Raw genomic sequence first — 176,637 nt, forward strand, 5'->3', positions numbered from 1 at the left:
GCCAGCGCGAACTGGCGCAGTGGCAGCGCGAGCTTGACCGGAAGATCAAGGAGATCAACGACAGCAGCGTGTTGGCCGAAGACATTCCTGGATTGAAAGTGCACATCTGCTCGCTGGTGGCCCCCGACTCACCGGCCGGCAGGCCCTGGACCCCGGTGTACATCCATTCCAAGTTGATGATCGTCGACGACGTCTTCACCACCCAGGGCTCGGCCAATCTCAACACTCGGAGCATGCAGGTCGACAGTGAACTGAACATTGCCCATGAGTGGGCGAGTGTGACGCAGGCGTTGCGTCGGCGGTTGTGGGATATGCATACGGGTGGGTTGGGGGTGCAGGATGATGCGGGGGAGGCGTTTGTTGCTTGGCAGGAGATCATCAAGCGGAACAAAAACCTTCAGTCCAAAGAGCTATCCCCATACGCGCCCCTCGTCGAGTTCTATTACGGCAAACGCACCTTGAAGAATCTGGACTGATGCGTCGGTTCCTCCTGCTGACTTGCCTGCTGCTGGGCGCTTGCGATAGCCGCAGCACCTTCACTTATATGAAAAAGGACCCTCATGTGATTCCACTCACCGAGATCAAGGCCAAGTTGGATTTCACTTGTGCCCACGAGCAGATACCCGAGCCCTCGGCCGAAGCCGATGTGGTCTTCCAATACGCCCGTTGGCTGCAAAAAAACAATGCGCTCAGGCGCGAGAAAAGCGTCAATGTCGAGATCGAGCGCTTGTACCGCATCGCCGCCGAGAATGGGCACTTTAAAGCCAATATCAACCTGCAAAATGGGGCGATGCGCGGGCACTTTACGTTGCGTGGTCTGGAGCATCTGCGCTTGAGCCAACAACTGATCGACCATGGTGTGGCGACGGGGTATTACTTCATCGGAATCATGTTGGAGCAAGGCTCGGCCGGGTTGAAGCAAGACTCGGAGATGGCCTTGCGATATTACCGCAAGGCTGCCGATAAGGGGAGCGCTCAAGCCCAGTACGACATAGCCGAGAAGTTGGCGCCGATTAGCATTGCTCCCAAAGTTGCGCCTTCGATGCGCCAATGCGCTGCGGCGCAAGGGCATGGTGGGGCTGCTTTAGAGTTGGGAGTGGATTTGTCGACAGACGGGCATTATCAAGAGGCCCTCAAGGCCTTCCAACTAGGCGTAGCAGCAGGAGACAGCACCTCTGCTTCTTTCTTGCGAAAAGGCTTTCGAGGTCCCAAACCGGATAATCGGCTGCATTACCTTGGTCAAACCGAAGACTTGGAACGTGCCGAACGATACGACAAAATCTGGAAGATGCTCTCGGGCTACTCCTACGCCAACCCCAGCGTCCCCGAAATCAACGAAATCGTCCCGCTACCCCCCGCCAAGCTCCCCGCCTGGGACGGCAAGCTGCAATGGGTCGAAGCTCGCCTGGCCAACATCCCCCCCGAAAAACCCAGCCCAGAATTGATCCAGCAACTGACCAAGGCCATGGTCCTCGACCCGGCCACCGGAAAACCCATGCCAGGTTCTCCGGCGTTCAAGGATGCTCGTTTTCACGGGGTGACCTGCCGAAGCGGTTCGGTTTGCCCGGAGAGCGGCTACTGGAAGATCGATTCGTACAACTATCACTTCTACACGGTCAAGAAATACCCCGATGATCGTTATGTCAAAAAGGGCGAGACCATGCCCTACGTGGAGGGCGCCCACTACCGCGCGCGTATCTGGCCACTTTCAACCACGCTGGTGCCCACGGAGGTAGGGCTGAGGTGGCAGTTGCTTGGATGAGGAAATTCGAGAGTGCCGTAAAACTGCCGCCGCTGGAGGGCGTGCCCCCAGCGGCGCAGTGCGATGCTTGAAAATAGTGCTCACAGGGAAAGGCAGCCCGACCTCAAGCCGACAACAATAGACTGCTGCGAGGGGAGTGCATTCGTGTCTCAATTAGCCCGCTTGTCATCTCCCGGCTCACCCCCCACATGCACCCCGCGATCATCCCCGGGCTCACCCGCCGCATGCAGCCCGCGATCATCTCCCGGCTCACCCGCCGCATGCACACCATGGTCATCCCCGGGCTCACCACCCGCATGCACCCCATGATCATCACCGGCCTCGGAGTGGCTACCGCTGCGGCCTGAACTCGACGCGCCGCCATCGCCGTGACCACTGCCACTGGAACCCGAGCCGCCGCTGTGCCCACCGCCGTTACCGCTGCCACCACCGCCACCGTGGCCACCGCCATTGCCGCTGCCACCACCACCTCCGTTGCCTCCACCTCCACCATGGCCGCCACCGCCACCGCCACCGCCACCGCCACCGCCACCGCCACCGCCGCCACCGCCGCCACCACCACCACCACCACCACCACCACCACCGCCACCGCCATGACCGCCACCACCACCTCCCTCCTTGGCGTGCACAGTCGAAACCCCCGAAACGCTGTCAGGGATCAGCACAAATGAAGCTGACAAAATCGCGCCCAGCGCCACCGCCAGCAAAGGTTTTGTGAATTGCATGTGACCTCCCGCAAAGGCTCCATCGAACCGACTGGAGACATACAACCAGTGGGGTGCTTTCGCACCTGGTACACCCGCGCCGCATCCGTGAATCAGTGAATGCTCGACGCCAGTTCGAAAATCGGCATGTACATCAGGATCACGATGACCCCGATCAACAAGCCGATAAAGGTCATCAACAGCGGTTCGAACAGGCGCACGAACCACTCGATCCAACGGCTGATTTCTTCGTCGTAGAAATCGGCGCTGCGTTCCATCATTTGCCCCAGGTTGCCGGACTGTTCGCCGGCCCGCAGCAGGCGCAGGGAAACCGGGGTCACCAGGTGATTGGCCTCCAGCGCGGTGGACAGCGCCAGGCCTTCGCGGACCCGTTCGGCGGCCTGGTCCAGGCGTGTCCGCGAGCCGACAGTGAGCAGGCCGCGGACCATGCCCATGGCGGTCAGGATCGGGATCCCGCCTTGCAGCAGGATGCCCAGGGAGCGGTAGAAGCGCGCCAGTTCGTACATGAAAATGCGTTGATGCACCGCCGGCAGTTTTTCCAGCAGCCGATCCACGGCTCGCCGGAATGCTGGCTGGCGCTGGAGGAGGGCGATGCCGGCGACGGTCGCGCCGATGCCGCCGAAAAACTCCAGCTGATGGGCATGCAGGAACATCCCGGTGCTCATCAACACCTGGGACAGCCACGGCAAATTGGAGCCCAGGCCTTCGAACACCAGGCTGAAGCGCGGCACCACATAGCCCATCAAAAACAGCACCACGCCGCCGCCCACCACCAGCAACAGCAGGGGGTAGATCGAGGCACTGATGATCTTCTGCTTCACCTCATCCATGCGCTGGCGATAGGAAACGTAGCGCGACAAGGCCTCGCCGACCGCGCCGGTCTTTTCACTCGATTGCACCAGCGCCACGTACAGCGGCGGGAACACCGCCGACATCTGCCCCAGGGCTTGGGAGAAGGATTTGCCTTCGTACAACAGGCGCACCAGTTCGCTCAGGGTCTTGCGGGCCTGGGGAGCGGTTTCTTTTTCCGCCAGGCTTTCCAGCGCATCGATCAGCGGCAGGCCGGCGTTGAGCAAAGTGGTCAGCTCCTGGCTGAACAGCACCAGGTTGAAGTGTTCCTTGCCCTGCAGGCGCAGCGAGCGCCAATGCCGTTCGGCACGCAGGCTGACCACCCGCAGGCCCTGTTCCTCGACGATCCGCCGGGCTTCGCTCTGGCCTGGCGCGTCGACGGTCATCGACACCACCGCACCTTTGCCCACTGCTTTAAGAAGAAAGCGCATGGATCACCCCCGTTTCACTGCCAACTGGTGATTTCGGCGTTCTCGCCTTCGCCGCCGGGCTGACCGTCCTTGCCCAGGGACAGCAGGTCGTACTCGCCGTTTTCCCCGGGGTAGCGGTAGGTGTAGTTGCGGCCCCAGGGATCCTGCGGCAGCTTTTTCTGCAGGTAGGGGCCGGTCCAGTGGGTCTCGTCGCTGGGTGCGGTGACCAGTGCCTGCAAACCCTGTTCGGTCGAAGGGTAGTGGCCGACCTCCAGGCGATACAGGTCCAGGGCCTTGCCCAGGCCTTCGATCTGCGCCTTGGCGACCTTGGCTTCGGAACGGCCCAACTGGGCGAAATACTTCGGCGCGACGATCCCGGCCAAGAGGCCGAGCACCACCAGCACCACCAACAGTTCGAGCAGGGTGAACCCGCCTTGGCGTCGCGGTGCATTAAACGGAAAGCCTTTCATGATGACCTCACTGGAGTGGGCAACAAGGGACGGTATACAGCGCTATGCAATTGCCATGCTCAGCCCGAAGATTCCGGCCAAAGCCCCGCAAACAGAGGGCTTGGCGGAGTCGGCACAGTGCTTGCGTATACCCTTGCAGCCTCCGATTTGTGGGGCATAAGCCCCACTTTTCGGGGCCGGTGATGGGAGCGCGATCATGCAAAGAATTATCGCAGGACTGTGGGGCGCCCTGGCGCTGGTGGGTGTTGCTCAAGCAGACGTCTACGTCTCGATCGATGCCAACGGCGGCTACGTGCTGTCCAATGTCCACCGCCCTGGCCGGCACTATGAACGGGTGGTGCCCGAGGTCGCCGGCACCAGCGTTCCCAGCGAAATGCCGCAGATGATTGCCGACCGGCCGTTCGCCGAACTGGTCGCCGAGGCGGCCAGCGCCAACCAGTTGCCTGAAGCCCTGCTGCACGCGGTGATCCAGACCGAGTCTCACTACAACTCCAAGGCGCGTTCACCCAAGGGCGCGGGCGGATTGATGCAGTTGATGCCCGACACCGCCCGCGAGCTGGGTGTGACCGACGTCTACGACCCCAAGGACAACATCCAGGGCGGCGCGCGTTACCTCAAGCGCCTGATGAACCTGTTCGACAACGATATCTCTCTCGCCGTCGCCGCCTACAACGCCGGTCCAGACGCGGTGATGAGCCGCGGCCGGGTGATTCCGCCGTTCGCTGAAACCCAGCGCTATGTGCCCAATGTGCTGCGCCACTACCGGCATTTGCAGGGCCTGGCGGTGGATGCGCCACTGTAGGCGAACCACTCGCTGGGGCGGGTTGCCCCATAAGTGGGGCAAGCGGGGCAGGCCCGCAAAGTGGGGAAAAAGTGGGGGATAGTCCCCTGTGGCTTCAGGTAGTTTTTATAACGCGTTGAAAACAAACACTATTTTTTTTGGCTCAGGAATTGCACTCGCCGCTCTATCGAGAATCGCTCCCATGAGCACCACTTCGAGGTCGTCCACCATGTCAGCCAGACTCCCGACCCGCTCCGCACTCAGCTTCCTGTTGCTGGCCTGCTCGATGTTCGGCCTCGAATCCCAGGCCGAGGCGGCGGTGCGCTGCGAGCGCAACCTGGTGGCCAATGTCGTGGCCCTCGATCAGCCGCTGATGTTCAACCGCCTCGGTGCGCAGAACGCCAACGGCATGATGTTCGCCCTGCGTCGCGACGTGGTCGATGACCGCGAAATGTCACTGGCCCAGGGCGGTGCGGCGGTGCCGGGCAAAGTCTCGCTGCGCCCGGACAAACGTCCACGGCCACTGGTGTTGCGCGTGGCCGCCGGTGACTGCCTGACCATCAACCTGCAGAACCTGCTGGCGTACCAGGCCAACCCGAACAAGCATGTCGAAGGGCCGGATGGCGAAGGCGAGGCAGCAGGCGTAAAGGCCGATATGCCTGACCAGTACAAGGTCGACGAACAGGTCACCGACCGCCACGTCGGCTTCCAGGTCAATGGCCTGCAAGCGGTCAACGGCATCGATGACATTGCCTCGTTCAGCGGTCGCAATGGCAACGCCCTGGTGGCTCCTGGCGCCTCCCGGACCTATACCCTGTATGCCGAGCGTGAAGGCGGCTTTGCGGTGAGCAGCCGTGGCGCCAGCTTTGGCGGTGAGGGCAACGCCGGCAACGTCGCCAACGGCCTGTTCGGTGAAGTGGTGGTGGTGCCCAAGGGCGGTCGCAGCTACCGCAACACCATTACCGAAGAAGAAATGCGCCTGGCCAGCAGCGGCCGCGCGCCCACCGGCCAGCCCATCGTCGACTACCAGGCGCGCTACCCGCAGCGTGAGCCGTGGATCCGTGAAGGCAAGGCCGGCACGCCGATCATCAACATGGTCGATGGCAACGAGATCATCTCCAGCGAAAGCGACGCCATTATCATGGGCAGCAATGCCGATGGCAGTTTTCCGCCCATCACTTACCCACTGGAATCCATGGGCAAGCGCAATCCGGCGCTTCCCAACCGACTGGAACCGTTTCGCGATTTTGCCTCGCAATTCCAGGATGAAACCGCCGCCACCCAGGCGTTCCCCGCCTATTGGGCAGACCCGGTAATGGCCCACGTGCTCGAGCCGACCCGCGACGCCTTCATGATCAACTACGGTTCCGGCGGCATGGGTGCCGAAGTGGTCGCCAATCGCCTGGGCGTGGGACCGATGCACGATTGCCTGTCCTGCGCCTATGAAGAATTCTTCCTCAGCTCCCATACCGTCGGTGACGTGGCGATGCTGGTGGACGTACCGGCCAACGCCGGTCTGGAAAACATTCGTCCAGGGGAAGTGCCGCGCGCCGACCAGATCGGGGTCAAGGCCACCATGGCGCTGTACCCATCCGAGCCTTCGAACGTCAACCACAGCTACATCGGTGACTTCGTCAAATTCCGCAATACCCACAACGGCAAGGAACAGCATATTTTCCACTTGCATGGTCACCAGTGGCTGTTCAACCCCAACGACGACGACTCCGACTATGTCGACGCCCAGGCCATCGGGCCGGGCGCTGGCTACACCTATGAAATCGCCAACGGCGGTTCGGGCAACCGCAATCGGGTGGCTGGCGACGCGATTTATCACTGTCACTTCTACCCGCACTTCGCCCAGGGCATGTGGTCGATGTGGCGGGTCCACGATGTGTTCGAGGAAGGCACCCGGCTTGAGGTCTCGCAGCAGGGTGAAGACGGCTATCACAACCAACCTTATGCCTTGCGCAGCGGCAAGCCGGCTGCTGGCGCGCGGGCCTTGCCCGATGGCGAGATCATTGCCGGTACGCCGATTCCTGCGGTGGTGCCGCTGCCGGGCAAAGCCATGGCGCCGATGCCAGGCAAGGTCGCCATCGTGCCGAAAATCGGCGAGACCCAGGTGGCCGCCCATGACGACGATGATGAAGGTGACGACGACGGTGAACACCATGGCGGCGGCAGTGGCACCCAGGCCATCGGCTCCCTGGCGCTGGTGGACCGCAGCGAGGCCAACCGCAACGCTGACGGCAGTCTGAAAAACCCCGGTTATCCGTTCTGGATCGGCGGCATGGAAAGTTCGGTCGGCCAACGTCCGCCAACCCCACCGCTGGACATGCTCGATGCCGCCAAGGCCCAGGCCCTGAAAAACAGCGGCAACGCACTGTGGGCCAACCTCGACCCGAATGCCTCCGGTGGTTGGGACGGCGGTCTTGGCCGCCATACCCTGGATGGCGTGTCTGCCGGTGGCGAGGCGCACACCGTGACTTCCTCGCTGGACTTCTCCAAGGAAGTCACCCGTGCCAAACCGATCTACCTGCCGGAAGAGGGCACCGAGGTCGAACAGGCGGCGATGGCTTTCCACGCCCAGAAAGACCATCCCAGCTACGCACTGCTGCCCGGCAGCCAGATCGTGCCGCGCAACTTCCGCACCAACGGCGCCTTGCCGGTGGCCGGCGCGCCTTATTACGAACCCTGCATGGATGACCGGCAAAAACGCCTGACCAGCGGCGCCGGCACCGGTGAGTTCAACAGCGGCGAACGCATCGACGGCATGACCTTCATCGGCGCCTCGACCTACACCGCCGACCGTCCGCGCATCTACAAGGCTGCCAACATCCAGTTCGACGCGGTCTACAACAAGGTTGGCTACCACTTCCCGCAAGCACGCATCCTCGCGCTGTGGGAAGACGCCTGGCCGGTGATCACCAAGCAGCGTCCGCCAGAGCCGCTGGTGATGCGCATGAACACCTTCGACTGCGTGCAGTACCAGCAAACCAACCTGGTGCCGGCCACGTACGAGATGGACGACTATCAAGTGCGCACGCCGACCGACGTGATCGGCCAGCACATCCACCTGCCGAAATGGGACCTGGTCTCCGCCGATGGCTCGTCCAACGGCTGGAACTACGAGGACGGCGTGCTTTCTCCAGGCGCGGTGCAAGAACGCATCCATGCGATCCGCGAGTTCAACCAGTGCGCCGCCGCCGACCCGCGTGACGGCACGCCGGCCTGCCCGCAAGCGAAAAACCACCCGTACTTTGGCCAATACGGCCGGGCGGACTGGCTGGGCGCACGAACCGCCATGCAGCGCTGGTTCGTCGATCCGGTGGTCAACACCAAGGGCGTCGACCGTGGCCTGGGGACCATCTTCACCCACGACCACCTCGGCCCATCGACTCACCAGCAGATTGGTCTGTACGCCACCGTACTGGCCGAGCCTGCCGGCTCCACCTGGTTCCATGCCGAGACCGGCGAGCCGTTGTACAGCGGCGCACGCCAGGACGGCGGGCCGACTTCGTGGCAGGCGGTGATCAACACCGGGGACCTGGATGGCGACGGCAAGAACGACAGCTTCCGCGAGTTCTTCCTCGAGTACAGCGACTTCCAGCACGCCTATGAAGCCGGTGTATATGTCGGTGCCGGGCCCAATGGCGTGCCCAACGCACAGGCCTTCCCGCCCACTGCCGACAGCTTCCGCTACGCGATCAACCCGCCGGTGCGCAACAACGGCAGCACGTTGATCGAAGGGGTGGTCGAAGTGCCGGGCGGGCAACTGCCTGGATGCCCAAGCCGGCCATGCCCGCAGGCGATCTCGGTCGATGACCCGGGCATGTTCGTGGTCAATTATCGCAACGAGCCGCTGGGTTTGCGGGTCTATGACCCGAACAAGGTCGGCCCGGACGGCAAGCGCGGCATGCAGGCCGACGGCATGGGCGGTGACCTCGCGTTCGCCCTGCACAGCCGTACCGACCGCGCCATCCCGGCGATGAACCTGGCGCCCAACCTGGTCACCTCGGCCACCGGCCCAACCGGCGGCACCACCCTGTTCCCGCCCCACATCAACCGTGGCGGCGCCGAACCGGGTGACCCGTTCACCCCGATGTTGCGCACCTACACCGGTGACAACGTGCGGCTGCGGGTGCATGCCGGTGGTCACGAAGAAGAGCACAACGTCACCCTGCACGGGGTCAAATGGCTGCGCAGCGGCTCCGGTTTCGGCAACAGTTCCAACTCAGGCTGGCGTGCCTCGCAGATGATCGGTATTTCCGAGCAGATGGGCTTCAATGCGCCGGTGGCGATGCTCTCCAGTTCAGCGGCCACCACCGGTGACTACCTGTACTCGATGGACGCCTCGATCGAAGGCTACTGGAGCGGAATCTGGGGCGTGATGCGCAACTACACCGCGCAACGCAACGACCTGTTCGCCTTGCCGAACAACGCCAAGCCGGTGGGCATGCGCAACACCGTGGCCTTCGATGGCACCTGCCCACGGATCAGCGCCAACCCCAATGGCATCGGCACCCGGCCGACCGTGCAGCGCAACTATGAAGTGGTCGCGGCGCTGGCCAACGACATCCTCGGCAATTCCCTGGGCCTGTCGATCGCGGATTCGGCGGGGCTCGGCCAGCACGTCGGCGGAGCGTTGAATCCTGCCGGCGGCACCCTGGTCTACAACTCGCGCGCCGTGAGCATCCCGCAAGCCACCGTGACTGATCTCGAGGACGGCGTGACCTTTACCGTCGGTGGCCAAAGCGGGCCGCTGCACGACCCGACCGCGATTCTCTACGTGCGCAAGGCTGACCTCGATCCGGTGACCGGCAAGCTCAAACCCGGTATCCCGGTCGAACCGCTGGTGCTGCGCGCAGCGGCGGGCGACTGCATCAACGTCACCCTGGAAAATCGCCTGCCGCTGGTCATGCCGGACCTGAGTCAGTCGGCCGTGGTGCAAGGCGTGGTCAAGCGCGACCGCTTCAGTGCGCTGGGCTCGACCACCTTCAGCAACAACCTGATTCGGCCATCGAGCCATGTTGGCCTGCATGCGCAGCTGCTGTCGTATGACATCACCAAATCCGATGGTGTCAACGTCGGTGCCAACCCGGTACAGACCGTGCCACCGCGGGTGGGCAACAGCGGTGCCTGGCCGACCCGGACCTACCAGTACTACGCCGGGCACCTGGAGCGTGAAGGCAAGCCGATCACCCAACTGGGGCGCAGTGTCGACAACATCAACGCCACGGCAGTGGAGTTCGGCGGCCTGAACATCACCCCGGCGGACGTGATCAAACAGCCACAGAAAGGCCTGGGCGGGGCGATGAGTATCCTGCCGGTCGGCGCCACCTGGGTGGACGATGCGCGTCGCGCCACGGCCACTGTCACCGCGCCTGGCCAGGCGGTGTACCGCGATTTCGCGATGGTCTGGCAAAAGGCGCTGAACATGCGCTGGGCCAACGGTCGGCCGGTGGAAGCCCTGGCTGCTGAAGGCAACGGGGTGCCCACCGATCCGCAGGACAACTCGGGCATGGCCATCAACTACAAGAGCGAGCCGCTGTGGTACCGCTTCGGCCTGGCCCCGGATGCGCCGTTCGGGCATGCCGACGGTCACGGTTTCGCCGACCTGCCGAATGCGCACATGGCCTACAGCAACGCGCTGGTGGGCGGTGATCCGCAGACGCCGGTGCTCTATGTGAAGCCGGGGCAACCGTTCCGCACCCACATCATGATGCCCACCGGTGGCAGTCGCGGCAGCACCTTCCAACTGGACGGGCATGTCTGGTCGGTGAACCCGTTCCAGTCCGAGAAGAGCGACACCGGCGGCTATCCGATGAGTTCGGCCGGGGTGGGCTCGGTGCGCTTCGGCTACAACCCGATGTCGATGTACGTCGGCGCCCACGAGAGCATCCTGCCGGCGGCGCACTTCAGCTTCATGCACCCGAGTGCCGGCGGCAGCAACGCCATCCCGGGCGACTACCTGTTCCGTGACTATGGGTCCTTTGGCAGCACCTCGGGCCTGTGGGGGCTGTTGCGGGTTACCAACGAAGCGGAACCGGCGCCGGCACCGGCACCTTGAGCGACCAGCGACAACATGGAGGGGGACGCGTCATGAACATGCAAACCAGAGTCGCCGGGTATGCGTTGCTGGCCGGGCTGCTGTTGAGCGGTGGCGGGGCGTGGGTCAGCGCCTGCCACGCCGAGACCCAGGCGGCGCCCAGGGACGGGTTGGGCGCGCAGCGCCTGGAGCGCGACGGCGTGGCGGTGGAGTTCCAGCTACGCCCGGTCCAGCCTGGCGGTCAATTGGTCGAAGGCAGCTTCGCCGACGTGCGCTTCAGCCTCACCGACAGTGCTTCCGGCCAACCTCTGGCCGGGGTTGCACCGGGGGCCTGGGTCGATCCGCAGCAGACCGCCGCCGATCAGGCCCAGGGCCGCGACCGCAGTTGCAAGTCGCGGGTCGGCGCGTTCCTCAAAAGCAGCGTCGGCGCGCGGCCGATGCTCGACCTCAACAGCTACTACGTATTCATCATGAACCAGGACGCCAGCGTCTCGATCGTCGACCCCTCGGTGTCGGTGGGCGGCATCACCAGCACCCTGGGGCGCATCGACCTCAAGCAGCCGCCGATGGACTGGGTCAGCCGCAAGGACAACAAACGCATCTTCGTGTCGATGCCGACCGCCGGTGAGGTGGCGGTAATAGACGCGGAAAAATTCAAGCTGATCGACTCGATCCCCGCCGGCAAGCAACCGGTGCGCGTGGCCCTGCAGCCTGACGAGCGCCTGCTGTGGGTCGGCAACAATGCCAGCGATGGCGCCGAGGCCGGGGTCACGGTGATCGATGTGCAGACCCTCGAACCCCTCAAGCACCTGGCCACCGGCCGTGGTCACCACGAAATCACCTTCAGCCGGGACTCACGCTTCGCCTTCGTCAGCAACCGCGACGACGGCACCTTGAGCATCATCGACGTCGCCACCTTGAGCATCCAGCAACAGCTCAAGACCGGTTCGCACCCGCTGTCGGTGGCCTATTCGGCGTTGTCCCAGGCGGTGTACGTGGCCGATGGCAAGGATGGCACCATCACCGTGGTCGACGGCCAGAACCCGGCGCTGCGCAAAGTCATCAAGAGCCGCCAGGGCCTGGGGCCGATGGGTTTTTCCAGCGACGGGCGCTTCGGTATCGTGCTCAACACCCTGGAGAATCGGGTCGCGATTGTCGACGCCGCCACCGACAGCCTGATCCACGAAGTGGAGGTCTCCGCCGAGCCTTACCAGGTGGTGTTCAGCAAGGCCTACGCCTACATCCGCGGGCTGGCGTCGTCCAAGGTGACCATGATCAACCTGTCGTCCCTGGGCCAGGGTCGCACGCCGATCGTCCAGGGCTTCGAGGCCGGCTCTACTGCGCCACGCCTGGCCGGTGACTTGCCGCTGGCGTCCGGGCTGGCGATTTCCCGGGACGAGAACTCGGTGTTCGTGGTCAACCAGGCGGACAACACCACCTACTTCTATGCCGAAGGCATGAACGCGCCGATGTCCGGCTACCCCAATCGCGGCCAGGTGGCGCGCGCGGCGATGGTCATCGACCGCAGCCTGCGCGAGGTCGAACCGGGGGTCTACAGCTCGCGGATCAAGCTGCCGCCGGCCGGTGATTTCGACGTCGCCTTCCTGCTCAACCAGCCGAGCATCGTCCACTGTTTCAGCGTGCAGGTGCAGGCCGACAGCCAGGTGGCCCGGCACCTCGGTGCGCCCAGCGTCGACTTCCTCCTGGAGAAAAGCGCGGTGCCACTGGGCAGCCCCTTCGTCGCCCGGTTCCGCATCGCCCAGGACGCCGGCAAGCTGCCGCGCATCGGCGTCAAGGACGTCGAGGTGCGCTACTTCCTCGCGCCTACGTCACGGGTGCAGGTGGTTGCCGCCAAAGAGGTCAGCGATGGCGTGTACGAAGCACCGCTGAACCTGGACAAGAGCGGCGCCTGGTACGTGCACGTGCGGGCCGCTTCGCTGGGCGCGAATTTCGACACCCAATCCTTTGCCAGCGTACGGGTCGTTCCCGGCGCTGCCCAATGATCAAGGAGCTGGACATGAATCGATTCAATCTGCAAAGACTGCTGACGGTGTGTGTGCTGGCCGCCTCGATCAACCAGGCCTACGCCCACAACGCCGAGGATCATTCGCAGCACCAGGCGCCCGCTGCGCGCCTGGAGAGCACCCGGGTGGAAATCGTCGACGTGCCGCTGGTGGACCAGGACGGCAAGGCGGTGCACCTGGAAAAAGACCTGCTGAACGACAAGATCGTGGTCATGGGCTTCATCTACACCAGCTGCACCACGGTGTGCCCGGTGGTGTCCTCGATCATGGGCAAGGTCCAGAAACAGCTGGGCGGGCGGGTTGGCAGCGACGTGCAACTGGTGTCGATCAGCGTCGATCCATTGCGCGACGACCCCAAGCGCCTGGCGGACTACGCCCGGCAATTCCAGCACGGGCCGGGCTGGAGCTGGCTGACCGGTTCGGCGCCGTCGATCAACGACACCCTCAAGGGCCTCGGCGCGCAGAGTCCGGACCTGAAGAACCATGCGCCGCTGATCATGGTCGGCGACGGCAACAGCAGCCATTGGACCCGCTACTACGGCTTCACCGATCCGCAAGTGCTGATCACTGAAATCAACAAGCTCAGCGGCCTGCGGGTGCACGCCAAACACACCGCCATTGCCCTGGAGAGCCAGCCATGAGAGCCATTGACTGGATCGCCCTGACGGTCTGCTATTTCATCTTCAGCACCCTGGCCTTCGCCCATGAAGGCCATCAGATGAGCGAGCCAGCGCCGGGCGCCGCCCAGCCCGCCGCCGCCCCGGCCGGGACGCGCGACGCACGGACCTGGTTTACCGACACCGAGTTGCAGAGCCAGAACGGCGAGACCCTGCGCTTCTACAGCGATGCCCTGGAAAACAAGGTGGTGCTGATCAACGTGATCTTCACCAGTTGCAACGACGCCTGCCCGCTGATCACCCGCAAACTGCGCGAAGTGCGCGAGGCCCTGGGTGACATGGCCAACCAGGTGACTTTCGTCTCCCTGACCAGCGACCCGCTGCGCGACACCCCGGCGGTGCTCAAGGCCTACACGCTGAAACAGGGTGCAGACGATCCCAACTGGCTGTTCCTCACCGGCGACAAGGCGCAGATGGACCTGGTGCTGGGGCGCATCGGCCAGATCATCCCGTCGCCGGAGCAACATTCGACCCAGTTGATCGTCGGCGACGTGGCCAACAAACGCTGGAGCAAGATTCGCCCCGACGCACCGCCCAGCGCCATCGCCGAGCGCCTGAAGCTGTTGACCATGCCGATTGCCGGTCGCTGAGCCTCGATCATGAAGAGTCTGCCGATCGCCAGCCTGCTCCTGCTCGGTTGCCTGAGCCTGACCGCCAACGCCTTGAGCCTGACGCCCGAAGAGAGCGCCGGTAAACGGCTGTATCGCGAGGGGCTGTCGAGCAGTGGTGAAACGGTGATGGCGCGGGTCGGCGCGGCGGATATCCTGTTGCCGGCGACATCCATGCCGTGTGCCAACTGCCACGGCAACGATGGCCTGGGGCGTCCGGAAGGTGGCATACGTCCGCCGGACATCACCTGGTCACGGCTCAGCGCGCCCTACGGGCAACAGCAGGTCAACGGCCGCGACTACCCGCGTTACAGCGAAGCCTCGGTGGCGCGGGCGGTGCAGGAAGGGCGGGATCCGGCCAACCAGCGGCTCGACCCGGCGATGCCGCGCTTTGTCCTGACCATGGCTGACCAGCGCAACCTGACCGCCTACCTCAAGCGCCTGGCCGATGACCGCGATCCCGGCCTCGAGCCCGACGTCCTGCACCTGGGCACCTTGCTGCCTGGCGATGGCCCGCTGGCCGACGAGGCGCGCACGGTGGCGGCGGTGCTGCAGGCGAGCATTGCGCGGATCAACGAGGAGGGGGGGATCCATGGCCGGCAATTGAAACTGACCATCCTCGACCCGGGGCCGGATCAGGCCAGTGCCCTGGCGGCCCTGCACCAGCTTATCGAACAGCCGGTGTTTGCCCTGATTTCGCCGTTGGCCCCAGCATTGGGGGATGCCTTGCCGGCCGTGCTGGAAGAGAGCGGAGTGCCCCTGGTGGGCGGGGTCTCCTTGCTCGGCGCGAGCCCGCGCAGCCGGCAGATCTTCGAACCCTTGCCGGGCCTGGCGGAACAGTTGATCGCCCTGGCGGATTTCGCCGCGCGCGACTTGCAGGCCAGTCAGCAGCCGACCTTGATCGTCTATCAGGAGCAGGGTGGGCAGGGCGCGGTGGCGCAACAGCTGAACGGTTACCTGCAGGCCCATGGTTGGACCCAGGTGCGCGTGCAGGCGTTCGATCCGGCCCAACCGCAGTCGCTCGACCCGCAACTGACCGGCATTCAGGCGCTGTTCTATCTCGGCAGCGGCGCCGGCTTTGGCCAGCTCGGCACGCAGTTGCAGGCGACGGGCGCCACGCCCCAGTTGTTCGCCGCCTCGAGCCAGGTGGCCGGCGATGTCCGCCAGTTGCCCGGGGCGTTGTCGCGGCGGGTGTTTCTCGCCTATCCGTTTGTCCCCGGCGACTGGACCGACGAGGGGCGCGCGGCGCTTGCGCAACTGCGCCAGCGCAGCGGTTTGAAAGGAGGGCACGCGGTGCAGCAGGTCGGCGCCTACAGCGCGATGCTGCTGCTCAGCGAAGGCATCAAGCAGGCCGGACGCGACGCCAGCCGGGAGAAGCTGCTGGCGGCCCTGGAAGGCCTGCACGATTTTTCCACCGGCCTGACCCCGCCGATGAGCTTCGGCCCCGGCCAGCACATGGGCCTGCGCGGCGCGCACATCGTCACCGTGGAGTTGCCCGATCAACGTTTCTTCCCTGTCGCGCGCTATCAGCCGATAGCGACGGCACCCTGATGCGAGGAGCGATCATGAAGTTCAGTTGCCTGCTCATAACCTTGCTGATCGTGGTGGCCGAGGTCCAGGCCAACACCGACAACGACGACAATGGCCCGGCCGCTGCGCGGGTGAATGGCCAGGCCATTTCCGAATTTCGCCTTGAACGCTATTTCACCGAATACCTGCAGGCACAGGGGCGTGCCGTGGGCAGCATTCGCAACCCCAAGGCCTACAAGCAACTGCGCCAGGCTGCGCTGGGGGATCTGATCGACAAGGAATTGCTCTGGCAGGAGGCAACCCGGCGTGGCCTGAAAATCAGTGATGAGTTGGTCAAGGCGCACATCGACGAGTTGCGCACGGCCATCGGCGGCAACGAAGTCTTCGCTCGGCGCCTGGAAGATGCCGGGTTCGACGAGGACTGCTTCGCCGACTACACCCGCAAGGAGCTCGCTGCGCAGCAGATGTACACCGAGTTGGTCACGGTCAAGGAACCGGACGAAAAGCAGGTTCGCGAGTTCTTCGAGGCCCAGCGCGCGGCCATGGCCCGTCCCGAGCAGATCCAGGCCCGGCATATTCTGCTCAAGCTCGCCCCGGACGCCGATGCCGCCACGGTTGAGGCCAGCCGCCAGCAAATGCTCGGCTTGCGGGCGCAGATCGAACAGGGCGCGGACTTCGCCACCCTGGCCCGGAGCCAATCCCAGGACAGCACCGCGAGCGCGGGTGGAGATTTGGGCTATTTTTCACATGGAAAGATGGTGTCCGAATTTGAAACAGTTGCCTTTGCGATGCAGACTGGAGAAGTCAGCCAGCCGGTTCGCACGGTATTTGGCTGGCATTTGATTCAAGTACAGAACCACTTGGCCGCCAGCGCGGTCGAAGAGGCTCAGGGGCTCGCATTGGTCAGGGGTTATCTCGCTCGCCAGCAGCAGATTCAGGCAGGACAGCAGGCCTTGGCGCAATTAAGGGAGCGCAACCGGATTGAACGTATCGACGATGAATGACCCGCTGTCCCCACAAGTGGGGCAAGTGTCAGGGGTAATACAAGAGGCTTCCCCGTCTTTGGGGGATGGGTGGCCGTGAGAAAAAGACGAACCCCGGAAAATCAAAGAGATAGCGCGGTCAAAAACCGCCGTTAAGCCTGGCATGAAGTGTGCGTAAGCCTATTCAAGGCACGCACTCCCAGGTCCGAACAACGGATCTGCACGGTTCAAGGAGTCGACCTTGTTAAACAACAAAGTACTGGTTGTCGAAGACGAACAGATCCTGGCGCAGAACCTTGAGGTTTACCTCGGGAACCAGGGCCTGGAAGTCCGGGTTGCCCATGACGGTGCCAAAGCCATCGCACTCGCGAAGACCTTTTCACCTGATGTAGTGGTACTTGATTACCGTTTGCCCGATATGGAAGGTTTTCAGGTGCTCGATGCTGTCCGCCAGAGCGGGGACTGTCATTTCATGCTGATCACCGCGCATCCGACCAGTGAGGTCCGTGAGCGCGCGGCCCAGCTGGGAATCAGTCATATCCTGTTCAAACCTTTTCCACTGGCGGAATTGGCTCGTGCAGTCTGCGATCTGTTGGGGGTGAAACGGGAGCCAAGGGCCGGGGCCACTCAAGCCGAAGGGTTCGTCGAACGACGCCAGAGCAGGACCGAGAAATTCCCGCTGCAATTGTACGATGGCAGTTGGGTGCTGGCGGATCGCCGACAAAAGGGATCGCGACCACCGGCACCGGACGACGAACAATTGCTCACCGGGGAGTAGGCGGTGCGAACAGACTGAAATGGCCTGCCGCACCGCCCGGGTTCTGAACCCCAGGCGTTGGAGAGCAAGCCATGGAACGTTTGTCACTGGCCGTCGAACCGGCCCAAGCGGCATCGCTACCTACCCGATTCACCAGTGAGCAACTGGCTCACGCCCGGCACCAGGCCGCCAGCACCGGTGAGCGGCTGCTCGAAACCCTGCAGAGCCAGAGCGGCCTCGAGCCGATGGCCTTCATCCAGTGCCTCGGCACCACCCTGCATTACCCGGTGCTCGACACCGCCCAGCTGTTCGAGGCCACCCCGGTATTCGACCGGGTCACCCTGGCCCAATGCCTGAAGCGCGAATTCATCCTGCTGCGCCATGCCGATACGGTGATTGGCGTCTTCGCCGACCCCTTCGACACCAGCCGCCTGGCCTGGATCGACGACTGCCTGCATGGCGCGCCCCTGTACCTGGTGCACTTCGAAGACCTAAAGGCCTACCTGGCGCGCCACGAAGAGAGCTTCCATGCGGTCGAGTCGCTGAACGCCCAGGCCGATGCCAGCGTCGAGACCGACAACCTGCAGAGCCTGTCCCTGACCAGCATCAGCGAAGACGCCAGCGTGGTGGTCAAGCTGGTCAACTCGACCCTCTACGACGCGCTGAAAATGCACGCCAGCGACATCCACCTGGGCACCACCGGCAGCGGCCTGGTGATCAAGTACCGGATCGACGGGGTGCTCAACAACATCAGCAAGATCCAGGGCGCCGAGTTCGCCGAACAGGTGATCTCGCGGGTCAAGGTCATGGCCGAGCTGGACATCGGCGAGAAACGCGTACCTCAGGACGGACGCTTCAAGATCGGCATCAGTGGCCGGCAGATCGACTTCCGGGTCTCGATCATGCCGAGCATCTTCGGCGAAGACGCGGTGCTGCGGGTGCTCGACAAACAGGACCTGGCCGACAAGGTCAGTGGCGTGCAGTTGCAGGCCCTGGGCTTCGAGGACGAAACCCTGCGCAGCCTGCGCCGGCTGGCGGCCGAACCCTACGGCATGGTGCTGGTGACCGGACCGACCGGCAGCGGCAAGACCACCACGCTCTACGCGATGATCACCGAGATCAACCACGGCGTGGACAAGATCATCACCATCGAAGACCCGGTCGAGTATCAACTGCCGGGCGTGTTGCAGATTCCGGTCAACGAGAAAAAAGGCCTGACCTTCGCCCGCGGCCTGCGCTCGATCCTGCGTCACGACCCGGACAAGATCATGGTCGGTGAGATCCGTGACCCCGACACCGCGCAGATCGCCGTGCAATCGGCCCTCACCGGTCACCTGGTGTTCACCACCATCCACGCCAACAACGTGTTCGACGTGATCGGCCGTTTCACCCAGATGGAAATCGACCCCTACAGCCTGGTCTCGGCGCTCAACGCAGTGCTGGCCCAGCGTTTGATCCGCCTGGTGTGCAGCAGCTGCGCCAGCCCCGTGACACCCACCGAAGAAGAACTGCGCGACTCCGGCCTCGACCCCTTGCAGGTCGGCCATTACCACTTTGTACAGGGCCGTGGCTGCGGGCATTGCCGCGGCACCGGCTACCGCGGTCGCAGTGCGATTGCCGAGTTGCTGCACCTGGACGACGAGCTGCGGCAGATGATCGTCGAACGCCAACCCATTGCGAAAATCAAGGCCCTGGCGTGCAGCCGTGGCCTGCGCCTGCTGCGCGAATCGGCGCTGGAGCTGGTGCGTGATGGTCGGACCACGCTGGAGGAGATCAATCGTGTCACTTTTATCGCGTGATCAATTTGTCGCCGTACTCGGCGCCAGCGGCGTCGGGCTAGGTCAGCGCCAGGCCGGACAGATCCACTGGCTGGGCAGCGTCGGTTTTATCGACGAAGGCTACACCGCCTGGTCCGTCGCCCTGGAAACCCTCGACCGGCTGCTGGGTGAACATGCCCGGCCGCGCTCGGAAGTCACGGTGCTGGTGTCGGGGCATTTCAGCCGCTACTGCCTGGTGCCCTGGAGCGAGGAAATCGGCAGCCCGAGCGAATTGCTGGGGTTCGCCCAGCTGTGTTTCGAGGACCTGTACGGAGCGGCCAGCCAGGGCTGGAACATCGTGCTCTCGGCGGAAGCCGCCGGCCATGACCGCATCGCCAGTGCCTTGCCCCAGGAGTTGCTGGAACGCCTGCGCAGCCTGGTCAGCGCACGCAACCTGCGCTTGAGCTCGGTGCAGCCTTACCTGATGGCGGCCTACAACCGTTTCGACAAGAGCCTGGGCAACGGCGACTTCCTGTTCGTCGTCGCCGAGCCGGTACGCAGCGTGCTGCTGCTGGCCCGCGAAGGACGTTGGGTGGCGGTGCGCTCGGTGGGCAGCAACGACAGTGACGCAGCGCTCAGTGCCCTGATCGGTCGTGAACGGCAGCTGCAGGCCTCCACCAGCGAACGGCCTTTGAATGTCTACCTGCATGCCCCGGCGCGCCTGGACGCGCTGCCCGAGTTGGACGATGTGCAGTTGCGCACCCTCGAAGAGGGGCCGGCGAGCGTGCACGACGGGCTGTATGTCATGTCCCTGGCGGTGGCCTGACATGCGCCCGCTGATGCTCGACTTCCAGCCCCCTCGGCGCTCCAGTCCCCTGGGCTGGAGCCTGTTGTTCGCCGGCAGCCTGTTGGTCCTGGGCTGCGTCGCGCTGCAACAGCACCTCAGCCAGCAGGTCGCGCAGCAACAAGGCCACCTGCAAAACACCCAGCGCGTGCTCACCGGCGACAGCGCCGGCAAGCCCGGCCTGACCCCTGCCGAGACCCGCGAACAGGCACAGAACCTGGCGGAAATGCGCAAGGTCTCGCAGCAACTGCGCCGGCCCTGGGAGCGCCTGTTCGCCATGCTTGAAGCCATGCCCAAGGACAACGTCGCGCTGCTGACCCTGACCCCGGATGCCCGCAAGGGCCTGCTGCGGATCAGCGCCGAAGCCCGCGATCTGGAATCCATGCTGGAGTTCCACCGCCTGCTCGAAGCCAGTGACGAACTGAGCGACGTGTCGCTGCTCAATCACGAAATCGTCGCGCAGTCGGCGGAACACCCGGTGCAATTCAACCTGTCGGCAACCTGGGAGATGGGCGATGCGAATCCCTAGACTGATCGTCCACGAATACCTGCAGACCCTCGGCGTTCCTGGCCTGGTGGGCCTGGCAGGGCTGATCCTCGCGCTCGGCTACGCCAGCCTCGCACTGCTGCCGGACTGGCGCGCGCTGGAAGACCTTAACCAGCAGACCAGGGAGGCCAGCGACTACCTGGCCAGGGTCGAGGAGGGCAGTGTCGCCGCGCCGGTGGTGCCGCAGCGCCAACTGGATGATTTCCGCAGCAAGCTGCCCTCCCAGCCCCAGGCCACCGTGGCCATCGACAAGATCTATGCGCTGGCGGCCCAGGAACACATCACCCTGTCGCGCGGTGAGTACGCCCTGGGCATCGATCCCAAGACCCACCTGGCGCGCTACCAGATTCTGTTGCCGGTACGCGGCAGCTACCCGCAACTGCGGCGCTTCATGCACGCCTTGCTGGCCCAGTTGCCGGCGGTGGTACTGGAAGACCTCGAGCTGCAACGCAAACGCATCGCCGACACCGACATTGCCGGTCGGATCCGCATGACCCTTTACCTGTCGAGGTCATGATGAACAACAAGAAAATCATCGGTTGGGTGGCGTTCTTCGGGGTCGCGGTGACGCTGGCCTGGCTGCCGGAACTGTTCAGTGACAAGGACGACGGCGGTGATTCGGCCGGCAGCGTGGCCCTGTCGTCCGGCAAAGCCAGGTCCGGCGCCACCCCGACCGCCAGTGAAGGGGCGAAAGTGGTGGCGATCAAGGACCTGGCACCGGCGGGTGACCTGTTCAGCTCTCGCAGCTGGAAGCCGGCCGTCAAGCTCGCCACCGTTACCGAAACCCCGATCGTACAAGCCCCGGTCGTCCAGGTCCCGACCCTGCCGCCGATGCCGTTCCAGTTTGTCGGCAGGCTGGCTGATCAGCATGACCTGCAAGTGTTCCTGCAGAGCGGCGAGAAAATCTACGTCGTCCGTAAAGGGGATGTGATCGACGACAACTGGCGGATCGTGGGCATTTCCGACAAGGAATTGAACCTGGTCTACCTGCCCATGCATTTATCCCAGACCCTGTCTGTGGGGAGCGCGCCATGAACCAGCCCCGTATGCTGATGTCCCTGATTTGCCTGTGCGTCGGCCTCGCCGCGTGCAGCACGGCGCAACTTGCCAACAAGGAAGGCCAGGAACTGATCGACCAGGGTCAGTACGAAGCAGGATTGGCGCGGATCGAGGAAGGCTTGCGGGAAAACCCTCGCGACACCGAGCTGCACCTGGCCCTGACCAGCGGCCGTGCCCATGCCGTGGAAGCGTTGCTGGTGCAGGGCGACTCGGACCGTGCGCACCGCGACTTCGCCTCGGCGCGAATCAACTTTGCCCGGGTGCTGAACATCGAGCCGCACAACCGCCGCGCCCAGGACTCGCTGCGGCAGCTGGAGTACATGCGCAGCCTCGACGCCAAGCTCGAACTGGCCCGTGGCGACCTGCGCCGGGGTGACATCTACGGCGCCGATCGCCAGGTCAAACAGATCCTTGAGCTGGATCCGAAGAACGAAGGCGCGCTGGAGTTGGACAGCAACATCCAGTTGGTGAAAAGCCGCAACGTGGTGAGCAATCCGCAGCTGCGCACTCGCCTCGACCGGCCAGTGACCCTGGAGTTTCGCGACGCCAACCTGAAGACCATTTTCGAAGTGCTGTCCCAGGTCGCCGGACTCAACTTCATCTTCGACAAGGACCTGCGCCCCGACATGAAGGCGACCATCTTCGTCCGTGAAGTGCGCATCGAAGACGCCGTCGAGTTGCTGCTGCAGCAGAACCAGTTGCACCAGAAAGTGGTGAACGACAACACCATCCTGATCTACCCGGACTCGCCGCAGAAGCTCAAGGATTACCAGGAGCTGGTGATGCGCACCTTCTACCTGACCAGCATCGATTCCAACACTGCCTTGAACATGATCAAGACCATGCTCAAGACCCGCGACGTGTTTGTCGATGAGCGCCTCAACACCCTGACCATGCGCGACACCGAAGACGCGGTGCGCATGGCCGAGAAGCTCCTGCAATCGCAGGATCAGTCGAATCCCGAAGTGGTGCTCGAGGTAGAAGTGATGGAGGTCGCCCGCCAGCGCATCCTCGACCTGGGCATCCAATGGCCGAACACCTTCGGCGTGCTCACCGAAGATGGCAACCCGGTGACCATTCTCGACCAGCTCAAGGGCCTCGATTCCAGCCGCATCAGCATCAACCCGTCGCCGCAGGCCAAGATCAACGCCCAGGACAACGACATCAACACCCTGGCCAGCCCGGTGATCCGCGTGACCAACCGCGAGCAGGCACGGATCCACATCGGCCAGCGTGTACCGATCATCAGCGCCACTTCTGTGCCCTCCACCCAGGGCCCGGTGATCACCGAAAGCGTGACCTACCTCGACGTCGGTCTGAAGCTCGAAGTACAACCGATCGTCCACCTGAACAATGAAGTGGCAATCAAGATCGCCCTCGAAGTGAGTAACGCCACGCCGCTGGAGCCGACTCGCCAGGGCACTATCCCGGTCCAGGTCGACACCCGCAACGCCCAGACCACCCTGCGCCTGCATGACGGCGAAACCCAGATCCTTGCCGGCCTGGTGCGCAATGACCACCTGGCCACCGGCAACAAGATTCCCGGCCTCGGTGATATCCCCGGGCTGGGCCGGTTGTTCGGCAGCAACAAGGACACCGTCGGCAAATCCGAACTGGTGCTGTCGATCACTCCGCGGATCGTGCGCAACCTGCCGTACCAGAGCCCGTCGGACATGGAGTTCCAGACCGGCACCGAGACCAGCATGCACGTGCCGGCGCCGCGTCGTGACGCCAACGTCTCGATCGAGCTGCCGTCCGAGCCCGTTGCTTCCAATCACCCAATCGAGAGGCCTTGAGCCATGAAACGCTCGGTGCGCGGTTTCACCCTGATTGAAGTGGTGGTGACCCTGGCCCTGATCGGCTTGCTGGCCGGCATGGCCGCGCCGCTCACCGAGACCATTGTGCGCCGGGGCAAGGAGCAGGACCTGCGCACCGCGCTGTACCAGATTCGCGATGCCCTCGATGCCTACAAGCGCGCCTTCGACGCCGGCTACATCGAGAAGTCGCTGAACAGCAGCGGCTACCCGCCAAGCCTGCAAGTGTTGGTGGACGGGGTGCGGGATGTACGCAGTGCCAAGGGCGCCAAGTTCTACTTCCTGCGGCGCATCCCCCGTGACCCGTTCGCCGCGACCAAGCGTGACGACCAGGGTGGCTGGGGCCTGCGCTCCTACGACAGCACGGCCCAGAGCCCGCGTGAAGGCGAGGACGTCTATGACGTGTACTCCCATGCCCGCGGCAAGGGCCTCAACGGTATCGCTTACAGTGAGTGGTGAGCTTATGCGCCGGGAAAAGGGTTTTACCCTGCTGGAACTGATGGTGGTGATGGCGATCATCGCGACCCTGATGACGATCGCCCTGCCGCGCTACTTCAACAGCCTGGAAACCTCCAAGGAAACCACGCTGCGCCAGAGCCTGTCGGCCATGCGCGAAGCCCTGGACCACTACTACGGCGACACCGGGCACTACCCCGATTCCCTCGATCAACTGGTCGAGCAGCGCTACCTGCGCAACGCGCCCATGGACCCGATCAGTGAGCGCAGCGATTTGTGGGTACTGGTCGCGCCACCGGACGGAGTGGCCGGCGGGGTGGCTGATGTGAAGAGTGGTGCTACCGGGAGGGCGCGTGATGGCAGCCTGTATTCCGAGTGGTAGCCCCCACGCCGAAGGCGGCTTCACCTACCTGGGCGTGCTGTTCCTGATTGTGGTCATGGGCATGGCCCTGGCCAGCGCCGGCGAGCTGTGGTCGACCAGCGCCCGGCGAGATCGCGAACGCCAGTTGCTGTGGGTCGGCACCCAGTATGCCCAGGCCCTGCGCAGCTACTACCGCAGCTCCCCGGGTGTGGCGTTGTATCCGCAGGAGCTGGCGGACCTGCTGGTGGATCAACGTTTCCCCACCCCCCGGTCGCACATTCGTCGGCTGTACCCGGACCCGATTGGCAATACCGAGGAATGGGGCTTCACCCGCGGCATCGACGGACGCATCACCGGGGTCTACAGCCAGTCCCACGAGCTGCCGCTCAAGCAGGCGGACTTTCCCACCCAGTGGGTCGACTTCAACGGCATGACGCAGTATTCGGACTGGCAATTCGTCGCCGAAAAGGCATTTCTCGACGGCCCTGCCGGACAGGTGAAATCCCCGTCCGCCACGGCAGATCGCTAGGGAGACGTACCCATGAATGGTCTGTTCCTGACATCCCTGGCCCTGCTGCTGACACTTGCCACCAGCACCGCGCGGGGCAATGACGAAGATGAGATGGCCGGCTTCATCATCGACAACACCATTTCCCATGTCGGCCACGACTTTTACTTCTACTTCGCCGACCGCATGCGCGCCATCAGCCCCATGGACTTCAACCTGGTAGTGCGCGAACGCCCGGACGCCCGTTGGGGCAGCCTGGTGACGGTGGAATACGAAAGGCGCCTGGTGTACCGGCGCTTCCTGGCGCCCAACACCACTGAATTGAAAGACACCGCCGTCGAGGCCGCCGATTGGGTAAAGGCGCAGATCTCCCAGCGCAGGCTCGAAACGCTGCTACAAGACACCACCGACCTGGAGAAGGACGAACTATGAACAGCACAAGCCTCTCACGGCGCGCCGGCCTGTTGTTGCTGGGCCTGGGCAGCTGCGGCCTGGTCCAGGCCACGGAACTGGTCTACACCCCGATCAACCCTTCGTTCGGCGGCAACCCGTTGAACGGCACCTGGCTGCTCAACAACGCCCAGGCGCAGAACGACTACGACGACCCGGACATCAAATCGCGGGCCACCGCCACCGGCACCTCGGCCCTGGATCGCTTCACCAGCCAGCTGCAGTCGCGGCTGCTCTCGCAGTTGCTGGACAACATTTCCACGGGTAACACCGGGAGCCTGTCCACCGACTCGTTCATCGTCAATGTCATCGACGACTCGGGGGCCCTGAGCATTCAGGTGACCGACCGCGCGACCGGCGAAATTTCGGAAATCCAAGTGAATGGCCTGGCCCCTTGAGGGGATTCGGGACGATGGGGAGGGACGGACATGAAAACAATAATCCTGATGATGACGCTGCTGTTCACCTTGCAGGGCTGCGCGCTGCGCGAACCGGTGGGCGCTGAACAGGAAGGCGAGACGCCGACACTGACGCCGCGCGCCTCGACCTATTACGACCTGCTGAACATGCCGCGTCCCAAGGGCCGTCTGATGGCGGTGGTCTACGGTTTCCGTGACCAGACCGGGCAATACAAGCCGACCCCGGCCAGTTCGTTTTCCACCAGCGTGACCCAGGGCGCGGCGAGCATGCTGATGGATGCGCTGCAGGCCAGTGGCTGGTTCGTGGTGCTGGAGCGTGAGGGCCTGCAGAACCTGCTGACCGAGCGCAAGATCATCCGCGCCTCGCAGAAAAAGCCCAACACGCCGGTGAATATCCAGTCGGAACTGCCGCCGCTGCAAGCAGCGAACCTGATGCTCGAAGGCGGCATCATCGCCTATGACACCAACGTCAAGAGTGGTGGGGAAGGGGCCCGCTACCTGGGCATCGACATCTCCCGCGAGTACCGGGTCGACCAGGTCTCGGTCAACCTGCGGGCCGTGGACGTGCGCAGCGGCCAGGTGCTGGCCAACGTGATGACCAGCAAGACCATCTACTCGGTCGGCCGCAGCGCCGGGGTGTTCAAGTTCATCGAATTCAAGAAATTGCTGGAAGCCGAGGTCGGCTACACCACCAACGAACCGGCGCAGCTCTGTGTACTGTCGGCCATCGAATCGGCAGTCGGCCACCTGCTGGCCCAGGGCATCGAACGCCGCCTGTGGCAAGTGGCCGGCGACCCGGCCCAGGAAAATGCGACCCTGGATCGTTACCTGGCGCAGCACAACACTGTGCAGAAGGAAGAGGAGTGAGGGGGTACGGGACCTACGAACACCATAAAACCCCTGTAGGAGCTGGCCAGCGAAAAAAACGTCAACGATAACGCGCGCTGTCTGAATGTACGCGGCGCCCTCGGGTTTTTCGCGAGCAAGCTCGCTCCTACAAGGTTGGGGGGGGCGTCAGCTTTAGAACTGCTCCGCACTCAACCCGAACAACGACTCGCTGCCGGCCCGGATCGACTGTTCCAGGCTGGCCATGCGCGGCAGCAGGCGCTGCATGTAGAAGTTCGCGGTGGCCAGTTTGCCGCCGTAGAACGCCGGATCCTCGGGCAGCTTCTGCTCTGCCACCTGGGCCATCCGTGCCCACAGCCAGGCATAGGCCAGGTAGCCGAACAGGTGCAGGTACTCCACCGACGCCGCGCCGATTTCATTGCGATTATTCGCGGCCCGCGCTTGCAGCCAGTCGCTGACATCCTCCAGGCGTTGCACCGCCTCGAACAGTTCCCCGGCAAACGGCGCCCCCGGCTGATCGGCGAAGCGGCGGATCTCGGCGGTGAACTGGCGTAGCGCCTGGCCGTTGTCGGCAAGCACCTTGCGCCCCAGCAGGTCCAGCGCCTGGATGCCATTGGTGCCTTCGTAGATCTGCGCGATGCGCACGTCACGCACCAACTGCTCCTGGCCCCACTCGCGAATGTAGCCATGGCCGCCGAACACCTGCTGGCCGTGGATGCAGCTTTCCAGCCCGCTGTCGGTGAAGAACGCCTTGGCCACCGGCGTCAGCAGGGCCACCAGCGCCTGGGCGTTGTCGCGCTCGGCCGGTTCGTCGGCGTATTTTGCCAGGTCCAGTTGCTGCCCGACGTAGCAGGCAAACGCCCGGCCGCCTTCGGTCATGGCCTTCATGGTCAGCAACATGCGGCGCACATCCGGGTGCACGATGATAGGATCGGCGGCCTTGTCCGGCGCCACGGCACCGCTCGGCGCACGGCTCTGCAGCCGCTCGCGAGCGTAGGCCACCGCGCTTTGATAGGACGCGGCAGCGCAACCGATGCCCTGGATGCCGATCGACAGACGTTCGTAGTTCATCATGGTGAACATCGCCGCCAGGCCCTTGTTGGCTTCGCCCACCAGCCAGCCGCTGGCGCCGTCGAAGTTCATCACGCAAGTGGCCGAGGCCTTGATGCCCATCTTGTGTTCCAGCGAACCACAGCTCACCGCGTTCGCTGTTCCGAGAGAACCGTCCGGGTTGACCAGCACCTTCGGCACCACGAACAGCGAGATGCCCTTGGGACCCGCAGGGGCGTCCGGTAATTTGGCCAGCACCAGGTGGATGATGTTTTCGGTCAGGTCCTGCTCGCCACCGGTGATGAAAATCTTGCTGCCGCTGATCCGGTAGCTGCCATCGGCCTGGGGTTCGGCACGGCTGCGAATCAGCCCCAGGTCGGTGCCGGCGTGGGCTTCGGTCAGGCACATGGAACCGGCCCAACGGCCTTCGTACATTGGTGGCAGGTAAAGATTTTTCAGCGCCTCACTGGCGTGCGCATCGAGGGCCAGGCAGGCACCGGAACTCAGGGCCGAATACAGGGCGAAGCTGGAGTTGGCGCCGTAGAGCATTTCCTCGACCTGCACCGCGAGCATCTTCGGCATGCCCATGCCGCCGTATTCGGCATTGCCCGCCAGGCCGACCCAGCCGCCTTCGATGTAGGTCGCATAAGCCTGCTGGAAACCGCTCGGGGTGCTGACCTGGCCATCGCGCCATTGCGCGCCTTCTTCGTCGCCGCTGCGATTGAGCGGGGCAATCAATTGCGAGGTGACTTTCGCCGCTTCCTCGAGAATCGCATCGGCGGTGTCGGCGTCGACCGTTTCCGCCAGGGCCGGCAGGCGCGCCCACAGGGCAGGGGCGTCGAACACTTCATGCAGGACAAAGCGCATGTCGCGCAGCGGGGCATTGAATTCGGGCATCGGGTAAACCTCACAAGGACGGTTGTTCGGGGGCGGCGACGGGCAGCGGGGCCGGTCGCCGGCTGGCGAGTGGTCGTGGTTGGCCTAGAGCGCTTCGGCCCGTTCGCGCAGGACGTACTTCTGGATCTTGCCGGTGGAGGTCTTCGGCAGCAGGGTGAAGACCACCGTGCGCGGCACCTTGAAGCCGGCCAGGTGTTCGCGGCAGAAGCTGATGATGTCGGCCTCGCGCACGTCCTGGTGGTCGGCCTTCAGGGTGATGAAGGCGCAAGGGGTCTCGCCCCATTTTTCGTCGGGCCGGGCGACCACCGCCGCCTCCATCACGCCCGGGTGGCGGTACAGCACGCCCTCGAGTTCGATGGTTGAGATGTTCTCGCCACCGGAAATGATGATGTCCTTGAGACGGTCCTTGATCTCCACATAACCGTCCGGATGACAGACCGCCAGGTCGCCGGTGTGGAACCAGCCGCCTTCGAAGGCTTCGGCGGTGGCGCTGGGGTTCTTCAGGTAGCCCTTCATCACCGTGTTGCCGCGCATGAAGACCTCGCCTATGGTCTGGCCGTCACGCGGGGTGGGTTCGAGGGTGCTGGAGTCGGCGACCATCACCCCTTCCAGGGTGGCGTAGCGCACGCCCTGGCGCGACTTGACCTGGGCGCGCTCGTCGAGGGGCAAGGCGTCCCACTCGGCATGCCAGGCGCAAATGGTCACCGGGCCGTAGGTTTCGGTCAGGCCGTAGACGTGGGTGACCTTGATCCCCATCTGCTCCACCGCACCGATCACCTTGGCCGGTGGCGCGGCGCCGGCGACCATGGCGTTGACCGGATGATCGATCGCCGCCTTGGCCGATTCCGGCATGTTCACCAGCGCATTGAGCACGATCGGCGCGCCGCACAGGTGAGTGATCTGGTGTTCGCGAATCAGGGTGAGGATTTTCTGCGGATCGACCCGGCGCAGGAACACGTGGACCCCGGCCAGCGCGGTGATGGTCCAGGGGTAGCACCAGCCGTTGCAGTGGAACATCGGCAGCGTCCAGAGGTACACCGGATGATTGCCCATGGCCCAGGTCATCTGGTTGCCCAGCGCGTTCAAATAGGCGCCGCGATGGTGGTAGACCACACCCTTGGGATTGCCGGTGGTGCCCGAGGTGTAGTTCAGCGAAATCGCCTGCCACTCGTCCGCGGGCCACTGCCAGGCGAAGTCCGGGTCACCCTCGGCCAGCAGCGCCTCGTAGTCCAGTTCGCTGACCGCCTGGCCTTCGCCGTACTCCGGGTCGTTGACATCGATCACCAGCGGCGGGTGATCGAGCATGCCCAGCGCGGCGTGGATCACGGCGTGGAACTCGCGGTCGGTGATCAGCACCCTGGCTTCTCCATGCTGGAGCATGAAGGCGATGGCTTCGGCGTCCAGGCGCACGTTGAGCGGGTTGAGCACGGCGCCGATCATCGGCACGCCGAAATGCACTTCGAGCATCTCGGGAATATTCGGCAGCATCACCGCCACCGTGTCGTCCTTGCCGATGCCGCGTCCGGCCAGGGCCGAAGCCAGGCGCCGGCAGCGCGCGTAGGTTTGCGCCCAGGTGCGGCGGATCGAGCCGTGGATCACGGCGGGGTAGTGGGGATAAACGCTGGCAGTGCGCTCGATGAAGCTGAGCGGAGACAAGGCGATGTGATTGACAGGCGCAGGGCTGAGCCCTTGTTCATAGATCGACATGTACGGTACCCGGTGGCTGATTGTTAGCTCTGATCGGTGACCCGGCGCGAGCGCCCAGGTCATCTTTAAATGTCCGGTGTGCTTTATATACATTTGCCGGTAGATATGGAAGTACAACCTAAGACGTATAGTATATGTACTATATTTATTTCCCTCGAAGCTCTAATCAGTCCCGTCCCGGTATATGCTGGGCGCCTTTGAATCCCTGGACCACCCATGAGCCAGACGCCTGAATCGCCGCTGCTACCCCACGACCCGCAGCCCAGCCTGTTGCTCGACCCGCAAGGCCAGCCGTTGGCGTTCAACCCGGCGTTGCTGGCCTTGCTCGGCGAGCGGGTGCCGGCGCAAGTGGAAGAGCTGCTGCCGGTGAACTACCTGATGCTGGTGCGCGCCTGTCTTGATCAGCAGCGCGCCATCGAAGAGGTCGAGGTGCAATGCCAGGCGCAGATCCTCACCTGGACCTTCATCCCCGATCCGCAGGCCAACCGGGTGCTCGCCCGCTGCCACGACGCCACCGCGCAGATCATCGCCCGGCGCGAAGCGGCCACGGCGCGGCGGCTGTACCGGCTGATCATCGAGAACACCACCGACCTGATCTCCCGGCACACCCCGGACGGGCAGTTTCTCGATGCCTCGCCGGCGTCCTGGACCCTGCTCGGTTACTGGCCCGAAGAGCTGCGCCGACAACCGGCCCAGGGCCTGTTCCATGTCCAGGGCCTGCCGAGCCTGATGCAGCGTGCGCAGGAAGCGCTGGCGCAGGACGGCTATCACACCATGACCTACCGCATTCGCCATCGCGATGGACATTACCTGTGGTTCGAAACCGCCTGCCGGGCGATTCGCGAAACCTATACCGGGGCGGTGGTGGAGGTGGTCGCCGTCTCGCGCGACATCACCGCGCGGGTGCAGGCCGAGGAAAACAAGCGGCGCCTGGCTGAAGTGGTCGAGGCCAATACCGATCCGGTGTTGTTCATCGACCCGCAAGGGCTGGTCACCTACCTCAACCCCGCTGCGCGGCGCATCCTCGGAATCGGCAGCGGACAGCCGATGCCCGATCTCGCTGAACTGTTCGCCAGTGACGACCTGGCGCGCCTGCAACGCGATGGCTGGCCCAGCGCCGAGCGCGATGGCGTGTGGAGCACCGACGCGCGCCTGCAACCGTCCGGCGGGGGGCGTTCGGTGCCGGTGTCGCTGGTGCTGCTGGCGCACCGCGCGGCCGCCGGTGAGCGCTATTACTCGCTGGTGGCGCGGGACATGACCGAGCGTGAACTGCGTGAAGCCCAGCAGCGCCGGCATCAGGACGAACTGGCGCACACCGCGCGCCTGGTGACCCTGGGCGAACTGGCTTCGGGCATCGCCCATGAAATCAATCAGCCGCTGGCGGCGGTGGTCAATTACGCCAATGCCAGCCAGCGTTATCTGCAGTCCCTGGGCAGCAATCCCCAGGCGGCGGAAAAGGTCACTCAGGGCCTGCAACGCATCAGCCACCAGGCCACCCACGCCGCGCAAGTGATCAGTCGCCTGCGCGGGTTCCTGCGCAAGGGCCAGCGACGCATGCAGGCGCTGGACTTCAGCGAGGTGGCCCGCGAGGCCGTGCGTTTGTGTGCCTGGCAGGCGGGCAATTGCCAAGTGACAATCGAGGATCGACTCCCGGATAATCTGCCGCCGGTGTATGCCGACCGGGTGTTGCTGGAGCAGGTGCTGTTGAACCTGCTGCGCAACGCCATCGATGCCAACCGCGAGCAGCATCCCGCCGAGCCTTCGCTGATCGTCATGACGGCGGCGCTGGTGGGTGCCGCCAGTGTCGAGATCCAGGTGCAGGATCAGGGCCCGGGCGTCAGCGAGGAGCAGCTGGCGCAGCTGTTTACCCCGTTCTACACCAGCAAGGCCGATGGCTTGGGACTGGGTCTGTCCATGAGTCGCAGCCTGATCGAAGGCTTCGGCGGTGAGTTGCAGGCGCGGCGCCAGGCGGTGGGGCTGTTGATGAGCTGCCGTTTGCCCTTGGCCGGCGCAACCCGAAAAGTACAGGAATAAGGCAATGACGGAGCAGGTGGTGTACGTGGTCGATGACGACCAGGGGATGCTCGAATCGACAGTCTGGCTGCTCGAGTCGGTGGGGCTGACGGCCTTGCCGTTCACCAGCGGCAGCGAGTTTCTTAGCGCCTGTGATGCCGGTCGCGATGCCTGTGTCCTGCTGGACGTACGCATGCCCGGCATGGGTGGCTTGAACGTGCAGGAAGAAATGCGCCTGCGCGAGCTGAATCTGCCGATCATTTTTGTCAGTGCCCACGCCGATGTGCCGATCGTGGTCCGCGCCTTCAAGGCCGGCGCCCATGACTTTATCGAGAAGCCCTACAACGAGCAGTTGCTGCTGGACAGTGTGCAACAGGCGCTGAGCAAGTGTTCGCGGAGCCAGACACACAGTCAGGGCCAGCAGCAACTGCAGGACCGCCTCACGTCTCTGACCCCGCGGGAACGCGATGTGCTGTTGCCGCTGGTGCAGGGCTACACCACCCGGGAAATTGCCGAGCAGTTGGGGGTCAGCGCGAAGACGGTCGACCTGTACCGGGCGCGGGTGATGAAGCGAATGCAGGCGCAGACCTTGCCGGATCTGGTGGGGATGGCGATTGCGGCGGGGTTGGTGGAGCCGTTGCGGTTGCGTTGAGACCGGGGTTTCGATCAACCCCCTGTAGGAGCCGGCTTGCCGGCGAAGGCGGTGCGTCGGACACACCGCGGTGGCTGGTTCGCTGGCAAGCCAGCGCCTACACAGGGTTTGCGGATGCGTTGGATGTTGTGGCCGATGTAGGAGCCGGCTTGCCGGTGAAGGCGGTGCGTCGGACACACCGCGGTGGCTGGTTCGCTGGCAAGCCAGCGCCTACCCAGGGTTTGCGGATGCGTTGGATGTTGTGGCCGATGTAGGAGCCGGCTTGCCGGCGAAGGCGGTGCGTCGGACACACCGCGGTGGCTGGTTCGCTGGCAAGCCAGCGCCTACCCAGGGTTTGCGGATGCGTTGGATGTTGTGGCCGATGTAGGAGCCCGCTTGCCGGCGAAGGCGGTGCGTCGGACACACCGCGGTGGCTGGTTCGCTGGCAAGCCAGATCCTACACAGGGTTTGCGGATGCGTTGGATGTTGTGGCCGATGTAGGAGCCGGCTTGCCGGCGAAGGCGGTGCGTCTGATACACCGCGGTGGCTGGTTCGCTGGCAAGCCAGCGCCTACACAGGGTTGCGGCTTGCCGCTCGCAACTCCTATGCTCATTTCTCCGCCTACCCCGCGAGCCACGCCCATGCTTGAGGTCCGAGACGTCTTCAAGACCTACCCCACCGCCCAAGGCCCGCTGCCCGTCTTGCAGGGTGTCGATCTGCGGCTGGAGGCGGGGAGCAGTCTGGCGTTGATGGGGGAGTCGGGGAGTGGCAAGAGTACCTTGCTGCACCTGGTGGCCGGGCTTGATCGGGTGGATCGCGGTAGTATTGCTCTGGACGGGCAGGCACTTGAGGTAATGAGCGAGCGTCAGTTGGCGAACTGGCGGCGCCTGCAGATCGGCCTGGTGTTCCAGCAGTTCAACCTGATCGGCAGTTTGCGGGTCGAGGACAATCTGGCGTTTCAGGCGCGGTTGGCCGGGCGTTTTGATCAGGGTTGGCTCGGGCAGTTGGTGGAGCGTCTGGGGTTGGGGGATCTGCTTCAGCGCTATCCGGAGCAACTGTCCGGCGGCCAGCAGCAGCGGGTGGCGCTGGGTCGGGCCCTGGCATCGCGCCCGTCCCTGTTGCTGGCCGATGAGCCCACCGGCAGTCTCGACGAACACAGCAGCGATCAAGTGCTCGACTTGATGCTGGAGTTGCTCGCCGGCACCTCGACCTGCTTGCTGATGGTCACCCACAGCCAGCGGGTGGCGGCGCGGTTGGCCCATCGGGTGGTGTTGCAAGGTGGGCGCCTGGTCGCTCCCGGCCCGCCGTCATGAACGTCCTGCGCGAAACCCTGCGCGCGCTGCTCAGTCATTGGCGCCAGCACCCGGTGCAGTTTTTCAGCGTGCTCACCGGCCTGTGGCTGGCCACCGGATTGTTGACCGGGGTGCAAGCCTTGAACACCCAGGCGCGGGACAGCTATGCACGCGCCAGCCAGTTGATTGGTGGCGAACCCCAGTTAAGTTTGCGTGCGCCGGATGGAGCAAATTTTTCCCAGGAGTGGTTTGTCGCACTGCGCCAGGCCGGTTGGCCGGTGTCTCCGGCATTGCAGGGGCGGCTATTGCTCAAGGGGCGCGAAGGGCAGCGCTTGCAACTGCTGGGCATCGAACCCTTGTCGCTGCCGGTGGGCTCGACACTTGCCGGTCAGTCTCTGGATCTGGCGCAGATGGTCGACTTCATCAGCCCGCCGGGACGCACCTGGATCGCTCCGCAAACCCTGCAGGCGCTGGGCCTGCGCGAGGGCGATCAACCGCAAAGCAACAACGGCCAGCGACTGCCGCCCGTGCACGGTCAAGTGGACATGGCGCCTGGCGTGTTGCTGGTGGACATCGGTATCGCCCAGCAGTTGCTGGAAGTGCCGGGGCAAGTGTCGCGCCTGCTGCTGCCCAAGGATTTCGCCGCCAGCGAGCGGCCGTTGCCCGAAGCCTTGCGAACGCACTTGCAGTTGAATCACGGCAGTGATGAAAACAACCTGGCGCGTCTCACCGAAAGTTTTCACCTCAATCTCGATGCCCTGGGCTTGCTCTCCTTTGTCGTTGGTCTGTTCATCGTCCATGCCGCCATCGGCCTGGCGCTGGAGCAGCGCCGTGGCCTGTTCCGCACCCTGCGGGCCTGCGGCGTGAGTGTGCCGATGCTGGTGCTGTGCCTGAGCCTGGAATTGGGCGCTCTTGCCTTGCTGGGCGGGGTGTTCGGCGTGGTCAGCGGCTACCTGCTGGCCAGTGTGCTGCTGCCGGATGTCGCCGCCAGTCTGCGTGGCTTGTACGGTGCCGAAGTGGCGGGGCAGTTGAGCCTCAGTCCCTGGTGGTGGCTCGCTGGCCTTGGCGTCAGCCTGCTTGGCGCGTTGCTGGCCGGGGCTCACAGTCTGCTGCGTGCCGCGCGTTTGCCGCTGCTGGCGCTGGCCAATCCGCAAGCCTGGCATCAGGCCCATGGCCGCTGGTTGCGTCGTCAGGCGTGGGTGGCCATGTTCGTGGCGCTGATCGGGCTGTTGGCCTGGGGCTTCGGCGATAGCCTGGGCAGCGGTTTCGTTTTGCTGGCGGCACTGTTGCTGGCGGCGGCGCTGGGCTTGCCGGTGCTGCTCGATGCGCTGCTCAATAAAGCCGTACGCCATCGCCGCTCGGTGCTCGGCCAATGGTTTGTCGCCGATTGCCGGCAGCAACTGCCGGCGTTGAGCCTGGCCTTGATGGCGCTACTGCTGGCGCTGGCGGCGAACATCGGCGCCGCAAGCATGACCGGCGGTTTTCGCCAGACCTTCAGCGATTGGCTGGAGCAGCGCCTGAGCGCCGAGCTGTACATCAGTCCGCAGAACCCGGGGCAGGCGAGCCAGTTGCAAGACTGGCTGGCCCGGCAGGATGTCGCTGCGGTGCTGCCCAACTGGCAGGTTGCGCTGTCGATCAAGGGCTGGCCGGCGGACCTGTACGGGGTGATCGACCACCCGACGTATCGTCAGCATTGGCCGTTGCTCGAAGCGCTGGGCGATGCGCCCTGGGACCAGCTGGCGACCCAGGACACGCTGATGCTCAGCGAGCAGCTGGCGCGCCGTCTCAAGTTGCGGTTAGGCGATCGGCTGGAAATCGTGACCCCTCAAGGCCCATGGTCACCGCAACTGATCGGCATCTACGCCGACTATGGCAATCCCAAGGGCCACCTGCTGGTGAATGCCGCGCACCTGCTGCAGCACTGGCCGACGCTCACGCCCAATCGCTTCAACCTGTACCTGGCGCCGGCCGCGATACCGGCCCTGCTCAAGGCGTTGCAGGAGGACATCGCCATCGATGACAGCCGTATCGTCGATCAGGCGCGACTCAAGGGCTGGTCGAACCAGGTGTTCGAACGCACCTTTGCTGCCACAGCCGCCCTCAACAGCCTGACCCTGGGCGTGGCGGGCGTCGCATTGTTCATCAGCCTGCTGACCCAGAGCCAAAGTCGCCTGGGGCAATTGGCGCCGTTGTGGGCGATGGGCGTCACGCGGCGGCAACTGATGTTGCTCAACCTGGGCCAGACCTGGTTGCTGGCCCTGCTGACCCTGGTGTTGGCCGTGCCGTTGGGGCTGGCGCTGGCCTGGTGCCTGAACAGCGTGATCAATGTCCAGGCGTTCGGCTGGCGTCTGCCGATGCGGGTATTCCCGCTGCAGTTGGCGCAACTGCTGGGGCTGGCGATGCTGGCGACGCTCCTGGCTAGCGCCTGGCCGTTGCTACGGCTGTACCGCACCAAGCCAGCGGACTTGCTCAGGACCTTTGCCCATGAGGATTAGGTCATTGCTGCCAGGGCTGCTGCTGTTGTTGTTGACCGGCTGCGATCAGGCGCCCGACCCCGAGCAGGGTTTCGCCGGGCTGGGCAGCGGAGCGGCGGCGTTCAGTCAGGTCACTCCAGGTCGGGTCTTCAGCTTCCCAGTCGATCACGGCGCCCATGACGGTTATCGCATCGAATGGTGGTACCTCACCGCGAATCTCAAGGATGCCCAAGGCCGTGAATTCGGCGTGCAGTGGACCCTGTTCCGCAATGCCCTGAAGTCGGGTCCGGAGCAACCCGGCTGGGCCAGCCAGGTGGTGTGGCTGGGGCATGCCGCAGTGACGTCGGCGACTACCCAGCATGCGGCCGAGCGCTATGCCCGGGGTGGCGTTGGCCAGGCTGGCGTGAGCACTGAGCCCTTCGCGGCATGGATCGATGACTGGCGTCTGAGCAGCCAATCCGGCACTGCCGAGCCCTTGGCCGGGATGCGGGTCGAGGCCACCGGCAAGGGCTTCAACTATCAATTGCAGTTGTCGTCCAGTCGCCCCTTGGTGCTGCAGGGAGATCAGGGTTACAGCCGCAAATCCGAGCAAGGGCAGGCCTCGTATTACTACAGTCAGCCATTTTTCAGCGCCAGCGGTCGCCTGGAAATCGACGGTGTTGCCTATCAGGTCAGCGGCCCGGCCTGGCTCGACCGCGAGTGGAGCAGCCAGCCGTTGAGCGCCGGGCAAAGTGGCTGGGACTGGTTTTCCCTGCACCTGGACAGTGGCGCGCAGGTGATGCTGTTTCGCGTCCGGCAAACGGACGGCCAGGCCTACGTGAGCGGCACCTGGATCGACCCCCAGGGTCAGCCCCGAGCGCTGACGCGCGACGACGTCAGCCTGACACCCTTGGCCGACACCCGGGTTGCAGGACGCAAACTGCCGACGCGCTGGGCGCTGAAGATCCCCGCGCAAGGCCTGGACATCAGTGCCACGGCGCTGAATCCACAGGCGTGGATGGACTTGCGGATTCCCTACTGGGAAGGGCCGGTGCAACTGAGCGGCACGAACCCCGGCAGCGGGTATCTGGAGATGACCGGCTACTGAAAACGCCGATTACCGGCTGACAGCGACTATTTCAGGAAAACTACTGATCTATGTCTATGCTCACTCAGCACACCAGACTTTAGGCTTGCGCTGACAGTCACTGTCTCCATTTCCAAGCACAGGGAACGTATCACCATGAAGCTTCAATCACTGGCTAAAGCCATTACCCTCGCGACGCTGCTGTCCACTGGCAGCCTGACGGCCTACGCTGCCGAAATTCCATTCTCGGAAGTCGTGGTCGCCGATCAGATCAATACCAAGGTGGTCTCCGTCGATGCGGCCAATCACCTCGTAGTACTGGAAGGCAAAGAGGGCAAGCCGGTCTCGATCCAGCTCAGCGAGCAGGCCAAGGATCTGGGCAATCTGAAGGCGGGCGATAAAGTGCAACTGGACGTGGTGCGTTCGGTCGTGGCCCTGCTCGACACCGATATCGACAAGGGCTTGCCCGGCGCGGTGGAGCGCGTTGGCGAAATTCGCGCCACCGAGGACAACCCGAACCCGGGCGGGACCGCCTACCGTCAGGTCAAGGTGCAGCTGCAAATCACCGCCATCGACGTGAAGAAAAACCAGGTGACGCTGAAGAATCCGGACGGCGTGAGCAAGACCGTGACCGTGGAGAAACCCGAGTTGCAGGCCAAGCTGAAAGATCTCAAGGTTGGTCAAAGTGTGAACGTGGTGTACACCGATGTGTTGAAGGTGACCACCCAGAAGGGTTGAACCCCGCATGTAAAACGAAACCCGCCGCGGCGGGTTTCGTTTTTTTTCGTTTATGGTCTTTGTTGAAATAGCTGGTGAACAATTATTCGCAATTTGTCACCAGACATATCTGCCAACTTGCATTACTATCCACGACGTTCACCCAGTGTAACGGCTCTTTACCAGTGCAAGGATTGCCGAGGCCGTTGCACCGGGCGAACTTCCTCCTAAAGTTCGACAAACAACATTCGAAAGTACAACTTTTCTGAATGTTTGTACTACTTCCCCGATCCTTTCAATTGCGCCAGGCATTCGTCGATCGAACGCTGCTGCGTCTGCGCATACAACTGCAGTTCGTCGATGGTCGTGCGCCCAAGCGCCTGCTCGAACGCGGCCTGATTGGAGTGCTGGGCGTAATGGCTTTGCGCGGCATCGCCCAGGTTCGACTGGAAAATCCCTGCGGCACTGACCGGCAGGAAATCCTCGTACACCAGCGGCTCGAAGCGCAGGTAACCGCCGGCGAGCAGGGCGTCCAGGTCCAGGTCCAGGCCTTGCAGCGCAGAGGCGCTGGCAACGTGCCCGGTGTCGCTGACGAAGTACCGGAAATACGCCAGGCCTTGCTCGCGCAGTTCGCGCCAGGTGTCCGGGAAGGCCTCGAAGTGCTGCTGCATCAGTTGGTTGTAACGCGCCGCATTGGCCTCGTTGGGGAACTCCTTGAGCTCATCGCGGGCGGCGTTGAGCAAGCGGTCGTAGAGGGCGCGACCTTGTGGGGTGAGGGCCGCGCCACGTTGCTCGATTTCGCCGAAGCGCGCGCTATGACTGCCGCTGGCTTGCTGCTGGTCGGTGAAGGCGATGGCTTCGTCCAGCGCCTTGAAGCTGGTCTGGCGCAACAGGATCGGGCACTGCCGGCGCGGCGGGCCTTCGATCACCGCCTTGGGGGTGATGCCATGGGCGGGCATTTGCGCCTGGACGATGTCGATGTCCAGGGTGCGCGGGGTCAGGTGGTTGATGTGCGGGCCCTTGAACGCCACGACGTCGGCAATCAAGCGGTGCTGGGCGCTGAGCTGCTGGTATTGCGCGGCGGTGACTGTGGCGCGGTGGTGCCAGCGGAAGGTTTCCAGGGCCTGTTCGACAAACTGTTCGACCTGCTGCTCGTCGAGCCCGCCGTGCTGTTCGGCCTGGGCAATCAGTTCAAGGGCCTTGGGGGTGAAGATCGAACGCTGGGCCAGCACCGACTCGGCAAAGTGGCGCAGCTCGGGATTTTCGATCAACTCCAGGCGCAGCAGCGAGGTGAATACCCGGAACGGGCTGACCTGCAGCGCGCTTTCATGCACCGCGCGAAACGCCGTGGAGTGGACCGGTACGCCGGCCGGCGTCAGGTCGTAATAACCCACCGGCTGCATGCCCATCACCGCGAACAGCCGGCACAGGGTCGCCAGTTCTGCGGCGGTGCCGACGCGGATCGCGCCATGGCGTTCGAGGTCCAGGCGTTCGATTTCGCCGGTGCTGTGCAGATGCCGGGCAACTGCCTGATCCTGCTCCAGTACCTGGGCGTTGGTCTGCGCCACCAGTTCCATCAGGGCGCCGTACAGCGGCACTTCTTCACGGTACATGTCTGACATGGCCCGCGAGAAGCGTTGGCGGATCAGGTCAGGGCTGACGAGGTTCGGCGTGTTCATCAATTTGCATCCCGGCACGGTGACTGTGGAGTAGGCCGATTCTGTTCGGCAGCGTGCGGGGTGGCAAACGAAGTTTCTTCTGAACTTCATTCTGCAAACGACTGGTCCTGCGTCCTATCGGCGTGGCCGCTCGAGAAATTCCCGGTAAAGCCCGGCCATGTCGCGCGGGCGTTCGACCATCGGCATGTGGCCGATGCCGTCGAGGATTTCCAGGCGCGCGCCGGGTATGCCGTGGGCCCAGACTTGCGCACTGCTGACGTGCAGCAGGCGATCCTCGCGACCCCAGACCAGCAGGGTCGGCGCGAGGATCGCCGACAGGCGTGCCGTCATGGGTTCGCTGGCGTGGAAGTCGGTGAAGATTTCCGCCAGTTCTTCGCGCCGCTCATGGTAACGCTCGGCCAGCGCGGCCAGGACGATGCGCGGCACCCAGGGTGGGGACGCCATGGTCATGGCGTAGAGTTGCCGGAAGTCGGCGGGCGAGTCGATCAGGAACGGGTTGTGCCCGGCCTCGAGCATGCGCGCCATGTCGCTGGGCTCGGGGGAGGGCAGGCCAGCGGGGTCGAGCAGGGTCAGCGAGGCCACGCGACCGGGGTGGGTGGCGGCCAGCCAAGCGGCGATGTAGCCGCCCATGGAGTTGCCGATCAGGTGCACCTTGCCGATCCCACAGACATCGAGCAACTGAATCATCCGCTCGGCCTGAACCGGAATGTCGTAGCCGCCACCGGCCTTGAATCCGGTTTCGCCATGCCCGGCGATGTCCGGAATGATCACCCGGCAGTCGTCGACGAAATGCTTGGCGAAACGCAGCCAGATGCTCTTGTCGGCGCTGAAGCCGTGGAGCATCAGGAGGGTCCGGTCGGGTTTGTCGGGGCCGGCCTGGTAGGTGACCATGCCCATCTCGGTGATCGGCATGGTGATTTTTTCCAGGCGATACAGGCGCGCCTCGAGGGCGATGCTCGCGTCGTAGATGAAGTGGCCGAGCCGCGGCCAGGTGCGCCAGGTCCAGAACAGCAACAGTGCGACAACGATCAGCACGACGAACATCGTCTTCTCCCTAGAACGCTCAGGACAGAATATGGTCGGCCGGTTTCAGCCGTCGGGTCAATTGGTGATAGCTGAAACTGAAGCCGGGAAACATCGCGATCACGTGGCCGCTCTTGCTCTGGTACCAGCTGTGACAGCCGCCGGACTGCCATACGGTTCGCTGCATCTCGCGGTGAATCATTCCCGTATAGGCCTGCTCGGCCTCCTGGCGCACCTCGATGCTGCGCAGACCCTGGCGCCTGACAGTTTGAATGCAGTCGAGGATGTAGTTCATCTGCGACTCGATGATGAACAGCGCCGAGGTGTGGCCGATGCCGGTGTTGGGGCCGGTGACGATAAACAGGTTGGGGAAGTCCGGCAGGCTGGTGCCCAGGTAGGCGCGCGGGTACTGCGCCCACGCGTCACTAAGGCGGCTGCCGTGTGTGCCGAGTACCGGGTAGGCGATTACCCCGTCGGTGGCGTCGTAGCCGGTGGCCCAGACGATCAGGTCGAGGTCGATGTGCTGCCCGTCGAGGGTCTGGATGCCGCGTTCATCGAGGGCGGCGATGCCCTGGTCGCGGTCGTGCAGGGTGACGTTGCTGCGGCTCAGCGCCGGGTACAGGGTGCTGGAAAGAATCACCCGCTTGCAGCCGATGGTGAAATCCGGGGTGAGTTTTTTGCGCAGCTCGGCGTCCGGCACCTGGCGCTTGAGGTGACGCAGGGCCTGGGCCTGAACCAGTTTCAAGGCGCCGGTGGAGTACTTGAAGGCAATCACCCGGGTTTCGAACTGCCAGTAGATCAGCCAGCGCAACAGGGTGTAGGCCGGCTTGATGCCCAGCAGCCAGCGCTGGAAGCGGCCGAATGTACGGTCGGCGCGCGGCAGCACCCAATGGGCGCTGCGCTGGAACACATGCAGCTGCGCCACCTGCGGCGCCAGTGCGGGAATGATCTGCGCGGCACTCGCGCCGCTGCCGACAATCGCCACGCGTTGGTTGCGATAGTCGTAGGCGTGATCCCAGGCGTTGCTGTGAAAGCTCTTGCCGGCAAAGCGCTGCAGGCCCTCGAAGGCGGGGATGACCGGTTGGCTCAACGGTCCGGAGGCATTGATCAGGAACCGCCCGCGGAACAGGCCTTTGCCGCGGGTGAAGACCACCCATTGCGCCGCGGCCTGATCCCATTCGACCCGCTCGACATCGGCTTGCAACTCGACCTTGTCGCGCAGTCGGTAGTGGTCGACGACGTATTGGGTGTACTGGTGCAACTCGGCCTGTTCGGCAAACATCTGCGTCCAGCGCCAGGAGGCGAACGACAACGAGTACAGCGGCGAGGGCACATCCACTGCAGCGCCGGGGTAGGTGTTCTGGCACCAGGTGCCGCCAAAAAAATCCCGCCGTTCCAACAGGCGGAAATCGCTGATCCCCGCCTTGAGCAGGTTGACCGCCGCACACTGGCCGCCGAAACCGCTGCCGATGATCAGCACCTCATAGGTCTGCATGCGCCTCCTCGCTCAATGTCCTGGCTACCCGCCCGTCAAGGGTGCACTCATCCCCTCTCATTTATAGTCAAACTTTCGCCGCCCGGGGCGCCGGGGTGGATTTTTCCCGGATTCGGCGGTGATGGCTATTTGACGTTGCCCTGATAGACTCCGTGGTATTTCCCGAGTGGGTCACTTGCTGCTGGGGGAATCCCCTGCTGCAGTCAAGAGGAGCGTTGGCCCCATGCAATCCGGTGCAGGCAAGGGACTTTCATTGGCCAGGCGTCAGTACAGCTCGCGGACCCTCGGGGTGCTGCTGGGCCTGCTGTGCGTCGGGGCGGCGATCATGCCCCTCGACCCGCCCGACTGGCTGGTGGCGCTGATGCTGGTCAACGGTCTGCTGTGGCCGCACCTGGCCTATCAATGGGCGCGCCGCTCGGCGTCGGTGTTTCGCGCGGAACAGCGCAACCTGCTGATCGACTCCCTGATGGGCGGCTTCTGGGTCGCCGCCATGCAGTTCAATCCACTGCCCGGCGTGGCGACCCTGTCGATGATGGCCATGGGTAATGTGGCGCTCGGTGGCCCGCGCTTCCTGCTGCTTGGCACCCTGGCCCAACTGCTCGGCCTGGGCGTGGGCCTGCTGCTGTTCTTTCCGGCCGTGATACCGGCCACCAGTGCGGTGCAGCTTTACGCCTGCCTGCCGCTGCTGACCTTATATCCGCTGGCGTTGGGCTGGGTGTGCTTTCGCCAGACCCACGCCCTGAGTCAAAGCCGCCGCCAATTGCTGGCCCTGAGCCGCACCGACAGCCTGACCGGCCTGTTGAACCACGGGGCCTGGAAAGATGCCCTGGAAATCGAGTACCAACGCTGCCAGCGCCAGCAGAGCGGCGGGGCGATCGCGCTGATCGATATCGACCACTTCAAGGCAATCAATGACACCTACGGCCATGTCGCCGGTGACATTGTGCTGCGCCAACTGAGCAAGATCCTCAAGCAACAGCTGCGCGCCACTGACATCGCCGGGCGTTATGGCGGCGACGAGTTCTGTGTGATCCTGCCCGATGTGCCGCTGGCCCGTGCGGTGCAGGCCATGGACGCGCTGCGCGATCGTTTCGCCGGCCTGGGCTACGAGCAAAACCCAGCCCTGCAGGTCAGCCTGAGCATCGGCCTGGCCGCCTTCAACCCGATGCACAGCGATGCCACCCAGTGGCTCAGCGACGCCGACCTGGCCCTGTATGCGGCCAAGACCACAGGGCGCAACCGGGTGATCTGCCATGCCGACGGGCTGGTGCAGCGGGTGACTGCGGGGACGGTTTGAGGTGGGGCGTGGTCTTGTTTTGTGTACATATCCATTGCTGCGGTAAGGGCCACTTATGGTTGCGCCCTTACGGCGCCTTACTTTTTTACAAGCGCCGGTGTGCCGGCCCAGCAAAAAATAAGCAAAAAACGCTTGCCCCAGCGTCCGGCACCTCGCCCGGCCTGTTTTTCTGGTTCGCACCGATTCCCTGTAGGAGCGAGCCTGCTCGCGAAAAACCTGAGACCGCCGCGTCAATCCAGGATGGTTGCGTCATCGTTGACGACCATCGCGAGCAGGCTCGCTCCTACAAGGGCGGTGATCCGCAAGATTCGGGCGTACCAGAAAAACTGTTACCTATGTGAGTGAACTGATTTGTAACCCATGTGGGTGAGTCATACCGGCGCAACCATAAGTGGCCCTTACCGCAGCAATGGATATGTACACCGATAAACAGCCAGCGCTGGGGACAAACCCACAGGCCAGAAAATCAATTCAACGGTGTCTCGACAAACGCCGGCAACTGCTCGGCATAGGCCGTGAACTCGCTGATCCGTGGGAACTGCGCCACATCCACCTGATCCGCCACCACCAGGTTCGTGAAACTCCAGGCCACGGCCAGGGTAATGCCATCCTGCTCGAGGCGGCCATCCATCCTCAACGGTTGTTTCTCAAGCTCCTGCTCCAGTGCCGAATAGGCCGCCTGTAACTGGCCACTGACGCGCTCGAGCCAAGGGGCATGTTGTTTCTCTTCGGGGCGCAGGTTGCGTTCGTAATAAATCTGCACCGACTTTTCGCACGCCGCCAGCGCCAGGCCGATCAGGCGCAGGGCACGCAGGCGCTGGGGCAGGGCAGTGGGCAGGAGGCTGTTGCCGGAGCCGCTCAAGGCTTCCAGGTACTCGATGATCAGGCTGGAATCCATCAGTACTTCGCCGTCATCCAGCACCAGGGTGGGCGCCTTGACCACCGGATTGATTGCCTGGAACTCCTCGAAGCCACGAAAAACCGAAATCGCCGCATGCTCGAACGGGATCTCCAGCGTCTTGAGAGTGATGGCAACGCGCCTTACATAGGGTGAGTCGAGCATTCCGATCAGCTTCATGTACAGCTCCTTGGGTGGTGAGTGGCAAGTGGCCTGACTTTAGCGCCAAATGTGCAATCGTCCAACGGGGCATCCAGGGTCGGCCGCCGTTGGTCTTCTATATACAGCCACTGGAGGGAATTTCTTGCTATAAACACACTCCGATGACCGCCCCAAAGCTTGCCGCAGAGCAATTCAAGGGCTTTGTCAGACAAATTCCCTGTCTTTTCAGTTGCTGACGCCGCCACTCGGCCTTAGACTGCCGCCCCTCGTAAATTGAGTGCCGGGTGGCGCTTGGAATGTACGGCGCCTTTCCGAGACCTTTGCCGGTCGACCGGAACGCTCCCTGATTCGCCTTAATGCACGTATTTTTTATAGAGAAATCAATGACAAAGGATAAGTTGCTGGCCATGCCGGCGGATGACTACATGAATGCCGAACAGCAGGCTTATTTCACTGAGCTGCTGCAAAACATGAAGGTGGAAACCCACGAGCGCATCGAGCAGAACCGTATCGCCATTGAAAGCCTGGATTCCCCGGCAGACCCGGCTGACGCGGCGTCGGTCGAAGAAGAGCGCACCTGGCTGGTGAACGCCATTGACCGTGACCAGCGCATGCTGCCTCAACTCGAGCGCGCCCTGGAGCGTATTGGCGATGACAGCTTCGGCTGGTGCGACGACAGCGGCGAGCCTATCGGCCTCAAGCGCCTGCTGATCAGTCCGACCACCAAGTACTGCATCGAAGCTCAAGAGCGTCACGAGCAAATCGACAAGCACCAGCGTCAAGCCTGATTCGCTGTTACAGCCTTCTCGGGCTGTCGCACAAAAGATCGCAGCCTGCGCCAGCGCCTACGGAATAACACCCGGGCGTTGGAGCAGGCTGCGATCTTTGCGTTTGCCTGCCTGCAGTTTTTTCTGGTGCTCCATTAGGACGTTGGATTGTTACTGTCTGTGTAACTGAATAGTGCAGGCACATAGCTATTTCTCCTCGTATGACTTCATTAAAATAGTTAGCAAGCTAATGAATGTCTCGAGGTGAATTCATGCAATGCAAAGTCGATGTCGCGGTGATGATAGGCAGTGGTGTGCCGGCCGGGATGCGTGCGCAGGGAAAGCGGGTGTGCTGGGTCGTGCTGATCAATGGCGAGCAGCGAGGCACCGCGTTTTCCAGCCGTAGCGAGGCCCAGGAATGCAAGGCCGCGTGGTTGGCGCAATTGAGCGTCGAGCCACCTGCAGGATTGCGCCAGGCGAGGTTCCAGTAAGTTGGGATAACAGTCAGGCCGGCGCGTCAAGACGGCGCGTCAAGACGGCACAACCCACCTATTGCAACAGTAGGCCGGCTGCGCCGCAGATTGATCGCTGCTCTTCAATGATTGACGTCGAGTTTGCGTGCGAGTGCGCAGGCTTCATTGTGATTGGCGCGGAATCCTCTTACGCGACCTGTTGCGATTTCTGTGATATGAAAGAAACTATTCCCCGCCAACGTCACTTGATAGCGAAGTTGCGCCGGCTGATCAAAGTCTTTCTGCTGTTCGCTGCAAGTCCCGCGTTGCGGGCTGTGTGGACGATAGACCGCGACTTGGGGGTTATCGCCTGAAGCGGGTTGTGGGCACATATGAATTCCTTTTCCATGGTTTGCCGACGGTCGTGACGCACTTTCGGTAGTCGAGAAGTGCATGGCTGCTCTAGAATCGCCTCCACTGGCGCAGAGGCAGGCTTATCTAAAGCAATTTTTTTTCGCCGATATGTCAGAAAAGTGCTTTTTTTGTAGGGGTTTCTCCCTAAAGTTGACACTCCTGAATTTTCTGACTGTCAGAGGGACGACGTCCTTCAATATCTGGCGACAGTCAGCCAGGACACAGGGCGTGGCGATCCAGTAGCCTGCTCCTGTTTTACGCTGTTGCGACTTCAAGGTTAGAGCCTGGCCATGGCTGCAACATTTCGGTATGGCCGTTTTTTTGCTGTCTGTTTTTCCACGGGCAGTGTCAATTTCAGATGTGGGGATATGTCGTTGGCAGTAAGTAATCTCGATATGCATGCTTTGTTTGTGCTTGGGGATCTGCGCGCAAAGCTGGTCAAACAGTTTCAATCGCGTTTCGTCTATATCACCGAACAAACGCCCGAAGGTATATACGCCGCCGAGATCGACACCGAGTCGGCACTGGTGGTGGACGACAAACAACGACTTGAACTCAAGGTCGGCGATCACTTTCGCGCGGCGGTATTGCCGAGCCGTGAAGGTGGCAAGTTGGAAATCAAGTTTCGCGATATCAAGTTGACGGTGTATGGCCTGGGTGACTATGCCTTTGTCACCACGGCCGACGGCCACGCCATTGTGTTCAAGGAAGGCCATAGCGTCGTTACCGTGTTTGCCGCCAACCAGCAATTGCAGGAAGGCCTGACCAAGACGCTCAAGGCCGTGACCGCCAAGGCCGCGAAGTTCCGCAAGGGTGAGCTGGTGTCGTTCAAGGCCAGCGAATAAATGAGCCTGTCCCGCGCCGAATTCCACGAACAGAACCTGCAAGGCGCCCGTGCCCAGGCAGTCGAGCTGTTCGCGAAAAAGGTGCCGATGCAAGGCGCCTGGCTGAACTGGGTCGCCTCACAGCTCTACCTGCTGCAGCCGCCCGAGTACGCGAGCATGGTGCGCAGGGAGTTGCAACGCCTGCAGGAGTCGAGCGCGCAATAAACCTCGTCCTTCGAAACCAGGAACCTCTACTACAGTCAACTGACTGAACAAGCAGAGGCTGGCGATCGTCATTCGCCACGCTGTCCTGATATCGCTGTGAACAGAACGAGGTACAAGGCATGAAAGGATTTCGACTGCTGCTGGCCAGCACGTTGACCGCCGTCAGCCTGCTGGCATCGCCCATGGCCGCGACAGCTGCCCAGACACCGATCCATTTCGCCGACCTGAACTGGGAAAGCGGCAGCCTGATCACCGACATCCTGCGGATCATCGTCGAGAAGGGCTACGGCCTGCCGACCGATACCCTGCCAGGCACCACCATCACCCTGGAAACCGCCCTGGCCAACAACGACATCCAGGTGATTGGCGAGGAGTGGGCCGGGCGCAGTCCGGTGTGGGTCAAGGCCGAGGCCGAAGGCAAGGTGGTGAGCCTGGGCGATACCATCAAGGGCGCCACCGAAGGCTGGTGGGTGCCGGAGTACGTGGTCAAGGGTGACCCTGGCAAAGGCATCAAGCCGCTGGCGCCCGAGCTGCGCAGCGTCGCGGACCTGAAGCGTTACAAAGATGTTTTCGCCGACCCGGAAACCCCCGGCAAGGGGCGCTTTCTCAATAGCCCGATCGGCTGGACCTCGGAAGTGGTCAACCAGCAAAAGCTCAAGGCCTATGACCTGAATGACAGCTATGTGAATTTTCGCAGCGGTTCCGGCGCTGCGCTGGACGCGGAAATTACTTCGTCGATCCGCCGCGGCAAGCCGGTGCTGTTCTATTACTGGTCACCGACGCCCTTGCTGGGGCGCTTCAAGTTGATCCAGCTGGAAGAGCCGCCGTTCGACGCCGAGGCCTGGAAGACCCTGACCGACGCCGATAATCCCAATCCCCAACCGACCCGCTCGCTGGCTTCCAAGCTATCGATTGGCGTGTCCACACCGTTCCAGAAGCAGTACCCGCAAGTGGCCGAGTTCTTCAGCAAGGTCGACCTGCCCATCGATCCGCTGAACAAGGCCCTGGCACAGATGAGCGAGCAGCACAGCACCCCGCGCCAGGCCGCCGAAGCTTTCATGAAGGCGCATCCCGATGTGTGGAAGGCCTGGCTGCCCAATGACATCGCCGACAAGGTGGCGGCCTCCCTGTAGCCGACGACCGGCACCGAACATTGACAAAGCGCAAGGCGACGACATTCGCACTGGACTAGGCTGTTTGCTCTGCCAACGTTGCGAGGAATTTCGATCATGACCTTCGTGCTTGCTCAGTGGATCGCTGCTGCCCTGGTGCTGATCAGCTTGATCCACGTGTATTGGGCCTTGGGTGGGCAATGGGCGACGGATGTCGTCATACCGCAGGTACCGGGACGAGAGGGGCAGGGGTTGCACCCGGCATTCAAGCCCTCCGCGCTGCTGACCCTGGCGGTCGCGGTCGGGCTGTTGCTGGTGGCGCTGATTGTCAGTCTGCGGGTCGGCCTGTTCGTGCCGCGCATCGAGCACTGGTCGTTGCAATGGCTGATCAGCGCCATGGCCCTGCTGATGTTCGCCCGGGCCATTGGCGATTCGGAGCTGGTGGGTTTTTTCAAGGAGCAGGCCGGATCGAAGTTCGCCCGCCTCGACACCTGGGCCTACTCGCCGCTGTGCGTGGTGCTTGGGGCAGGCCTGCTGGCGGTTGCCTGGGTCTGAGTCAACGGCCGCTCCCGGTGCGCCGGCTGCTGATTTCCGCTGGCACGTCGTCGCCGGCCATGCGTTTGCGGAACAGCGCGGCGCGGGCCAGCAACAGGGTGGTCACCGGCATGGTGATCGACAGCAAAATCGGGATCAGCCACGCGTGCAGCACCGGGCTGGACTTGAGCGCGGAAAAATAAATGATCGAGGCCAGGGCCACGCACCAGGCACCCAGGGTCGAGGCCAGTGCGGGTGGGTGCATGCGCCGGAAAAATTCCTTCAGCCGCAGCAAGCCGATGGCACCGATCAGGGTGAACAGGCTGCTGGCCACCAGCAAGATTGCCACGGTCACTTCGACCCACAGCGGCAGTTGTTCAAGCGCATTCATTCGATCACCTCGCCACGCAGGAGGAATTTCGCCAGGGCGAACGAACCGACGAAGCCGAACAGCGCAATCAGCAGCGCGGCCTCGAAGTAGGTGTCACTGGCATAGCGGATGCCCAGCACCAGCATCATCAGCATGGCGATGATGTACAGGTAGTCGAGGGCGAGAACGCGGTCCTGGGCCGACGGGCCTTTGAACAGGCGGACCAGGGTCAGGATCATCGCCAGCGAGAACAGGAACAGGCTGGCGAGGATCGCGTTGGAGAGCAGGGCGCTCATTCGAAGATCTCCATCAGGGGGCGCTCATAAGTGGTCTTGAAGTGCTCGATGAAGTGCGCTTCGTCGTCCAGGTCGAACACGTGCAGCAGCAGGATGCTGCGATCCAGCGCCAACTCCGACCAGACCGTGCCCGGCACCACAGTGGTGATCATCGACAAGGCCGCCAGGCCGTTGGCGTCGCGCAGGTCCAGCGGCACCTTGACGAACGCCGAGCGCGGCGCCCGTCGTCCGGCGTTGAGTACGCCCCAGGCCACGGCGACGTTGGACACCAGTACATCTCGGCCGACCAGCAGGAACAGGCGCAGGATCACCAGGGGCCGGCGAATGCGCACCGGCAACGGCCGCAGCTTGCGCATCATCAGCGGCGCACAGAACGCCAGCAGCGCCCCGAGCAGCAGGTTGCCGGGGCTGACCGACAGATTCAGCAGCAGCCACAGCAGCCACAGCGCCAGGGAAAACCACGGGGCAGGGAACAGGCGTCTCATGGTTGCTCCTCCTGCAACGCGGCCCGGGCTTCAGGGCTGGGCACGGCGCGGGTGCCGAGCACCGCCATCACATACTGCTGGGGATCGTTCAGGCTGTTGGCCGCGGCCTGGGTGAAGCGCATCAGCGGTTCGGCCTTGAACGTCAGCAGAATGCTCAAGCCCAGGAGGGCGAAGATCGGCACGCACTCCAGGCGCCGCAGCACCGGCGATGGACGCTCTTCCGGCGACCAGAAGCGCTGGATGCCCAGACGCGAGAAGGCGATCAGCGAGGTCAGCCCCGAGACAATCAACAACACCAGCAGGCTCCAGGCGGCCGGCGACACCGGCTGGGTCGACGAGGCGCCAAGCCCCAGCGGGTTGAGCAGGGCGCCCAGCAGGCTGAGCTTGCCGATAAAGCCTGAAAGCGGCGGCATGCCGATGATCAGCAGGGCACAGGCGATGAAGCTCAGGCCGAGGAAGGCCATGGTCCAGGGAATCACCTGGCCGACCACCGCCTGTTGCTCGTCATCGAGGTTGATGCCCTTGGTCAGTGGCGCGCTGGGCAGCGGCTGTGGCAGGGCTTCGTTTTCGTCGTCCAGAGGCGGCTCCACGGCGTTACGCGAGCGCTCGATCAACTCGGCCAGGAGGAACAGCGCGCTCAACGCCAGTGTCGAGCTGACGAGATAGAACAGCGCCGCCGCCACCAGGTTGGGCTGGGCGAAGCCGATGGCCGACAGCAGGATGCCTGCGGAGACCAGGATGCTCAGGCTGGCCATGCGCTCCAGGCGCCGCGCCGAGAGGATCGCCAGCGCCGCGCAGACGATGGTCGCCATACCGCCGTAGATCAGCCAATCACCGCCGAAATACGCCGAAGCCCCGGCCTGGCCGGAGAACAGCAGGGTCCACAGACGCAGCAAGGTGTAGATGCCGACCTTGGTCATGATCGCGAACATGGCGGCCACCGGCGCGCTGGCCGAGGAGTAGGCCGGTACCAGCCAGAAGTTCAGCGGCCACATCCCGGCCTTGGCGAGGAAGGCCACCGCCAGAATCGCCGCGCCGGCATGCAGCAGGCCGCGATCGGCTTCCGGCACCAGCGGGATCTTCAGCGCCAGGTCGGCCATGTTCAGGGTGCCGGTGACGCCGTAGATCAGCGCCGCACCGATCAGGAACAGCGAGGAAGCCAGCAGGTTGATCGCAATGTAATGCAGTCCGGCCGACACTCGCAGGCGCCCCGAGCCATGCAGCATCAGCCCATAGGAAGCGGCCAGCAGCACTTCGAAGAACACGAACAGGTTGAACAGGTCTGCGGTGAGGAAGGCACCGTACAGGCCCATCAATTGAATCTGGAACAGCGCGTGGAAACTGGCCCCGGCACCGTCCCAGCGGGCCATGGCGAACAGCAGCGCGCTGACGCCGATGATCCCGGTCAGCACCAGCATCAGGGCCGACAGGCGATCGACCACCAGCACAATACCGAACGGCACCTGCCAGTTGCCCGGCAGGTACACGCCAATCGAGCCCGGCTCGCCGCTTTGCTGGGTCCAGAGCAGCAGCATCACTGAAATGCCCAGGCCGATCAGGCTGGAGAACAGGTTCAGCCGGGCCTTCAGCGGCCGGTGTTTCTCGCCCAGCAACAGCATCAGCGCGGCGGTCAGCAACGGCAGGAGGATGGGGGCGGCGATCAGATGTTGCATCCAGTTCATTCTTTAGGCTCCCGGCCGTCGACATGGTCGGTACCGGTCAGGCCCCGGGACGCCAGCAGCACCACCAGGAACAGCGCGGTCATGGCGAAGCTGATGACGATGGCGGTGAGGACCAGCGCCTGGGGCAGCGGGTCGGTGTAGTGCAGCAGGTCCTGGGGCACGCCGTCCTTGATGATCGGCTCCTTGCCGATAAACAGGCTGCCCATGCTGAAGATGAACAGGTTGACCCCGTAGGACAGCAGGCACAGGCCCATGACCACCTGGAAGGTCCGGGGGCGCAGCACCAGCCAGACCCCGGAGGCCGCGAGTACGCCAATGGCAATTGCGATGACTTCTTCCATCAGGCGGCTCCTGGCGCGATTACGGGTTTGCTCTGGCTCGGCTTGTGGCCACGCACCGACTGGTGCGCCAGGGCGGTCAGGATCAGCAGCGTCGAACCGACCACCACGGCGTACACGCCGACGTCAAAGAACAGCGCGCTGGCGATATGGATATCGCCCAGCAGCGGCAGGCTGAAGTGCCAGGTGTGGGTCGTCAGGAACGGATAACCGACCGCCATCGCACCGAGGCCGGTGACGGTGGCGAACAGCAGGCCCACGCCCATCCAGCGCAACGGCCGCAGGCTCATCTGCGCCTCGACCCACTGGGTGCCGGCCACCATGTATTGCAGGATGAACGCCACCGACATCACCAGCCCGGCGACAAAACCGCCGCCCGGCAGATTGTGGCCGCGCATGAACAGGTAGAACGACACCACCAGGGCGATCGGCAACAGCAGGCGCACCAGCACCGCCGGGACCATCATGAACCCCAGTGCGGTGTCGCTGGCCTGGCGCGGGTTGACCAGATCGGTGACCACGTCCGGTGCCAGCAGGCGTTGTTGCGCCGGCAGTTGCATGCTCTCTTTCGGTGGGCGGAAGCGTCGCAGCAGGGCGAACACCGTCAGTGCCACCGCCGCCAGCACGGTGATTTCGCCGAGGGTGTCGAAGCCGCGGAAGTCCACCAGCATCACGTTGACCACGTTGCTGCCGCCACCCTCAGGCAGCGCGCGGCTGAGGTAGAACGACGAGATGTCGTTGGGCGTCTGGCGGGTCAGCATGGCGTAGGACAGCAGCGCCATGCCCAGGCCGACGGCAATCGACAGCGCCAGGTCGCGCAGGCGTCGAACCCGCGCCCGGGCTTCGCTGCCCGGCAATGGCGAGACGTCCTCGATCCGCCGTGGCAGCCAGCGCAGGCCGAGCAGGATCAGCACCGTGGTCACCACCTCCACCACCAGCTGGGTCAGGGCCAGGTCCGGTGCCGAGAACCAGACAAAGGTGATGCAGGTCATCAGGCCGCAGACGCTGACCATGGTCAGGGCCGCGAGCCGGTGGTACTTGGCTTGCCAGGCGGCGCCCAGGGCGCAGGCAATCGCCAGCAGCCAGAGGGTGACGAAGACGATCGAGCCAGGAATCTTCGGCCGGTCGCCCCAGGTCAGGCTGCTGTGCAGCATCGGGATCAGCCCGGCGGCCACTGCCGCCAGCACCAGCAGGAACAACTGCATCTGCAGGCGCTTGGTGCTGATCCGCCGTTCCACGCGTCGCGCCAGGCGCATCAACACCACCAGGCTGCGCTCGAACAGGCGTTTGCCGTTGAACCGGCCCACCAGCGGCGGGTATTTGAAGCGCCCGTGGCGGAACTGATTGCGCAGCAGCAGGTACAGGACGATGCCGCCGGACATGGCGATCAGGCTCATGATCATCGGCGCGTTCAAGCCGTGCCAGATCGCCAGACTGTACTCGGGCAGGGTTCCGCCGACCACCGGCAATGCGGCGGCAGCGAGCAGCGGGCCGACGATCTGGGCCGGAAAAATCCCCACCAACAGGCAGGTGAACACCAGCAACTCGACCGGTGCGCGCATCCAGCGCGGCGGCTCGTGGGGCGTGTGGGGCAGGTCGGTGGCGGTCGGGCCGAAGAACACGTCGACGGTGAAGCGCAGGGAATAGGCGACGCTGAAGGTGCCGGCGATGGTCGCGATGATCGGCAGGCTGGTCTCGACCCAGGCGGTGGCGTTGATGAACACGGTTTCGGCGAAGAACATTTCTTTCGAGAGGAAACCGTTTAACAACGGCACGCCGGCCATCGAGGCGCTGGCGACCATGGCCAGGGTGGCGGTGAACGGGATCAGGCGGATCAGGCCACTGAGCTTGCGAATGTCACGGGTGCCGCTTTCGTGGTCGATGATCCCCGCGGCCATGAACAGCGAGGCCTTGAAGGTCGCGTGGTTGAGGATATGGAACACCGCGGCGACGGCGGCCAGCGGGCTGTTCAGGCCGAGCAGCAGGGTGATCAGGCCCAGGTGGCTGATGGTCGAGTACGCCAGCAGGCCCTTGAGGTCGTTCTGGAACATCGCGCAGTAGGCGCCGAGCAACAGGGTGCAGGCGCCGGCGCCGCTGACGATGTAGAACCATTCTTCGCTGCCGGACAGCGATGGCCACAGCCGCGCCAGGAGGAACACCCCGGCCTTGACCATGGTTGCCGAGTGCAGGTACGCCGACACCGGTGTCGGCGCGGCCATGGCGTGGGGAAGCCAGAAGTGGAAGGGGAACTGCGCGCTTTTGCTCAGGGCGCCGATCAGGATCAGGGGTAGCAGGATGGGGTAGAGGGCATGGGCGCGAATCATGTCGCCGGCGGCCAGGACCTGGTCCAGGTCATAGCTGCCGACGACATGGCCAAGCAGCATGACCCCCGCCAGCAGGCACAAGCCGCCGGCACCGGTGACCATCAGCGCCATGTAGGCGCCGCGGCGGGCGTCGGCGCGGTGGTGCCAGTAGCCGATCAACAGGAACGAGAAGAGGCTGGTCAGTTCCCAGAAAAATACGATCTGGATCAGGTTGCCGGAGATCACCAGGCCAAGCATGGCGCCCATGAAGGCCAGGAAAAACGCGAAGAAGCGTGGCACCGGATCGTCCGGTGACATGTAGTAGCGGGCGTACAGCGACACCAGGGTGCCGATGCCCAGCACCAGCAGGGAAAACAGCCAGGCAAAGCCGTCCATGCGCAGGACAAAGTCCAGGCCCAGGCTCGGCAGCCAGGTGAATTCTTCACGAATCACCCCGCCGTCGGCGATTTGCGGGTACAGCAACGCGACCTGGACGGTGCCCGCGAGGGCGACCAGTCCGGCCAGAAGCGATTCAGCATTTCGTGCATTGTGCGGCAGCAGAGCCGCCAGACAGCTGCCAATAAATGGCAGAAGCAGTAGAACTATCAGGGACATAGGCTTCTAATCTGCGGAGGTTTGTCAGGGATCATACGTGCCGGGCCGGCGATCACCAACTGCCAAGCTATGGCAGAATCCTACAAAGCAGAAAGAATATTCCCATTTTGTTACTTTCAGCGCTGCAACAGGTCTTCGGTTTCCGCCACGGCCTTGGCTTTGGTTTTCCATTCGCTGACGATCACCGCCAGCACAATCAACAGCGCACCGAGCAATGCCAGGCCCGGCAGACGCTCGCCGGCAATTCGCCCGACCACCCCGGCCCACACCGGTTCGCCGGCATAGATCAGGGTCGCGCGGGTCGGTGAAACGCTTTTCTGCGCCCAGTTCATTGCCACCTGAATCGCCGCGCTGGCCGCCCCCAGGCCCAGGGCGCTGGCCAGCAGGAACCAGGAGAAGTTCGGCAGCGCTTCCTCGGTGGGCACAATCATCAGCATCGCCAGCACCGAGGTGGTCGCCAGTTGCACCACCGTCACCCGGCGCACATCGACCCGCCCGGCATAGCTGCTGATCAGGATGATTTCGGCGGCAATTGCCACGGCACTGATCAGCGTGGCGATCTCCCCGGCGCTGAAGTTCAGCGACGCCCCGGCCGGACCGGAAATCAGCAGCAACCCGGAAAACGCCAGCATGATCCCGATGCTCGGCATCAAGCCCGGTCGACGGCCCATCACCAGCCATTGCAGCAGCGGCACGAAGGGCACGTAGAGCGCGGTGATGAAAGCGGACTGGCTGCTGAGGATGGTCTGCAGGCCCACGGTTTGCAGGCCGTAGCCGATCATGATCGCCACACCGATGAAAAATCCGGCCTTGAGTTCGAACAGGGTCAGGTCGCGCAGGGTGCGCCAGGAGCACAGCGCGACGATCAAGGCCGCGGCGGCGAAGCGCAGGCCGACGAAGAACATCGGCCCGCTGACGGTCATGGCGTGCTGCACCAGCAGGAAGGTGCCGCCCCAGATCATGGTGATCAGCACCAGCACGCATTCGGCCTTGCTCAGGCGCAGGTAGGAAGAGCGGGGTGTGGCGGGTGTCGTCGGCGTCATGGCTTGCGTGCTACCGGAGTGGGACGCACAATGCGCCGAATGCTGGGCAGTATACTGCGCAATCCAACCAAGTGAGCAATATAGTGCACAAAGAAAATGGCCAACGCGCCTCGGTCCTGCAACACGTCAGCCTCAACGTGCGTCGCCTGCGTCATGCCGCCGGCCTGAGCCAGAGCGCGTTGGCGGAAATTTCCGGAGTCAGCCGACGGATGCTGGTGGCGATCGAGGCCGGTGAGAAAAACGTCAGCCTGACCACCCTCGACCGGGTCGCGGAGGCGCTGGACGTGGCCTTCAGCGACTTGATCCAGGCCCCCGACTCACGGGACCCCGGACGAATCAATGAACTGGCCTGGGCCGGGACCATTCCCGGCAGCCATGCGGTGCTGCTGGCCAAAGCCAACGCCAGCCGCGAGGTCGAGTTGTGGCAGTGGCAGTTGGAGCCGGGTGAGGTCTACCTGTCCGCCGCCGATGCCGAGGGCTGGAGCGAGCAGGTGTATGTCTTCCAGGGCAGCCTGACGCTGGTGCTGGGGGATGAGGTGCGAGTGCTGGCGTGTGGCGAGTTCATCAGTTTCGCCAGCAATTTTGCCCATACCTACCGCAACGATGGGGAGGTGGCGGTGAGGTTTGTGCGTAATGTGGTGATTTGAGGAGGGCGCATCATTTGTGATCGACTCAAACCTTGTAGGAGCCAGCCTGCTGGCGATGGGGCCACACCGCATCAGCTTCATCGCTAGCAGCGGAGCGCCGCCCGGGCAGCTCCCACCAGGGATCTGCGGTGGATGCTGATCTTGTGACCGACTCAAAACCTGTAGGAGCGAGCTTGCTCGCGAAGAACCTGAGAGCTCCGCGAGCATTCAGGATGCCCGCATTATCGTTAACGTTCATCGCGAGCAAGCTCGCTCCTACAAAAAAGCGGCAGGGCTGCGACTCAGGACAAAAACCCACCATCCACATTCAGCGATACCCCAGTGGTGTAGCTGGACGCATCGCTCGCCAGGTACAGCACCGCACCCGCCATTTCACTTGGTGCGGCGACGCGCTTGAGCGGGATCTGTTGCAGGGCGGTGTTGAGGATCGCGTCGTTCTTGACCAGCGCCGAGGCGAACTTGGTGTCGGTCAGGCCCGGCAGCAGGGCGTTGCAGCGAATGCCGAACTGTGCGCATTCCTTGGCGAAGACCTTGGTCATGTTGATCACCGCCGCCTTGGTCACCGAGTAGATGCCCTGGAAGATCCCCGGTGAGATGCCATTGATCGACGCCACGTTGATGATGCTGCCACCGCCGTTTTCGCGCATCAGCTTGCCGGCTTCCACCGACATGAAGAAGTAGCCGCGAATGTTCACGTCGACGGTCTTCTGGAACGCGCCGAGGTCGGTGTCCAGCACGTTGCAGAATTGCGGGTTGGTGGCCGCGTTGTTGACCAGGATATCGAGACGGCCGAATTGTTCGCGAATGCCGGCGAACACCTGGCTGATCTGCTCCATTTCACCGATGTGGCAGGCAACGGCGGTGGCTTTGCCGCCGTCGGCGATGATCGCGTCGGCGACGTGCTGGCAACCCTCGAGCTTGCGACTCGAAACGATCACATGGGCGCCTTGCTGGGCCAGCAGTTTGGCGATCGCCTCACCAATGCCACGGCTGGCGCCGGAGACGAAAGCGATCTTGCCATCGAGGTCGAACAACTGGGTCTTGGACATGGGGGAGTTCCTTATTGTGGGCGTGGCACCGAAACGGCTAGTTGAGACCCTGTAGGAGCGAGCTTGCTCGCGAAAAACGTCAACGATGACGCGAGCATCCTGAATGAATGCGGCGCTCTCAGGTTTTTCGTCGGAACGCCGCCCGGAGCCGGCTCGCTCCTACAGGGGGCACGGCTGTACCGTTACAGGCTGGACTTCTGGATAACCTGCAAACTCATGTGCTCCAGCAATTTATTCATGTGAATGAACTGCGCGAAGCGTTTGTCCTGGGTCTGGCCGTGGAAGAAGCGGTAGTAGATCTGCTGCACGATACCGGCCAGGCGGAACAGCCCGTAGGTGTAGTAGAAGTCGAAGTTATCGATGCGAATGCCTGAGCGTTCGGCGTAGTAGTCGACGAAGGCCTGGCGGCTGAGCATGCCCGGTGCATGGCTTGGCTGGCGACGCATCAGTTGCACCGGTGGCGGGTCGCCGGCTTCGATCCAGTAGGCGAGGCTGTTGCCCAGGTCCATCAGTGGATCGCCGAGAGTGGTCAGTTCCCAGTCCAGCACGCCGATGATCTGCATCGGGTTGTTCGGGTCGAGGATCACGTTGTCGAAGCGGTAGTCGTTGTGCACGATGCTCGAGGTCGGGTGATCGGCCGGCATCTTGTCGTTGAGCCAGGCCTTGACCGCCTCCCAGCTCGGCGCATCCGGGGTCAGGGCCTTGTCGTAGCGTTCGCTCCAGCCACGGATCTGCCGTGCGACGTAGCCTTCAGGCTTGCCCAGGTCGGCCAGGCCGCAGGCGTTGTAATCAACGCGGTGCAGTTCCACCAGCTTGTCGATGAAGCTCTTGCACAGCGCCTCGGTGCGCGATGCATCCAGGCCCAGCTCCGGCGGTAACTCCGAGCGCAGGATGATGCCCTTGACCCGTTCCATCACGTAGAACTCGGCGCCGATCACCGACTCATCGGTGCAGTGCACGTAAGCCTTCGGGCAATACGGGAAGCCATCCTTGAGCTGATTGAGAATGCGGAACTCGCGGCCCATGTCGTGGGCGGACTTGGCCTTGTGGCCAAAGGGCGGGCGGCGCAGGACGAATTCCTGCTCGGGGTATTCCAGCAGATACGTCAGGTTCGACGCGCCGCCGGGAAACTGGCTGATCCGCGGCAAACCGCTCAAGCCCGGAATCTGTGCCTTGAGATACGGATCGATCAGGCTGGCATCGAGCTCTTCGCCTTCGCGAATACGGGTGGACTGGTCGTTAAGCGCCATGCTTATCCCTTCTGCTTATTCTGGAGGCCAGGAACTATTGGCTAATCTAATGCGCGCACCCGGCACCCACAACCACGGCGTGCCGTTATAGGTGAGCGTGTTGCCGCTTGATCATTGCTTTTGATACAGGCGTTTGAATATACCTCAGCGCAGCGGCCGCCGGCGTGCGCTGGGCAAGGTGATGGGCGTCAACAACGGGCGATTGCTGAAGAACGCCTGGAGGTTTTGCCCCACCAGTTCCACGGTGCCCTGGGTCGCTTCCGGCGACAGGCCGGCGACATGCGGGGTCAGAATCACATTGTTCAGCGTCTTGAGGGCGTCGGGCACCTGGGGCTCGGCGTCGAAAACGTCCAGCGCGGCACCGGCGATCCGTCGATGTTCCAGGGCGCTGATCAGGTCGGCGGTGATGATCACACTGGCCCGGGCAATGTTGACGATGAAACCGTGGGGGCCGAGGGCGTCCAGCACCTGCTTGGTGACCAGGTGCTGGGTGCCGAGGCCACCGGGGGTACAGACCATCAGAAAGTCCGAGGCTCGCGCCAGTTCGGTGGGGGTCGAGCAGAATTCGAAGGGTACATCGTTGCGCAGCTGGCGGTTGTGGTAACTGATGCTCATGCCAAAGCCGTTGGCCGCGCGCCTGGCGATTTCCATGCCGACCGCGCCCAGACCAAGGATGCCCAGGTGTTTGCCGGCCAGGGACGGGCGCATGACCTTCGGCCATTCGCCGCGGCGCACCGCCGAGTCGGCTCGGGGAATGTCGCGCACCAGGGCCAACAGCAAGGCCATTGCGTGGTCGGCCACAGACGAGGCATTGACCCCGGCACCATTGGTTACGCTGATCCCGCGATCACTGGCGGCCTGCAAGTCGACCTGCTCATAGCCGGCGCCAATCACGCAGATGATCTTCAGCCTGGGCAGCGCGGCGATTTCCTCGGCGTGCAGGCCGAGGGGGCCGCGGGTCAACACCGCGTCGATCTGTGCGCCGTGCTGGGCGATCGTCTCGGCCCGTTCGCCGGGCGTCGGCGCGAGGATCAGGTGAAAGCCCTGGTGCTCGAGGATCGGCAGGTAGTCGTTGATGGTTTCAACCAGGACCAGGACAGTTGCGGGCATGCTCAGCTCCTTCGGGCATCGGGTGCGCGCCCTGCGGTGGCAGTGGCGGGATCAGCAGCCTAATTCAAGCAGCTTCCTGAAAAATTTGTCGCGCCCGTGGAACTTTTTAACGCATTGCTGGAATAACCCCGGTTATTCATCTGATCCGTCCCTCCGTTCCTCAGCTAAGTCTTTGCTTCTGTTGATTAATCCCGGACAATCGCGCCCCTGTTTCGGCCAGGGCGCTGCCTGTCGGGTTTTTCTGACTCGTCCTGACCGGGTGGCAAATACCGGAATGCGGAGATCCGACCGGATGAATGATCAGGCCAATAGCGTTGATGAACGCTATGAAGCGGCGGTACCAGTCAGTGTCAGCGGCTGGAATCGTCAGGACACCACGTGGATGCTCGGGCTGTTTGGCACGGCGATTGGTGCGGGTACCTTGTTTTTGCCGATCAACGCAGGCCTTGGCGGTTTCTGGCCGCTGCTGATCCTCGCGCTGCTGGCATTCCCCATGACTTTCTACGCGCACCGTGGCCTGACCCGCTTCGTGTTGTCCGGTCGCGAAGGCGCCGACATCACCGAAGTGGTCGAAGAGCATTTCGGGATCAAGGCCGGTGCCCTGATCACCTTGCTGTACTTCTTCGCGATCTTCCCGATCCTGCTGATCTACAGCGTGGCCCTGACCAACACCGTCGGCAGCTTCCTTGAGCACCAGTTGCACATCATGCCGCCGCCACGGGCCGTGCTTTCGTTCGTGCTGATCCTCGGCCTGCTGGCCGTGGTCCGCTGCGGCGAGCAGGTCATCGTCAAGGCCATGAGCCTGATGGTCTACCCGTTCATCGTTGCGCTGCTGTTCCTCGCGGTGTTCCTCGTTCCACACTGGAACGGCGGCATCCTCAGCACCGCCTCCACTGTGCCTGAGCCTTCGGCGCTGCTGCATACCCTGTGGCTGGCGATTCCGGTGATGGTGTTCTCGTTCAACCACTCGCCGATCATCTCGGCCTTCGCCGTGGACCAGAAGCGTCGCTACGGCGGCCATGCCGAAGAACGCAGCTCGCAGATCCTCTCCCGTGCGCATCTGCTGATGGTGGCGATGGTGCTGTTCTTCGTCTTCAGCTGCGTGCTGACCCTGTCGCCGGCGCAACTGGCGGAAGCCAAGGCGCAGAACCTGTCGATCCTGTCGTACCTGGCCAACCACTTCAGCAATCCGACCATTGCCTTCGCGGCGCCGTTGATTGCCTTCGTGGCGATCTCCAAGTCGTTCCTCGGCCACTACATCGGCGCCAGCGAAGGCCTCAAGGGCCTGATCGTGAAAAGCGGCAAGCGCCCCGGTGCCAAGGCGCTGGATCGCATGACCGCAGCGTTCATGCTGGTGGTCTGCTGGATCGTTGCCACCCTCAACCCGAGCATCCTCGGCATGATCGAGACCCTCGGTGGCCCGGTGATCGCGGCGATCCTGTTCCTGATGCCGATGTACGCGGTGCGCAAGGTGCCGGCGATGGCCAAGTACCGTGGCCAGGCGTCCAACGTGTTTGTCACGGCAGTCGGTCTGGTGGCGATCACCGCACTGATCTACTCGCTGACCGCGTGATCGGCGCAAATACCGATTATTGAGCAGGATCCGCTCCAGGCGATCCTGCGCTTTAAGCTACAGTGGCCGCTGCGCGTATCAACCGCGCAGCGGTTTTTTTTCGTCTGGAGACAGTGGATTGTCCAACCCCCCTCAAACTATCGAATCCGCCAACCGCTGGCGCGACGTCCTCGCCGGACTATCGATTGCCGGCCTGCTGCTGCCCGAAGCGGTGGCTTACTCGACCATTGCTGCGCTGGCGCCCCAGGCCGGGGTGATCGCGCTGTTCGCCGGTCTCCTGTGTTACGGCCTGCTGGGCACCAGTCGGTTTGCCATCGTCTCCGCCACCTCATCCTCGGCCGCGGTGCTGGCGGCAGCCACTGCGACCCTGGCCAACGGCGACCCGCAACTGCGCTCGACCCTGGCGGTCGGCCTGGTGCTGGTGACGGGCGGGTTGTTTGTGCTGGCCGGGATCTTCCGTTTCGGCAGCGTCACTTCGTTCATCGCCAAGCCGGTGCTGCGCGGATTCGCCTTCGGCCTGGCGCTGACCATCATCCTCAAGCAGGTGGCCAGTGTGGTCGGCGTGCACCTGACCGACGCCAACCTGGTGCGCTTCGCCCCGCAATTGCTGGAACAGTTGCCGCAATGGAACTGGACGGCAGCGGCGGTAGCAGGCGCGGCGCTGTTGCTGCTCGGCCTGTTTTCACGCTTCCCGCGGGTGCCCGGTGGCCTGCTGGTGGTGGTGATCGGCATCGCCGCCGGGCAGTGGCTGGACTTGCCCGCCCATGGGGTAAAGCTGATCGGCGTGATCGAGCTCAGCCTGGAGGTGCCAAACCTGCCGGTGTTGCCGTTCGCCGACTGGCTGCGGCTGGGGGAGGTGGGGCTGGCGCTGGTGATGATCCTGTATGCCGAGTCCTACGGCTCGATCAGCGCCTATGCGCTGAAACACGGCGACCGTGTCACCTCCAACCGCGACCTGTTGGCGCTGGGCGCCAGTAACCTGCTGTCCGGCCTGTTCCATGGCATGCCGACCGGCGCCGGCTATTCGGCCACTTCGGCCAACGAAGCGGCGGGCGCCCTGTCGCGCTGGGCGGGCGGGGTGGCGGCGTTGGTGGTGCTGATCATCGTGCTGACGGTGTTGCCTTGGATCGCCTTGACGCCCGAGCCGGTGCTGGCGGCGATTGTCATGCATGCGTTGGGACGTGGTTTGAGCCTGCAGCCGTTGGGGCGCTACTTTGTCTGGCGTCGCGATCGGTTGCTGGTGATCTGCGCGGTGGGGGCGGTCCTGACCCTTGGCGTACTGGACGGCTTGCTGGTGTCGGTGGCGATCAGCGTGTTGTTGATGCTCAAGCAGCTGTCGGCGGCGGATATCCAGATCCTCGGCCGCATCGATGACGGCCACGATTTCGTCGACCTGCAGCGTCACCCGAGCGCGAAAACCGAGCCGGGTATTCTCATTGTGCGGCCCAGCGAAGCGCTGTTCTTCGCCAACGTCGAACGTATCCTCGGCGGCGCCTTGCGCCTGGTTCGCCATTCAGCGGTGCCGCTGCACACGGTGATTCTCAGTCTGGAGGAGTCACCGAACCTGGACGGCACCAGCATTGAGGCGATGCAGGATTTCTTCCAGCAGATGCATCAGCAAGGCCAGCGGCTGATCCTTGCGCGGCTCAAGCACGACGCACTGACGGCGCTCTCGGCGCTGCCTGAGGTGGCGGCCAACGGGGTGATCCTCAGTGGCCTGAGTGTGGATGCGGCGGTCGAGCAGGCGCTGAAACCGCAGGCATAAAAAAAACCCGCGTATCTGACGATACGCGGGGTTTTCTACAACGAGTCAGCCTTAGGCTTGAACGACCGGAATCTTGGCGTTCGCTGCAGCTTCACGGAACTCGGCGATCTGGTCGAAGGACAGGTAGCGGTAGACATCGGCCGCCATGCTGTCGATCTTGCCAGCGTATTCCATGTACTCCTCGACGGTCGGCAGGCGACCCAGGATCGACGCTACCGACGCCAGCTCAGCCGAAGCCAGGTAGACGTTCGCGCCGTCACCCAGACGGTTCGGGAAGTTACGGGTCGAAGTCGACACAACAGTCGAGTTCGGCTCTACACGTGCCTGGTTACCCATGCACAGCGAGCAGCCCGGCATTTCCATGCGCGCGCCAGCCTTGCCGTAGATGCCGTAGTAGCCTTCTTCGGTCAGTTGGTGAGCGTCCATCTTGGTCGGCGGCGACAGCCACAGACGGGTTGGCAGCTGACCCTTGACCTGATCCAGCAGTTTACCGGCAGCGCGGAAGTGACCGATGTTGGTCATGCACGAACCGATGAACACTTCGTCGATCTTCTCGCCAGCAACGCTGGACAGCAGACGGGCGTCGTCCGGATCGTTCGGCGCGCAGAGAACTGGCTCCTTGATCTCGGCCAGGTCGATTTCGATGATTTCAGCGTATTCCGCGTCGGCATCGGCAACCATCAGTTCAGGGTTGGCAATCCAGGCTTCCATCGCTTGGGCGCGACGTTCCAGGGTACGGACATCGCCGTAGCCTTCGCCGATCATCCAGCGCAGCAGGGTGATGTTGGACTGCAGGTACTCGGTGATCGACTCTTTCGACAGCTTGATGGTGCAACCGGCAGCCGAACGTTCAGCCGAGGCGTCGGACAGCTCGAAAGCTTGCTCGATGCTCAGGTTGTCCAGGCCTTCGATTTCCAGGATGCGGCCGGAGAAGGCGTTCTTCTTGCCTTTCTTCTCTACGGTCAGCAGGCCAGCCTGGATCGCGTAGTAAGGAATGGCGTGAACCAGGTCACGCAGGGTGACGCCCGGTTGCATTTCGCCTTTGAAGCGCACCAGGATCGATTCCGGCATGTCCAGTGGCATTACGCCAGTGGCTGCGGCGAACGCTACCAGGCCGGAACCGGCCGGGAACGAAATGCCCATCGGGAAACGGGTGTGGGAGTCACCACCGGTACCGACGGTGTCTGGCAGCAGCATGCGGTTCAGCCACGAGTGGATGATGCCGTCGCCCGGACGCAGCGAAACGCCGCCACGGGTCATGATGAAGTCAGGCAGGGTGTGGTGGGTGGTCACGTCGATCGGCTTTGGATAAGCCGCGGTGTGGCAGAACGACTGCATTACCAGGTCAGCCGAGAAGCCCAGGCACGCCAGGTCTTTCAGTTCGTCACGGGTCATTGGACCGGTGGTGTCCTGAGAACCTACGGTGGTCATCTTCGGTTCGCAGTAGGTGCCAGGACGCACACCGGCTACGCCGCACGCCTTGCCGACCATTTTCTGCGCCAGGGTGTAGCCCTTGGTGCTTTCAGCCGGAGCTTCCGGCTTCTTGAACAGGTCGAACGGTGGCAGACCCAGTTCGGCGCGAGCCTTCTCGGTCAGGCCACGGCCGATGATCAGCGGGATACGGCCGCCAGCACGGACTTCGTCCAACAGCACCGGAGTCTTCATTTCGAAGGTGGTCAGGACTTCGTCGGTGCCGTGCTTGCAGACTTTGCCAGCATGCGGGTACAGGTCGATCACGTCGCCCATGTGCATGTTGGAAACGTCGAATTCGATTGGCAGTGCGCCGGCATCTTCCATGGTGTTGTAGAAGATTGGAGCGATCTTGCTGCCGAAGCAGAAACCGCCGCCGCGCTTGTTCGGCACGTAGGGAACGTCGTCGCCGAAGAACCACAGTACGGAGTTGGTGGCCGATTTACGCGAAGAACCGGTACCCACCACGTCGCCCACGTAGGCGATCGGGAAGCCTTGGCCGCGCATTTCTTCGATCTGCTTCATCGGACCGGTGACGCCTTGGACGTCAGGCACGATGCCTTCACGGGCCATTTTCAGCATGGCCAGGGCGTGCAGCGGGATGTCCGGGCGGGACCAGGCATCTGGAGCAGGGGACAGGTCGTCGGTGTTGGTCTCGCCAGTCACCTTGAACACGCGCAGGCTGATCTTGTCGGCCAGGGTCGGACGCTTGAGGAACCACTCGCCATCAGCCCAGGATTGCAGGACGCTTTGAGCGTGAGCGTTGCCTTTCTTGGCGCGTTCGGCCACATCGTGGAACGAATCGAACATCAGCAGGGTGTGCTTGAGTTCCTGGGCCGCGACTGGCGCCAGCTCGGCGTCGTCCAGCAGGTTGACCAGGGTCTCGATGTTGTAGCCGCCCTGCATGGTGCCCAGCAGTTCAACGGCGCGCTGCTTGCTGATCAGGGGGGAAGAGGCTTCGCCTTTGGCGATGGCGGACAGGAAGCCAGCCTTGACGTAGGCCGCTTCGTCCACTCCTGGTGGAACGCGATTGGTGATCAGGTCAACGAGGAATGCTTCTTCGCCAGCCGGGGGATTCTTCAGCAGCTCGACCAGGCCTGCAGTTTGTTCGGCGTTAAGCGGCTGGGGAACGATACCCAGTGCTGCGCGCTCTTCGATATGTTTGCGGTAGGCTTCAAGCACAGTTATTACCCTCATCAGTGGTCCCAAATGGGTGTCCGGGACGCTCATCCCGAAATTGCCGTACTCATGCGCTGCGTGACGTTGTGGGCCACTTAGCCAGAATTACCGACAATTCCTTACAGAAGCTGCTTTCAAAGTTTTACGCCTGCAGAACGGGGAGCTGATGAGGGTTGGCGATGGGTTTTTCCCCGCTGGAAAAACCCTTCGCCAACACCGCTCTGAAGGAACGACTGTGCTCGTGACGCTTTGAAAACAGCTTCTAACGGACATTGGCGCCTAAAAAGGCAGGCTGATTCTACGGCAAAAAAAATTTAAAGGTAAGTCGGCGGTTATTGGACTTTGGTGGAGAATGACGCGGCGCCGGTTGACCACTGACAGCACCCGGGTGGCTCAGGCCCTGAAGTTTGAGGGGTGATCAATGCCCGACAAAGGGCTAACATGCCGGCCTGTTCTGCTGCTCGCGTCCTGCCTACTTATGCCCAATCAGACGATCAAGACCCCCTGCATCGGCCTCTGCTCCACGGTCTACGGCGACCTGGTGTGCCGCGGCTGCAAGCGTTTCCACCATGAAGTGATTCACTGGAACGGCTACAACGAAGAGCAGAAAACCGCGGTGTGGTTGCGTCTCGAGCAACTGCTGGTGCAGGTGATGGCTGGCAAGCTGGAAATTTTCGACGCCGGGCGCCTGCGCCAGCAACTGGAGTCACGCAAGATCCGTTTCGTGCCCCATCAGTCGGCCTATTGCTGGGCCTACCAGCTGATTGCCCGGGGCGCCCGGGTGATCAACAACCTGGAAGCCTATGGCATGGTTCTGCTCCCGGAGTTTCGCGACTGGAACCTGCCGGAACTGCGCGATGCCATTGATCGGGAATTTTTCCTGCTGTCCGAAGCCCACTACCAGCGCTATATCGCGCCGGGGTTTCTCAAGGATGGGATTGGGGGGTGAGTGCGCAGATCGCAGATCTCTTGATCGACGTAAACCCTTTGTAGGAGCTGGCTTGTCGGGCCGCCGCATCGCAGCGAAAGCGATCTCCAGCTTTGCATCGCCCAAACCGACGCCTTCGCCGGCAAGCCGGCTCCTACAGTCCAGCGCTGTCAGCCTTCGCGAGTCGCCAGCTCTTCCAGGTGATCAATGATTTCCTGGGGCTTGAGCACCAGCACATCACTCTCCAGCGCATCCAGCACCACTTCTGCGGTATTGCCGATCAGCGTCCCGGAGAAGCCCTTGCGTGCCACCGTGCCGATCACCGTCACCGCCGCCTCCAATTTATGCGCCATGTGCGGAATCAGCACATCGGCCGGGCCTTCTTCTATATGCAGGTGTTCGTCGTCGATGTCGAACTCGGCCTGGAACGCCTTGCACTGCTCGCGATAGCGTTTCTCGATGGTTTCCTTGAGCTGGTACACCGGGTCGGCGGACGACAGCATGGGCGAGGGGTGCGCTGAGACCACATGCAGCTGCGCCTTGGCCAGGCTGGCGATGTCGTAACCGTGATCGATGATGGTGGCATGCAACTCACGATGTTCGGGGTCCTTGTTGCCCACATCGACGGCCGCGAGGATGGTGCCGCCGGTCCAGGGTTTCCTGGTTTTCACCAGCAGCACCGCACTGGGGCACTGGCGCAGCAGCTTCCAGTCGTCGGGGGTGAGCAGGAACTTTTTCAGCGGGTTGTCGTTGAAGTGTTGCTTGACCACCAGGTTGCAGCCTTCGGCCTGCTGCACATCGATGATGGTGTCGTGCACGGTGTCGTTCCACGCCTGTTCAGTGGTGACGCTGAACCCGTCGGCCAGCAGGCCGGACTTGAGCACACTCAATAGTGAGGCGTGATCATGCTTCTTGTCGCAGATCAGCAAATGCAGATGGGCCTGGGTGACCCCGGCAATCAGCTTGGCACGCTTGAGGGCCAGGCTTTCGTCGGGCGAGGGCTCAATCACCACCAGTATGCTGCGGACGTCTTGCATGGTCGGGATCTCCACTGGATGAACATAGGGTCGTTGCACAACTATAGATGCTGGTCGCGAGCGCGGGTCTTGATGCATATCAAGGTCGGTGACTGGTGGTCTGCCGGCAGCCCGGTATAATCGCGCCCTCGCTTTCCACCTATTGCCCCGTGAGCCCCATGCTGCCTAGCCCTGAATCTGTCGTCGTCCTGTCCAATGCACCCGTTGAATTCTCGGAAGTGAGCCAATGATCCTGCCCGAGATCCACGAGTTCCTCGGCTGCCGGACCCCGGACGGCTGGATTCAGGCGGCACTGGCTGACCAGGAAACCCTGCTGATCGACCACAAGAACTGCGAATTCAAGGCCGCCAGCACCGCGTTGAGCCTGATCGCCAAGTATCACTCCCACGTCGACCTGATCAACATGATGTCGCGCCTGGCCCGTGAAGAACTGGTGCATCACGAGCAGGTCATGCGTTTGATGAAAAAGCGCAAGATCGAACTGCGCCAGCTGTCCGCCGGGCGCTATGCCTCGGGCCTGCGCAAGGTGGTGCGCAGCCACGAACCGGTCAAGCTGGTGGATACCCTGGTGGTCGGGGCCTTTATCGAGGCGCGCAGTTGCGAGCGTTTCGAAGCGCTGGTGCCCCATCTCGACGAAGAACTCGGCAAGTTCTACTTCGGCCTGCTGAAAAGCGAGGCCCGGCATTTCCAGGGTTACCTGAAACTGGCCTACCAGTATGGCGACGCCAAGGACATTGCCCAGGTGATCGAGCGGGTGCGCACTGCCGAGCAGGAGCTGATCGAGTCGCCGGATGTCGAGTTCCGCTTCCACAGCGGTGTTCCGGCTGCCGCCTGAGGCGCATCGGGCAAGTTGTTAAAAACTCTTAAGAGTATGAAAGATCACCGAGAACCGGCTCCTGCAGCCGGTTTTTGCTGCCGGCCATCTGCGTCCCGCCGGCAATTGGCGGCATAATGCCGGCCTTTCTACTCAAGGCTGGGCAGACGGTCGTTATGGATAACCTGGGTTTTGGCAAAGTGCTGCTGGTGGAGGACGACGAAAAGCTCTCCGGGCTGATCGCGCAATTCCTCACCCGGCATGGATTCGAGGTGCGCCAGGTGCTGCGCGGCGATCTGGCGCTGGCGGCATTCCTTGAGTTCCAGCCGAAAATCGTCGTGCTCGACCTGATGCTGCCGGGCCAGAGCGGCTTGCAAGTGTGCCGGGAAATCCGTGCGCTGGCCGACACGCCGATCGTCATCCTGACTGCCAAGGAAGACGACCTCGACCACATCCTCGGCCTGGAGTCGGGGGCTGACGACTATGTGATCAAACCGATCAAGCCGCCGGTACTGTTGGCGCGCCTGCGAGCTTTGCAGCGTCGTCAGGCGCCGGACAGCACCGTGCGTGGCGCGCTGGAATTCGGCAGTCTGCAGATCGACCGCAGTTGTCGCGAAGTGCGCCTGGCCGGCGAACTGATCGAGCTGACCACCATGGAGTTCGAGTTGCTCTGGTTGCTGGCCAGTGCTGCCGGCACGACCCTGTCCCGAGACGATATCCTGAGTCGCATGCGCGGCATCGCTTTCGACGGCCTCAACCGCAGCGTCGATGTCTACATCAGCAAGCTGCGCGGCAAACTCAATGACAACCCGCGCGAGCCGGTGTGCATCAAGACCGTGTGGGGCAAGGGTTATCTGTTCAATCCATTCGCCTGGGAGCTCTAGATGCTGCGGTTATTCCTGGGGTTGTTCCTGGTGCTGGCGGTCGGTCTGGTGGCGGCCCTGGAGGTGGTGGACCGGACCTTTACCGTGGCCTTGGACGACACGCTGAAAACCTACAACCGTGAGGCCGTGCGGGGGCAGGCCTATTCCCTGGTGGAGCAATTGCGCGCGCTGGATGGCCCGGGGCGTGAAGCGCAGTTGCAAGCGTTGCTACCGCACTACGGCTTGCGCCTGCAGTTGCTGCAGGCGACCGACCTGAACCTCAGCCCCAGCGAAAAGGCCGAGCTGGCCAACAACCTGCTGGTGGTCCGCGAGAAGTACACCCAATTCATTTCGCGGATCGATGAGGGTGAGCAACTGCTGAGCATCCAGATGCCGGAAGAGCCGAGCTGGAGCAACATCTACATCATCCTCGCCTACACCATGCTCGGGGTGCTGCTGGGCATCGTCCTGTATTTCTGGGTTCGCCCGCACTGGCGCGACCTGGAAAAACTGCGCCTGGCCGCCCAGCGTTTTGGCGACAACGACCTGGCGGTGCGTATCCAGTTGTCGAAGCGCTCGAACATCCGCGACCTGGCCGAGCACTTCAACCAGATGGCGGCGCGCATCGAGGGGCTGATCGCCAACCAGCGCGAGCTGACCAACGCGGTATCCCATGAACTGCGCACGCCGATTGCCCGGCTGTCGTTCGAACTGGACCAACTCAAACAACAACTCGACCCCGGCGCCGACAAAGCGCTGATCGCCGACATGTACGCCGACCTTGGCGAGCTGGAAGAAATGGTCTCCGAGTTGCTCACCTACGCCAGCCTCGAGCACGGCGCCACAGTGATCGCCCGGGAAAACATCCAGGCCAGCCACTGGCTCGACAGCGTGGTCGGCAGCGTCGCCCTGGAAGCCGAGGCGGCCGGCGTGCAGTTGCTGATCGTCGACTGCCAGCTCGACCAGGTGCGCATCGAACCACGCTTCATGGCCCGCGCCGTGATCAACCTGCTGCGCAACGCCATTCGTTATGCCGAACAGCGGGTCGAGGTGTCGCTGGTGCGCAACGGCGATCATTACGAAGTGCGGGTCAACGACGATGGCCCCGGCGTGCCCATCGAAGGCCGGGAGAAAATCTTCGAACCCTTCTCCCGCCTCGACGCCAGTCGCGACCGCCGCACCGGCGGCTTCGGCCTCGGCCTGGCGCTGGTCAGGCGGGTGTCGCAGTCCCATGGCGGGCAGGTGGAAGTAGCGGATTCGCCATGGGGCGGGGCGTCGTTTCGGATGACGTGGGCGCATTTGGAGTGAAGGCGGGCAGGGCGGTGTATCAGACATACCGGGGTGTCTGAATCGCCAGCAGGCTGGCTCCCACAGGGTTCAGTGATCGATCACAAAATCTGCGATCGACCATGAATCTGTAGGAGCTGGCTTGCCAGCGATTCAAACACCTCGGTCTGTCAGGCACACCGCCATCGCCACGGTGCGACGATTCGACAGACTGGCTCATACCGGCACCAGTATCCCATCCCCCGTCGCCACCAACTTCAACTGATCACCACTCTGCGCATACAACTCCGCCCTCGCGAACACCTGCTTTTTTCCCGCCTTGATCACCTTGCCCCGGGCGATAAACACCTCGCCGACTGCCGGCGCCAGGCAGTTCACCGAGAAGTGTGAAGCCAGCACGTTACCGGCCACGGTGCCGGCGGCAAAGCCGCAGGCGGTGTCGAGCAGGGCGGCGATCAGGCCGGCGTGGAGGAAGCCCGAGTACTGCGCCATGTCCGCCTCGCGAAAGGCCATGGTCAGTTCCGCTTCGCCGCTTTCGGCGCGGGTTACTTCGAAGCCGGCCCAGCGGTTGAAGGCCGAGGTCGAGTTGATCTGCTTGAGTGCGTTGAGCATGGTTTTATCCCTCCCTTGGAAAAGCCGACCATGCGCCTGCTCACCGGCCGTGTCACCGTTGATAAGACGCGGTGATACAACCCAGGTGAACGGATGAATAACCCGCACCCGGGGTTATCACATTTTATTTAACTTTCCGTGAGGATTTGGCGATCAGCGCGCCCGCATAGTTCTTCGCACACCCCCTGCGAGGAGCCGATCATGTCAGCCCTGCCAGCCGTACCCCGCGCATCCCGGCCCAGCCATCCACGCTGGCTGCGCCTGACCCATTGGCTGAATGCCCTGGCGGTGCTGCTGATGATCGGCAGCGGCTGGCGCATCTATAACGCCTCGCCCCTGTACGACTTCAGCTTCCCCAAGGCGATCACCCTCGGCGGCTGGTTGGGCGGGGCGCTGAAGTGGCACTTCGCGGCGATGTGGCTGCTGGGCCTCAACGGCCTGCTGTACCTGCTGCTCAATGTCGCCAGCGGTCGCCTGTTCCGACGTTTTTTCCCGGTCTCGCCCAAGGGCGTGGCCCATGACCTGTGGGCAGCCCTGCGCGGGCGCCTCGGGCATGCCGACCTGAGCGTCTACAACCAGGTGCAACGCTTCGCCTACCTGTTCGTCATGCTCGACGTGACAGTGCTGGTGATCTCCGGCCTGGTCCTGTGGAAATCGGTGCAGTTTCCGATCCTGCGGGAATTGCTCGGCGGTTATGACAGCGCGCGGCATGTGCACTTCATCGCCATGGCTCTATTGACCGGCTTCATCGCGGTACATCTGCTGATGGTGGCGTTGGTCCCGAAAACCCTGTGGGCGATGCTCGTGGGCCGCAAGGAGTCTGTATGAACAAGCGCAATCCTGTAACCGGCCTGGACGAGTCGGCAATCCTCAGCGATGCGCGGAAAATCCTCGCCCCGCAGATGCAGATCGAAGACCGTTCGCGGCGCTCGTTCCTGCTCAGGGGCCTGACCCTGGGCGGGGTGGCGATGCTCTCCGGCTGCAGCCTGAGTGACAGCGACAGCGTCGAAACCGCGCTGTCGAGCATGTCGCGGTTCAACGATCGGGTGCAGGGCTGGCTGTTCAACCCGAATGCCATGGCCCCGATCTATCCGGCGTCGATGATTACCCGGCCGTTTCCGTTCAATGCCTTCTATGGCATCGAGGACGCGCCGGTGGTGGTCGAGGCCGACTATCAACTGGAGGTCACCGGCCTGGTGGCCGACAAGCGCAGCTGGCGCCTCGACGAGTTGCGGGCAATGGCCCAGCAAGAACAGATCACCCGGCACATCTGCGTCGAGGGCTGGAGTGCGATCGGCCGCTGGGGCGGGGTGCGTTTCAGCGATTTCCTGCGGCGCATCGGCGCCGATACCGACGCCAAATACGTCGGCTTCAAATGCGCCGACGACTACTACACCAGCATCGACATGGCCACCGCCCTGCACGCGCAGACCCTGCTGGCCCTGACCTACGACGGTGCGGTGTTGCCGCGCGAATACGGCTTCCCGATGAAGCTGCGCATGCCGACCAAGCTCGGCTACAAGAACCCCAAACATATTCAGGCGATTTTCGTCAGCAACACCTACAGCGGCGGCTACTGGGAAGACCAGGGCTACAACTGGTTCGGCGGCAGCTGACGCGAGCCCAGATACAACACTGCGCAGCGTCCGCTGCGTTCATTCGATGAAGGAGTTCCACCATGAAAAAGTTCACCACTGCTGCTCTGTCCCTGTGCCTGGCCCTTGGCGTCGCCAGCGTGTACGCCGCCGATACCATGAGCAATGACAGCATGAGCAAGGATGCGATGAGCAAAGACGCGATGAAGAAGGATGCGATGTCCAAGGACTCGATGAGCAAGGATGGGATGAAGAAGGATTCGATGTCCAAGGATTCCATGTCCAAGGATGGGATGAAGAAAGATGCGATGTCCAAGGACGCCATGAAGAAGGATGCGATGTCGCAGTAACCGATCCTGCTGAGGACTGGGTTGGGCTTTTGTGGGAGCCAGCCTGCTGGCGATGAGGCCATCAGCCTCACCGCATCAACTTCATCGCCAGCAGGCTAGCTCCCACAGGGGTCAGTCAACACTCCCAGCCAGCGACCGCTGATACGCCTGCGTCATCACCCCCCACGTCTGCCCATCGGCCGGAATCAAATGCTCGATGCGCAGCGAGGTCAGGGTGATGTCCTGGGGCATGCCGAAGGTGGTGAAGGTCGAGAGGAAACTCAGCTCGCCGTGGGGCGAATCGAGTCGGGTCAGCATCAGCGGAGGCAACTCGTTGCCGAGGGGGGCAGGGCTGGTCGGCGGCGGCAGGTTCTGCAACAGTTCGGCCAGCGCCGGATTGCCCAGGGCTTCGCGGCTCGCACGCTGCCAGGCCACGCCGCGAATCTCATCGGCATTGAGCAGGTGGTCGCCGAGTCCCCCCGGCTTGAGCAGCGTCTGCAGCAAATTCAGGCCCTGCGCCGCATCCGTCGGCAACCCCAACAAATCGAACAGTACCGCAGTACTCGCGTTGGCGCCCAGCACCTGCCACTCACTGCCCAGCACAATCGCCGGTGCCGGGTTGTTCGCGTGCAGCACATGGGCGAGGGCGTCACGCACCACGTCCATCGCCGGTGAAGTCAGGGGTGTGGTTTCGTAGCGCGGCGCATAGCCGGCGGCGAGGAACACCTGATTGCATTGCTCCAGCGGCGCCTCCAGGGCCGTCAACAAATTATGCAGCGTGCCGGGGCTGGGCGTGGCGCGGCCGGTTTCGATGCAGCTCAAGTGCCGCTGGGAAATCCCACTGATCAACGCCAGGTCGAGTTGGCTGAGGCTGGCCTGGCGGCGCAATTGGCGCAGCTGCGCGCCGGTGCTGGTCGAGGGTGTCGTGCGGGGGAAAGGGCGGCTGCTCATGCGTCGACTCTGACAGGGCGAAAGGGAGGCGTCCATGACCTCACAGGTCATTGCTGGCGTCGAGACCATAGCACTAACGTGGCCGGGTCAGTCACACCTGCCACTGTCCAAGGAGGACCGCATGCACCGACCCTACCTGGCCCTTGCCGCGCTGCTGGGCTTTTCCCTGTATACCGCCTGGACCCTGTCGATCAGCGAGCAATCACTGCTCGCGTTCGGTCTCGATTTGCTGTCCCGTCCCGACACCGCCCAGGTCGTCATTGACCTTTACCTGCTCGCCGCCATGTCAGCCGTCTGGATGTACCGTGACGCACGCCGCAAAGGTCGCTCGAACCTCAGTGTGCTGCCGTACCTGCTGATCACCGCGATCTTCGTCTCCATCGGCCCGCTGCTGTACATCGTGGTCAACGGCTTCGCCACGGACAGCAGGGAGCGGGCATGAGCAGCACCTTGTCGATCTACACCCTGTGCGTACTGGTGCTGTGCCTGAAAATGCTGGCGATCTCCTGTTATCAGAGTGTCCACCGCTTGCGCCACCTGGCTTTCAGCAACCCCGAGGACGCCGGTTTTTTCCGCCGTGCCGCCAACGCCGAGGAACTGCCGGCGGTGCGCCGCGCGGCCAGGGCCTGGAGCAACGACCTGGAAAATATCCCGCTGTTCTTTGTCCTCGGCGGACTGTGCGTGGCCTTGCACACCGCGTGGCTGCCGACCGTGACGGGCTTCTGTGTGTTTACCCTGGCGCGCGTACTGCACACGGTGATGTACCTCGGCGCCAGGCAACCTTGGCGGACCCTGGCCTATGCCTTGGGACTGGCCAGTCTGTTGCACCTGGCCGTGCTGATAGCCTTGCAGTTGAAGGGTGCGCCAACTTGATCTATGGACTCATGGCGACTACATTTGATTCTACAGATTCAAATAGAGTCAGCAACCATGAGCCTTGCACAACCGTTACCCGCCTTCAGCAAACAGCAGTGCGTAGCCGGTTTGCGCGCCGCGGTGGCGATCCTCGATAAGTGGGCCGCCAGCAGCGAGCAGGCCTGTCGCATCCTGCGCATTTCCCGCAGCACCTACACCCGCGCCCGGCAGCGTGATCCCGCCTGGACCGTGGCGCTGGATGCCGACCAGATGCAGCGCATCAGTTTTGTCCTGAACATCCACGCCGCCCTGCGCCTGGTGTTCGACAACCCGCAGAACCTCTACGGGTTCCCCGCGTTGGCCAACCACAACGAGTTCTTCAACGGCCGCAGTCCGTTGGAGATCATGGCCCAGGGCGACATGATTTCCCTCTACGAAACCTACCGGCGCATCGACGTGCTGCGGGGCGGGTTATGGTGAGTCCGCAGCGTCTGCCTGCGCTCAAAGGCGAATCGCTGCAGGCCTATCGGCTGGTCAATTCGAAGTTTCCGCCGATCGCCTTGTTCGATGACGTGGCCGACGCCGACGAGTTCGAACTGCTCTATCAGATCCAGGCGCTGACCAACCCACGGCTGCAAAACGAAGTGGGCCAACTTGAATTGATTCGCCGCAGCGACATCCCCTTCGGCATCCCCGGCTGTTCCTACGCCATCGCGCCTTTTACCCATATCAACCCGGCCGGCTCGCGGTTCAGCGATGGGCGATTTGGTGTGCTGTACCTGGCAGACTCAATGCCGACCGCGTTGGCCGAGGTGCGGTATCACCAGAACCAGTATTGGTCGAAGGTCTCCGGCCTGGGCTTCGAACGTTTCGTCTTTCGTGGGTTGTCCTGCAGTTTCAGCCAGGCGCAGATGCAGGACGCAACAGCGCTGCCGCTGACCGATCCGATCTACGCACCGGACGACTACCGCCACGCGCAGATTTTCGGCAAGGCCGCCAGGGACGCGGCCAGCCCCGGCTTTCGTTACCACTCGGTGCGCCTGCCGGGCAGTCACTGTTGGGCGCTGCTGACGCCAAAACCGGTGACCTCGATGGTGCAGACCGAGCACTACGAGATGATCTGGAATGGCCAGGTCACCAGCGTCAACCGCTTCACCCAAACCCCCACGTTCAAGGAATGAACATGCCGCTGACTGACGAACGCCTGATCGAACTCGCCATGGAAAACCCGCTGAATGCGCAGATCTTTTCGCGCTTGCCGGCGTTGGGTTTGAACCAATGCATGCTCACCGCCGGCTGCCTGTTCCAGGCGGTGTGGAACCATCAGGCGCAGCAGCCGCCGGCCTGGGGAGTGAAGGATTACGATGTGTTCTACTTCGATGAGGACACGTCCTGGGAAGCCGAAAACGCGGTGATCGAGACCGCCGGCAAGCTGTTCCATGACCTCGACGCGAAGATCGATTTCAAGAATCAGGCGCGGGTTCACCTCTGGTACAAACAGCGCTTTGGTCATGCCTATCCGCAACTGCAATCAACCCGCGACGGCGTCGATCGCTACCTGATCGCCGGCACCTGTATCGGCCTGGAGGTGAGCAGCGGCGAACTCTATGCGCCCTTTGGCCTGGAAGACACCGGGTTGGGCCTGCTACGGATCAACCCTCTCAATCCCGAACCGAAGCTGTTCCAGCAAAAGGCTGCCAGTTACCAGGCGCGCTGGCCCTGGCTGAAGATCATCGAGCCTTAAATCCACGGCGTCAGCAGCATCACCGCGACGGGCAGGGCGACCGCCGCGAGCAAGGTTTGACTGGCAATGATCCCGGCCATCAAGGGTGCATCGCCGCCCAACTGGCGGGCCATGATGTACGAAGACGAGGCGGTGGGCAGCGCCTGGAACAGCAGGGCGGTGATGGCGGCCGGGCCTTGCAGTCCGGCGAGGCGGCAGGCGAGCAGCGTCACCAGCGGCATGATCAGGAATTTGCACACTGACGACCAGGCCAGCGGCCGCATCCAGGTGCGCACCGAACCCAGCTCCAGCGCCGCGCCGACACACAGCAGCCCCAGCGGCAGCGAAGCCTGGCCCAGCGCCTTGATCATCGGTTCGATGCCCACTGGCAAACCGAGGCCGAGAGCCTGCAGCAAAATTCCGCCAAAGCAGGCCAGCACCAGCGGGTTGAGGGCCACCTGCCGCGCCACCTGACGCGCCGGCATCCGTCCACCCGCGCCGTAACGGGCGAACACCAGCACACAGAGGATGTTCACGGTCGGCACGATGGCCGCGTTGGCCACCGCCGCCAAGGCAATGCCCTGGGCGCCGAACAGGCCGGCCGCTGCCGAGACCCCGACATAATTATTGAAGCGCACACCGCCCTGGAACACCGAGGTAAACGCCGGGTCGTTATCTTTGAGCAGTGGTCGGGCGCTCACCAGCAGCACCGCCACCGTCACCGTGGAAAGCACCAGCGCACCGATCATGCCTTGCACCGGCACGTCCTCCAGTCTGGCCGTGGCCAGGCTGTGCAGGAACAACGCTGGCAGCAGCACGTAATAGCCCAGGCGCTCGGCCTGTGCCCAGAACGAATCAGCGAGAAACTGCCGGTGCTTGAGCCAGCCACCGAGCGCGATCAGCAGGGCGATGGGCGCCAGCGCGAGGATCAACTGCGCGGTCATCGGCGTAGCTCGATCAAGGGTGGTTGAGCGGAGGAGTTTGAGCAGTGCATGGCGCTTTCCAACCGTGTAGGGATGGCGCCTACGATAAGAATTGCGAACGCAAAAGAAAAACGATTAAAAATTCACGGACCAACAAGTTTTCCTCATTGGTCGTCTGTTTGCACCTGCTCCTGAATCACCTGTGCCAGGGCCGCCGCGAGCCTGGCGCGCGGGCGGTCTTCGCGTTCCAGCAACACCACGCGGCGCAGGCGTTGCGGTGAGCCGAAAGGCTGCAGCACAAGCTCGCCGAGCTGCTCGAGGTTGCGCCGTGACAGTGGCAGTACCGCGACCCCGAGACCCTGGGTGACCATCTGGATGATCGCCTCCTGGCTGTCCAGCTCCATGCTGGTCTGCACTCGCAGGTGCAGCCGGCGCAGTTCGCGCTCGATGGTGCGCCCGGCCCAGGCGCGGCGGTCGAAGCGAATGAACGGCTGCTGCTCAAGCAGTTGCCGGGCATCCTGGCCGGCAAAGGCGGCGGGCGCGACAATCCAGAAGCCTTCTTCGTACAGCGGGGGTGCTGACCAGGCCATAGGGATGGGGCTTGACCGGCTCGGTGGTGATCGCCACGTCCAGTTCGCCGGCCTCGACCCGGGTCGCCAGTTCCGCCGACATGCCCGAGTTGACGGTGATGCGCAGGTGCGGATGGCGGGCGCCCAAGGCAACGAGCGCCGGGGGTAGCACGCTGGCCAGTGCGGTCTGGATCACGCCGATTTTCAGGCGGCCACGCAGTTCATTGTCGCCGCCAATCTCCACCGCGATGCCGTCGTACAGCGCGACGATTTCCCGCGCCCGTTCCACCGCCACATGGCCGGCGTCGGTCAGTACCGGCAGGCGCCGCGAGCGATCGAAGAGTGCGGCGTTGAAGGTTTCCTCGAGGGTCTTGATCTGCAGGCTGACCGCCGACTGGGTCAGGTGCACGCTCTGCGCCGCCTGGGCGAACGAGCCGTGTTGAGCAATGGCCAGCAGGGTTCGAAGGGCGCGGATCGACATGGCGGCAAGGCTGCTCAGTGGGGGTAGGGCTGATAGTGCCAGAGCCCGGCATTTGAAACCTACAGACGTCGGAAAAATCCATTACATTACGCCGCTTGTTTCGGGCTTTCGGTGGGTGTTATGCAGAAAAACGTGGATCGTCACCATATCAGTACAAAACTCACGATGCTGGGGCGCAATCCCGAAGAGCAGGCCGGGTTCGTCAATGCGCCGGTGTATCGCGGCTCGACCATCGTCTATGGTTCCCTCGACGACCTGGAGCATCGCCGCGCGCGTTTTTCCTACGGCACCGCCGGCTCGCCGACCCTCGAGAACCTGGAAAACGCCTGGACCGAACTGACCGGTGCCGCGGGCACGGTGATGTCGCCGTCCGGGCTGGGGGCGATTGCCCTGGCCCTGTTCGCCACCACCCGGGCCGGTGATCACGTGCTGGTGACCGACAGCGTCTACCGTCCGGCGCGCAACTTCTGCGACAACCTGCTGGCGCGCTATGGCGTGGAAGTCAGTTACTACGATCCGATGATCGGCGCCGGTATCGAGGCGCTGATCAAGCCCAACACCCGGGTCATTTTCATGGAAGCGCCGGGCTCGCAGAGCTTCGAAGTGCAGGACGTGCCGGCCATCGTCGGCGTGGCGTGTCGGCACCAGATCAAGACCATTATCGACAACACCTGGGCCACCCCGTTGTTCTTCCAGGCCCACGCCCATGGCGTCGACATTTCGGTGGAAGCCGGCACCAAGTACCTCGGCGGCCACTCCGATCTGCTGCTGGGCATGGTCTCGGCCAACGCCGAAAACTGGCCGGCGTTGCGCCGCACCTACGATGCCATGGCCATGCTGCCCGGCGCCGAGGACTGCTTCCTGGCCTTGCGTGGCCTGCGCACCCTGCACCTGCGCCTGAAAGAGGCTGAAGCCCGGGCGCTGCACATTGCCCAATGGCTGGCGGCGCGACCGGAAGTGGCCCAGGTGCTGCACCCGGCATTCGCCGACTGCCCCGGGCATGAATTCTGGAAGCGCGATTTCAGCGGTTCCTCGGGGCTGTTTTCCATCGTGCTCAAGGCGCAGTACACAAGAGCGGACGTGGCGCGGATGCTGGATAACATGGCGATCTTCGGCATGGGCTTTTCCTGGGGCGGCTTCGAAAGCCTGGTCATCCCGTTCAACTGCGCCGACTACCGCACCGCCACCCAATGGCAGCCGGGCGTCTATAGCCTGCGCCTGCAAATTGGTCTGGAGGATGTGCAGGATTTGATTGCCGACCTGGAAAACGGCTTTGCCCGTCTGAACCAGGCGTCCTGATCCCTGTGGGCGCTGGCAAGCCAGCTCCTACACGGGTAAATAGACGCGGCACTCACCGCGCTCTCGAAATCACCTCATTCATGTACTGATTCAAATCCCGAAAATCCTTAACACTCCAGGCATGGGGCGCGATCTTTACGCCGTTTTCTTGCAGCGTTTTTGGAATCAGGTTTCCGTTCGGTCTGAGAATGACCGACGAAACAATAACCCCCGGATAATCGTGGAGCCGTTTCTTGAAGGCGGGTGTTGTCAGGTCAGGAGTGGGAGGGGTGCTTTTGTTGGCCAGTGGGCCGGTTGCCTTGATATCGGCGCCGTGGCAGACGGCGCATCGTTGCGTGAACAGGTTCTTTCCGTTGAGGTTGTCTGCGAAGGAGAGTGTTGGTTGAGTGATCAGAGCCAACGCCATGAATGATAGTTTCATTGATCGGTGCAGTGGCTTTGGGAGAAGGGCAGTTGCAAGGGATGGAGTTGAAACAGCGTTGTTGATCATGCCAATCCTTTGAGCATTTATAGAAGCAAATGAGTGTGGTAGTCACCCGAGGAGTTGATTTCACACTGCCTACTGGTGTGTCAATTGCTCAGGGTTCCGTCAATGAGCGCGTGCCATCGTCGGCATTTTTCGCGAGCCGGCTCGCTCCTACAACGACTTGCCCGCCCCTGACTTCTGCGCCCGCCAGGTCGCCGGCGGCATACCGAACTGAGTGATGAACCACCGGGTAAACGAACTCGCCATCGAATAGCCCAGCATGTCGGCAATCCGCCCCAACGAGTAATTCGGGTTGTCCAGATAGCGCAACACCAGGTCCCGGCGCACATCGTTTATCACGTCGTTGAACGCGCAACCATCATCCTTGAGCCGACGCTGCAAAGTGCGCACGTTCATGCCCTGGCTCTGGGCGACTTGCTCGATGGTCGCGCGGCCCATGGGCAGCAGCAGGTAGATGGCCTTGCGCACTTCGAACAGCATCGAGGCGCCTTCGTTGCTCTGCAGCGAGTCGAGGTAGCCCTGGGCGTAGCGGGCCATGGCCGGGTCGGCGTTGGGGTTGGTGATGTCGAGGCTGGCGTCGGAGCAGACGATGCCGTTGAACTCGCTGCCGAACTCCAGGTTGCAGCCGAACAGGCGCCGATGCAGTTGCAGGTTGTCCGGGGCCTGGTGCATGAAATTGACGCTGTAGGGGTGCCAGTGCGCACCGAGCAGGGCAGAGCACAGGCGGAACATCACGCCAATCGCCAGCTCCATGGCCTGGCGACTGGGCATCGGCGCTTCGGTGACCACCTCTTCGCGAATGATCACCATCTTGCCGGCTTCTTCGATGAAAATCGCCAGGGAATCGTTCATCAGGTGACGGTAATGCACCACCACCTGCAGCGCGTCGCGCAGGGTCCGTTGATGGCTGAGCAGCAGGCTGACCACGCCAAAGTCCGAAAGCTGGCGCGATTCGGCCATGCTCAGGCCGAAGGTCTGGCAACCGCTGGCGGCCGCCGAGTCTTCCAGCAGGCGCACGGCGGCATCGATCGGGATGCGATGCTCCGGAGTCTGCAGTTGAGCCCTGCTCAGGCCGACACCGGCCAGCACATCGCGCGGATTGAACCCCAGGTACTGAGTGACCTCCAGGTAGTTGGTCAACACGGCGGCGCGGACAAGCTTGGTCATGCGTAATTCTTCTTATGGGCCGATGGCGAATGGCAGGTGCGAGGCGACTATATCTAGCGTTTCGAGCCTTGAACAGTTGTCTGATGGTCGAGCAATTGCGCTGCGAACAACGTGCGTTCGACCGTTCATCGCGCCTCACGCGTTGATTACAGTGACCTTGCGGCGAGTCGTATGGATTCTAGACCAGCGGTCGGCCCTTGGCCTTGTCGGACAATTTGTCATCAAAAGAAAAGTGCATGACGTCCAATGTAAAGCGTCCGACACCGACGCTCTTTAATGTCGACACAACAAAAAGAGTCTGGCGAAAGAGCCAGTCGAGTCATCGAGAAAGTGAAGGTGTTGACGTGGATAAACTGCAAACAGCCGCCACCGTGCTGATCGTCCCAGGCCTGCGCGAGCACGTTGCCGAACATTGGCAGACGTTACTTGAAGCCAGGCTGGCCAAGGTCCGCAGCGTCCCACCGCTGGAAACCGACAAGCTCGACTGCAACGCCAGGGTCCGCGCCATCCAGCATCAGCTGGAACAGATCGACGGCCCGGTGATCCTCGTCGCCCACAGTGCCGGCGTGCTGATGGTCGCCCATTGGGCGGCGCAGCACAGCGCGCAGATCAAGGGCGCCCTGCTGGCCGCGCCGCCGGACCTCGACGCCGAATGGCCACCGGCCTATCCGTCTTCCACAACCCTTGCCAGCCACGGCTGGACACCACTGCCGCAAACACCGCTGCCCTTTCGCAGCATCGTCGCCGGTAGCCGCAACGATCACCTTGCCAGTTTTACTGCCGTGACCCGCATGGCCGAAAACTGGGGCGCCGAATTGCTCGATCTGGGCGATGTCGGCCATCTCAATCCGGCCGCAGGATTTGGCCAATGGCAGCAAGCCGAGGCACTCATCCTGCAGCTGGACAGCTAGTACAGGAGCCGGCCTGACATCTCGTCAGCCGGCATTTGCCCTCACTCCTGAAACCGCAGCCCCGAAGAGGTCTGCGCGAGGGCGGCTGCGCTTAAAACAACTACAAAAAGGCGGAGAAACAACGCAATGCACAACAACAAAAGTCACGGGTTCACCACCTTCCACTACAGCCTGCTGGCCTCGGCCATTCTCGCGGCCACGGCGCCGATGGCCCATGGGGTCGAGATTGATACGGGCAACCCGGACTGGAACGTCCGCCTGGACAACACCGTCAAGTACAACTACGGCGTGCGCACCGAAAGTGCCGACAAGCGCATGTTGGCGACGCCGAACAACAACGACGGCGACTACAACTTCCGCAAGGCCGGGACCAACATCACCAACCGTATCGACCTGTTGACCGAAATGGACGTGGTCTACCAGAACAGCATGGGCTTTCGTGTCAGTGCTGCCAGTTGGTACGACAAGGCCTATGAGAACACCGGCTCCAACTCCAACCCGTTCGTCAACGGCAACGATGCGCGCTCCGGCCTGGTGGCCAACGACCCACGCCTGGCCGGCGTCACCGGCGACAACGTCGGCAATGGCAGCCCGCACCTGAGCAACTACGCCCAGCGTTACTACACCGGTCCGTCCGGGGAAATCCTCGATGCCTTCGTGTTCTACAGCACCGAAGTCGGCGACGAGTCGATCCTCAGCCTCAAGGCCGGCCAGCACAACGTGTTCTGGGGCGAGACCATTCTCAACCCGGTGCACTCGATCAGCTACGGCCAATCCGGCCTGGACCTGGCCAAACTGGCGGCGTCCCCTGGCACTGAAGCCAAGGAACTGTTCGTGCCGCGCAACCAGCTGTCGATGACCTTCACCGTCAACCCGGAGCTGACCGTCGGCGCCCAGTATTTTCTCGACTGGAATGCTGCTCGCCTGCCCGAAGCCGGCACCTATTACGGCGGCTCCGACCTGGTCGGTTTCGGCGCGCAATCGTTCCTCCTTGGCAATACCAACGCTGTTGTGCCTGGCAGCCCTCTGGGTTGCGGCCTGGCGCCGTGCAATGCGCTGACCAACGTGCGTCGCGGGCATGACCTGACACCGGACAAGAGCGGCGACTGGGGCGTCATGGCCAAGTGGTCGCCGGCGTGGCTGGACGGCACCCTGGGCGTCTACTATCGCGAAACCTCGGAAATCCTTCCGCAGGCCTATCTCGATGCGCGCGGCCTGACCTCGGCCAACCCCAACGGCACCCGCCCGGCCGGACAAGTGCCGGCCGTGATCAACACCCTCAACTCGTTGAGCACCGCCACCTACCAGATGGCCTACGCCGACAACATCAAGATCGTCGGCCTGAGCCTGTCCAAGGAGATCGGCGGGGTCAGCGTCGGGTCCGATTTGAACGTGCGCCACAACATGCCATTGGCGAGTATTCCGGCGATCGTCAGCACCAACAGCCCGCTGGGTCTGGGCCAGGGCCTGGGCCTGTTGCCGGCCCGTAGCGCGGCCTCCGGCGTGGTCTATGACACCCCGCAGAAGGGCGACAGCATGGCCGCCACCGGCGACACCCTGCACTGGACCCTCAATGGCCTGATGACCCTGGCGAAGAGCCCGGTGTTCGACTCGGCGACCCTGCTCGGCGAGCTGTACTACAGCAACCTGCTCAAGCTCGATAGCCACAACGAGGCGCTGTACAAGGGCAAATCGACCTACCACGGGATCGACGCACCGACCCGCGACAACTGGGGCGTGGCGGTCAACTTCACGCCGACCTGGTACCAGGTATTCCCCGGCGTCGACCTCAACGCGCCGATGTCGGTCAACGTCGGCCTCGATGGTGTGTCGCCGGTCTCCGGTGGCGGCGCCAAGGACACCGGCAACTACGCGGTCGGCGTCGGCGCGGTGGTTTACAACAAATACTTCGTCGACCTCAAGTACGTCGACTCTTTCGGCCAGACCGACAAGTGCAATACCAGCGGAGTGAGTACCGGTCCGACCGGTGGTGACGGATCCACGCCAAACGCTTTCAGCGGCAACGAAAACTACGCCTGTTATGGCGGCGGCTATTCGTCCTTCTCCGGTGGCGGAGCCACGACCGAGGACCGTGGCGCGCTGTACCTGACGATGAAAACCACTTTCTGATTCAAACACTGATTTGCTCAACGCAAGCAGGAGAACAACAACATGACTTTCATCAAAACCGTGTTGGCCGCATCCCTGGCCATGGTCCTCGCCGCTCAGGCGCAGGCTGCCGTTTCACCCCAGGAGGCGGCCAAGCTGGGCAGCAGCCTGACCCAGGTCGGCGCCGAAAAAGCCGGCAACGCCGACGGCTCGATCCCCGCCTACAGCGGTGGCCTGACCACGCCGCCAGCCAGCTTCAAGGCCGGCGACAGCATGCGCCCGGACCCGTTCGCCAACGAGAAACCAGTGCTGGTGATCGATGGCAAGAACGTCGATCAATACAAGAACCTGCTCAGCGCCACCACCGTCGAACTGGCCAAGCGTTTCCCCAGCTTCCGCGTTGATGTCTACCCGACCCACCGCACCGTTTCGCTGCCGCAAGCCGTGCTCGACAACGGCGTGAAAAACGCCAGCGGCGCCAAGTCCCTGGAAGGTGGCCTGGCCATCGACAACGTGCTGCCGGGCGTGCCGTTCCCGATTCCACAATCGGGCAACGAAGCGATGTGGAACTTCCTCCTGCGCTATCAGGGCGTCAGCATCAGCTCCAAGTACGACTCGTGGAACGTCGACTCGGCCGGCGTGCCGAGCCTGGCCACCACCGGGCAGGCGTTCATCTCCTACCCGATCTACGAGAACCTCGCGCAGCCGATCAGCAGCGCCGACGTCTACTACCAGATGAAGCTGGCCTACACCGGCCCGGCACGTCGCGCCGGCGAGGCAATCATGCTAAAGGACGCGGCCAACCCGCTGCAGCAACCGCGCCGCGCCTGGCAGTACCTGCCGGGTCAGCGTCGGGTCAAGCTGGCGCCGAGCCTGGCCTACGACACGCCGAACCCGGGTACCGCCGGGGCGGGCACCTACGATGACGTGTTCGTCTTCAATGGTGCGCTGGACCGCTACGACTGGAAGCTGGTGGGCAAGCAGGAAATGATCGTGCCCTACAACACCTACAAGCTGACCTACGTCCAGGATCCGAAGTCGATCACCACGCCTAACCACCTGGCACCGGACTTCGTGCGTTGGGAAAAACACCGCGTGTGGGTGGTCGAAGGCACCCTCAAGGCAGGCGCTCGTCACATCTACCAGAAGCGTCGCTTCTACCTCGATGAAGACAGCTGGACCGCTCTGGCATCCGACCAGTACGACGCCCGTGGCCAGCTCTACCGTGGTTCGTTCGCCTTCCTCAGCCAGAGCTACGACAAGCAGGTGCCGGACTCCACGCCGTTCATGATCTACGACCTGGTGGGGGGCTCCTACAACATCAACGGCGTCGTCGGCCCGTACGGCGGCATCAAGTACACCGATCCGCTCTCCAAGGCCCAGTGGTCCTCGGAATCCCTGGCTGGCAGCGGCATTCGCTAAACCCACACAAACACTTTGTGGGCTGAAAAAAACCTGTAGGAGCGAGCTTGCTCGCGAAGAACGAAAGGACGACGCGGTTATCCAGACAGCCAGCGTCATCGTTGACGACCTTCGCGAGCAAGCTCGCTCCTACAGGAAGCAAGGCAAGCGTGTGTGCTGAGGTTTTCCGTAGAGGACGCGGTATGGGTTCGAACAAAAATTATCTGAATCTGGCACTCGGTGTCGTGCTCGGTCTGTCGCAAGGCATCAGCCTCGCGGCCGACTACGTCGACGTGCTGGACCTGCCTGCCCGGGTCAGTGCCCTGGCGAGCAACAGCCCGTTGTCCGGCATGACCCGCGCCGGCGAGCGCGTGGTCACCGTTGGCCAGCGTGGCCATATTCTGTTTTCCGACGACGCCGGCCAGCACTGGCAACAGGCGAGTGTGCCGGTCAGTGCTGATCTGACGGCAGTGAATTTCCCCACCACCACCCAGGGCTGGGCGGTGGGCAATGACGGCGTGGTGCTGCACAGCAGCGACGCCGGCGCGACCTGGAGCAAGCAGCTCGACGGTCGGCAGATCGGCGAATTGCTGGTCGAACATTACGCGGCGTTGGCCAAGGCCGAGCCGGACAACGAGCAGTGGGCGTTGCTGGCCGAAGAAGGCCAGCGCCTGGTGGAGCAGGGCGCCGACAAGCCGCTGCTGGACGTGTGGTTTGCCAACGAGCAGACCGGCTACGTGGTCGGCGTGTTCAACCTGATCCTGCGCACCGACGACGGCGGCCAGAGCTGGACGCCGATGCAGGACCGCACCGACAACCCCCAGGGCTTCCACCTCAATGCCATCGCCTCCACCGGCGACGCGCTGTACATCGCTGGCGAGCAGGGCTTGCTGCGCAAATGGGACCCGGTCAGCCAGCGCTTTGTCGCATTGCAAACACCCTATCAGGGCAGCTTTTTCGGCGTGCTCGGCAAGCCCGGCGAAGTGCTGGTCTACGGCCTGCGCGGCAACGTCCTGCGCAGCACCGATGGCGGGCAGAGCTGGACCGCACTGGACAGTGGCCTGCACATCAGCCTCACCGCTGGCCTGATCGATGCCCAGGGCAATTATCGATTGTTCACCCAGGGCGGGCAGATGCTGGTGAGCCAGGGCAGCGGCGCGCAGTTGAAGCTGGTACTGCAACCGGCACCGATCCCGGTGGCCGGCGCCACGCAGTCCGCCTCGGGCGCGCTGGTGGTCGCGGGCAGCCGTGGCGCACGCACGCTGGCGATCGATCCAGCCCTCGAACCCTAAGAGCGAGAACCCAGACATGGGCACTATCAAACAAGACGCCATGCCGGTCATTCGCGACCTGCGTGATTTTGACCGTCACTCGGGCAACCGCCTCGAGCGCCTGGTGTTCAACTACCGGCCGCTGTTCATGCTGCTGATGGCCGTGGCCACCGTGGTGTTCGCGTTCATGGCGGTGACCCGCCTGGAACTGCGCCCCAGCTTCGAAAAAATGATCCCGCAGAGCCAGCCGTACATTCAGAACTTCCTGGAGAACCGTGCCTCCCTGCGCGGCCTGGGCAACTCGGTGCGGGTGGTGGTGGAGAACACCGAGGGCGATATTTTCGACCCGGCCTACCTTGATGTGCTCAAGCAGGTCAACGACCAGCTGTTCCTCACCGAGGGCGTCGATCGTGCCTGGATGAAATCGCTGTGGAGCCCGGCGGTGCGCTGGACCGAAGTCACCGAAGAGGGCTTCCAGGGCGGCCCGGTGATGCCCGACACCTACGAGGGCAAGCCGGAACAGATTGAGCAACTACGGCAGAACATCGCCCGCGCCGGCATCGTCGGTAGCCTGGTGGCCAGCGACTTCAAGTCGAGCATGTTGATCATCCCACTGCTCGACAAGGCTGCCGCCGGTGGCCAGCCGATCAACTACCACGCCTTCTCGCGCATGCTTGAAGAGCAGCTGCGCGACAAGATCGAATTCGCCGGCGACAGCGCCGCGCGCAAGGCCGGGGAAGAGGGCAAGGGCCCTTACAAGGTGCGGGTGATCGGCTTCGCCAAGTTGATGGGCGACCTGATCGACGGGCTGATCCAGGTGATGATGTTCTTCGCCCTGGCGGTCGTCACTTCGCTGGTGATCATCTACGCCTACACCCGTTGCGTGCGCAGCACCCTGCTGGTGGTTGGCTGCTCGCTGATCGCGGTGGTCTGGCAGCTGGGGATCGTCGCCTGGCTCGGCTACGTGATCGACCCTTACTCGGTACTGGTGCCGTTCCTGATCTTCGCCATCGGTGTGTCCCACGCCGCGCAGAAGATGAACGGCATCATGCAGGACATCGCCCGTGGCACCCACAAACTGATCGCCGCGCGCTACACCTTCCGCCGCTTGTTCATCGCCGGGGTCACCGCGTTGCTGGCCGACGCCGTGGGCTTTGCGGTGCTGATGCTGATCGACATCCCGGTGATCCAGGACCTGGCAATCAGCGCCAGCATCGGCGTCGCGGTGTTGATTTTCACCTCATTGCTGCTGATGCCGGTGGCGCTGTCGTACGTGGGCGTCGGTGCCAAGGCCGCCGAGCGCGCGCTGAAAATCGACAGCCGCGCCGACCACCACAAAGGCTTCGGCAAACTCTGGGACCTGCTCGACCGCTTCACCACCCGCAAGTGGGCCACCGGCGCCGTACTGGTCGGGCTGCTGATGGGCATTGGCGGCTTCATGGTCAGCCTGCACCTGAAAGTCGGCGACCTCGAAAGCGGTGCCCCGGAACTGCGTGCCGACTCCCGCTACAACCGCGACAACGCCTACATCACCCAGCATTACGCGCTGTCCAGCGACCTGTTCGCGGTGATGATCAAGACCCCGCCGGAAGGCTGTCTGAACTACCAGACCCTGGTCCTCGCCGACCGCCTCGCCTGGGAGCTGCAGCAGTACCCCGGCGTGCAGGCCAGTGCTTCGCTGGTCAACGCGGTGCGCCAGATCACCGCCGGCACCTACGAAGGCAACCCCAAGCTCAACAGCATCCAGCGCAATCAGGACGTGTTGAACTACGCCGCGCAGCAGGCCTCGGTCAACTCGCCGGAGCTGTTCAACAACAACTGCTCGCTGATGCCGGTGATCACTTTCCTCAAGGACCACAAGGCCGAAACCCTCGACGCCGTGGTCGCGATCGCCGACAAGTTCGCCAAGGAAAACAGCAGCCCCGACCGCCAGTTCCTGCTGGCCGCCGGTAGCGCCGGGATCGAAGCGGCGACCAACATTGTCGTACGCGAAGCCAACCGCAGCATGCTGCTGTACGTGTATGCGGCGGTCACGCTGTTCTGCCTGATCACCTTCCGCAGCTGGCGCGCGACCCTGGTGGCGCTGCTGCCGCTGGTGTTGACCTCGATCCTCTGCGAAGTGCTGATGGTCGCCATGGGCATCGGCGTCAAAGTCGCCACGTTGCCGGTGATCGCCCTCGGGGTCGGCATCGGCGTCGACTACGCGCTGTACCTGCTCAGCGTGCAACTGCACTTCCAGCGCCAGGGCCTGCCGTTGTCCGAGGCCTACCGCAATGCGGTGTCGTTCACCGGTCGCGTGGTCGGCCTGGTGGGTATCACCCTGGCCGCCGGCGTGGTGTGCTGGGTCTGGTCGCCGATCAAGTTCCAGGCCGACATGGGCATCCTGCTGACCTTCATGTTCCTGTGGAACATGCTCGGCGCGCTGATCCTGATTCCGGCGCTGTCCTACTTCCTGTTGCGTGAACGGGTGCCTGCCGTGGCCCCCGTCACGCCCGCCGTCACCACCGAAACCACTGAACGTCCTGGCGTGCCCCATGCCATGACCACTTCCGAGTAAGCCAACGATGTCTGACTACAAAGCTCCCCTGCGCGACATGCGCTTCGTACTCAACGAAGTTTTCCAGGTGTCCCGGCTGTGGGCCGGTTTGCCCGGCCTGGCCGAGGTGATCGATGAAGAGACCGCTGCGGCGATTCTCGAAGAGGCCGGCAAACTCAGCGCCGAAGTCATCGCCCCGCTGAATCGCGCCGGCGACGAACAGGGTTGCACCTGGAACAACGGCCAGGTGACCACCGCCGACGGTTATGTGGCGGCCTACCAGGCGTTCGCCGAGGGCGGTTGGGGCGGTGTCGGCGGTGATCCGCAGTACGGCGGCATGGGCATGCCCAAGGCGATTTCGGCCCAGGTCGAAGAGATGGTCAATGGCGCCAGCCTGGCGTTCGGTCTGTTCCCGATGCTCACCGCCGGCGCCTGCCTGTCGCTCAACGCCCACGCCAGCGAGGAACTGAAAGCCAAGTACCTGCCGAACATGTATGCCGGCACCTGGAGCGGTTCCATGTGCCTGACCGAGGCCCACGCCGGCACCGACCTGGGGATGATCCGCACTCGCGCCGAACCCCAGGCCGACGGCAGCTACAAGGTCAGCGGCAGCAAGATTTTCATCACCGGCGGCGAACACGACCTCAGCGAAAACATCATTCACCTGGTGCTCGCACGGCTGCCGGATGCGCCGGCGGGGCCCAAGGGCATCTCGCTGTTCCTGGTGCCCAAGGTGCTGGTCAACGACGACGGCTCGTTGGGCGAACGCAACGCGCTGTCCTGCGGTTCCCTCGAGCACAAGATGGGGATCAAGGCATCGCCCACCTGCGTGATGAACTTCGACGGCGCCACCGGCTGGATCGTCGACGCGCCGAACAAGGGCCTGGCAGCCATGTTCACCATGATGAACTACGAGCGCCTGGGCGTTGGCATCCAGGGCCTGGCCCAGGGTGAGCGTTCTTATCAAAGTGCCGTCGAATACGCTCGCGAGCGCCTGCAGAGCCGTGCTCCAACCGGCGCGCAGAACCAGGACAAGGCGGCTGACCCGATCATCGTCCACCCCGATGTGCGGCGCATGTTGTTGACCATGAAGGCCTTGAACGAAGGCGGTCGCGCATTCTCCAGCTACGTCGCCCTGCAACTGGACATCGCCAAATTCAGCGACGACCTCGACATCCGCAATCGCGCCCAGGATCTGGTGGCGCTGCTGACCCCGGTGGCCAAGGCGTTTCTCACCGACATGGGCCTGGAAACCACCCTGCACGGGCAGATGATCTTCGGCGGCCACGGCTACATCCGCGAGTGGGGCCAGGAGCAACTGGTGCGTGACGTGCGCATCACCCAGATCTACGAAGGCACCAACGGCATCCAGTCGCTGGACCTGGTCGGGCGCAAGATCGTTGGCAGCGGCGGGGCGCTCTATCGCCGGTTCGCTGCGGAAATCCGCCACTTCAGCGCCACTGCCGGCGCCGGTCTCAACGAGTTCACCCAGCCCTTGAATGCCGCAGTCGATACCCTCGACGAACTGACCGAATGGCTGCTGGACCGAGCGCAGAACGACCCGAATGAAATGGGCGCGGCCTCGGTCGAATACCTGCAGGTCTTCGGCTACACCGCCTACGCCTACATGTGGGCACGCATGGCCAAGGCCGCCTTGAGTGGCCCGACCGAGGACGACTTCTACAGCGCCAAACTGGCCACCGCGCGTTTCTATTTCGCCCGCCTGCTGCCGCGCATCCATTCGTTGAGCGCCTCGGCCAAGGCTGGCAGCCAGTGCCTGTACGGCCTGGACGCAGCGCAGTTTTGAGTGCCAGGACAAGGAACCCCCGCATGATCAACACCAAAATCATTCCACCGGCCGAGGGCGCCTACGCCTACCCGTTGCTGATCAAGCAATTGCTGCTGTCCGGGGTGCGCTACGAGCCGGGCCGCGAGATCGTCTACGCTGACAAGCTGCGCTACAGCTACCAGACCCTCAACCAGCGCATCCGCAAACTGGCCAACGCCCTGACCGCCGCTGGGGTCAAGGCCGGCGACACCGTGGCCATGCTCGACTGGGACAGCCATCGTTATCTGGAGTGCTTCTTCGCCGTGCCGATGATCGGCGCGGTGCTGCACACGGTAAACATTCGCCTGTCGGCCGAGCAGGTGCTGTTCACCATGAACCACGCCGAAGACGACCTGGTGCTGGTGCATGATGATTTTGTGCCGCTGATGGAGCAGATCCAGGACCGCCTGACCACGGTCAAGGGCTTCGTGCAACTGAGCGACGAGCCGCAGCCGGAACGCACTTCGCTGCCGGTGCTTGGCGAGTACGAGCAACTGCTGGAGGCGGCGGCGGACCAGTACGACTTCCCCGACTTCGACGAGAACTCGGTGGCGACCCTGTTCTACACCACCGGCACCACCGGCGATCCAAAGGGCGTGTATTTCAGCCATCGACAACTGGTGCTACACACCCTGAATGCCGTCGGCACCCTGGGCGCCTATCAGGGCCAGCCGCTGCTGCGTTCCGATGACGTGTACATGCCGATCACGCCGATGTTCCATGTGCACGCCTGGGGCGTGCCCTACGTCGCCACGCTGATGGGGTTGAAGCAGGTCTATCCCGGCCGCTACGAACCCAACCGCCTGGTCCAGTTGTACCGCGAGGAAAAGGTCACGTTCTCCCACTGCGTGCCGACCATCCTGCAGATGATCCTGCACTGCGAAGAGGGCAAGCAGAGCCGTTTCGACGGCTGGAAAATGCTCCTCGGCGGCAGCGGCTTGCCCCTGGGCATTGCCAGCGAAGCCAGCGCCAGGGGCATGCTGGTGCACGCCGGCTACGGCATGTCCGAGACCTGCCCGCTGCTGTGCCTGACCCACCTGCGCGACGCCGACCGGGCGTTGCCCATGGAAGAGCAACTGCCGACGCGGATCAAGACCGGCACCACGGTGCCCATGGTCGACCTGAAAATCATCGACGCCAACGGCAACGATGTGGCCCAGGACGGCGAATCGCTGGGCGAAATCGTCGTCCGCGCACCCTGGCTGACTCAGGGTTACCTGAAGGCGCCGGACAAGGGCGCCGAACTCTGGCAGGGCGGCTGGCTGCACACCGGCGACATGGCCTCGATCGATGCCCTGGGCGGGGTGGAAATCAAGGACCGGATCAAGGACGTGATCAAGACCGGCGGCGAATGGATCAGCTCCCTGGAACTGGAAAGCCTGATCAGCGAACACGCAGCGGTGCTGTCGGTGGCCGTGGTGGGGATTGCCGACGAGCAATGGGGCGAGCGGCCGATGGCCATGGTGGTCTGTGAACCCGGGCAGTACCTCGACCGCAAGATCCTCGAGACCCACTTGCAGGGCTTCGTCGAGTGCGGGCGCATCAACAAGTGGGCGATTCCCAAGCAGTTCAAGTTCGTTGCCGAGATCCCCAAGACCAGTGTCGGCAAGATCAACAAGAAGTTGATTCGCGAAAGCATGCTCGACTGACTGGCGGCGTGGCGAGGTAAAACTCGCCACGCTCCGGGGTTAAAACACTATCCCCAGTTTTCCGCCTATTTCATCGCGAACTTGTTTGTCGTAGTCGCTGTGGGTGAACTGCCCGTCAAGGTCATAGTTGAAGCGGTTGTAATACAGCATGGCAATGATCGGCAGGTCGCCCTGTTGATTGAACAGCAGGCTGAGTTCGATATAAGGGTCGGTACTGTCTTTCAAGTCCTCGCGTTCATTGTCGACGCCATGAATATTCAGTTGCGCATCACCCTGAATCGACTGGCGAACACCGGCTTCCACCCGAAAGGTCGCATCGCTGAACAGGTGGTTGTAACCCGCCGCCGCTTTACCGAAGGGCGTCCGGCTGGTGAGATCGACGTCGTATTTGTGATAGCCCGGATCGAAGCGGTTCCACTTGTAACCCGCCCCCAGCAAACCATCGACAAAATTGCTTGAATCCAGCGCCATGCGCCAGCCCAGGTCCAGGTCGACCTGCGCATCCTCGACCTTCTGCCCTTGTTTTTCCGAGTACTGCCCGGTGATTTCGGCCAAATAAAACAGCCCGTCGTGGGCGGTCATCTTGTTGCCATAGTTCAGAAATAATCCGCCTTCTGGCATGCGTTCGGTTTGCGTGCTTTTCTGCCCCTTGAAATCTAGTTCGCTGTAGCTGCCCAAGACGCCAAAGGACACTATCGGGTCTGCAGAAACTGCAGCATGGGAAGTTGCCGGTGCACTGACAACACTACAAGTGCAGACAACAACAATGGGAATGATCTTGTTCACAAGAACACCATTGATGTGCCGCGGGTCCGAGATGGATTCGCTCTTAAGTCGAATGTAGTTGGTTTCTGTAAGTTGTTTATTCAGGATAGGTAAATGGCGACGAACGGTGATGGTGTTCTGGATCCAAGTGGGGTGGGGTGCCTGTTTTTGTTGGGTGTGGACGGTTTATTTATTTTTTGTGGGTTTGGTTAGTTGAGGTGGCTTTTGGGGGGGGAGGGCGGTTTTTTATTGACGCCAGAATGGGAAAACGTCTTGTTTTATGTAACGTGGGTGAACGTAAGCGCTCAGCGACCAGCCCCTATGTCTCGAGCTAGGGCTTTCGTCAGTCCGATCCCTGGCCAACGGGAGGCGGTTGCAGAGTTATTTCAGTATTCCAGATTTTCTGAGAAAAAATATTGTAAACATTGCAGTGACTAGCGTGATTCCTGCCCATTGGAGGATGACTAGTTTTCGTTTGAGGTGCGCAGGGAAATTCCTTATGTCATCTGCGTTGATACCGCCATGCTTCATATGAAAGTTTGGAAATGTAATGATCCCTGAGATGCTGACGACTAGGATGAGTTTCCCCCATGGACCGGCTTGATCGTAAAAAGAAAATGTCGTGATCAGAGGGCTGTTCTTCAAATGCCTGAGCATTTCGTCCATCTTTGTATATGCCATATGTAAATTAACACCCATCCAGATGAAAATGCCTCCGAAGTCCAGTAGTCCGGCGGTAAGGAATATTTTGTCGGCAAGGCTTATGCTCATTTGAATGTCTCGCGAATTACCATAAATGCCGCAAGCTAGCTTGCTCATAAGCTTCTGAGTTGATCCGAAATGGGTTTTTAGATTTCGAATGCTTCTACAATCTCTGCTAAAACCACAAAAATCGTCGTAGAGGTCAGTAATGCAATGACGCTCCAGTGTAGTGCTACAAGTTTTTTCGTCATCGACTGCGGAAGGTTTAATAGATCTTCGGTGCTGAGACTACCTTGCTTGAGAAAAAAACCAGGGAAGGCGACGATCCCAGAAACGCCCCCAATCAATAGCGATTTTCCCCATCGGCCGGAATAGTTGAGAAACGCACGCTCCTTGATTGCCGAGCTGTTTTTAAGAAGCTCCAGAATCAGCTCCATTTTTGTGTAGGCCATATGCAGTGCGATAGCTATCCATATCCAAATGCCAAGGACGCCCAGACCACAAAGCAGGCTGATGATGGTCATGGAGGTTGTCATTTTATACGCTCATAGATGTTAACGCCCTACAGTACACAGCAGAGCGGATTGGTTTCTAGAAGGTATGCATTTATTTCAATATTCCTGATTTTCTGAGAAAAAGTAGTACGAACATACCAATGAGTAAAATGATGAACGTCCAGTAGATGGTAATCAGTTTTCTTTTTAATCCCGCTGGGAAGTTTTTTATGTCATCTGCGTGGACGGTGCCATGCTTAATGTACAGGTTAGGAAATGTGAGTGCTCCAGAGATGCCACCAACCAACAAAAACTTCCCCCAAGGCCCTCTTTCATTTAGTGGAGTCAATGTTTTGATCACTGAGCAGTTTTTTAGGTGGCCCAGCATATACCCCATCTTGGTGTATGCCAGGTGTAGGCTAACACCTATCATTATGAAAATGCCTCCGAAGTCCAATAGTCCTAATGTGACGAATATTTTGTCGGCGAGACTTATGCTCATCTGACAATCTCGTAGATAACCTCAGCAATTTCTTCTCCTGCTAATTCCCCGCCCCTCCCAGCTACATATGAACCAACGCCGACTGCTACAAGTCCGCAAACCAACGCAGCTGTACCCCCAGTCGGGACACTAAGCGCGGCACATATCGAACCTGCAACAGGTGTTGTTAAGACGAAGCCAGCCGCTTGACCGCCACCGAGTCCACCCAGAAAGCTCCCTGTCTCAGTAAATTTCACTTTCTTACATGCCTCCGCATTCCCGGCAGAACACACTTCCTGCACCTTTAGTCTCGAAGCTGCTCCACCAATAGCAGTACCCACCCAGCCACCGTATTTAACAATCCTGGAAGCTTTCGCCACACCGTCAATATGAGTGGCATAACCCGGAATTTGTCCCGCTGCTCCCGCTTGGGTCCATTGGTGGACCAGGCTGCGGCTGGAGATGCCCAATGCGCTTCGCAAATTCGGGTGGTCAGGAAATCCGATGTTTTTACGAATCATGCCGTCGAGGTGCAGATTGAGTTTTCCAAGCAGCTCTTTACGCTCGGCGAAGAACGTTGCAGAGCGAAGGTGCCCGTCTACTTGAAATGAGCGTTGATGCAGGGATTCGATATCGCTCAGGATGGTTTTCACATTATCCAGATGGCTGCGGAGCATGGATGTCCTGATACCGATGGCGTCCGAACTCAAGGTGAGAATGTCGGCTATCTCATTTCGATGACTGGCCATGAAATCAGCCTCGTCGGTGCTGAGTGGCGCCAGTGCTTCCCACGCCTGAGCCGACGCCTGCATCAACAACGCCTCCTCCTTTGTGCACTGAAAGTTCCGCGGATCACTCAACACAATCATCGATCCCGCCTTCACCTCCCCGCGATGAGGATTCAGCGCCTGGAATTTGCGCATCACCGCCGGGTCGCGGGTGGGGAAGAGGGTGGCTTCCAGCGCTTCGCGGGTGGTGCTTTTAGGGACGATGTAGAAGCCGGGTTCGGCGCCGGCGAAGCCGGTGATGGGCGTGGCGGTGGGTTGGCTCGACGGGGTCAAGCTGGACGGCTGCGGCTGCGGCTGCGGCTGCGGCGTCGGTCGCGGAGCGGCGGTCGGGGTGGGTTCGGCGGTGCGGCGCATCGGTTGCGCGGGGGAGGGTTGATTGACGTATCGCGCGGTATAGACCGAGGGCGTCAGCGTGGCTTTGCAGGGGCAACTGCTGCGGCTGTCGAGGGTGCCGGCCATCAGGCGGCCGTGGCTCCTCATGTGGGAAATGCCGCCTTCGATACGGTAAGTTTTGCCGTTTACCCCGCAGGTCACCCGATCGCCTTCGCAGGCATGCAGCACGCCGTACAGGTTGATTCGCGGATCACCGTCCAGTACTTCGCCGCCGCAACTGGTTTTATCGCCCAGGCCAATGAAAAATCCTTCACTCATGACTGTTGCTCCCTGTTAACCGGTCGTCCAGCAGGTTGCCGACCGGTGATGGCTGAGTTGAATGCTTTAGTGCGACAAGACCGGCAGAAAGTCTTCTGCCATGGGCACGCCTTTACGGGCCAACATCTGGACTCGGCGCTGGGGCGTATTGATAATTTCGTCGCCGTTACAGAGGCGGCTGCCGACCAGCGCAACATTGCTGTTGCTTTCGCCGGCGCCCGTTACGATCTTCGCTGTACTGCCATCGGCATACACCACGCTGTCGCCTTTCTGTGCGACACGAACCATTTGACCGTTATCCAGGCCGATGGTCTGGCCAGTGGATGCGCTCTTAATGACGCCACCGTCTCGGGTTCGGCTGCCCTCGGTGGCGAGGCGGTAAATGGCGATGGGGGGATGGCTTTCCAGATAATCCTGCTGTTTCTGAATGAGTTCTCTTACGTCTTCGCTGAAACTGGCAAGTTGTTCCTCGGTATAGCGTTGTTGGTCACATTCGCGGAAATAATCCCGGGAGACTTCATTGGTGTACAGAGGCAGCGTCGATGCATTCATTTTTTATTATCCATGTCCATGGGGAGTTGGGTCGCTACCATGGAGATGAAAATAATCGAAGTAAATAGGACGTTTCCGCAAATCATGTAGTCCACAGGAAATAACTTGCGTAGTGGCGCCTCGGCAATACTTGGTTGCGATGTGTCAGCTCAATTATGAATAATCTGTAAGTTAGATCGGGTAATTACCAACTATAGAGAAACTTCCCACATCAACTATCCGCCCCAAACAAATTACAGATCAAATTGAATACGTTGCCCTCCACGGCACTCTCCACCGCCACCCAGCAGCAGCGAGATGACGTTGGCGGTGACGGCGCAGCCTATGACCGTCGGCGCTGCTGATGGCCTGGGTCAAGATGCGCCCATAAACGCAAAACGGGCACTCCCTGGAGTGCCCGTTGTGTTATTGCCCGCCAGTATTTACGCGCTGGCCGGCGCCAGGCGGCCGAGACGCAGCCAGCCGATGATCACCGCGGCAATCAGCAGGAAGCCCAGGTAGCCGAACAGTGGATAGACCTGGCCGACCAGGCTGATGAAACCCACCAGGCTACCGACGAAAGCCAGCGCACCCGCCGCTGCCGAGCCGAGGCGAAATTTTCGTGTGCCGGCCGGCAGCAACCGCGCCGAAAACGAGTACAGGGTGCCGACGGCGGTGTTGAGGATCATGCAGAAAATGATGATCGCCATCAGCAGGCCCAGCACCGGCGAGGCTTCAGAGGCGATGAACAGCATCGGCATCGGCAAGTCGGCGACGCTGTCCAGGCGCGACAGCAACCCCAGGCTCATCACCAGCATCAACAGGCCCAGCACGGCACCGCCGAGGATGCCGCCCCAGATCGCCTGTTTCTCGGATTTCGCCGCGCCGCCCATGATCGCCAGGATCGGCACCCCGGCAACGATGTTGTACGACACATATAACAGCGCGCCCAACAGCCAGTGGCTGGCCCCGGCCTCCTGCTGGCTGGCCAGTTGATCGAGTTCGGCGAAGCTCAGGTCGCGGGTGGCGACTCCATACAGCGCTACGCCCACGGCGGTGAGGATCAGGAATGGCGTGGCGGCGCCAATCATGCCGATCACCTTGTGCACGTCGAGGCAGACCACGGCGACCACGATCAGCGTCACCAGCACGCTGCCGTAGATCGCTGGCAGGCCGAACTGCTGTTCCAGCAGCGCACCGCCGCCGGCGAGCATGACCACGGTCACGGCGAACATGAAGAAGGTGATCATCAGGTCGACGAACACCCCCAGGTAGCGACCGCACAACGCATACACCACGTCCTTGTGCGAGGTCGCCTGCAAGCGACTGCCCATGCCTGCCAGGGCCATGCCGAGGAAGGTGAAGAACGCGGCGCTGACCACCGCACCGAGCAAACCCCAGACCCCGAAATCGACGAACATCTGCAACAGTTCACGCCCCGAGGCGAACCCCGCGCCGACGATGACACCGACGAATGCGCCGGCGATTTTCAGACTTTCCTTCATGAGCAATCCCTCGATCTATTGTTGTTATGGAGGCTGGGGAAGGGCACCGTCCAGGGCCTTTCCGGGGTATTACAAGAGGCTGGGTCAGCGTCCGCCGACCCAGGCCTGGACTTCGATTTCGATATCGACACCCAGCGCCAGGCCGGCGCTGACGGTCGAGCGCACCGGGTAGCCGTTGTTGAAGTGACGCTGGTAGACCTCGTTGAAGCCGGCGAAATGCTGCATGTCTGACAGCCACACGGTGGCCTTCACCACCTGGTCGAAGCTGCTGCCGCATTCGGCCAGGGTTTCGCCGATGCGGGCCATGACCGCTGCGGTTTGCGCCTGGATATCGCCGCGCACCACTTCACCGTCGGCACTCATGGGAATCTGTCCGGAGAGGAACAGGAAATCGCCGACCCGAATCGCTTTCGAGAACGGGTAGGGCAGGGTGCTGGGGAAGCGCTGGAGATCGTTGGACATGACAGGGAGCCTTTTTCGGTGAGTATGGGAGGTGAATGTTCAGCGCAGGCGCGCCGGTGCCAGCCGTTGCGGGTCGACACCCTGGCGCAGCAGTTCTTCGGGCACCGGCTGATCGAGCAACAGCGCGCAAGCCAGTTGCGACACCCCGGCGGCCGACTGAATGCCGTAACCGCCCTGGGCCGCCAGCCAGAAAAAACCAGGGCGCTGTGCATCCCAGCCGACCACCAGGTCACCGTCGGCAACGAATGAGCGCAGACCGGCCCAGCTGTGGCGCGGACGCTGAATCTGCAGCGAGGTGACGGCTTCGATGTGATAGATCCCGGTGGCGATATCCAGCTCTTCGGGTACTACATCCTGGGCTGCGACGGGGTCGGCGTTGGCCGGTGAGCCGAGCAGTTGCCCGGCGTCGGGTTTGAAGTAGAAACTTTCGTCGATGCCGATCACCGCTGGCCAACGGGAGAAATCACAGTCCTCGGGACCCTCGAAGGTGAACGCGCTACGCCGGCAGGGTTGCAGGCCAATCGGCGCGACATCGCACAACGCCGCCACCTGGTCGGCCCAGGCGCCGGCGGCATTGACCAGAGTGCGCGCCTGCACCCGGCAACCGTCGCCCAGGGTCAGGTGCCAGAGCGCGCCTTCGTGGCGGGCCGCGACCAGTTCGGCATTGCACTGCAGCACCCCACCGGCGCGGCGCATGCCACGCAAAAAGCCCTGGTGCAAGGCGTGGACATCGAGGTCGCGGGCGTCGGTTTCGAGCATCGCTCCACCGAGCGCCTCGGGTCGCAGGCAGGGCACCAGGGCCCGGGCCTGGGCGGCGTCGATCAGCGAGACGTTGTCCGAGCAGGCACGAATGCTCGCGTAGGTTTGTTCGAGCAGGGGCAGTTGCTCCGGGCTGGCGATGTACAGGCAGCCTCGGGGTTCCAGCAGTGCGTGCTCGCTGAAACCCTCCGGTGGCTGCTCGTAGAAGGCCCGGCTGGCGCGGGTCAGCGCCTGGATCTGTGGGGTGCCGTAGGCCTCCATGAACATCGCCGCCGAGCGGCCGGTGGAGTGGTAGCCCGGCTGCGACTCCCGTTCCAGCACCAGCACGCTGGCGTGGCCTGCCAGGCGATAGGCCAGGGAGGCGCCGGCGATTCCACCGCCGATGATGACGAAGTCGTAACACTCGCGGTCTTGCATGCTGGCGAACCTCCTGGAAGGTGGGGGGCGAAAGTGCGGGCCCCGGTCGGGTCAATAAATTCTCATATGAGAGAAATGTAAGATATGAGAATTTTCCCGTCAAGCCATCCGTTGCTCGCCTTGAGGTAGTATTGCCCGACGCGTCCAGGCCCAACCGCCAGGAAGGGTAATTGGCATGATCAGAGAGACTGCATGAGTTCCAACCCAGCACCACCCGCTTCCAGTGCCACCGCCCATCCGCTGATTGACCGTGCCCAGGTCGGCGCGCGCCTGCGGGCTGTCCGAAAATCGCAGAAACTGACGCTCAAGCAGTTGTCCGAACGCTCCGGTGTGGCGCTCTCGACCCTGTCGAAAATGGAGTTGGCGCAAGTCTCGGTCAGCTACGAAAAACTCGCCGCCGCCGCCCGCGCCATGAGCGTCGACATCGCCCAGTTGTTCAGCCCGGCAAAAGATCCGTCGGATACGGCCCAGCCCACGGTGGTCAGCACTGCCATCGACAGTGCTGCGGGCTACAGCACCGGCAATTACGACTACCACCCGATGGCTGGCGATTTTCCCGGGCGCAGCATGACCCCCATGTACGCGCGGATTTTCGCCCGCGAACTGACCCAGTTCGAAGACTACATCCGCCACCCCGGCCAAGAGTTCGCCCTGGTGCTGTCGGGGCGTGTGCGGATTCAATTCGAGACCGGCGAATCGATCACCATCGGCTGCCGCGAAACCGCCTATTTCAACAGCAGCGTTGGGCATATCTACCTGGCGTTGGGCGAGGATGGTGCGGATGCCGAAGTGATGGTGGTGATGTCGGAGCGTTGAACACGACATTGTAGGAGCGAGCTTGCTCGCGATGGGGCCAGCCGCTACACCGCATCAATTTCATCGCCAGCAGCGGAACGCCGCCCGGGCTGGCTCCTACAGGGGGACTTGCAAGCTCCACAGAATCGCAGCCCCGCCATGCAAGGTGGCTACGCCGGGCTTCTCCCCGGCATATCAATGCCATGCTGGCGCACCCGGCGGTACAGGGTGGCGCGGGAGATGCCGAGGGCCTGGGCGGTGGCGGTGGGTTTCCAGCGGTGGCGGATCAGCGCATCGATCAGGGTCTGGCGTTCCGGGCTGCTGCCTTGTTCCGACATGTCGTCGGCCGGTGGGGCCAGCAAGCCGGGGCTGCGCAAGGCTTCGGGCAGGTCCGCCAGTTGAATCAACGGGCCCTCGCACACCGCGCAGGCGTAGCGCAGGACGTGGCGCAGTTGCCGCACATTGCCCGGCCAGCGATAACCGAGCAGGCACTCCAGGGCGGCGTCGCCCAGTTGCAGCGGCGCCGTGCTGTGCGCCGATTCTTCTTCGACGATGCGATTGATCAAGGCCAGCCGGTCGCTGCGTTCGCGCAGCGGTGGTAACGGGAAGCGCGCACCGGCGAGGCGAAAGTACAGGTCTTCGCGAAACGCCCCGGCGCTGACCAGGGTTTCCAGATCGCGGTGGCTGGCGCAGATCACCTGGATGTCCACCGCCTTGCGCCGTGATCCACCCAGCGGCGCCACTTCACCTTCGGCCAGCACCCGCAGCAGGCGCGTCTGCAGACTCAGCGGCATGTCGCCGATTTCATCGAGGAACAGCGTGCCGCCATCGGCCTGTTGCAGCAGGCCTTGCATGCCTTTGCTGGCGGCGCCGGTGAAGGCGCCGGCGACGTAGCCGAACAGTTCGCTCTCGATCAGGCCTTCCGGAATCGCCGCGCAGTTGATCGCCACGAAGGGCTGCTCGCGGCGCTGGCTGGCCTGGTGCAACTGGCGGGCGAAGACTTCCTTGCCGCTGCCGGTTTCGCCCTGGATCAGCACCGGCAGGTTGCGGTCCTTGACCCGCACTGCCAGGCGCAGACTTTCTTCCACGCGTGGGTCGAGTTCGGCGGGAGACAGCGCCAGGCGCGGGCGATGGCGCGGCAGCCGACGCGGCGCGCCGAGGCGTCCGTGCAAAACCAGACCAAGTCCCGGGCTGGGCAACAGGCACAGGGCTTCGTCGCGGGCTCCATGCAGGCGCTGCTGATCGAAGACCTGGCCGATGTGCTCGGGCAAGCGGCCAAAACCCTGCAGCAGCAGGTGCCGCGCCGCCGGGTTGAGGGCCTGCAGGCGGCCGTCGTCATCCCAGGCCAGCAGATAGTCCGGCTGACTGTCGACATAGCCCGGGCTGCTGTGGGCACGCAGGACCCAGTAGCCCTCGGCGCTGTTCATGAAAAACGCCTGTTCGATTTGCCGCGCGCTCTCTACCACCATTTGCCGGATCAGGTGCTGTGAGCGGCGTTCATCGGGCGAACGGACCGCCGACACATCGAGTACCCCGAGCAGTTCGCCGCGGGGATCGAACACCGGTGCGGCGGAGCAGGTCAGGCCGATAAAGGCTGCGCGAAAGTGATCGCGCTTGTGCACCGTGACTGGCGCCCGGGCGGTCAGCACCGCTGCCACCCCACAGGTGCCTTCCTCGCCCTCGGACCAGCAGGTGCCGAGGTACAGGCCGGCCTTCTGGCAGTCGTTGCGAATGGTGCTTTCGACCCGGTAATCGATGGTCTGGCCCTGGGCGTCGGTGAGCAGCACGCAGTAGTCGGCATCGCGCACGCGGCCGTGCAGGCGCGCGACTTCTTCGCTGGCGATGCGCAGGAACAATTCCGAGCGTTCGCGGCATTCCTGCAGCACATGCTGGGAGAGGATGCGCGGCCCCTGCAGCGAGCCGGGGTCCAGATGGTGTTGCTCCATGGAGCGGCGCCACGAATCGAGAATCAGGTCAGGCACCGGCAGTTGTGGCAGGTGGTCGGCGTTCTTCAGGACACGGCTGACGCAATCGACGTGCGCCCTTGAGTGTGCGGAAAGCATTAAGGCCTCCGAGTGCAGCTTCTTGTCGTTGTGCGGCCATTAAGCGCCGTTCTCTGGCCGTCGACAAGCGCCAGACGGCGTACGGCGGCGAGTGAGACGCGACGTCTCAAGGTCACGCCGAGCCACCGTGCAGCCTGACATCCGACGTCTCAGTCGCGGCTGTCGCTGGCGCCCATTGCGCACCGAGAAAACGCTCTAAAACAGGCGTTTCCAGTGATTTTTCGCGAACTGGCACCGGCCTTGCTCAAGCCAGGGCAAGACCAATAATAATTCGAGGTGCCTGTATGTCCTGTCTCCGTGAGTGGCTGCCCGTTGCCTGGCGGAGCGCCTCATGAAGCGCCCGCCGCTGACCGTCGGCATCATTGCCAACCCGGCATCGGGCCGTGATGTGCGACGCCTGACTGCCAACGCGGGGTTGTTCTCCAGCACCGACAAGGTTTCGGTGATCCAGCGCCTGCTCGCCGCCTTTGGCGCCACGGGCATTGAGCGGGTGCTGCTGCCCACCGACATGATCGGCATGGCGGCGGCGATCCTCAAGAACAGCCACAGTCGCCAGGCCCGCGACAGTCACTGGCCGGCCCTCGAGTTTCTCGACTTCACCCTGCGCCAGAACGTCAGCGACACCCGCCAGGCCGCGCGCCTGATGGCCGAACGCGAGGTGGCGCTGATCGCCGTGCTTGGCGGCGACGGTACCCACAAGGCGGTGGCCGCCGAGGTTGGCGATATCCCGCTGCTGACCCTGTCCACCGGCACCAACAATGCCTTTCCGGAATTGCGCGAAGCCACCAGCGCCGGCCTCGCAGGCGGGTTGTACGCCAGCGGACGGATTCCTCCGCAGATTGCCCTGCGGCGCAACAAGCGCCTGTTGGTGCGCGAGGCCCGGCGTGGCCTGTGCGAACTGGCGCTGGTGGACGTCGCGGTGTCATCGCTGGCCTTTGTCGGCGCACGGGCGATCAGTCGTGCGGCAGACCTGGCGCAAGTCTTCGTGACCTTTGCCGAGCCGCAATCGATCGGGCTCTCGGCGCTCTGTGGGCTGTGGCTGCCGGTGCCGCGTCAGGCACCGCACGGGGCCTGGATGCGCCTCGATCCACAGTCACCGGAATCGCTGCTGGTGCCGCTGGCCCCCGGTCTGCTGCAAGGCTGCGGGGTGGCGGCGGCCGGTCGCCTGGAGCCGGGCGTCGCCCATGGCCTGGCGCTGGCCAGCGGCACCCTGGCGCTGGATGGCGAGCGGGAAATCGAATTCAACGTGCATGACCGACCCACGGTCACCCTCGATGCCGGCGGCCCGCTGAGCATCGATGTCGAGGCGACCCTGGCCTGCGCCGCGCAGCAGCGCCTCCTGGCCATCGGCCGCGAACATCCGCAACACCCCGTGAACCTTCAGTCCCAAGACACTCCTGGAGAATAAAAATGTCGACACCGCTGACTGCTGAGCAATTGCTGCATGCCTACCAGGTGATGCGCACCATTCGCGCTTTCGAAGAGCGCCTGCACGTGGAATTCGCCACCGGCGAGATTCCCGGATTCGTCCACTTGTATGCCGGCGAAGAGGCGTCGGCCGCGGGGGTCATGGCGCACCTGCGCGATGACGATTGCATCGCTTCCAACCACCGTGGCCACGGCCATTGCATCGCCAAGGGCGTGGATGTGTTCGGCATGATGGCCGAGATCTACGGCAAGAAAACCGGGGTCTGCCAGGGCAAGGGCGGCTCCATGCACATCGCCGATTTCGAGAAGGGCATGCTCGGCGCCAACGGCATCGTCGGTGCCGGTGCGCCGCTGGTGGTAGGCGCGGCGCTGGCAGCCCGGCTCAAGGGCACCGACGCGGTGGCGGTGGTGTTCTTCGGTGACGGCGGCTCCAACGAAGGCGCGGTGTTCGAAGCGATGAACATGGCCTCGGTGTGGAACCTGCCGTGCCTGTTCATCGCTGAAAACAACGGTTACGCCGAGGCCACGGCGTCCAACTGGTCGGTGGCCTGCGACCACATCGCCGACCGCGCCGCTGGCTTCGGCATGCCCGGGGTCACGGTGGACGGCTTCGACTTCTTCGCCGTCCATGAAGCCGCCGCTGCCGCCGTCGAGCGGGCACGGGCCGGTGAGGGACCGTCGCTGATCGAGGTCAAGCTGACCCGCTACTACGGTCACTTCGAAGGCGACGCCCAGACCTACCGCGCACCCGACGAGGTCAAGCATTTCCGTGAGCACAGCGACTGCCTGATGCAGTTCCGTGAGCGCACCACCCGCGCCGGGCTGCTCGAAGCCAGTCAGCTCGACCGCATCGACCAGGAGGTCGAGACGCTGATCGAGAACGCCGTGCGCAAGGCCAAGTCCGACCCCAAGCCGAGCGCCGCCGACCTGCTGACCGATGTCTACGTCGCTTATCCCTGAACGCCCCCCATAACAAGAATCGAGAACTCAATCATGGCGAGAAAAATCAGTTATCAGCAGGCAATCAACGAAGCCCTGGCCCAGGAAATGCGCCGCGATCCGAGCGTGTTCATCATGGGTGAAGACGTCGCCGGCGGTGCCGGTGCGCCCGGGGACAACGACGCCTGGGGCGGGGTGCTGGGGGTGACCAAGGGCCTCTATCACCAGTTTCCCGGGCGGGTACTCGACACGCCCTTGTCGGAGATCGGCTACGTCGGCGCGGCGGTGGGGGCGGCGAGCTGCGGCGTGCGCCCGGTGTGCGAGTTGATGTTCGTCGACTTCGCCGGCTGCTGCCTGGACCAGATCCTCAACCAGGCCGCCAAGTTTCGCTACATGTTCGGCGGCAAGGCGACCACGCCGCTGGTGATCCGCACCATGGTTGGCGCCGGGCTGCGCGCCGCCGCCCAGCACTCGCAGATGCTCACCTCATTGTGGACCCACATTCCCGGGCTCAAGGTGGTCTGCCCGTCGTCGCCCTATGACGCCAAGGGCCTGCTGATCCAGGCGATTCGCGACAACGATCCGGTGATTTTCTGCGAGCACAAGCTGCTCTACAGCATGCAGGGCGAGGTGCCGGAAGAGCTCTACAGCATCCCCTTCGGCGAAGCCAACTTCCTGCGCGACGGCAAGGACGTGACCCTGGTGTCCTACGGCCGCACCGTCAATACCGCGCTGGACGCTGCCCGCAGCCTGGCCGGGCGCGGCATCGACTGCGAGGTGATCGACCTGCGCACCACCAGCCCGATGGACGAAGACAGCATCCTCGAAAGCGTCGAGAAAACCGGGCGTCTGGTGGTGATCGACGAGGCCAACCCGCGTTGCTCGATGGCCACCGACATCTCGGCGCTGGTCGCGCAAAAAGCCTTCGGCGCGCTCAAGGCGCCGATCGAGATGGTCACCGCGCCGCACACCCCGGTGCCGTTCTCCGACGCCCTGGAAGACCTGTATATCCCGGACGCGGCGAAGATCGAGAACGCCGTGCTCAAGCTGATCGAGTGGAGCAAGCGCTGATGAGCCAGATCCATACCCTGACCATGCCCAAGTGGGGCTTGTCGATGACCGAGGGCCGGGTGGATGCCTGGCTCAAGGAAGAAGGCCAGGCCATCAGCAAGGGCGACGAAGTCATGGACGTCGAGACCGACAAGATCTCCAGCAGCGTCGAAGCGCCGTTCAGCGGCGTGCTGCGGCGGCAGATCGCCCGCCAGGACGAGACCCTGGCGGTCGGTGCGCTGCTCGGCATCGTCGTCGAAGGCGAAGCCAGCGAGGCCGAGATCGACGCGGTGATCGAGCAGTTCCAGGCCTCGTTCGTACCCGGCGACGGTGCCGAGGAAGACCTCGGTCCGAAGCCGCAGAAGGTCGAACTCGATGGCCGCACGATCCGCTATTTCGAGCGTGGCAGCGGCGGCATCCCGCTGGTGCTGGTGCACGGCTTCGGCGGCGACTTGAACAATTGGCTGTTCAACCACGAAGCGCTGGCGGCAGGGCGGCGAGTGATCGCCCTCGACCTGCCCGGGCATGGCGAGTCGAGCAAGGCCTTGCAGCGTGGCGACCTGGATGAGTTGAGCGCGGTGGTACTGGGCCTGCTCGATCACCTGGACATTCCGCTGGCGCACCTGGTGGGGCATTCCATGGGGGGCGCGGTGTCGCTCAATGCCGCACGCCTGGCGCCGCGCCGTGTGTGTTCACTGACCCTGATCGGCAGCGCCGGCCTCGGGCAGGAGATCAATGGCGACTACCTGCGGGGCTTTGTCGAGGGGAGCAATCGCAACGCGCTCAAGGCGCCGCTGATGCAACTGTTCTCCAACGCCGAGCTGGTCAACCGGCCGATGCTCGAAGACATGCTCAAGTACAAGCGCCTCGAAGGCGTGGATGACGCCCTGCGGCAATTGTCGGCGAGCCTGTTTGCCGATGGCCGCCAGCAGGCCGATCTGCGTGCTGTGGTGCAGCAGGGCGAGCGCCCGGTGCTGGTGATCTGGGGCGACGCCGACGCGATCATTCCGGCGAGTCACAGCCAGGGCCTCAACGCTCGCGTCGAGATCCTCCCGGGCCAGGCACACATGGTGCAGATGGAGGCGGCCGAGCAGGTCAACCGGCTGATCCTGGACTTCGTGCAGACCCTTTGAACCGTTGCCCGGTGAGCGGCAACGGTCACCGGGCCGATCTGATTTCATGGAGATGTGAAGATGAGTGCAATCAATCCTGTGCAAAGCATGCGTGCGGCGGTCTGGCATGGCCGCAATGATATCCGCGTCGAAGACGTGCCGCTGCCGGTGGCGCCGCCCGCCGGCTGGGTGCAGATCCGCGTCGAGTGGTGCGGCATCTGCGGCTCCGACCTGCATGAGTACGTGGCCGGGCCGGTGTTTATTCCGGTCGAGGCGCCGCACCCGCTGACCGGCATCAAGGGCCAGTGCATCCTCGGCCACGAGTTCTGTGGCGAGATCGTCGCGCTGGGTGCCGGGGTCGAGGGCTTCAGCGTCGGCGAAGCGGTGGCCGCCGACGCGTGTCAGCATTGCGGCACCTGCTACTACTGCACCCACGGCCTGTACAACATCTGCGAGAACCTGGCGTTCACCGGGCTGATGAACAACGGTGCGTTCGCCGAGTGGGTCAACGTGCCCGCCAATCTGCTGTACAAACTGCCGGCCAACTTTCCCGCTGAAGCCGGAGCCTTGATCGAGCCGCTGGCGGTGGGCATGCACGCGGTGAAAAAGGCCGGCAGCCTGCTGGGCCAGAACGTGGTGGTGGTCGGCGCCGGGACCATCGGCCTGTGCACCATCATGTGCGCCAAGGCCGCCGGCGCGGCCCAGGTGATCGCCCTGGAAATGTCTGGCGCGCGCAAGGCCAAGGCGCTGGAAGTCGGCGCCAGTCATGTGCTCGACCCCAAGGAGTGCGATGCCCTGGCCGAGGTCCGGCGCCTGACGGGCGGGCTGGGGGCCGATGTCAGCTTCGAGTGCATCGGCAACAAGCACACCGCCAAGCTGGCCATCGACCTGATCCGCAAGGCCGGCAAGTGCGTGTTGGTGGGCATCTTCGAGGAGCCCAGCGAGTTCAACTTCTTCGAACTGGTGGCCACCGAGAAACAGGTGCTCGGCGCCCTGGCCTACAACGGTGAATTCGCCGACGTGATCGCCTTTATTGCCGACGGCCGTCTGGACATCACGCCGCTGGTGACCGGGCGCATCCAGCTCGAGCAGATTGTCGGCCAGGGCTTCGAAGAGCTGGTCAACAACAAGGAGCACAACGTCAAGATCATCGTTTCACCGAGCCGTACGTTCAGCGCCTGAAGCGGGCGACTTGGCGATGGCCGGCAGCGGCCATCGCATTTTTTATTGATTAACCCTGGCCTGGTTGCGCTTCGATCAGCCGGCACAGCGTCTGCACCGCGCCGCGCATCGACCCCGCCGGCGTGTTGCCAAAGCCCAGCAACAGCCCTTGTTGCACCCGGGCTGCATGACCGACATACAACCTGGACAAGGCCCCGGCACCGATCTGCTGTTCGCGTGCGGCGAGCGTCAGTGCGTGGTCATCGCAGCCGTGCGCCAGGTACGCCAGCAGATGCAAGCCGGTGCTGGTGTGGCTGACCGACAGCAGCCCTTGGGCCTCACTGGCCAGCGCTTCGAGTAACGCGCCACGGCGTTCGCTATAGAGCGCCTTGGCACGGCGGATGTGGCGGCCCAGATGACCCTGGCTGATGAACTCGGCGGCGGTGGCTTGCAGGGCTTTCGGCACGCGGTATCCGCTGCCGTTGCGCACCCGCTGCAGCACATCGACCCAGGCATCCGGCGCTACCAGGAAACCCAGGCGCAGGCCGGGTATCAGCAGCTTGCTCAGGGTGCCGACGTAGATCACCCGGCCGTGATTGCCGTCCAGTGCCTTGAGTGCCGGGGTTGGCGCGCAGGCGTAGCGGAATTCGCTGTCGTAGTCGTCCTCGAGAATCATCGCGTCGGCCTGGTCCGCCCATTTCAGCAGGGCCAGGCGGCGTTCCAGGCTCATGGTCACGCCGGTGGGGTATTGGTGAGAAGGCGAGACCAGTGCCAGCCGGGCCTCGGGCGCCAGGCGGCGGCCGGCCTCGACGTCCAGTCCCTGGGCGTCCACCGGCACTCCCACACTGTCGAGCCCGGCCAACGCCAGGCTGCGGTGGGTAGCGTCATAGCCGGGGCTTTCGACCCAGGCTTGCTGGCCGTGATCGGCAATCGCCAGTGCGGCAATCGACACCGCGGCCTGGGCGCCGGGGGTAATGATGATGTTTTCGGCACGGCAGGCGATGGCCCGCGACGCGCCCAGGTAATCGGCCAGGGCGGCCCGCAGGGACAGCAGGCCCTGGGGATCGCCATAGGCGGAGTGGGCCGCTGCGTGGTTGCGCCAGAAGCGGCCCTCGAGCTTGCCCCACAAGGCATGGGGAAAGGCATCCAGCGCCGGCAGCCCGGGGGTCAGCGGCCAGTCGGGATGGCCCAGGGACATGGAATCCAATCCTGTGAATTGACGGCCACGCTGCGAGCCACGCGATATCGGGCGTGCAGTGCCCGGGCCGGCAGGCCGTGGGGCGTCGATGCGGGCCGCGACATAGGTCCCCGCGCCCGGCCGTGCCTCAAGGAAACCTTCGCCAATCAATTGCTCGTAGACCCCGGTCACCGTCATGCGTGACACGCCCAGTTCGTCCGCCAGCAGGCGCGAGGCGGGCAGGCGCACGCCGGCTGCCAGGCTGCGCTCGGCGACTCCCTTGCGCAGGAAGCGCAGCAGCTGTTCGCGCAATGGCAACGGGCTGTCGGAGGCAGGGAGAAAGGCGTTCCAGAGCGGGTAGGCGGTGGTGCGGGTCTTCATGTGGGCCGTCCTGGCGCTGAGGAAGTGGTCTAGTCAAAGAGCAGGAAGTGGATATTTTCCGCAGGCCATTTTGACTCAATACTCGCGCCCTTGCTAATTCGTCATGCGCAACAGAAGGCCCTGCACCCATGAAAACCACCGCGCTCACTTTGCCCATCAAATCCAGCGATCTGTTGCACCCGATCGTCGCCGCATTGATCTCGGTGATCGTCAATTACGGCGGCACCTTCATCCTGGTGTTCCAGGGCGCGAAAGCCGCCGGGCTGAGCCCCGAGCAGACGGCGTCGTGGATCTGGTCGATCTCGATAGGCGTGGGTGTGACCGGAGCGTGGCTGAGCTACCGCTATCGCGCGCCGATCATCACCGCCTGGTCGACACCCGGCGCGGCGTTCCTGATCACCGTGCTGCCGGAGGTGCCCTATGGCGAGGTCATCGGCGCCTACCTGCTGTCGGCGCTGGGTTTTGTCCTGTTGGGCCTGTCGGGCTGCTTCGAACGGGTGGTGCGCCTGATTCCGCCGGGGATCGCCGCGGGCTTGCTGGCGGGCATTCTGTTGCGCTTTGGCGTGGGTGCCTTTGGCGGGGCGAGCGTCGATCCACTGCTGGTCGGCGTGCTGGTGCTCGGCTATGGGCTGCTGCGGCGGTTTACGGCGCGCTATGCGATTGTCGGCGTGTTGCTGCTGGGCATCCTGTTGTTGCTCGGGCTGGGGCAGGTGAGTTTCGCCGGCGTCGAGTTGAGCCTCGCCGAGCCGCTGTGGACCACCCCGCAGTTTTCCCTCAAGGCACTGCTCAGCGTCGCCCTCCCGTTGTTTGTGATAACCCTGACCGGGCAGTACATGCCGGGCATGCTGGTACTGCGCAACGATGGCTACAGCACCAGTGCCAATCCGATTCTCACCGTGACCGGGCTGGGCTCGCTGCTGATGGCGCCATTCGGCTCCCATGCGTTTAACGTGGCGGCGATCACCGCGGCGATCTGCACCGGTCCGCAAGCCCATGAGGAGCCGGGCAAGCGCTACATCGCCGGCCTGGCCTGTGGGGTGTTCTATGTGCTGGTGGGGATTTTTGGCAGCACCCTGGCGACCTTGTTTGTAATCCTGCCGGCGAGCTTTATCAGCACCCTGGCTGGGCTGGCGTTGCTGGGGGCGATTGGCGGCAGTCTGGCGACGGCGTTGGGCGATGTGCGCGGACGTGAAACGGCGTTGATCACCTTTTTGGCGACGGCGGCGAATGTCACGTTGTGGGGGTTGGGTGGGGCGTTCTGGGGGGTGGTGCTGGGGCTGGCGATGCATGGGTTGATTCATGCGCGGGGCAGGCACTGATGCCATCGCGGTTCAAACTGTAGGAGCTGGCTTGCCAGCGAAAGCGGAGTGTCAGGTGCTGCAGTTGTTGAATGTGCCGGCCTCTTCGCTGGCAAGCCAGCTCCTACAGAGATTGGAGTCGATCACTCGATTGTCAGTCAACCTGCAGAGGCGCCTGACGCGTGCTTCGCCCAAGCACGCGTCAGTACCGATCAAGCCTCAGTGATGCTTGTTCTTGTGCTTGTTTTTATGTTTGTGCTTGCCGTTATGGCTGTTGTGGCTGGAGTGGTTGTCGTCATCGGCGAGGTTGTTGCCGACGGCGCCACCCGCTGCGCCGCCGAGGCCGGCGCCGATGGTCGAACCGGTCGAGCCACCCAGTGCATTGCCGACCACCGAGCCACCCGCGGCACCCAGGCCACCGCCGATGGCGGCTTCGTTGCGGTTGCCCTTGGGCGCGGCGATCGCGCCACCCGCGGCGCCGCCGACGCCGGCACCAATGGCCGCACCGGTACTGCCGCCGAGCTGGCCGCCCACCACATTACCCAGCGCACCCCCCAGCCCGCCGCCGACCGCCGCGCTGCCATCGCCGGCAGCCAGTGCGCCTTGGGAGATCAGGATGCCCATGACCAAAGCTGAAAGTGTCAAACGCATGATGAGGTTTTCCGTGTGTGAGGGTGTTGCAGATGTAGAGTGTCGCGGCGTTACAAAGTTCGATTCGAGGCTTGTAGGAGCTGGCTTGTCGGGACGCCGCAACGCAGCGAACCAGGCGCCTCGGTGTGTCAGGCCCGCCGCCTTCGCCGGCAAGCCGGCTCCTACAGGGTCTTTATCAGCTGTCATACCCCAGGTTCGGCGCCAGCCAGCGTTCGGTCACGCTCAGTTCCTGGCCCTTGCGCGCGGTATAGCTTTGCACCTGGTCCTTGTCGATCTTGCCCACGGCGAAGTACTGCGCCTGCGGGTGGGCGAAGTACCAGCCGCTGACGGCCGCCGCCGGGAACATTGCGTAGTGCTCGGTGAGGAACACGCCGCTGCGTCCGGCCTTGAGTTCCTGGGCCTCGGGGTCGAGCAACTTGAACAGCGTGGCCTTCTCGGTGTGGTCCGGGCAGGCCGGGTAGCCGGGTGCCGGGCGAATGCCGCTGTACTGCTCCTTGATCAGCGCTTCGTTGTCCAGCGCTTCATCCTTGGCATAACCCCAATGCTCTTTACGCACCTGCTGGTGCAGCCATTCGGCACAGGCTTCGGCCAGACGGTCGGCAAGGGCCTTGACCATGATCGAGTTGTAGTCGTCGCCCGCGTCCTGGTAGGCCTTGGCCACTTCCTCGGCACCGATGCCGGCGGTGGTGATGAAGCCGCCGACGTAGTCGGTCACACCGCTGTCCTTGGGCGCGACGAAGTCGGCCAGGGAGAAGTTCGGCTTGCCGTCGGTCTTGATGATCTGCTGGCGCAGGTGATGCAGGCGGGCGAGGGGCTTGCCGTCGTCGCCATAGACTTCCAGGTCGTCGTCATGCACCTGGTTGGCCGGCCAGAAACCAAACACCGCACGGGCGCTGATCAGCTTCTCGTCGATCAGCTTGGCGAGCATTTCCTGGGCATCGGCATAGAGCGCGGTGGCGGCTTCACCGACCACTTCATCCTCGAGGATGCGCGGGAATTTGCCGGCCAGGTCCCAGGAGATAAAGAACGGCGTCCAGTCGATGTACTCGGCCAGGACCTTGAGGTCGATGTTGTCCAGCACCTTGGCGCCGGTAAAGGTCGGCACCACCGGCTGGTAGCTGTCCCAGTCGAACTGCGGTTTCTTGGCGATCGCCGCCGGGTAGCTCAGGCGTTCGGTGCGGGCGCTGCGGTTGGCGGTGCGCTCGCGGACTTCGATGTATTCCTCGCGGGTTTTCTCGACGAAACCGGCCTTCAGTTCCTTGGACAGCAACTGGGTCGCCACACCCACGGCACGGGAGGCATCGGTGACGTAGACCACCGCGTCATTGCTGTACTTGGGCTCGATCTTCACCGCGGTGTGCGCCTTGGACGTGGTCGCGCCGCCGATCATCAACGGCAGGTGGAAATCCTGGCGCTGCATTTCGCGGGCAACATGGACCATTTCGTCCAGCGACGGGGTGATCAGCCCGGACAGGCCGATGATGTCGCACTTCTGCTCCTTGGCGATCTGGAGGATTTTCTCCGCCGGTACCATTACGCCGAGGTCGACGATGTCGTAGCCGTTACAGCCCAGCACCACGCCGACGATGTTCTTGCCGATGTCGTGCACGTCGCCCTTGACCGTGGCCATCAGGATCTTGCCCTTGGCCTCCGGCTTGTCGCCTTTTTCCAGCTCGATGAACGGGATCAGGTGGGCCACCGCCTGTTTCATCACGCGGGCGGATTTCACCACCTGCGGCAGGAACATTTTGCCGGCGCCGAACAGGTCGCCGACGATGTTCATGCCCGACATCAGCGGACCTTCGATGACCTCGATTGGTCGGGCGAACGACAGGCGCGACTCTTCGGTGTCTTCGACAATGTGGGTGGTAATGCCCTTGACCAGCGCGTGTTCCAGGCGCTTGTTGACGTCCCAGTTGCGCCACTCTTCGGTCTCGGCTTCCTTGACGCTGCCGTCGCCCTTGTACTTGTCGGCGATGGCGAGGAGGGCGTCGGTGCCGTCCGGGGTGCGGTTGAGGATCACGTCCTCGACCGCGTCACGCAGCTCCAGCGGAATCTGGTCGTAGATCTCCAGCTGGCCGGCGTTGACGATACCCATGCTCAGGCCGCTGCGGATCGCGTACAGCAGGAACACCGAGTGGATCGCCTCGCGCACCGGGTTGTTGCCACGGAACGAGAACGACACGTTGGACACGCCACCGGAGGTCAACGCGTACGGCAGCTCGTCACGGATGTAGGCGCAGGCGTTGATGAAGTCGACCGCGTAATTGTTGTGCTCCTCGATACCGGTGGCCACGGCAAAGATGTTCGGGTCGAAGATGATGTCTTCCGGCGGGAAGTCGACTTCGTTGACCAGGATGTCGTAGGAGCGTTTGCAGATTTCCTTCTTGCGCGCTTCGGTGTCGGCCTGGCCGGCTTCGTCGAAGGCCATCACCACCACTGCAGCGCCGTAGCGCTTGCACAGCTTGGCGTGGTGGATGAACTGCTCGACGCCTTCTTTCATGCTGATCGAGTTGACGATGCCCTTGCCCTGGATGCACTTGAGGCCGGCTTCGATCACGTCCCATTTCGAGGAGTCGATCATGATCGGCACGCGGGAGATGTCCGGCTCGCCGGCAATCAGATTGAGGAACGTGACCATCGCCTTCTTCGAATCGAGCATGCCCTCGTCCATGTTGATGTCGATCACCTGGGCGCCGGCCTCGACCTGCTGCAGGGCGACTTCCAGGGCTTCGGTGTAGTTGTCCTCGCGGATCAGCCGGGCGAACTTGGCGGAACCGGTGATGTTGGTGCGCTCGCCGACGTTGACGAACAGCGAGCTGCGATCGATGGTGAACGGCTCGAGGCCCGACAGGCGGCAGGCCTTGGGAATGTCCGGGATCTGCCGTGGCGCGTAGCCGGCGACCGCCTTGGCGATGGCTTCGATGTGCCCCGGGGTGGTGCCGCAGCAGCCGCCGACGATATTGAGGAAGCCGCTCTGGGCGAATTCTTCGATGACCCGCGCAGTTTCCGCCGGCAGCTCGTCGTATTCGCCGAATTCGTTGGGCAGGCCGGCGTTAGGGTGCGCCGAAACGTGGGTGTTGGCCTTGTTCGACAGCTCTTCGAGGTACGGTCGCAGCTCGCTGGCGCCGAGGGCGCAGTTCAGGCCGACGGAAATCGGCTTGGCGTGGGCGATGGAGTTCCAGAACGCTTCGGTGGTCTGGCCCGACAGGGTGCGGCCGGAGGCGTCGGTGATGGTCCCGGAAATCATGATCGGCAGCTCGAAGCCGAGCTCTTCGAACACGCCCTGCACGGCGAAAATCGCCGCCTTGGCGTTCAGGGTATCGAAGATGGTCTCGATCAGGATCAGGTCCGAGCCGCCTTCGATCAGGCCCTTGGCGGCCTCGGTGTAGTTTTCCACCAGTTCATCGAAGGTGACGTTGCGGTAGCCCGGGTTGTTGACGTCCGGCGACAGCGAGCAGGTGCGGCTGGTCGGGCCGATGACGCCGGCGACGAAGCGCGGCTTGTCCGGGGTTTCCAGGGTCTTGGCGTCGGCCACCTTGCGCGCCAGGCGTGCGCCTTCTACGTTTAACTCGTACGCCAGGCCCTGCATGCCGTAGTCGGCCAGGGACACCTGGGTGGCGTTGAAGGTGTTGGTCTCGAGAATGTCGGCGCCGGCGTCGAGGTAGGCTTTTTCAATCGAGCCGATCACGTCCGGGCGGGTCAGCACCAGCAGGTCGTTGTTGCCCTTGACGTCGCTCGGCCAATCGGCGAAGCGTTTGCCACGGTAGTCCTGTTCCTCCAGCTTGTAGCTCTGGATCATCGTGCCCATGCCGCCATCGAGAATCAGGATGCGCTCTTTGAGGGCTTGCTTGAGAACGTGGAGGCGAGCGCTGCGATCGGACATGAAGGACTACCTGGTAAGCCTATTACGAAGGGCGGGAATCATAACAAACCTGTGCGCGATTGGAGCATGGGGCGCTTTTGCATGAATATCGCTCATGTTGGGCAGGGTGCTGGCCCGGTAGAATCGCGACGATTTTTCACGCTCGGGACCCGGCACATGTCGTATCGCATTTACATCAGCCTTTTTGCGCTGCTCATCAGCAGTTTCGCGGTAGCGCAAGGCAGCTCGCCGGCGATCTCCTATACCCGCGACATTCAACCGATCTTCACCGAAAAGTGCGTGGCCTGCCACGCTTGCAACGACGCCGCCTGTCAGCTCAACCTGGGCAGCGGCGAAGGCGCGGCGCGCGGCGCGAGCAAGGTCCCGGTCTATGACGGTGATCGCAGCACGGCGTCGAGCCCGACGCGGATTTTTTACGACGCCTTTGGCAAGCAAGCCTGGCAGAACAAGGGCTTCTACCCGGTGATCGAGTCTCAGGGCAGTCAGGCCGCGTTGATGGCGCGGATGCTCGAGCTGGGGCACCAGACTCCGCTGCAACCGAATGCCAGGCTGCCGGAAGACATCGTCCTGGGGCTCAACCGCAATAATATGTGCCCGCAGCCGGCGGAATTCGACGGTTATGCCAGCCAGCACCCGAAAGAAGGCATGCCCCTGGCGGTCACCGGTCTGACCGACGCGCAATACCAGACCCTGCAACGCTGGCTGGCCTCGGGCGCGCCCATCGATGAACAGGCCCTGGCGCCGAACGCGCAAGAAGCCGCGCAGGTGGTGCAATGGGAAAATCTGCTGAATGCCCCGGGCGCCCGGGAAAGCCTGGTGGCGCGCTGGCTGTACGAGCATTTGTTCCTCGCCCATGTCTACTTCAAGAATGGCGAGCCCGGGCACTTCTTCCAGTGGGTGCGTTCGCGCACCCCGACCGGCCAGCCGATCGACCTGATCGCCAGCCGCCGCCCCAACGATGACCCGGGCACCCAGGTGTACTACCGCCTGTGGCCGGTGCAGGGGGTGATCGTGCACAAGACCCACATCAGTTATCCGCTGAGCCCGGCCAAGCTGGCCCGGGTCAAGAGCCTGTTCTACAGCGGCAACTGGCAGGTCGACGCCTTGCCCGGCTACGGCCCGGAGCGCCGCGCCAACCCGTTCGAGACCTTTCAGGCGATCCCCGCCCAGGCGCGCTATCAGTTCATGCTGGATAACGCCGAATACTTCGTGCGCACCTTTATACGTGGCCCGGTGTGCCGTGGGCAGATCGCGACCGATGTGATCCGCGACAACTTCTGGGCGCTGTTCCAGGCCCCCGAGCATGACCTGTACATCGTCGATCCGAACTACCGGCGCCAGGCCACGCCGCTGCTGGCGATGCCCGGGCAGAATGATGATGTCGGCAGCGTCCTGAGCCTGTGGCACACCTACCGCGACAAGCGCAACGATTACGAAGCCCTGCGCCGCGACAGCTACGCCGAGGCGCCGGCGCCGAGCTGGTCGACCCTGTGGGCCGGTAATGACAACTCGTTGCTGAGCATCTTCCGCCACTTCGACAGCGCTTCGGTGACCAAGGGCCTGATCGGCGATGTGCCGCAGACCATGTGGCTGTTCGACTACCCGCTGCTGGAGCGCACCTACTACCAATTGGCGGTGAACTTCGACGTCTACGGCAACGTCTCGCACCAGGCGCAGACGCGGCTGTATTTCGACCTGATCCGCAACGGCGCCGAGCTGAACTTCCTGCGCCTGATGCCGGCCGACTCGCGGGATGCCTACCTCGACGACTGGTACCAGAACAGCGGCAAGCTGAAGATGTGGATGGACTATGAAAACATCGACGACGACACCCCGACTGCGCTGAGCCTGGACCCCAAGGACCCGATGCGCGACTTCACCCATCAGTTGCTGGCGCGCTACGGCGACCTGAATGCCCGGCCCGACCCAATCAACCGCTGCGACGGTGCCTACTGCTCGCGGGCCAATATCGACCCGGCGCTGCAGGGTGCTGAACAGGTCCTGAGTCGCCTGGTGTCGCGCCCGGCGGCGGGCTTGAAGGTGATCGACCAATTGCCGGAAGCGACCATGCTGCGCATCGAAGTGCCCGGCGGCAAGCGCGAGATCTACAGCCTGCTGCGCAACCGCGCCCACAGCAACGTCGCGTTCATGCTCGGCGAATCCCTGCGCTATCAGCCGGGTCTGGACACCCTGACCCTGTACCCCGGGGTGCTCAGCAGCTACCCGAATTTCATGTTCAATATCCCGGTGGCCGACGTGCCGGAATTCGTCGAGGACATGGAAAACGCCAAGGACGCCAACCGTTTCGAGCGCATTGTCGAGCGTTGGGGCATTCGCCGCAGCCATCCGCTGTTCTGGGTGTATTTCCACGATCTGAGCCGCTATATCCACGAAACCGACCCGGTGGAAGAGGGCGTGCTGGACATGAATCGCTACGAGAACCTGTGATTGAGCGCGGGTTCAGGCCCGCGCTTTAACCCGACAAAAATACTGGGACTTTGTCCGGCGCCACGTTTGGCGTAAACTGCGCCCAAGCCTGCGAGGAAATTCCATGACCGCTATTACCATCACCGACGCCGCCCACGATTACCTGGCTGATCTGCTGTCCAAGCAGAACACTCCGGGCATCGGCATCCGCGTCTTCATCACCCAGCCTGGCACCCAGTACGCCGAGACCTGCATTGCCTACTGCAAGCCGGGCGAGGAAAAGCCGGAAGACACCGCGCTGGGGCTGAAAAGCTTCACCGCCTACATCGATCACTTCAGCGAAGCCTTCCTGGATGACGCTGTCGTCGACTACGCCACCGACCGCATGGGCGGCCAGCTGACCATCAAGGCGCCAAACGCCAAAGTACCGATGGTCAACGCCGACAGCCCGATCAACGAGCGCATCAACTACTACCTGCAAACCGAAATCAACCCGGGGCTGGCCAGCCACGGCGGCCAGGTCAGCCTGATCGATGTGGTGGAAGACGGCATCGCCGTGTTGCAGTTCGGCGGCGGCTGCCAGGGCTGCGGCCAGGCGGACGTGACCCTGAAGGAAGGCATCGAGCGCACCCTGCTCGAGCGCATCCCGGAGCTCAAGGGCGTGCGCGACGTGACCGACCACACGCAGAAAGAAAACGCCTACTACTAAGGCGTTCGCTGCGACCCAAAAAAACGGCGCCCCGTGAGCGCCGTTTTTTTATGCCTGTGTACATCCCGATATCACGTGTCATCGTTGGCCTCCATCGCTGGCAAGCCAGCTCCTACAGGGTTTCGCATACATCACAGTATTTGTGACCGACACAAATCCCACTGTAGGAGCGAGCCTGCTCGCGATGAGGCCATCAGCCACACCGCATTCATCGAGGTTACATCTACGGCCTATACAAATGCGCATGTCCCGCGCGATACAGCGACGACTCGCTGAAGCTGTCACTGGCCAACACCCGGCCCACCAGAATCAACGCCGTGCGGCGAAAACCCTTGGCCTGCACCTTCTCGGCGATATCTGCCAGGGTCCCCAGCACCCAGTCCTGATCCGGCCAACTGGCCCGGTGCACCACGGCAATCGGGCAATCCGCGCCGTAATGGGGCAGCAGTTCAGCGATGATTTTCTCCAGGTGATTGACCCCCAGATGAATGGCCATGGTGGTGCCGTGGGCGGCCAGGCTGCTGAACGACTCGCCGGCGGGCATCGTGGTCTTGTCGGCATAACGGGTGAGGATCACGCTCTGGGCGATGTCCGGCAGGGTCAATTCAGCTTCCAGCAACGCCGCGCAGGCGGCGGTGGCGGTGACGCCGGGGATGATTTCGAACGGAATATCCAGTGCCCGCAGGTGGCGGATCTGCTCGCCGATGGCGCCGTACAGGCTCGGATCGCCTGAGTGCACGCGAGCCACATCCTGGCCTTGGGCGTGGGCCTCGTATATCAGCTCGATGATCTGTTCCAGGTGCAGTTCGGCGCTGTTGACCACCTGTTCGGCCTGATGGCCTTCGAGCACGGCAGCTGGCACCAGCGAGCCGGCGTAGATGATCACCGGGCAACTGCGGATCAGCCGTTGGCCCTTGACGGTGATCAGTTCCGGATCGCCGGGGCCGGCGCCGATGAAGTAGACGGTCATGGCCGGCTCCTGAGGGGGTAGGGAAGGGTGCAGATGAGCGATGCTCATGATGAAAAGGGGGATTATGGCAATGTTCGCTGTTGAAACTGTAGGAGCGAGCTTGCTCGCGAAAAACTTGAGGGCGCCGCAATTATTCAGGATGCTCGTGTCATCGTTAACGTTTTTCGCGAGCAAGCTCGCTCCTACAGGTGCAGGAAATCATTACCCCGCACACGCCAACGCAAAGGTCGCCTGCGCATACTTCTGCCGTGAAATCAGCAAGGTCGCCGGCGCCTGGGCCAGTGCTTCGGCCAGGGCGAGGGCAGAGCTTTCGGCGACGCCGTAACAACCCGTGCGCTCGAAAGCGATCTGCGACTGGTGGCTGAGCTGTTCTTGATAGCCGGACAATTGCTCGCTGCTGAACACGGTCAGCGGTAAACCCAATTGCTCAGCCAGTTCAATCAGACCAGGTTCATCGCGTTTCAGGTCGATGCTCGCCAGCGCGGTGATCGATTGCAGATCGATCCGCTGAGCCTGCAAGGCCTGATCGAGTAACGCGCGCAGCGTGCTGGCCGGGCAGCCGCGTTGGCAGCCGAGGCCGACCACCAGGGTCGGCGCCGCGCGCGTTTCACTCATGCCTGATAGTCACCTGCGCTTTTGCGTCGGAACAACCAGGCGCTGATCAGCCCCAGGGCCAGCCAGAACGCCACGTTGGTCAGCTGCGAAGCGATCTTGAACTGTGCTTCCAGGGCCTCGGGGGCGAGCATCGAATGCACGTCCGGTTGCGGTGCGCCGACGATGTGCGGCACCGCCAGGATGGCCACGCCGAGTGCCTTCAGCAGCCAGTTTTTGCCGAAGGCGATCAGCGCGATACCGGCAGCGGTAGAAGCGGCAGTACCGATCCACCACATCTGCCGTTGCGCCAGGTCGGCGGCGGCAGTACCCGGTAGCTCCGGCGGCAGGCCGAGGGTCGGCGCGAGCACGAAAGTGGCGTAGCCGGCCAGGCCCCAGAGCAGGCCCTGGGACGTGCGGGTCGGGGAGCGCAGGGTGTAGAGACCGGCGAGCATCAGTGCAAAACCGACCGCCACCACCAGGTTACCGCCGGTGGTCGACAGCACGCGCTGCCAGCCGTCTTCCGGTTCCCAGGCTTCGGCGTCGTGGCTGTGGGCAGCCATCGCCGAGTCGGCATGTTCATGCACGTGCTCTGCGACGGGCTCGGATTTCTCGTAGGTCTCGGCCTGCAAAATCAGCGGCGAGACCCAGAAGCTTTGCAGCAGGGTCAGCAGAAGGGCGGCCAGCAGCCCGCTGAAACCTGCGGTTTGAGCAATACGCTTGATCATCTGGGCAGGTCTCAGTGGCACGGGAAAGCGGCGCTGTGCCGGGTGTCATGAGCGGCGTTGTGCACGGCTTCGATGTGCGAGAAGCCGGCGAAATACACCAGGCAGGCACCGAGGATCGAGGCACTGAGGGCGGCCACCAGGCGTTGGCCCAGTGTGGTGGTGCCGGCGGCGGTGGCGTGGCGGGTGCTGCTGATGGTCGACATGGCGCTTACCTCTGGTCAGTCAGGGGTGATCCGTGCGCATGCAAGCCTCCGCGAGCAGGCCGCGGAAACTCAAACAGCGCCCGCCCACCGCGGGTTTGTTATTCAAGTATTGCGGGCCGGTCTCCGGGCTCACGAGGGGCTGGCACTGGCCAAACCTGCAAGAATCGCCTTCCCATGCCCTACAGCAGGCACAGTGGCTGTGATTCTTCGCTCGCTTACCGTTGCGGGGGCAGCACCGGACTGACATGGCTTTGGAGTAAAGCACATGATTCACCGGTTTCCCGTTTCACCCTGTGAAGGGCACCCGTAACAAGCTGTGTAGGAGAGCATGGGCGGGTGCTGGCGTCAATCCTGGGACCGGGTTGAACCCTTCGCGAGCAGGCTCGCTCCCACAATGGATCAGTGGCCACCACAAACATTGACCAGGCCCAGTACGATGCGTAGCCTTGCACCTTCGAGGTTCTTCGGCCCCAGCGCCGAAGCTAAGAAGGGAACGCGGTCGATGCCGCGGCTGCCCCCGCAACTGTGAACGGTGTCGTCGCTGCCAGGCCACTGCACGCTCTTTCGAGCGGCGGGAAGGCGCAGAAACCGCCAGTCGAAAGACCGGCCCACCGTCAGCCAGGAGACCTGCCTCGATCCAGATTCTCACTACAACCGGGCGGGGTGATCCGGTGGCGAACTGCTCCCGCGCGCGTCTGCGTTGCCGGTCCTCGTCCCGTATGCCCGCCACCTTGCCAAAGGGCATCCGATGAAAACACTGGCCAAACTCCCCGTCACCATCGTTACCGGCTTCCTCGGCTCGGGCAAGACCACCTTGCTGCGGCACATGCTCGACAACGCCCAGGGCCGGCGCATCGCGGTGATCGTCAACGAATTTGGCGAGCTGGGCATCGACGGCGAAATCCTCAAGCAGTGCTCCATCGGTTGCACCGAGGAAGAAGCCAGCGGCCGGGTGTATGAGTTGGCCAACGGCTGCCTGTGCTGCACCGTCCAGGAAGAGTTCTTCCCGGTGATGCGCGAGCTGGTGGCGCGCCGTGGCGACCTTGATCACATCCTCATCGAAACCTCCGGCCTGGCCCTGCCCAAGCCGCTGGTCCAGGCTTTCCAGTGGCCGGAAATCCGCAGCGCCTGCACGGTTGACGCGGTCATCACCGTGGTCGACAGCCCGGCCGTTGCCGCGGGCACCTTCGCCGCCTTCCCGGACCAGGTCGACGCCCAGCGCAAGCTCGACCCGAACCTGGACCACGAATCGCCGCTGCACGAACTGTTCGCCGACCAGCTGTCCAGCGCCGACCTGGTGATCCTCAACAAGACCGACCTGATCAACCCCGAAGACCTGGCCCGAGTGCGCCTGGAAGTCGCCGAGGAACTGCCGCCAGCGGTGAAAATCATCGAGGCCAGCAGCGGTCGCGTGCCACTGGACGTGCTGATCGGCCTGGGCGCCGGCTCCGAAGAGCACATCGACAGCCGCCACAGCCATCACGATCATCACCACGACGGCGACGATCATGACGATCACGATCACGACGCCTTCGATTCGATCTCCATCGAACTGCCGCAGGCCGATGAAAGCCTGCTGCTTGATGCCTTGACCCAACTGGTGGTGCAGCACGGCATCCTGCGGGTCAAGGGTTTCGCCGCCATCCCGAACAAGCCGATGCGTCTGCTGATCCAGGGCGTGGGCACGCGCTTCGACAAGCACTTCGACCGCCAGTGGGGCGCCGAAGAAGCGCGCAGCACGCGTCTGGTGCTGATCGGCCAGGAACTGGATGCGGCCCTGCTCGAAGCGCAACTGCGCGCCGCCCTCAGCGTCTGATCCATGCACCTGCTCAGGACCCAGCCCGGCGGATTCGTCTCCGAGGACAACATTGCCGATCTCGGGCAAACCCCCGCCGAGCTGGTGATCCTGTGCAGCGGTGACTCCAGCCTGGCGCTACTGGCCGAGGCCGCGCAGCAACTGCCTGAGGATTACCCGAGCCTGCGCCTGGCCAACCCGATGCAGGTGCAGAATCACGCCTCGGTCGACCTGTATGTCGATCAGGTGCTGCGCCACGCCAAAGTCATCCTGATCTCGCTGCACGGCGGGATTGCTTATTGGCGCTATGGCGTCGAGCGCCTGATCGAGCTGGCGCAGCGCGGCGTGCAGTTGATTCTGGTGCCGGGCGACGACCGTCCCGACCCGGAGCTCAGCGACTTGAGCACGGTGCCGGTGGCAGACCGCGAGCGGCTCTGGCACTTCCTGCGCCAGGGCGGCAAGCACAACGCCCTGGAGTTGTATCGCTGCCTGGCCAACCGTTGGCTTGGCCGCGACTATGCCTGGGGTGAACCGCAGGTTTTGCCACGCACGGCGATCTATCATCCGCATCACGCCCAGCCGAACCTGAAGGATTGGCAAGCCGACTGGCAGCCCGACCAGCCAGTGGCGGCGCTGCTGTTCTATCGCTCGCACTTGCAGGCGGCCAACACCGCGTTCGTCGATGTGTTCTGCCAGCGCATGCAGGCGGCGGGGCTCAATCCCTTGCCCATCGCCGTCGCCAGCCTCAAGGAGCCCGGCTGCCTGAGCGTGGTCGAGGACTGGCTGGACGAGGTGCAGGCGGCGCTGATCCTCAATACCACCGGCTTTGCTCAATCCAGCCCCGAGGCGCCGCACCTGCGGCCGTTCCGCCGCGACATCCCGGTGATCCAGGCGATCTGTGCCCAGGACAATCAGCCGGGCTGGAGTGCCAGCGAACAGGGGCTGGGGCCGCGTGACCTGGCGATGCACATCGCCTTGCCGGAACTGGACGGGCGGATCATCAGCCGGCCCATCAGCTTCAAGGACCTGGCCTGGCGCAGCGAGCGCAGCCAGTGCGATGTGGTGTGCTACCGGGCGCACCCCGAGCGCATGGATTTCGTCGCCGAACTGGCCCGGCGCTGGGCCGAGTTGGCGCGGGTGCCGAACAGCGAAAAACGGGTGGCACTGATTCTCGCCAACTACCCGACTCGCGATGGACGCATCGGCAATGGCGTCGGCCTGGATACGCCGGCGGCGGCCTTGAATATTCTGCGAGCGTTGCAGGCTCAGGGGTATCCGCTACCGGCCGAATTGCCCGCCAGCGGCACCGCGTTGATCCAGCAATTGCTCGGCGGGGTCAGCAATGATCTCGACAGCATCGACCTGCGCCCCTGCCAGCAGAGCCTGGCGCTGGAGGACTACCGGGCGATGTTCGAAGCCTTGCCCGCAGCCAATCGCAACGCGGTGCTGCAGCGCTGGGGCGACCCGAGCGCGGACCCGATGTACCGCGACGGTCGACTGATGATCGCCGGCCTGCGCTTCGGCCTGACCTTTGTCGGCATCCAGCCGGCGCGTGGTTATCAGGTCGATCCGAGCGCGGTCTACCACGACCCGGACCTGGTGCCGCCCCACGGCTACCTGGCGTTCTACTTCTGGCTGCGCAAGGTCTATTGCGCCCATGCGCTGATCCATGTCGGCAAACACGGCAACCTCGAATGGCTGCCGGGCAAGGGCGTCGGCCTGTCCGAGCAGTGCTGGCCGGATGCGCTGCTGGGGCCGCTGCCGAACATCTACCCGTTTATCGTCAACGACCCGGGCGAGGGCGCCCAGGCCAAACGCCGCACCCAGGCGGTGATCATCGACCACCTGATGCCACCGCTGACCCGTGCCGAAACCTACGGGCCGCTGCGCAACCTGGAGTTGTTGGCCGACGAATATTACGAAGCGCAGTTGCTCGACCCGCGCCGCGCCCGCGAACTGCAGCGCGACATTCTGGCGCTGGTGCGTGAAACCCATATCGACCGTGAGTTGCAACTCGACAGCGACGCCGACGCGGCGATCTGGCTGCCGCGCCTGGACACCTACCTGTGCGACCTCAAGGAATCGCAGATCCGCGATGGCCTGCATGTGTTTGGCGAATCGCCGAGTGGGCGGTTGCGCATTGATACCTTGCTTGCGCTGTTGCGCATTCCCCGGGGGGATGGCCGGGGGGCGCAGTCGAGTGTGTTGCGGGCGCTGAGTAAAGCTTTTGTTCTGGGTTTCGATCCGCTGGACTGTGCGCTGGGCGAACCCTGGAATGGGCCGCGGCCGGAGGTATTGGCCGCGATCAGCGATGAGCCGTGGCGTACCGCAGGCGATACCCGTGAGCGGTTGGAGTTGTTTGCCAGCCAACTGATCTCGCAGACATTGAACCCTGATACCTGTAGGAGCGAGCCTGCTCGCGATGGTGTATCAGACACATCGCAGTCGCCTGACACTCCATCGCGAGCAGGCTCGCTCCTACAATGGCCGGCATCGGTAGAGGTCGAGGCCATCCTCGACCACCTGCGCGAAGTCGTCGCCCCACGCCTGGACGCCTGCGGCCCGGCGGAAATGCACGGCTTGCTCAGCGCCCTCGACGGGCGTTTCGTCCCCGCCGGCCCCAGTGGCGCCCCCAGTCGTGGACGCCTCGATGTGTTGCCCACCGGGCGCAATTTCTATTCGGTGGACGTGCGCAACCTGCCGACCACCACTGCCTGGCGCATCGGTTTTCAATCGGCCAACCTGATTCTCGAGCGGCACCTGCAGGACCACGGCGATCACCTGCGCCAGCTCGGTCTGTCGGTGTGGGGCACGGCGACCATGCGCACCGGCGGCGACGACATTGCCCAGGCCATGGCCCTGATGGGCGTGCGTCCGGTATGGGCCACGGGTAGCCAGCGGGTCGACGATTTCGAGATCCTTCCGCTGAGCCTGCTCGACCGCCCACGGGTCGACGTGACCTTGCGCGTCTCCGGGTTCTTTCGTGATGCCTTCGCCAACCTGATTCGCCTGTTCGACGCCGCCGTGCAAGCGGTGGCCGCGCTGGACGAGCCGGATGACCTCAACCCGCTGGCGGCCAAGGTGCGCCAGGAGCGCGAGGCGTTGCTGCAGTCCGGAATCGATGCCGAGGCGGCGGCGCGTCAGGCCGGTTGGCGGATCTTCGGCGCCAAGCCCGGTGCCTATGGCGCCGGCGTGCAGGGCGCGATCGACGGACGCCTGTGGCAGAGCCGCGAGGACCTGGCCGAGGTCTACTTGAACTGGGGCGGCTACGCCTATGGCGGCGCCGATGAAGGCACCGCTGCACGCGGCCAGTTTGCCCAGCGCCTGAGCCAGGTGCAGGCGGTGGTGCAAAACCAAGACAACCGCGAGCACGACCTGCTGGATTCCAACGATTACTACCAATTCCAGGGCGGCATGCTCGCCGCCGTGGAAAGCCTCAGTGGTGCAGCGGCGGCCAGTTACCACGGCGATCACAGTCAGCCGGACCTGCCGAAGATCCGCACCCTCAAGGAAGAACTGAACCGGGTGATCCGCTCGCGGGCGGCCAATCCGAAGTGGATCGAGGGGGTCAAGCGCCACGGCTATAAAGGTGCATTCGAGCTGGCGGCGACCGTCGACAACCTGTTCGCCTTCGACGCCACCACGCAACTGATTGACGATCACCAGTACGCCTTGCTGGCGGATGCCTACCTGCTCGATCCATCGACCCGCGCCTTCGTCCAGCAGCATAATCCCCATGCCCTGCGCGACATGACCGAGCGCCTGCTGGAAGCCCAGCAGCGCGGCCTGTGGCAGGAGCCGGGGGCCTACCGCGAAGCGCTGGAGCACCTGCTGCTGGATATCGAGGAAGAGTGTTGAACCCAAGTACGAGAGCCGAGATGACCGACACCCCGCACTTTCCGCTGTCCGCCGTGGTCGGCGCCGACGCCTTGAAACTGGCGCTGTGCCTGAGCGCCATCGACCCGAAAATCGGCGGCGTGCTGATCGAAGGACCGCGGGGCATGGCCAAGTCGACCCTGGCCCGGGGCCTGGCCGATCTGCTGGCCAGCGGGCAGTTTGTCACCTTGCCGTTGGGCGCCACCGAAGAGCGGCTGGTCGGCACCCTCGACCTCGACGCGGCGCTGGGCGAGGGCCGTGCGCAGTTTTCTCCGGGGGTGTTGGCCAAGGCTGACGGTGGCGTGCTGTACGTCGATGAAGTCAACCTGCTGCCCGATCACCTGGTGGACCTGCTGCTCGATGTCGCCGCCAGCGGCACCAACCTGGTGGAGCGCGACGGCATTTCCCATCGGCATCCGGCGCGCTTCGTGCTGATCGGCACCATGAACCCGGAGGAGGGCGAGTTGCGTCCGCAACTGCTCGACCGCTTCGGCCTCAACGTCGCCCTCGAGGGTCACACTGAACCGCTGGAGCGTGGGCAGATCATCCGCCGACGCCTGGATTTCGACAGCGATCCGCAAGGCTTCTGCGAGCAATGGCAAGACGCGCAACAGCAACTGCGCGAGCGCTGCCAGCGTGCCCGTGAGGGGTTGGCGGCGATTGCTCTGGACGACGATGCGCTGGCGCAGATTACCGAACGCTGCTTTGCCGCTGGAGTCGATGGCCTGCGCGCCGACCTGGTCTGGCTGCGTGCCGCGCGTGCCCATGCCGCCTGGCGTGGTGCCGCAGCCATCAGCGAGGAAGACATAGACGCGGTGGCCGAGTTTGCCTTGCGTCATCGGCGACGCAAACCGCCGGCACAAAATCCGGCTGTACAAAACCAGAGCCAGCCACCGGCAACCCAAGCCTCGCCAAACCAACCGTCACGGCCCGACGAAGGCCAGGGCCAGTGGGGCGAACTACCGGCCCAGGCCTTGCCCACCGGCGCGCGCCGTGAGGTGCCGAGCTGGCCAAAAAAGCCCTAGGCATTCGCCCTCGTGCAACGGCGGGGGCGAATGCCAGGCCCCGCGCCGGGCACTTGAAAAGCGGTCGCCAGGGCCAACGGCAAGCCGCGAGCAGCGGCACGGTGAACTGGCCGGGGACCTTGCTCAATGGCCGTCCACGCCAGCGCGATGACCTGCTGTTTCACCTGCGCACCCGCAGCCCCCATGAATTGTGGCTGGTGATTGTCGACGCCTCGGCCTCGACCCGTCGCCATCAGGCCTTGAGCGATGCCAAGGGTCTGCTGGCACAGCTGTTCGACGACGCCTACCGCCAGCGCGCGCGGCTGGCCTTGCTCACCGCCAGCGGCAGCGCACCGCGTTGGCAAGTGCAGGGTCTGAAAGCCTCGGCCAGCCTGCGCGACTGGCTCGATGCGCTGGGAGCGGCGGGGGGGACGCCGTTGTCGGCAGCATTGGCCGAGGCCGAAATCTGGCTGGCGCGGCGGCAAAAACGCTATCCGGCTGAACAGCAGCGGATCCTGCTGTTGACCGATGGCCGCCTGAAATCGATGCCCGAGGTGCCGGCTTTCGCCTGCCCGAGCCTGCTGGTGGACATCGAGCGCGGGCCGATTCGCCTCGGTCGGGCGCAAACCCTGGCCCGGGCGTTGAACGCCGAATATCGGCATATCGACGACTGATCCGGCGTCGGCTGCTAGCTGCCCTGATCGATGCACCCATCGCCATAAGCCTGATAGCGCAGGGTGTGCACCACACCCTGGGAGTCGGCGTAGGTCAGTTCCCGCGAGCCGATTCCGCAGTAACCGTAATCGGAGGTCGAGATCACCCGGGCGATGTCCAGGTGCATCCCCCAGTGATAGTCCTCTGCAGCAGGTGCCGGTGCGGTCGCGGCGGATGCCAGGGTACTCAGGCTGAGCAGGACCAGGCCAAGCAAGGCGGTTTTCATGATGGGGTTCCTTTATAGGCGTTTGAAGGATTTCAACGTCAGTACGACGTACCCCGTTGGGGTTTATTCCCGGATTGAGCAAGCAAATGCACTGTGACTTGTGGCAGACTTTCGCGATTGATTCCGTTAATGCGAACATGATTCCGCTATAGCGGAATATAAAGCCAGGAGAAAACCCCATGAGCATCACCCGTTACGGCACCGGCAGCACCGCCGGTGGTGGCCAGCCCCGTCCTTTCGCCCGCGCCGTCGAAGCCGACGGCTGGCTGCATGTGTCGGGTCAGGTGCCGGCGCTGGATGGCGAGATCATTGCCGGCGGCATCGTCGAGCAGACCCACCAGACCATGCGCAACCTGATCGCGATTCTCGAAGAAGCCGGTTATGGCCTCGAAGACGTGGTGCGCACCGGGGTCTGGCTCGACGATCCACGGGATTTCTGGAGTTTCAACAAGGTCTTCGCCGAGTACTTCAGCCCCGAGCACGCGCCGGCCCGCGCCTGTGTGCAGGCGAGCATGATGGTCGACTGCAAGGTCGAGATCGATTGCATCGCCTACAAGAAAAAGGCCTGAGCCGGCCATGAGCGAAGACCCGATCAAGCGTCGGGCCCGTGGCCTGGACCGGGCGTTCGATATCCTCGATTTCCTCAAGGAAATCGGCCAGCCGCTGCGGCCCAACGACATTGCCAATGCGATCGGCAGCCCCAAGTCCACGGTCTATGAGCTGGTGGCCTCCTTGCTCGAGCGGCGCATCCTCGAGCCGGTGGGCAAGGACGGTCACGTCTACCTCGGGCGCCAGCTGTACTTTCTCGGCCAGGCGCACCTGCGTCATTTCGACCTCAGCCGCGAAGCGGACCAAGCCCTGCAGGAGATCGTCCGGCAGACCCGCGAGACCGCGCAGATGTGCCTGCTCAATGGGCGCAAGTACACGGTGGCGTTGATGAAGGAGGGCGAGCGGCACTTTCGCATTTCCTCGAATATCGGCGAGAACGCACCGATTCCCTGGACCGCGTCCGGCCGCTTGCTGCTGGCGCACATGAGCGACCAGCAGATCGTTGAGTTGATCGACGACGAGGATTTCGTCCTGCCTGATGGCCAGCGCCTGCCGCTGGAGCAGTTCCTCGGTGAAATCCGCCAGGCCGACGCCGAGGGCTTTTTCTCCTTCGACAGCGTCGCCGACACCTTCACCCATTGTTTTGCCGCCCCGGTCAAAGACCCCGGCGGCGTGGCCATTGCCACGCTGTGCATCGTCGCCCCAAGGGCCGACGCCGAGCGCAACCATGACGACTACCGCCGGGTGCTGATCGACAGCGCTAACCGCCTGGCCCGTCGCATCAACGAATAAGCCTGCCGAGCAAGGAGTCAGACCATGTCTTCAACAGTGACCACGGTCGTGGAAAAAGGCGCGGCGCCAATCGGTGCCCACCTGGTGCGTGACGTCAGCCTGCCGGCGCTGGTGCTGCACCGCGAAGCGCTGGAGCACAACATTCGCTGGATGCAGCACTTCGTCACGGCCAGCGGCGCCGAGCTGGCGCCCCACGGCAAGACCAGCATGACCCCGGCCCTGTTCCGCCGCCAACTCGACGCCGGCGCCTGGGGCATTACCCTGGCCACGGCGGTGCAGACCCGCGCCGCCTATGCCCATGGCGTGCGCCGGGTGTTGTTGGCCAATCAGCTGGTCGGCGTACCGAACATGGTCTTGATCAGCGAATTGCTGGCCGATCCGGATTTTGAATTTCACTGCATGGTCGATCACCCGGACAACGTCGCCGAGCTCGGGGCGTTTTTTGCTGGGCGCGGTCAGCGCTTGAACGTGATGATCGAATACGGCGTGGTCGGCGGGCGTTGCGGTTGCCGCAGTGAAGCCGAAGTGCTGGCGCTGGCGGCGGCGATCAAGGCGCAACCGGGGCTGGCCCTGACCGGCATCGAGGGCTACGAAGGGGTGATTCACGGCGAGCAGGCCGTCAGCGGCATTCGTGGGTTTGCCGCCTCGCTGGTGCGCCTTGCGGTGCAGCTGCAGGACAGTGGCGACTTTGCCATCGAGCGGCCGATCATCACCGCCTCGGGCTCGGCCTGGTACGACCTGATCGCCGAATCCTTCGCCGCGCAGAATGCCACCGGGCGCTTCCTCAGCGTGCTGCGCCCCGGCAGCTACGTGGCCCACGACCACGGCATCTACAAGGAGGCGCAATGCTGCGTGCTGGATCGCCGTAGCGACCTGCACGAAGGCCTGCGCCCGGCGCTGGAAGTCTGGGCCCATGTGCAGTCGCTGCCGGAGCCGGGCTTCGCGGTGATCGCCCTGGGCAAGCGCGACGTTGCCTATGACGCCGGGTTGCCGATGCCGTTGCTGCGTTACAGGGCGGGTGTGTTGCCGGCATCAGCGGATGACGTCAGTGCCTGCCAGGTCACGGCGGTGATGGATCAGCATGCGTTCATGACGGTCGCGCCGGGCGTTGAATTGCGGATTGGCGACATCATTGCCTTCGGCACCTCGCACCCGTGCCTGACCTTCGATAAATGGCGCAGCGCCTTGCTGGTGGATGAGCAGTTGCGGGTGATCGAGCGCCTGGACACCTGCTTCTAGGCGTCATGCTTCAGTCGCGGAAAAACACCTGCACCAGGTGGTAGCCGAATTTGCTCTTGATCGGCCCGTGCACCACCCGCAACGGCTTCTTGAAGATCACCGCATCGATGGCGCCGACCATCTGCCCCGGGCGCACCTCGCCGAGGTCGCCACCGCGCTTGCAGGAAGGGCAGATGGAGAACTTCTTCGCCAGCACGTCAAAGGCTTCGCCCTTGGCGATGCGTTGCTTGAGCTGTTCGGCCTCGTCGGAGGTCTTCACCAGAATGTGGCGGGCTTGGGCTTTCATGGGGCAAATACCTTGCAGCGGTGGTGACGGCGGGGCGCGATTATGCCTGATCTCAGTCGTTGTGGCTGATCATCTGACGAATCTTGCCGGCCAGTTGCTCAATGGTAAACGGCTTGACCAGCAGGTCCATGCCTTCTTCGAGAAAGCCCTGGCGCTCGGCGGCCTGTTCCGCGTACCCGGTCATGAACAGCACCTTAAGCCCGGGCCGATGCTGGCGGGCGATCTCGGCCAGCTGCCGGCCATTCATGCCCGGCAGGCCAACATCGGTGACCAGCAAATCGATGCGCGTCGGCGACTCCAACAGCGGCAGGGCACTCTTGGCGTCTTGCGCTTCATGGGTGGCGTAGCCCAGTTCGTGCAGGACATTGAGCACCAGCAGGCGCACTGCCGGGTCGTCCTCGACCAGCACCACACATTCGCCGGCGGCGGCAAAATGGCCGTCGAGCTTCAGTGAGTCGTCCGAGATCGGCTGCGTCGGGTTGTGCAGGCGCGGCAGGTACAGGCGCACGCAGGTGCCCTTGCCGGGTTCGCTGTCGAGGGTCACGTGGCCGCCAGACTGCTGGGCAAAACCGTAGATCATCGACAGCCCGAGGCCGGTGCCCTGGCCGATGGGCTTGGTGGTGAAGAACGGATCGAAGGCCTTGGCCAGCACCCGCGCGGTCATGCCGGAGCCGTTGTCGCGCACGCCAAGCATCACATAGTCGCCGGCCTTGACCGGTTCCAGGGTGCTGATGTCGCTGCCGTCGAGGTAGCTGTTGGCGGTTTCGATCAGCAACTCGCCGCCGTCGGGCATGGCGTCGCGGGCATTGATCACCAGGTTGAGCAGGGCGTTCTCCAGTTGCCCGGCGTCGGTGTTGACCGGCCACACGTCCGGCGCCAGGTCGAACGTGAGCTCGATGTGTTCGCCCTTGGTGCGGCGGATCAGTTCTTCCAAAGAGCGCACCAGAGTGTTCGGGTCCAGCGGCCGGCGGTCCAGCGACTGGCGGCGGGAGAACGCCAGCAGGCGGTGGGTCAGTGCCGCCGCACGGTTGGCCGAGGACACCGCGGCGTCGGCAAAGCGGCCGATGTCCTCGATGCGACCTTCGCCGATGTAGCGCTGGATCATGTCGAGGCTGCCGATGATGCCGGTGAGCATGTTGTTGAAGTCATGGGCGATGCCGCCGGTGAGTTGGCCCACGGCTTCCATTTTCTGCGCATGGCGCAGGGCGTCTTCGGCCCGTTCGCGCTCGAACATTTCGTTCTGCAGGCGATGGTTGAGCTCGGCCAGCGCCTCGGTGCGGGTGGCGACCCGTTCTTCCAGGGTTTCATTGAGGTTGCGCAGGGCTTCCTCGGTCTGTTTGCGCTCGGTCTCGTCGATCACGAAGATGTAGAAGCCGTTGACCGCGCCGTCGGGACCGAAACGCGGCAAGTATTTCATCAGCGCATAACGCGGCCGGCCATCGCGGTGCGGCGAGTAGGCTTCGAAGCTGCACGGCTTGCCGGCCAGCGCGGCGCGTATGTGCTCGACGCGGGTGGCGTAGATCTCCGGCCCGAGCACTTCGAGGATGGTCTTGCCGTACAGCTCCTGCGGGGTCTTGCCGTACCAGTCGAGGTAGGCGCTGTTGTTCAAGCGAAAGCGTTGCTCATGGTCGACGTAACTGATCAGCACCGGCATGGCGTTGATGATCAGTTGCAGTTCGGTCTGGCTCTGGCGCAGTGCCTGCTCGGTGTGCTTGCGTTCGGTGAGGTCAAGGGCGGCGCCGAGAAAGCGCATCGGCCGTCCGTGGTGATCCTTGTAGCAGCGGCCCCGAGCGAACACCCAACGGACCTCGCCATCGGCTTGCTGCAGGCGGTATTCCTCGGCGTATTCGGTGCCTTGGCTGATGCAGTGCTTGATGCTGCGCGCGACAATAGCGCGGTCTTGCGGGTGAACACCGTGCAGGTATTCGCTGATCGGCAGTTGGTTGGCGCGGGCCGGGTCGACGCCGTGCAACTGGGCGAAATGCGCGTCGGCGATAAAGCGGTCGCTGCCGATGTCCCAGTCCCAGGTGCCCACTGCTTCGGTGGCGGCAAGGGCCAGTTGCAGGCGCTGCTCGCTGTCCTGCTGGGCACGCAGGCTGGCTTCGGAACGCTGCTTGAGTTCCAGGGCGATGCGCCGGCGCTCGTTGGTTTCAATAGCCGTGACCAGGATCCCGGCGACCTCGCCGAGTTCATCGCGAATCGGGCTGTAGGTCAGGTCGAGGAAGAATTCCTGCTCATGGTTCTCGCGCTGCAGGACAAAGCGTTGCTCGCTGAAGAAGCGCACCTGGCCTTGCAGCACGGCATCATAGATAGGCGTGGTGAACTCGCGTAGCTCCGGCCAGGTGTCGTGGATCGGCTGGCCGAACGCGTGGGGATGCTTGTTGCCGGCCAGCAGGGCGAAGCCGTCGTTGTAGATCTGCGACAGCTGCGGGCCCCAGAGCAGGAGCATCGGCATCGGCGAATGGATCACGATGTCGACGGCAGTGCGCAGGCTCTGCGGCCAGTGACTGGCGTCGCCCAACGGGCTGCGGGTGCCATCGAGACGGGCAATCAGGGCCTGGGCGTCGCCGGTAGGGGATCGGTTCATCGAGGTTCCTGAGTCCTTCATCCAGTGCGTATTGAGGATGTAGACGCCGGTGGGCGGGAAAAGTCTCGTTGGATGTGTATTTGAGTGCTGGGCATGTCCCCAGATAAAACTGTAGGAGCTGGCTTGCCAGCGAAGAGGGCGCCACATTCAACATTGCTGTTGCCTGTAATACCGCTTTCGCTGGCAAGCCAGCTCCTACAAGGATCGGAGTGGTCATGGAATCCGGGATGTACCCGGAACTGATCAAGCCTGCAATTCCGGCCGATCGCGGAACTGCGCCAGCGCCTCGGGATTGGCCAGGGCGTCGGTGTTTTTTACCGGCCGGCCATGCACCACGTTCTTCACCGCCAGTTCGACGATCTTGCCGCTGATGGTCCGTGGAATGTCGGTGACCGCGACGATCTTCGCCGGCACGTGGCGCGGGGTGGTGTTGGCGCGGATCACCTGGCGGATCTGCTGTTGCAGGCTGTCGTCGAGCACCACGCCGTCCTGCAAGCGCACGAACAGCACCACGCGCACGTCGTCCTGCCATTGCTGGCCGATGGCGACGCTGTCGAGCACCTGCGGGACTTTCTCGACCTGGCGATAAATCTCCGCCGTGCCAATGCGTACCCCACCCGGATTGAGCACTGCATCGGAGCGCCCGTGGATCATCCAGCCACCGTGGGCCAGTTCCTCGGCATAGTCACCCTGGGCCCAGACACCCGGGAATTGGCTGAAATACGAGGCACGCAGCTTTTCTCCGTCCGGGTCATTCCACAGGCCGATCGGCATGGCCGGGAAGTGGCGGGTGCAGACCAGTTCGCCTTTCTCGCCGATCACCGGTTGTCCGGCGTCGTTCCACACTTCGATGGCCATGCCCAGGCTCTTGCCCTGCATCTCGCTGCGGCGCACCGGGGTCAGCGGGTTGCCGTTGACGAAGCAGGAAACGATGTCGGTGCCGCCGGACATCGAGGCCAGGCACAGGTCGGCCTTGATCTCGCGGTAGACGTAGTCGTAGCTCTGCGGGGACAGCGCCGAGCCGGTGCAGAGCAGGGTTTTCAGGCTGCTCAGATCATGGCTCAGGCGCGGTTGCAGGCCCTGGCTTTCCAGGGTGGCGAGGTACTTGGGGCTGGTGCCGAACACCGTGATCGCCTCGCGGTCGATCAAGTCGAGCAGGCGCTGCGGCTCGGGCTCGAAGGGCGAGCCGTCATACAACACGATGCTGCTGCCCACCGCCAGGGCCGAGACCAGCCAGTTCCACATCATCCAGCCGCAGGTGGTGTAGTAGAACAGTCGATCGTCGTTGCCGAGGTCGGAGTGCAGGCCGTGCTCCTTGACGTGTTGCAGGAGCACGCCGCCGGTGCCATGGATGATGCACTTGGGCACGCCGGTGGTGCCGCTGGAATAGAGGATGTACAGCGGATGGGCGAAAGGGACCGGGACAAATACAGGTTCGCCGCCGGCTTGATAGAACTCATCCCACAACGCCACTCGGGCATCGGTCTGGTAGTCCGTGGTCTGCGCCTCGGGGCGGGCGTAAGGGACGATCAGCAGTTGCCGCAGCGAGGGCAGGCGGGCGAGGATTTCGTTGACCTTGACGGTCTGGTCGATGCGCTTGCCGGCATAGCGATAACCAGCACAGGTGATCAGTACCTTGGGTTCGATCTGGCCGAAACGGTCGATCACCCCCTGGGTGCCGAAGTCCGGCGAGGAGCACGACCAGACGGCGCCGAGGCTGGTGGTGGCGAGCATGCCCACCAGGGTCTGCCAGGTGTTGGGCATGCACGCCGCGACCCGGTCGCCGACGCCAACACCGGCGGCTTGCAGGCTTTTCTGCAGGCCGGCGACGTGGCTTGCCAGTTCACCCCAGGTCAGCTGCTCGCGCTGTCCATCCTCGGCAACCGCCACCACCGCCACGCCCTCGTCACGCCGGCGCAGCAGGTGTTCGGCAAAGTTCAGGGTCGCTCCGGGAAACCACTCGGCGCTGGGCATCTGCGGGCCTTCGCGCAGCACCGTGACGGGCGGATCGACGAAGCGCACATCGAAGGTATCGACGATCGCCTGCCAGAAATCTTCGCGGCGCTCGATGCTCCATTGATGCAGCGCTGGGAAATCACCGAGGTCCAGCCCGTGGCGCTGGTTGCACAGGCGGCGGAACCTTTCCATGCGGGTGCTGGCGATGCGCTCGGCGCTGGGTTGCCACAAGATCTCTGACATCGGATTTCCCTGATTCTTATTGTTGTCGGGTACAGCTGTTTACTGCGCCAGCCAACCACCGTCGATGTTCCAGGCCGCACCACGGACCTGGCTGCCGGCTTCGCTGCAAAGGAACAGCACCAACTCGCCAAGTTGCGGCGGGGTGACGAATTCCAGTGACGGCTGCTTCTCGGCCAGCAGGTCGTGTTGCGCCTGCTGCGGGTCGATGCCCGTGGCGATGCGGTCGTCGATCTGCTTCTGCACCAGTGGCGTCAGCACCCAGCCGGGGCAGATCGCGTTGCAGGTGACGTTGCTGGTGGCGGTTTCCAGGCCAACCACCTTGGTCAGGCCGATCACCCCGTGCTTGGCCGCAACGTACGCGGCCTTGCCCACCGAGCCGACCTGGCCGTGCACCGAGGCGATGTTGACGATCCGCCCCCAGCCCTTGGCGCGCATGCCCGGCAACGCCAGGCGGGTGCTGTGGAATACCGATGACAGGTTGATCGCGATGATCGAATCCCAGCGCTCCACCGGGAATTCCTCCACCGCCGCGACGTGCTGGATGCCGGCGTTGTTGACCAGGATGTCGATGCCGCCAAACTCGCGTTCGGCGTAGGCGAGCATCTCGGCGATTTGCACCGGGTCGCTGACGTCAGCCGGGTGGTGGCCGACCTTGCCGCCGAATTGCCCAACCTCGGCAATCACCGCCGAGGCGTCGCCGAAGCCGTTGAGAATCAGGTTGGCGCCAGCCTTGGCCAGGCTCAGGGCGATGCCCAGGCCGATGCCGCTGGTGGAGCCGGTGACCAGTGCGGTCTTGCCATTCAGGGTGGTCATGGTTGCCTCACACAATGCCGGTGGCATAGAAGGTTGCGATTACGACGAAGACCGCCAGCGTCTTGATCAGCGTAATACAGAAAATGTCTTTATAGGCTTCGCGGTGGGTCAGCCCGGTGACCGCCAGCAGGGTGATCACCGCGCCGTTGTGCGGCAGGGTGTCCATGCCGCCGCTGGCCATGGCAGCGACTCGGTGCAGCACTTCCAGCGGAATGTTCGCGGCGTGGGCAGCGGCGATGAAGTCATTGGCCATGGCCGCCAGGGCGATGCTCATGCCGCCGGACGCGGAACCGGTGATGCCGGCCAGCAGGGTCACGGTGATCGCTTCGTTGACCAGCGGGTTGGGGATGCTTTTCAGCCAGTCGGCCAGCACCAGGAAGCCCGGCAACGAGGCGATGACCGCGCCGAAACCGTATTCCGATGCGGTGTTCATCGCCGCCAGCAAGGCGCCGCTGACCGCACTTTTGCTGCCTTCGGCGAGCTTGCTGCGAATCGCCTGGAAACCAAACACCAGGACCATCAGGATGCCCACCAGCAACGCCGCCTGGACCGCCCAGATGGCGGTGAGCTTGGCGATTTCGGTGGTCACCGGGGCGCTCATGCCCGGCAGGCTGAGGCTGTGGGTCTTGCCGTACCACTGGGGAATCCAGTGGGTGAACAGCAGGTTCATGATGCCCACCGCCAGCAGCGGCGAAATCGCCAGCCAGGGGTTCGGCAGTTTCAGGTCTTCAGCGGTTTCCGGTTCGTTACGCAGTTCGGTGCCGTAGCCTTCGCCGTTGCGCAGCGCCTTGTTGCGCTGGCGCTGGAGGAACAGCATGCCGGCGCAGAACACGAAAATCGTACCGATCAGACCCAGCCACGGCGCGGCCCAGGCGGTGGTATTGAAGAAGGTGCTGGGGATGATGTTCTGGATCTGCGGAGTGCCGGGCAGGGCGTCCATGGTGAACGAAAACGCACCAAGGGCGATGGTCGCCGGGATCAGACGCTTGGGAATATTGCTCTGGCGGAACATCTCGGCAGCAAACGGGTAGACCGCGAACACCACCACGAACAGCGACACGCCGCCGTAGGTGAGCAGGGCGCAAACCAGCACGATCACCAGCATCGCCTGGCTTGTGCCGAGCACGCGGATGGCGGCCGCGACGATCGACCGCGAGAAGCCGGACAGCTCGATCAGCTTGCCGAACACCGCACCGAGCAGGAACACCGGGAAGTACAGTTTGATGAAGCCGACCATTTTCTCCATGAACACGCCAGTGAAGGCGGGCGCAACGGCGGAAGGGTCGGTGAGCAGGACGGCGCCAAGGGCGGCAATGGGGGCGAAGAGGATAACGCTGTAGCCACGGTAAGCAGCGAGCATCAACAGCGCGAGGGCTGCCAAAGCGATGATCACACTCATGGTGTGTCTCCTGGATTGTTATTTTTTTTGGGGTGAGGCGTGTGGGAGGGGGCTATAGCGGGATTTGTGCCATGTTTGTAAGTTATTGATTTATTTGTTGTTTTTTATTTTTTGGTAATAATTGTTAACGAATTATCTCAATTTGGAGATTTCTATTGGCTGTTCGGGCCCTTTCGCTGGCAAGCCAGCTCCTACGGGCGTCCGCGAACACCCTGTAGGAGCTGGCTTGCCAGCGAAACGCGCAAAGCGCGTCTCTAAAAGCAGACGAAAATCTCCCTATTGAGACTCGTCAATCCCCAACGCCACCATCTTCTTGTACAAGGTCGATCTCCCCAACCCCAGCCGAGCCGCTGCCTCGATCACTTTGCCGCCACATTGCGCCAGGGTCTGCTCGATCAACTGCCGGTCAAAGCGCTCGCGGGCGGCGCTGAAGGTCTCGTGCGCCAGTGGTTGAATGGCGGTCGAAGCGCTGGGCGACACCGGGACCAGGCTGCCAATCGCCGCCCGAATCTCCCCGGCATCGAGCACCAGGTCATCGCTCAACAACGCCGCCCGCTCCAGCACGTTACGCAATTCGCGAATATTCCCCGGCCACGCGTGCTGGCCGAGCAGGGCCAGGGCCTGGCTGTCGAGTTCGTGCTGGCTGCGCAGTTCTTCGAGAATCGCCTCGCTCAGCGCCGGCAGGTCATCGAGGCGCTCGCGCAGGGGCGGCACCTGGATCGGCAGCACATTGAGGCGGTAGTAGAGGTCGGCGCGGAACTCGCCACGGCGGATCGCCGCTTCGAGGTCAATGGAGGTGGCGGCGATGATCCGCACATCGCTCTGCAGCATTTCATTCGAGCCCACCGGTTCGAACTCCTTCTCCTGCAACACCCGCAGCAACTTGCTTTGCAGTGGCAGCGGCATGTCGCCGATTTCATCGAGGAACAGCGTGCCGCCCTGGGCGATCTGCAGTTTGCCGGGACGGCCCTTGCGGTCGGCGCCGGTAAAGGCGCCAGGGGCGGTGCCGAAGAATTCGGCCTCGAGCAATGCCTCTGGGATCGCCGCGCTGTTGATGCTGACGAACGCCTTGTGTGCCCGGGGCGAGGCGCCGTGGATCGCCTGGGCGAGCAACTCCTTGCCGGTGCCGGTTTCGCCCAGCAGCAGTACCGGTGATTCGGTGCTGGCGCTGCGTCGAGCCCGGCGCTTGACCTCCAGGCTGGCGGCGCTGGTGCCGATGAAGTGGGCAAAGGTGTATTTGGCTTGGCGCGCCCGCAGCAGCGAGCGGGTCGAGGCCAGTTCCTGCTGCATGCTCAGGTAGCGCTTGAGCATCGGCGACAGGCTCTGCAGTTCGTCGAACAGGGCGAAGCCGATGGCGCCGATCACCGCGCCGGCATCGTCGTGAATTGGCAAACGCATCACCACCAGCGGCTCCTTGGGGGTGTCCTGCAGGTCCAGCAGGATCGGCCGCCCGGTGCGCACCACCTGGCGCAACAGGCTGCCGGGGATCACGCTTTCACAGGGCTTGCCGATCGCCACCTCGGCCGATTCCAAGCCAAAGCGCCGGGCGTAGCGCTCGTTGATCCAGACGATATTGGCATCACGGTCAACCATCACCGTGCCTTCGCTGGACTGCTCGATGATCTCGAACAACGAGCGGATCGCCAGGCTGCGGACTCGTTGGTAGTCGGGGAGGGCGTCGGGGGTGGTCATGGGGGTGTCCTTTGTGGCGCACAGTCGAATGTTTGTGATTTTTTCGTAGGAGCTGGCTTGTCGGGCCGCTGCATCGCAGCGAACCATACGCTGCGGGCCATCAGGCACACCGCCTTCGCCGGCAAGCCGGCTCCTACAAAGGTGCGGCGTTAGTGAGCCCACACCTATTCAAGTTCCGGGATGCGCCGCCGCCAATAATTCCCGGGTATAGGGGTGCTGCGGATTCTCGAAAACATCATGACTGGCGCCGCGCTCGACCACTTTGCCGTCCTTGATTACGAGCATGTCGTGGGCCAGGGCGCGGACGACCGAGAGGTCGTGGCTGATGAACAGGTAGGTCAGGCCGTGTTTGTCCTGGAGCTGGCGGAGCAGGGCGACCACCTGTTTCTGCACGGTGCGATCAAGGGCGGAGGTCGGTTCGTCGAGCAGGATCAGCGCCGGCTTGAGCACCAGGGCGCGGGCGATGGCGATGCGTTGGCGCTGGCCACCGGAGAACTCGTGGGGGTAGCGATGGCGGCTTTGCGGGTCGAGGCCGACTTCCTTGAGCGCCTGGATCACCTGCGCGTCGCAGTGTTCGGCGCTGGAGTGGCTGTGCACTTCCAGGCCTTCGCTGATGATCTGCGCCACCGACATGCGCGGGCTGAGGCTGCCGAACGGGTCCTGGAAGACCACCTGCATTTTCTTGCGCCACGGCCGCAGTTGCTTCTGGTTGAGGCGATCGAGGGCCTCGCCCTGGAAGCGGATGCTGCCCTCGGAGTCGAGCAGGCGCAGGATCGCCTGGCCGAGGGTCGACTTGCCCGATCCCGACTCGCCGACGATGCCCAGGGTCTTGCCGCGCTGCAGACTCAGGCTGATGCCGTCCACCGCCTGCAGCCACTGCTTGCGCTGGAACAGACCGCCGCCCAGGGGGAAGCGCACGCTGAGGTTGTCGACCTCCAGCACCGCCTCGCGTTCATCCCGAGCCAGGGCTTCGCCTTCCGGCTCGGCGTTGAGCAGCACGCAGCTGTAAGGGTGCTGCGGGGCGCTGAACAAAGTCTCGCAGGGCGCCTGCTCGACGATCTCGCCGGCGCGCATCACGCACACCCGCTGGGCAATGCTGCGCACCAGGTTGAGGTCGTGGCTGATCAGCAGCAGCGACATGCCCAGGCGCTGTTGCAGCGACTTGAGCAGCAGCAGGATCTTGCGCTGCACCGTGACGTCCAGCGCGGTGGTCGGCTCGTCGGCGATCAACAGTTCCGGCTCGCAGGCCAGGGCCATGGCGATCATCACCCGTTGTCGCTGGCCGCCAGACAGTTGGTGGGGGTAGGCCTTGAGCCGTTCCAGCGGTTTCTTGATACCCACCAGTTCGAGCAGTTCGAGGATCCGTTGTTGCGCCGCCTTGCCGCCCAGGCCCTTGTGCACCAGCAGGGTTTCGCCGATCTGCTTTTCGATGCTGTGCAATGGATTGAGCGAGGTCATCGGCTCCTGGAAGATCATCGCAATGCGGTTGCCGCGCAACGAGCGCAGCACGCTCGGCTCGGCACCGAGCAATTGCTGGCCGCGATAGCGAATGCTGCCGGACGATTCGGTGCCGGTTTCGGGCAGCAGCTGCAGGATCGAGTGGGCCGTCACCGACTTGCCCGAGCCCGACTCGCCCACCAGCGCCAGGCACTCGCCGGGGCGGATATCCAGGCACAGGTTGCGCACGGCCACCTGGCCGTTGAAGGCGACGTTGAGGTCACGGATTTCGATCAGGTTGTCGCTCATGGCAAACGTCCGCCTCAAGACCTGGGATCAAAGGCGTCGCGCAAGGCTTCGCCGATGAACACCAGTAAAGAAAGGATCAGCGCCAGGGTAAAGAACGCCGTCAGGCCAAGCCAGGGTGCTTGCAGGTTCTGCTTGCCCTGGCCGATCAACTCGCCCAGCGACGCGCTGCCGGCGGGCATGCCGAAGCCGAGGAAATCCAGGGCGGTGAGGGTCGAAATCGCCCCGGTGAGAATGAACGGCAAGTAGCTCAGGGTGGCGTTCATCGCGTTCGGCAGGATGTGCCGCACGATTACCTTGCGGTCGCTCAGGCCGAGGGCGCGGGCGGCCTTGACGTACTCCAGGTTACGCCCACGGAGGAACTCGGCGCGCACCACATCCACCAGCGCCAGCCAGGAAAACAGCGCCATGATCCCCAGCAGCCACCAGAAATTCGGCTCGACGAAACCCGACAGGATGATCAGCAGGTACAGCACCGGCAACCCCGACCAGACTTCCAGCAGGCGCTGCCCGATCAGGTCGACCCAGCCACCGTAGTAGCCCTGCAGGGCGCCGGCGGCGATGCCGATCAAGGCGCTGATGAAGGTCAACGCCAGGGCAAACAGGATCGACACCCGCGCGCCGAAGATCACCCGCGCCAGCACGTCACGCGCCTGGTCGTCGGTGCCCAGCCAATTGACCTTGGACGGCGGGCTCGGCGCCGGTTGGTTGAGGTCGTAGTTGGGTGTGTCGTCGCTGAACGGGATCGGCGGGAACAGCATCCAGCCGCCGTCCCGGGTGATCAGCTTCTGCACGTATTCACTGCGGTAATCGGCCTGGAACGGCAGTTGCCCGCCGAATTCCTGCTCGGTGTAGCGCTTGAAGGCCGGGAAGTACAGGCTGTTCTGGTAGCTCAGCACCAGCGGTTTGTCGTTGGCGATCAGCTCGCCGCCGAGGGTCAGCAGGAACAGGCCGATGAACAGCCACAGCGACCACCAGCCACGGCGGTTTTTCTTGAAGCGTTCGAAGCGTCGGCGCGCCAGGGGCGAGAGGGTGAACATCAGGCGTTCCTCGCGGCGAAGTCGATACGCGGGTCGACCAGGGTGTAGCACAGGTCGCCCACCAGCTTTATCAGCAGGCCGAACAAGGTGAAGATGAACAGCGAGCCGAACACCACCGGATAGTCCCGCGACACCGCCGCCTCATAGCTCATGCGCCCCAGGCCATCGAGGGAGAAAATCACTTCGATCAGCAAGGAACCGGCGAAGAACACGCTGATGAATGCCTGGGGAATCCCCGAGACCACCAGCAGCATCGCATTGCGGAACACATGGCCGTAGAGCACCCGGCGCTCGCTCAAACCCTTGGCGCGGGCAGTGACCACGTACTGGCGGGTGATTTCGTTGAGGAACGAGTTCTTGGTCAGGATGGTCAGGGTGGCGAAGCCGCCGACCACCAGTGCGGTCACCGGCAGGACCAGGTGCCAGAAGTAGTCGGCGATCTTGCCCAGGGTCGACAGCTGTTCGAAGTTTTCCGAAACCAGGCCGCGCACCGGGAACCAGTTGAGCGAGGTGCCCCCGGCGAACACCACGATCAGGAACATCGCGAACAGGAAAGCCGGCATCGCATAGCCGAGGATGATCGCGGTGCTGCTCCAGACGTCGAACGAGCTGCCGTGATGCACCGCCTTGCGGATGCCCAGCGGGATCGACACCAGGTAGGTGATCAGGGTCGCCCACAGGCCGAGGGAAATGGTCACCGGCATTTTTTCGAGGATCAGATCGGTGACCGTGGCGCCGCGAAAGAAGCTCTTGCCGAAGTCCAGTTGCGCGTAGCTCTTGAGCATCAGCCACAGGCGTTCGTGGGCCGGTTTGTCGAAGCCGTACTGTTTCTCGATGTCCTTGATCAGTTGCGGATCGAGCCCGCGACTGGCCCGCGAACCTCGGCTCAGGCCATCGCCGGAACTGCCGACGGCACTGGCGCCGCTGCCGATTCCCTGGAGGTGGGCGATGGCCTGTTCTACCGGGCCGCCGGGTGCGGCCTGGACGATGACGAAGTTGACCAGCAGGATGATCACCAGGGTCGGGATGATCAACAGCAGGCGGCGCAGGACGTAGGCCAGCATCAGTGAGGTCCTCCGGGTTGGCCGCGCTTGATGCGCTCGGCGGCCATCTGCTCATTGGTCAGCGCGGTGCTGCTCATTTCCCACCAGGTCTCGATGGCTTCGTCATTGCTCGCCGGAATTGCCGGCATGCCGAAGCGGTTCCACCACACGGTGGAAGTGCCTGGCGGGTAGTAGTTGGGAATCCAGTAGTAGTTCCATTGCAGCACCCGGTCCAGGGCGTGGGCATGGCGCAGCATGTCGGCCTGGGTGGAAGCCTTGACCAGGCCGCCGATCAACGCATCGACCGCAGGATTTTGCAACGCCATGTAGTTGTTCGAGCCAGGATCGTTGGCCGCCGCCGAGCCGAAATAGTTGAACAGTTCGCCGCCCGGCGAAGTGGTGACCGGGTAGCCGGTGACGATCATGTCGTAGTCGCGGCTCATCAGGCGGTTGACGTACTGCGAGGCGTCGATCAGGCGAATGTTGAGGTTGATGCCGATCTGCGCCAGGTTGCGTTTCCACGGCAGCAGCAGGCGGTCCATGCCGTTCTGGCTGATCAGGAAAGTGAACGCCAGCGGCTCGCCCTGGGCATTCACCAGGCGATCGCCGTCGGGTTTCCAGCCGGCTTCCTCGAGCAGGGCCAGGGCTTGCAGTTGCTTGTCGCGGATCAACCCGCTGCCATCGGTTTTCGGCGCTTCGAAGACCTGGCTGAAGACCTCGTCGGGAATCTGCCCGCGCAGCGGTTCGAGAATCGCCAGCTCGGCGGCATCCGGCAGTTGGCGGGCGGCCAGTTCGGTGTTGGAGAAAAAGCTCTGCTGGCGGATGTACAGGTTGCGCATCATCTGCCGGTTGCTCCACTCGAAATCCCAGAGCATCGCCAGCGCCTGGCGCACCCGGCGGTCGTGGAAGATCGGGTTCTGCAGATTGAACACGAAACCCTGGGACGGCTGCGGACCCTGTTTGGCCAGATGGGCCTTCTGCAGGCGGCCGTCGCTCAGGGCCGGGCTGTCGTAGCCGATGGAGTAGGCGGTGGCGGAGAACTCGCGGTTGTAGTCGTAGGCACCACCGCGCAGCACCTGGCGGGCGACGTCGGTGTCGCCGAAGTACTCGATGCTGAAACGGTCGAAATTGTACAGGCCGCGGCTCACCGGCAGGTCCTTGCCCCACCAGTCCGGGTTGCGTTGGAACGTGATGCTGCGCCCCGAATCGACCTTGCTCACCCGATAGGGGCCGCTGCCCAGTGGGGCTTCGTAGCCGCCGCCGTTGGCGAAGTCGCGGGTCTTCCACCAATGCTCGGGAAACACCGGCAGGGTCGCGATGTCCAGTGCCAGGGTGCGGTTCTCGTTGTTCTTGAAGTCGAAGCGAACGACGCGCGGCGACTCGACTTCGACGCCTTTGACGTCGGCGAACTGTGCGCGGTAGCGCAGGCTGCCCTGGGTCATCAGCAGGTCGAAGGTGTAGCGCACGTCTTCGGCGGTGATCGGCGTGCCATCGGCGAAGCGCGCTTTCGGATTGAGGTAGAAACGCAGCCACAAACCGTCTTCGGCCCGCTCCATTTTTTCCGCCACCAGGCCGTACACGGTATAGGGTTCATCAAGGGAGCGCTGGGCCAGCGGCGAGTAGACCATGCCGTCCAGTTGGCTGACGCCGATGCCTTTGTCGATGTAGGGCGAGACGTGGTCGAAACGACCGATTTCAATCGCCGAACGGCGCAGGCTGCCACCCTTGGGGGCCAGGGGGTTGGCGTATTCGAAGTGACTGAAATTGGCAGGGTATTTGGCCGGTTCACCATAGACGGTGAGGGCGTGCTGGGGGCTTGCGTACACCGCTGCGGCATTCAGCAGCAAGGCCAGGACGGAGAATATGAAGGAAGAGAAAGCCAGTCGCATTGTCAGCCTTGAACGCCGGGTGATCGATGGTCCTATACAAACACAACGGCCCACCAAAAGGTGGGCCGTTGTTCAACTCAGGTGCCTGGGATCAATCCTGGCGGCTGGTCACTTCCAGCAGGTGGTAGCCGAACTGGGTCTTGACCGGGCCCTGCACGGTGTTGACCGGTGCGCTGAACACCACGGTGTCGAATTCCTTGACCATCTGGCCTGGACCGAACGAACCCAGGTCACCGCCCTGGCGGCTCGATGGGCAAGTGGAGTTGGCCTTGGCAACTTCGGCGAAATCAGCGCCGCCTTCGATCTGCGCCTTGAGTTCGTTGCACTTGGCTTCGCTGGCAACCAGGATGTGACGGGCAGTGGCTTTTGCCATGGGAAGAATCTCCTTTCAATGTGCGGTAAAGATGCTGAGCCTACCGGATTCAGTGGGCTATTTCTTGTCAATCTAACGCCTGATCCCGGATCGACGGGCCGCTGGTCGAAAATACTCGGCTGTTCACTGATTAAAGTCCCTGTTGTCGCAAACGATCGGCGTGCTCCAGGTACAGATCGACCGGGTCGATGCCGCTGCGCACCAGGCCGGCGGTCTGGTTGATGCTGTCCAGGTGGTCCATCGGATAATCGGAGCGCAACACGGTGCCCAGGTGTGAGCTGAAGCGCCCGACCATGCCGTCGTTGTGCCCGGCCTCACGGTCGAAAAACTGCGAGAAGCCGCGACAGAATGCGTGCAGCGGATCGAGTGCGTTGCGTCCTTCTTTCAAGACCGAGCCCTGGATCGTGCCGCTCCAGGAATAGTAGTGAACCTCATTGACCTGCTGCGCACCCTGGCCACCCCAGGTGTCGGGCAGGCCTTGGGGGTATTTGTCGTTGAACGCCGTGACACCCTCGGTGGTCAGGGCGTTGAGGGCGGCGATGGCATTGTGCGGGATTTGCTTGCGGCCACCGAGATAGCCGAGGAACTCGACAAACAGGGTCGAGGCCGCCACCGCGATGTACTCGGGCAGTTGGCCTGGCTTGAGCGCCTTGCGCAGGCAGTCGGCCAGTTCCGAGCCGTGGTTGGGGCCGCTGACCGAGGTCACCGACGCCACCTGGTGCGGCGCTTGGGCGGCGGCATAGCGGGCCGCCAGCGCGCCCTGGCTATGGCCGATCAGGTTGACCTTGCGCGCGCCGGTGCCGTCCAGCACCCGCTCGATCTGCTCGATCAGTTGCTGGCCGCGCAGCTCATTGCTGTGGGTGGCCGACAGGTAGGGAATGAAAACGTGGGCGCCGGCATTCCTCAGGGCCTGGCGGATTCCGTGGAAGAGTTCGAAGGTGCCGATGCGGTCGAAGCCGAAGAGGCCGTGCACCAGCAGGATGGGGTAGAGCGTGCTTGCATTCCGTTGCATAGGCGTGCCTGTAGTCCGTGAGTTCTGGAGGGGTGTAGCCTCATCACTCTAATCCAGGCCCTGCGGGGGCGGCTGTGTGACAACGCCGCTGATCGGTGCCTGAAGACGGAATAGAAACAGTCGGAGCATTCGCCCTGGACGCCTGCCCCGGCCCGCAAGTCGGGCGTGGGAGCAGTGTCCATCGTGCGGCGCCCGGCTCAGGCGTTGGCCACCCTGGACCAGGCGCGCAGTTGCTGGCTGGCGTTGCGCAACAGGCGTTCGGTGGCGTCCCAACCCAGGCAGCCATCGGTGACCGAGACGCCGTAGCGCAGGTTCGCGCCCAGTGGCTGGCAACCTTCGAACAGGTGGCTCTCGATCATCACGCCGATCAGCGCGCGATTGCCGTCCAGGCGTTGGGCCAATACGTTATTGAACACTTCGGGCTGGCGCAGCGGGTCCTTGCCACTGTTGGCGTGGCTGCAATCGACCATGATCCGCGAGGCAATGTTCAAGCGTTGCAGGTCGCCTTCGATCTGCGCCACGCTGCGCGCGTCGTAGTTGGGGCCACGATGGCCACCGCGCAGTACCAGGTGGGTGTCGGGGTTGCCCGGGGTGTGGATGATCGCCGGATGGCCCTGGCTGTCGACGCCGAAGTGGCGGTGCGGATGGGCGGCCGAGCGCATCGCATCGGTGGCCACGCCGACACCGCCGTCGGTGCCGTTCTTGAAGCCCACGGGCATGCCCAGGCCGCTGGCCATTTCCCGGTGAATCTGCGATTCGGTGGTGCGCGCGCCAATCGCCACCCAGCTCAGCAGGTCGTCGAAGTAGCTGGCGGCCATCGGTTGCAACAGTTCGGTGGCAATCGGCAGGCCGAGCCGGAGCATTTCGCGCATCAGTTCGCGGGACAGGGTCAGGCCGCCGACCATGTCGTCGCTGCCATCCAGGCGTGGGTCGTAGGCCAGGCCTTTCCAGCCAACGGTGGTGCGCGGTTTTTCGACGTAGGCGCGCATCACGATGAGCATTTCATCGCTGACGTCAGCGGCCAGGCGGCTCAGGTTGGCGGCGTATTCGAGGGCGGATTGCGGATCGTGAATCGAGCAGGGACCGACCACGACCAGCAGGCGCGGGTCCGTGCCGTCGAGGATGGCGCGTACGGCCTGGCGATGGGCGGCGACCTGTTGGCTCAGGGCCAGGGTCAGGGGCAGTTGTTGCTTGAGCTGCAATGAGCTGGGCAGACGCTGGGTCAGGGCTTCATTGGCGCAATTCTGGGTGGTCAGTGGCAATGCGCAGATGGACGAGTTCATGTTCAGGCTTCCTCGGCTGGCGGCGGGTTCGTGCCCGCGCGCTCGGCCCTACTGGGGTGTTCGACAATTGGCCGTATTGGCTGGGTGTGAGTGCGTGCCACCGATAGGCGACCGATCGGAGGCGGCAGGCTGTCCCGAACGGAGCTTGCTAAATCGCCAGGCGCTGAAGTCGTAGCGGTAATAAGTGGCGTAGTTCATGTCGGTAGTCCTTGAAGTCAGTGATGTCGCTAAAAAGGGGTGGGGCTGAAAAAACAAAACCCCCGGTCGGGGAGCCGACCGGGGGTTGAGAATTCTCTGGCAGGCGACCCCTTGAGTAGTGGCCGCCGTGTGGGTATCAGGCGCGCCAGTGGCTAAACCAATACCCAAAATAAAACGCTGCCGGAGCGCAGACACCGTTCGCCCGCGCAGCCGCAACCGAGCGCAGGGCGCTGACGGTGGAAAGCTGGGAAGGGCAATGCAACATGGGGTCTGTCTCCGTTGAATGGGCCGAGCTTACTAGAGGCCGGTGCCGGGTTTCAATCGGAAATTGCTATCGGCGTGAATGACGCAAATCGAGCCGCTCTTTATGCCAGACTCGGCGATTGCCCCACGCCCCCCATCAAGGAACAGCCAGGATGAACACTCTGACGATCGCTGCGGCCCAATCGACGTCCATCGCTGGCGACTTGCACGCCAATATCGCCCGCCACCAGTCCCTTATCCAGGCGGCCGCCGAACAGGCCGTGCAATTGCTGGTGTTTCCCGAACTGTCGCTGACCGGCTACGAGCCTGACCTGGCCGCAGACCTGGCGATCGCCCCGGACGCAACAGTGCTGCAGCCATTGCGCGAGTTGGCGCGGGAAGTGGGCGTCACGGCGGTGGTCGGCATGCCGATTCGCCTGAGCACCGAGGGCCCGGTGCTGATCGGTGCGCTGGTGCTGGCGGCGGACGGCTCGCTGGCGGTCTACAGCAAGCAGCATCTGCACCCGGGGGAGGAGCGGGCGTTTGCCCCGGGCACGGGTGGTGCGCCCTTGATCCTGGATGACAGCAGCGTGGCGCTGGCGGTGTGCGCGGACTTCTGCCATGCCAGCCATGCCGCTGCCGCCGCAGCCCTCGGCGCCGATGTGTATGCCGCCGGCGTGCTGATCAGTCCCGCAGGCTACGCGGTGGACAGCGCACTGCTGCAAGGTCATGCCGCGACGCATTCGATGCTGGTGCTGATGGCCAACCACGGCGGTGCGACCGGCGGCTGGGAGTCGGCGGGGCGCAGTGCGGTCTGGACCGCGGACGGTGCGTTGCTCGCCGCTGCACCCGCTGCCGGCGATGGCTTGCTGGTCGCCCGGCGTGACGCGCAAGGCTGGAGCGCTGAATGGCGTTCGCTGGAGCAGGCTTGAGTGGCGCGCCCGGACCTGCGATGAAACGTCTGTAGGGCGTTTAGTACAAGCGTTGGCGGTGGCATCGAATGCATTTTTAATCGCGCCTGCCGCTAGGTCTGCCGGATGCTTTTTGCTAAGGTGTCCGGCAACCAACACAAGACTATATCGCGGGGTGTCTGCTTGATTAGGGTGCTAGTAGTCGATGACCATGATCTCGTTCGTACAGGTATCACGCGAATGCTGGCGGACATCGATGGCCTGCAAGTAGTCGGCCAGGCCGAGTCGGGGGAGGAATCCCTGCTCAAGGCGCGCGAGTTGAAACCCGATGTGGTCCTGATGGACGTCAAGATGCCCGGCATCGGCGGCCTCGAAGCCACGCGCAAACTGCTGCGTAGCCACCCGGACATCAAGGTCGTGGCCGTCACCGTCTGTGAAGAAGACCCATTCCCCACGCGCCTGCTGCAGGCAGGCGCCGCCGGCTACCTGACCAAGGGCGCCGGGCTCAACGAAATGGTCCAGGCGATTCGCCTGGTGTTTGCCGGCCAGCGCTACATCAGCCCGCAGATCGCCCAGCAACTGGCGATCAAATCGGTGCAGCCGAGCAACGACTCGCCCTTCGACAGCCTCTCCGAACGGGAAATCCAGATTGCCCTGATGATTGTCGGCTGCCAGAAGGTGCAGATCATTTCCGACAAACTCTGCCTGTCGCCGAAAACCGTGAACACTTATCGCTACCGTATTTTCGAAAAGCTTTCGATCAGCAGTGACGTCGAGTTGACGCTGTTGGCGGTGCGTCATGGCATGGTCGATGCCAGCCTCTGATAATGACTGAACCCTTCGATTCTGCTGCCTTCCTCTCGACCTGCAGTGGCCGCCCCGGTGTGTATCGCATGTTCGACAGCGATGCGCGCCTGCTCTACGTGGGCAAAGCCAAGAACCTGAAAAAACGCCTGGCGAGTTACTTCCGCAAGACCGGCCTGGCGCCGAAAACCGCGGCCCTGGTGGGGCGTATCGCTCAAGTCGAAACCACCATCACCGCCAACGAGACCGAGGCGCTGCTGCTCGAGCAGACGCTGATCAAGGAATGGCGGCCGCCCTACAACATCCTGCTGCGTGACGATAAGTCCTATCCGTACGTGTTCCTCTCGGACGGTGCGTTCCCGCGCCTGAGCATTCATCGCGGGGCGAAAAAGGCCAAGGGCAAGTACTTCGGCCCGTACCCCAGCGCCGGGGCGATCCGCGAAAGCCTGAGCCTGCTGCAGAAGACCTTTTTTGTCCGCCAGTGCGAAGACAGCTACTACAAGAACCGTACCCGGCCGTGCCTGCAATACCAGATCAAGCGCTGCAAGGCGCCCTGTGTCGGCCTGGTGGAACCCGAGGTGTACGCCGAGGATGTGCGCCACTCGGTGATGTTTCTCGAAGGCCGCAGCAATGCCCTGACCGACGAGCTGTCGGCGAGCATGGAGGCGGCGGCCAGCACTCTGGACTTCGAACGCGCAGCAGAATTTCGCGACCAGATTTCCCTGCTGCGCCGGGTCCAGGACCAGCAAAGCATGGAAGGTGGCAGCGGCGATGTCGACGTGGTCGCGGCCTTCGTCAACCCAGGTGGCGCCTGCGTGCACCTGATCAGCGTGCGCGGTGGTCGGGTGCTGGGCAGCAAGAACTTTTTCCCGCAGGTGGGTATCGAGGAAGACGTCGCCGAGGTCATGGCGGCATTTCTCGGACAGTATTTCATCAGCAGTCCTGAGCGCGACTTGCCCAGCGAGTTGATCGTCAACGTGGTCCACGAGGACTTCCCTGCACTGATCGAAGCCATTCACGAGCTGCGCGGTCGCGAATTGACCATCAGCCACAGGGTTCGTGGCACGCGGGCGCGCTGGCAGCAGCTGGCGGTGACCAATGCCGAACAGGCGCTCAGCGCGCGCCTGGCCAACCGTCAGCACGTCGCCGCACGCTTCGACGCCCTGGCCGAGGTGCTGAATCTGGATGAGCCGCCGCAGCGTCTGGAATGCTATGACATCAGTCACTCCAGCGGCGAAGCCACGGTGGCGTCCTGCGTGGTGTTCGGGCCGGAAGGGCCGCTGAAGTCGGACTACCGGCGCTACAACATCGAAGGCGTGACCCCGGGCGACGACTACGCGGCCATGCACCAGGCCCTGACCCGACGCTTCAGCAAGCTCAAGGACGGCGAGGGCAAGCTGCCGGACATCCTGCTGGTGGACGGCGGCAAGGGCCAGTTGTCGATGGCGCGTGATGTGCTCAATGAACTGGCGGTGCCTGATCTGATCCTGCTGGGCGTGGCCAAGGGCGCGACGCGCAAGGCCGGTTTCGAGACCCTGTACCTGAATGACGCCGCCCATGAATTCACCCTGCGCGGCGACTCGCCGGCGCTGCACCTGATCCAGCAGATCCGCGACGAAGCCCACCGTTTTGCGATTACCGGTCACCGCGCCCGCCGTGGTAAAACCCGTCGCACCTCGACGCTTGAAGGCGTGGCCGGGGTAGGGCCGACCCGTCGTCGCGACCTGTTGAAACATTTTGGTGGATTGCAGGAGCTGTCTCGTGCAAGCATCGAAGAGATCGCCAAAGCACCGGGGATCAGTAAAAAGCTCGCAGAGTTGATTTATGCAAACCTGCACAGCGAGTAGAATGCCCCCTCACCTCGTAGCCAGTTGTGCCGATGAATATCCCTAATCTGATCACCGTTCTACGCGTCCTGCTTATCCCGATCTTCATTTTGCTGTTCTACATGCCGTACCACTGGAGCTATATGGCTGCCAGTTCGGTCTTTGCCTTCGCCGCGGCGACGGACTGGCTGGATGGTTACCTGGCGCGCCGGCTGGAACAGAGCACACCGTTCGGGGCGTTTCTCGACCCGGTGGCCGACAAGCTGATGGTCGCGGTGGCCCTGGTGTTGCTGGTCCAGGAACACGCCAACCTGTGGCTGACCTTGCCGGCGGCCGTGATCATTGGCCGCGAAATCGTCATTTCCGCCTTGCGCGAGTGGATGGCCGAAATCGGCGCACGGGCCCAGGTGGCCGTGTCCAACCTCGGCAAATGGAAAACCGCCGCGCAGATGCTGGCGCTGGTGATCCTGCTGGCCAACCCGTCTGATTTCAGCTTCTGGGTGCTGGTGGGCTATGCCTTGCTGATGGTCTCCGCCGGCCTGACCCTGTGGTCGATGGTGCACTACCTGCGCGCCGCCTGGCCGCACCTGAAAACCGATCTGGATAAAAAATAAAACTATTTTGAATCAAAGGCTTGACGCGTATTCGAATTTCGCTAGAATACGCCCACCAAGACGCGGGAATAGCTCAGTTGGTAGAGCACGACCTTGCCAAGGTCGGGGTCGCGAGTTCGAGTCTCGTTTCCCGCTCCAAGTTCTAAAAAAGCCACTCAATCGAGTGGCTTTTTTTTGCCTGAAATTTGAGTTCAAGTGGACCCCGCACTGCAGAAGCGGGCCTGCTCGCAAAAAAAACTACGGCGTTTCCCCTCCCTCAAAGCCCCGCCCACCGGCCCCGCAGACGGCTTGCAAGCGAATTCCTTTCGATATCCGTCCGTTGTAGGCACAATACCGCTCTTTTTTGGCTGGCCTAGCCGGAGGCTGGAATGATCAAGACCCCTTACTACCTCATCGACAAAACCAAACTGCTGACCAATCTGCAGAAAATCGCCTATGTACGCGAGCAATCCGGGGCCAAGGCCCTGCTGGCGCTCAAGTGCTTTGCGACCTGGTCGGTGTTCGATCTGATGCAGGAGTACATGGACGGTACCACCTCGTCGTCGCTCTACGAGCTCAAGCTCGGCCGCCAGAAGTTTGCCGGCGAGACTCACGCCTACAGCGTGGCCTGGGCCGATGACGAGATCGAGGAGATGCTCGACAACAGCGACAAGATCATCTTCAACTCCATCAGCCAGCTGCAGCGTTTTGCCGAACGCAGCGAAGGCAAGGTGCGTGGCCTGCGCGTCAATCCGCAGGTGAGCAGCTCCGACTACCTGCTGGCCGACCCGGCGCGTCCGTTCAGCCGTCTGGGCGAATGGGACCCGGTGAAGATCGAAGGCGTGATCGAGCAGATCTCCGGCTTCATGTTCCACAACAACTGCGAGAACGGCGATTTCGGCCTGTTCGACAAGATGCTGTGCACCATCGAAGAACGCTTCGGCGAACTGCTGCACAAGGTCAAGTGGGTCAGCCTCGGCGGCGGCATTCACTTCACCGGTGAAGGCTACGCCCTGGACGCATTCTGTGCGCGCTTGAAGGCGTTCTCCGAGAAGTACGGCGTGCAGGTTTACCTGGAACCGGGCGAAGCGGCGATCACCAACAGTGCCTCGCTGGAAGTCACCGTGCTCGACACCCTGTACAACGGCAAGCACCTGGCCGTGGTCGACAGCTCCATCGAAGCCCACCTGCTGGACCTGCTGATCTACCGCCTGAACGCCAAGCTGGCGCCGAGCGACGGCGAGCACACGTACATGGTCTGCGGCAAATCCTGCCTGGCTGGCGATATCTTTGGCGAGTATCAGTTCGACCGTCCGTTGGCCATCGGCGACCGCCTGTCGTTCATCGACACCGCCGGCTACACCATGGTCAAGAAGAACTGGTTCAACGGCCTGAAAATGCCGTCCATCGTAGTGAAACAACTCGACGGTACAGTCGAAGTGGTTCGTGAGTTTGGTTACAACGACTACCTGTCCAGCCTTTCGTAAGCTGGCTCAAGAAGGAGAGAGAGAGAAATTGAAGAAGAACGTACTTATCATTGGTGCAGGAGGTGTCGCCAAGGTGGTGGCCCACAAGTGCGCGCAGCACAACGACGAACTCGGTCGTATTGCTATCGCGTCGCGCAACATCTCCAAATGCCAGGCCATCATCGACAGCGTCAACCTTAAAGGCAGCCTGAAAGTGCCTGCCGAGATCAAAGCCTATTCGCTCGACGCGCTGGACATCGAAGCGACCAAAGCGCTGATCCGCGACACCGAATCACAGATCGTGATCAACGTCGGTTCACCGTTCATCAACATGTCGGTGCTGCGTGCCTGCATCGATACCGGCGTGGCTTACCTGGACACTGCGATCCACGAAGAGCCAGGCAAAATCTGCGAGACGCCACCCTGGTACGGCAACTACGAGTGGAAACACCTCGAGGAATGCCAGCAGAAGAACGTCACCGCCATTCTTGGCGTCGGCTTCGATCCGGGCGTGGTCAATGCCTACGCGGCACTCGCGCAACAACAGTATTTCGACAGCATTGATTCGATCGACATTCTCGACGTCAATGCCGGTTCCCACGGCAAGTATTTCTCGACCAACTTCGATCCTGAAATCAACTTCCGCGAATTCACCGGACAGGTGTGGAGCTGGCAGAACAGCCAGTGGACCAGCAACACCATGTTCGAAGTCAAGCGCACCGACGACCTGCCTGTGGTCGGCGTACAGAACCTGTACCTGACCGGTCACGACGAAGTGCACTCGATCTCGAAGAACCTCGGCATCGCCAACGTGCGCTTCTGGATGAGCTTCGGCGAGCACTACATCAACGTCTTCAGCGTCCTGAAAAACCTCGGCCTGCTCTCCGAGCAACCGGTCAAGACCGCCGAAGGCCTGGAAGTGGTGCCATTGAAAGTGGTCAAGGCCGTGCTGCCGGATCCAGGTTCCCTGGCCCCGGGCTACACCGGCAAGACCTGCATCGGTAACCTGGTCAAAGGCACCAAGGACGGCCAGCCGCGCGAAGTGTTCATCTACAACGTCGCCGACCACGAAGAAGCCTTCGCCGAAACCGACAGCCAGGGCATCTCCTACACCGCCGGCGTGCCTCCTGTCGCCGCCGCACTGCTGGTCGCTCGTGGCGACTGGGACGTCAGCCGCATGGTCAACGTCGAAGAGCTGCCCGCCGAGCCGTTCCTCGCGGCACTGGAAGTCATGGGTCTGCCGACTCGCATCAAGGACGAAACCTCGGACCGCGCGCTGAACTTTGCCTGATCGATCGCAAGGTTACTGAACGACGGTTCCCGGCCGACTGCTGCGAGTTTTACCGCAGTGGTCGTGCTGGGCTCATAGCGATTTTTTCGCCCACCCCATCAAAACGTCTGCAACCATCATCAACGGTGACGCTTACGGTGATCACTCGTCGGACAAATGCATCCGCACTTCCATCGCCTCATGCGATAGCCGAACAATTTCGATCACCTGGTCATTCGCCACGCGATAAAACACGATATGGCGCGGGCTTTTGACGGTTCCTTCAGATTGTTTTGCCTGTTGGCGTGCGTAATTCAGGTGATAGCTGCGAAGGCCGGGGGCCAGTTCATTGCGCTGCTGGCTGCCGATACACTGGGGTGTGCTGGCGATTGATTGCAGGGCTGTGAGGATCAGCGCCTGGTATCTGCGGCGTGCCGGGTCACCAAACTCGACTTGGGAGTGCCTCAGGATATCGACAATGTCGCTGCGCGCCGCGTCGGAAATTCGATATTGCGGCATGCTCAGTGTTTCTCTTTTATCGGGGCTGTCGCCTCCCGGCCCAACCCGTCCAGATAGCGCTCAAGATTTTCCTCGTCCAACTGGGTAAAACGCCCGTGCTCCAGATCCATGATGCCCACCGAGGTCGCCTGGCGCAGGGCTTCGATTTTCGCGGAGTCTTCGGCAACGCGTTGTTCCAGCAGGCGCAGACCTTCGCGCATCACTTCGCTCGCATTTTGATATCGACCGGACTGAACCAGGTCATGGATAACCTGTTCTTGATGGGAAGTGAGCACTACATTTCGGGTCGCCATGATGAGCTCCAGTTCAGGGGTCGCGAGGGGGGCTGATTTTCATTGGCATACTATGCCATTTTACCCGGGAGCACATCCTCCTTCAGAGCCGTCCTGTCGAATCGCTAAATCGGGTATGGAGGTCAACGGCGGGTTCTTCGCTGCGATGCGGTGGGCCGACAAGCCAGCTGGTGTTCGACCCACCCTTTGTAGGAGCTGGCTTGCCAGCGAAAAACGTCAACGATGGCGCGTACTGTTTGAATACGCGCGGTGGCCTCGGGTTCTTCGCTGCGATGCGGCGGGCCGACAAGCCGGCTTGGTTGTGAACGCAGGCTTTGTTACGACGCTATCGCTCGCGCCGCGATCGCTCGACAATAACCGCAACAGCTTGCGCAGCAGATGCCTGAGCAGTGTCCAGGCACAGCACAGCCTCATCCCACTGCTCATATTCGTGGCCCAGCACTGATTCCCAGGTGGGTGGTATCAGGCCCGGTATGTCAGAAGTCCTGGTTTCGACGCGGCGCCGGTGTTCATTTGCATCGGAGCAAATCACCTGCACGTTGGCCAATTCCACTCCCGCCTTGGCGGCGATATCGCGCCATGCGGTTCGGCTTTCCGCGACGGGGTTGACGCAATCCACGACAACGCTATGGCCGAGCAGAAGGTTACTCAGCGCCAGCTCATTGGCGACCCGGTAGCCACTGCACCCGACGTCTCGCGCAAGTACCCCCGCGTTGCGAATCGCTTGCTCGATCGTATCGACCCTCAGGTACACGGCAGCCGTTGCAGCGGCGAGCGCCTTGGCGATGGTGGTTTTCCCTGTGCCGGGAAGTCCGCTGAAGACGATTAGCATGCCGTGCCCCTGGATTAATCAGATGGCCGAGTGTACGCGGCGGACCCACCCCAACAGCAAGCCCGCCCCCATCCATCAAAGCTTCGGCAACTGCCCGATCCGCCCCATCATCTCGGTGACGATCTGCAGATCCAGCATGAACTGCTCCACCGTCTTGAACTCGTTGTCGTTGTGCCCGGTGTATTTGACGTCGGGCATGGCCAGGCCGAATTGCACGCCGTTGGGCAGCTCGTGGACTGAGGTGGCGCCGGCGGAGGTGCCGAACTTGTGCGGCATGCCGAGGTTTTCCGTGGCCACGGCCAGCAGCGCCTTGACCCATTCGCCTTCGGGGTTGCGGTACATCGGTTCGGCGATGGAGTAGTCGAAGGTCACGGCAGTCTTGCTGCTCTTGCTCCAGGCGCTGAGTTTGTCGGCGATCTCGGTCTTGAGGGTTTCCGGCGATTTGCCTTTGGGTACCCGTAGGTTAACCGCCAGCTTCAAGGCCTTGTCGTCCTTGCCGACGTAGGTCAGCGACGTGGTCAGTGGGCCCATGAAGTCATCGGCGAAACCGACCCCCAATTTGTTGCCCAGGTAGTCCAGGCCCCAGTTGTCGGCGGCGTAGCGTGCGGCGTCGGTGTAGGCGTTGTGCTTGAGCGCAACCTTGCCGTCGAGGCTGTTGAGCAAGTCGAGCATGCGCGCCACCGGGTTGACCCCGGACTCGGGCTCGGAGGAGTGGGCGGACACCCCGGTGACCACCAGTTGCACATCCTTGCCGACCACCTTGGCGTTGACCTTGAAGTCGCCACCATTGCGCTTGGCGTAGTCGCTGCCGGCCTGCTGCAGGCTGGCCGCCAGTTCGGCGGGCTGCTCAGTGACCAGGGTCACCACCGACGTCGAGGGGATCTGGTTGGTCGCCAGGCCGCCGGTCATCGAGATGATCTCGGCGCCCTTGCCCTCGGCCTTGCGCCAAGGGAAGTTGGCCATGACCGTGCCGTAGCCTTTCTCGGCGATCACCACCGGGTAGCCACCGTCCAGCGCCAGGTTGTAGTTGGGCGTCGGGTTGTGTTCGAAGTAGTAGGGGATGGCGTCGCCGGTGGTTTCTTCGGTGGTGTCCACCAGCAGTTTGAAGTTACGTGCCAGAGGCAGTTTTTCTTCCTTGATGATTTTCATCGCGTACAGGGTCACGACGATGCCGTTCTTGTCATCCTCGGTGCCGCGCCCGTACAGGCGGTCGCCGATCAGCGTGACCTTGAACGGATCGAGCTTGGTGCCGTCTTCCAGCACCCAGTTCTCCGGCGTCACCGGGACCACGTCGGCGTGGGCGTGAATGCCCACCACTTCGTCGCCGCTGCCGGGCAGGGAGATTTCGTAGACACGGTTGTCGACGTTGCGAAAGCTCAGGTTGAAGGACTCGGCCAGATTCTTGATCTTGTCGGCGATCTTGATGAATTCGGGGTTGTCGTGCTGGGCCACGCCTTCGACCTGGAAGGTGGGGATGGCCACCAGTTCGCGCAGGGTCTCGGTGGCGGCGCTGCCGTATTTCACCCGGGCGTACAGGCCCAGCAGGCGATAAATTTCATTTTGCTGTTCGGCACTCAGGCGCTTGTTGTCGAGGAAAGCACTGATGGCCGGGCGGAGGTCGTCAGTCTCGGACAGGTCGCTTTTCGCCAGGCTGCCGAGGAACTCGCGGAAGTCCTTAACCGACTGCTCGTTGAAAGTCTTGAGAATGGCCGCGCTCTGTTGCGGGGTGATGTTGGCCTGGGCCGGCGTGGCAACCGCCGTGAGGCTGGCGAGCATCAGGGTGGTGGCGGCCAGGTGCTTGAGTGAAAAGTCCATCGTGGGTGGCATTCCTTTGCAGGGCGTTGAGTAGGAAGTGTCGTACAAGTGAAACAAGACATTTCCAAGCTAACACCACGAGGACAAGTACGGCAGTCCCACAACTGCGATCTGTCCCACAGAAATACAAAAACGACGCATAAACCTACTGTCCGTACAGCAACAGTCGTTCAACAGGCTGTTGTCGTGCAGGCATTCAATCTGGCTTTCTAATAGTTAATAAGTCATTGAAAAATAACGATTAAATCAACTGGCACGAATCCTGTTTAGCTGAATCAAGACGCGTCGCAAGATGCCATCAAGTTCAGTGAAAAGGAGCTGCACCGTGCCCCGTGAAATCCGTTTGAACGCCTTCGAGATGAACTGTGTTGGCCACCAGTCACCTGGCCTGTGGGCACACCCCAAGGATCGCTCCTGGCAATACAAGGATCTGGAGTACTGGACCGACCTGGCCAAGTTGCTGGAGCGTGGCAAGTTCGACGGGCTGTTCATCGCCGATGTGATCGGCATCTATGACGTGCTCAACGGCAATGGCGAGGCTGCCATCCGCCAGGCCACCCAGGTGCCTGTCAACGATCCGCTGGCGCTGATCACACCGATGGCGGCGGTCACCGAACACCTCGGCTTCGGCCTGACGGCGTCGCTGAGTTTCGAGCATCCGTATCCCTTCGCCCGGCGCCTGTCGACTCTCGATCACCTGACCAAGGGCCGCATCGGCTGGAACATCGTCACCTCGTACCTGGACAGCGGCGCGCGCAATCTCGGGCAGAAAGCCCTGAGCGATCACGATGCCCGCTACGACTACGCCGACGAATACCTTGAGGTGCTCTACAAACTCTTTGAAGGCAGTTGGGAAGAAGACGCGGTGCTGCGCGATCGCGAGCGTCGGGTGTTCAGCGACCCGAGCAAGATTCACGAGATCCGTCACCAGGGCAAATACTTCCAGGTGCCCGGCATCCACCTCTGCGAACCCTCGCCGCAGCGCACCCCGGTGCTCTACCAGGCAGGCGCTTCCAGCCGTGGCAAGAACTTCGCGGCCGGGCATGCCGAGTGCGTGTTCGTCGCCGCGCCGTCGAAAGTGATCCTGAAAAAAACCGTGGCCGACATCCGCCGCCGCGCCGCCGAGGCCGGGCGTGATCCACGCAAGATTCTGATCTTCAACCTGCAGACGGTGATCGTTGACGAGACCGACGCCAAGGCCCAGGCCAAGTGGCAGGAACTCAAGTCTTACACCAGCTACGAAGGTGCGTTGGCGCTGTTGTCCGGCTGGACCGGGATCGACTTCGGCCAGTACCAGCCCGACCAGGTGCTCAAGCACATCCATACCAACGCGATCCAGTCGGCGGTGGAAGCTTTTTCCACGGCCGACCCGAACAAGCAATGGACCGTGCGTGAGCTGGCCGACTGGGTCGGCATCGGTGGCTTCGGCCCGTTGATCGTCGGCAGCGCGCAGACCGTCGCCGATGAGTTGCAGGCCTGGGTCGAGGAAACCGACGTCGACGGCTTCAACTTCGCCTACGCCCTGGCCCACGAAACCTTCCGCGACGTGGTCGAGTTGTTGGTGCCCGAGTTGCAGAAACGCGGCGTGTACAAGACCGAATACGCCGCCGGCACCCTGCGCGACAAGCTGTTCGGCGATGGCCCGCGCCTGGCCGACAACCATCCGGCTGCGGGTTATCGCGACCTTGGCAAGCGCCACAGCACCCGTGCCATCCAGCGGGAGCCAGCCCATGAGCGTGCATGAACTCAGTCCGCGGCCCGTCGATGAGGTGCCGGATTTCGCCTTGAGCGCCTTGCGCCGCTGGGCCACCGAAAAGCCGCTGCAGATCGCCTTGCGTCATCGTCGCCAGGGCGTGTGGAAGGCCTGGCGCTGGATCGATGTGCTGCGGGAAGTGGAGCGCGCGGCGGCCGGTTTGCGCCAGCAGGGTTTTGCCGAGACCTCGCGCCTGGCCTTGAGTGGCGCCTACGAACCGTCGTTGCTGATCCTCGCTTTAGCGGCCCACAGCCTCGGCGGGATCAGCCAGGTGATCAGCCCGCAGGCCCGTGGCGAAACCCTGCAACGCCAGGTGCGGCTGCTGCGTCCTGATTTCGCCTTCGTCCAGCGTCGCGAAACCGTGGCGCTGTGGCGTGAGGCCGAGCTGCAGCACTTCGGCCCATTGCAAGTGTTCAGCGCCCAGGCCAGCAAGGCCGGGCAGGGCGGGTTGCAAGCGGCGCCCTTGAGTGTGTTGTTCAGCGGCCCGCAGGAGCAGGCGCAGCAAGGCTGGTCGCAGGTCGCCAGGGACCCGGTGGTGTGGGTCGACGAAGACACCCGTTGGCCGCTCGGCCTGCAGCATGTGCTCAGCCGCTGGTTGCAACATGGTGAAGGTCTGGCGTTCCCGGAAACCCTCGAGTCAGCCAGTCGCGACCGCCAGGACATCGCCCCGACCGCGTTGTTGATGTCCAGCGAGCGTGCCCGCCAGGTGGCCGACGAGATCGAGGCACGGCTGGCGCCCCAGGGCACCTGGCGCCGGCGGCTGTGCGAGTGGGCGCTGGCCGATCCGCGTCGTGGTCTGCGCCGTTGGCTGAAAGCCCGGGTGCGAAACCTGCTGGGCTTTCGCCGGGTCAGCCGCATCGACACGCCGACCCGTGCGCCGGCGCACCTGGGCTGGTTGCATGACGTGCTGGAGCGTGCGGCATGAGCGCGCTGTTGGAGGTGCGCAATATTTCCCTGTCGTTCAAGGGCGTGAAGGCGATCAACGATCTGTCGTTCGCCGTGCAGCGCGGCGAGATCTGCGCCTTGATCGGCCCCAACGGCGCGGGCAAGAGCTCGCTGCTGAATATCCTCAATGGCGTTTATCGCGCCGACGCCGGTGAGCTGCTGTTCGACGCCGAACCGTTGCGCCGGCCCCATCCCTTGACCGCTGCGCGCCGCGGCATCGCTCGGACCTTTCAGAACAACGCGCTGTTCAAGAAGATGAGCGTGCTCGACAACCTGCTCACCGGCCTGTCGCGCCTGCAACGCACGCTGTTCATCGAACAGGCGCTGGGTTTGCCACGGGCGCGGCGTGAGGCGCGCGAATTCAATGCGCGGGCCGAGCAGGTGCTGGATTTTCTCGCCCTGCAACCCTGGCGCGATGTGGCGGTGGGCAGCCTGGCCTACGGTCTGCAGAAGCGTGTCGAACTGGGGCGGGCACTGATTGCCCAGCCGACCCTGCTGTTGCTCGACGAGCCCATGGCCGGGATGAACGCCGAGGAAAAACAGGAGATGAGTCGGTTTATCGCCGACATCAATCGTGACCTGGGCACCACGGTGATTCTGATCGAACACGACATCAAGGTGGTCATGGACCTCTCGGCCCACGTGGTGGTGCTCGACTACGGGCGCAAGGTCGGCGACGGCACGCCCGCCGAAGTCCAGGCCAACCCCGAGGTGATCGCGGCTTATCTGGGGACGGTGCACTGATGAATTTGTTTCTCGAAACCCTGATCGGCGGCCTGCTCGCCGGCACCCTGTACTCGTTGGTCGCCATCGGCTTCGTGCTGATCTACAAGGCCAGCGGTGTGTTCAACTTTGCCCAGGGCTCGATGCTGCTGTTCGCCGCGCTGACCTTCGTCAGCCTGCACGAGCAGGGCGTGCCCTTTGACCTGGCGCTTGCCCTGACCCTGCTGGTGATGATCATCGGCGCGCTGCTGATCGAGCGCCTGGTGCTGCGCCCGCTGGTCAATCGCTCGCAGATCACCCTGTTCATGGCCACCCTTGGCCTGTCGTTCATCATCGAAGGCCTGGCCCAGGGCCTGATGGGCGCCCAGGTGCGCGCGCTGGACCTGGGCATCGACGATGTGCCGGTGTTTCTCGGCGAGATCATGATCAGCCAGTTCGACCTGATCGCCGCCGGCGTCTGTGCGGTGCTGGTGACCGTGCTGGCGCTGTTGTTCAACAAGACCCGGATCGGCATCGCCCTGCGCGCCGTGGCCGATGACACCCGGGCCGCACTGTCGCTGGGGATCAACCTCAACCGCATCTGGCAGATCGTCTGGGCCGTGGCCGGCATGGTCGGGCTGGTGGCCGGCCTGCTCTGGGGCGCGCGTCAGGGCGTGCAGTTCTCGCTGTCGCTGGTGGTGCTCAAGGCGCTGCCGGTACTGATCATCGGCGGCTTCACCTCGATTGGCGGGGCGATTGTCGGCGGGTTGATCGTCGGCGCCGCGGAGAACCTCGCCGAAGCCTATATCGGTCCGCTGATCGGCGGCGGCATCACCCCCTGGTTCGCCTATTTCCTTGCCCTGGCGTTTCTCTATTTCCGCCCGGCCGGCCTGTTCGGCGACCGTGCCATCGAGCGAGTGTGATCCCATGACGACGACTATCACGGGCATTCCCGCGAGTTTCGACGATGCGCCCCTGACCCTGCTGCGCCGCCGCTGGCCGGTGGGCCTCGGTCTGTTGCTGCTGGTGGCCTTTGTCGGCTTGCCGCTGCTGGGCAATGACTATTGGCTGAACGCGATCCTGATCCCGTTCCTGGTGCTGTCCCTGGCCGGCCTGGGCCTCAACCTGCTGACCGGCTACACCGGGCAGACCTCGGTGGGGGCTGCCGGCTTCATGGCGGTCGGCGCCTTCGCCACTTACGGTTTGCTGCTGCGAGTACCGGGCATTCCACTGCCATTGGCGCTTCTGGGCGGCGGTTTGATCGCGGCCTTTGTCGGCCTGCTGTTTGGCATTCCCAGCGCGCGGATCAAGGGCTTCTACCTGATGGTCACCACCCTCGCGGCGCAGTTTTTCCTCGAGTGGGTGTTTGGCAAATTTCCCTGGTTCTACAATTTCGCCTCGTCCGGCACCATCAGCGCGCCGCGCCTGGAACTGTTCGGCTACAGCCTGGCCTCGCCGGTGGGGCGTTACCTGCTGACCTTGAGTTGCGTGGTGCTGCTGACCTGGGTCGCGGTCAACCTGGTGCGCAGCCAGGTCGGGCGCAACTGGATGGCGATCCGCGACATGGACACCGCCGCCTCGGTGGTCGGCATCCCGGTGGACCGCTACAAGCGCCTGGCCTTTGCCGTGAGCTCGTTCTACCTGGGCATCGCCGGCGCGCTCTGGGCTTTCGCCTACCTGGGTACGGCCAGCGCCGGCAGCTTCGACATCAACCGCTCGTTCCAGATCCTATTCATCATCATTATCGGTGGCATGGGCAGCATCGCCGGCAACTTCGTCGGCGCGGCCTTTATCAGCCTGCTGCCGATCCTGCTCAACCATGGCGGGCAATGGCTGTTCGGCGGCAGCGTCGACGCCGGGCAGTTGCAGAACCTGCAGAAAATCATCTTCGGCACGCTGATCATCTGGTTCCTGATCAAGGAGCCGGAAGGCCTGATCCGCCTGCTCGGCGACCTGCGCGAACGGCTCAAGAGCTGGCCGCTGCGCTTCTAGACATTCTTTCTTTCCCGCCTTGACCCGACGACGGGAGGGGACACCTCACACCTTATGCAATAGAAGTGATCCCTCATGCGCAAACCCTTGCAACGTACCTTTATCGCCGCGGTGCTCGGCCTCGGCCTGCAGGCCCTGCTGCCGACCCTGGCCCAGGCCGCCAGCGACGAGCAATTCATCCCCATGGCCACCTACCGCGTCGGTGCCTACGCTTCCAGCGGCATCCCGGTGTGGGCCGGGATGATCGATTACCTGCGCTACATCAACGAAGTCGAAGGCGGGATCAATGGGGTCAAGTTGGTCTGGCAGGAGTGCGAGACTGAATGGACGGCGGAGAAGGGCATCGAGTGCTACGAGCGTTTCAAGAACGGCCTCAACGGTGCGCCGGTGGCGGTCTATCAACCCAACGGCGCGCCAGCGGCCTATGCCCTGGCGAGCAAGGCCGAGGCCGACAAGATCCCGCTGATCACCCTCGGCTACGGACGCACCGAAGCCACCGATGGCAGCATCTTTCCCTATAACTTCCCGGTGATGCTGACCTTCTACAGCGAGGCCTCGGCCTTCATCAACTACGTGGCCCAGCGTGAAGGCGGGCTGGACAAACTGCGTGGCAAGAAGATCGCCACGGTCTACCACGACTCGGCCTACGGTCGGGAAACCCAGGGCCCGCTGGCGTTGCTGGCGGAGAAATACGGCTTCGAAAATATCCAGATCCCGGTGGCCGATCCGGGCAATGAGCAGGCCGGGCAATGGCGGCAGATCCGCCAGTTGAAACCGGACTGGGTGTTCCTCCGTACCTGGGGTGTGTCGACCCCAGTGGCGATCAAGACCGCGGCGCGTTTCGGCTTTCCGGTGGAGCGCATCGTCGGCGACATCTGGGCCAGTTCCAACGAAGACGTGCTGCCCGCCGCCGAGGCCGGCAAAGGTTATCTGGCGCTGACGCCGTACCCGGGCGGGAGCAATTTCGACATCCACCAGCGCATCAAGGAACACATCCTCGACAAGGGCAAGAGCGACCTCAAGGACCCGAAAAGCTTTGGCAGCGTGTACTACAACTCCGGGCTGGTGAACGCGGCGATTGCCGTGGAGGCGATTCGTGCCGGACAGAAAAAATTCGGCAACCGACCGCTCAATGGCGAAGAAGGGCGCTGGGGTCTGGAGCACCTGGACCTGGGCGATGCGCGGCTCAAGGAGATCGGCTTTCTCGGCCTGATGCAGCCGCTCAAGCTGTCCTGCAGCGACCATGAGGGCGGCGGCGCGGCCAAGGTCCAGCAGTGGGATGGCGCGCAATGGACGCTGGTCACCGACTGGATTCAGGCGGATCGCGCGACCTTGCGCCCGTTGATCGATGCCAAGGCGGCCGAGTACGCCAAAGAGAAGGGCGTGACTGCCCGCGATTGCCGTGCCGAGCCCTGATGCCGGGCAGCCACTTAGCAGCGGGCGCGTCTCGCGCCCTGGAGGTAATACGCGATGAACCAGCGAGTTCAACCGGTTATCCATGCCAGTGAGTTGCTGGCGGTGGACGACATCGAAGTGATTTACGACGGCGCCATTCTGGCCGTCGCCGGGGTGTCGCTGAAGGTCGAGCAGGGCGGTATCGTCGCGCTGCTGGGTGCCAACGGCGCCGGCAAGAGCACCACCCTCAAGGCGATTTCCGGGCTGGTGCAGGCGGATCGCGCCAAGGTCAGTCGCGGCCAGATTCGTTTTGCCGGGGCGGATACCGCCGGGGTCGCGGCCAATCAACTGGCGCGCCAGGGCATCGTCCATGTGCTGGAGGGGCGACATGTCTTCGCCCATCTGACCATCGAAGAAAACCTGCGCAGCGGCGGTTTCCTGCGCAAGCCGTCACGGCGTGTACTGGAGCAAAACCTGGAGCGGATCTACGCCTGGTTCCCGCGGCTCAGGACCAAGCGCAAGACCCAGGCCGGCCTGACCTCCGGCGGCGAGCAGCAGATGCTCGCCATCGGCCGCGCCCTGATGACCCGGCCGCGCCTGGTGCTGCTCGACGAACCGTCCATGGGCCTGGCGCCGATCATCGTCGAAGAGATCTTCGAGATCGTCGCCCAACTCAATGCCCGCGAAGGCATGAGCTTCCTGATCGCCGAACAAAACATCAACGTCGCCCTGCGCCATGCCAGCCATGCCTACATCCTGGAGAACGGCCGGGTGGTGGGCGCGGGCGCGGCGAGCGAGCTGGCGGCGCGGGAGGATATTCAGCGTTTTTATCTGGGGGGGCAAGGCCGGCTGAAGAGCCCTGACCAAAGCGGACCACTGCGGTAAATGCAGATCTTGTGATCGACCAAAACCCCTGTAGGAGCTGGCTTGCCAGCGAAGAACCCGAGACTGCCGCGAACATTCAGCCAGCACGCGTTATCGTTCAAAACCTTCGCTGGCAAGCCAGCTCCTACAGGGGGGGGCGGTCGATGCAGATTCTGTGGTTAGCCACGAACATCAACCATCCCGCCGCTTACCCAACCACATCACTTCAACACCTCGCATGGGCGCCTGCTCATGCTTCCAGAACCGCCATCGAATGGAGTCAACCCATGAGTGCCACATCCCCATCCCACCTGACCGAGCAGGCCACATCGGCGCCTCGACGCCCGGCCCATATCATCCGCAGCGACGCCGAAGCCATCGAGGTGGCGCAGCGGCTTGCCGAGGATTTTGCCCGTGAAGCCCTGGAGCGCGACCGTGACCGGCGCCTGCCGTGGGCTGAGCTGGAGCGTTTTTCCGACAGCGGCCTGTGGGCCATTACCGTGCCGCAAAGCCATGGCGGTGCCGGGGTGTCCTACCGCACCCTGACCGAAGTGGTGGCGATCATTTCCGCTGCCGACCCGTCGTTGGGACAACTGCCGCAGAACCACTTTGGCGTGGTCAACAACCTGCTGCTCACCGGCAGCGAGGCACAGAAGACCGAATACCTGGCCAAGGTGCTGGCGGGGTATCGCTTCGGCAATGCGTTTTCCGAGGCCAAGAGCAAGACCGTCACCGCCTTTGAAACGCGGATCCGTTTCGACGGCGACAGCGCCGTGCTCGACGGCGAGAAGGCCTACTGCACCGGCGCGCTGTTCGCCCATATCGTGCCGGTGGCCGGCGTCGACGAACTGAACCGGCCGTTCATAGCCTTTGTCCCGCGCGAAACCCCGGGCCTGCAGGTGATCGACAGCTGGGACGGTTTCGGCCAGCGCATCACCGCCAGCGGCAAGGTTCTGCTCGATGGCGTGCGCGTTGCCGCCAGCGCCGTCATTCCGGCCTGGAAAGCCTACGAGCAACCGACCGCCGACGGCCCGGTGTCACAGATCATCCAGGCCGCCGTAGACACCGGCATTGCCCGGGGCGCCTTTGCCGAGACCCTGCGCGTCGCTCGCCTGGCCCGACCCTGGGCCGACAGCGGCCTCGAGCAGGGGCGCCACGACCCCTTGAGCCAAGCCGCCATCGGTGACCTGGCCTGGCGCCTGCGCGCCGCCGAAGCCATCCTCCAGCGCTCGGCGCAAGCGGTCGACCTGGCCCTGGCCGAACCCAGTGAAGACAGCGTCGCCCACGCCTCGGTCATCGTCGGCCAGGCCAAGGTGCTGTCCACCGAGATCGCCTTGCTGGCGTCCACGCGCCTGCTGGAGCTGGGTGGCACGCGCACGGTGTCGGCCAGCCAGGGGCTGGATCGATTCTGGCGCAATGCGCGCACCCACACCCTGCACGACCCGGTGCGCTGGAAGTTTCACCTGATCGGCAACCAGCGCCTCAACGGCGTCAAACCTTCTCGTCATTCCTGGAACTAAGGAGCTTCCCATGCCCAATTCAACTAGCCGCGCCGATTTGCAATTCGCCGAAAACGCTTTGCGGGCGCTGGTCGAACATTTGCAGGCCGGGCCATTGAAAGACGACAGCCTGGCGATTGCCGCTGTCGGTGATCTCGAGGTGCGGGTTGCTGCCGCGCAGGCCCTGCTGGAGTGGGCCGAGCGCTCGCCAGCCGCGGCCATCGAGGCGCGCCTGGCGGCCGCCGAAGCGGCGCAACGGGGCAGCGAACTGCATCTGGAATGGAGTGGCCGGGCACTGCACAGGCCGAGTGCCGAAGGGCGAAACGAGCCACCGGCCCATTGGCGCCGACGCCTGGGTGACCACTACCTCAATGGGGCGGCGCTGGACTGACCGAGTTAATCCGAGGCGCCCCGTCGAGCACGGGGCGCCTTGGGTTTCAGCCTTGCTTGGCGCCCCCTCCGATCTGCCACACGTAAGGCGGCTCGGTACCGTTGACGTGCCAGTCGCCGATGATCCGTTCCTTGTAGATCACCGGGTTGTGTGAGGCGGCGGTGCGCGCGTTGCGCCAGTGCCGGTCAAGCTGCCTGGTGGTGCTGGTGCCCGATGCGCCGAGGGTGTTGAACAGGTCACTGGTGGCCCGCAGGATCAGCTCGACCGCCGCCACCTGGGCCTGGGCCGACTCCAGTTCGGCGGCGATATTGGCCTGGCGCTCGGCTTCTGCGTCGCCGGCGAAATGCGCGAGGTAGGCGTCCTGCGCGGCCTGGGCGGCACGCAGGGTGGCGGCCTCGCTGGCGTAGACCTGGCCGGAAGCCTTGCCGATCACTTGCTGGATCTGCGGGTCTTCGGCGGTGGACGCGGCAGCGCCATGACTGAATACCCGGGTGCGCTTGCCCACCTCGTGCGAGAAGTCGCGCAGGGCGGCGCGGCCGGAGCCCACCAGTACCGCAAGCAAGACCAGTTGATAGAACGCGGTCTGGTATTTGAAGCGGGTGCTGAAGTCGATGAGGTTTTCTTCCTCGACCACGGCGTCAACAAACACCGAGGTGCCGCTGCCGGTGGTGCGCTGGCCGAAACCGTCCCAGTCGTCGCTTTGCTGGACGCCCGGTTGTTGGGTGCGGATTGCGGCAATGATATCGGCGCCCGTGTCGTCGCGGCGGGCGAACAGGTCGATCCAGTCGGCATAGAGGCTGCCGGTGCTGTAGTACTTGGTGCCATTGACCACCCATTGATCGCCCTGGCGCGACACCCGGGTGATCACCTCGCCGATCTTCACCGCGCCGATTTCGGTCCAGGCGCAGCCCACCAGGTCACCCTCGACGAAGCGCTGCAACCACACTGCCTGCGAGCCGCTGGCCTGGGCGTTGAGTCGGTCCTCGACAAAGGCGAAGTGGCCGCGCAGGGCCTGGGCAATGTTCGAATCGGCTTCGGCCAGTTCGATCAGCAGTTGGAACAGTTGCGGCAGGGTCGCGCCGCCGCCACCGAATTCCAGCGGTACGCGTACGGCGCCGAAGCCGGCTTCCTTGAGCCACTGGATCGGCTCGTGGGGCAAGCTGCGCTCACGCTCGCGGGCCACCGTACCGGCGGCGATTCGCGCAAATATCGGCCGGAATCGCGCGGCGAGGCTGTTGTAGTCGACGCTGCTGGCGAGCGACGGCAGGTGTTGGGCTTGGGCAGTCATGGGAACTCTCCTGGAACGGAATCTGGACATGCGCCATTGCACAGGCCGTGCCGTTGCCGGGGGAGTCCGTGTTTACTGGGGATTGCTTGGGAAGGTGGGCGTGCGGACTGTTGGAAGCCCGGGCAGCTTGTTGAAGCACTGTTGATGGGGCAACAGTTGCGGGGCTGCGTTTTTTTTCTAACTAATTGAAATAAAACATTATTTTGTTCTGGCACAGTTGCTGCTCCGTTAATGACCAAACCGAGTCATCACTGGAGTACTTGCCATGAGCCAACAACCGATCAAATTCGCCTACTGGGTGCCCAACGTCAGCGGTGGCCTGGTGGTCAGCAAGATCGAACAGCGCACGCGCTGGGACATCGACTACAACCGTGAACTGGCGCGGATCGCCGAGCGTTCGGGGTTTGACTACGCGCTGTCGCAGATTCGCTTCACCGCCGGCTATGGCGCTGATAATCAGCACGATTCAGTGGTCATCAGCCACGCGTTGCTGGCCGCCACCGAGAAGCTCAAGGTGATCGCGGCGATCCTGCCGGGTCCGTGGACGCCAGCGCTGGCGGCCAAGCAATTGGCGACCATTGACCAGTTCACTCAGGGGCGGGTGGCGGTGAACATCGTCTCCGGCTGGTTCAAGGGAGAGTTCCGCGCCATCGGCGAACCGTGGCTGGACCATGACGAGCGCTATCGTCGTTCGGAGGAATTCATTCGCGCGTTGAAAGGTATCTGGACCCAGGACAATTTCAGCTTCTCCGGCGATTTTTACCGGTTCCACAACTACAGCCTCAAGCCCAAGCCGCTGCAGCGCCCGCATCCGGAAATCTTCCAGGGCGGCAGTTCGCGAGCTGCCCGGGACATGGCCGCGCGGGTCTCTGACTGGTACTTCACCAACGGCAACACCGTAGAAGGCATCAAGGCGCAGGTCGACGATCTGCGGGCCAAGGCGGCGCTCAACGGGCATTCGGTCAAGGTCGGGGTCAACGCCTTCATCATCGCCCGCGAGACCGAAGCCGAAGCGCGGGCAGTGCTCGCCGAAATCATCGACAAGGCCGACCCGCAAGCGGTGCAGGGCTTTGCCGGCGAAGCGAAAAACGCCGGTGCGGCCAGCCCCGAAGGCGAGGGCAACTGGGCGAAATCGAGCTTTGAAGACCTGGTGCAGTACAACGACGGGTTCAAGACCAACCTGATCGGCACCCCACGGCAGATTGCCGAACGCATCGTCGAGCTCAAAGCCATAGGCGTCGACCTGATCCTCTCGGCCTTCCTGCATTTCCAGGAAGAGGTCGAGTACTTCGGCAAGCACGTCCTGCCGCTGGTGCGCGAACTGGAACAGGCCCGCGCCGAGGTTCTGGAACCGGTGTGAAACCGCAGATTGGCGGTGGATGCTGATCGTGTGTTCGACCCTGAACCCTTGTAGGAGCTAGCTTGCTAGCGAAGGCGGTATGTCAGTCGACATAAATTTTGACTGACACACTGCCTTCGCTGGCAAGCCAGCTCCTACAGGTTGTATTTCAATTCAGGCGACTCTTACGCCACCCCATCCACAAACTGCTCCGCGTAATGACACGCCACCTGGCGGCTGTCCACCAGCCGCAACACCGGCTCTTCACTGCTGCAGCGCTCCGTGGCATACGGGCAGCGCTTGTGAAACGCACAACCCGGTGGCGGGTTGAGCGGGTTGGGGAGTTCGCCGACGATTTTGATTTTCGGCTTGTCCGGGTCCGGGTGGATGGTCGGGGTGGCCGACAGCAGCGCCTGGGTGTAGGGGTGCAGGGGGCGGGCGTAGATGTCGTGCTTCGGGCCGATCTCTACCGGGCGGCCGAGGTACATGACCATCACGTCGTCGGCCACGTGTTGCACCACGGCCAGGTTGTGGGAGATGAACACGTAGCCTGTGTTGAATTCCTGCTGCAGGTCCATGAACAGGTTGAGCACCTGGGCCTGGATCGACACGTCCAACGCCGAGGTCGGTTCGTCCGCCACCAGCACTTTCGGTTGCAGCATCATTGCCCGGGCGAGGGCGATCCGCTGGCGCTGGCCGCCGGAGAACATGTGCGGATAACGCTGGTAGTGCTCGGGCCGCAAGCCGACCTGCTTCATCATCGCCTGGACTTTTTCCCGGCGTTCCGCAGCGCTCAGGTTGGTGTTGATCAACAGCGGTTCCGCCAGTTGATCACCGATTTTCTGCCGTGGATTGAGCGAGGCGTACGGGCTCTGGAACACCATCTGCACGTCTTTGCGCAGCTGCTTGCGCTGGGCCTTGTCGGCGCCGGCGACTTCCTGGCCGGCGATTTTCAGCGAGCCGGAAGACGGCTCTTCGATCAGCGTCAGGGCGCGGGCCAGGGTGGATTTGCCGCAGCCCGATTCGCCGACCACGGCCAGGGTTTTGCCGGCCTCCAGCTCGAACGACACGCCATTCAGCGCACGCACGGTGGCGTGGCCCTTGAACAGGCCACGGGAGACTTCGTAGTGACGGGTCAGGTCACGGGCGGTAAGGACGACGGCCATTACGCCACCTCCTGATTCAGGGGATAGAAGCAGCGGGCGAGGCTGTGGCTTTTCGGGTCGAGGGTCGGCCGTTGGGCGCGGCAGCTGTCTTGTACATAGGGGCAGCGCGGCGACAGCAGGCAGCCGTGGGGACGGTCATAACGTCCCGGGACGATGCCCGGCAGGGTCGCCAGGCGCGTCGAGCCGAGGCTGTGCTCGGGAATCGCCTTGAGCAGCGCCTCGCTGTACGGGTGCGCCGGAATGTCGAACAGCTGCGGCACCTGGCCGACTTCCACGGCCTGGCCGGCGTACATCACGCACACGCGCTGAGCGGTTTCGGCGACGACCGCGAGGTCGTGGGTGATCAGCACCAGGCCCATGTTTTGCTCTTTTTGCAGGGCCAGCAGCAGGTCCATGATTTGCGCCTGGATGGTCACGTCGAGGGCGGTGGTCGGCTCGTCGGCGATCAGCAGTTTCGGTTCGCCGGCAATCGCCATGGCGATCGCCACGCGCTGGCTCATGCCGCCGGACAGCTGGTGCGGGTAGGCGTCCATGCGGCTGGCGGCGCCGGGGATCTCGACTTTTTCCAGCAATTCGATGGCGCGTTTACGGGCGGCGCGGCCGGACATTTTCAGGTGCAGGCGCAGCACTTCTTCGATCTGGAAGCCGACGGTGTAGCTCGGGTTGAGCGCGGTCATCGGGTCCTGGAAGACCATGGCCAGGTCTTTGCCGACGATCTTGCGGCGTTGACGGTTGCTCAGTTTGAGCATGTCTTTGCCGTCGAAGCTCAGGGCGTCGGCGGTGACGATGCCGGGGTGCTCGATCAGGCCCATCAGCGCCATCATGGTCACGGATTTGCCCGAGCCCGACTCGCCAACGATGGCCAATACTTCGCCCTTGTCGACATTGAGATCGAGGCCATCAACCACCGGCACGGCGGTCTTGTCGCCAAAACGCACGTTGAGATTCTTGATTGCTAACAGTGACATGGGAATCTCCTCAGGCGGCATTCTTGAGCTTCGGATCCAGCGCATCGCGCAGGCCGTCGCCCATCAGGTTGATTGCCAGCACGCTGAGCAAAATGGTCAAACCCGGCAGGCTCACCACCCACCAGGCGCGTTCGATGTAGTCGCGGGCCGAGGCCAGCATGGTGCCCCACTCAGGGGTCGGCGGTTGCACGCCGAGGCCGAGGAAGCCCAGTGCCGCAGCGTCGAGAATCGCCGAGGAGAAACTCAAGGTGGCCTGGACGATCAGCGGCGCCATGCAGTTGGGCAGCACGGTGATGAACATCAGCCGCGGCAAGCCGGCACCGGCCAGGCGCGCGGCGGTCACGTAGTCGCGGTTCAACTCGCCCATCACCGCGGCGCGGGTCAGGCGCACGTAGGACGGCAAGGAGACGATGGCGATGGCAATCACGGTGTTGATCAGGCCAGGGCCGAGGATCGCGACGATGGCCACGGCCAGCAGCAGCGACGGCAGGGCGAGCATGATGTCCATCAGGCGCATGATGGTCGGGCCGAGCAGGCGCGGGAAGAAGCCGGCGAACAGGCCCAGCAGGATCCCCGGGATCAGCGACATCACCACCGACGACAAACCGATCATCAACGACAGGCGCGAACCCTGGATCAGTCGCGACAGCAAATCACGACCGAGCTCGTCGGTGC

General features: G+C 63.2%; 154 protein-coding genes, 1 tRNA gene, 2 pseudogenes and 2 riboswitches. Of the genes and pseudogenes, 91 read left to right on the forward strand and 66 right to left on the reverse strand.

Features of this window, described 5'->3' with window-relative positions:
* Positions 1 to 476: phospholipase D-like domain-containing protein (locus ACZYR5_RS27015; RefSeq protein ID WP_489092833.1), on the forward strand; the 476-nt coding region annotated here is incomplete at its 5' end.
* Positions 476 to 1,762, forward strand: coding sequence for an SEL1-like repeat protein (locus ACZYR5_RS27020; protein WP_489092832.1), 1,287 nt, complete (start codon positions 476 to 478; stop codon positions 1,760 to 1,762). The genes ACZYR5_RS27015 and ACZYR5_RS27020, both read left to right, overlap by 1 nt.
* Before the next feature lie 149 nt (positions 1,763 to 1,911).
* Here ACZYR5_RS27020 and ACZYR5_RS27025 read toward each other — a convergent pair whose 3' ends face one another.
* The 3 genes from ACZYR5_RS27025 to gspG form a co-directional block, all read right to left on the reverse strand.
* Positions 1,912 to 2,487, reverse strand: a complete 576-nt coding sequence (locus tag ACZYR5_RS27025) for a hypothetical protein (protein WP_489092831.1) — start codon at positions 2,485 to 2,487, stop codon at positions 1,912 to 1,914.
* A gap of 92 nt (positions 2,488 to 2,579) precedes the next feature.
* Positions 2,580 to 3,767: a type II secretion system F family protein gene (locus ACZYR5_RS27030; RefSeq protein WP_489092830.1), complete on the reverse strand. Its 1,188-nt coding sequence runs from the start codon at positions 3,765 to 3,767 to the stop codon at positions 2,580 to 2,582.
* A gap of 14 nt (positions 3,768 to 3,781) precedes the next feature.
* The gene (gene gspG / locus ACZYR5_RS27035; RefSeq protein WP_489092829.1) at positions 3,782 to 4,216 is read right to left on the reverse strand and encodes a type II secretion system major pseudopilin GspG; all 435 of its coding nucleotides are present in this window, start codon (positions 4,214 to 4,216) and stop codon (positions 3,782 to 3,784) included.
* Positions 4,217 to 4,412: 196 nt separating this feature from the next.
* Between gspG and ACZYR5_RS27040 the strand changes: the two genes are divergently transcribed.
* The 20 genes from ACZYR5_RS27040 (at position 4,413) to ACZYR5_RS27135 (ending at position 26,704) form a co-directional block, all read left to right on the forward strand.
* The gene (locus ACZYR5_RS27040; RefSeq protein WP_489092828.1) at positions 4,413 to 5,018 is read left to right on the forward strand and encodes a lytic transglycosylase domain-containing protein; all 606 of its coding nucleotides are present in this window, start codon (positions 4,413 to 4,415) and stop codon (positions 5,016 to 5,018) included.
* A gap of 265 nt (positions 5,019 to 5,283) precedes the next feature.
* On the forward strand, positions 5,284 to 11,064 hold the full coding sequence (mnxG, locus tag ACZYR5_RS27045; protein WP_489092834.1) for a manganese-oxidizing multicopper oxidase MnxG: 5,781 nt from the start codon (positions 5,284 to 5,286) through the stop codon (positions 11,062 to 11,064).
* Positions 11,065 to 11,096: 32 nt separating this feature from the next.
* Entirely contained in the window at positions 11,097 to 13,046 is a 1,950-nt protein-coding gene (locus tag ACZYR5_RS27050; RefSeq protein WP_489092827.1) for a cytochrome D1 domain-containing protein, read from the forward strand.
* A 14-nt stretch (positions 13,047 to 13,060) separates the two neighbouring features.
* Positions 13,061 to 13,708 (forward strand): SCO family protein, encoded by a 648-nt coding sequence (locus ACZYR5_RS27055; protein WP_489092826.1) that lies wholly within the window; start codon positions 13,061 to 13,063, stop codon positions 13,706 to 13,708.
* The gene (locus ACZYR5_RS27060; protein WP_489092825.1) at positions 13,705 to 14,334 is read left to right on the forward strand and encodes an SCO family protein; all 630 of its coding nucleotides are present in this window, start codon (positions 13,705 to 13,707) and stop codon (positions 14,332 to 14,334) included. The genes ACZYR5_RS27055 and ACZYR5_RS27060 overlap by 4 nt, the downstream gene beginning before the upstream one ends.
* A 9-nt stretch (positions 14,335 to 14,343) precedes the next feature.
* Complete coding sequence (locus tag ACZYR5_RS27065; RefSeq protein WP_489092824.1) at positions 14,344 to 15,903, forward strand: ABC transporter substrate-binding protein; 1,560 nt, start codon at positions 14,344 to 14,346, stop codon at positions 15,901 to 15,903.
* Positions 15,904 to 15,917: 14 nt separating this feature from the next.
* On the forward strand, positions 15,918 to 16,886 hold the full coding sequence (locus tag ACZYR5_RS27070) for a peptidylprolyl isomerase (RefSeq protein WP_489092823.1): 969 nt from the start codon (positions 15,918 to 15,920) through the stop codon (positions 16,884 to 16,886).
* 220 nt (positions 16,887 to 17,106) lie between these two features.
* Positions 17,107 to 17,643 carry a response regulator gene (locus ACZYR5_RS27075; protein ID WP_489092822.1) on the forward strand — a complete coding sequence of 179 codons (537 nt, stop codon included), beginning with the start codon at positions 17,107 to 17,109 and terminating at the stop codon, positions 17,641 to 17,643.
* 71 nt (positions 17,644 to 17,714) lie between these two features.
* Positions 17,715 to 19,421 carry a GspE/PulE family protein gene (locus tag ACZYR5_RS27080; RefSeq protein WP_489092821.1) on the forward strand — a complete coding sequence of 569 codons (1,707 nt, stop codon included), beginning with the start codon at positions 17,715 to 17,717 and terminating at the stop codon, positions 19,419 to 19,421.
* On the forward strand, positions 19,402 to 20,205 hold the full coding sequence (locus ACZYR5_RS27085; protein WP_489092820.1) for a hypothetical protein: 804 nt from the start codon (positions 19,402 to 19,404) through the stop codon (positions 20,203 to 20,205). Before ACZYR5_RS27080 ends, ACZYR5_RS27085 begins: the two co-directional genes overlap by 20 nt.
* Before the next feature lies 1 nt (position 20,206).
* The gene (locus ACZYR5_RS27090; protein ID WP_489092819.1) at positions 20,207 to 20,752 is read left to right on the forward strand and encodes a PilN domain-containing protein; all 546 of its coding nucleotides are present in this window, start codon (positions 20,207 to 20,209) and stop codon (positions 20,750 to 20,752) included.
* Positions 20,739 to 21,287 (forward strand): GspMb/PilO family protein, encoded by a 549-nt coding sequence (locus ACZYR5_RS27095; RefSeq protein WP_489092818.1) that lies wholly within the window; start codon positions 20,739 to 20,741, stop codon positions 21,285 to 21,287. Before ACZYR5_RS27090 ends, ACZYR5_RS27095 begins: the two co-directional genes overlap by 14 nt.
* A complete protein-coding gene (locus ACZYR5_RS27100) occupies positions 21,287 to 21,805 on the forward strand; it encodes a hypothetical protein (RefSeq protein ID WP_489092817.1) in 519 nt (172 codons plus the stop codon). The genes ACZYR5_RS27095 and ACZYR5_RS27100 overlap by 1 nt, the downstream gene beginning before the upstream one ends.
* The gene (locus ACZYR5_RS27105; protein WP_489092816.1) at positions 21,802 to 23,625 is read left to right on the forward strand and encodes a secretin N-terminal domain-containing protein; all 1,824 of its coding nucleotides are present in this window, start codon (positions 21,802 to 21,804) and stop codon (positions 23,623 to 23,625) included. Before ACZYR5_RS27100 ends, ACZYR5_RS27105 begins: the two co-directional genes overlap by 4 nt.
* A gap of 3 nt (positions 23,626 to 23,628) precedes the next feature.
* Positions 23,629 to 24,102, forward strand: a complete 474-nt coding sequence (locus ACZYR5_RS27110; protein ID WP_489092815.1) for a type II secretion system protein — start codon at positions 23,629 to 23,631, stop codon at positions 24,100 to 24,102.
* A gap of 4 nt (positions 24,103 to 24,106) precedes the next feature.
* Positions 24,107 to 24,481 (forward strand): type II secretion system protein, encoded by a 375-nt coding sequence (locus ACZYR5_RS27115; protein ID WP_027616154.1) that lies wholly within the window; start codon positions 24,107 to 24,109, stop codon positions 24,479 to 24,481.
* Entirely contained in the window at positions 24,456 to 24,989 is a 534-nt protein-coding gene (locus ACZYR5_RS27120) for a type II secretion system protein (protein WP_489092814.1), read from the forward strand. The genes ACZYR5_RS27115 and ACZYR5_RS27120 overlap by 26 nt, the downstream gene beginning before the upstream one ends.
* A gap of 12 nt (positions 24,990 to 25,001) precedes the next feature.
* On the forward strand, positions 25,002 to 25,400 hold the full coding sequence (csgE, locus tag ACZYR5_RS27125) for a curli production assembly/transport protein CsgE (protein WP_489092813.1): 399 nt from the start codon (positions 25,002 to 25,004) through the stop codon (positions 25,398 to 25,400).
* Positions 25,397 to 25,816 (forward strand): curli assembly protein CsgF, encoded by a 420-nt coding sequence (locus ACZYR5_RS27130; protein WP_489092812.1) that lies wholly within the window; start codon positions 25,397 to 25,399, stop codon positions 25,814 to 25,816. The genes csgE and ACZYR5_RS27130 overlap by 4 nt, the downstream gene beginning before the upstream one ends.
* Before the next feature lie 30 nt (positions 25,817 to 25,846).
* On the forward strand, positions 25,847 to 26,704 hold the full coding sequence (locus ACZYR5_RS27135; protein WP_489092811.1) for a CsgG/HfaB family protein: 858 nt from the start codon (positions 25,847 to 25,849) through the stop codon (positions 26,702 to 26,704).
* Positions 26,705 to 26,857: 153 nt separating this feature from the next.
* On the opposite strand, the gene ACZYR5_RS27140 is transcribed toward ACZYR5_RS27135, so the two are convergent.
* Positions 26,858 to 28,630, reverse strand: a complete 1,773-nt coding sequence (locus tag ACZYR5_RS27140) for an acyl-CoA dehydrogenase C-terminal domain-containing protein (protein ID WP_489092810.1) — start codon at positions 28,628 to 28,630, stop codon at positions 26,858 to 26,860.
* Between the two features lie 84 nt (positions 28,631 to 28,714).
* Positions 28,715 to 30,337, reverse strand: a complete 1,623-nt coding sequence (locus ACZYR5_RS27145) for an acyl-CoA synthetase (protein ID WP_489092809.1) — start codon at positions 30,335 to 30,337, stop codon at positions 28,715 to 28,717.
* 216 nt (positions 30,338 to 30,553) lie between these two features.
* Here ACZYR5_RS27145 and ACZYR5_RS27150 point away from each other — a divergent pair, with 216 nt between their 5' ends.
* The 6 genes from ACZYR5_RS27150 to ACZYR5_RS27175 all read left to right on the forward strand — a co-directional run bounded on the left by ACZYR5_RS27150 (position 30,554) and on the right by ACZYR5_RS27175 (position 38,551).
* Positions 30,554 to 32,371, forward strand: coding sequence for a PAS domain-containing sensor histidine kinase (locus ACZYR5_RS27150; RefSeq protein ID WP_489092808.1), 1,818 nt, complete (start codon positions 30,554 to 30,556; stop codon positions 32,369 to 32,371).
* 4 nt (positions 32,372 to 32,375) lie between these two features.
* Positions 32,376 to 33,002 (forward strand): response regulator transcription factor, encoded by a 627-nt coding sequence (locus tag ACZYR5_RS27155; RefSeq protein WP_489092807.1) that lies wholly within the window; start codon positions 32,376 to 32,378, stop codon positions 33,000 to 33,002.
* Positions 33,003 to 33,622: 620 nt separating this feature from the next.
* Positions 33,623 to 34,294 (forward strand): ABC transporter ATP-binding protein, encoded by a 672-nt coding sequence (locus ACZYR5_RS27160; protein ID WP_489092533.1) that lies wholly within the window; start codon positions 33,623 to 33,625, stop codon positions 34,292 to 34,294.
* Positions 34,291 to 36,768, forward strand: coding sequence for an ABC transporter permease (locus tag ACZYR5_RS27165; RefSeq protein WP_489092534.1), 2,478 nt, complete (start codon positions 34,291 to 34,293; stop codon positions 36,766 to 36,768). The genes ACZYR5_RS27160 and ACZYR5_RS27165 overlap by 4 nt, the downstream gene beginning before the upstream one ends.
* Positions 36,758 to 37,834, forward strand: coding sequence for a lipocalin-like domain-containing protein (locus tag ACZYR5_RS27170; protein WP_489092535.1), 1,077 nt, complete (start codon positions 36,758 to 36,760; stop codon positions 37,832 to 37,834). The genes ACZYR5_RS27165 and ACZYR5_RS27170 overlap by 11 nt, the downstream gene beginning before the upstream one ends.
* Before the next feature lie 135 nt (positions 37,835 to 37,969).
* Positions 37,970 to 38,551 (forward strand): hypothetical protein, encoded by a 582-nt coding sequence (locus ACZYR5_RS27175; RefSeq protein ID WP_489092536.1) that lies wholly within the window; start codon positions 37,970 to 37,972, stop codon positions 38,549 to 38,551.
* Between the two features lie 257 nt (positions 38,552 to 38,808).
* Here ACZYR5_RS27175 and hglS read toward each other — a convergent pair whose 3' ends face one another.
* The 3 genes from hglS to ACZYR5_RS27190 all read right to left on the reverse strand — a co-directional run bounded on the left by hglS (position 38,809) and on the right by ACZYR5_RS27190 (position 42,727).
* Positions 38,809 to 40,209, reverse strand: a complete 1,401-nt coding sequence (hglS, locus tag ACZYR5_RS27180; protein ID WP_489092537.1) for a 2-oxoadipate dioxygenase/decarboxylase HglS — start codon at positions 40,207 to 40,209, stop codon at positions 38,809 to 38,811.
* 114 nt (positions 40,210 to 40,323) lie between these two features.
* On the reverse strand, positions 40,324 to 41,253 hold the full coding sequence (locus ACZYR5_RS27185; RefSeq protein WP_489092538.1) for an alpha/beta fold hydrolase: 930 nt from the start codon (positions 41,251 to 41,253) through the stop codon (positions 40,324 to 40,326).
* A gap of 19 nt (positions 41,254 to 41,272) precedes the next feature.
* The gene (locus tag ACZYR5_RS27190) at positions 41,273 to 42,727 is read right to left on the reverse strand and encodes a flavin-containing monooxygenase (RefSeq protein WP_489092539.1); all 1,455 of its coding nucleotides are present in this window, start codon (positions 42,725 to 42,727) and stop codon (positions 41,273 to 41,275) included.
* A 223-nt stretch (positions 42,728 to 42,950) separates the two neighbouring features.
* Here ACZYR5_RS27190 and ACZYR5_RS27195 point away from each other — a divergent pair, with 223 nt between their 5' ends.
* Positions 42,951 to 44,024, forward strand: coding sequence for a diguanylate cyclase (locus ACZYR5_RS27195; RefSeq protein ID WP_489092540.1), 1,074 nt, complete (start codon positions 42,951 to 42,953; stop codon positions 44,022 to 44,024).
* A 466-nt stretch (positions 44,025 to 44,490) separates the two neighbouring features.
* Here the strand turns inward: ACZYR5_RS27195 and ACZYR5_RS27200 are convergent, their stop codons facing one another.
* A complete protein-coding gene (locus tag ACZYR5_RS27200) occupies positions 44,491 to 45,102 on the reverse strand; it encodes a glutathione S-transferase (RefSeq protein WP_489092541.1) in 612 nt (203 codons plus the stop codon).
* A gap of 365 nt (positions 45,103 to 45,467) precedes the next feature.
* Here ACZYR5_RS27200 and ACZYR5_RS27205 point away from each other — a divergent pair, with 365 nt between their 5' ends.
* A complete protein-coding gene (locus ACZYR5_RS27205; protein ID WP_027616194.1) occupies positions 45,468 to 45,872 on the forward strand; it encodes a TraR/DksA family transcriptional regulator in 405 nt (134 codons plus the stop codon).
* A 251-nt stretch (positions 45,873 to 46,123) separates the two neighbouring features.
* Entirely contained in the window at positions 46,124 to 46,342 is a 219-nt protein-coding gene (locus ACZYR5_RS27210) for a hypothetical protein (RefSeq protein WP_489092542.1), read from the forward strand.
* Between the two features lie 104 nt (positions 46,343 to 46,446).
* On the opposite strand, the gene ACZYR5_RS27215 is transcribed toward ACZYR5_RS27210, so the two are convergent.
* The gene (locus tag ACZYR5_RS27215) at positions 46,447 to 46,695 is read right to left on the reverse strand and encodes a hypothetical protein (RefSeq protein ID WP_489092642.1); all 249 of its coding nucleotides are present in this window, start codon (positions 46,693 to 46,695) and stop codon (positions 46,447 to 46,449) included.
* Positions 46,696 to 47,112: 417 nt separating this feature from the next.
* On the opposite strand from ACZYR5_RS27215, the gene ACZYR5_RS27220 reads away from it, so the two are divergent.
* From ACZYR5_RS27220 to ACZYR5_RS27235, 4 genes are all read left to right on the forward strand, one after another.
* Positions 47,113 to 47,562: a hypothetical protein gene (locus ACZYR5_RS27220; protein ID WP_489092543.1), complete on the forward strand. Its 450-nt coding sequence runs from the start codon at positions 47,113 to 47,115 to the stop codon at positions 47,560 to 47,562.
* On the forward strand, positions 47,563 to 47,766 hold the full coding sequence (locus ACZYR5_RS27225; protein WP_489092544.1) for a hypothetical protein: 204 nt from the start codon (positions 47,563 to 47,565) through the stop codon (positions 47,764 to 47,766).
* Positions 47,767 to 47,885: 119 nt separating this feature from the next.
* Positions 47,886 to 48,899 carry an ABC transporter substrate-binding protein gene (locus ACZYR5_RS27230; protein ID WP_489092545.1) on the forward strand — a complete coding sequence of 338 codons (1,014 nt, stop codon included), beginning with the start codon at positions 47,886 to 47,888 and terminating at the stop codon, positions 48,897 to 48,899.
* 96 nt (positions 48,900 to 48,995) lie between these two features.
* Positions 48,996 to 49,433 carry a DUF3995 domain-containing protein gene (locus ACZYR5_RS27235; protein WP_489092546.1) on the forward strand — a complete coding sequence of 146 codons (438 nt, stop codon included), beginning with the start codon at positions 48,996 to 48,998 and terminating at the stop codon, positions 49,431 to 49,433.
* A 1-nt stretch (position 49,434) separates the two neighbouring features.
* On the opposite strand, the gene ACZYR5_RS27240 is transcribed toward ACZYR5_RS27235, so the two are convergent.
* The 7 genes and pseudogenes from ACZYR5_RS27240 to ACZYR5_RS27270 all read right to left on the reverse strand — a co-directional run bounded on the left by ACZYR5_RS27240 (position 49,435) and on the right by ACZYR5_RS27270 (position 56,633).
* Positions 49,435 to 49,803 carry a Na+/H+ antiporter subunit G gene (locus ACZYR5_RS27240; RefSeq protein WP_489092547.1) on the reverse strand — a complete coding sequence of 123 codons (369 nt, stop codon included), beginning with the start codon at positions 49,801 to 49,803 and terminating at the stop codon, positions 49,435 to 49,437.
* Entirely contained in the window at positions 49,800 to 50,078 is a 279-nt protein-coding gene (locus tag ACZYR5_RS27245) for a K+/H+ antiporter subunit F (protein ID WP_489092548.1), read from the reverse strand. The genes ACZYR5_RS27240 and ACZYR5_RS27245 overlap by 4 nt, the downstream gene beginning before the upstream one ends.
* Positions 50,075 to 50,563, reverse strand: coding sequence for a Na+/H+ antiporter subunit E (locus ACZYR5_RS27250; RefSeq protein ID WP_489092549.1), 489 nt, complete (start codon positions 50,561 to 50,563; stop codon positions 50,075 to 50,077). The genes ACZYR5_RS27245 and ACZYR5_RS27250 overlap by 4 nt, the downstream gene beginning before the upstream one ends.
* Positions 50,560 to 52,245 (reverse strand): monovalent cation/H+ antiporter subunit D, encoded by a 1,686-nt coding sequence (locus ACZYR5_RS27255; protein WP_489092550.1) that lies wholly within the window; start codon positions 52,243 to 52,245, stop codon positions 50,560 to 50,562. Before ACZYR5_RS27255 ends, ACZYR5_RS27250 begins: the two co-directional genes overlap by 4 nt.
* The gene (locus ACZYR5_RS27260) at positions 52,242 to 52,586 is read right to left on the reverse strand and encodes a Na+/H+ antiporter subunit C (RefSeq protein WP_003202835.1); all 345 of its coding nucleotides are present in this window, start codon (positions 52,584 to 52,586) and stop codon (positions 52,242 to 52,244) included. Before ACZYR5_RS27260 ends, ACZYR5_RS27255 begins: the two co-directional genes overlap by 4 nt.
* Positions 52,586 to 55,501 (reverse strand): monovalent cation/H+ antiporter subunit A, encoded by a 2,916-nt coding sequence (locus ACZYR5_RS27265; RefSeq protein ID WP_489092551.1) that lies wholly within the window; start codon positions 55,499 to 55,501, stop codon positions 52,586 to 52,588. Before ACZYR5_RS27265 ends, ACZYR5_RS27260 begins: the two co-directional genes overlap by 1 nt.
* Before the next feature lie 116 nt (positions 55,502 to 55,617).
* A pseudogene (locus tag ACZYR5_RS27270) lies at positions 55,618 to 56,633 on the reverse strand (DMT family transporter).
* On the opposite strand from ACZYR5_RS27270, the gene ACZYR5_RS27275 reads away from it, so the two are divergent.
* Complete coding sequence (locus ACZYR5_RS27275) at positions 56,628 to 57,191, forward strand: helix-turn-helix domain-containing protein (RefSeq protein ID WP_489092552.1); 564 nt, start codon at positions 56,628 to 56,630, stop codon at positions 57,189 to 57,191. The pseudogene ACZYR5_RS27270 and the gene ACZYR5_RS27275 sit on opposite strands and share 6 nt — an antisense overlap.
* A gap of 281 nt (positions 57,192 to 57,472) precedes the next feature.
* On the opposite strand, the gene ACZYR5_RS27280 is transcribed toward ACZYR5_RS27275, so the two are convergent.
* The 3 genes from ACZYR5_RS27280 to ACZYR5_RS27290 all read right to left on the reverse strand — a co-directional run bounded on the left by ACZYR5_RS27280 (position 57,473) and on the right by ACZYR5_RS27290 (position 60,600).
* Positions 57,473 to 58,240 (reverse strand): SDR family oxidoreductase, encoded by a 768-nt coding sequence (locus ACZYR5_RS27280; protein ID WP_489092553.1) that lies wholly within the window; start codon positions 58,238 to 58,240, stop codon positions 57,473 to 57,475.
* Between the two features lie 182 nt (positions 58,241 to 58,422).
* Entirely contained in the window at positions 58,423 to 59,490 is a 1,068-nt protein-coding gene (locus ACZYR5_RS27285) for a phosphotransferase family protein (protein ID WP_489092554.1), read from the reverse strand.
* A gap of 144 nt (positions 59,491 to 59,634) precedes the next feature.
* Entirely contained in the window at positions 59,635 to 60,600 is a 966-nt protein-coding gene (locus tag ACZYR5_RS27290; protein ID WP_489092555.1) for a 2-hydroxyacid dehydrogenase, read from the reverse strand.
* Between the two features lie 292 nt (positions 60,601 to 60,892).
* On the opposite strand from ACZYR5_RS27290, the gene ACZYR5_RS27295 reads away from it, so the two are divergent.
* Entirely contained in the window at positions 60,893 to 62,173 is a 1,281-nt protein-coding gene (locus ACZYR5_RS27295; protein ID WP_489092556.1) for an HAAAP family serine/threonine permease, read from the forward strand.
* A 118-nt stretch (positions 62,174 to 62,291) separates the two neighbouring features.
* Positions 62,292 to 63,938: a SulP family inorganic anion transporter gene (locus ACZYR5_RS27300; protein WP_489092557.1), complete on the forward strand. Its 1,647-nt coding sequence runs from the start codon at positions 62,292 to 62,294 to the stop codon at positions 63,936 to 63,938.
* 51 nt (positions 63,939 to 63,989) lie between these two features.
* On the opposite strand, the gene acnB is transcribed toward ACZYR5_RS27300, so the two are convergent.
* The gene (acnB, locus tag ACZYR5_RS27305; protein ID WP_489092643.1) at positions 63,990 to 66,590 is read right to left on the reverse strand and encodes a bifunctional aconitate hydratase 2/2-methylisocitrate dehydratase; all 2,601 of its coding nucleotides are present in this window, start codon (positions 66,588 to 66,590) and stop codon (positions 63,990 to 63,992) included.
* Between the two features lie 475 nt (positions 66,591 to 67,065).
* Between acnB and ACZYR5_RS27310 the strand changes: the two genes are divergently transcribed.
* Complete coding sequence (locus tag ACZYR5_RS27310) at positions 67,066 to 67,536, forward strand: DUF1289 domain-containing protein (RefSeq protein WP_027616214.1); 471 nt, start codon at positions 67,066 to 67,068, stop codon at positions 67,534 to 67,536.
* A 149-nt stretch (positions 67,537 to 67,685) separates the two neighbouring features.
* Here the strand turns inward: ACZYR5_RS27310 and ACZYR5_RS27315 are convergent, their stop codons facing one another.
* On the reverse strand, positions 67,686 to 68,552 hold the full coding sequence (locus ACZYR5_RS27315; protein ID WP_489092558.1) for a universal stress protein: 867 nt from the start codon (positions 68,550 to 68,552) through the stop codon (positions 67,686 to 67,688).
* Positions 68,553 to 68,778: 226 nt separating this feature from the next.
* Here ACZYR5_RS27315 and ACZYR5_RS27320 point away from each other — a divergent pair, with 226 nt between their 5' ends.
* From ACZYR5_RS27320 to ACZYR5_RS27330, 3 genes are all read left to right on the forward strand, one after another.
* On the forward strand, positions 68,779 to 69,387 hold the full coding sequence (locus tag ACZYR5_RS27320; RefSeq protein WP_489092559.1) for a MiaE family protein: 609 nt from the start codon (positions 68,779 to 68,781) through the stop codon (positions 69,385 to 69,387).
* 155 nt (positions 69,388 to 69,542) lie between these two features.
* A complete protein-coding gene (locus ACZYR5_RS27325; RefSeq protein ID WP_489092644.1) occupies positions 69,543 to 70,250 on the forward strand; it encodes a response regulator in 708 nt (235 codons plus the stop codon).
* Positions 70,251 to 71,537 (forward strand): ATP-binding protein, encoded by a 1,287-nt coding sequence (locus ACZYR5_RS27330; protein WP_489092560.1) that lies wholly within the window; start codon positions 70,251 to 70,253, stop codon positions 71,535 to 71,537. It begins immediately after the preceding gene.
* 195 nt (positions 71,538 to 71,732) lie between these two features.
* Here ACZYR5_RS27330 and ACZYR5_RS27335 read toward each other — a convergent pair whose 3' ends face one another.
* Positions 71,733 to 72,128 (reverse strand): PaaI family thioesterase, encoded by a 396-nt coding sequence (locus ACZYR5_RS27335; protein ID WP_489092561.1) that lies wholly within the window; start codon positions 72,126 to 72,128, stop codon positions 71,733 to 71,735.
* Positions 72,129 to 72,329: 201 nt separating this feature from the next.
* Here ACZYR5_RS27335 and ACZYR5_RS27340 point away from each other — a divergent pair, with 201 nt between their 5' ends.
* The 3 genes from ACZYR5_RS27340 (at position 72,330) to ACZYR5_RS27350 (ending at position 74,073) form a co-directional block, all read left to right on the forward strand.
* Positions 72,330 to 72,956, forward strand: coding sequence for a cytochrome b/b6 domain-containing protein (locus tag ACZYR5_RS27340; protein WP_489092562.1), 627 nt, complete (start codon positions 72,330 to 72,332; stop codon positions 72,954 to 72,956).
* A 74-nt stretch (positions 72,957 to 73,030) separates the two neighbouring features.
* Positions 73,031 to 73,744, forward strand: coding sequence for a molybdopterin-dependent oxidoreductase (locus tag ACZYR5_RS27345; protein ID WP_489092645.1), 714 nt, complete (start codon positions 73,031 to 73,033; stop codon positions 73,742 to 73,744).
* 62 nt (positions 73,745 to 73,806) lie between these two features.
* Positions 73,807 to 74,073, forward strand: a complete 267-nt coding sequence (locus ACZYR5_RS27350; protein WP_489092563.1) for a pentapeptide MXKDX repeat protein — start codon at positions 73,807 to 73,809, stop codon at positions 74,071 to 74,073.
* Positions 74,074 to 74,184: 111 nt separating this feature from the next.
* Here ACZYR5_RS27350 and ACZYR5_RS27355 read toward each other — a convergent pair whose 3' ends face one another.
* Complete coding sequence (locus tag ACZYR5_RS27355; protein ID WP_489092564.1) at positions 74,185 to 75,003, reverse strand: MmyB family transcriptional regulator; 819 nt, start codon at positions 75,001 to 75,003, stop codon at positions 74,185 to 74,187.
* Positions 75,004 to 75,124: 121 nt separating this feature from the next.
* Here ACZYR5_RS27355 and ACZYR5_RS27360 point away from each other — a divergent pair, with 121 nt between their 5' ends.
* Genes ACZYR5_RS27360 through ACZYR5_RS27380 form a run of 5 tightly spaced genes read left to right on the forward strand, consistent with a single transcriptional unit; the run spans position 75,125 to position 77,602 of the window.
* On the forward strand, positions 75,125 to 75,445 hold the full coding sequence (locus tag ACZYR5_RS27360; RefSeq protein ID WP_489092565.1) for an ABA4-like family protein: 321 nt from the start codon (positions 75,125 to 75,127) through the stop codon (positions 75,443 to 75,445).
* A complete protein-coding gene (locus ACZYR5_RS27365; RefSeq protein ID WP_489092566.1) occupies positions 75,442 to 75,876 on the forward strand; it encodes an MAPEG family protein in 435 nt (144 codons plus the stop codon). The genes ACZYR5_RS27360 and ACZYR5_RS27365 overlap by 4 nt, the downstream gene beginning before the upstream one ends.
* Positions 75,877 to 75,933: 57 nt before the next feature.
* On the forward strand, positions 75,934 to 76,338 hold the full coding sequence (locus ACZYR5_RS27370) for an antitoxin Xre-like helix-turn-helix domain-containing protein (RefSeq protein ID WP_489092567.1): 405 nt from the start codon (positions 75,934 to 75,936) through the stop codon (positions 76,336 to 76,338).
* Positions 76,332 to 77,039 (forward strand): RES family NAD+ phosphorylase, encoded by a 708-nt coding sequence (locus ACZYR5_RS27375; protein ID WP_489092568.1) that lies wholly within the window; start codon positions 76,332 to 76,334, stop codon positions 77,037 to 77,039. The genes ACZYR5_RS27370 and ACZYR5_RS27375 overlap by 7 nt, the downstream gene beginning before the upstream one ends.
* Positions 77,040 to 77,041: 2 nt before the next feature.
* Positions 77,042 to 77,602, forward strand: coding sequence for a nucleotidyltransferase family protein (locus ACZYR5_RS27380; protein ID WP_489092569.1), 561 nt, complete (start codon positions 77,042 to 77,044; stop codon positions 77,600 to 77,602).
* On the opposite strand, the gene ACZYR5_RS27385 is transcribed toward ACZYR5_RS27380, so the two are convergent.
* Both ACZYR5_RS27385 and ACZYR5_RS27390 read right to left on the reverse strand, forming a co-directional pair.
* Positions 77,599 to 78,525 (reverse strand): AEC family transporter, encoded by a 927-nt coding sequence (locus tag ACZYR5_RS27385; RefSeq protein ID WP_489092570.1) that lies wholly within the window; start codon positions 78,523 to 78,525, stop codon positions 77,599 to 77,601. The two genes, ACZYR5_RS27380 and ACZYR5_RS27385, sit on opposite strands and share 4 nt — an antisense overlap.
* Before the next feature lie 143 nt (positions 78,526 to 78,668).
* Positions 78,669 to 79,554, reverse strand: a pseudogene (locus ACZYR5_RS27390) (LysR substrate-binding domain-containing protein).
* Between the two features lie 120 nt (positions 79,555 to 79,674).
* Here ACZYR5_RS27390 and metC point away from each other — a divergent pair.
* Positions 79,675 to 80,853 (forward strand): cystathionine beta-lyase, encoded by a 1,179-nt coding sequence (gene metC / locus ACZYR5_RS27395; RefSeq protein ID WP_489092571.1) that lies wholly within the window; start codon positions 79,675 to 79,677, stop codon positions 80,851 to 80,853.
* A gap of 52 nt (positions 80,854 to 80,905) precedes the next feature.
* Here the strand turns inward: metC and ACZYR5_RS27400 are convergent, their stop codons facing one another.
* Positions 80,906 to 81,274 (reverse strand): c-type cytochrome, encoded by a 369-nt coding sequence (locus ACZYR5_RS27400; RefSeq protein WP_489092646.1) that lies wholly within the window; start codon positions 81,272 to 81,274, stop codon positions 80,906 to 80,908.
* Positions 81,275 to 81,490: 216 nt separating this feature from the next.
* On the reverse strand, positions 81,491 to 82,507 hold the full coding sequence (locus tag ACZYR5_RS27405; protein ID WP_489092572.1) for an AraC family transcriptional regulator: 1,017 nt from the start codon (positions 82,505 to 82,507) through the stop codon (positions 81,491 to 81,493).
* A 344-nt stretch (positions 82,508 to 82,851) separates the two neighbouring features.
* On the opposite strand from ACZYR5_RS27405, the gene ACZYR5_RS27410 reads away from it, so the two are divergent.
* The 7 genes from ACZYR5_RS27410 (at position 82,852) to ACZYR5_RS27440 (ending at position 94,212) form a co-directional block, all read left to right on the forward strand.
* Positions 82,852 to 83,418 (forward strand): RBBP9/YdeN family alpha/beta hydrolase, encoded by a 567-nt coding sequence (locus ACZYR5_RS27410; RefSeq protein WP_489092573.1) that lies wholly within the window; start codon positions 82,852 to 82,854, stop codon positions 83,416 to 83,418.
* Between the two features lie 126 nt (positions 83,419 to 83,544).
* On the forward strand, positions 83,545 to 85,548 hold the full coding sequence (locus tag ACZYR5_RS27415) for a DUF1302 domain-containing protein (protein WP_489092574.1): 2,004 nt from the start codon (positions 83,545 to 83,547) through the stop codon (positions 85,546 to 85,548).
* Between the two features lie 42 nt (positions 85,549 to 85,590).
* Positions 85,591 to 86,949 (forward strand): DUF1329 domain-containing protein, encoded by a 1,359-nt coding sequence (locus ACZYR5_RS27420; RefSeq protein WP_489092575.1) that lies wholly within the window; start codon positions 85,591 to 85,593, stop codon positions 86,947 to 86,949.
* Positions 86,950 to 87,131: 182 nt separating this feature from the next.
* Entirely contained in the window at positions 87,132 to 88,220 is a 1,089-nt protein-coding gene (locus ACZYR5_RS27425) for a WD40/YVTN/BNR-like repeat-containing protein (protein ID WP_489092576.1), read from the forward strand.
* Between the two features lie 16 nt (positions 88,221 to 88,236).
* Complete coding sequence (locus tag ACZYR5_RS27430) at positions 88,237 to 90,756, forward strand: efflux RND transporter permease subunit (RefSeq protein ID WP_489092577.1); 2,520 nt, start codon at positions 88,237 to 88,239, stop codon at positions 90,754 to 90,756.
* A 7-nt stretch (positions 90,757 to 90,763) separates the two neighbouring features.
* Positions 90,764 to 92,542 carry an acyl-CoA dehydrogenase C-terminal domain-containing protein gene (locus tag ACZYR5_RS27435; protein ID WP_489092578.1) on the forward strand — a complete coding sequence of 593 codons (1,779 nt, stop codon included), beginning with the start codon at positions 90,764 to 90,766 and terminating at the stop codon, positions 92,540 to 92,542.
* Between the two features lie 23 nt (positions 92,543 to 92,565).
* Positions 92,566 to 94,212, forward strand: a complete 1,647-nt coding sequence (locus tag ACZYR5_RS27440; RefSeq protein WP_489092579.1) for a fatty acid--CoA ligase — start codon at positions 92,566 to 92,568, stop codon at positions 94,210 to 94,212.
* Between the two features lie 39 nt (positions 94,213 to 94,251).
* On the opposite strand, the gene ACZYR5_RS27445 is transcribed toward ACZYR5_RS27440, so the two are convergent.
* The 8 genes from ACZYR5_RS27445 to ACZYR5_RS27480 form a co-directional block, all read right to left on the reverse strand.
* Entirely contained in the window at positions 94,252 to 94,998 is a 747-nt protein-coding gene (locus tag ACZYR5_RS27445; protein ID WP_489092580.1) for a hypothetical protein, read from the reverse strand.
* A gap of 360 nt (positions 94,999 to 95,358) precedes the next feature.
* Positions 95,359 to 95,796: a hypothetical protein gene (locus ACZYR5_RS27450; RefSeq protein ID WP_489092581.1), complete on the reverse strand. Its 438-nt coding sequence runs from the start codon at positions 95,794 to 95,796 to the stop codon at positions 95,359 to 95,361.
* A gap of 29 nt (positions 95,797 to 95,825) precedes the next feature.
* A complete protein-coding gene (locus ACZYR5_RS27455) occupies positions 95,826 to 96,203 on the reverse strand; it encodes a hypothetical protein (RefSeq protein ID WP_489092582.1) in 378 nt (125 codons plus the stop codon).
* Between the two features lie 468 nt (positions 96,204 to 96,671).
* On the reverse strand, positions 96,672 to 98,093 hold the full coding sequence (locus ACZYR5_RS27460; protein WP_489092583.1) for a PAAR domain-containing protein: 1,422 nt from the start codon (positions 98,091 to 98,093) through the stop codon (positions 96,672 to 96,674).
* Between the two features lie 66 nt (positions 98,094 to 98,159).
* Complete coding sequence (locus ACZYR5_RS27465; protein ID WP_489092584.1) at positions 98,160 to 98,645, reverse strand: PAAR domain-containing protein; 486 nt, start codon at positions 98,643 to 98,645, stop codon at positions 98,160 to 98,162.
* A gap of 422 nt (positions 98,646 to 99,067) precedes the next feature.
* Positions 99,068 to 100,129, reverse strand: a complete 1,062-nt coding sequence (locus ACZYR5_RS27470) for a YkvI family membrane protein (RefSeq protein ID WP_489092585.1) — start codon at positions 100,127 to 100,129, stop codon at positions 99,068 to 99,070.
* Between the two features lie 84 nt (positions 100,130 to 100,213).
* Positions 100,214 to 100,591, reverse strand: a complete 378-nt coding sequence (locus ACZYR5_RS27475) for a RidA family protein (RefSeq protein ID WP_489092586.1) — start codon at positions 100,589 to 100,591, stop codon at positions 100,214 to 100,216.
* 39 nt (positions 100,592 to 100,630) lie between these two features.
* Positions 100,631 to 101,767 carry an NAD(P)/FAD-dependent oxidoreductase gene (locus tag ACZYR5_RS27480; RefSeq protein ID WP_489092587.1) on the reverse strand — a complete coding sequence of 379 codons (1,137 nt, stop codon included), beginning with the start codon at positions 101,765 to 101,767 and terminating at the stop codon, positions 100,631 to 100,633.
* Between the two features lie 192 nt (positions 101,768 to 101,959).
* On the opposite strand from ACZYR5_RS27480, the gene ACZYR5_RS27485 reads away from it, so the two are divergent.
* A complete protein-coding gene (locus ACZYR5_RS27485) occupies positions 101,960 to 102,583 on the forward strand; it encodes a helix-turn-helix domain-containing protein (protein WP_489092588.1) in 624 nt (207 codons plus the stop codon).
* Positions 102,584 to 102,732: 149 nt separating this feature from the next.
* Here ACZYR5_RS27485 and ACZYR5_RS27490 read toward each other — a convergent pair whose 3' ends face one another.
* Positions 102,733 to 104,625, reverse strand: a complete 1,893-nt coding sequence (locus ACZYR5_RS27490) for a sigma-54-dependent Fis family transcriptional regulator (RefSeq protein WP_489092589.1) — start codon at positions 104,623 to 104,625, stop codon at positions 102,733 to 102,735.
* Between the two features lie 331 nt (positions 104,626 to 104,956).
* On the opposite strand from ACZYR5_RS27490, the gene ACZYR5_RS27495 reads away from it, so the two are divergent.
* From ACZYR5_RS27495 to ACZYR5_RS27515, 5 genes are all read left to right on the forward strand, one after another.
* Positions 104,957 to 106,033: an ATP-NAD kinase family protein gene (locus ACZYR5_RS27495; protein ID WP_489092590.1), complete on the forward strand. Its 1,077-nt coding sequence runs from the start codon at positions 104,957 to 104,959 to the stop codon at positions 106,031 to 106,033.
* 2 nt (positions 106,034 to 106,035) lie between these two features.
* Positions 106,036 to 107,013 carry a thiamine pyrophosphate-dependent dehydrogenase E1 component subunit alpha gene (locus ACZYR5_RS27500; RefSeq protein ID WP_489092591.1) on the forward strand — a complete coding sequence of 326 codons (978 nt, stop codon included), beginning with the start codon at positions 106,036 to 106,038 and terminating at the stop codon, positions 107,011 to 107,013.
* A gap of 33 nt (positions 107,014 to 107,046) precedes the next feature.
* Positions 107,047 to 108,063, forward strand: a complete 1,017-nt coding sequence (locus ACZYR5_RS27505; RefSeq protein WP_489092592.1) for an alpha-ketoacid dehydrogenase subunit beta — start codon at positions 107,047 to 107,049, stop codon at positions 108,061 to 108,063.
* Positions 108,063 to 109,175 carry an acetoin dehydrogenase dihydrolipoyllysine-residue acetyltransferase subunit gene (locus ACZYR5_RS27510; protein WP_489092593.1) on the forward strand — a complete coding sequence of 371 codons (1,113 nt, stop codon included), beginning with the start codon at positions 108,063 to 108,065 and terminating at the stop codon, positions 109,173 to 109,175. Before ACZYR5_RS27505 ends, ACZYR5_RS27510 begins: the two co-directional genes overlap by 1 nt.
* An 87-nt stretch (positions 109,176 to 109,262) precedes the next feature.
* The gene (locus ACZYR5_RS27515) at positions 109,263 to 110,336 is read left to right on the forward strand and encodes a 2,3-butanediol dehydrogenase (RefSeq protein ID WP_489092647.1); all 1,074 of its coding nucleotides are present in this window, start codon (positions 109,263 to 109,265) and stop codon (positions 110,334 to 110,336) included.
* Positions 110,337 to 110,385: 49 nt separating this feature from the next.
* On the opposite strand, the gene pdxR is transcribed toward ACZYR5_RS27515, so the two are convergent.
* A complete protein-coding gene (gene pdxR, locus ACZYR5_RS27520; RefSeq protein ID WP_489092594.1) occupies positions 110,386 to 111,873 on the reverse strand; it encodes a MocR-like pyridoxine biosynthesis transcription factor PdxR in 1,488 nt (495 codons plus the stop codon).
* 128 nt (positions 111,874 to 112,001) lie between these two features.
* On the opposite strand from pdxR, the gene ACZYR5_RS27525 reads away from it, so the two are divergent.
* The gene (locus tag ACZYR5_RS27525) at positions 112,002 to 113,192 is read left to right on the forward strand and encodes a benzoate/H(+) symporter BenE family transporter (RefSeq protein ID WP_489092595.1); all 1,191 of its coding nucleotides are present in this window, start codon (positions 112,002 to 112,004) and stop codon (positions 113,190 to 113,192) included.
* A 198-nt stretch (positions 113,193 to 113,390) separates the two neighbouring features.
* Here ACZYR5_RS27525 and ACZYR5_RS27530 read toward each other — a convergent pair whose 3' ends face one another.
* Both ACZYR5_RS27530 and metH read right to left on the reverse strand, forming a co-directional pair.
* The gene (locus ACZYR5_RS27530) at positions 113,391 to 113,822 is read right to left on the reverse strand and encodes a glycine zipper domain-containing protein (RefSeq protein WP_489092596.1); all 432 of its coding nucleotides are present in this window, start codon (positions 113,820 to 113,822) and stop codon (positions 113,391 to 113,393) included.
* Positions 113,823 to 113,997: 175 nt separating this feature from the next.
* Positions 113,998 to 117,708 carry a methionine synthase gene (gene metH / locus ACZYR5_RS27535; RefSeq protein WP_489092597.1) on the reverse strand — a complete coding sequence of 1,237 codons (3,711 nt, stop codon included), beginning with the start codon at positions 117,706 to 117,708 and terminating at the stop codon, positions 113,998 to 114,000.
* Between the two features lie 156 nt (positions 117,709 to 117,864).
* Between metH and ACZYR5_RS27540 the strand changes: the two genes are divergently transcribed.
* Both ACZYR5_RS27540 and nfuA read left to right on the forward strand, forming a co-directional pair.
* Positions 117,865 to 120,156: a fatty acid cis/trans isomerase gene (locus ACZYR5_RS27540; protein ID WP_489092598.1), complete on the forward strand. Its 2,292-nt coding sequence runs from the start codon at positions 117,865 to 117,867 to the stop codon at positions 120,154 to 120,156.
* Between the two features lie 103 nt (positions 120,157 to 120,259).
* On the forward strand, positions 120,260 to 120,844 hold the full coding sequence (nfuA, locus tag ACZYR5_RS27545) for a Fe-S biogenesis protein NfuA (RefSeq protein WP_008059275.1): 585 nt from the start codon (positions 120,260 to 120,262) through the stop codon (positions 120,842 to 120,844).
* 223 nt (positions 120,845 to 121,067) lie between these two features.
* Here nfuA and cobM read toward each other — a convergent pair whose 3' ends face one another.
* From cobM to ACZYR5_RS27565, 4 genes are all read right to left on the reverse strand, one after another.
* A complete protein-coding gene (cobM, locus tag ACZYR5_RS27550; RefSeq protein WP_489092599.1) occupies positions 121,068 to 121,814 on the reverse strand; it encodes a precorrin-4 C(11)-methyltransferase in 747 nt (248 codons plus the stop codon).
* A 201-nt stretch (positions 121,815 to 122,015) separates the two neighbouring features.
* Positions 122,016 to 122,429 carry a cobalamin biosynthesis protein gene (locus ACZYR5_RS27555; protein ID WP_489092600.1) on the reverse strand — a complete coding sequence of 138 codons (414 nt, stop codon included), beginning with the start codon at positions 122,427 to 122,429 and terminating at the stop codon, positions 122,016 to 122,018.
* Positions 122,426 to 123,133 carry a CbtA family protein gene (locus ACZYR5_RS27560; RefSeq protein WP_489092601.1) on the reverse strand — a complete coding sequence of 236 codons (708 nt, stop codon included), beginning with the start codon at positions 123,131 to 123,133 and terminating at the stop codon, positions 122,426 to 122,428. The genes ACZYR5_RS27555 and ACZYR5_RS27560 overlap by 4 nt, the downstream gene beginning before the upstream one ends.
* 11 nt (positions 123,134 to 123,144) lie before the next feature.
* Complete coding sequence (locus ACZYR5_RS27565; RefSeq protein WP_027620347.1) at positions 123,145 to 123,336, reverse strand: CbtB domain-containing protein; 192 nt, start codon at positions 123,334 to 123,336, stop codon at positions 123,145 to 123,147.
* Positions 123,337 to 123,433: 97 nt separating this feature from the next.
* A riboswitch (cobalamin riboswitch) is annotated at positions 123,434 to 123,659 on the reverse strand.
* A gap of 117 nt (positions 123,660 to 123,776) precedes the next feature.
* Positions 123,777 to 123,985: riboswitch (cobalamin riboswitch) on the forward strand.
* Between the two features lie 99 nt (positions 123,986 to 124,084).
* Here ACZYR5_RS27565 and cobW point away from each other — a divergent pair.
* Genes cobW through ACZYR5_RS27585 form a run of 4 tightly spaced genes read left to right on the forward strand, consistent with a single transcriptional unit; the run spans position 124,085 to position 130,685 of the window.
* Positions 124,085 to 125,152 carry a cobalamin biosynthesis protein CobW gene (cobW, locus tag ACZYR5_RS27570; RefSeq protein ID WP_489092602.1) on the forward strand — a complete coding sequence of 356 codons (1,068 nt, stop codon included), beginning with the start codon at positions 124,085 to 124,087 and terminating at the stop codon, positions 125,150 to 125,152.
* Between the two features lie 3 nt (positions 125,153 to 125,155).
* Entirely contained in the window at positions 125,156 to 128,989 is a 3,834-nt protein-coding gene (gene cobN / locus ACZYR5_RS27575) for a cobaltochelatase subunit CobN (protein ID WP_489092603.1), read from the forward strand.
* A 20-nt stretch (positions 128,990 to 129,009) separates the two neighbouring features.
* On the forward strand, positions 129,010 to 130,032 hold the full coding sequence (locus ACZYR5_RS27580; RefSeq protein WP_489092604.1) for a magnesium chelatase ATPase subunit I: 1,023 nt from the start codon (positions 129,010 to 129,012) through the stop codon (positions 130,030 to 130,032).
* A gap of 53 nt (positions 130,033 to 130,085) precedes the next feature.
* Positions 130,086 to 130,685, forward strand: coding sequence for a vWA domain-containing protein (locus tag ACZYR5_RS27585; RefSeq protein WP_489092605.1), 600 nt, complete (start codon positions 130,086 to 130,088; stop codon positions 130,683 to 130,685).
* Between the two features lie 14 nt (positions 130,686 to 130,699).
* Here the strand turns inward: ACZYR5_RS27585 and ACZYR5_RS27590 are convergent, their stop codons facing one another.
* The gene (locus ACZYR5_RS27590; RefSeq protein ID WP_489092606.1) at positions 130,700 to 130,951 is read right to left on the reverse strand and encodes a DUF2790 domain-containing protein; all 252 of its coding nucleotides are present in this window, start codon (positions 130,949 to 130,951) and stop codon (positions 130,700 to 130,702) included.
* A 179-nt stretch (positions 130,952 to 131,130) separates the two neighbouring features.
* On the opposite strand from ACZYR5_RS27590, the gene ACZYR5_RS27595 reads away from it, so the two are divergent.
* The 3 genes from ACZYR5_RS27595 to ACZYR5_RS27605 are packed head-to-tail and all read left to right on the forward strand — an operon-like array spanning position 131,131 to position 133,531.
* Positions 131,131 to 131,520, forward strand: coding sequence for a RidA family protein (locus ACZYR5_RS27595; protein WP_489092607.1), 390 nt, complete (start codon positions 131,131 to 131,133; stop codon positions 131,518 to 131,520).
* A gap of 7 nt (positions 131,521 to 131,527) precedes the next feature.
* Entirely contained in the window at positions 131,528 to 132,292 is a 765-nt protein-coding gene (locus tag ACZYR5_RS27600) for an IclR family transcriptional regulator (protein ID WP_489092608.1), read from the forward strand.
* Between the two features lie 24 nt (positions 132,293 to 132,316).
* Positions 132,317 to 133,531 carry an amino acid deaminase gene (locus ACZYR5_RS27605; protein WP_489092609.1) on the forward strand — a complete coding sequence of 405 codons (1,215 nt, stop codon included), beginning with the start codon at positions 132,317 to 132,319 and terminating at the stop codon, positions 133,529 to 133,531.
* 10 nt (positions 133,532 to 133,541) lie between these two features.
* Here ACZYR5_RS27605 and ACZYR5_RS27610 read toward each other — a convergent pair whose 3' ends face one another.
* The 13 genes from ACZYR5_RS27610 to ACZYR5_RS27670 all read right to left on the reverse strand — a co-directional run bounded on the left by ACZYR5_RS27610 (position 133,542) and on the right by ACZYR5_RS27670 (position 150,890).
* Positions 133,542 to 133,817 (reverse strand): peptidylprolyl isomerase, encoded by a 276-nt coding sequence (locus tag ACZYR5_RS27610; RefSeq protein WP_489092610.1) that lies wholly within the window; start codon positions 133,815 to 133,817, stop codon positions 133,542 to 133,544.
* 52 nt (positions 133,818 to 133,869) lie between these two features.
* Positions 133,870 to 136,404 carry a hybrid sensor histidine kinase/response regulator gene (locus tag ACZYR5_RS27615; RefSeq protein WP_489092611.1) on the reverse strand — a complete coding sequence of 845 codons (2,535 nt, stop codon included), beginning with the start codon at positions 136,402 to 136,404 and terminating at the stop codon, positions 133,870 to 133,872.
* A 243-nt stretch (positions 136,405 to 136,647) separates the two neighbouring features.
* Positions 136,648 to 138,603, reverse strand: a complete 1,956-nt coding sequence (locus tag ACZYR5_RS27620) for an acetoacetate--CoA ligase (protein WP_489092612.1) — start codon at positions 138,601 to 138,603, stop codon at positions 136,648 to 136,650.
* 39 nt (positions 138,604 to 138,642) lie between these two features.
* Complete coding sequence (gene hbdH / locus ACZYR5_RS27625) at positions 138,643 to 139,416, reverse strand: 3-hydroxybutyrate dehydrogenase (RefSeq protein WP_489092613.1); 774 nt, start codon at positions 139,414 to 139,416, stop codon at positions 138,643 to 138,645.
* Between the two features lie 7 nt (positions 139,417 to 139,423).
* Entirely contained in the window at positions 139,424 to 140,815 is a 1,392-nt protein-coding gene (locus ACZYR5_RS27630; protein WP_489092614.1) for a GntP family permease, read from the reverse strand.
* A 276-nt stretch (positions 140,816 to 141,091) separates the two neighbouring features.
* Positions 141,092 to 142,507: a sigma-54 interaction domain-containing protein gene (locus tag ACZYR5_RS27635; RefSeq protein ID WP_489092615.1), complete on the reverse strand. Its 1,416-nt coding sequence runs from the start codon at positions 142,505 to 142,507 to the stop codon at positions 141,092 to 141,094.
* Positions 142,508 to 142,675: 168 nt separating this feature from the next.
* Positions 142,676 to 144,253, reverse strand: coding sequence for an ABC transporter ATP-binding protein (locus ACZYR5_RS27640; protein ID WP_489092616.1), 1,578 nt, complete (start codon positions 144,251 to 144,253; stop codon positions 142,676 to 142,678).
* 14 nt (positions 144,254 to 144,267) lie between these two features.
* Positions 144,268 to 145,290 (reverse strand): ABC transporter permease, encoded by a 1,023-nt coding sequence (locus ACZYR5_RS27645; protein ID WP_489092617.1) that lies wholly within the window; start codon positions 145,288 to 145,290, stop codon positions 144,268 to 144,270.
* On the reverse strand, positions 145,290 to 146,354 hold the full coding sequence (locus ACZYR5_RS27650; RefSeq protein WP_489092618.1) for a microcin C ABC transporter permease YejB: 1,065 nt from the start codon (positions 146,352 to 146,354) through the stop codon (positions 145,290 to 145,292). The genes ACZYR5_RS27645 and ACZYR5_RS27650 overlap by 1 nt, the downstream gene beginning before the upstream one ends.
* Entirely contained in the window at positions 146,354 to 148,222 is a 1,869-nt protein-coding gene (locus tag ACZYR5_RS27655; RefSeq protein ID WP_489092619.1) for an extracellular solute-binding protein, read from the reverse strand. The genes ACZYR5_RS27650 and ACZYR5_RS27655 overlap by 1 nt, the downstream gene beginning before the upstream one ends.
* A 91-nt stretch (positions 148,223 to 148,313) precedes the next feature.
* Positions 148,314 to 148,595, reverse strand: coding sequence for a peptidylprolyl isomerase (locus ACZYR5_RS27660; protein ID WP_008369704.1), 282 nt, complete (start codon positions 148,593 to 148,595; stop codon positions 148,314 to 148,316).
* A 130-nt stretch (positions 148,596 to 148,725) separates the two neighbouring features.
* Positions 148,726 to 149,607 (reverse strand): esterase/lipase family protein, encoded by an 882-nt coding sequence (locus ACZYR5_RS27665; RefSeq protein WP_489092620.1) that lies wholly within the window; start codon positions 149,605 to 149,607, stop codon positions 148,726 to 148,728.
* Positions 149,608 to 149,804: 197 nt separating this feature from the next.
* Positions 149,805 to 150,890, reverse strand: a complete 1,086-nt coding sequence (locus ACZYR5_RS27670) for a 3-deoxy-7-phosphoheptulonate synthase (protein WP_489092621.1) — start codon at positions 150,888 to 150,890, stop codon at positions 149,805 to 149,807.
* Between the two features lie 614 nt (positions 150,891 to 151,504).
* Here ACZYR5_RS27670 and ACZYR5_RS27675 point away from each other — a divergent pair.
* The 7 genes from ACZYR5_RS27675 (at position 151,505) to ACZYR5_RS27705 (ending at position 158,222) form a co-directional block, all read left to right on the forward strand.
* Positions 151,505 to 152,263 carry a carbon-nitrogen hydrolase family protein gene (locus tag ACZYR5_RS27675; protein ID WP_489092622.1) on the forward strand — a complete coding sequence of 253 codons (759 nt, stop codon included), beginning with the start codon at positions 151,505 to 151,507 and terminating at the stop codon, positions 152,261 to 152,263.
* A gap of 162 nt (positions 152,264 to 152,425) precedes the next feature.
* Positions 152,426 to 153,067, forward strand: a complete 642-nt coding sequence (gacA, locus tag ACZYR5_RS27680) for a response regulator transcription factor GacA (RefSeq protein WP_027620325.1) — start codon at positions 152,426 to 152,428, stop codon at positions 153,065 to 153,067.
* Between the two features lie 2 nt (positions 153,068 to 153,069).
* Entirely contained in the window at positions 153,070 to 154,893 is a 1,824-nt protein-coding gene (uvrC, locus tag ACZYR5_RS27685) for an excinuclease ABC subunit UvrC (protein ID WP_489092623.1), read from the forward strand.
* A gap of 32 nt (positions 154,894 to 154,925) precedes the next feature.
* Complete coding sequence (gene pgsA / locus ACZYR5_RS27690; protein WP_489092624.1) at positions 154,926 to 155,486, forward strand: CDP-diacylglycerol--glycerol-3-phosphate 3-phosphatidyltransferase; 561 nt, start codon at positions 154,926 to 154,928, stop codon at positions 155,484 to 155,486.
* A 62-nt stretch (positions 155,487 to 155,548) separates the two neighbouring features.
* Positions 155,549 to 155,624, forward strand: a tRNA-Gly gene (locus tag ACZYR5_RS27695).
* A 230-nt stretch (positions 155,625 to 155,854) separates the two neighbouring features.
* Positions 155,855 to 156,952 carry a carboxynorspermidine decarboxylase gene (locus ACZYR5_RS27700; protein WP_489092625.1) on the forward strand — a complete coding sequence of 366 codons (1,098 nt, stop codon included), beginning with the start codon at positions 155,855 to 155,857 and terminating at the stop codon, positions 156,950 to 156,952.
* A gap of 28 nt (positions 156,953 to 156,980) precedes the next feature.
* Positions 156,981 to 158,222 (forward strand): saccharopine dehydrogenase family protein, encoded by a 1,242-nt coding sequence (locus ACZYR5_RS27705; protein WP_027620321.1) that lies wholly within the window; start codon positions 156,981 to 156,983, stop codon positions 158,220 to 158,222.
* Positions 158,223 to 158,363: 141 nt separating this feature from the next.
* On the opposite strand, the gene ACZYR5_RS27710 is transcribed toward ACZYR5_RS27705, so the two are convergent.
* The 4 genes from ACZYR5_RS27710 to ACZYR5_RS27725 all read right to left on the reverse strand — a co-directional run bounded on the left by ACZYR5_RS27710 (position 158,364) and on the right by ACZYR5_RS27725 (position 161,660).
* Positions 158,364 to 158,720, reverse strand: a complete 357-nt coding sequence (locus ACZYR5_RS27710; protein ID WP_489092626.1) for a type II toxin-antitoxin system RelE/ParE family toxin — start codon at positions 158,718 to 158,720, stop codon at positions 158,364 to 158,366.
* Between the two features lie 2 nt (positions 158,721 to 158,722).
* The gene (locus tag ACZYR5_RS27715) at positions 158,723 to 159,013 is read right to left on the reverse strand and encodes a type II toxin-antitoxin system ParD family antitoxin (protein ID WP_489092627.1); all 291 of its coding nucleotides are present in this window, start codon (positions 159,011 to 159,013) and stop codon (positions 158,723 to 158,725) included.
* A gap of 325 nt (positions 159,014 to 159,338) precedes the next feature.
* Positions 159,339 to 159,845 carry a P-loop nucleotide/nucleoside kinase family protein gene (locus ACZYR5_RS27720; protein WP_489092628.1) on the reverse strand — a complete coding sequence of 169 codons (507 nt, stop codon included), beginning with the start codon at positions 159,843 to 159,845 and terminating at the stop codon, positions 159,339 to 159,341.
* A gap of 75 nt (positions 159,846 to 159,920) precedes the next feature.
* Positions 159,921 to 161,660, reverse strand: coding sequence for a dipeptidase (locus tag ACZYR5_RS27725; RefSeq protein WP_489092629.1), 1,740 nt, complete (start codon positions 161,658 to 161,660; stop codon positions 159,921 to 159,923).
* 325 nt (positions 161,661 to 161,985) lie between these two features.
* Here ACZYR5_RS27725 and ACZYR5_RS27730 point away from each other — a divergent pair, with 325 nt between their 5' ends.
* The 9 genes from ACZYR5_RS27730 (at position 161,986) to ACZYR5_RS27770 (ending at position 171,201) form a co-directional block, all read left to right on the forward strand.
* Entirely contained in the window at positions 161,986 to 163,404 is a 1,419-nt protein-coding gene (locus ACZYR5_RS27730) for an LLM class flavin-dependent oxidoreductase (RefSeq protein WP_489092630.1), read from the forward strand.
* Positions 163,391 to 164,338 (forward strand): AMP-binding protein, encoded by a 948-nt coding sequence (locus tag ACZYR5_RS27735; protein WP_489092631.1) that lies wholly within the window; start codon positions 163,391 to 163,393, stop codon positions 164,336 to 164,338. Before ACZYR5_RS27730 ends, ACZYR5_RS27735 begins: the two co-directional genes overlap by 14 nt.
* Entirely contained in the window at positions 164,335 to 165,102 is a 768-nt protein-coding gene (locus tag ACZYR5_RS27740) for an ABC transporter ATP-binding protein (protein WP_489092632.1), read from the forward strand. The genes ACZYR5_RS27735 and ACZYR5_RS27740 overlap by 4 nt, the downstream gene beginning before the upstream one ends.
* Positions 165,102 to 165,983, forward strand: a complete 882-nt coding sequence (locus tag ACZYR5_RS27745) for a branched-chain amino acid ABC transporter permease (RefSeq protein ID WP_489092633.1) — start codon at positions 165,102 to 165,104, stop codon at positions 165,981 to 165,983. Before ACZYR5_RS27740 ends, ACZYR5_RS27745 begins: the two co-directional genes overlap by 1 nt.
* 4 nt (positions 165,984 to 165,987) lie before the next feature.
* A complete protein-coding gene (locus ACZYR5_RS27750; RefSeq protein WP_489092634.1) occupies positions 165,988 to 167,052 on the forward strand; it encodes a branched-chain amino acid ABC transporter permease in 1,065 nt (354 codons plus the stop codon).
* 75 nt (positions 167,053 to 167,127) lie between these two features.
* Positions 167,128 to 168,468, forward strand: a complete 1,341-nt coding sequence (locus tag ACZYR5_RS27755; protein WP_489092635.1) for an ABC transporter substrate-binding protein — start codon at positions 167,128 to 167,130, stop codon at positions 168,466 to 168,468.
* 54 nt (positions 168,469 to 168,522) lie between these two features.
* Positions 168,523 to 169,332 (forward strand): ABC transporter ATP-binding protein, encoded by an 810-nt coding sequence (locus ACZYR5_RS27760; protein WP_489092636.1) that lies wholly within the window; start codon positions 168,523 to 168,525, stop codon positions 169,330 to 169,332.
* 266 nt (positions 169,333 to 169,598) lie between these two features.
* On the forward strand, positions 169,599 to 170,831 hold the full coding sequence (locus tag ACZYR5_RS27765) for an SfnB family sulfur acquisition oxidoreductase (RefSeq protein WP_489092637.1): 1,233 nt from the start codon (positions 169,599 to 169,601) through the stop codon (positions 170,829 to 170,831).
* 10 nt (positions 170,832 to 170,841) lie between these two features.
* Complete coding sequence (locus ACZYR5_RS27770; RefSeq protein WP_489092638.1) at positions 170,842 to 171,201, forward strand: hypothetical protein; 360 nt, start codon at positions 170,842 to 170,844, stop codon at positions 171,199 to 171,201.
* Positions 171,202 to 171,247: 46 nt separating this feature from the next.
* On the opposite strand, the gene ACZYR5_RS27775 is transcribed toward ACZYR5_RS27770, so the two are convergent.
* Positions 171,248 to 172,489 (reverse strand): acyl-CoA dehydrogenase family protein, encoded by a 1,242-nt coding sequence (locus tag ACZYR5_RS27775; RefSeq protein WP_489092639.1) that lies wholly within the window; start codon positions 172,487 to 172,489, stop codon positions 171,248 to 171,250.
* Positions 172,490 to 172,754: 265 nt separating this feature from the next.
* Here ACZYR5_RS27775 and sfnG point away from each other — a divergent pair, with 265 nt between their 5' ends.
* Positions 172,755 to 173,849 (forward strand): dimethylsulfone monooxygenase SfnG, encoded by a 1,095-nt coding sequence (sfnG, locus tag ACZYR5_RS27780; RefSeq protein ID WP_489092640.1) that lies wholly within the window; start codon positions 172,755 to 172,757, stop codon positions 173,847 to 173,849.
* Positions 173,850 to 174,013: 164 nt separating this feature from the next.
* Here sfnG and ACZYR5_RS27785 read toward each other — a convergent pair whose 3' ends face one another.
* From ACZYR5_RS27785 to ACZYR5_RS27795, 3 genes are all read right to left on the reverse strand, one after another.
* Positions 174,014 to 174,994 (reverse strand): peptide ABC transporter ATP-binding protein, encoded by a 981-nt coding sequence (locus tag ACZYR5_RS27785; RefSeq protein WP_489092641.1) that lies wholly within the window; start codon positions 174,992 to 174,994, stop codon positions 174,014 to 174,016.
* The gene (locus tag ACZYR5_RS27790; protein ID WP_489095177.1) at positions 174,994 to 175,962 is read right to left on the reverse strand and encodes an ABC transporter ATP-binding protein; all 969 of its coding nucleotides are present in this window, start codon (positions 175,960 to 175,962) and stop codon (positions 174,994 to 174,996) included. The genes ACZYR5_RS27785 and ACZYR5_RS27790 overlap by 1 nt, the downstream gene beginning before the upstream one ends.
* A 10-nt stretch (positions 175,963 to 175,972) precedes the next feature.
* Positions 175,973 to 176,637 (reverse strand): ABC transporter permease subunit (locus ACZYR5_RS27795; RefSeq protein ID WP_489092410.1); only part of this gene is annotated, 665 nt, incomplete at its 5' end.

This window comes from Pseudomonas sp. F007 (assembly GCF_057814275.1).

What these genes read in the sequence shown, in the direction of transcription:
- ACZYR5_RS27400 (WP_489092646.1), bottom strand. Translation starts at nt 81,274, where the DNA reads ATGAAACTATCATTCATGGCGTTGGCTCTGATCACTCAACCAACACTC.
- ACZYR5_RS27380 (WP_489092569.1), top strand. Translation starts at nt 77,042, where the DNA reads ATGCCGCTGACTGACGAACGCCTGATCGAACTCGCCATGGAAAACCCG.
- ACZYR5_RS27670 (WP_489092621.1), bottom strand. Translation starts at nt 150,890, where the DNA reads ATGAACTCGTCCATCTGCGCATTGCCACTGACCACCCAGAATTGCGCC.
- ACZYR5_RS27110 (WP_489092815.1), top strand. Translation starts at nt 23,629, where the DNA reads ATGAAACGCTCGGTGCGCGGTTTCACCCTGATTGAAGTGGTGGTGACC.
- pdxR (WP_489092594.1), bottom strand. Translation starts at nt 111,873, where the DNA reads ATGAAGACCCGCACCACCGCCTACCCGCTCTGGAACGCCTTTCTCCCT.
- ACZYR5_RS27055 (WP_489092826.1), top strand. Translation starts at nt 13,061, where the DNA reads ATGAATCGATTCAATCTGCAAAGACTGCTGACGGTGTGTGTGCTGGCC.
- ACZYR5_RS27150 (WP_489092808.1), top strand. Translation starts at nt 30,554, where the DNA reads ATGAGCCAGACGCCTGAATCGCCGCTGCTACCCCACGACCCGCAGCCC.
- ACZYR5_RS27420 (WP_489092575.1), top strand. Translation starts at nt 85,591, where the DNA reads ATGACTTTCATCAAAACCGTGTTGGCCGCATCCCTGGCCATGGTCCTC.
- ACZYR5_RS27350 (WP_489092563.1), top strand. Translation starts at nt 73,807, where the DNA reads ATGAAAAAGTTCACCACTGCTGCTCTGTCCCTGTGCCTGGCCCTTGGC.
- ACZYR5_RS27260 (WP_003202835.1), bottom strand. Translation starts at nt 52,586, where the DNA reads ATGGAAGAAGTCATCGCAATTGCCATTGGCGTACTCGCGGCCTCCGGG.
- ACZYR5_RS27080 (WP_489092821.1), top strand. Translation starts at nt 17,715, where the DNA reads ATGGAACGTTTGTCACTGGCCGTCGAACCGGCCCAAGCGGCATCGCTA.
- ACZYR5_RS27280 (WP_489092553.1), bottom strand. Translation starts at nt 58,240, where the DNA reads ATGTCCAAGACCCAGTTGTTCGACCTCGATGGCAAGATCGCTTTCGTC.
- hglS (WP_489092537.1), bottom strand. Translation starts at nt 40,209, where the DNA reads ATGAACACGCCGAACCTCGTCAGCCCTGACCTGATCCGCCAACGCTTC.
- ACZYR5_RS27355 (WP_489092564.1), bottom strand. Translation starts at nt 75,003, where the DNA reads ATGAGCAGCCGCCCTTTCCCCCGCACGACACCCTCGACCAGCACCGGC.
- ACZYR5_RS27170 (WP_489092535.1), top strand. Translation starts at nt 36,758, where the DNA reads ATGAGGATTAGGTCATTGCTGCCAGGGCTGCTGCTGTTGTTGTTGACC.
- ACZYR5_RS27370 (WP_489092567.1), top strand. Translation starts at nt 75,934, where the DNA reads ATGAGCCTTGCACAACCGTTACCCGCCTTCAGCAAACAGCAGTGCGTA.
- ACZYR5_RS27515 (WP_489092647.1), top strand. Translation starts at nt 109,263, where the DNA reads ATGCGTGCGGCGGTCTGGCATGGCCGCAATGATATCCGCGTCGAAGAC.
- ACZYR5_RS27185 (WP_489092538.1), bottom strand. Translation starts at nt 41,253, where the DNA reads ATGTTCGTCGTGCTGATCGTTGTCGCACTGTTGCTGTTCTGGACCTGG.
- ACZYR5_RS27655 (WP_489092619.1), bottom strand. Translation starts at nt 148,222, where the DNA reads ATGCGACTGGCTTTCTCTTCCTTCATATTCTCCGTCCTGGCCTTGCTG.
- ACZYR5_RS27100 (WP_489092817.1), top strand. Translation starts at nt 21,287, where the DNA reads ATGAACAACAAGAAAATCATCGGTTGGGTGGCGTTCTTCGGGGTCGCG.
- ACZYR5_RS27265 (WP_489092551.1), bottom strand. Translation starts at nt 55,501, where the DNA reads ATGTCCCTGATAGTTCTACTGCTTCTGCCATTTATTGGCAGCTGTCTG.
- ACZYR5_RS27335 (WP_489092561.1), bottom strand. Translation starts at nt 72,128, where the DNA reads ATGCTCAACGCACTCAAGCAGATCAACTCGACCTCGGCCTTCAACCGC.
- ACZYR5_RS27525 (WP_489092595.1), top strand. Translation starts at nt 112,002, where the DNA reads ATGAAAACCACCGCGCTCACTTTGCCCATCAAATCCAGCGATCTGTTG.
- cobM (WP_489092599.1), bottom strand. Translation starts at nt 121,814, where the DNA reads ATGACCGTCTACTTCATCGGCGCCGGCCCCGGCGATCCGGAACTGATC.
- uvrC (WP_489092623.1), top strand. Translation starts at nt 153,070, where the DNA reads ATGACTGAACCCTTCGATTCTGCTGCCTTCCTCTCGACCTGCAGTGGC.
- ACZYR5_RS27095 (WP_489092818.1), top strand. Translation starts at nt 20,739, where the DNA reads ATGCGAATCCCTAGACTGATCGTCCACGAATACCTGCAGACCCTCGGC.
- ACZYR5_RS27440 (WP_489092579.1), top strand. Translation starts at nt 92,566, where the DNA reads ATGATCAACACCAAAATCATTCCACCGGCCGAGGGCGCCTACGCCTAC.
- pgsA (WP_489092624.1), top strand. Translation starts at nt 154,926, where the DNA reads ATGAATATCCCTAATCTGATCACCGTTCTACGCGTCCTGCTTATCCCG.
- mnxG (WP_489092834.1), top strand. Translation starts at nt 5,284, where the DNA reads ATGTTCGGCCTCGAATCCCAGGCCGAGGCGGCGGTGCGCTGCGAGCGC.
- ACZYR5_RS27510 (WP_489092593.1), top strand. Translation starts at nt 108,063, where the DNA reads ATGAGCCAGATCCATACCCTGACCATGCCCAAGTGGGGCTTGTCGATG.
- ACZYR5_RS27025 (WP_489092831.1), bottom strand. Translation starts at nt 2,487, where the DNA reads ATGCAATTCACAAAACCTTTGCTGGCGGTGGCGCTGGGCGCGATTTTG.
- ACZYR5_RS27190 (WP_489092539.1), bottom strand. Translation starts at nt 42,727, where the DNA reads ATGCAGACCTATGAGGTGCTGATCATCGGCAGCGGTTTCGGCGGCCAG.
- ACZYR5_RS27165 (WP_489092534.1), top strand. Translation starts at nt 34,291, where the DNA reads ATGAACGTCCTGCGCGAAACCCTGCGCGCGCTGCTCAGTCATTGGCGC.
- ACZYR5_RS27090 (WP_489092819.1), top strand. Translation starts at nt 20,207, where the DNA reads ATGCGCCCGCTGATGCTCGACTTCCAGCCCCCTCGGCGCTCCAGTCCC.
- ACZYR5_RS27340 (WP_489092562.1), top strand. Translation starts at nt 72,330, where the DNA reads ATGTCAGCCCTGCCAGCCGTACCCCGCGCATCCCGGCCCAGCCATCCA.
- hbdH (WP_489092613.1), bottom strand. Translation starts at nt 139,416, where the DNA reads ATGACCACCCTGAATGGCAAGACCGCACTGGTCACCGGCTCCACCAGC.
- ACZYR5_RS27495 (WP_489092590.1), top strand. Translation starts at nt 104,957, where the DNA reads ATGAAGCGCCCGCCGCTGACCGTCGGCATCATTGCCAACCCGGCATCG.
- ACZYR5_RS27770 (WP_489092638.1), top strand. Translation starts at nt 170,842, where the DNA reads ATGCCCAATTCAACTAGCCGCGCCGATTTGCAATTCGCCGAAAACGCT.
- ACZYR5_RS27540 (WP_489092598.1), top strand. Translation starts at nt 117,865, where the DNA reads ATGTCGTATCGCATTTACATCAGCCTTTTTGCGCTGCTCATCAGCAGT.
- ACZYR5_RS27775 (WP_489092639.1), bottom strand. Translation starts at nt 172,489, where the DNA reads ATGACTGCCCAAGCCCAACACCTGCCGTCGCTCGCCAGCAGCGTCGAC.
- ACZYR5_RS27360 (WP_489092565.1), top strand. Translation starts at nt 75,125, where the DNA reads ATGCACCGACCCTACCTGGCCCTTGCCGCGCTGCTGGGCTTTTCCCTG.
- ACZYR5_RS27065 (WP_489092824.1), top strand. Translation starts at nt 14,344, where the DNA reads ATGAAGAGTCTGCCGATCGCCAGCCTGCTCCTGCTCGGTTGCCTGAGC.
- ACZYR5_RS27365 (WP_489092566.1), top strand. Translation starts at nt 75,442, where the DNA reads ATGAGCAGCACCTTGTCGATCTACACCCTGTGCGTACTGGTGCTGTGC.
- ACZYR5_RS27200 (WP_489092541.1), bottom strand. Translation starts at nt 45,102, where the DNA reads ATGAAGCTGATCGGAATGCTCGACTCACCCTATGTAAGGCGCGTTGCC.
- ACZYR5_RS27645 (WP_489092617.1), bottom strand. Translation starts at nt 145,290, where the DNA reads ATGTTCACCCTCTCGCCCCTGGCGCGCCGACGCTTCGAACGCTTCAAG.
- ACZYR5_RS27020 (WP_489092832.1), top strand. Translation starts at nt 476, where the DNA reads ATGCGTCGGTTCCTCCTGCTGACTTGCCTGCTGCTGGGCGCTTGCGAT.
- ACZYR5_RS27790 (WP_489095177.1), bottom strand. Translation starts at nt 175,962, where the DNA reads ATGTCACTGTTAGCAATCAAGAATCTCAACGTGCGTTTTGGCGACAAG.
- ACZYR5_RS27225 (WP_489092544.1), top strand. Translation starts at nt 47,563, where the DNA reads ATGAGCCTGTCCCGCGCCGAATTCCACGAACAGAACCTGCAAGGCGCC.
- ACZYR5_RS27665 (WP_489092620.1), bottom strand. Translation starts at nt 149,607, where the DNA reads ATGCAACGGAATGCAAGCACGCTCTACCCCATCCTGCTGGTGCACGGC.
- ACZYR5_RS27435 (WP_489092578.1), top strand. Translation starts at nt 90,764, where the DNA reads ATGTCTGACTACAAAGCTCCCCTGCGCGACATGCGCTTCGTACTCAAC.
- ACZYR5_RS27725 (WP_489092629.1), bottom strand. Translation starts at nt 161,660, where the DNA reads ATGGACTTTTCACTCAAGCACCTGGCCGCCACCACCCTGATGCTCGCC.
- ACZYR5_RS27565 (WP_027620347.1), bottom strand. Translation starts at nt 123,336, where the DNA reads ATGTCGACCATCAGCAGCACCCGCCACGCCACCGCCGCCGGCACCACC.
- ACZYR5_RS27040 (WP_489092828.1), top strand. Translation starts at nt 4,413, where the DNA reads ATGCAAAGAATTATCGCAGGACTGTGGGGCGCCCTGGCGCTGGTGGGT.
- ACZYR5_RS27135 (WP_489092811.1), top strand. Translation starts at nt 25,847, where the DNA reads ATGAAAACAATAATCCTGATGATGACGCTGCTGTTCACCTTGCAGGGC.
- ACZYR5_RS27215 (WP_489092642.1), bottom strand. Translation starts at nt 46,695, where the DNA reads ATGTGCCCACAACCCGCTTCAGGCGATAACCCCCAAGTCGCGGTCTAT.
- ACZYR5_RS27605 (WP_489092609.1), top strand. Translation starts at nt 132,317, where the DNA reads ATGTCTTCAACAGTGACCACGGTCGTGGAAAAAGGCGCGGCGCCAATC.
- ACZYR5_RS27485 (WP_489092588.1), top strand. Translation starts at nt 101,960, where the DNA reads ATGAGTTCCAACCCAGCACCACCCGCTTCCAGTGCCACCGCCCATCCG.
- ACZYR5_RS27475 (WP_489092586.1), bottom strand. Translation starts at nt 100,591, where the DNA reads ATGTCCAACGATCTCCAGCGCTTCCCCAGCACCCTGCCCTACCCGTTC.
- ACZYR5_RS27245 (WP_489092548.1), bottom strand. Translation starts at nt 50,078, where the DNA reads ATGAGCGCCCTGCTCTCCAACGCGATCCTCGCCAGCCTGTTCCTGTTC.
- ACZYR5_RS27230 (WP_489092545.1), top strand. Translation starts at nt 47,886, where the DNA reads ATGAAAGGATTTCGACTGCTGCTGGCCAGCACGTTGACCGCCGTCAGC.
- ACZYR5_RS27700 (WP_489092625.1), top strand. Translation starts at nt 155,855, where the DNA reads ATGATCAAGACCCCTTACTACCTCATCGACAAAACCAAACTGCTGACC.
- ACZYR5_RS27580 (WP_489092604.1), top strand. Translation starts at nt 129,010, where the DNA reads ATGACCGACACCCCGCACTTTCCGCTGTCCGCCGTGGTCGGCGCCGAC.
- csgE (WP_489092813.1), top strand. Translation starts at nt 25,002, where the DNA reads ATGAATGGTCTGTTCCTGACATCCCTGGCCCTGCTGCTGACACTTGCC.
- ACZYR5_RS27630 (WP_489092614.1), bottom strand. Translation starts at nt 140,815, where the DNA reads ATGAGTGTGATCATCGCTTTGGCAGCCCTCGCGCTGTTGATGCTCGCT.
- ACZYR5_RS27315 (WP_489092558.1), bottom strand. Translation starts at nt 68,552, where the DNA reads ATGCAAGACGTCCGCAGCATACTGGTGGTGATTGAGCCCTCGCCCGAC.
- ACZYR5_RS27115 (WP_027616154.1), top strand. Translation starts at nt 24,107, where the DNA reads ATGCGCCGGGAAAAGGGTTTTACCCTGCTGGAACTGATGGTGGTGATG.
- ACZYR5_RS27140 (WP_489092810.1), bottom strand. Translation starts at nt 28,630, where the DNA reads ATGCCCGAATTCAATGCCCCGCTGCGCGACATGCGCTTTGTCCTGCAT.
- ACZYR5_RS27660 (WP_008369704.1), bottom strand. Translation starts at nt 148,595, where the DNA reads ATGGCAAAAGCCACTGCCCGTCACATCCTGGTTGCCAGCGAAGCCAAG.
- ACZYR5_RS27430 (WP_489092577.1), top strand. Translation starts at nt 88,237, where the DNA reads ATGGGCACTATCAAACAAGACGCCATGCCGGTCATTCGCGACCTGCGT.
- metH (WP_489092597.1), bottom strand. Translation starts at nt 117,708, where the DNA reads ATGTCCGATCGCAGCGCTCGCCTCCACGTTCTCAAGCAAGCCCTCAAA.
- ACZYR5_RS27425 (WP_489092576.1), top strand. Translation starts at nt 87,132, where the DNA reads ATGGGTTCGAACAAAAATTATCTGAATCTGGCACTCGGTGTCGTGCTC.
- ACZYR5_RS27205 (WP_027616194.1), top strand. Translation starts at nt 45,468, where the DNA reads ATGACAAAGGATAAGTTGCTGGCCATGCCGGCGGATGACTACATGAAT.
- ACZYR5_RS27560 (WP_489092601.1), bottom strand. Translation starts at nt 123,133, where the DNA reads ATGATCAAGCGTATTGCTCAAACCGCAGGTTTCAGCGGGCTGCTGGCC.
- ACZYR5_RS27060 (WP_489092825.1), top strand. Translation starts at nt 13,705, where the DNA reads ATGAGAGCCATTGACTGGATCGCCCTGACGGTCTGCTATTTCATCTTC.
- ACZYR5_RS27295 (WP_489092556.1), top strand. Translation starts at nt 60,893, where the DNA reads ATGAATGATCAGGCCAATAGCGTTGATGAACGCTATGAAGCGGCGGTA.
- ACZYR5_RS27155 (WP_489092807.1), top strand. Translation starts at nt 32,376, where the DNA reads ATGACGGAGCAGGTGGTGTACGTGGTCGATGACGACCAGGGGATGCTC.
- ACZYR5_RS27415 (WP_489092574.1), top strand. Translation starts at nt 83,545, where the DNA reads ATGCACAACAACAAAAGTCACGGGTTCACCACCTTCCACTACAGCCTG.
- ACZYR5_RS27595 (WP_489092607.1), top strand. Translation starts at nt 131,131, where the DNA reads ATGAGCATCACCCGTTACGGCACCGGCAGCACCGCCGGTGGTGGCCAG.
- ACZYR5_RS27640 (WP_489092616.1), bottom strand. Translation starts at nt 144,253, where the DNA reads ATGAGCGACAACCTGATCGAAATCCGTGACCTCAACGTCGCCTTCAAC.
- ACZYR5_RS27490 (WP_489092589.1), bottom strand. Translation starts at nt 104,625, where the DNA reads ATGCTTTCCGCACACTCAAGGGCGCACGTCGATTGCGTCAGCCGTGTC.
- cobW (WP_489092602.1), top strand. Translation starts at nt 124,085, where the DNA reads ATGAAAACACTGGCCAAACTCCCCGTCACCATCGTTACCGGCTTCCTC.
- ACZYR5_RS27345 (WP_489092645.1), top strand. Translation starts at nt 73,031, where the DNA reads ATGCAGATCGAAGACCGTTCGCGGCGCTCGTTCCTGCTCAGGGGCCTG.
- ACZYR5_RS27120 (WP_489092814.1), top strand. Translation starts at nt 24,456, where the DNA reads ATGGCAGCCTGTATTCCGAGTGGTAGCCCCCACGCCGAAGGCGGCTTC.
- ACZYR5_RS27470 (WP_489092585.1), bottom strand. Translation starts at nt 100,129, where the DNA reads ATGAAGGAAAGTCTGAAAATCGCCGGCGCATTCGTCGGTGTCATCGTC.
- metC (WP_489092571.1), top strand. Translation starts at nt 79,675, where the DNA reads ATGCAGAAAAACGTGGATCGTCACCATATCAGTACAAAACTCACGATG.
- ACZYR5_RS27130 (WP_489092812.1), top strand. Translation starts at nt 25,397, where the DNA reads ATGAACAGCACAAGCCTCTCACGGCGCGCCGGCCTGTTGTTGCTGGGC.
- ACZYR5_RS27650 (WP_489092618.1), bottom strand. Translation starts at nt 146,354, where the DNA reads ATGCTGGCCTACGTCCTGCGCCGCCTGCTGTTGATCATCCCGACCCTG.
- ACZYR5_RS27320 (WP_489092559.1), top strand. Translation starts at nt 68,779, where the DNA reads ATGATCCTGCCCGAGATCCACGAGTTCCTCGGCTGCCGGACCCCGGAC.
- cobN (WP_489092603.1), top strand. Translation starts at nt 125,156, where the DNA reads ATGCACCTGCTCAGGACCCAGCCCGGCGGATTCGTCTCCGAGGACAAC.
- sfnG (WP_489092640.1), top strand. Translation starts at nt 172,755, where the DNA reads ATGAGCCAACAACCGATCAAATTCGCCTACTGGGTGCCCAACGTCAGC.
- ACZYR5_RS27465 (WP_489092584.1), bottom strand. Translation starts at nt 98,645, where the DNA reads ATGAATGCATCGACGCTGCCTCTGTACACCAATGAAGTCTCCCGGGAT.
- ACZYR5_RS27145 (WP_489092809.1), bottom strand. Translation starts at nt 30,337, where the DNA reads ATGTCGATCTATGAACAAGGGCTCAGCCCTGCGCCTGTCAATCACATC.
- ACZYR5_RS27240 (WP_489092547.1), bottom strand. Translation starts at nt 49,803, where the DNA reads ATGAATGCGCTTGAACAACTGCCGCTGTGGGTCGAAGTGACCGTGGCA.
- ACZYR5_RS27175 (WP_489092536.1), top strand. Translation starts at nt 37,970, where the DNA reads ATGAAGCTTCAATCACTGGCTAAAGCCATTACCCTCGCGACGCTGCTG.
- ACZYR5_RS27765 (WP_489092637.1), top strand. Translation starts at nt 169,599, where the DNA reads ATGAGTGCCACATCCCCATCCCACCTGACCGAGCAGGCCACATCGGCG.
- ACZYR5_RS27250 (WP_489092549.1), bottom strand. Translation starts at nt 50,563, where the DNA reads ATGAGACGCCTGTTCCCTGCCCCGTGGTTTTCCCTGGCGCTGTGGCTG.
- ACZYR5_RS27160 (WP_489092533.1), top strand. Translation starts at nt 33,623, where the DNA reads ATGCTTGAGGTCCGAGACGTCTTCAAGACCTACCCCACCGCCCAAGGC.
- ACZYR5_RS27375 (WP_489092568.1), top strand. Translation starts at nt 76,332, where the DNA reads ATGGTGAGTCCGCAGCGTCTGCCTGCGCTCAAAGGCGAATCGCTGCAG.
- nfuA (WP_008059275.1), top strand. Translation starts at nt 120,260, where the DNA reads ATGACCGCTATTACCATCACCGACGCCGCCCACGATTACCTGGCTGAT.
- ACZYR5_RS27735 (WP_489092631.1), top strand. Translation starts at nt 163,391, where the DNA reads ATGAGCGTGCATGAACTCAGTCCGCGGCCCGTCGATGAGGTGCCGGAT.
- ACZYR5_RS27615 (WP_489092611.1), bottom strand. Translation starts at nt 136,404, where the DNA reads ATGAACCGATCCCCTACCGGCGACGCCCAGGCCCTGATTGCCCGTCTC.
- ACZYR5_RS27235 (WP_489092546.1), top strand. Translation starts at nt 48,996, where the DNA reads ATGACCTTCGTGCTTGCTCAGTGGATCGCTGCTGCCCTGGTGCTGATC.
- ACZYR5_RS27750 (WP_489092634.1), top strand. Translation starts at nt 165,988, where the DNA reads ATGACGACGACTATCACGGGCATTCCCGCGAGTTTCGACGATGCGCCC.
- ACZYR5_RS27715 (WP_489092627.1), bottom strand. Translation starts at nt 159,013, where the DNA reads ATGGCGACCCGAAATGTAGTGCTCACTTCCCATCAAGAACAGGTTATC.
- ACZYR5_RS27070 (WP_489092823.1), top strand. Translation starts at nt 15,918, where the DNA reads ATGAAGTTCAGTTGCCTGCTCATAACCTTGCTGATCGTGGTGGCCGAG.
- ACZYR5_RS27460 (WP_489092583.1), bottom strand. Translation starts at nt 98,093, where the DNA reads ATGAGTGAAGGATTTTTCATTGGCCTGGGCGATAAAACCAGTTGCGGC.
- ACZYR5_RS27635 (WP_489092615.1), bottom strand. Translation starts at nt 142,507, where the DNA reads ATGACCACCCCCGACGCCCTCCCCGACTACCAACGAGTCCGCAGCCTG.
- ACZYR5_RS27760 (WP_489092636.1), top strand. Translation starts at nt 168,523, where the DNA reads ATGAACCAGCGAGTTCAACCGGTTATCCATGCCAGTGAGTTGCTGGCG.
- ACZYR5_RS27455 (WP_489092582.1), bottom strand. Translation starts at nt 96,203, where the DNA reads ATGACCATCATCAGCCTGCTTTGTGGTCTGGGCGTCCTTGGCATTTGG.
- ACZYR5_RS27530 (WP_489092596.1), bottom strand. Translation starts at nt 113,822, where the DNA reads ATGCGTTTGACACTTTCAGCTTTGGTCATGGGCATCCTGATCTCCCAA.
- ACZYR5_RS27105 (WP_489092816.1), top strand. Translation starts at nt 21,802, where the DNA reads ATGAACCAGCCCCGTATGCTGATGTCCCTGATTTGCCTGTGCGTCGGC.
- ACZYR5_RS27310 (WP_027616214.1), top strand. Translation starts at nt 67,066, where the DNA reads ATGCCCAATCAGACGATCAAGACCCCCTGCATCGGCCTCTGCTCCACG.
- ACZYR5_RS27745 (WP_489092633.1), top strand. Translation starts at nt 165,102, where the DNA reads ATGAATTTGTTTCTCGAAACCCTGATCGGCGGCCTGCTCGCCGGCACC.
- ACZYR5_RS27050 (WP_489092827.1), top strand. Translation starts at nt 11,097, where the DNA reads ATGAACATGCAAACCAGAGTCGCCGGGTATGCGTTGCTGGCCGGGCTG.
- ACZYR5_RS27675 (WP_489092622.1), top strand. Translation starts at nt 151,505, where the DNA reads ATGAACACTCTGACGATCGCTGCGGCCCAATCGACGTCCATCGCTGGC.
- ACZYR5_RS27555 (WP_489092600.1), bottom strand. Translation starts at nt 122,429, where the DNA reads ATGAGTGAAACGCGCGCGGCGCCGACCCTGGTGGTCGGCCTCGGCTGC.
- ACZYR5_RS27710 (WP_489092626.1), bottom strand. Translation starts at nt 158,720, where the DNA reads ATGCCGCAATATCGAATTTCCGACGCGGCGCGCAGCGACATTGTCGAT.
- ACZYR5_RS27255 (WP_489092550.1), bottom strand. Translation starts at nt 52,245, where the DNA reads ATGAACTGGATGCAACATCTGATCGCCGCCCCCATCCTCCTGCCGTTG.
- ACZYR5_RS27450 (WP_489092581.1), bottom strand. Translation starts at nt 95,796, where the DNA reads ATGAGCAAGCTAGCTTGCGGCATTTATGGTAATTCGCGAGACATTCAA.
- ACZYR5_RS27405 (WP_489092572.1), bottom strand. Translation starts at nt 82,507, where the DNA reads ATGACCAAGCTTGTCCGCGCCGCCGTGTTGACCAACTACCTGGAGGTC.
- ACZYR5_RS27500 (WP_489092591.1), top strand. Translation starts at nt 106,036, where the DNA reads ATGTCGACACCGCTGACTGCTGAGCAATTGCTGCATGCCTACCAGGTG.
- ACZYR5_RS27285 (WP_489092554.1), bottom strand. Translation starts at nt 59,490, where the DNA reads ATGGCGCTTAACGACCAGTCCACCCGTATTCGCGAAGGCGAAGAGCTC.
- ACZYR5_RS27220 (WP_489092543.1), top strand. Translation starts at nt 47,113, where the DNA reads ATGCATGCTTTGTTTGTGCTTGGGGATCTGCGCGCAAAGCTGGTCAAA.
- ACZYR5_RS27030 (WP_489092830.1), bottom strand. Translation starts at nt 3,767, where the DNA reads ATGCGCTTTCTTCTTAAAGCAGTGGGCAAAGGTGCGGTGGTGTCGATG.
- ACZYR5_RS27330 (WP_489092560.1), top strand. Translation starts at nt 70,251, where the DNA reads ATGCTGCGGTTATTCCTGGGGTTGTTCCTGGTGCTGGCGGTCGGTCTG.
- ACZYR5_RS27755 (WP_489092635.1), top strand. Translation starts at nt 167,128, where the DNA reads ATGCGCAAACCCTTGCAACGTACCTTTATCGCCGCGGTGCTCGGCCTC.
- ACZYR5_RS27600 (WP_489092608.1), top strand. Translation starts at nt 131,528, where the DNA reads ATGAGCGAAGACCCGATCAAGCGTCGGGCCCGTGGCCTGGACCGGGCG.
- gspG (WP_489092829.1), bottom strand. Translation starts at nt 4,216, where the DNA reads ATGAAAGGCTTTCCGTTTAATGCACCGCGACGCCAAGGCGGGTTCACC.
- ACZYR5_RS27325 (WP_489092644.1), top strand. Translation starts at nt 69,543, where the DNA reads ATGGATAACCTGGGTTTTGGCAAAGTGCTGCTGGTGGAGGACGACGAA.
- ACZYR5_RS27195 (WP_489092540.1), top strand. Translation starts at nt 42,951, where the DNA reads ATGCAATCCGGTGCAGGCAAGGGACTTTCATTGGCCAGGCGTCAGTAC.
- ACZYR5_RS27385 (WP_489092570.1), bottom strand. Translation starts at nt 78,525, where the DNA reads ATGACCGCGCAGTTGATCCTCGCGCTGGCGCCCATCGCCCTGCTGATC.
- ACZYR5_RS27480 (WP_489092587.1), bottom strand. Translation starts at nt 101,767, where the DNA reads ATGCAAGACCGCGAGTGTTACGACTTCGTCATCATCGGCGGTGGAATC.
- ACZYR5_RS27290 (WP_489092555.1), bottom strand. Translation starts at nt 60,600, where the DNA reads ATGCCCGCAACTGTCCTGGTCCTGGTTGAAACCATCAACGACTACCTG.
- ACZYR5_RS27610 (WP_489092610.1), bottom strand. Translation starts at nt 133,817, where the DNA reads ATGAAAGCCCAAGCCCGCCACATTCTGGTGAAGACCTCCGACGAGGCC.
- ACZYR5_RS27505 (WP_489092592.1), top strand. Translation starts at nt 107,047, where the DNA reads ATGGCGAGAAAAATCAGTTATCAGCAGGCAATCAACGAAGCCCTGGCC.
- ACZYR5_RS27590 (WP_489092606.1), bottom strand. Translation starts at nt 130,951, where the DNA reads ATGAAAACCGCCTTGCTTGGCCTGGTCCTGCTCAGCCTGAGTACCCTG.
- ACZYR5_RS27210 (WP_489092542.1), top strand. Translation starts at nt 46,124, where the DNA reads ATGCAATGCAAAGTCGATGTCGCGGTGATGATAGGCAGTGGTGTGCCG.
- ACZYR5_RS27720 (WP_489092628.1), bottom strand. Translation starts at nt 159,845, where the DNA reads ATGCTAATCGTCTTCAGCGGACTTCCCGGCACAGGGAAAACCACCATC.
- ACZYR5_RS27620 (WP_489092612.1), bottom strand. Translation starts at nt 138,603, where the DNA reads ATGTCAGAGATCTTGTGGCAACCCAGCGCCGAGCGCATCGCCAGCACC.
- ACZYR5_RS27740 (WP_489092632.1), top strand. Translation starts at nt 164,335, where the DNA reads ATGAGCGCGCTGTTGGAGGTGCGCAATATTTCCCTGTCGTTCAAGGGC.
- ACZYR5_RS27785 (WP_489092641.1), bottom strand. Translation starts at nt 174,994, where the DNA reads ATGGCCGTCGTCCTTACCGCCCGTGACCTGACCCGTCACTACGAAGTC.